This window comes from Burkholderia pyrrocinia, assembly GCF_018417535.1.
GTDB lineage: Bacteria > Pseudomonadota > Gammaproteobacteria > Burkholderiales > Burkholderiaceae > Burkholderia > Burkholderia pyrrocinia_E.
This window is the reverse complement of the sequence record NZ_CP070978.1, coordinates 1,373,348-1,599,701: the sequence shown is the minus strand read 5'-3', so window position 1 is coordinate 1,599,701 and position 226,354 is coordinate 1,373,348. Positions and strand designations below refer to the sequence as shown.

Sequence of the window (226,354 nt, the reverse complement as noted above, 5' to 3'; positions counted from 1 at the left end):
GTGCGATCCGGTTGATCGACGGTATTGCGAGTACCGAGACGAGTATTTTGTTGTCGACGCACAAGGCGTAACGCAGGCGTGGTCCGCGTCTGCTTGTGCGTGTTGCAGGCGCGTCAGGCGTTGGCCGCCGGCTCGGGAAACACCGGCTCCCCCAGCGTCAGCATCAACCGGTTCGCCCACGCGAAGATCGCGACCGCGTGCGACAGGTCGAGAATGTCCTCATGCGTCAGCCCTTCGGCTTCGAGCGCGGCGATATCGTCCGCATCGACCGTATCGGGCCGCCCGGTCAGCGCGATCGCATAGCGCACGATCGCGCGTTCGCGTGCCGTCGTGCCGGCCGTCGCCGGATCGTCGAACACCTGCTCGATTGCATCGGTGCGTTTCGCGAGCTGCGCGAAGCGCTGCGCATGCACCGACGCGCAATACACGCAGCCGTTCACGCGCGACACGGCCGTGCTGGCGAGTTCGCGCTCCGCACGCGACAGCCCGCCCGGGCCGTACATGATCGCGTTGAATACGCCCGAGCGCTGCCGCAGGATTTCGGGCAGGTGGACGAGCAGCAGGTAGTAGTCGGATGTTTTCGCATGCGGGTGGCTTGCTTCGAGCACCGCAAGCTGATCGGGCGTCGCGGCATCGAGCGAAACCGTATCCAGCCATGCGCGCCAGCCGAGCGTGTCGGACGTGAAGCCGTGAGCGGCGGTCGTCATGCGGCCTCCGGCGCAGCACGTGCCTGAAGCGCTTGCGCGGCAACCGCGACGCGCAACTGATACGCGACGAATGCAACGAGCTGCGACAGCGCGACGATCGCCGGTGTCGTGAGTCCGGCCGACTTCAGCGCATCGAGATGGGACGCGCGTGCGTCGACGGGCGCCTGTGCCAACAGCCGCGCATGAGCGAGGATCGCGCCGAGGCGCGGGGCAAGCGCGTCGAACGCATCGGCGTCGGCGCGCGCGATTTCCTCGGCGGTGCCGCCGGCGTCGAGCAGCCGCGTGCGATACGTCGAGGCCAGTGCGTGTGCGTTCGATCGTTGCGCGACGTATCGTGCGGCATGCAGTCTTTCGACCAACGAAAGATCGGGCAACGCCGGATCGAACAACGCGGCTTCGCTCAGCCGCGTATGCAGCAGCACCTTGTCGCGCGCACGGCGCAGCGCGGTCACCGTATCGCCGTCGCGCAGGCCGGCCACCGCGTCGATCGTGTCCGGCGCGGCGGCCGGCGTGATTGATTCAGTCATCGTTCTGGTTTCCCTTCGTCGTTTATGTCGTCGATGAACGCGTGCTCATGCATCCGCGTCGCGCCATTCGTCGCCTTGCAACTCGGCATTCGCGTACGCGACGAGTGCGTCGTAATGGCGATCGCGGTCGGCGTCGAACAGCCGGCTCGCGATGCCACGCGCCAGCCGTTTCGCGCCCGCGCTGATGGCCGGGATATCGCCGGACAGCTTGCCGTGGCTCAGGCTCGCCGCATGGTTGAAGCAATGGATCTGCGTGACGGCCGGGCACGCCCCGGGCTCGCGTTCCTGGAACGCGAACGCGGGGCCGAGATCGGGCGACTCGGCGAGCTCGTCGAGCCACCTGTCAGGTTCCGGTCGATAGCGATCCTTCCAGCGCCGCACGTGCGAGCCGAACGACGCGAATTCCGCGCGCGTCGTCCAGTCCGAATGAAAGCCCGTCGCGAAGATCAGGAAGTCGACGGTGTAGCGTCCGCGCGGCGTCGTCACGTCGAGGCCGTCCGCACGTTCGGCGAGCGTCTCGATCGGGCTGCCCGCATGAAACTGCGCGTGCGCGTGGCGCGACACGCGCAGCACGCTGTCGCGCGGCGGTGGCGTCTGCGACGTCAACGCGTAGTGCATGAAACGCCACTTCGTCGCGTCGTCGAGATCGGCGTAGCCGTGCACGAGGCCCGGGCTGCCGATGCCGGTCAGCTTGTTGATGCGCGGAATGTCCGCGCGGCGGAAGAACAGGTCGACGCGCGCGGCGCCGGCTTCGAGCGCGGTACCCGCATTGTCGAACGCGGATGCGCCCGCACCGACCACGCCGACGCGCTTGCCCGCGAGCGCCGCGAAATCGATCGGCTCGGACGAATGGGCCCAGCGCATGCGCGGTGCGCGTTGCGCGACAGGCGGCACGTACGGGCCGCCGAGACCGTCGCGGCCGGTCGCGAGCACGACGTGCCGCGCGAGCAGGGTCTGGGCTTCGCCGTTGCCGCGCACGTCGAGCGCGAGCAGGCCGTCGTCGCGCGGGCGCAGCGCGACGAGCGTGGTGTCGTTGCGCACCTGCAGGTCGAGCACGCGCCGATACCAGCGCAGGTAATCCATCCATTGCGTACGCGGAATCTTGTAGAGCGCGTCCCACGCGGCGCGGCCGTACTGCGCCTCGAACCATGCGCGGAACGTCAGCGCGGGCAGGCCGAGGGCCGGGCCCGCGAGCTGCTTCGGCGAGCGCAGCGTGTCCATCCGCGCGAACGTGACCCACGGCCCTTCGTAGTCGGCCGGCGCGCGGTCGATCACGCACTGGTTGTCGATGCCGAGCAGGCGCAGTTCGGCGGAAGCCGCGAGCCCCGCCATGCCGCCGCCGACGATCGCGACGTCGAGCACGCGCGCGCCGTCGGCCTCGCGCTGCGGCACCCACGACGGCGCGGGCAGGTCGAGCCAGCGCAGGTCTTGCGCGAGCCGTGCCTCGAGTGCGTCGAGTGCGTCGAGCGGTGTCGTCATGCGGCCTCCTGGCGGGTGCGGCGCGAACGTGTCGTGCGAGGCGGACGCGGCGCTCGCTCGCTGCGCAGCCGGTCGCCGCGCAGCAGCGCGTCGTGCGCGGCGGCGTCGTGAAAGACCACGTCGTCGAGCAGTGCGCACGTCGTGCGGTGCAGCGCGTCGAGCAGCGCATCGACGGCCGCGGAGCGCGCCTTGCCGGCCGGCGTCGCGACGCCGAACGCGAACGGGATGTCGACGTCGAGCGGGCGCGTGACGACGCCGTCGACCGGCAGCGCGACGCCCGTCGCCGGATCGACGATGCCGATCCCGATGCCCGCGCGCGCGGCCATCACCGCATTCAGCGACGCATTGGTTTCGATGAACACGCGCGCGTCGACGCGCGCGGCCGCGAACGCCGCATCGATCCGCTGGCGCAGCCGGTGCCGGTTCGCGACCGTCACGATGCGGCGGCGCGCGAGATCGCGCAGCGCGATGCGCGGCTTCGCCGCGAGCGGATCGCCGGCGGGCAGCACGGCGACGCATGGCGTCTGCGCGATCCAGTGCACGTCGAGCCCTGCGTGCGCCATCGGCAACGTGACGACGCCGACGTCGGCCGTGCCGGCCAGCACCTCGTGCACGACATGCTCGGCCGATTCGCTGCGCAACTGGTAGTGCGGCGCGTGCGCGCTGTCGGGCAGCGCGGCGAGCGCGGCCGGCACGAGCGTGGCCGCGAGCGACGGCGTCGCCGCGATGCGCACGGGTTCGGCCGTTTCGTCGCCGAGCGCGCGTGCCCGTGCCTCGATCGCGCGCAGGCCGACCAGCGAGCGCTCGACTTCCTCGTACAGCAGGAACGCGCGCCGCGTCGGCGTGACGCGCGGGCCGTGCCGGTCGAACAGCGCGTAGCCGAGATCGGCTTCGAGCTCCTGGATCTGGCGCGTGACGGCCGGTTGCGAGCGGCCGAGCAGTTCGCCGGCGCCGGTCACGCTGCCGGCCGACATGACCGCGGAAAAGGCTTCGAGTTGATGCAGCTCCATGACGCGTTCCGATGATGCGATTTGCGCATTGTAGGAGTGCGAGCATGCGCGATTCATATAATGATTCTTGCTATCGACAGCGCGAAAACTGCGAAGCGCACGATCGTCGTGACGGTCGATGGTGCGTGCCGGCACATCGGCTGCGAGCGGTGCCGTGCGGGAAACGCCAATCGAATCAACGCGATGTGATGCATGCTCACACACCGCGCGATACACAACATGCGGATGGCCGTTCGCGAGTGTCATCCGCTTCGCGCCGCACGCGATATCGATATGCGCAAAACTTCGTTGGATCGCCCCGAGCCGGGTGGTTACATGCCCTCACTCTTTTCGACTGACTGAAGGTGGGGGCGGCATGAACGTTTCGGGGAACGACGCGCGCGGCGCATGGCGGCGCGTGCTGGGCACGGTGGCGGCGCTCGCCGCCGCATGGGGCTTGTCGACGGGCGGCGTGCTCGCGGCGGGCGTGTCGGGCGAGCCGGTGGTGGTCGGCGTGAGCGGGCCGCTCACGGGCCAGGACGCGCAGTACGGCGAGCAATGGAAGCGCGGCTTCGATCTCGCGCTCGACGAGATCAACGGCAGCGGCGGCATTCACGGCCGGCCGCTCGCGGTCGACTTCCAGGACAGCCGCAGCGATCCGCGCCAGGCCGTGGCGATCGCGCAGAAGTTCGTCGCCGATCCGCGCATCGCAATCGAGCTCGGCGATTTCTCCAGCGCGACGTCGATGGCCGCTTCGCCGATCTACCAGCGCGGGCAATTGATCCAGTTCGGCTTCACGAACTCGCATCCGGATTTCACGAAGGGCGGCGATTACCTGTGGAGCACCGCGCTGAGCCAGGCCGAGGAGCAGCCGCTGCTCGCGCGCTACGCGGTGAAGGAACTCGGCTTCAAGCGGATCGCGGTGCTGTACCTGAACACCGACTGGGGCCGCACCAGCAAGGACATCTTCGCGAAAGCGGTGGCCGGGCTCGGCGCGCAGGTCGTCGCGGCCGAGGGCTACCAGCCGGCGGAGAAGGACTTCCGCTCGACGCTCGTGCGGATCGGCGCATCGAAACCCGATTCGATCGTGCTGATCTCGTACTACGCGGACGGCGCGCAGATCGTGCGGCAGACGCGCACGTCGGGCGTCACGCTGCCGATCGCGGCGGTCGGCTCCGTGTATTCGCCGAAATTCCTCGAACTGGGCGGCGCGGCCGTCGACGGCGTCTATACGGAATCGAACTTCTTCCCGGCCGAGCCGCGTCCCGAGGTGCAGGCGTTCGTGCAGCGCTATCGCGCGAAATTCCACACCGATCCCGATTCGTTCGTCGCGCGCGCATACGACGCGCTGATCCTGTCGGCCGAGGTGCTGCGCCGCTACGGCACGACGCGCCAGGCCGCGCACGACGGCTTCGCGAAGGTAAGCGACGTGCCGAGCGTGATCTTCGGCAAGGTGCGCTTCGATCCGCAGACGCGCCGCGTCGCGGGCGCGCGCACCGTGTACCTGGTCGTGAAGCAGGGGCAGTGGGCGCTGTGGGATGGCGCGAAGCCGCAGCTCGCCGCGCGCTGATTCCGGATCAACCGCATGCAAATGACGGACGCATCGTGATGGCATCCTGGCTCGACTACACGCTCAACGGCCTCATCGTCGGCAACATCTATGCGCTGCTCGCGGTCGGGCTCGCGCTGATCTTCGGCGTGTCGCACCTGATCAACTTCGCGCACGGCTCGGTGTACATGGTCGGCGCGTTCATCGGCTGGCTGTGCCTGACGCGCTTCGGGTTGCCGCTGCCGGTCGCGCTCGCGGCGGTCGTCGTCGGCTGCGGCGCGCTCGGCGTCGCGATCGAGCGGATCGGGCTGCGGCCGCTGCGCCATGCGGCGCGGATCGCGCCGCTGCTCGCGACGATCGGCATCAGCTTCATCCTCGACCAGCTCGCGCAGCTCGCATTCGGCGCGGACCCGCGCGCGGTGCCGACGCCGCTGCCCGACTGGCACCTGCGGATCGCCGGCGCGACGCTCGGCTCGCTCGACCTGCTGATCGCGGGCATCGGCATCGCGGCGGCCGCGCTGCTGTACGGCTTCCTGCGCTTCACGCGGCTCGGCTGGGCCGTGCGCGCGACCGCGCAGGATCGCGACGCGGCGCTGCAGATGGGCGTCGACGTCGACCGCGTGAACCAGACCGTGTTCGCGATCGCGTGCGCGCTCGGCGGCGTGAGCGGGCTGCTGGTCGGCATGTACTACAACAGCATCGATCCGGCGATGGGCTTTCAGGCGACGCTGAAGGGCGTGGTCGCGCTCTTGATCGGCGGGCTCGGCAACGTGCCGGGCGCGATCGCGGGCAGCCTGCTGCTCGGTCTCGTCGAAAGCTACGGTGTCGCGCTGTTCGGCACGAGCTATCGCGACCTGTTCGCGTTCGGGCTGCTGATCGTGTTCCTTGTATGGAGGCCGAACGGCTTGTTCAGCGCGAACCGCGCGCTGCCGCCCGAGCCGATGACGGGCACCTTCCTCGCGGCCGCGAAAGCCGTGCGCGTGCCGCGCCCGGTGCTCGTCGTGCTGATTGCGCTGGCGGCCGTGCTGCCGTGGCTCGGCGCGTCGCCGTACGTGCTGCAGACGCTGACCAATGCCTGGCTGTACGGCCTGCTCGCGCTGAGCCTCACGCTCGTCGCGGGCACGGTCGGGCAGATTTCGCTCGGGCACGCGGCGCTGCTGGTGATCGGCGCGTATGCGTCGGCGCTGCTGTCGTCGGATCTCGGCTGGTCGCCGGCCGTGACGATCCCGTGCGCGGGCGCGATCACGGCCGTGCTCGGCACGCTGCTCGTCTATCCGGCGTTCCGGCTGCGCGGGCACTACGTGTCGATCGCGACGCTCGGCATCGGCGAAGTGGTGAGCCTCGTGATCCTGAACTGGGACGGCCTCACGCGCGGCCCGCTCGGCGTCACCGGCATCGCGCCGCTGCCGTGGGCGACGACCGCGCGCGCCGCGTACTGGTTCACGTTCGCGGTGCTCGTCGGGTTCGCGCTCGTGCAGGTGCGGCTGTTGCGCTCGCATCTCGGCCGCACGCTGCGCGCGGTGCGCGAGGACGATGTCGCCGCACGCGCGCACGGCATCGCGCCGAACCGCTACAAGGCGATCGCGTTCGCGGTCGGCGGCGTCGCGGCCGGCGTGAGCGGCGGCATCGCCGCGCACCTGTACAGCTACATCAATCACCAGACCTTCGATTCGCAGGTGTCGATCCTCGCGCTGACGATGGTGATCCTCGGCGGGCTCGGCAACGTGCTGGGCGGCATCGCCGGCGCGGTTGCGCTGATCGGGCTGCCCGAGCTGTTCCGCTGGGCGGCCGACTACCGGATGCTGATCTACGGCGTCGTGCTGCTGCTGCTCGTCCGGTTCCGGCCGCAGGGCTTGCTCGGCACGGTGTGAGGAGAAATGCGATGACGACCCATCGACCCTTGCTCGACGTGCAGGGCCTGACGCGCCGCTTCGACGGCGTGACCGCGCTCGACGGCGCGAGCCTGACGCTGGCCGACGGCGAACTGCTGAGCGTGATCGGGCCGAACGGCGCGGGCAAGTCGACGCTGTTCAACCTGATCGCGGGCGCCGACCGGCCCGATGCCGGCCGCGTGACGTTCGACGGCCGCGACATCACGGGCACGGCGCCTGAACGGCTCGCGGCGCTCGGCATCGCGCGCACGTTCCAGCACGGCCGCGTGTTCGGCAACCTGAGCGTGCTCGACAACGTGCTGATCGGCGCGCATGCGCGGCTGCGTGCGGCGCGGCCGGGGTGGCCCGCGCTCGGCGCGGCGGCCGAGGTGCTGCGCGCGCTCGTGCGGCCCGCATCGGTGCGGCGCGAGGAAGCGGCGCTGCGCGAAGAGGCGCGCGCGATCGTCGCCGGGTTCGGCGAACGGCTCACGCCGCGCATCGACCATCCGGCGCACAGCCTGTCGTATGCGAACCGGCGGCGCGTGGAGATCGGCCGCGCACTCGCGCTGCATCCGCGCCTGCTGCTGCTCGACGAACCGACGGCCGGGATGAACGAGACGGAGACGGCCGAGATGCTGCAACTGATCCAGTCGCTGAAGGCGCGCGGCCTGACGATCCTGCTGATCGAGCACAAGCTCGAACTCGTGATGCGCGTGTCGGACCGCGTGATGGTGCTCGACAACGGCGTGAAGATCGCCGAAGGCGCGCCGCGCGACGTGCGGCACGATCCGCGCGTGATCGAGGCATACCTCGGCCGTCGCCATGCGGGCGGTGCGGCCGCGGCGCGCACGACGCAGGCGGCCGCATGACCGCGCTTTCCTCCGGACCCGACACGACCATGACCGACGCGCTGCTGAAACTCGAACACCTCGATACGTTCTACGGGCCGGTGCAGGTGCATTTCGACGTGAGCTTCGAAGTCGGCCGCGGGCAGATCGTCAGCCTGCTCGGCGGCAATGCGAGCGGCAAGTCGACGACGATGAAGCTGATTCTCGGGCTGATGCGGCCGCGTCGCGGCGTCGTGCGCTTCGACGGCGACGACGTGACGGCGCTCGCGACGCCGCAGCGCGTGCGGTGCGGGATCGCGGCCGTGCCCGAGGCGCGGCGGCTGTTCGGCGACATGAGCGTGCGCGAGAACCTGCTGATGGGTGCGTATACGCGCGGCGACCGCGCGGCGGTGGCGGAAGACTACGAGCGCGCGCTCGACCTGTTTCCGCGTGTGCGCGAGCGGCTCGCGCAGCGCGCCGGCACGCTGTCGGGCGGCGAGCAGCAGATGCTCGCGATGGCGCGCGCGCTGATGGCGCGGCCGAAGCTGATCTGCATGGACGAGCCGACGATGGGGCTGTCGCCGCTTTACGTCGACAAGGTGCTCGAACTGATCGATGCGATCAACCGGCAGGGCGTGACGGTGTTCATGGTCGAACAGAACGCGAGCCTCGCGCTGGAGATCGCGCACTTCGGGTATGTGTTGCAGACCGGACGTGTGGTGCTCGAAGGGTCGGCGAAGGCGTTGCTCGACGACGAGCGCGTGCGCGATGCGTATCTGGGCGGGGAGGCTGTGGCGGGGTAGTTGGCGCAGGCGTCCCATCGAACCTGCGCCGGAGTCCCGGCTCTACGCTTTCGTCGTGTCCGCTCCCGCCGCCCGCGGAAACGTCAGCACCACCGCAAACCCGCCCGCATCGGGAAACGCGAACCCGATGCGCCCGCCGTGCGCCTTCATCACTTCCTGCACGATCGCGAGCCCGAGGCCCGACCCCGTGCGCCGCTCGCTGCCGTCCGGCGCGATCCGCACGAACGGCTGCAATGCGGCGTCCCAGTGCTCGCGCGGAATTCCGCGGCCGTTGTCGGTGACGGTCAGCGTGACCGCGCCGTCGGCGTTGCCCGCGGTTGCGACCGATACGACGATGTCGTCCGCGTGACCGTGCAGCAGCGCGTTGTGCAGCACGTTCGACAGCGCCTCCTGCAGGCTGATCGCATCGCCGTCGATCCACGCCAGCGGCGCGTCGCTCGCGAACGCGACGGCAACATCGCGCTCGCCCGCGAGCGGAATCGTGCGACCGAGCACATCCTTCGCGAGCGCGATGAGTTCGACCGGTTGCAACGGCACGGCCTCGATACGATGGATCACCATCGCGTGATTGAGTAACTGGCCGGTGAGGCGACCGACGTCCGCGCTGGTCGCGCGCAGCGCGTCGAGGCGCGCCGCATGGCGCGCGGGATCGGACTCGCCGTCGAGCAATTCGATTTGTGCATCGAGCCGCGCGAGCGGCGTGCGCATCTGGTGCGCGGCGTCGGCGATGAAGCGCTGCATCGCGTTGATCCGTTCGGCCAGGCGGTGCATCAGCCCGTTGATCGACCCGATGATCGCGTCGATCTCGCTCGGCGTGTCGACGGCCACCGGCCGCAGGTCGGCCGGGTCGCGCGCGGCGATGATCGTGCCGATCTGCGCGAGCGGGCGCAGGCCGCGCCGGATCGCGAGGCCGCTCGCGCCGATCGCGAGCACGCTCATCAGCAGGATCAGCGTCCACACCTTGATGCTCATGTCGTTCGTGAGCTGCTGGCGCGCGTTGGTGGTTTGCGCAACGGTCACGAGCGCCCAGCCCGGCGTGCTTTCCTCGGGCATGTAGCGCGCGATGGTCGCGGTGCGGATCCGGTGCCCCTGGTAGACGGCGTTCGCGAACGCGGGGCCCTGTTTCGCGGCGGCGAGCGTCGCGGAGCTCGCGAGATCGTTGTAGCCGGCCACGACGATGCCGCGCGAATCGACGACCTTGTAGTAGACGAGGTCGTAGCGCGACAGCGTCGACAGCGCGGCCACCGGCGGATTCAGTGCGAGCACGCCGCCTTGCACGTAGAGGTTCTCCGCAACCTGGATCGACGCGCCGGCGAGCAACTGATCGTACGCGCGTTCGGCCGCGACGCCCGCGTAGTAGCGCGCGATCGCCGCGAGCGCGAGCGCGCCGGTCGCGACGACGAGCGCGATGAACAGCAGCGTGCGTCCGAACAGCGTCTTCGGGAACCAGTCAGTGCGCGGCAATCTGATACCCCATCCCGCGCGCGGTGCGGATCTCGACCGAGCTGCCCTGAAGCTTCCTGCGCACGCGCGTCACGTATTGCTCGACCGCGTTCGCGGTCGGCTCGTTGCCGAAGCTGAACAACTGGTTCAGCAGCTCGTCCTTCGAGATGATGCGTTGCGGGCGGCTCGCGAGGATTTCGAGCAGCGCGAATTCCTGGCGCGACAGCGACAGCGGCTGGCCGTCGAGTTCCGCGAGGCGGCTGCTGCGGTCGATCACGAGGCCGCCGAGCGTCAGCACGTCGTTCGCGTGGCCGCTGTTGCGGCGCAGGAGCGCCTGCACGCGCGCGTCGAGCTCGCGGTAGTCGAACGGTTTCACCAGATAGTCGTCGGCGCCGAAGCCGAGGCCGCTTACGCGGTCGTCGATCGCCGAGCGCGCGGTGACGAGCAGCACGGGCGTCGTGCTGCCCGACGCGCGCAGGTTGCGCAGTACCGTGAAGCCGTCCATGCCGGGCAGGTTCGCATCGAGCACGACGAGGTCGAAGCGCTCGACGCGCAGCAGCCCGTTCGCGGTCGCGCCGTCGGTTTCGAGATCGACCGCGTGGCCGAGCCGCGCCAGGCGGTTGCGGATCGCCGCGCCGATTTCGGCATCGTCCTCCACGACGAGAATGCGCATGGTGCTGTTTTGCAGGTGGGTGGATTAGGGGTTTTCCCGGGGCCGGGATGTCAGCATTTTCTCAGACTCGGTCGATAACCTGTGTCGAGCCGGAAGCAGCACGCAAGGACGGCATTAATACCAGAAATATTCCAGGAGACGGCAGCATGCAGCAAGTCACGGGCACGACGCATGCGCGGCGCCACGCAACGCCGGCCTTCGCGTGGCCGCTTGCCTGCCGTCGCACGGCGGCACGCGCATGACGATGTCGCCGCGCCGCCGCGCATTGATCGCCGCCGGGCTCGGCGTGCTCGCCGCGCCGTCGCTCGTGCGCGCGAAGCCGCGCACGGTCCGGATCTCGAAAGGCTATGGCGTGCTGTATCTGCCGCTGCTCGTGATGGAAAAACAGCGGCTGTTCGAGCGGCACGCGGCGCGGCATGGCGTGCGCGACGTGGCGGTCGACTGGGTGCTGCTCGACGGCGGCAATTCCGTCAACGACGCGATGATGGCCGGCACGCTCGATTTCGCGGGCGCCGGCGCGCCGGGTTTCATCGAGCTGTGGGCGCGGGCGCGCGGCATTCCGAACGTCGAGGTGATCGGCATCAGCGGGCTGTCGACCACGTCGCTGTCGCTGAACGCGAATCGTCCTGGCCTCATGTCGCTGCGCGACTTCACGCCGTCCGACCGGATCGCGGTGCCCGGCATCCGCACGTCGCTGTCGGCTGTCGTGCTGCAGATGGTCGCGAGCCGGCAGCTCGGCCCCACGCATTTCGCGCAGCTCGATTCGATCACCGTGAACCTGCCGCATCCGCAGGCGATGCAGGCGCTGATCCGCCGCGAGAACGGCGTCACCGCGCACTTCACGTCGCCGCCGTTCTCGACGCTCGAGTTGCGGCAGCCGGGCATCCACCGTGTCGTGAGCTCGGTCGACGTGCTCGGCCCGCTGACGCTCGACGTCGTGTTCGCGCCGAAGCGGCTCGTCGATACGGAGCCCGCGTTGGCCGCGGCGTTTCTCGGCGCGCTCGACGAAGCGAACCGCCTGATCGTGCAGGACCCGCGCGCGGCGGCCGCGCTCTATGCGGCGTCGTCGGGCGTCGGCGTGTCGCACGACGACGTGATGCGGATGCTCGCCGCGCCCGACACGCGCTTCTCGGTGCGGCCGAATCAGTTGATGGACTACGTCGAATTCCTGTACCTGGCCGGCACGATCAAGGCGAAGCCGCGCGCGTGGCACGAGATGTTCGCGCCGATGCTCGACGACTACCGGTCGGGCTGAGCGCCGCCGGCTTCCGCCGGGCCCCATTCATCGAAATACGCCGCGCCCGCACCTTCGTTGCGCGCGGCGCCGATTCAACCGACACACAACCGATTCATGTAAGGAGCCTGCAGTGAACGCTACCGAAACCCTGGACCCCGCGTCCGCCGAAGAACAGCGCATCATGTCGAAGGTGGCGCGGCGCCTGCTGCCCATTCTCGTCGTGATGTTCCTGATCGCGTTCATCGACCGGCAGAACGTCGGCTTCGCGAAGCTGCAGATGGTGCACAGCCTCGGGATGACGGAGGCTGCGTTCGGGCTCGCGTCGTCGCTGTTCTTCATCGGCTACCTGCTGTTCGAGGTGCCGAGCACGCTTGCGCTGCATCGCTACGGCGCACGCGTCTGGCTCGCGCGGATCATGCTGACGTGGGGCCTCATTACGGTGCTGATGGGCTTCACGACGTCGATGCCCGCATTCTGCTCGCTGCGCTTCCTGCTCGGCATCGCCGAGGCCGGCTTCTATCCGGGCGTGATCTACTACCTGACGCTGTGGTTTCCGCAAAGCTATCGCGCGAAGGTGCTCGGCATCTTCACGCTCGGCAGCGCGCTCGCGAACATGCTCGGCTCGCTGGTCGGCGGCGTGCTGCTGAGCCTGAACGGCGTGTGGGGGCTGGCGGGCTGGCAGTGGGTGTTCATTGCGACCGGCATCCCGGCCGTGATCGTCGCGATCGTCGTGTTCCGCGTGCTGCCCGCGTCGTTCCGCGAGGCGCCGTTCCTCGACGAGCGCGAGAAGCAGATCGTCGCGGCCGCGCTGGAACGCGAGAAGCCCGCGCAGGCCGAGCATGGTCAGCCGTGGAAGGCGCTGCTCGATCCGCGCGTGATGCTGTTCGCGGCGACCTACATGCTGATGTCGACGTCGCTGTACGGCGTCACGTACTGGCTGCCGACGCTGGTGAAATCGTTCGGCGTGTCGAGCGGCACGAACGGCTTCCTGAGCATGCTGCCGTGGGCGCTCGCGGTGCTGCTGCTGTTGTGGCTGCCGGCGAAGCTGCGCCGCGCGAAGAGCATCCTGCGCACGATCGCGATCGTCGCGGCGCTCGGCGCGCTCGGCTTCCTGCTGAGCCTCGTGCTGCCGTCGACGCCGCTGCGCTTCATCGCGCTCGTGCTCGGCGGCGCATGCATCCCGCTGCTGTATCCGTGCTTCTGGTCGATGCCGCCGCGTTATTTCACCGGCGCGCGGGCGGCGGCGAGCGTCGCGGCGATCAACTCGATCGGCAATCTCGGCGGCTTCTTCAGCCAGAACCTGATGCCGTTCGCGGGCAAGGTGACGGGCACCGCGTTCGGGCCGATGATCGTGCCGATCGTGTGCCTCGCGCTGCTCGGGATCGGCGCGCTGGTCGCGTGGACGCGGTCGGAGCGGGGGATGGTGGCGGCGCGGGCGTGACGGCGGGCGGCGTCACCGCATCATCACCTGGTTTCCGACGACCTTGAAGTTGGTCGATACGTGCGCGTTGTTCGACAGCAGGTACTTGAGCGCGTGGATGTCCGGCGCGGTCGTCGAAAAGCGGTTCCCGCCGTCGAACATGAAGTCCCACGTGATGATGCCGCGACTGTATTCGGGCATGTCCACGTGGATCTCCTTCAGCGACGCAAGCGGATACGCGCGCTCGTGCCAGTCGAACAGGTGCCGCACGTAGAGGCGATCCGGCGTCACGATTTCGTAGCGCCGCAGGAACGGCGTCGCGACGACCAAGAGCACGGCGGTGAAGATCAGCAACGAGCGGGCCGCGCGCCACAGGACGGCCCGCGATGCGCGGCCGCGCGGCTTGGTGCGGTAGCGCTTGCAGGCGGATGGCACGATCATCGACACGCCGAACCACCAGATGACCGCGATGAACCCGAGCGGCACATTCATGAACGGCACCGAACAGGCGCCGACGAAGCTGGTCGGAAAATCCGGGAGGCGCGCGGTCGACACGAACCCGAGCCCGACATAGCTGCCGGCCGGATGCGGGATGAACAGGGCCGTCGTCAGAGCCTGCAGCGCGAGCAGGACGGGCCAGCACAGCAGCGACACCGCAAGCCAGCCGGCCGCGACGGCGCAGAAGCCGAGTACGTAGGTGAGGATGGTTTTCATCGTGGCGAAGGGGAGATCCGGGCGGCCGGCGCATCGACACGACGGATGTGCAGGGCGGCGACGAATTGTAGCGTCGTGCCGAGGCCCGTGCAGCAAATGCATCGCGATCAGCAGACTGACTCTTTGCGCGTCATGCTGATGCGCTGCCATGCGTTGCATAGGTGGCCTATGGAGCGTGCAATGAAAATGACGACGATGAATATGTTTCGAGATCGCATTGCGCGGCGACGCGTGCAGCGCGAGTTTGTCGCGCGTGGCGTGGCATCGCGCGACGAGGCGCGGCGGACCGGCGAATACATCGATGCTGCAAACGTTCAGGCAGAACTCGAGCGCATGCTGAAAGCGGCACGCGCGACGAAGGCAGTCGATTGAGCCTTCGGCACCGGGACACGTACGTCGCCGACCAGGTCGCGATTGTCGCCCCGGCACCTGCCTGCGCCACCGTAATCGCCGGACCTACCCGCGCGAAACCCCATCCCCGTCATGCGCAATCACCACCGGCGCGTGCGGCAGCGGAATATCCACCTCGACGGTCGTACCCTCGCCGAGCGTCGTCGTGATCTGCAGCGTGCCGCCGACGAGATACGCGCGCTCGCGCAAGCCGACCAGCCCGAACGAGCTCGACTTGCGCGGTACACCGGGATCGAATCCCGCACCGTCGTCGCGAATCGTCAGCGCGATCGCATCGTCCCTGTGCACGAGGTCCACGTCGGCATGCGACGCGGCCGCGTGTCGCGCGACGTTCGCGAGCGCTTCCTGCGCGATGCGGAACACGGCCGTCGCATACGGTTCGTCGAGCTGCAGCTCGGGCGGCTCGACATGCAGCGCGCACGCAATCCCGTGACGGTGCCGGAAATCCTCCACGAGCCATTGCATCGCCGCGGCGAAGCCGAGATCGTCGAGCATCAGCGGGCGCAGGTCGGATGCGATGCGCCGCGTCGCGGCCACCGCGCCGCGCGCCATCGTGTGCATCGTCGCAATCTTGCGCGCAAGCGGCGCGTCGTCCTGCGGCACCTGGTCGATCAGCCATTCGAGATCGTTCTTCAGCGCCGCGAGCGTCTGCGCGAGTTCGTCGTGCAACTCGCGCGCGATGCGGCGCTGCTCGGCTTCGCGCGCGGTCGCGCTGATCGCGGCGATCTCGCGCAGTTCCTCGCGTGACGCCTGCAGCGCGCGCTCGGCGCGCACGCGTTCCTCGACTTCGCGCCGCAGGTCGCGGTTCGACGCGCTCAGTTGCGCGGTGCGCGCGGCAACGCGCTGTTCGAGCCGTTCGTTCGCATCGTTCAACTGCGCGCTCTTTTGCGCGATGAGCAGATGCTGGTGACGCGCGCCGGCCAGTGCGCGCACCGTCTGCGCATGCAGCCGGCCGTTCTCGAACAGCATCGCGAACAGCACGACGGCCGACGCGACGAGTCCGTACGCGCGGCCTGCGTAGAAGCCGAGATCGAAGCGCCCGTGATTGAGCATCGACGACAGCGCGATGTCGAACAGCCAGGCGACGAGCACGGTCATCACCCACAGGTCGAGCACGGAATGGCGGCGCCGCTTCCGCCACATCAGCATCAGCGCGATCAGGTTCAGCCCCCAGACGACCGTGATCGCATTCGTCATCGTCGCGGCCATCCGGTTGCCGTGCATGATGCGCGGCAGCAGGTCGTGGCCGGCGGTCGCGAGCACTGCGAGCGCGACCGTCGCGCCGACCGCCCCGGCGATGCAGAGCACCACCGGGATCGCCGCATGGCGCTGCGGGGCCGGGATCGGGCGCGCGCGCGACGTGGTGCGCAGCAGCGCGTACGCGGCGACTGCCAGCGGAAAGCCGCCGTGCCAGAACAGGTACAGCCACGCGGTGGTCTGTTCGCCGGCACCGAGCAGGCCGGTCGGCGCGAACAGCCCCGGAAAGGTCAGCATGTGCGTGCCGGCCATGAAACCCGTGAACAGGTAGCCGCCCGCGAGCACGAGCAACGATTTTTCGCGCAGGATCGCGTACTGGCCGAGCAGGAGGCCGGCCGTCACCATGTCATTGACGACGATCGCCGACTGGTACACGGGGATGAACGCCCAGCCCGGTGCGAGCGGCATGCCCGCGAACGGCGCGAGCGCGACGAAGATCATGGCCGACACGATCACGGTCGCGAATGCGAGCCGTCGCTCGCGCCGGCCCGGCGGCAGCGACGACATGAACAGGTGCGACGCGTCCGGATCTGCGTCGTCCGGGGGCGTGGGCGGGAAGCCGAAGGCGGCCATCATGCGTCGTCGACGCCGGGGTCGAGATCGTGGCGCACCGCGTAGCGGACCAGTGCGGCTTCGTGCGGAAGTTCCATCTTTTCGAGGATCCGCGTCTTGTACGTGCTGACCGTCTTCGCGCTCAGCGCGAGTTCGGACGCGATCTGCGTGACGGTCTGGCCCGCGACGATGCGGCGCATCACGTCGAGCTCGCGCGTGGACAACCGTTCGTGCGGCAGCGTTCGAGCCGGCGCGCACTGCGTGCGCGCGAGGCTTTCGGCCGCCGACGGGCTCACGTAGACACCGCCCGCCGCGACCTTGCCGACGGCCTCGACGAGCTCGGCGGTCGCGCTGTCCTTCGTCAGGAAGCCGGTTGCGCCGGCCTTGAACGCGCGCGCCGCGTACTGCGCCTCCGTGTGCATCGTCAGCACGAGCGTGCGCAGCGACGGCGCATGGCTCTTGAGCAGCCGGATCAGCTCGACGCCGGTCGGTGCGGGCATCGACAGGTCGAGCAGCAGCACGTCGGCGACGGCGCGCTCGGCCAGCGCGAGCGTGGCCGGGCCGTCGCTCGCCTCGCCGACAATGGCGAAGCCGCCGGCCATCTCCAGGATGTGACGCAGTCCGTCCCGCATGACTGCGTGATCGTCAGCCAGAATTACCCTGATCATCTTCCAGCGATCCTCTTCGGGATGGCGCGGCGAACTGCTGTCCGGATGCCGCCGCGGCCGTTCTTCTGACCAATATATTCCGTCGAATCCCAAAACGATACACATCCGGGAAATTTTCGAGATAGCCGATTGCGGAATGTGTACTGGAACGAAATAATCGATGGGACAGGGCTCGGCGTGGAGTGCGTGCGTCAGGGTATTCCCTGATTCCTGCCGAGCGCGGGGCGGGCCGGCACGGCGTCACGCGAACCGCCCCGCGAGCGGCCCCGATTCGGGACTAAACTGGTGCCCGATGCCACCGCGCCAACCGAGGAGCCTCGCGATGATCGACCTTGCCGATATCCTGCCGTCCGCATTGCCCGCCGCCGTCGCATGGGCCGAAGCGGAGGCGGCGCGCGGGATCGCGCAGGGCGCGCCGCTGACGCCGGCGCAGGCCGACGACGCGCGCAAGGTCGGCGTCGCGCAGCCGGAGCGGATCCGCGTCGTGATCGTCGACCGCATGCCGTTCCCCGATACGCCGTCGCTGGCCGGGATCGCGCGCGACACGGGGCTGCTGTCGCCGGGGACGATCGGGCTCACGCTCGACCATGCGGTGTTCGTACTGCGCGGGCAAGACACGCGGCGCCTGCTGACCCACGAATTCCGTCACGTGCATCAGTACGAGGCCGCCGGGTCGATCGGCGCGTTTCTCGCGCGCTACCTGCACGAGATCGCGACGGTCGGGTACCACGACGCGCCGCTCGAGGTCGACGCGCGGCAGTACGAGTTCGATTGACCCCTGACGCCGGCGCGACCGCGCGTACCTTGCGATGAACGTTCCCCACGCCACTGCCGGCCCGGTGTTCCCACACCGGGCCGCGCCGCTTCGGAGCGCGCGATGAGCGACACGATCCACGCGTGGATCGGCGCGATCGGCGCGCATCCGCTGCTCGTGCTGGCGATCGTGTTCGTGACGGCCTGCGCCGAGGCGATCGCGCTGGTCGGCACGGTCGTGCCGGCCGGTGCCGTGATGTTCGCGGCCGGTGCGCTGATCGGCGCGGGCGCGCTCGACGGGTGGACGACGATCGGCGTCGCGGCCGTCGGCGCCGTGGTCGGCGACGGGATCAGCTACGAACTCGGGCGGCACTATCGCGGGGTGATCCGTAACGCGTGGACGCGCCTCGGCTACGCGGCAGCTTACTCGCGCGGCGAGGAGTTCGTGCTGCGCCATGGCATCAAGAGCATCGTGCTCGCGCGCTTCCTCGCGCCGGTGCGCGCGGTCGTGCCGGTCGTCGTCGGCTGCGCGACGCTGCCGCGCCGGTCGTTCTATCCGGTCAACGTGATATCGGCACTCGTGTGGGCGCCCGTGCACATCGCGCCGGGCATCCTGTTCGGCGCATCGGCCGCCCTGGCCGCGGCGGTCAGCGTGCGGGTCGCCGCGATCCTGATGGTCGTCGCCGCGCTGGTCGCGCTCGTGTGGATCGGCGTGCGCGTCGCGCTGCGGCGCGGCTGGCCGCTGCTGCGCCGCGCGCTCGTCGAAGTCGTGCACGCATGCGCGCGCCGCTGGCCGCGGTTCGGCGCGCGGCTGCACGACACGATCGCGCGCGTGCGCCGCCTGCCGGGCGCGGTGCCCGTGCTCGCGCTGCTGTTCATCGGCTGCGTGTGGCTGTTCGCGGGCGTCGTGCAGGATGTCGTCGCGAACGATCCGCTGATGCACGCGGACATCGCGCTTTACGCGTTCCTGCAGAACCTGCACACGCCGCCCGTCGATGCCGCGATGAGCGCGCTCGCGGTGCTGCACGGGCACGATACGGGGCTGATCGTCGCGGCCGCGTTTCTCGTCTGGCTGATGATCCATCGCTGCTGGCTGACAGCCGTGTGGTGGCTCGCGACGGTCGGCGTCGCCGTCGTGCTCGTGCCGGCGTTCGGCGCGGGCGTGCCCGGCGCGACGCCCGCGAGCCTGCCGCCCGGCGCGCTGCACGTGCCGCTGCCCGATGCCGACGCCGCGTTCGCGATCCTCGCGAGCAGCGGCCTCGGCTGGGTGCTGGCGCGGGACCGGCCCGCGCTGTGGCGCATTCCGGTCGTGACGGCGGTCGTGCTGTGGATCGTGCTCGGCGGCTTCGCGCGGCTGTACGTCGGCGATACGTGGCTGTCGGGTCTGCTCGGCGGCTGGAGCCTCGGGCTGGCGTGGTTCGCGTTGCTCGCCGGCGCCTATGCATACTGGCGCGTGCGCGAGCATGTGCAGCCGAGGGGCGCGCTGGTCGCGGTGGTCGTGGTGCTCGCGACGGCCGGCGTCTGGACGGTTCCCGCGCAATGGCAGCTCGACCGCGCGGCGCGCCCGCATGTCGGCGACGTGGTCGCGATGACCGTCGACCAGTGGATGCGCGGCGGGTGGCAGCGCGTGCCGACGCGGCGCACCGAGATCGGCGGCGATCGCGAGGAATATCTGCCGCTGCAATGGAGCGCGACGTCGGACACGCTCGATCGCCATCTCGCGCAGGCCGGCTGGCAGCGCGCGACGCCGTGGTCGCCGGCGACCGCGCTGCGCTGGCTGTTGCCGCAGGCGCCGGCCGATACGCTGCCCGTGCTGCCGCGCTATACGCACGGTGAAAGCACGCGCCGCGTGTTCGTCCGCGTCGATCCGGGCCACCCTGAAAGCCGCCTCGTGCTGCGGCTGTGGCGTTATCCGTACGTGTTGCAGGATGCGCTCGGCACGCGGCCGCTGTGGTACGGCGCGCTGTATCGCGAGACGCTGCACCGGCCGGCGCGGCTGATGACGATCGTGCGTACGACGACGATCGACGATGCAGCGGCGATCGCTCAGGCGCTGGCGGTCGAGCCGACGATCGCGCATCCGCCGGCGGGGATGACTGCCGTGCCGGCCGAGATGCTGCTCGTGTGGATGATCAGGCCGTGAGCGGGCAGGCCGGCAGTGCGCCGCTTACGCGTGCGCCGGCTGCGCGGGGACGACGGACAGGCGCAGGCCGACGGTCTTGAGCACCGCGAGCAGGGTTTTCAGCGTCGGGTTGCCGTTGGGCGACAGCGTGCGATACAGCGATTCGCGGCTGATGCCGGCTTCGGCGGCGACGGCGCCGAGCCCGCCGTACGCTTCCGCGACCGTGCGCAGCGCGAGCAGGCCGGCTGCGCGGTTGTCGGGATCGTCGAGCGATTCCATTGCGACGCGCAGATAGGCCACCGCGAGTTCGCGATCGGCGCCGAGTTCGGCGACTTCCGCGTCGTGGTGCGATACCGCGCCTTTGAGTGTGGTCACATTTGCCTCCGTTTCCAGTTCGACCAGTGTTCCTTTACGCGCCTGATGTCGTCGGGTTGACTGCCCTTGTTGCCACCGGACAGCAGCAGCACCAGTGCACCGCCGTGCCGGCCGAAGTACACGCGATAGCCGGCACCGACATGGATGCGCAGTTCGATTACGCCTTCGCCGACAGGCTCGCAATCGCCGAAGTTGCCCGTCTGCACACGGCGCAGGCGTTCGCGAATCCGCGCCTGGGCGAGCTTGTCGCGCACGGCGTTCAGCCATTCGGTGAAAGGCTCGCGACCGTCGTCGAGCTGATAGCGAAGCAGTTCGAACTTGGATAGCATTGTAACTTATAAGCTACAAAAAGGGTGAAGGGAACGAGGCGGCCATGCGGCCGGCCACAGGCCGTGTGAACGGGGTGCGATGCACGCGTTGCCGGTCGTCGGATCGAGACGGCATGCAACGCAACGGCGCCGCGGCCGGAGCGCATGCAGCGCCTTCATGGTTCGGGGTTTCAGGCAGCGAAGCCGGCTTCCCGGACGACGATCATTCTTTCATCCGGTGCGTACGGCGGCGATTCGGCCGAATGGCCTGTGTCGATGGCGCGATGACGAGGCACGCGCCGAGTGTGGGGTGTCGGGAGGGAGTGACGTGAACGGCAAACCTGCCGGCGCCGGCGCGTCGCGCGCCTTGCATGCCGGCAGGTCTTCCCGCATTACTGCTTCGCCGGCGCGGCCGTCGCGACCTTGTCGAGCGCGGCCGGGATGTACGTGTCGAGCTGCGCGGTCACCGATTCGTAGAAGTCGATCGGCTTGCCCCATGCGTCGGGCACGTCGACGTGCTTTCCGGACGCATATTCGGCGAGCGTGAACACCTTGCCGGCCGCCGACGGATAGAGCGCGAGCACCTTCTCCTTGTGCTTGTCGGTCATCGTCAGGATCACGTCGGAATGCTTGACGTCGTTCGCGTTCAGTTGCACCGCGCGGTGCGCGGACGTATCGATGCCGCGCCGCTTCATCAGGATCACGCCGTTTTCCTCGGGCTTTTCGTCGTACGGATCCTCGTCGACCGCGCGCGAAATCACCGCGACATGCGCGTGGCGCTGCGCGATCAACTGGCCCGCGATCGCTTCGGCCATCACGCTGCGCCCGGTGTTGCCGGTGTCGACGAACGCGACCTTCTTCGGTTCGTCGGCGAATGCCGACGTCGCGCACTGGATGCCGACGCAACAGAGCAGCGCAAGCGCGTTGAGGGTGTGGCTTCTTTTCATTGATGTCTCCGCCAGGGTGGGGTGAGGTCGCCGCGGCATCGCACCGAGGCTTGCGGGAGATCATGACGGCCGTGTGCGACGGAAAAAAATAAACGACCGGTTTTCGCAAGACGGTGTCGCTTCGTTGCAAGCGGGCACGGTGGCGGCGCATGCGTCGTGCGGCGGTCGGGGCAGCCGGGAACCGCTGCCCCGATCGCCGCGCGTTAGCGCTTCATCGTTACGCCGTTGCGGCGACGCGTTCAGATGCAAACCTCGCCAGCGTCCGCAATGCGTCCCGCGCCGACCTCAGGTAAAACGCCTGCAGATGAAACACATGCCAGCGCGCCGCATGAATCTCCAGCCGGCACGGCACGCCGCACGCGGCCGCATGATGCGCGAGCCGCTGCGCATCCGACAGCAGCACCTCCTGATCGCCGGCCTGGACCAGCATCGGCGGCAGGCCGTGCAGGTCGGTGTCGAGCGGGCCGCGCGCCGCGGCCGAGCCGGCGCCGTGATACCAGCGCAGCCCCTGTTCGAGCCAGCCGCGACGGATCATCGGATCGTCGAGACGGCGCGAAGCGAGCGTCGCGCCGCCGAGCGCGGGGTCGGTCACGGGCGAGATCAGCAGCAGTGCGGCCGCGGCCGGCTCGCCGCGCTCGCGCAGCGCAATGGCGAGCGCCAGCGCGAGCGCGCCGCCGGCCGAATCGCCGGCGATCACGATCCGGTGCGGCGCATAACCCTGCGTGCGCATCGCGTCGTATGCGGCCAGCGCATCGTCGAGCGCCGCGGGGCTCGGATGCTCGGGCGCGAGCCGGTAATCGGGCACCCACACCGGCAGCCCGGCATCGTTCGCGAGCCGCGTCGTCACGCCGCGATGCGTATGCGGCCCGCCGAGACAGAACGCGCCGCCGTGCAGATAGAGGATCGCGCCGCCCGTATCGCCGCGTTTCGGCGCGACCACCTCGACCGGCACGCCGTCGGCGGACGTGCGGTAGCGCAGCGTGCCGCCTGCGCCGGGCATCAGCGGCGCCAGCAATGCGACGACGCGGCGCTGCATGCGCGCACCGAACGGCGGCCCGATCAGCGGCCGGAACGCGACGCGCAGGAAGCCGCGCAGCGACGCGGCGGCGAGCGCCTCCAGTCCGCCGGCGGGCGGTGCGACCACCACGCCGTGCGTCGGCGCGGCGGCATCGGGCAGCGGATGCGTGAAGCGGTACGCGGACAGCCCGGTGAAGCGCGTGATCCATCGGTAGCTCAGCGTGAAGCCCGGCCAGTTCGTGCTGTTGTGCCCCGACGCATCGACGTACCAGCTCTTGCAACTGCTCCACACCGAACCTTCGAGCCGCTGCTGCACATGCACGTTGTAGCGCCGGTAGCGGCGCGCGTCGACGTCGATCGCGGATGCGCCGTCGCGCCGCATCGCGCGCACGCAGCGCATCACGTGCGCGATCTGGCTTTCGAGCATGTAGACGATCGAGTTGTGGCCGAGGTTGGTGTTCGGGCCGTACAGCATGAAGAAGTTCGGAAAGCCGGGCACGGTGAGCCCGAGATACGCCTGCGCGCCGCGTCGCCATGCGTCGTTCAGGTCGAGCCCGGCGCGGCCCGTGATGCGCATCGGCGACAGGAACTCGGTCGCCGCGAACCCCGTGCCGTAGACGATCGCGTCGACCGGATGGTGCACGCCGTCGGCGGTCTCGATCCCGTCCTCGGTCACGCGCCGGATCCGCTGCGTGACGAGCTCGACGTTGTCGCGGCTCATCGCGGCGAGGTAGTCGCTCGACAGCAGGATGCGCTTGCAGCCGATCGGGTAGTCGGGCGTGAGCCGTTCGCGCAGCGCGGCGTCCGGCACGTCGCGCGCGAGCAGCTTGCGGAACGGCCGGCCGACCGCGACATCCATCAGCCCGTGCAGCCGCGTAAACGCGATCGCGCGCGATTCGTAGCGCAGGTAGATCGACGCGCGATGCAGCTTCATCGCCCACGGCAGCCGGCGGAACAGTGCCTTCTCCCACGGGCGATACGCGCGGTCGGGGCGCGGCGTCACGTAGGCCGGCGAGCGCTGAAACACGACGAGACGCTGCACGTCGCCGGTGATCGCCGGGACGAACTGGATCGCCGACGCGCCGGTGCCGACCACCGCCACGCGCTTGCCGGCGAGCGGAGTGTCGTGATCCCAGTGCGCGGAGTGGAAGGCGCGGCCGCGAAACGTGTCGATGCCCGGCAGGTCGGGCATCGCGGGGCGGCTCAACTGGCCGGTGCCGCTGACGAGCACGGCGGCGCTCAGCGTCGTGCCGTCGGCCAGCGTGACGCGCCACAGCGCACGGGCTTCGTCGTACCGCGCGCGCTCGACTTCGGCGCCGAAGCGCAGATGGCGCGCGAGGCCGTACTTGCGCGCGCAATGCTGCAGGTACGCATGGATTTCAGGCTGCGGCGCGAAGACGCGCGACCACGCCGGATTGGGCTCGAACGAGAACGAGTACAGGTGCGAGGGCACGTCGCACGCGGCGCCCGGGTAGCGGTTGTCGCGCCATACGCCGCCGACGTCGTGCGAGCGTTCGACGATCACGAAATCGTGAATGCCGGCGCGTTGCAGCGCGATTGCCATGCCGATGCCGGCGAAGCCGGCGCCGATGATGATCGCCGCAAGCGGCGCGGCGGATTCGGTCGGGCGGGAAGCATCAGGCGACAACATGGCGGGTTTCCTCCGGCTGGATGACATCGTGGGCGGCGCGCGACGCAAGATCGGCGTCGCGATCCGTCGTTGCGACGGCGGCTTCGGCATGCGGCCGCGCCGGCGTGCGGCACACGCCGCGAATCAGGTCGACGGCCTTCTCGGCGATCATGATCGTCGGCGCATTGGTGTTGCCGCCGATGAGCGTTGGCATCACCGACGCATCGACGATGCGCAGCCCCTGCAGGCCGCGCACGCGCAGTTGCGGATCGACGACGGCGAACGCATCGTGGCCCATCCGGCACGTGCCGACCGGGTGATACACGGTGTCGGTGCGCCGCCGCAGCACGTCGCGGATCTCGTCGTCGGTCGTGACGTTCGCGGTGAACAGGTCGCGCGTGATCCAGCCGGCGAGCGCCGGCGCTTCCATCAGCCGGCGCGTGATCCGGAAGCCCGCGACCATGTCGTCGAGGTCGCGCGGATCGTCGAAGAACGCGGGATCGATACGCGGCGCCGCGAGCGGATCGGCGCTATCGAGCGTGACCGAGCCGCGGCTGCGCGGCCGCAGCAGGCACACGTGGCACGACAGCCCGTGGCCGGCATGCAGCTTGCGCGCATGATCGTCGACGAGCGCGACGACGAAGTGCAACTGGATGTCCGGCGCGTCGAGGCCGGCGCGCGTCTTCAGGAAGCCGCCGCCTTCCGCGAAATTCGACGTCAGCATCCCGCGCCGTTCGCGGCGAAAACGCGCGAGCTCGCGCAGCATGCGCAGGCCGCCGCGTGCCGATACGCCCATCGTGTCGACACTGCGCGTGCGATAGCCGAGGATGAAATCCGGATGATCCTGCAGGTTGCGGCCGACGCCGGGCAGGTCGGCGTGTACCGGAATGCCGAGCCCTTGAAGTTCGCGGCCCGGGCCGATGCCCGACAGCATCAGCAACTGCGGCGTCTGCAGCGCGCCGGCCGCGAGCACGACTTCGCGCCGCGCACGCAAGGTGCGGACTTCGCCGCGCTGCCGCACTTCGACACCGATCGCGCGTGTCCCGTCGAACAGGATGCGCAGCACCTGCGCGTGCGTCTCGACCGTCAGGTTGTCGCGGCGGCCGACGTGCGGCAGCAGGTACGCGCGCGCCGCGCTCCACCGTTCGCCGTGCTTCTGCGTGACCTGGTAGAGGCCGATGCCTTCCTGCTGCGCGCCGTTGAAATCGTCGGTGAGCGGCAGGCCGGCCTGTTGCGCGGCTTCCAGGTAACGCGCATGGAACGGGTTGCCGGTGCGCAGGTCGCTGACCCACAGCGGGCCGTCGCGGCCGTGCCATGCATCGTCGAAGCGTTCGTTGTGCTCGCTCAGGCGGAAGTACGGCAGCACGTCGTCGTACGCCCAGCCCTCGTTGCCGAGCGCGGCCCAGCCGTCGTAGTCGACCCGATGGCCGCGGATGTAGACCATCGCGTTGATCGCGGACGAACCGCCCAGCGCCTTGCCGCGCGGCTGGTAGCCGATGCGCCCGCCGAGCCCCGGCTGCGGCACCGTGTCGAAGGCCCAGTTGTTGAGACGGGTCGGCATCATCGCGACCGCGCCGGTCGGCACGTTGACGATCGTGCTGTCGCCGCGGCCGCCGGCCTCGAGTACGCAGACGGTCACGGCTGGATCCTCGGTCAGTCGCCCGGCAACGACGCAGCCGCCCGAACCGCCGCCGACGACGATGTAGTCGAAAGTCTTGCTCATTGAATCGTCTCCTGATGGTCGATGGATCAAGCGATGCGCGTCGGCACGCGCTCGCCCGGCACGATCGCGGTGTCGTGCGCATCGAACCGCGCGCACCGGCAAGCGGGAGGCGACAGGCGGATCGCGAGCGGCGCGACGAGGGTGCCGGTGAACGCTTCGCGCCGGCGTTCGAAGCGGGCGGCGGGATCGGTCGGGCGACTCGGTCGCATGGTGTCTCCTCCGGTAGCGATGGCGTCGTTCGGACGACGACTGGATGACGCCGATGGTGCGGGCCGCATGGGAAAACACCAATGCTGCTTCGGGACAATTGTTTTAGTATTTGGGCCAAATCGGCGCTTCGAGGGTTTCTCCGCATGAGCTTCTGGGACTTCACCCGGAGTCCGGCCAGCGCCCGGCTGCTGGTCGATTTCGGCGACGAACGCGGCGTGCCGCACGCGAAACTGCTGGCCGGCACGGGGCTCGGGGACGCGCAGCTCGACGACCCGAAAGTCGAGGTGACGGCCGCGCAGGAACTGCGGCTGACCGGCAACCTGCTGCGCGCGCTCGGGCGCGCGCAGGGCCTCGGGTTCGAGGTCGGCCGGCGCTACCACTTCTCCGCGTACGGCGTGTGGGGCTATGGGTTGATCGCGAGCGCGACCGGGCGCGACGCGCTCGCGCTGGCGATGCGCTTCCTGCCGCTCACGTATGCGTTCACCGTCATCACGTACCGCGAGGAACACGACACGGGTGTGCTCGGTTTCGGCGCGCCGGAGCTCGACGGCGACCTGAGCCGGTTTCTCGTCGAACGCGACATGACGGCCGCGGCCGTGCTGCTGCAGGAAATCGCCAGCGGCGATTTCGCGTTGTCGCGTTTCACGCTGCAGGCCGTGCGTACTTCGTCGCTCGTCGTGCCGCACATCGCCGGCATCGAGCCGGCTTTCTCGGCGCGCTCGAACAGCCTCGCGTTCGACCGCGCGTTTCTCGACCGGCCGCTGCCGCACGCGAATCCGCTGACGGTATCGATGTGCGAGCAGATGTGCGGGCAACTCGTCGAAGCGCGGCGCGCGCGCGTGGGGACGTCGGAGATGGTGCGCCAGTACCTGAGCGCGACGCCCGGCACCGCGCCGTTTTCGCTCGAGGACATCGCGCGGCTGATGAACACGAGCCCGCGCACGCTCAAGCGCCGGCTGCAGGAAGAAGGCACGACGTTCCGCGCGCTGCTCGCGCAGGCGCGCGGCGCAATGGCCGAGACGCTGCTCGGCGATGCGCGCCTGTCGCTCGCGGAAGTGGCCGAGCGGCTCGGCTTCAGCGACCTGTCGAGTTTCTCGCAGGCGTTCAAGCGCTGGTACGGCGTGCCGCCGGGCGCGTATCGCAGCGGCGTGCTGCGGGACGGCAGCCATCGATGAATCGCGGTACGATCGATTGCGTTGCTGCCGACATTCCCTTCACGAGAGAACCCGCATGATCACGCTTCGCCCGATGACCGAGGACGATTTCCCGCGCTTCTGGCCGACCTTCCGCACCATCGTCGCCGCTCAGGAAACCTATGCATTCGATCCCGCACCGACGCCCGAAGCGGCGCGCGCACTGTGGCTCGATGCGCCGCTCTGCACGTGGGTCGCCGAAGAGGACGGCGTGTTGCTCGGTTCGTACTACCTGAAGGCGAACGCGGCGGGGCCCGGCAATCACGTGTGCAACTGCGGCTACATGGTGAGCGACGCCGCGCGCGGCCGCGGCGTCGCCCGCCTGATGTGCGAGCATTCGCAGCAGGTCGCGCGCGAGCGCGGCTTTCTCGCGATGCAGTTCAACTCGGTGGTCGCGACGAACGAGGTCGCGGTCGCGCTGTGGCAGAAGCTGGGATTCGACATCGTCGGCCGCCTGCCGCGCGCGTACCGCCACGCGCGGCTCGGGTTCGTCGACTGCCTCGTGATGTTCAAGTGGCTCGGCGACACGACGGCCGCCGAAGCCTGAGCACGCCGCCGCTTCGTCAGACGGCGAACGCGCCGTCGAACACGATCCGCTCGTCGAGCGCGAGCGTGCCGCGCGCGAAGATCAGGTCGAGGTGGTGGCTGCCGTTTTCGCCGCCGCCGAGCCCGAGATGCAGGCCCGGGTGGCGTTCCTCGAACCCTGCATTGCGGCCGTACAGCCCGCGGATCCCGAGGTTCGTGCCGATGCCGAATTCCTCGATCCGCCGGTGATTCGCGTGCCGGTCGAGATAGGTCGCGAAATCGCGCCGGAAGCCCGCGTCGTCGCTGTCGAAATCGACGATCGTGCTGTTCTCGACCCGCAGCGTCGCGAGCCGCTCGGCCACCTTGTACTTGATCGCGAACGGCACGGTGCCGAGAAACGTGCCGCTGAACACGACCGAGCCGCTCAGGTCGGTGACGTGCGTCGCGATCTCGCCGGGCACGACGTCGAGATTGCCCATGCCATCCACGCTCGTCCATTTCTGGTCCGGCGCGAGCGAGCCCGTCAGCGTGTTGCCGGCTTCGTCGATGAAGCGGATCCGTGATGCACGCGCGGCCGCGTCGATCAGCCGGCCGTTGCGTGCCGCGATGTCGTCGAGCGATTCGGCGAACGCCTCGTCGAGATGCGGGCCGTAATCCTTGAATAAAACCGACTTGCTCCAGTGCTCGACGATCGCGGGGCGGATCGCGGCGAGGAACGGCGGCCCGCTCGGCGACGGCGTCGGCAGGCACGACGAGTCGTACAGCAGCACGAACAGGTCGGCGCGATCGAGCGCGGCGGCGATGTCGGCGGGCGGGGTGGTTTCGAGGCAGAGGGTGGTCGCGTCGAGCGAATCGGGCAGGGCGGCAAATGCGCGCAACGCGATGTCGCGGTTGCGGATGTCATGGCCGACCAGCAGTTTTCCCGTATCGCCGCGCGCAAGCTTGTCGCGCAGCGCGGGGTGAAAGCCGAGCGCGCGGTGCAGGTTCAGCATGCGTGTCTCCGGAAGCTGGAAGCGGCGGAAGGGCCACGGCCCTTCCGCGAGAACGGGTGGCCCGCTCAGACCGGCCAGAGCGCGGTGCCGAACGGCACCACGGCGTCCTCCACCATCATGTCGACGGCCTCGGGGTGCGTGTCTTCCTGCATCCAGTCAAGCAATTCGATCTGCTGGGTTTCCTGCATGTCAATTCTCCTGTGGTGAACATGAGTGATTCAACATGAAAGCGCGGCACGGAAAGTGCCGCTCCCCATCCGGCATTTCGTGAATGCCGGACGAGTGGCGTCGATATTAGTCTGATGATTGGATGAAGGCAATGCACTGCAAGGTTTTTAGCCGAGGGGTGCTAAACACCGGACATGCGCGATCCGGCGCGGCAACGGAAGCCGATCACGCGCATCGCGCAGGCGCCGCAAGAGGCCGCTACCCGCATCAACCGAGCAGCGCTTTCCCGAGTGGCTTGACCGGCTCGGACCGCAGTACCAGCGAAGTGGTGACTGCGCCGAAGCGGGCAATCGCGTCGACGATGGTTTCCAGCTGCTCCGGTGTCGGCACCCGTACCTTCAGCAGGAAGCAATCCTCGCCGGTCATGCGGTGGACTTCGATCACATGCGGCATGGCGGCGAACGCGCTCAGCGCGGGCTTGATGTGTTCGTGCGTCGTTCTCAGCCGGATGATGGCCATCATCCCCAGCCCCAGTGCCGCCGGATCGATCCGCACGCCGTAGCCCGTGATGATGCCGCGCTCTTCCAGGCGTTTGACGCGCTCCGAGGTCGCGGGCTGCGACAGTCCGATCTGCCGGCCCACTTCGGAGAGCGGCATCCGCGCGTTTTCCTGCAGGGCTTCGAGGATGGCGATATCCAGGCGATCGAGCTCTCCGTTCGACATTGCCGCGCTCCTGTTCCGTCAAGTCATCGGCATTTTGTCTCAATAACCGATGACTTGCCATTCCGCGCGTGTTTCCGGCAGGTCAGACTGCGAACTCCTGTGTTCATGGAGGCGGGGATGGAACAAACGATTGTCATCGTGCCGGGCATCGGCAACTCGGGAGCGGATCATTGGCAGAGTCATTGGGAGGCGACGCTTCCCGGCGCCACGCGCATGATCCCGGCTTCATGGGACGCGCCCGACCTGGCCGACTGGATTGCGGCGCTGGACGAGGCCGTCGCGAAAGCCGCGACGCCGCCGCTGGTGATTTGTCATTCGCTCGGTTGCCTGTTGTTCGCGCATTGGCATGCCGCTTCGACGCGCAGCTTGCGCGGTGCGTTTCTCGTCGCGGTGCCCGATCCGGGCGGCCCGCATTTCCCCGTCGCCGCAAAGGCATTCGCGAATTTGCCGGCCGGTGATTTCGACGGCCTGCCGGTCCTGGCGATCGCCAGTTCGGATGACCCGTACGACCCGTCGGGGCGTGGGGTTGCGTGGGCAACAGAGTACGGCGCGACGCCGCTTCTGCTCGGCGCGCGTGGCCATCTGAACGCGGACGCGGGGTTGGGGGAGTGGCGCGAAGGCGGTGCATTGCTCACGGCCTTTACTGCAGGATTGGGCGGATAGCGCAGGCAGGCGGCGGGCGCGCTCACGAGCTTTTCGTCGCCGCACGGAAGAACCGGAAGCGGTCGCGATCGTCGCTGGATTCCGGTCGCCGGCGCATGCCGTCGGGACGAACGGTCAAGTATGATCGCTCGACAGCGCCGTCAGCCTCGGCAATCGGGATTGACGCACGCCCGGCGGCGGATTCCGCGTCGACGACGCAGCGACTGACGTTCGCGACGTCACGTCGGCGTTGCGGGTGCGCGCGTCCTGGCCTCGAACGACAACGGAGACAACCTGATGCCCACAGCGCCGCAACCGGAGCGTGCCGGCCCATCGCGGCCGGACGCCGGCGCAACCGAACCCGACCGTATGGCCGCGTGGCGGCTCGCGATCTGCCTGTCGCTCGGCAGCGCGATCGCGCTCGGCCTCGCGCGCTTTTCGTATGCACTGCTGCTGCCGCCGATGAAGGCCGATCTCGGCTGGACATTCGCGCAGGCCGGCGCGCTGAACACGGCGAACGCAGCCGGTTACCTGATCGGCGCGCTCGCGTTTCCATTGCTGTCGCGGCGCTGGCGCGCGGGCACGCTGCTCGCGGCCGGCTGCGCGCTCACTGCGTTGCTGATGGCCGCGTGCGGGTTCACGTCGGACATGCACGCGTTGCTCGTGCAGCGGCTCGCGACCGGCGTCGGCAGCGCGCTGATCTTCATCAGCGGCGGCGTGCTGGCCGCGCGGCTCGCGTCGGCGTCGCCGCGTGATGCGGGGCTGCTGCTCGGCCTTTATTACGGCGGTACGGGATGGGGCATCGTCGCGTCGTCGCTGCTCGTGCCGGCGACGCTCGCGCATGGAGTGCACGGCTGGCAGCCCGCGTGGTTCGCGCTCGCGTTCGCGTGCGTGCTGTTCTCGGCGGTGGCCGTGTCGGCCGCGCATCGCATCGAGCGCGCGCATGCGGCACCGGCCGCGCCGCGCGACGGCGCGGCATCGGCCGTCACCGCGAGCCCGGCCCGCTTTGCGCTCGCGCTGATCGGCTACGGCCTGTTCGGCGTCGGCTATATCGGCTACATGACGTTCATCGTCGCGCTGCTGCGCGGCGCGGGGATGAGCGGTACGGTGGTTGCCGCGTTCTACGTGATGCTCGGCGTCGCGACCGTCGTATCGGCGCGGCTGTGGTCGGGGCTGCTCGACCGGATGCGCGGCGGCCAGGCGCTGGCCGTGCTCAACGCGCTGCTCGGCATCGCCACGCTGATGCCCGCGATGTTCGTGCATCCGGCCGCCGCGTTCGCATCGGGCGTGCTGTTCGGCGCGACGTTCCTGTCGGCGGTTGCATCGACGACGGCCTTCGTGCGGCACAACCTGCCGCCCGACGGCTGGGCGAAAGGCATCAGCGCGTTCACGACGGTCTTCGCGTTCGGCCAGATTGCCGGGCCTGTCGCGATCGGCTGGGTGTCGGACAGCGCGGGGCTCGCGCGCGGGCTCGTGTATTCGGCGCTGACGCTGTTCGCGGGCGCCGCGCTCGCGGCCGGGCAGCGCGCGTTGCGGGCGTCCGCGTAGTCACGCGAAGGTCACCGCACGCACGCCGTGCGCGATACGCGATGGAACGCGCGGCTGAAGCAGATGAGGCTGTCGCCATCGTCGCGCACGCGGATCGACGTCGCCTCGATGAACATCACCGAATGCGAGCCGACTTCCTTCATCTCGGCGATCGTGCCCTGCAGGCTCGCGAGCGCGTTGCGCAGCACGGGCACGTCCTGTTCGCCGCGATCCCACACGGGCAGTTCGAAGCGACGCTCCATCGGCAGGTCGGTGAGCCCCGCGACATGCCGCGCGAGCAGTTCGTGCTCGGCCGGCAGCACGTTGATGCAGACATGGCGGTTGCGCTCGAAGGTCGCGTGCATCGCGCTCGACCGGTTGAGGCACACGAGCAACGTCGGCGGCGCGTCGGTGACGGAGCACACGGCGCTCGCGGTGATCCCGCAGCGGCTTCGGGCCGCGCTTCGCGGTGCTCGGGCTGCTCGAATTCATCGACTGGGGCGGCTGCGACATCCTGTATTACGCGTCGAAGTATCTGGCCGGCGAGATCGGCCCGCGTTTCGCGCCGGCCGCGAGCGTCGTGCGCAACATGGAGGCCGGGCGCGACGAGGAACAGCGACACCGGCCACGACGCGTGATAGCGCGCGAGCAGCGCGGTCGGGATCAGCGGCGACATCTCGCCCGCGACGATCGATGCGACTTCATGCCCGAGCGCGACGCCCGAGTAGCGCACCTCGGTGCTGAACAGCTCGCCGACGAGCGCGGGCAGCGTGCCGATCATCGCGCCGTGGCTGACGGCCGTGCCGATCGTCAGCGCGAGCCGCACGAGCGGCGGCGCGCGCGTGTCGGGCAGCCAGAAGAACGGAAACGCGCACGCGACGAGGCTCAGCGCGCAGATCAGGTACACCGGCTTGCGGCCGATCCGGTCGGACAGCCGGCCCCATGCGAGCATCGCGCCCATCTCGACGATCATCGTGATCATTACGCCGGTCAGCATCACGCTGTTGGGGATGCCGACCTACTTGCCGTTGACGAGCGAGAACGCGAGGAAGATATAGGCGCCGCCGTTCTCGGCCACGCGCAGCCCCATCGCGAGCAGGATTTCCTTCGGGTGGCCAGCCCCACAAACGAATTTTTCCAAGCAGGGGAGCGTACGTTATTAGCGAGAACAGGCCATAGGTTGTCGCCGCCGCCGGCCTCGGTCAAATCCGCAGAAAAAGGGGAGTGTCATCACTCCCGCAAATGATGGTCGCGGCGGGTGCGCGCCGCTATTTCACGCGCGCCTGCAGCAACGCGACGATGCGTTGCACCAGCGGCGGCAGGTATGCGCCCGCTCGATGCATCGCGGCGATGCACCGTCCCAGGTCGAGTTCGCCGGGCAGCAGGTCGAGCGCGCGCAGCCCGTCGAGCTGATCGAGCGCCTCGGTCCCGCCGACGCACAGCAGCGGCGTGCCGCGCAGCAGGTGCAGCAGCGACGTGCTGCCGAAATCCGTTTCGACGCGCAGGCGCGGGCCCGCCAGGCCGCGCGCGCGGAATGCGTCGTCGATCTGGCGCCGCACGGGCAGCGTCGCCTCGGGCAGCAGCCATTCCTGGTCGGCGAGATCGGCGAGCGTGAGGCCGCGCTTGCGCTGCAGCGGATGCGCTGCGTCGGCGAGCACCGACAGGCGGTCGCGGAACAGCTCGACGCGCGCGAGCGTCGCGTCCGGCTGCTGCGGCGCGGGTGCCACGACGAGATCGAGCTCGCCGGCCGCGAGCAGGTCGAGTAGCTCGCGCGCGAGCCGGCAGCGCAGCCGCAGCTTCGCGGCCGGCCGCTCGCCGATCAGTTGCCGGCACGCGCCGAGCACGAGCGCATTCGGCACGGTCGGCGAGTAGCCGATCCGCACGACGCCCTGTTCGCCGCCGCGGATCGCGCGCATCTCCTGCATCGCATCGTCGAATTCGAGCGCGATCCGCTGCGCGCGCGCGACGAACCGCGCTCCGGCCGGCGTCGGCGTCATGCCGCTTGCGGTTCGTTCGAACAGGGTCACGCCGACCTGCGTCTCCAGCCGCTGCACGGCCTTGGTCAGCGCCGGCTGCGACAGGCCCAACGCGTCGGCGGCCTTGCCGATGCTGCCGTGCCGTTCGACGGCCAGCAGGTATTCCAGATCGCGCGTATCCATCAGGGGATTCCCACGAGTTATGACTTTATAGCCAGTGATGCATTGTGGTGATGCCCGTGCATCTTACAGACTGGCGGCATCGTTCGACCAGGAGAATTCGCTTGAGCTTCGCCTACTTTCTGCGGCGCGCGGCCCGCTACTGGGGCGGCCAGCCCGCCGTGCTGCATCGCGACCGCGCCGTCACCTATCGACAACTCGATGAGCGTTCGACACGGCTCGCGAATGCGCTGCGCGGGCTGGGCTTCGCGCCCGGCGCACGGATCGCCGTGCAGGCGCGCAACTGCATCGAGCTCGTCGAGATCGAGTGCGCGCTCTACAAGGCCGGCCTCGTGAAGGCCGCGCTGAACCCGCGCTTCACCGCGGCCGAGGCGGCCGACGTCGTCGGCAACTGCACGCCCGTCGCGTTCATTGGCGGCCGCGGCTATACGCATTACACGCCCGACTCGCCGGGCTTCATGTCGGTCGAGCGCTTCGTATCGCTCGACGGCTGCGTAGATGGCTACCTCGATTACGAAACGCTGCTCGCGCAGGGCAGCGACACGATGCCCGACTACGTGCCGACAGCCGACGATCTCGCGGTCCTGCATTTCTCGTCGGGCTCGACGGGCCGGATCAAGGCCGCGATGCAGAGCTACGGCAACCGGATCGCGTCGCTGCGCAAGATCGTGCTGGGGATGGACCGTCCCGCGCAGCCCGGCGACCGGCTCGCGCTGATCGGACCGATCACGCACGCGTCGGGGATGCTGATGCAGCCCTACCTGTTCTGCGGCGCGACGCTCGTGTTGTTCGACGCGTTCGAGCCTGCACACTTCCTGGCCGAAGTGGCGCGGCTGCGGATCACGCACGCGTTCATGGTGCCGGCGATGATCAACATGGTGCTGAACGAGCCGGATCTCGCGCACGCCGACCTGCGCAGCCTGAAGGTGCTGGGCTACGGCGCGGCGCCGATGGCGCCGGCGCGCATCGAGGAGGCGTGGTCGCGCATCGGCCCGGTGCTGTCGCAAGGCTATGGCGCCAGCGAGTCGACGTCTGGCGTCACGCGTCTGGGCATCGCCGATCACGCGCACGCGCTGCTGTCCGATCATGCGCGACTCGCGTCGTGCGGCCGGGCGCTCGGCGAGACGGAGGTGCGCGTGGTCGACGCGAATGGGCGCGAAGTCGAAGGCGACCAGATCGGCGAGATCGTGATTCGCGGCGCTGACGTGTTCCAGGGCTACTGGAACGCGCCGGAGTTGACGCGTGAGGTACTGATCGACGGCTGGCTGCATACGGGCGATCTCGCGCGCACCGATGACGAAGGCTTCATCTACCTCGTCGACCGCAAGAACGACATGATCATTTCGGGCGGCTTCAACGTGTACCCGACGGAAGTCGAGGCGACGCTGTATCGGCATGCGGACGTGCTCGAGGCATGCGTCGTCGGCGTGCCCGATGAAAAGTGGGGCGAGGCCGTGAAGGCTGTCGTGGTGCTGAAGCCCGGCCGCGACGCGCAGGCTGCCGATCTCGTCGCGCATTGCCGCGCGCTGCTCGCCGACTACAAGCTGCCGCGCGCCGTCGATTTCGTCGCGGAGCTGCCGAAGAACGCCAGCGGCAAGATCGCCCGCAAGCTCGTACGCGAGCAGTACTGGCACGGCGTCGCGCGTCGCGTCAACTGAAGGAGACACTCTCATGTTCGATCACCTGGATCGCCCCGAATTCGTCGCGCTGCGCGCGGCCGTGCTGCGCTTCGTCGACGACGAGCTGCGCCCGATCGAGCGCGAGCTCGGGCTCGACTCCGAAGATGTCTGGCCGCGCGACGTGCTGCGTCGCGTATGGCAACGCTCGGCCGCACTCGGCTTTTACACCGCGAGCCTGCCCGTTCAGATCGGCGGCCAGGGGCTGTCGATCGCTGAAGTGTGTGCACTGAAGGCGGACCTGGCCGCGTGCGGCGCGGCGCTTGCGCCGCACGTGCTCGGCGAACTCGGCGGGCCGCCGCGCGTCGGCAACATGCTGAAGCACGCGACGCCCGCGCAGCTCGAACGCTATTTCAAGCCGGTGATGCGCGGCGAGAAATCGACCTGCTTCGCGCTGACCGAGCCGCACTCGGGTTCGGACGCACTGAGCATCCGCACCACGGCGGTCGAGGACGGCGATTCGCTCGTCATCAAAGGCACGAAGCACTACATCAGCGGCGCGCCGTTCGCCGATTTCGCGATCGTGATGTGCGTGACCGACGCGGCCGCGACGCCGCCGCAGATCACGGCGGTGCTCGTCGATCTCGACCTGCCGGGCGTCACCGTCGAGCACGAATACGTGCCGATGTCGGGCCAGCACATCGACGCCGACATCCGCTTCGACAACGTGCGCGTGCCGCGCGAGAACGTGTTCGGCGGTATTGGCAACGGCTTCAAGCTCGGCATGTCGCGGATCAACGTGAACCGGCTGCTGCATTGCCCGACGATGCTCGGCCTCGCGATGTCGGCCTACCGTGCGTCGCTCGACTACGCGCGCACGCGCCGGCAGTTCGGCGGCCCGATCGCGCGCTTCCAGGCGATCCAGCACATGCTCGCCGACATGGCCGCCGCGCTGTGGGCGTGTGAAAGCATGATCGCGCACACCGCCGCGCTCGCCGACGCGGGCGCCGACCTGCGCATGGCTGCTGCTGCGTGCAAGCTGTTTGTTTCGGAGCGCTGCTTCGAGGTCGCGGACAAGGCCGTGCAGATTCACGGCAACGTCGGCGTGACACGCGGCCATCCGGTCGAGCAGACCTTCCGCAAGCTGCGGATGTTCCGGATCCTGACTGGCACGAGCGAGATCCAGCGCAACACGATCGCGAAGGCGATTCTCGAACCGGCCGGCGCGGGGCGCGACGCATGACGGCGCACGACGGCATGCGCGGTCCCTGGCTGACCGAAAACGGCGATGCGCCGGCCTGGTCGTGCCTGAACGGCGTGCGCATCGTCGATGCGGGCCAGCTGCTGCCCGGGCCGCATGCGTGCGCGCTGCTGCGCCAGCTCGGCGCCGACGTGATCAAGGTCGAGCCGCCGGGCGGCGACGCGTTGCGGCAGTTCGGTCAGGACACGTTCGCGCAGTTCAACCGCGGCAAGCGCTCGATCGTGCTCGACTTGAAGACGCCGGACGGACGCGCGCGCTTTCTCGATCTCGTGAGCGATGCCGATGCGGTGGTCGAAGGCAACCGGCCCGGCGCGATGGCGCGGCTCGGGCTCGATTACGACGCGCTGGCCCGCGCGAATCCACGCGTCGTGCTGTGCTCGATCACCGGATACGGGCAGAACGGCCCGTACGCGAACCGTCCCGGTCACGACCTGAACTTTCTTGCAGACGCCGGTTACTGGTCGGTTCCCGCGCAGCTTCACGACACGATCGCGCGGCCGCGGGTGCGGCTCGCGGACCATGCGGCCGCGCTGCACGCGGCGCTCGCGCTCGCCGTGGCCGTGATGAGCGCGCGCGCGAACGGGATCGGCCAGCATCTCGACGTATCGATCCACGACGCGATTTTCGCGTGGATCGCGCCGGCCGCCTGGGCGTTGCGCACGGGCCGCGATGCACCGGACGGCGCGCGCTGGGTGATGCCCGACAACGACCTGTTCGAGACTGCCGACGGCCGACACATCGTGCTGGCGACACTCGAGGACAAGTTCTGGGCGGCGTTCGCGGATGCGCTCGGCGATGCGTATCCGGCGCTGCGCGAGCCGTGCTTCGCGCAGCGCGCGGGCCGGCAGCGACACCGGCAGGCGCTTGGCGCGCTGTTGCGCACGCTGTTCGCGACGCGCACGCAGGACGACTGGATGCGTGCGCTCGGTGCGCTCGGGCTGCCCGTGTCGCGCGTGCCGGAACCCGGCGCGGTATTCGACGATCCGCACGTACGCGCACGCGGCGTCGCGCGCGAGGTGGCGGCCGACCGGACGCTCGCGGTGCGCTTCCCGGTGAAGTTCTCGCTCGGGCTGCCGGACGGCGACGACCGCGTGCCGGGCGTCGGCGAGGACGGCGTGTAGCGGCCGCGCGCGACGGCCCAGACAAGACAACACGGAGACACGAATGACGACAGGCGACACGCAATACCGTCCGGCCCGCGCATGGTCGATCGCGATCATGCTCGCGCTGATGATGCTGGTGAATTTTCTCGACAAGGTGGCGCTCGGGCTCGTGTCGGTGCCGATGATGCGCGAGCTGCATCTGAGCCCGACGCAGTTCGGCCTGATCGGCGGCAGCCTCAACTGGCTGTTCGCGGTCGCGGCTATCGCGGGCGGCATCGCCGCGAACCGCTGGCCGGCGAAGTGGCTGCTGTTCGGGATGGCGGCCGCATGGTCGGTGCTGCAGTTGCCGATGCTGGTCGCGGGGTCGATCTGGGTCGTGATCGCGTGCCGCGTGCTGCTCGGCGCCGGCGAAGGGCCCGCGTCGCCGGTCGCCGTGCATGCGCTCTACAAGTGGTTTCCGGATGTGTGGCGCAACCTGCCGGTCGCGCTGCTGCATCAGGGCAGCGCGCTCGGCATGCTGATCGCGGGTCTGTCGATTCCGGTCGTGACGTCGCACTGGGGCTGGCGCGCGAACTTCGCGGTGCTCGCGCTGCTCGGTGCGCTGTGGTGCGTTGCGTGGGCCATGTTCGGCGAGGAGGGCACGCTCGTGCGCGGCGGCCGTGCGGCAGGCACGGCAGGCGATGAGCGCGTGCCGTACGGGCTGCTGCTGACCGATCGCACGGTGATCGGCAATTTCCTCGGGCATTTCGCGGCGAACTGGATCCTGGCGATGAGCCTCACGTGGATGCCGGCCTATCTGCAGCTCGGGCTCGGCTTCGAGCCGCATGCGGCCGGGCGGATGTTCGCGCTGTTCGTGGCTGTCACGTCGCCGCTGAGCCTCGGACTCGCGTGGCTGTCGCAGACGCTGCTCGCGCGCGGTGTGCCGTCGCGTTACGGGCGCGGCGTATTCGTCGCGGTGACGCTCGCGATTGCGGGGCTGATGCTGGCGGCGCTTGTGCTGCCGGACCTGCCGCGTGCGGTAAAGCTCGCGTTGCTGACCTGCGGCAGCGGAATGACGCTGACGATGTATTCGATTGGCCCGGCGATGCTCGCCGAAGTCACGCCCGACGCGCAGCGCGGCGGCGTGCTCGCGCTCAGCAATGGCTTCGCGTCGCTCGCGGGCCTCGGCGCGCCGATCGTGACGGGGATGCTGATCGACGCGACCGGCGCGTCGACCGCACGCGGCTTCGAGCAAGCGAGCTTCGTATGCGGCGTGGTCCTCGTGTTGTGCGGGTTGCTCGGCGCGCTGTGTCTCGATCCGCAGCGTTCGCTGCGTCGTCTGGCGCAACGGCCGAGCGACATGCCGGGCGCGATGCGCGGGTCGCGCGGCTAGCGCAGCAGCGCAGGCCGGACCGGAACGGAGACCGTTCCTGAAATACAGTAATCCTTATCGATTGGCAGGGAAGCAGGAAGAGAGACGATTCGACAACAAGGAGGGGACGCATGAGAAGGATGATGATAGCGGCGCTGATCGGCGCGCTTTCGGGGGCCGTGCACGCGCAGTCCAGCGTGACGCTGTTCGGCCGGATCGGCGGCGGCGTGCGCTGGGTGAACGGCTTGCCGGGCGGCAGTCAGGTCGGCTTCAACAACAACATCATCGCCGGCAACGAGTTCGGCATTCGCGGCAAGGAGGATCTCGGCGGCGGGCTGAAGGCACTGTTCGTGCTCGATGGCGCGTTCAACAGCGGTACCGGCGCGCTCAAGACCTCGGGCACGCTGTTTTCGCAGGCCGCGTATGTCGGCCTTTCGGGTGATTTCGGCCGCGTGACGCTCGGCCGCCAGTTCAACGCGGCCGAGGATCTCGGCATCGCACTCGATCCGCTCGGCGGTCGCGGGCAGTCGCTCGCGGTCGAACCGGGCGTCCTGTTCGACGGCAACTTCTTCACGCTCGATTCACGTTTCAACAACACGATCAAGTATCTCGGGCAGGCCGGCGGGCTGCGGGTCGGCGCGAGCTATTCGCCGGGCGGCGTCGCGGGCAGCTCGCACGCGGGCATGAGCTACTCGGCCGCCGCGATGTATACGTTTGCCGACCTGATGGGCGGCGTGTCGTACGCGAAGACGTACAGCCCCGACGGAACGCAAGCGGCACAGACGATCCAGACGGGCGGCACGCTGCAGCTCGGCCGCGCGCGCTTCTACCTGAGCTATGCGTCGCTGAACGTGACCGCGAACAAGGCCGGTGCGCCGTCGCGGCGCGATGACATCCCGTCGTTCGGCGTCGTCGTGCAGCCGCTGCCGTCGGTGCAACTGAGCGCGGCCGCGTTCTACGACCGCGCGCGCAATCTCGGCAACGTGCGGAACGCGGACGGCCACAAGCTGACGGCCTATGCGATCGCCGAGTACTTCCTGTCGAAGCGCACCGAACTGTATGTGGAAGTCGATCGCAACGGGATGACGGGCGCGTACATGCGCGACCCCGTGACGATCTCGGCGTTGAACCTGCGGCGCGGTGCGAGCGCGACGACCGGTGTGTCGATCGGCCTGATGACGCAGTTCTGACGTTTACCTCAACCGAATTTTCGGAGCTTTATTCGATCATGCGTACTTCATCCCAACTTGTCGCGGCGCTACTCACGGCCGCATGCTGCACCATCGCCGCCCATGCGCAATCCGACGCCGCGAGCGCGACGGCCCCGTCATCGGCGCCCATGCAGGAATCCGCGCAGGCGCCTGCGTCGGCCGGCCTGTCGCCGGCGCAACGCAAGGCAGCCGACCGCAAGCTGCAACGCCGCGTCAGCACGACGCTCGCGCGTACCAAAAACCTGAACGCGACGCGCATCCTGGTGCGGGTGCTCGACGGCAACGTGACGCTGGCCGGCTCGGTCACGGATACGAACCAGGTGAATCTCGCGGCGGCGGTCGCGCGGCGCATCGACGGTGTCGCGTCGGTTTCGAACCTGTTGCGCATCGACGGCCAGCAGCCCTGATTTCCGGGCGTGTCGCCCGTTCTCGTTCCACTACGAGGCATGACTCGATGCGAATTCATCGACGCTTTCCTGCTACCCGGCGCACCCGCCGGCTGGCCGGCACCTTCGTGCTGGCGGGTGGGCTCGCGCTCGCGGCGCCCCTCGCGACTGCTGCGCCCGCCGCGGCCGACGTCGCCACGCCGGGCATGATGCAGGGCTTCCCGCCGCCGGCCGACCAGGCCGTTAACAACGCGAACGCGTTCACGCCTGCGCGCCTGCGCTGGGCGTTGGGCAACACGCGGCTGGTCGCGCCGACGGCCGGCATCCGGCACGCGGCCGCGCCGACGCCGCTCCCCGAACAACCGGCGCCCGGTCTCGACGCGCTGCCCGTGACGATCGGCGGCGAAACGCTGACGCTCGACGCGTACCTGCTCGCGACCCATACCGACGGCTTCATCGTTCTGCAGCGCGGGCGGATCGTCTACGAGCGGTATTTCGACGGCTTTCGGCCCGACCAGCCGCACGCGTGGGCGTCGATGACGAAATCGGTGACGGGCCTGCTGGCCGCGCAGATGATCGAATCGGGCGTGCTCGCGTCAGACGCGCCGCTGTCGCGCGTGGTGCCGGAGCTTGCCGACACGCCGTTCGGCAGTGCGACGCTGCAGCAGAACCTGGACATGGAAGTGCCCACCGCCTATACGCCGGGCGTGCCGCCCGATCTCGGCCTGTTCGGCGCCGTCGGGCTGGTGCCGCACCGCGAAGGCGCGCCGTCCAGCATCGTCGACTTCCTGCAGACCGTGCGGCGCGTGCCGGACGTGGCGCCGGGCAGCACGTGGTTCTACCAGAACGGCTCGCCGGAAGCCGTCGCGTGGGCGATGCAGCGCGCGACGGGGCAGTCGTGGAGCGCACTGGTCGAGCGGTGGCTGTGGCGCGATTTCGCGGAAGACGATGCGTATGTTGCCGTGGATCGCAACGCGATGGCGATGGCGAGCGGCGGGCTGTATACGACGCTGCGCGATGCCGCGCGCTTCGCGGAACGCGTGCGTACCGGATTCGGCGGTAAGTCGGGTACGCTGCCTGCCGCGACGATTCGCGCGGCGCTGCAGCCTGCGCACAACGCGGCGCTGTTCGCGAAGGGCAACGTCGTTCCCGGCAAGGACGGCTATGCGTATCGCGACTACTGGTATCAGGTGAACGACGGCGACGGCTCGTTCGCGGCGGCGGGGCGGTTCGGCCAGTCGATCCTCGTCGATCCGAAGGCCGCGCTGACGATCGTCAAGTTCTCGTCGTCGCCGGACTTCGCGCCGCGTGCGCTCGAGTCGCACGGCGACGCGTCGCGGCCGCGTGCCGCGCTCGAACGCGGCGACGCGTTGAGCGCAGTGGCGCGCGCGGTCGCGGAGCGGCTGCGGTAACGCACCCGCGCGGCCCGCGCCGGGTTACCGCTCGATCTGCCGGTTCCAGCGCGTATCCCACTGTGCGCGGCGCGCGTTGATCGCGGCCCAGTCGACCACCGTCACCTTGCGCACCAGGTCGTCGACGTTGCCGAGGCTCTGCTGCATCGCGGCGGGCATCTTCGCGAGACGGTTGGTCGGGATCTGCTTGCCGGCCTCGGCGGCCTTCGTCTGCGCGGGCGCGGACAGCAGGAACTGCGCGAGCTTCTGCGCAAGCTGCGGGTCGGGATTGTTCGCGACCACGCACAGGTCGACGAGCAGCAGAACGGGGCCTTCCTTCGGGTTCGCATACGCGACGGGAATGCCCTTGTCCTGCAGGTCGCCGACGCCCGTCGGCGTGAGCGGGAACAGGCCGGCTTCGCCGGTCTGCACCATCTCGGAGATCTTCGCCGAGTTCGGGATGTACTCGACGACGTTCGGCCCGACCGTGCTTGCCCACTTGCTGAAGCCGGGCTCGACGTTCTGCTCGCTGCCGCCGAGCAGCCGGTTGATCGCGAGGAAGCCGTGCAGCCCGAACGTGCTGCTCGACGCCGACTGGAACACGACCTTGCCCTTGTATTTCGGATCGGCGAAATCCAGCCACGACGTCGGCGGCGCCCAGCCTTTCTCCGCGAACAGCTTCTTGTTGTACGCGATGCCGGTCATCCCGAGCTGCACGCCCGCGCCGGCGTCGTCCTTCATCCGCGCGAACGGGTACAACTCCTTCAGCACCGGCGAATCGTCGAGCTTCTGGCACACGCCGAGGCTGACCGCGCGCGCCATCACGCCGTCGTCGAGGAACGCGACGTGGATCTGCGGCTTGCTGCGGTTCGCGAGCAGCTTCGCGAGCACGTCCGACGACGTGCCGGGCACGACGACGACCTTCACGTTGTTCGCCTTCTCGAAGTCGGGCAGCACCTGGCTCGTATAGGCCTTTTCCATCGGCCCGCCGTTCATGCCGATGTAGATCGTCTTCGTTTGCGCGAACGCGGGCGCGCCGGCGCCAGCCATGCAGAGTGCGGCTGCGGCCGCGATCGTACCGAGCAGTTTCATCGAGAGGTCTCCTCTTGGGGGAAAGGGGTGGTCGGCGCGGCTTGGCGGAAGAAGCGGCCGATCGAGAATGCATCGAGTGGCGTGGCGGTTTCGCCGGTCGTGACGAGATCGGCGAGCACGTCGCCGACGCCCGGCGCGAGCAGGAAGCCGCCGCCGGAGAAACCGAACGCATGCAGCAGGCGCGGCGTCGTGCGGCTCGCGCCGATGATCGGGTTGTGGTCGGGCGTACAGCCTTCGACGCCGCTCCACGTGCGGATCAGCAGCGCGTCGCGCAGCGCGGGCAGCAGCGCGCACGCGTCGCGCATCACCGCGCGCGTCGTATCGACCGACGGCTGGCCGAATTCGCCGTCGCCACGGCCGCGTCCGCCGCCGATCACGCAATTGCCGCGCGCGACCTGCCGCGCGTACACGCCGCCGCCGTACACGCCGAGGTTGTGCGTGATGAACGGCGGCAGCGGTTCGGTCACCCACATGTTCGGGTAGATCGGCTCCATCGGCACGGCTTCGCCGAAGCGTTCGGCGATCGTGTTCGCCCATGCGCCGGCCGAGTTGATCAGCCATGTCGCGGTGCCGGCCTGGCCGCCCGCCTGAAAGTGAAAGCGCGTGCCGTCGTGCCGGACGTCGTCGACCGGCGTGTGCTCGAACACGTCCGCGCCTGCCGCGCGGGCCGCGCGCGCGAACGCGGGCGATACGAGGCGCGGGTTCGCATGGCCGTCGGTTTCGCACAGCGAGCCGCCGAGCGCCGCGCGGCCGAGCCACGGATAACGACGGCGGAACGCGTCGCCGCGCATCACGTGCAGCGGCAGGCCGTGCGCGCCGGCAAGCGCGGCGTATGCGTCGAGCGCGTCGAGATCGGCGTCGCTGCGCGCGAGCCGCAAGTGGCCCGACACGACGAATTCGCCGTCGATGCCGATCAGCTCGGGCAGGCGATCCCAGATGCGCCGCGCGCGCAGCGCGAGCGGCAATTGTTCCGCCGGGCGGCCCTGGCAGCGCACGCCGCCGTAGTTCACGCCGCTCGCCTGCGCGCCGCAGTCGCGCCGCTCGAACAGCCCGACGCGCAGGCCGCGCCGCGTCAGCGCGAGCGCAGCCGATGCGCCGACGAGGCCGCCGCCGACGATCGCGACGTCGTAATGCCGGATCTCACTCATCGCGCGCCTCGTCGGGAATCGCCGCGACGTCGTCGCCCGCGAGCGCGGCCGAGATCGGGAACGGCTTCACGGGCGGTTGCGCGCGCAACCGGCCGACCTCGGCGAGCGGGCGGCCGGTTTCGGCGGCCAGTACGAGCGCGGCCGCGTCGCCGCACATGCGGCCCTGGCAGCGGCCCATCCCGACGCGCGTCAGCGCCTTCAGCCGGTTGAGTTCGGTCGCCGCGCCGCCACGGATGCAGCGGCGCAGCGTGCCCGCGTCGATCTCTTCGCAGCGGCACACGATCGTGTCGTCGGCGCAGCGCGCGGCCTGCTCGACGGGCGGCGCGAACGCCGCTTCGAGGCCCGCGCGGAACGCGCCGACGCGCGCGAGCGTGCGTTCGAGGGTCGCCGCGTCAGGCTTGCCGGACGGTGATGGCGACGCGATGCCGGCGTCGTCGAGCAATGCGAGCGCCGCGCGCCGGCCCGACGCTTCGGCCGCATCGGCGCCCGCGATGCCCGCGCCGTCGCCCGCGACGTAAATGCCGCGCACCGACGTGCGGCCGGCCGCGTCGCGCTCGGGCAGCCATGCGTGGTTGACAGGATCGAAACCGAACCGGCAGCCGGCGAGATCGGCGAGCTGCGTTTCCGAACGCAGGCCGAAGCCGAGGCCGAGCGCATCGCAGTCGAGCAGGCGCGGCGGCGCATCGCCGCCGGCCGCGCGCCACGCGAGCCCCGTCACATGCTGTTCGCCGAGCACGCGTTCGAGCGTGACGCCCGTTTCGATCGCGACACCATGCGCGCGCAGCCAGCCGATGTAGTAGAGCCCCTTCGCGAACGTCGACGGCATGCGCAGCAGCGCGGGCGCGGCGGCAGCCTGGCGGCGCAGCGGGCTCGTGTCGAGCACGGCCGCGACCTGCGCGCCGGCCTTCGCATACTGGTACGCGACGAGGTAAAGCAGCGGCCCGGTGCCCGCGAACACGATGCGTCGGCCGATCGCGCAGCCCTGCGCCTTCAGCGCGACTTGCGCGCCGCCGAGCGTATAGACGCCCGCGAGCGTCCAGCCCGGCACGGGCAGCATGCGGTCGGTCGCGCCGCTCGCGACGATCAGGTGCGAGCACGGTACGGTAATTTCGCGGCCGTCCTGCAGCGTATCGACGCGGCCCGCGCCGCAGGCCCACGCGAGCGTGTTCGGCCGGTAATCGACGTGCGGCAGCAGCGCGGCCATCGTCCGGTGCACGGCGTCGGCCTTCGCGGCTTCGAACCCGTACAGCGTGCGCTTGCCGCGCGCGAAGCCGCCGTCGGCCGGCGGTTGACGATAAATCTGCCCGCCCCAGCGCGCGTTCTCGTCGATCACGACGGGGCGCAGCCCCGCGTCGACCAGCGCCTCGGCCGCACGTACGCCGGCCGGGCCCGCGCCGACGATCACCGGTTGCAGGGCGGCGTTCATTGCGTGTCTCCGGTCGCGGCCGGCTGCGCGCCGGTGAGAATCCGCATGCCTTCGACGATCGGCGTCGAGCATGCGCGCACGCGCGCGCCGGCCTCGGTGCGCACCCAGCAGTCCTGGCATGCGCCGATCAGGCAGAAGCCCGCGCGCGGCTGGCCGCTGAATTCGCTGACGCGCACGCGGCGCTGCGCGACGAGGATCGCGGTGAGTACGGTGTCGCCGGCGAGCGCGTGCGCGGGGCGGCCGTCGAGAATGAACGCAACGGCGGCGCGCTCGCGTTCGGCGACGCGCACGAACTGCGCGCCGTCGGCCGGGTCGCTTGGGGAGCGGGAAACGGGAGTCGACATCAGTGTTGACCGATCAGGATGCGATTCAAGCCGTACACGCGATCGAGCAGCAGCATCGCGCCGGCGGTGATGAAGATGACGAGCGCCGACACCGACGCCATCATCGGGTCGATCGACTCGGTCGCGTACATGTACATGCGCACGGGCAGCGTGACCGTCTGCGGCGACGTGACGAAGATCGACATCGTCAGTTCGTCGAAGCTGTTGATGAACGCGAGCAGCCATCCGCCCGTGATGCCGGGCACGATCATCGGCAGCGTGATGCGGCGGAACGTCGTCCACGGGTCCGCGCCGAGCGAGCACGCGGCCTGCTCGATGCTGCGGTCGAGGCCCGCGACCGACGCGAGCACGAGCCGCATCACGAACGGCGTGATGACGATCATGTGCGCGAGCACGAGCCACGCGAACGAGCCGGTCGCGCCGATCAGCGCGAAGAAGCGCAACAGTGCGATGCCGAGCACGAGGCCGGGGATCACGAGCGGCGACAGCAGCAAGCCGTTCAGGAATGCGCGGCCTGGAAACGCCGCGCGGCCGATGGCAAGGCCCGCCGGCAACGCGATCGCAAGCGACAGCGTCGCCGACGCGAACGCGAGCTTCAGGCTGTTGAAGAACGCGGTGACGAAGTCGGGATAGTCGAGGATCGCGCGGAACCAGCGCAGCGACAACCCGCGGGCCGGCAGCGTCAGCGTTTCGTCGGGCGTGAACGCGACCAGCACGACGATGACGAGCGGTGCGAGCACGAACAGGATCACGAGCGTGTGGAACGCAAGGGCGAAGGGGCCGTTCTTTCTCATCGCGATGCGCCTCCGAGGCTGCGCGCGTAGCGGCGTTCGAGTACGCGGTAGTAGGTGAGCATCACGACGAGGTTCGCGACCAGCAGCAGCACCGCGATCGTCGCGCCGAGCGGCCAGTTCAGCGAGCCGAGGAATTCGTCGTAGACGGCCGTGGCCGCGACCTTCAGCCGGCGCCCGCCGAGCAGGCCGGGAATCGCGAACGCGCTGGCCGACAGCCCGAACACCATCAGGCTGCCCGACAGTACGCCCGGCATGAGCTGCGGCAGCACGATGCGCCGCAGCGTCGTGAACGGCGACGCGCCGAGCGACAGTGCCGCGTGCTCGGTCTGCGGATCGAGCCGCTGCAGTGCGGTCCACACGGGAATCACCATGAACGGGAGCATCACGTGCACCAGCGCGATCACGATCGCGAAGGTCGTGTATTCGAGCTTGTACGGCCCGAGGCCGACGAGCCCGAGCGCCTGGTTCACGAGCCCGCTCGTGTTCAGCAGCATGCTCCAGCCGAACGCGCGCACGACGACCGACACGAGCAGCGGCGCGAGGATCGCGAGCAGGAACAGCGAGCGCCACGGGTCGCGCATTTTCGACAGCACGTACGCTTCCGGCGTGCCGATCGCGACGCAGATCGCGGTCGTGAGCGCGGCGATCCCGAACGTGCGCAGGAAGATCGTGTGGAAGTACGACGAGCCGAGCACTTCCGCGTAGTTGCCGAACTGGAACGCGGCAATCGGCCCGGTGGCCGGATCGAAGCGGTAGAACGTCAGCACGAACGTCATCGCGAGCGGCACGAGCACGAGCGCGGCGAACAGCACGAACGCGGGCGCGCACATCAGCCACAGCGGCGCGTGCGCGCGCCATGTTGCGTGCAGCATGCGCTCGGTGGCGGGGCGTGCCGGCATGACATCGGGCGTAGCGGATCGCGCGAGGCCGGCCGTCGCGCCGTCGGTGGGCAGCGGGCGGGAAGGCTGGCGCATTCAGGCCTCCCGGCGCATCACGCGCACCGCGTCGCTGTGCCAGTCGATGCCGACCGGCGCGCCTTCCGCGAGCGGCTCCGCGCCTTCGTTCTGGCAGCACACGAGCACTTCGCCGAGCGCGCTGTCGACGCGGTACAGCCACTGGCTGCCGAGGAAGAAGCGGCTCGTGACCGTCGCGGCGAAGCGGCCTGCATCGGGCGCGCACAGCCGCAGCTTCTCGGGGCGGATGCAGACCGACACGGCGTCGCCGACGCGCATGTCGCGTTCGCGCGGCGGCAGGTGCGCGGTGCGGCCCGTCTCGGCGAGGTCGTGCCCGAGATCGATGCGGATCGCGTTGCCGTCGTGCGCGACGATCGTGCCGGGCAGCAGGTTCGCCTTGCCGATGAACTGCGACACGAAGCGGTTTTCCGGGCGCTCGTATGCGCGGTACGGCGTGTCGGTCTGCGTGATGCGGCCGGCTTCCATCACGACCACGCGGTCGCTGATCGACAGCGCTTCCGATTGATCGTGCGTGACCATGATCGTCGTCGTGCCGATCTTGCGCTGGATTGCGCGCAGTTCGAACTGCATGTCCTCGCGCAGCTTCGCGTCGAGGTTCGACATCGGTTCGTCGAGCAGCAGCACCGGCGGCTCGATCACGACCGCGCGCGCGATCGCGACGCGCTGCCGCTGGCCGCCCGACAGCTCGCGCGGAAAGCGGTGCGCGAGCGAATCCAGGCGCACCAGTGCGAGCGCCGCGCGGATGCGCTCCGCGCGCTCGGCCTTGTCGACGCCGCGCATGTCGAGGCCGAAGCCGACGTTCTCCGCGACGCTCATGTGCGGAAACAGCGCATAGCTCTGGAACACGATGCCGAGCCCGCGGCGGTTCGGCTTCAGGTGCGTGATGTCCTGCCCGTCGAGCGCGATGCGGCCGCGCGTGACGTCGACGAAGCCGGCGATCATCTGCAGCGTGGTGGTCTTGCCGCAGCCCGACGGCCCGAGCAGCGACACGAATTCGCCTTGTTCGACCGACAGGTTGACGTCGGCGACGGCGGTGAGCTCGCCGAAGGTTTTCGTCAGATCCGTAAGCGTGAGAAACGACATGAGGAGCTCCGGGTTCGCGCACCGCGTAGCCGGTGCGCCAATGACGCGGACTCTAGCCAGCCATATTTCGGAGCGTCAATTTCGAATTCTGCTGAACGGGATGAATTTCCGAAAAATTCCGTTGATCGGAATGGATCGGAGAATCGCGCGAAAATCGTTCCGATGGATGAAGGGTGGCCGGACCGCGAAACGCGCACGTCAATCCCGTGCACACCCGGATGCCCGGGGAATTTCGGCCGGACGACAATGGCGGCTTACCGTATTCCGTTCAATGAAATCGTCGAGGAGAGCCGGCATGCAGGAACCCCTTTCGTCCGGAATGCGCGGCACGCCCGCCGCGCGCGCGCCGGGCGCCGACGAGCAAGCCGATCCGGCCGGCGCGCCGGGCACCGGCATGCTGCAGCGCGCGTTCGCGATCCTGCGTGCGCTGGCCGGCATGCAGCAGGACGGCGTGCGCGTCACGCATCTCGCGAAGGCCGTCGGCCTCACGCAGGGCACCGCGCACCGGATCCTGCAATCGCTGATCGCCGAAGGGATGGTCGAGCAGGACGAGCAGTCGAAGCTGTACCGGCTGAGCGTCGACTTCTTTGCGCTCGCCGCGCTGGCCGGCAACCCGAGCAGCATGCGCACGCTGTGCCGTCCCGCGTTGCTGCGGCTGTGCGCGAGCCTCGGCGAGACGATCTTCCTGCTCGTGAAGAGCGGTTTCGACGCGGTGTGTCTCGACCTGTGCGAAGGGCCGTTCCCGATCCGCTCGTTTACCGGCGACATCGGCGGACGCATCGCGCTCGGCGTCGGGCAGGGCAGCCTCGCGATCCTCGCGTTCCTGCCCGAAGCCGAACGCGAGGAAGTGATCCGCTTCAACGTGCCGCGCATCCGCGGCTACGGCGTGCTCGACGAGGTGTACCTGCGCACCGAGATCGAACGCGTGCGGCAGCTCGGCTACGCGGGCCGCAACAGCGGCGTGCTCGACGGGATGGCCGGCGTCGCGGTGCCGATCCTCGATCGCACCGGTTACCCGGTCGGCGCGCTGAGCGTCGGCACGCTCGCGTCGCGCCTCGGCGACGACCGGATGCCGATGGTCGTCGAACTGCTGCGGCGCCAGGCCGACGCGATCGGGCCGCGCACCAACCCGTTCGACGCCGCGTTGCGGCGGCCGATGCACGGGTTATCCGGGAAAACCGTATAGGCGCTTCGCGCGTCGCCGTTCCGTCAGCTTGCTGACGCGAGCCAGTCGGTCGATGAGAACGCGATTCTCGAGCGTGTGAATGAAGTCGCGGAACGCATGATCGAACGCGGCGGGTTGCGTCATCTGCTCCACGAACCGGCGACGCTGTGGGGGCGAAGTCACTACTGAACCGCGCGCGGATGACGCAATGACGTCGACGCCGAAAACCGGTCAGATCATGCGCCTGCGCATGTCCGATTGACCGGGACATGTTTCATGGTTTGTCCAGCACGGCGATACAGTCGATTTCCACGAGGAAGTCGGGATTCGGCAACGACACCACGATAGCGGTACTTCGGGCCGGGTATTTCCCGGCCTGGAAATAGCCCGCGTAGATGCGGTTCATCTCCTTGAAATCCTCACGCCGAACGAGCATCACATCCACTTTCACGACGCGGTCCCAGCCGGTGCCCGCGGCTTTCAGGATGCCTGTGATGTTCTCCATCGCCTGATTCATCTGTTTGGTGAAGTCGCCAACCGCGAGCTTTCCGTTCCTGTCATAGGCGGGAATGCCCGAAACGAACAGGAAATTCCCGGCTTTGACGGCCGGGGCGAGCGGCACGGGGATCACGTACTGATCGGCGGCCTGCACGTATTCAAGCGGTGTTCGTGCGGATGCGGCTTGCTGCCCGGTTGGCATTGTGCAGCCGCATAGAAGACCGGACCCAATGAATCCGGCAAGCAGGAAGCGCGTTCGCATCGTATTTTCTCCAGGAGTCGGTCCCGTGCGCGACCCGGCCGATGGCGCTCTGCCAGACAGTGGGTCGTGATCTCCTTCACACAGTTTAGGAAATCGAACGGAGAGCAGTTGAGCTTCGACGGAGACTGCGGCGTGCGATGGCGGTGGCCTGTTTGTCCGACGAAAGCAGTCGGCTGACGATCGGGATCGAGCGGCTGAAGTGCTTCGTCAAGCGACATCTACGGCAACTCGGGAAACCTGTCCCGCATCGGCAAGCGGGCTTGCGAAAACGAAAGAGGGGCGTCGCGAGCGCATGAGCGACGCCCCTTCGAGTTTGCCGTCGGGTGCGGCCGACGCGCGCTCGGTTGTCGATATCGAACGAAAAATACTTTGTGGTCGGCTCGCGCTTGCGCGTTTCGTCAGCGTCGGGCAACGCAACAATGCCGATGGTTGGCCGGCGGCGGACATGCTAGGATTTCTCTCAAACAACTCCGGAGACTGCTATGCCGTTCATCTGCGAAAACGTTGAATGTCGTGCCGTACTGGCTCGCGGGCAGGTCAGGTCCAGGCAAGAGGACGACGGGTGGTGCTTCTACTGCCCCGACTGCAATGCGAGGAACGAGTTGAAGGATATCGGTGCACCTGGCGGTCCGGTCGAGTTGGTTCAGCCGGAAAGGCCGAATCTTCCGCACAAGGTCATAGCGACGGCCCGACCATTGGAGGACGGCAGATATGCAGCGCAATTGCGCGTTCAGCGGGCACTCGGCGTGAAAGGAACGTACGCGGCCGAAGAGCACTGGGAGCAGCTCGGCGTGTTTCCGGATGCGCAAGAGGCCGTCGCACATGCGAAGTCTTTCGCAACGGAACTGCTGGAACGAACGGCGTAGTCGGAAGCGGTACGCCGGATTGCGCGATACCTGGCCATGCGCGGATCGGTACGGGAGGCCCACGACCGTGGGTCCGCGCGACATGCTGGTGCTGTGCGCATGCGTAAGTGGGCGCCTCATCCCGCCGAATACCCCACCAAGCAAGAGGTGACTAACCTCGATTCACGCAGCACCGCTGGCCGTGAGCTTGACGAATAGTCGCGCTGCTTCGTTGCCATGGGACAAGGCGCGCAGTGCAAGGGCGAGCGCCAGCTGTGCGTCGTGCGTGGCCGCGCTTCGATCCTGCTCGAAGAGCTTGACGGCGTGGCGCATATGCTGCGCCGCTTGCGTGTGGAGCTCGACGGCCGCCGCATGAAGTTTTGCCACGTCCGCGGCACTTGCGGCCGAGCCGGTCGATGACGGCGTTGTCGATGGCGTATTGGCGCCGTGCGCGCCGGCGTCGTGTGCCTGATCGATCGCATGCAACGTGTGACCGTGGGCCATCATCGCCTGATGTGCAGCGTGGGCGAAGTCCTTGCCGTCCTCGAAATGCCGCGACGCCTCGCGGTGATATCGCGCGGCCTGCTCGTGGTGCGACGCCGCGGCTTCCAGATGCCCCTTCTTGCTGTGCTTCGTGTTCATGCCGGCTCCAGTGCAACTTCATGACTGACTCGGATGGCGACCGATTCGAAGACACGGTGGCAGGTCGCAACGACGTTCTAATCTACACGCACTTGCGCCTTGTGTGGCATTTGCGTGTCGCGGGACATCGGCATCGCGTTCGACCCGCTTTTGCATCGGGTTGTCGTGGTGACCATGCATAGTACTATCGGTCCGGGCACGCCGTCGGGAACCTGTCGGACTGCTTGCAACTGCGTCGGCCAGGAACAAGAATTGCCGAGTCGGGCCACCGAATCTCCGTGAGCCCCTCCGGCGGATTTCTCGCGTCAGACAGTCAAGCAGCTTCCAACAACACGATGATTCCCAACATCAGCCATGGCATTTTTGCTTTGGTCCATGAATACGCCATTTTTTGGAAGCCAGCGCAATGAACTCATCGAAACGCGATTCGAGCCGGCCTGACGTGCTGATTATCGGCGGCGGGCCCGCTGGCGCGACGGCGGCGGCCTTCCTGACGATGAAAGGACGCGACGTTGTGCTCGTGGAGAAGGAAGCACATCCGCGCTTCCATATCGGCGAAAGCCTGCTACCACGCAACCTCGACATTTTCGAGCGGCTCGGTGTTCTGGATCAGGTACGAGAGATCGGTATCCATAAGCCGGGTGCGGAGTTCGTCTCGGACCGTACGGGTCGCAGCTGCGCGTTTCCGTTCGAAAACGCACTGAATCGAGACCGTACGCACGCGTGGCAAGTACGGCGTGCGGACCTCGATGCCTTGTTGTTCAGACACGCCGCCGCGCGCGGGGCCGAGTGTTTCGAGCGTACTCGTGTCACGAAAATCAATCTGGACGATACCGGCGGACGTCACGTCGTGTCCGCGCAGGACGAATCGGGCGACACCCGCGAATGGCATCCGCGCTACGTGCTCGACGCTTCGGGCCGCGATACGTTTCTCGCGTCGCGGATGAAGGTCAAGACCTCGAACAAGTACAACAACACGGCGGCCGTTTATGCGCATTTCACTGGTGTAGAGCGTCGTGAAGGCGAACTCGCGGGCTACATCAGCATTCATCTTGCGGAGGATGGCTGGTTCTGGCTGATCCCGCTACCCGATGACACAATGAGCATCGGTTTTGTCGGCGATCAATCGGCGTGGAAAGGGCGCAAGGGCACGCCGACCGAACTGCTGACCGAGCGTATCGCTTCAAGCCCGACCGTCGCGGCTCGCACGCAAGGCGCACAGCGCGTATCGGACGTCTACAGCACGGCCAATTACAGCTATCGCGCGCGAGAGGGCAGCGGTAACGGTTTTCTGATGATCGGCGATGCCTACGGATTTGTCGATCCGATGTTCTCGACCGGCGTATTGATGGCGATGACTGGCGGAGAACTCGGCGCGCAGGCCGCCCACGTTTGGCTCGACGATCCGGTACGAGGAAAGAAGCTTGCGCAAGCCGCCAACCGGGAGTTGACAGAGGCAATGGATCGGATCAGTTGGCTGATCTATCGAGTGAACGATCCTGTCATGCGTACGCTTTTCATGGCACCGTCCAATCGCCTGTGGATGCGAGACGGCATCGTCAATCTGCTGGCAGGAAATCTCCGGGGGAGCTGGCGCGCCGCACTGCCGGTGATGTGTTTCAAGGCCGTGTATCACGTGCTCTCGGCACTGCACCGCCGTGGAATCGAGATTGCGCTGCCGGAGACGCCCGCGCCTGGAACCTGATCGGACTGGATACCCGGACCCGCTCGGTAGCGACCGCTTGCCGATTGCGCATCGGACAGTGCCGAAAGCATCGGCGACGGACCGCAATGGGGTGTCAAGCGACGTGCACCACGATCCACGAAGAGTTCCTTGCATCGACGACCCATTTGCCGGAAACGAAGAAGGGGCGTCGCGTGTTGATGCGCGACGCCCCTTCGCGTTTTCCGGCGGGCGCGACCGGGCGCGTTTTCAGTCGTAGATGTCGAACGAGAAACACTTCTTCGCGATGCGCTGGCAGGTGCCGTCCTGGGTCAGGCCCGTGAGCACGGGCGTATCGGCCGACATCAGTGCAGACAGACAGGCGCCCACCGCACATGCGAACGCTACGTGAGCGACGGCTGCTGCCACGATCGATGCATCAACCGTCGCCAAGTCCATTACTTCACCTTGAACGAATAGTCGCCGTGTGTGCGATGTCCGTCCGACGCGACTGCGACCCAATGCACCGTGTACGTGTCGGGCGGCAACGTCGGCAGCGCAACATGTATCGACTTCCTGTCGTTCGGATCGACTTCGGCCTTTGCAGTATTCACTTGTTTGCCATTTGAATTGCTGACGTTCAGCGAACTGAACGCGGGCTCGAGCGGTCCGTCGAACGCGATCGCCACACTCGCCGGTGCCGCCACTTCGGCTCCCGCCGACGGTGACTGTTTTTGCGGAAACACATGGGCGGATGCCATCGACGCGATCAAGATACCTGTAGCGATGGCTGCTGCGCGCATACCGTGACGAAGTCGTTTGAGTGCAGGCATGGCTATTCCCCTTTGCCGAACAATGGCTTGCCAAGCGAGTGGGGCATCACGTCGTCCAGAAACAGGTGTGCCTGAAACAGGACGCCAACGCCCTTTCCGCTTGCATGGTTGACAGGAATGACCGCTTCGGCGCCAAACTGGCCCCATCGGTTGAGCCAGAGCAGGCCGGGATTGATGCTGCCGGTTGTATGTCCCGAACAGGGGCCACCAGTGCAGGTGCTCATCGGGAACTCGACGACCGGGATCAGGTTGCTGAACGGTGCCTTGAGCCCCACGTCCTGCACGAAATTCTGCAGATACGGCAGGCTGTATTGCACGGTGACGCCCCAGCTCAACGAATCCGGGTCGGCGTTGTTCATCGTCAGGCGCGGACCGATGGTCCCGGTGATCGCGAGCGGTTTCAGATACTTCAGGCTATCCGGCAAATCGCCGAATCCCTTGCCGACGTATAGCGTCGGCGTGATCGCCGAGTGTGGATCGGCGATCGACGTTGCGCCGGTGCCGCCCAGTTCCGCGATCGCGCCAACGGAGGCCATGAACTCGTGCTTTTCGTTGACGTAGAAGCGGTATTTGGCACCGATCGCGAAGTTGTCGAAGCCGCGGGCCGAACCGCCATTCGGCGAGTTGACGTTGACGTAGGTTCCCACCACTGAAAGGGCGAAACTGGGCGTGATCAGCTTGTCCCATTCGAGCGACGTCGTGTTGGTGTTCTGCTCGTTACCGTCGTCGGTCAGCGATTTGACATGGCCGAATTCGAGATTGACTTCGTCGCCGACACCGGGGTCGTCGACCGCCATCGTCGCCGGGAAAACCCGGTTGCCGGCAATCGCGTGCGCTGATGCGAGCGATGGAAACAGAAGCGGGATGGCGATGGTCGCCGGAGCAATGAGGGCCGCAAGCATCGGCATGCTGCCGCGTGCAGAAATGATGGTGCGCATGATTCAATCCTTGTGAGAGGCGCTGATGTGCTCGCGAGCCTGTCAAAAGACGCGCGAGGACATGGCGATGCAATGACGCTGCATCGCCGTCGGGCTGACTCGATCAGGATGAAAACGGGGGCGCACGCGGCTGGGCCGCAGCGAAGTGGAAAACGTTATGGGGTGTCTGGAACGCTGGTGCCGACGTGGGATGAATCGGCCAATCCGTCGGCACGAATCCCGAGGTCCCGCCCAGCAACGCGGGCATGTCGGCAAGCAGGCCGCAATACGCGCATGCCTGCCAGTGGCCCGCCTTCTCGGGCAACGATGCGTGGTCGGGACCCGCAACGTCCGCGCCGTTCTGCGCGGTACAGAATGCCCCGGATACAGCGTCGAACTGCCGCTCGGACGAAAGGCTTTGCGATATCGTCGGCGCGAGCGTCGCCATCAGGATTGCAAGCAATCCCAGGATGCTGCCTATCCTCCTGCGAAACAGGGCTGACATGATATGGGTGGAGTCGCACACTCGTCGGCACGTTGCGGGGAGTATGGCATAGGTGCAGGACGGTCCGGATGGGCAAGTTCCCTACTTATGCGTACGCATCGGGAGGTGCTGCGCGCCTGTTCGGACTAGTCGCCGGCGTCTGCCTTTTCATGCTGGCTTTTTCGCGCGCCGCGACCAGCGTCCGGATGTGCGCGCGATCGGCGGCCGTCTCCGGCGTGAAAATCACGAGCGTCAGGTCGGGCCGGCCGTTTACCGCGAACGCCGAGTATTCGAGCGCGATCCGCCCGACGGCCGGATGGCGGATCTCCTTGGTGCCTTCTTCATGCGCGCGGATATCGTGGTCGCGCCACAGTGCGTCGAACTCGGCACTCGTCGCGCGCATCTCGTCGACGAAGGCCTGTACGGTTTGTGTCGCGCCGCCGCGTGCGACATCGCCGCGAAACGCACCCACCGCAAACCGCGCGACCTGTTGCCAGTTCGACTGCGCATCGCGCACGCGCTGATCGACGAAGATCAGCCGCAGGATGTTGCGCTGCTCTGGCGGCAGCGTTGCATAGTCGGTCAGCGTCGCGGCCGCCGCGTCGTTCCATGCAACGACGTCCCATGTCGCCGAACGCACGATCGCGGGGCTCGCTTCGAGCGAATCGAGCACGTGCTGCAGGCGCGGCGTCACGCTGTCGGTCGCGTGGTAGCGCACTTCGGGCGGATGGCCGACGCCGATCAGGAACAGGTGCTCGCGTTCGGCGTCGTTCAGCAGCAGCGCATTCGCGAGCCGGTCCAGCACGTCGACCGACGGCGCACCGCCGCGCCCCTGTTCGAGCCACGTGTACCACGCGGCGCTCACGTGCGCACGCTGCGCGACTTCCTCGCGCCGCAGGCCCGGTGTGCGGCGGCGCGTGACGGGCAGGCCGAGCGCGGCCGGGTCGAGTTTTTCGCGGCGATCCCGAAGGTACGCGCCGAGCAGGTTGTCGGGTCCGTCTGCCATAGCCTGTTAATTCGTTTACCGGTAAACCGTCACGTCTTCACCGCGAGCGGCCGTCGACAGATAGTAATCCTCCATTCCATCCGGAGGTGCTGAACATGCGTGTCTTTGTCACTGGAGCATCGGGATTCGTCGGCTCCGCCGTCGTTGCCGAACTCATTGCCGCCGGGCATTCGGTCCTCGGGCTTGCCCGGTCCGATGCGGCCGCCGCGTTGGTTGCGGCCGCAGGCGCCGACGTCCATCTCGGGTCGCTGGAGGATCTCGACAGCCTGACGCGCGGTGCCGATGTCGCCGATGCGGTGATCCACACGGGATTCAATCACGACTTCTCGCGCTTCGCGCAGAACTGCGAACTCGACCGACGTGCGATCGAGACAATCGGTGCGGTGCTCGCGGGCTCGGCGCGGCCGCTGGTCGTCACGTCGGGCCTCGCGCTCGTCGCGCCCGGCCGCGCGGCGACCGAGGACGATCCGCACGTGCCGGCGTCGCCGACCTATCCGCGTGTGTCCGAAGCCACTGCGGCCGCGCTCGAAGCGCGCGGCGTGCATGCGTCGGTCGTGCGCTTGCCGCCGTCCGTGCACGGCGACGGCGATCACGCGTTCGTGCCGCGCCTGATCGCGGTCGCGAGAGAGAAGGGCGCATCGGCCTATCTCGGCGATGGCGGCAATCGCTGGCCTGCCGTGCACCGGCTCGACGCGGCACGCGTTTATCGGCTCGCGATCGAACGCGGCGCGGCCGGCGCGCGTTATCACGCGGTCGACGATACGGGGGTGCCGTTCCGCGAGATCGCGAAGGTGATCGGCCGCCGGCTGAACGTTCCGGTCGTCGCGAAATCGGTGGCGGAAGCGGGCGAGCACTTCGGCTGGTTTGCGATGTTCGCGGGGATGGATGCGCCCGCAACCAGCGAGCGTACGCGTGCATCGCTCGACTGGGCGCCGACGCAGCCGGGGCTGCTTGCCGATATCGACCGGCCACGGTATTTCGAAAGCTGAGCGGGCGACGCACGCCGTTGTGGGCGGGCGATTCGCGGAGGCGGCCTGCCGCCGGCCGCCCGCCGCGCGTCATTCGACCGGATGCAGATCCTGCAGCAGCGTCGGCACGAGTTCCGACACGGTCGGGTGGATGTGCATCGCGCGGCTGATCGTCGTGTACGGCGCGCCCGCGGCCATCACGTCGAGCATCCCGTGCACGACCTCGTCGCCCGTCACGCCGAGGATCGACGCGCCGAGGATCGCGCAGGTGTCCGCGTCGACGATCACCTTCATGAAACCCTGGCTTCCGCCTTTTTCGACCGCGCGGCCGACGCGCGTCATCGGACGCGTGCCGACGAGCAGCCGGCGGCCCGTCTGCTTCGCTTCCGCGAGCGTCATGCCGACGCGGCCGAGCGGCGGATCGATATACATCGCGTACGCCGTGATGCGGTCGGACACCTTGCGCGGATCGTCGTCGAGCAGGTTGGCCGCGACGATCTCGTAGTCGTTGTACGCGGTGTGCGTGAACGCGCCGCGCCCGTTGCAGTCGCCGAGCGCCCAGATGCCGGGCACGTTCGTGCGCAACTGCTCGTCGACGGTGATATAGCCGCGCGCGTCGGTCTCGATGCCCGCACGGTCGAGCCCGAGATCGTCGGTGTTCGGCACGCGGCCGACCGCGAGCAGCAGATGCGAGCCCGCGACGTCGCGGCCGCCGCCCGCGCAATCGAGGCCGATCGCGATGCCGTCGCCGTCACGCCGTGCGCTCAGGCAGTTCGCGTCGAGCTGCACGTCGATCCCTTCGTTTTCGAGGATCTCGCGCACGGCCTGCGACACGTCGTTGTCCTCGCGGCGGATCAGGCGCGAGCTCTTCTCGACGATCGTGACCTTCGACCCGAAGCGGCGGTACATCTGGCCGAATTCGAGCCCGACGTAGCTGCCGCCGACGATCACGAGATGCTCGGGCAGGAAGTCGACGTCCATCATCGTCGAGTTGGTCAGGTACGGCACCGAATCGAGGCCCGGCATCGGCGGCACTTGCGCGCGTCCGCCGACGTTGATGAAGATGCGTCCCGCTTCGAGCAGTTCGTCGCCCACGCGCACCGCGTCGGCGCGCTCGAACCGGGCATGGCCCTGGAACACGGTCGTGTTCGCGAGCCCGCGCACCCATTGTTCGACGCCGTGGTTCGAGCGGCCGGAGATCTGGTCCTTGCGCGCCTTCACGGCTTTCATGTCGACGGTGACGGGGCCGCCGACCGACACGCCGTATTCGCCGGCGCGCCGCGCGATCTGCGCGGCATACGCGCTCGCGATCAGCGTCTTGGTCGGAATGCAGCCGGTGTTCACGCAAGTGCCGCCGAAGCGGCCGCGTTCGACGATCGCGACTTTCAACCCGGCGGCGGACAGCCGCGCGGCGAGCGGCGGGCCGGCTTGCCCGGTGCCGATGACGATCGCATCGAAGTGTTGCGTCATGATCTCCTCCTGCGCAGGTGCAACGACGGAAGGCGTGCGGGCGAGCCGCGTGCGGCGCGGGCGCACGATCGCGCGACGGCGAGCGCCTATGGTAGACCTGTTGGCGGGCCGTCGCGAGTTGTCGCGATTCGCCTGGCGTGGAACAGGGTTCGCCCGGGCGGCAGTGCGGCGGCTTCCGGCCCCGGGCGATACGGATCCCCATGACGAATCCCCGCGATGCGTCCCTGCATCGACCTTCCGGGGCAGCGTAGCGTCAGGGTTTCGACCGACCGGTTCTCTTCCGCTCCGGTGTCGCGTTGCTTACGTCGACCGGAACAAACGGCGCCTCGAAGTGCTTGACGAGAAAATCGATGAACGCGCGGGCACGAGTCGACTCGTTGCGTTGCCCCGGATAGTAGACGAACAGGTCCGCGGAGGGCAGGACGACGTCGGGCAGCACGAGGCGAAGTCGCCCGCTCTGGATGTATTTGGCGAGATCCCACTCCGAGCGGATCAGGATGCCGTGACCGTCCAGCGCCCAACGCAGCACGATGTCGCCGTCATTGCTGGAGAGCGAGCCGCTGACCTTCAACGCCTCCAGATGATCGTCCTGCATGAATCGCCAGACGCCGAATGGATCGTCGTTCTGCGTATGGATGATGCAGCGGTGACGGGCCAGGTCTTCCTTGCGCTGCGGGACACCGTTTCGCTCGAGATACTTCGGCGACGCGCACAGGAATCGGCGATTGCTCATCAGGCGCCGCGCCCGCAAGCGCTGGTCCGGCAACTCGCCGAACCGGATGGCCAGGTCGAACGCACCTTCGACCAGGTCGACCGGGCGATCGGTAACCACGAACTGGACATCGACGTTCGGATAGCGTTTCGCGAATTCAGACACCAGTGGCGCGATGGTCGTGCGCCCGAAGCCAAGCGTCGCATTGATGCGTAGCCGTCCATGCGGGTCTGCCGGCGTCCCGGCGATCGCGTCCTCCATTTCCCGCACCTGATCGAGAATCTGCGTGGCGTACCGCGCATACATCTCGCCTTCCGGTGTCAGGCTCACACTGCGTGTCGTCCGGTTGACCAGCCGCTTGCCGAACCGGTCCTCGAGAATGCCGAGGCGCTTGGTCGCCGCGGGAGGCGTGATCCCGAGAGACCGGGCTGCTCCCGACAGGCTCTTCAGTTTTGCGAGCTGGATGAAGAACTCGAAGTCGGATGTCGAATCAGTTCTCACTTTTGGTAAAAAATGAAATGAATTGAGGTGAATTATAGGTCGTTCCCCGCGGACTATGCTCCGTCTCGTTGCCGCAGCGTGCATGCAATCGAGATAACCAGCAAACGTGTCAGTCCAGGAGACGCCACCATGAGAATCGTCGAGATTCGCGAAAAAACCGTTCCGATCAGCTCCCCGATCCGGAACGCCTACATCGATTTCAGCAAGATGACGCTGAGCCTCGTCGCCGTGATCACCGACGTGATCCGCGACGGCAAGCCGGTCGTCGGCTATGGCTTCAATTCGAACGGCCGCTATGGCCAGGGCAAGCTCATGCGCGAACGCTTCATCCCGCGCATTCTCGAAGCCGATCCCGGCTCGCTCGTCAACGACGCTGGCGACAACCTCGACCCGCACAAGATCTGGGCGACGATGTTCACCAACGAAAAACCGGGCGGCCATGGCGAGCGCTCGGTCGCCATCGGCACGATCGACATGGCGGTGTGGGACGCGGTGGCCAAGATCGAAGGCAAGCCGCTGTTCCAGTTGCTGGCGGACCGCTACGGCGACGGCCGGCCGAACCGCAAGATCTTCGTCTATGCGGCGGGCGGCTACTACTATCCGGGCCAGGATCGCGAGAAGCTCAAGGACGAGATGCGCAGCTATATCGACCGTGGATACACGGTCGTGAAGAAGAAGATCGGCGGCGCATCGCTCGATGAAGACCTGCGCCGCATCGATTCGATCCTCAGCGTGCTCGGCGACGGCCGGAAACTCGCGGTCGACGCGAACGGCCGCTTCGATCTCGACACCGCGATCCGCTATGCGAAGGCGCTTTCGCAATACGACCTGTTCTGGTACGAGGAACCGGGCGATCCGCTCGACTTCGAACTCCAGGCAACGCTGCGCAATTACTACGACAAACCGATGGCGACGGGCGAGGACCTGTTCTCGATGCAGGACGCCCGCAACCTGATCCGTTATGGCGGCATGCGCGCGGATCGCGACTGGCTGCAGTTCGACTGCGCGCTGAGCTACGGTCTCGTCGAATATCTGCGCACGCTCGACATGCTGCGCCAGCACGGCTGGTCGCCGAGCCGCTGCATTCCGCACGGCGGTCACCAGATGTCGCTCAACATCGCGGCCGGCCTCGGCCTCGGCGGCAACGAGTCGTACCCCGATCTGTTCCAGCCGTACGGCGGCTTCCCCGATGGGGTGAAGGTCGACAACGGCTTCATCACGATGCCGGAGCTGCCGGGCATCGGCTTCGAAGGCAAGGCCGACCTGTTCGCGGAAATGCAAAAGCTGTCCGCATAAGCCGCATCGGCACGGTGCGCCGGACGCTCGCCGGCGCACCGCAGCACATAACAAATAGTCGGGCAGGCGAGATCGGCGTCGGCGTTCAGGGTGATCGGCTGCATCGCCGGCGCGCACGCGTTTTTCCGAGACAGGGCGCCATGCACAGGAGACAGTCATGCTGGTATCACGCATTCGCAGAACGCTTTCCAAACTCTACGTCCAGGTTTTGATCGGCATCGTCGCCGGCATCCTCGTCGGGCATTTCTACCCCGACATCGGATCCCAGCTCAAGCCGCTCGGCGACCTGTTCATCAAGCTGATCCGGATGCTTCTCGCGCCGATCATCTTTGCGTCGGTGGTGGTCGGCATCGCGCGCATGACCGATCTTCACGAAGCCGGCAGGGTAGGCGTGAAGGCCGTGCTGTATTTCGAAGCCGCGTCCACCGTTGCGCTCGTGGTCGGGATGGTGGTCGTCAACGTGATCAAGCCGGGCAGCGGGATGAACGCCGATCCGTCGAGGATCGACAGTTCCGCGATCGCCAGCTACACGCATGCAGCACAGCATCGCGGCGCGCTCGATTTCCTGATGAGCATCGTGCCGGGCAGCGTCGTCGGGGCCTTTGCGAACGGCGAGATACTGCCGATCATCTTCTTCTCGGTGATCTTCGCGATCGCACTTGCGAAGCTCGGCCCGCGGACCGCGCCGCTCGTCGACATGCTCGACATGTTCCTGCAAGGGATGTTCGGCGTCGTGCGCATCGTCATGCATGTCGCGCCCGCAGGCGCATTTGGCGGGATGGCGTTCACCATCGCCAAATACGGCATCGGCACGCTCGCGCAGTTCGGGCAACTCATGCTGTGCCTGTACCTCACGTCGTTCCTGTTCGTCGCTGTCGTGCTCGGCCTGGCGATGCGCATGTGCGGGTTGTCGCTGTGGAAGTACCTGCGCTATATCCGCGACGAGATCCTGATCACGCTCGGCACGGCATCGACGGAAGCCGTGCTGCCGCAGATGCTGCTCAAGATGGAGCGCATGGGGTGCTCGCGTCCGGTCGTCGGCATGGTCTTGCCCACGGGCTATACCTTCAACGCGGACGGCACCGCGATCTACCTGACGATGGCGTCCCTCTTCATCGCACAGGCATTCAATATCCACCTGTCGATCTGGGACCAGCTTCTGCTGCTCGGTGTCCTGCTGCTCACGTCGAAGGGCTCCGCAGGGGTGGCCGGCGCGGGTTTCGTCGCGCTGGCGGCGACGTTGTCCACGATGCATCAGGTGCCCGTGTCGGGTCTGGTCTTGCTGCTCGGCGTCGATCGCTTCCTGAACGAAGCGCGCGCCGTGACCAACCTGATCGGGAACGGCGTTGCCACGGTGGTGGTGGCTCGCTGGGAAGGGGCGCTGGATATGGACAAGGCGCGAGCCGTTCTCGATCGGCGGGCCGGATCGGACTCGATCGTCGCGAGCGAGCGCGACGCGCGCATGCCGGCGCCGGAGCGGAGCGCGCCGGCGAGTGTGCCGGGCATGCAATCGAAGGTCCGCTAGTCGCGACGTTTCCTGTCATTCGCGTACTCCCCGGGCATTGCGTTTGCCTGCGGGATTGCGCCGGTGTCAGTGCTTGCCGTGTGCCGTTTTAGTCCCTGCGTTTCCATTGGCCGAACGAGACCGGCCGGTGCGCGTCGGCGCGCGTGACGGTCACGTGGTCGGGCTTGTCGTCGAGCGGAAACGATTCGGTGACGATCTGGTTTGAAAATACCCAGCCGTGCGTGCGCGGGTCGTAGCGGAACGTCACGTAGTCGGTCCAGTGCTGCCCGCACGCGACGAAGTTCTGCACGGTGAAATAGCGGCCTTTCACCGAGAGGCCGTTGTCGGCGGCGTCTTCGGGATCGAACGGATCGCACAGGCCGCCTTCGTTCGCGCGCAGGACGACCTGGTCGTTGCGCGCGGCGAGCCGGAACGTGTGGTCGGGCTGTTCCTCGTAGATCAGCAGCGGGCGCGGCGACGGCTGCTCGCGCGTATCGGCCGCGCGATGCACGACGACCAGAAAGCTGTGCCGCCCGTTGTCGAGATCGGGCCCGGCTTGCGCGAGCAGCGGCTGGTAGCCGGGCGGCAGATGCGTCTCGATCGACTTCGGCAGTGCGTCGGCGCGGGCGTCGGCAGGCAGTGCCGCGAGCAGCGGGAGCAGCAGGAGGGACAGGCGGAGAACGCGCATGGCTGGGTTTCCGGTCGAAAGGAGGAAAGGTGTACCGGCCGCGCGGGGTTACAGATCGCGCCCGAGAAACTCGGTGCCCGGCACCGGATTGAACGCGACGGGCGGCGCGGGCGTGAAGCCGAGCGATGCATACAGTTGCCTTGCGGCGACGAACTCGGGCAGCACGTCGAGGCACATGCGCGCATAGCCGGCTGCCTTCGCGTCGCGCAGCAGCCGTTCGACGAGCTGGCGGCCGACGTTCAACCCGCGCGCTTCGGGCCGTACATACACACGCTTCATCTCGCACGCCGCCGCGTCGATTTCGCGAAACGCCGCGCAGCCGACCGCGCGATCGCCGTTCCATGCGAGCAGCAGCAACCCGCGCGGCGCCGCGTATTGGCCGGGCAGCGCGGCGATCTCGGGCTCGTAGTCCTGGAATTCGAGACTGACGGTGGGGCTCGCGATGTACTCGCGGAAGATCGCCTCGACGACGCGGGCGTCGTCGGGATAGCGGGCGGCGCGGATCTCGATCATGGGGGGCGGCGCGGGATGACGGGAAAGAGGGCCAGCATAGCAGCGCGCGGCCGCTTTCGGCCACGCGCGAAGCGTGCCAGAATCGACGGCTCGACCGTCGGAAACGACACGCAGGCGCCGGCGCATCGGCGTCGCTGACCAAAGGAGACTTCGATGACTGCATCGGCTGCCGTACTCGCCATCCTGGCCGCGCTGTGGCTTGGCGCGATGATTCCGGGCCCGAGTTTCGTGCTGGTTGCCCGCAATTCGATCGGGCTGTCGCGCCGCGACGGGCTTGCCACCGCGCTCGGCATGGGCATCGGCGGCATCGTGTTCGGCGGCGTCGCGCTGGCCGGGCTCTACACGCTGCTGCAGGCCGTCGAATGGCTGTATGTGGGCCTGAAGGTCGCGGGCGGCGCGTACCTGATCTACATGGCGTCGAAGATCTGGCGCGGCGCCGACCGGCCGATCGCGATGGACGATCCGCACGCGATGGCCGGCGGCAGCGCGCGCAAGTCGTTCTGGACGGGCCTCACGACCCAGCTCAGCAACCCGAAGACGGCGATCTGGTACGGCAGCATCTTCGCCGCGCTGCTCCCGCAGCATCCGCCGCTGTGGTGCTACCTCGCGCTGCCGCCGCTCGTGTTCGGCGTCGAGTTCGGCTGGTACACGATCGTCGCGCTGTGCTTCTCGACGCGCCGGCCGCGCGAGCTCTACCTGCGCGCGAAGAAGTGGGTCGACCGCATCGCGGCCGGCGCGATCACGCTGCTCGGGCTGCGGCTGATCCTGAACGCGCCGAAAGCGGGGATCTGACCGCTTCCATTCCCGATCCGCATCGCACGGCGGCCGGCCATGCCGATGGTCGGCCGCCGGAGCGAGCCGCCCGAACCGCGCACCTCGCTTCCGGAAACCGCAAGTCGACCGGAAACGCCGTCTTCTGCCGCATGACGCACCGGGCGATGTGCCCGGGACCCGATCCCGGCAGCGCGCCGAGCCGCCGCCGACCGCGTTTACGGCTACCCGCCATCGCCCGCCGAGCCTTGCGCGACGGGCGTTCGCGTGTGTCGTACGCTGCGCCAAACGGCGCTGCTTCCCCGATTCTGACGGTCGACCTCCCGGCGACGTGTAAACTGCTGCCTTTTTGACGGTTTGCAGCATGGTGCACGCTTCCCCGCGCCCGGCATTGAGCGGCCCGACGCTCGTCCGGCTGCTCGCGCGCCTGGCCGATGCCGACGTCGCGGAATCCCGGCAGATGCTGTCGGACCGGCTGAGCCAGTGGCTCGGCTGGACCGACGCGATCACGCTGTCGTCCGCGCTGAACGCGAGCCCGCCCGGCGTCGCGGCCGGCGTGCGCGGCCACGACGCGGAGCGCGACTGCGCGCGCGTGCGCCACGATCTCGCGCAGGCGATCACGGCCACCAACCGGCCGCGTACGCGGCGCCGGCCCGGCGACATGCCGCCGCCGGCCGCCGACACGGCCGATTTCGCGGACTTCCGCCAGCGCTATCTGTCCTTGCAGCAGGACATGGAAACGGCGATCGGCCAGTTGCGCGGCCGCCTGCGGGTCGCGCTCGCCGCGCGCTCGTCCGGGATGGCGCGGCTCGCGACGCTCGACGCGATCATGGAGCGTGTGCTCGGCGCGCGCGAGCGCAGCCTGCTGTCGGCCGTGCCCGCGCTGCTCGGCACGCGCTTCGGGCGGCTGCGCGAAGCGGAGCGGCAGGCACTGGCCGATGCCGAATCCGCCGCCGCATCCGACACGGCCGGTACGGCTGACGACGGCGCGCTTGCCGACGGCGCGGCCGTCGCGGCGATCGTGCCCGGCGCATGGCTCGACACGTTTCGCGACGAGATGCAAAGCATCCTGCTCGCCGAACTCGAGGTCCGGTTTCAAACGGTAGACGGGCTGCTCGCGGCCCTTCGCACCTGCTAATCAACACGCTATGTCCAGAATTCGCATTGATCTCGTTGTCTTCGTCGCCGGTCTGCTCGCAGTGGGCTGGATCGGTGTCGGCTATATCGCGTCGAACCCGCTGGCGTCGGCCGTCACGCTGCTGATCGGCGCGTGCTATGTCGCCGGCGCATGGGAACTGCTGCGCTACAAGCAGGCGACCGCCACGCTGTCGCGCGCGGTTGCCGGCCTGACCGAGCCGCCCGCGAAGCTCGACGCATGGCTCGACACGCTGCCCCCGGGCCTGCGCGGCGCGGTGCGGGCACGCGTCGAAGGCGCGCGCGTCGCGCTGCCGGGCCCGGCGCTCACGCCTTACCTCGTCGGCCTGCTGGTGCTGCTCGGCATGCTCGGCACGCTGCTCGGGATGGTCGTGACGCTGAAGGGCACGGGCGCCGCGCTCGAAAGCGCGACCGATCTCGACGCGATCCGCGCGTCGCTGATCGCGCCGGTGAAGGGCCTCGGCTTCGCATTCGGCACGTCGATCGCCGGTGTCGCGACATCCGCGATGCTCGGGCTGCTGTCCGCGCTCGTGCGCCGCGAGCGGATCGACGTAGCGCAGCAGCTTGACATGAAGATCGCGACGACGCTGCGCGTGCATTCGTCCGCGCACCAGCGCGACGAATCGTTCCGGCTGCTGCAGCGCCAGGCCGACGTGATGCCGGCGCTGGTCGATCGGATGCAAACGATGATGACGACGCTCGAGGCGCGTAGCGTCGCGTTGCACGATCGCCAGCTCGAAAGCCAGCAGGCGTTTTTCGACCGGACCGAGCGCGCGTATGCGGGCCTTGCGTCGAACGTCGGCGACGCGCTGAAGGAAAGCGCCGCCGAGAGCGCGCGCGTGGCCGGCGCCGCGCTGCAGCCGGTCGTCGCGGCGACGATGACGGGGCTCGCGCAGGAGATGGCCGCGCTGCGCGATACCGTGACGGGCGCCGTGCAGCGTCAGCTCGACGGGTTGACGGACGGCTTCGAGAAGACCACCGGCAACGTGACGGCCGTCTGGAACCGCGCGCTCGACGAACAGCGCCGTGCGGGCGACGCGGTCGCGCAGCAACTGCAGACGACGCTCGGCCAGTTCACCGACACGTTCGCGCAGCGTTCGACGGACCTGCTCGACGGTGTCGCGACGCGCCTCGAATCGACCGAAGGCCGCCTGTCGGACGCATGGCGCGATGCGCTGTTGCGCCAGGAGCAGGTCGGCGAGACGCTGGCCGGCCAGCACGCGCGTGCGCTGGGCGAAGCCGCCGCGACGTTCGAGCGCCATTCGGGCGCGACGCTCGCCGCGATGCGCGAGTCGCACGCAGGGCTGCAGACCGAACTGGCCGCGCGCGACGAACAGCGCCTCACCGCGTGGAAAGACTCGCTGGCCGCGATGGCAACGAAGCTCGGCGACGAATGGCAGCGTGCAGGCGTACACAGTGCGGGCCGTCAGCAGGAAATCTGCGATGCACTCGCGCAAACGACGCGTGACCTGACCGCGCAGGCTTCGATGTTCGAGCAGCGCTCGAACGATCTGCTGTCGACGATCCGCGATTCGCACACGGGCCTGCAAACGCAACTGGCCGCACGCGACGAAGAACGCTTGTCTGCGTGGAACGATTCGCTGGCCGCGATGGCCGCGAAGCTCGGCGACGAATGGCAACGCGCAGGCGTGCACAGTGCGGGCCGTCAGCAGGAAATCTGCGACGCACTCGCACAAACGACGCGCGACCTCACTACGCAGGCTTCGACCTTCGAACAACGCTCGGACGAACTGCTGTCGACGATTCGCGATTCGCACACGGGCCTGCAAACGCAACTGGCCGCACGCGACGAGGAACGCCTGTCCGCGTGGAACGATTCGCTGGCCGCAATGGCCGCGAAGCTGGGCGACGAATGGCAGCGCGCGGGCGTGCACAGCGCAGGCCGTCAGCAGGAAATCTGCGACGCACTCGCACAAACGACGCGTGATCTCACGACGCAGGCCGCCACGTTCGAACAACGCTCGAACGAACTGCTGTCGACGATCCGCGATTCGCACACGGGGCTGCAAACGCAACTCGCTGCACGCGACGAAGAACGCCTGTCCGCGTGGAACGACTCGCTGGCCGCGATGGCCGCAAAGCTGGGCGACGAATGGCAGCGCGCGGGCGTGCACAGCGCAGGCCGTCAGCAGGAAATCTGCGACGCACTCGCGCAAACGACGCACGACCTCACCGCGCAGGCCGCCACGTTCGAACAACGCTCGAACGATCTGCTGACGACAATCCGCGATTCGCACGCTGGCCTGCAGACGCAACTCGCGGCGCGCGACGAACAGCGCCTGTCCGCGTGGAACGATTCGCTTGCCGCGATGGCGGCCGCGCTGCGCGACGAATGGGCGCGGACGAGTGCGCAGGCCGCGACGCGCCAGCAGGACATCTGCGACACGCTGGCCCGCACCGCGAACGACATCACCGCGCAGGCGCAGGTGCATGCGAGCGACACGATCAACGAGATCGCGCGCCTCGTGCAGGCCGCGTCGGAGGCGCCGAAGGCCGCGGCCGACGTGGTCGCCGAGCTGCGCCAGCGCCTGTCCGACAGCATGGTGCGCGATACCGCGACGCTCGAGGAACGCAGCCGCCTGCTCGCGACGCTCGAAACGCTGCTCGGCGCGGTCAATCACGCGTCGACCGAACAGCGCACCGCGATCGACGCGCTCGTCAGCACGTCGGCCGACCTGCTCGATCGCGTCGGCGCGCGCTTCAATGACACCGTCGATGCCGAAACGCGCAAGCTCGATTCGGTGGCCGCGCAAGTCACCGCGGGCGCGGTCGAGGTTGCAAGCCTCGGCGATGCGTTCGGGATGGCCGTACAGGTGTTCGGCGAATCGAACGACAAGCTGCTGACCCATCTGCAGCGCATCGAGGCCGCGCTCGAGAAATCGCTCGCGCGCAGCGACGAGCAGCTCGAGTACTACGTCGCGCAGGCGCGCGAGGTGATCGACCTGAGCATGATGTCGCAGAAGCAGATCGTCGAAGACCTGCAGCAGCTCGCCGGCCGGCGGGCGCCCGTCGGAGCGTAACGCATGCACGACGAAATCGACGGCGGCGCGCCATCCGCGCCGGTGTGGCCCGCGTTCGCCGACCTGATGTCGGTGCTGCTCGGCGCGTTCGTGCTGATCCTCGTCGGCGTGATCGGCATGCAGCTTCAGCTCACGTCGAAGCTCGAGGAAGCGGTGCGTGCGCGCCAGCTTGAAGCGCAGCAGCGCAAGTCGCTCGAACAGGCGCTCGCCGGGCCGCTCGCGGCCGGCCGCGTGACGCTCGTGAACGGGCGCATCGGCATCAGCGGCAACGTGCTGTTCGCGCTGAACTCCGACCAGTTGCAGCCCGCGGGCCGCGACCTGCTGAAGACGCTGGCCGCCCCGTTGGCCACCTACCTGAAGACGCGCGACGAGATCCTGATGATCAGCGGCTTTGCCGACGACCAGCAGGTGCATGCCGGCAACCGCCAGTTCGCGGACAACTGGGAACTGTCGGCCAAGCGCGCGCTGACGGTCACGCGCGCGATGATCGACGCCGGCGTGCCGGCGGCGTCGGTGTTCGCGGCCGCGTTCGGCTCCGAACAGCCGGTCAGCTCGAATGCGGACGATGAAGGCCGCGCGAAGAACCGCCGCGTGGAGATCGCGCCGGTGCCGCGCAAGAGCGCATCGAACGGAGGGAAGGCGAAGTGACGGAAGACGCGACGCCCGCCCGCGCGACGCTCGACGCATGGCGTGAGCAGGGCGCGGACCGGCTCGATCCCGCGCGCTTTCACCGGATCGACGCGCTCGAACGGCGCGCGGCCGTGCTCGATGGCAGCGCGCGCGAATTGCTCGATGCGCGGCTGGCAACGTTGATCGAAGGCTTCGCGGAGGTCGTTGCGCGGGCCGATGAAGCGAACGCCGCGCCCGACAACGCGGAAGCCGCGGCAGGTGCGCCCGTGCGTGGCGCGCTTGCGGAACTCGTCGAACGGCTTGCGCGCGATGCGCAGGCCGACCGGCGCGGGATCGATCCCGAACTGGTCGACTACTTCCGCACGATGTGGTCGAAGGTCCGCACGGAACAGCAGTACCGCCAGTCGCTCGACCAGGTGCCGCGCAATGCGGGGCCGCTCAATTCGAACAGCCTCGTGCACCGGTCGCTGTCGACGATGCGCGAGTTGTCGCCGGAATATCTGCAGCAGTTCCTGTCGTACGTCGATGCGCTCGCATGGCTCGAGGATCTCGCCGGCGGCGGCGCGCAGCCCGAGAAGGAAGCGCCGCGCGCGAAGACGGTGAAGAAAGGCACGCGGAGCAAGAGCCGGTAGCGCGCGACCACGCACCATTGCTGCCGGAGCCGGTTACATCGACACCCGGCCCGACGTCGTTGCGCTTTGATACCGGGCCGCGCTGATGAATTTCGAAAAGCGTTCGCACCAGATCACGACCGACGTGTACTGCGTGGGATTCACGTCGGCGGGAAGCGGCACGACGAAATTGCCGAATGTCTTCAGGTCGCCCACGCGTGCGGCACGCGCCTTGATCGCGAGGAACGACGCCTTGGTGTCGACGAATTCCGGAACGAGATAGATCTTGTAGTCGGGCCCTGGTGCGATGTCGCCTTCGAACGCGATCGACGAATCGGTGATCGTCAGCTTGCCGTCCGCCCAGTGCAGCGGATCGCTTCCCGGCAGGCCGCGTTCGAAGCGGCCGGTATGGCGCGTGTTTTCGGCGGCCACTTGCAGTTCGACGGCGCTTGCGCTCTCCGATGCCGTCAGGATCGGAAGCACGTAGATGCCCGCCGCGAATGCAACGAGACCCGTCGCGAGATGCGACGCGATCAGTATCCAGATTCTGGTTTTCATGTCGGACCCTTTGAACGAGAACAGAGGGTGGCGCATGGTCACATGCCCGTAGTCGCGCGAGCCGGCGAAATCTGACAGCCGGTCGGTTTTCATCTGAACATGCCGTTCACATCGGGCGCGACGCCTGGCCGTGGTTCGGTACGGCATGGCGACACGGCGTCGAACAAATTTCGTCGGCGGGTGTCATTTTTGCGCTCGCGGATCGACTCACTCTCTGTCGACAACGTCGTCGATGCCAAGGAGAGTTCAAATGAACAAGCTTGCTCTGTATGTTCTCGCGACGGTTGCCGTGACCGCTTCCGTTTCCGCATGGGCCGCACCGCAGCCCACCGTGACGCGCGCGGAGGTCACGGCCGAACTGGCCGCACTGCACGCGGCCGGCTACCGTCAGACCGGCGAAGACCCGCACTATCCGGCGAAACTGGCGGAAGCGCTGACGAAGATCGGCTCGACGGGTACGTCGACGGCCGACACAAGCGGATACGGGACGATGTCGCCGACCGCGAGCGAATCGGGCTCGATTGCCGCCGACAGGCCGATCTATCGCGGACGATGATCCGGGCAGGACATTGCGCCTGTCGACGGGCGCAATGTCCGATTCGTCTGGACTGCGATGCGTTTCCCGATGCGCAACGTCAGCGCGGCGGCGCAGCTTCGGAAATTACCGCGCCGAGCGCGCGCAACGCATCGACAAGCGCCGATGCGAACGGCGGATGAGCGGCGATGCCCGCCGCATCGAGCTGGCTTCCGAGGATCGGCAGCGTGATCGACGCGCGCTCGACGATGCGCGCCGACATCACCGACAGCGTTTCCCGCAGCGCCGCGTCCGCGTGCGTCGCGCGCGGCGACGCATTCAGCACCGCGACCGGCTTGTAGACGACCGCTTCGCATCCGACGACCCAGTCCAGCGCGTTCTTCATCACGCCGGTTACGCCGTGCGCGTATTCCGGGCTCGCGATCAGCACGCCGTCGGCCGCGTTCAGGCGATCGATCAGGTCGCGCACGGCGGCGGGCGACGGGTATTCGGTATCGGGGTTGAACAGCGGGAATTCGCCGAGGCGATCGAAGCGCGCGATGCGCATGCCGCGCGGCGCGACGAGCGCGGCTGCATCGAGCAGCGCGGCGTTGTACGACTGCGACCGGAGGCTGCCGCACAGGGCGACGATGTCGATGCGGCGGTCGGCGTCGGTTCGGGGATCGGTGGTCATCGATGAGCGTTTGGTTGGGGCGGTGCGCTGCCGCATCGCGCTGACCGGACGGATTATCGCATCGGCGTTCGGTCGGCGTGGCGCGTGTCGCCGACGCTACGCCCGCGACGCGGTCCGCGCTACCCCGTCGAAAATCGCCGCGGAATCGCATCGAACCGGTTCGGCGTCGCTCATCCCGGCCGCCCGCGCGAATTTCGTCATCGCCCACCCGTTGCCGAGCAACAGCCGCCGCGTATGCAGCGCGCCGTGCACGTCGTCCGGAACGGTGTCGCCGAGATAACGCAGCGCGCGGCCCTCGACATCGACGAAGCCATGCCGGTAATCGTGTGCGAGCGCCGTCCACAACTGCGCGGCGCCGACCGACTGGCGCGCGCCGCTGATCAGGCACAGCCCCGCGTCGAGCCCCCAGCGGTACAGCGTCGTCGCGAGGCCCTTGCGTTGCGCCGAGCCGCGCAGCCGCGTATGCGGTGCGCGCAGGTAGCGGTCGGCGCGGCGCGGGATTTCGGGAAGGCGGTTGAACACCGTGTAGCCGGCAAGCTGGCGCGCGGCCGGATCTTCGACATACAGGAAGTATTCGCCGTCCGCCTCGCGGTGGCGGACGATCAGGCCCGAGCGGCCGAGCGCGACGGCCGGCAGGCCGTGCAGGCGATGGCCCGGCTGGTGGAGGCGTGCGTAGAGCGTGTCGAGTTCATCGTCGATGTCGTGCTGGGAATGCTGTCCGTCGATGCGCATGGCAAAGGTCGCCCGTCCCGGGCGGTTCGAGAAAGAGGTTCATCGCAACAAGGGAACAGGAATGGGTGCGGCCCCCGGGCTCGGCGAAGCGAGCCGGGGCCGCGAATCAGCTGGGGATGTGCTGGAAACCGGCGGCGATCGCGGCGAGGCCCGCGATGCAGAGTGCGAACAGGATCAGGACTTTGTGGATCACGCCTCTTTCCTCATGAATGCGCGGTGCCGGCGGGCGGCATCGCGGAGACGGTGAGCGGCGGGCACGGCCCGCACGGCCGTCGTGCGTGACGACGGTCGGGTGTCCGCGCGACGGATCGAGCGCGGACGGGCAGCACCATACGCGAGGTGCCGGGGGCGGGCAATCGGACTGGCGGAGAAAAGCGACGAAAAGCGGAGAATTGGCGCGTTTCGCGACAATTGGCCGCAACGGATGCGTGAGCCGATGCCGCACGACTCGCTGCGGATCTTCGCGCTCGAGCTGTGCCGCGGCTTCTGGCTGCATCGAGCGGTCGTGCCGCGAAATCGCATACACTTCCCGGCAAACGAACCCCACAAGGATCTGACCATGGGAGCGGGCCCGTCCACGGATCGCTAAGCCGCAGCAACCTTCTTCACCCGGTTGTTGCGGCGATCTCCTCTCGTCGATGACTCAGCAGGCAGATTGCCGCCGGATTTCCTTTTCGAGCGGATGCTTTGTCATGCCTGATCAATCTGCGCCTGTATGGGCCTGCTCGTTGCCGTCGGCATTGCTGCTGATGGTTCCTTTCGATCTTCTCGCGTCGTTGGCGATGGATGTGTATCTGCCGGTGATTCCGGAGATGCCATCGGCGTTGCATACGTCGCCCGCCATGGTTCAGTTGACGCTGAGCGTCTATATGGTCTTTCTCGGCTTGGGCCAGTTGGTGTTCGGCCCGGTGTCGGATCGTTTCGGAAGGCGGCCGGTGCTATTGGGCGGCGCGCTGCTGTTCTCGGCCGCCTCCCTGGCGCTCGCGATGGCGAGCGGTGGCATCGTGTTCGTCGCGCTGCGCATGCTGCAGGCGCTGGGCGCCTCCGCCGCGCTCGTGGCGACCTTTGCGACGGTTCGCGATGTCTATGCCGACCGTCCGGAAGGCAGCACCATCTACAGTCAGTTCGGCGCGATCCTCGCGGTCGTGCCGGCGCTCGGGCCGATGCTCGGCGCAGGCATCGCGCGCGGTTTCGGCTGGCGCGCGATCTTCGTGACCCTCGGTCTGGCGGGATGCGTGGCATTCGGCCGCGCGTGGTCGCGATGGCATGAAACGCGGCCACCGGCGACGGGCAGGCCACGGCAGTCCGTTGCGTCGATCATGCGCAACCTTTCCTTCCGGGTCCATGCGTTCGGCTTCGGTACCGCAATGGGCGCGTTTTTCGTGTTCTTCTCGATCGCGCCGCGTGTGCTCATCGGTCGTGCCGGTTTTTCCCGCACCGAGTTCAGTGCAGCTTTTGCCACCGTCGCGATCGTGATGATCATTGCCGCGCGTTTTGCGCGAAGGTTCGTGTCGAACTGGGGCATTCGGGGCTGCTTCGTCCGGGGCGCCGGCGTCATGATGACGGGCTCGGTCGTGCTGGCCGCATGCACCGTCCTGATGGCGCCGTCGTTCAGCGCCTTCGTGATGCCGATGTGGATCGTCGCGGTCGGCATCGTCCTGATGTCGTCGGTGACCGCGAACGGGGCGCTTCGGGATTTCGACGATGCCGCAGGAATGGCGGTCGCGCTGTATTACTGCATCCAGAGTCTGATCGTCGGCGGTGTCGGCACGCTTGCCACCCTGGTGCTGCCGGGCGATACGCCGTGGCCGTTGGCCGCATTTTGCTTCGGCATGCCGGCGGCGTGCCTTGTCGCAATCGCCGTATTGAAGCGCAGGTGCGGATGAGCCGGCGGCGTGTGCGTCGTCGGCCGGAGCGACGCATCGCCGCCCCGGCCGCCGGTCGCTCCGTCAGGCCGGCTGGCGTACCCCGAAAGCCTGCTTGATCCGCGCAAACAACCCGTGCTGCGCGATCCATTCCGCATACGCGCGATAGTCGGGATCGCGCATCAGATGTCGCTCTTCCGTCTTCGCTCGCGTGTAGTAGATCAGGTTGACCGCGACGAGCCCGGCGCAGTGCATGAGCCCGATCTGCCAGCCGAGCGGCTCGACGAACGGCACCGACACCATCCAGTACGACAGGTTCTTCGTGATGTACGCCGGATGCTTCGTGAAGCGGTACGGACCCGACGTGATGATCCCGCGGTTGGTGAGGTTCGAGAAGCGCAGCCCGAACGAGATCGTCGACAGCGCGTAGGTCAGCAGCAGCAGGATGATCACCGCGCCCCAGACGACGCGCAGCGTCGGGGCCGACATCAGCCAGTTGTCCCAGAACATCGAGCCTTCGTAGCGGATGTAGTTGTTCGAGATCAGCGACCAGAACGGCTGGTAGCACATCAGCGCGGCCACCCAGCCGAGCGTCGTCGGCTCGACGGTGCGCACGTGGCTGTCGAGGATGCGGAACGTGCACAGGTAGCCGACGGTGCCGAACATCAGGTCCATCGTGAACGACAGGTCGTACATGAACACGAAGGTCGCGATCGTTATCGGTGCGTGCATCGCGTGCGCGAGCGACGCGCTCAGGTGATCGGCGTCCTTCGACAGGTAGACGGTCATCAGCGGCAGGAAGAATGCCTTCACGCCCCAGCCGGCGAGCATCTCGCGCACCGGCTTCCAGCTCGCGGGCTGCTCGCGGCGGAACACGTAGCGGCCCCACAGCAGGTACGCGTCGTCGGTCTCGCGCTGGTGGCGGTCCATCCACATGAAATAGAACGGCGCGGCGACGATCACGTACGGGGCGAGCGCGCGCAGCAGCGACCAGAATGGCAGGTAGAACGCGCCGTGGTATTCGGGCAGCAGCCAGTAGACGATGCCGATACCCGCATAGATCGACGCGAGTGCGCCGAGCCGCGTCGCGACGCGCGCGAGGCCGAGCGGCCGCACGGCCTGGCGCGACAGTCCCGCGCTCGGGCGCAGGTAGACGCGCGAGATGAGGATTTCGTGCAGCGCGATCGTGCCGATGATCGCGAGGCTCGCGATGATCGCGCGCGTCGCGGCGTCGAGGGCCGGCTGGTCGCGCGTGAACCACAGCGCGACCAGCCCGGCCGCGATGCCGAGCAGGCCGGCGCGGAATGGCGTGGCTGAACGGGGCGGGCGGTCCTGGACCGCGGCGATGCCGTCGAGCGTGGAATTCATGATCGGATCCTCGTCGGGATGAGGGCCGGCGCCCCCGCTTGGCGGGTGACGCCGGCCGTCGGCCGGGCTTTTTATTGATGCGTGCCCGGCCATTGGCCTGTGGTTCTGGTAGGTGAAGCGTTACTTCTTGGTGCCGCCGCCCAGCAGACCGCCGAGCAGGTTGGTCACCGGCGACAGCAGGTTGCCTGCACCGCCCGTGGTGGCGCCGTTCGAGCTGCCGGTGAGGCCGGCTGCCACGGTGCCGCTGCCGGCCGGCGTCGTCGCCGTGCCGGTTGCGGCGCTCGGGCTGGCCGTCGCGCCGGCGCCGGCGCCGCCGGCCGGCGTCGTCAGCGCGCCCGTCAGCGTACCGACCGGGCCGCTCGTCAGCAGGCCGCCGAGGTTGCCCGTCACGTTGCCTCCCGGCGTCGTGACCGTGCCGGTGAGGCTTGCGCCGAGCGGCGTCAGCGAGTTGACGAGGTTGGTGACCGGCGCCAGCAGGCCGCCGACGCCCGAGCCACCGGTGCCGCTCGTGCCGCTCGTGCCGCCGGTTCCGCTCGTGCCGAGACCGCCGAGCGCGCCCGTCACCGTGCCGAGCAGGCCCGTGATCGGCGCGAGCGGGCCGCCGCTGGTGCCGCTCGTGCCGCTGGTACCGCTCGAGCTGCTGCCGCCGCCGAGCCCGCCCGTCAGCGTACCGAGCAGACCGGTAATCGGGGCGAGCGGGTTGGTGCCGCTGCTGGAACTGCCGCTGGACAGCAGGCCGCCGGCCGACGTCACCGTGTTGCCGAGCTGGGACACGCCGTTGCCGGCGCTCGTGCCGACCGGGTTGCCGGTCGCGCTGCCGACCTGCGAACCGGCGAGGCCGAGGCCGCTGCCGAGCGTGCTCAGCAGTCCGCTGAGCGGGGCGCCGAGCATGGTTGCGCCGCCGAGCGTCTGCGTGGCGCCAGGCGTCGTGACGCCGCCGGTCAGCGTGTTCGTGATCGGGTTGATCACGCTGCCGAGCTGCGTCCCGAGCTGCTGGACCGGCGCGCTGTTCAGCGCGGTATTCAGCGCCGATGCGGTGGAGTTGACCGCAGTGCCGACCGTGTTGACGAGACTGCCGACCAGGGTCGTCGCCGGCGCGAGCGGCGACAGCGGACCGGTGCCGAGGCTCGTCACTGCGTTGCCGAGGTTGTTGACCGCGCCGCCGGCGCCGGTCAGCAGGCCGGTAGTCGACGTGAGCGTCGGGCCGAGCGGGTTCGGCGACACGCCGATCGAGCCGAGGCCGGCCGCGACGCCGTTGCCGAGCGACTGCACGCCGTTGCCGAGGCTCGTGACCGCGTTGCCGACGCTGGTGGCCGTCGTCGGGTTCGTGCCGGGGATCTGCACGCCGCCGATCTGCGCGCCGCCGTTCGCGACCGTCGTGCCGAGTGCCGTCACGAGGTTGCCGGATTGCTGGAGGACATTGCCGAGCGGGGTGACGCTGGTGCCGGAAGTGCCGGAAGTGCCCGACGTACCGGAGGTGCCCGACGTACCGGAAGTGCCCGACGTACCGGAGGTGCCCGACGTACCGGAAGTGCCCGACGTACCGGAGGTGCCCGAGGTGCCGGAAGTGCCCGACGTACCGGAAGTGCCCGACGTACCGGAGGTGCCCGAGGTGCCGGAAGTGCCCGACGTACCGGAAGTGCCCGACGTACCGGAAGTGCCCGACGTACCGGAGGTGCCCGAGGTGCCCGACGTACCGGAGGTGCCCGAGGTGCCGGAGGTGCCCGACGTACCGGAAGTACCCGAGGTGCCGGAAGTGCCCGACGTACCGGAGGTACCCGAGGTGCCGGAAGTGCCCGACGTACCGGAGGTGCCCGACGTACCGGAAGTGCCCGACGTACCGGAAGTGCCCGAGGTGCCGGAAGTGCCGGAAGTACCGGAAGTACCGGAAGTACCGGAAGTACCGGAAGTACCGGAAGTGCCGGAAGTACCGGAACTCCCCGAACTACCGCCACCCGACGTCCCCGACGAACCGCCGCCCGACGTACCGGACGTCCCCGACGTGCCGCCGCCCCCCGACGTGCTCGGCTTGATCGACGACGGGGTCGTCGGTCCGTCGACCGAGCCGCAACCATACAGCGCGAGCAGCGACGAGACGGCGAGCGTTACCGTCGTCTTCTTGAAGAAATTGTGCATGTTGGCCTCGACATTGGAAGTGTGTCCAAGCCTCCACTGCAAATTCCGCGCCACGACAGCTTTCTCGAAACGGTGCCGCGCTTTGTTGCGGAAATCGGGGAAATCAACGCGATTTAAACTGAGTAATGGCGGTTTCGCGCGGCGGGTACGCGCGGTGCCCGGGCGTCGAGGTTGCGATGTTCCGGTAAGGCGCCGTAACGCGCGGCCCGATGTTACGTAGCGTTCGACCGCCCGTTACGCGAACGGCCGCGAACCGAGGGCCGCGTCTTTGACGAATCGCGCCGGCCCCATGAACATGGCGCGAAATCTCCCGGCGCCGGCGGCGCCGACGCGGCCACGACTTCACACAGGACACGGACATGAGCGAACAGGACAGGGAATACGGCAAGGCGCGGCGGATCGACGTGATGGGCGAGGCGTTCGTCGAGCGCGCGATGCGCGACCTCGACGGATTTTCGCGTCCGTTGCAGAACTGGCTGAACGAACACGCGTGGGGCAGCACGTGGCAGCGGGGCGGGATCGACCTGAAGACGCGCAGCCTGTGCACGTGCGCGATGCTGGCGGCGCTCGGCCGCAGCACGGAACTGAAGGGTCATATTCGCGGCGCGCTCAACAACGGCGCAAGCCTCGTCGAGATCCGCGAGGTGCTGCTGCACAGCGTGCTGTACGCGGGCGCGCCGGCCGCGGTCGAGGCATTTCGCAGCGCGCGCGAGGTGATCGCGGATCTCGGGCTGTCGGTGCCTGACGACGAAGCCTGATTCCGCCGCAGCGCCGGCTGCACGGCACTGAATCAGGCCCCGCTTCGCTCCCGCCTAGTGCTCGACACGCGCCGCTTGCGCGACGGCATCGGCCGGCGCGGCCGCGACTTCGAGCAGCCAGTCGGCCGTCGCGTCCGGAATCGTGACCGGCAGCATGTGCCCGCCGTCGACGACCTTCAACCGCACGCGCGCCGATTTCTTCGCGAGCGCGTCGCCGTGCTCGCGCCAGTTCAGGATCGGATCGGCGCGGCCGTACAGCACGTCGACCGGCAGCGCGAGCTCCGCGTAGCGGCGCTCCATCGCGGGCAGGTCGACGGGCGCCGACAGCAGGTCGGTCGCGGTCGCGTAGAACACATGCGGCCGCATCCCGAGCAGCCCGCCGCCCTTGGTGGGGAAGTCGCGCGGCACGTCTTCCGGCGCGAACACCTGGCGCACGGCCTTGCGGCCGGTCAGGATCGTCAGCGGGATGGCAAAAGTCCACGACACGAAACGGCGCACCAGCGGCGACGGCAGCATCAGCGGCCGGAACGGCGCCGGCGGCTCGGGCTGCTGGTGCGACAGCGGCGCGATCAGCGCGAGCCGGCTGACGCGGTCCGCATGATTGAGCCCGACCGCGAGCGCGATCGCGCCGCCGAGCGAGTGACCGACCAGCACGGGCTTGTCGAGCCGCAGCGCGTCGATGAACGCGGCGACCGTGCGAGCTTGTGCGAACACGTTCGCCTGCGAGCCCGCGCCGCGGAGCGAGCGGCCGGCACCGGGCCGGTCGATGAGGATCACGCGATGCTGCTGCGCGAGCCGCGCGAGCGGCAGGTACGCGAAGTTGCGCAGTTGCCCGGCGAGCCCGTGGACGAACACGATCGGCGGGCCGTTGCCGTATTCGACATAGTGGATACGGTCGCCGCCGATGTCGACGAAGCGGCCTTCGGGCGGGAACGCGCGCGTCACGCGGCTGGCGATGTAGCCGGAAAACAGCGCGAGCGCGGCGAACACCGCGACGACGCCGAGCAGCACGTTCTGGATCAGATGGAGCGTATGGGTCATGTCGGCCTCAACGGGTTTCGAGTGCGGGTTCGGCAACCGGCGCTGTTGCGGCCGGGCCGGCTTTCGCGCGGCGTTCGAAATGCATCGCCGAATCGGCGAGCGCGCTGAACTTCAGCGATGCGAGATCGAGCACGTAGTTCTGGTGGAATTTCCACGGCTTGCGGTGGCCCTGCTTCGGCAGGATCCCGGCCGCGCGCTGGATGTAGCCCGAGCTCAGGTTGACGGCCGTCACGTCGCCGAGATCGCCGGCGCCGAGCCGCGGCACGCAGGTGTCATAGCCGTTCGCGCGCATGTGGTTGAGCAGCCGGCATACGTAGCGCGCGATCAGCTCGGCCTTCAGCGTCCACGACGCGTTCGTGTAGCCGAACGACGACGCGAGGTTCGGCACGTCGCTGTACATCATCCCCTTGTACGACACGGTCTCCGGCAGGTCGACCGTGCGGCCGTCGACCGTGACGCGTGCGCCGCCGAGCATCTTCACCTTCAGTCCGGTCGCGGTGACGATCACGTCCGCGTCGAGCTGCTGGCCGCTCTTCAGCTTGAGGCCGGTCGGCGTGAAGCGCTCGATCTCGTCGGTGACGATCGACGCGCGGCCCGCGCGGATCGACTTGAACAGGTCGCCGTTCGGCACCAGGCACACGCGCTGGTCCCACGGCATGTAGCGCGGCGTCAGGTGCTTCGCGACGTCGAAGCCGGGGCCGAGCTGCTTGCCGGCCGCGCGGATGATGAATTTCTTCGTCTGATCGGGCTTGCGGCGCGACACGTTGTACAGGTACATCGTCAGCAGCACGTTCTTCACGCGCACGAGCCGGTGCGCGAGCCGCGACGGCAGCACGCGGCGCAACGCGTTCGCGATCCTGTCGCGCGCGGGCAGCGACACGATGTAGGTCGGAGAACGCTGCAGCATCGTCACGTGCTGCGCGTCGGCCGCCATCGACGGCACGAGCGTGACGGCCGTCGCGCCGCTGCCGATCACGACGACGCGCCGGTTCGCGTACGAAAGATCCTTCGGCCAGTGCTGCGGATGCACGAGCTTGCCCTCGAACGTGTCCATGCCGGGCCAGTCGGGCCGGTAGCCGGCGTCGTAGTCGTAGTAGCCGCTGCACATGAACAGGAAGCGGCAGGTGCTCACGAGCGTGTCGGTCGCGCCGTCGCGCGTGCGCTCGATGCGTACCGTCCAGCGCGCGCGGTTCGAATCCCAGTCGGCCGCGACGACCTTCTGGCCGTAGCGGATCGTCTTGTCGATCCCGTACGTGCGCGCGGTGTCGCGGATGTAGTCGAGGATCGTCTGGCCGTCCGAGATCGCCTTGTCGCTGTGCCACGGGCGGAAGCTGTAGCCGAGCGTGAACATGTCGGAATCCGAACGGACGCCCGGATAGCGGAACAGGTCCCAGGTGCCGCCGATCGCTTCGCGCGCCTCGACGATCGCGACGCTCGCATGCGGGCAGCGCTGTTTCAGGTGATACGCGGCGCCGATGCCGGACAGGCCGGCACCGACGATCAGCACGTCGAGGTCGTTGCTGTCGCCACGGTCATGGCGGGCGCCGGAGGCGGGCGGCGCGTCGCGCCGGTCGGTCGTCGTCGAGGTCATGCGGGGTCCTTGGTCGGCGTGGTCGGGCGTGCGGCCGGGGCGCGGGCGCGTTCTCCCACGGGGACTTCCTTCGGGCGGAGGTTGCGTGCACGGGCGCGGCGCACATGGCGCAGCATCAGCCACTGGTAACCGGCGCCGAGCAGGCGCGCGATCCGGTCGAGCCGGCGCGCGTCGGCGCCGACGAGTACGCGGCGCGCATTGCGCTCGACGCCCGCGAGGATCTGCCGCGCGGCATCGTCGGCCGTCGTCGCGTTGATCAGGCGGTTCGCCTGCCGGCGATGGGTCGCTTCGTCCTGGCCCGTGAGCGCATGGATGCCGGTATCGACGCGGCCCGCGTCGACGATGTTCGTCGCGACGCCGCCCGGATGCACGCAGGTCGCGCTCACCGGCGCGTCGTCGAGTTCGAGTTCCATCCGCAACGCCTCGGTGAAGCCGCGCACCGCGAACTTGGTTGCGTTGTACGCGCTTTGCGTCGGCATCGCGACGAGCCCGAACAGGCTCGACGTGTTGACGACGTGGCCGTCGCCCGACGCGCGCAGATGCGGCAGGAACGCCTGCGTGCCGTGCACCACGCCCCAGAAATTGATGCCGACGATCCATTCGAGATCGGCGATGCGCGCGGTTTCGGCGCTGGCGGCCAGCGACACGCCCGCGTTGTTGAAGATCAGGTTGACCTTGCCGTGTTCGGCGCGGACGAAATCGGCCCACGCGAACACTGCGTCGCGGTCGGCGACGTCGAGCCGCCGCGTGCTCACGCGCACGCCGTGCTGCACACACGCGGCGGCCGTGCCGGCGAGCCCGGCTTCGCTGACGTCGGCGAGCGCGACCTCGCAGCCGCGCCGCGCGAGTTCGACCGCGAGGCTGCGGCCCATGCCCGAACCGGCGCCCGTGATCGCGGCGACCTTGCCGGAAAACCCGTTCATCCGTTGCTCCTCCCGTTCCGCTTGCGCTGCGTCGGCGGCGCGCCTATTGTGGTGTTGATCGTCACCACTTTAGTTTTCGGGTGTCCTGATGTCAAATAGCGGAATGGAGAAAGCACTCGAAACGGAAAAACGGGGCCGGTCGTATGGCGGCGTGGCGCCCGAGGTGCGTGCCGCCGAGCGGCGCGACGCGCTGATCCGCGCGGCGACGCGCGTGTTCGGCACGGTCGGGTTCCGCAAGGCGACCGTGCGGTCGATCTGTCAGGAAGCGAAGCTGAACGATCGCTATTTTTATGCGGCGTTCGACAGCACCGAGGATTTGCTGCGCTGCACCTACCTGCATCACGCGCAGCAACTGCATGACGCGGTCGCGCAGGCGGTCGCCGCGCGCGGCGGCGATCTGCGCGAGAGCGTCGACGCGGGGCTCGCCGCGTTCTTTGCGTTCCTGCGCGACCCGTGCGCGGCGCGCGTGCTGCTGCTCGAGGTGATGGGCGTGAGCGCGGATACCGACATGACGTACCAGCGCATGCTGATCGACTTCGGCAAGCTGATCATGGCGATCGGCGTGCCGCGCGAGGCCGCGACGCCCGCGGAGCGCACCGAGCAGCGGCTGATCGGGCTCGCGCTCGTCGGCGCGATGACGAACGTCGGCGCGGCGTGGCTGCTCACCGAGTATCGCGACCCGGAAGCGCAGATGGTGGCGAGTTGCCGGAAGGTGCTGCTGGGGACGTTGCGGGAGATCGGCTAACCGGATGGCATCGCGCTGTTCGCGTTACCCCCGGCAATGGCAGGCTGAAAATGAAAAGAAAGCGGCATTCACGCGGCGCACGGAACGCCGTGTTGTTTTTTTTGTGCGATTTAGTCGTCTTTTTAATAAATAAAAGGCGATCGGTTTTGGGGTGGTGAACAAATGTCAAAATATCGTCATTGTTTTTGATTCCGGTTTCATGTGGCGGTGAATTGATGAAAGCAATGTGGTGCGAATTAAAAAAAGCGGCGCAATGCAACAATCAACCCGCATTGCGCCGGTCATGGCGCGAAACCCTTCGCGCCTCAGGCACGCTCGATCAGGAACCCGTGTCGATCAGGAACCCGTGTAACCGCCGCGGGTCCAGCCGTCGCCGTCCCAGCAATACTCGGTCGTCGTGCCGCCGCTCGTCGCGTACACGCGGATGTGGATGGCGCTTCCCACCAGCCAGCACGTGGCGGACACGTTGTCGCCGGCCTGGTTGAACGCGCCCGTATACCACTTCTGCCCGTCGTAGCAGCGCTCGGTGATCTTGTTGCCGTTGGCCGTGTAGACACGAATCGACGGCGTGGTTCCCCATGAAATCGCTGCGGTTTGCATTTCAGACTCCTTGATTGATTGAATAAAACGGAGAATTGAAACATTTCGGTAAACGCGAATCGGCGTATTACCGGGAATAAGGTTAGTAGAAAATCTGGAAAGCGATGCGTGATTTTTTATGAAAAATAAAAGGGCGTATTTGCTCGGAGCGGGAAAGCCCCGCGAAAGGAGATTGGAGGGGGTAAAAACGCGCGGCGATCCGGATTCAGTCTGCCGCGCGCTTCGAGCGTGTCGAGCGTAGCGGCGCCGCCGGCGGTGTATCGCCGATCCTCCCCTTCATCGCGTCGATGAACGCGCGCACCTTCGGCGAAGGTAGCCGCGTCGACGGAAACACCGCATGGATCCCGGCCGGCGCCGAGCGCCACGCGGGCAGCAGCCGCACGAGCCGGCCGGCCGCGATGTCCTCCGCGGTTGAAAAATCCGTCAGCAGACCGAATGCCCCGCCGGCCAGCACGATCGCCCGGCAAGCCGTCGCGGTGTTCGACACGAAATGCGGCGTGCAGCGCACCGACGCCTTGCCCCCGCGGGCGCTTTCAAGCTCGAGCGTGTGCGGACGCGCCAGCGTCGACAGCATCACGAACGGCAGCGCGGCGAGCGCATCCGGATCGCGCGGCAGCCCGTGGCGCGCGATGAACGCGGGGCTCGCGACCAGCCATTTCTCGTACGTGCCGAGCTGCACCGCGCGATAGTTCGAATCGGCGAGGCGGCCGATGCGGATCGCGACGTCGAGGTTGTCCGCGACGAGCTCGACGACGCGGTCGTTCGCGACGAGTTCGACATCGAGCCCCGGATGCGCGTCGCGCAGCGCGACGACGGCCGGCGCGACGACCTGCGCGCCATAGTCGATCGGCACGCTCACGCGCAGCGTGCCGCGCAGCGGCCCCGCGTCGGACGACACCGCATCGAGCGCGTTTTCGGTGGCGCGCACGATGGCGCGGCACGCGTCGTAGAACGCACGCCCCGCGTCGGTCACGCTCAGCCGCCGCGTCGTGCGCACCAGCAGGTTCGCGCCGACCTCGGATTCGAGACGCTGCATGTGCGTGCTGACGACCGTCTTCGCGAGGCCGAGCCGCTCGGCCGCGGCCGTCAGCGAGCCGGCGTCGACCACCGCGACGAAGATCGCCAGCCGGTTCAGGTTCACGTCGCGCAAGTCGGCCATCGTCGATTGTCCTATGGGAGCGGATAATGTTTAAGCGATTATCCGTCTTCTGGCCGCGAACGGCGAGCGTTACGCTGGAGCCGTTCGTCGCCGATTCCCGGCGGCGCGAGATTCCGGAGTGTTTTCCATGTCTGCCGCCAGCAAGCCTGTGCCCGGTAAGCCCGTCGCAGCGATTCGCGTTTATTCGTTCCTGCTGTCAGGGCACGCGCACCGCGTCCGGTTGTTCCTGTCGCTGCTCGGTCTGCCGTCCGAGACCGTCGACGTCGATCTCGCGGCCGGCGCGCAACGCGAACCGGCGTTCCTCGCGCTCAATCCGCTCGGGCAGGTGCCCGTGATCGACGACGGCGGCACCGTGATCGCCGATTCGAACGCGATCCTCGTGTATCTCGCGAAGCGCTACGGCGACGCGCACTGGCTGCCCGACGACCCGGCCGCTGCGGCGGTCGTGCAGCGCTGGTTGTCGTATGCGGCCGGCCCGATCGCGACGGGGCCTGCGGCGGCGAGGCTCGTGACCGTGTTCGGCGCGCCGCTCGACCATGATGCGGCCAAGCGCACGGCCGCGAAGCTGCTCGACGTGATTGATCGCGAACTGGCCGGCAAGGCCTTCGCGGCCGGCGCGCAGCCGACGATCGCGGACATCGCCGCGTACACGTACATCGCGCACGCGCCGGAAGGCGGCGTGTCGCTCGAACCGTATCCGCACGTGCGCGCATGGCTGGCGCGCGTCGAGGCGCTGCCGGGTTTCGTCGGCATGCCGACGACGCGCGCGGGCCTGCTCGCCGCGTAACGCCAACCGACACCGCGCCTGTTCAGGAGAACGCGATGAACGCCCCGACTGCCGTCGTACCGGGCTGGGAACTCGACGCCGCGCCGTTTCACGCGGGCGAGCTGGCCGTGCAGCAGCGCGCGGGCGTGACGGAGGCCGCGGGTGCGGCGGGCCGGCGCGGGATCCGGCGCTTCATGCCGGACCAGCACCGGGCGTTTTTCGCGCAACTGCCGTTCTTCGTGCTCGGCGGCGTCGATGCGCACGGCCAGCCGTGGGCGACGTTGCGCACCGGCGCGCCGGGGTTCGTCACGTCGCCGGATGCGCGCACGCTGCGCATCGCGGCGCCCGCGCTGCCGGGCGATCCGCTGGCCGGCGCGTGGCGGCCGGGCGCGCCGCTCGGCGGGCTCGGGATCGAATTCGATACGCGGCGGCGCAATCGCGTCAACGGCGTCGTGCGCGCGGTCGACGGCGATGCGCTGACGATCGCGGTCGAACAGAGCTTCGGCAACTGCGCGAAGTACATCCAGGGCCGCAAGCCGACGTTCGTCGCGCGCGATGGCGATGCGCAGGTCGAGCCTGACGTGTCGGACCGGCTGAACGATGCGGATCGCGCGCTGCTCGCGCAGGCCGATACGTTCTTCGTCGCGAGCGCGAACACGTCGGCGGACGCGGGCGCCGCGCGCGGCGCGGACGTGTCGCATCGCGGCGGGATGCCGGGCTTCGTGCGCGTCGACGATGCGCACACGCTGACGACGCCGGATTTCAGCGGCAACCGCTTCTTCAACACGCTCGGCAACCTGCAGCTCGATCCGCGCGCGGGGCTGCTGTTCGTCGATTTCGACAGCGGCGACCTGCTGGTTGTCGCCGCGCGTGCGGAGATCGTATGGGACGGGCCGCTCGTCGCGTCGTTCGACGGCGCGCAGCGCGTCGCGCGGTTCCATGTGCGGGAAGTGCGGCGCATGCGCGCGGTGCTGCCGTTCCGATGGTCGGCGGTCGAGCGCGCGCCGCAGTTCGCGGCGATGGCGGCGAGCGCTGGTGGAGCGGCGACGGCGGCGGCCGCGCCGGTGCCGTCCGCACCGGCACCGGCACCGGCACCGGCACCGGCACCGGCACCGGCACCGGCAACGGCAACGGCACCCGCATGGCGATCGCTGCGTATCGCGAAGATCGTCGACGAAGCGCGCGCGATCCGCTCGTTCCATTTCGAACCGGCGGACGGCGGTGCGTTGCCTGCATACGAGGCCGGGCAGCATCTGACGCTGCGCGTCGCGTTGCCGGGCAGCGACGCGCCGTCGATACGCAGCTACACGCTTTCCGATGCGCCGGGCGACGCGCACTACCGGATCACGGTGAAGCGGGAGGGGCGCGTCTCGGCGTGGCTGCACGATCACGCACAGGCGGGCATGACGCTCGACGCGCAGAAGCCGCGCGGCCGCTTCACGTTCGATCTCGCGAGCCCGCGACCGGCCGTGCTCGTGTCGGCCGGCATCGGCATCACGCCGATGGTCGCGATGCTGCGCCGTGCGCTGGCCGACGCCGCGCCGTCGCGCCGCGTGGTGTTCGTACACGGCGCTCGTGAAGCGGCCGACCGGCCGTTCGCGGCGGACCTGGCGCGTATCGCGGCCGCCGATGCGCGGTTGTCGCTCCACGGGTTCGACAGCCGCCCGCACGACGACACGGCAGCGCGGGCGGGCCGCATCGACATCGCGCAACTGAAGCGGATCCTGTCGTTCGACGACTACGACTTCTACCTGTGCGGGCCGTCGGCGTTCATGCGCGACCTGTACGACGGGCTGCGCGCGCTGAACGTGCCGGACGAACGCATCCGCTTCGAGGCGTTCGGGCCGTCGAGCGTGGTGCGCAGCGCGACCCGCGCGGCAGGCACGCCGGCGGCGGCGAGCGTGCCCGTCGTGTTCCGGCGCACCAGGCGCGAAGCCGCATGGACGCCCGCCGACGGCACGCTGCTCGAATTCGCGGAAGGGCAGCGCGTCGCCGTGCCGTCCGAATGCCGCGCCGGTTCGTGCGGCACGTGCGCGACGCGCGTGCTGTCCGGCGCGGTCGACTACGAGCAAACGCCCGATGCGGCGGTCGAACCCGGCTGCGCGCTGCTGTGCGTCGCGCGGCCCGCGCAAGGCGCCACGGAAGCGCTCGTGCTCGACCGCTGACGCACCTGCGACATGCGGCCGCAGATGGCCTGCTGCGCGAAAAGCGCGCGCAACTGCTGCTTTTTTCGGATGCCGGTCGGATCGACGATAGCGTCAACCGATTCGATGAAAGGAGCGTAATCATGAAACTGCTCGGCATGATCAAGCTGGTCCTGTGGAGTTTCTTCGGCGTACGCAACAGCAAGGCGCACGCGGCCGATCTCGCGAACGTCAACTTCACCCTGCTGCCGTTTGTCGCGATCCTGCTCGCGCTGCTCGTCGGCGCGGTCATCTACGGCGTCGTGCACCTGGTCGTCGATCCGACGGTGACGATGCAGGGGTTCTGAGCGTTGCGCGTGCCGCACGCGTTGCAGGCGCGGCACGCACCGCCCGCGCTCAGAACGTGTGATTCAGCGCCACGCGCCCGATGATCTGGTGCCCGTTCGACGACGCGCCGGGCGAACCCGGTACGAGCGCGCCGTCGAGCGGCGTGCCGGTCGCGCTGCCGCCCACCTGCTGATAGACGACCTGCGTGTAGACCGACGTGCGCTTCGACAGCAGGTACTGCGCCATCGCGCCGAACTGGTTCCAGTGCAGCGACGACTTCGCGCCGGATCGATCGAGCCCGCCGCGCGTGTACGTGTACATCCCGCCGACGAGAACGGCCGGCGTGACGTTGTATTTCGCGTTGACTTCGAGGTTGTCGAACGTGAGCCGCGCGTTCGACAGGCTGAGACTGCCCGCGTAGAGCGACGCATCGGGCTGGCTGACGTTCACGTGCGAATACACTGCACCGAGCGTCGCGGGCCCGATGCCGTAGTTCACGCCGATTCCATAGATCTTCTGGTTGCCCGCGACGAAATCCGTATCGTCCGGCGTCAGCGCGCCGCCCGCCGTGGTGCCGGGGTTCGACAGGTTCTCGTAGACGGCGGCGACCGACAGCGTCTGGTACGTGTAGTTCAGGCCGACGCCGAGCATCCGGTTCTGCGCGAAGCCGCCCGCGAGATTGCTCAGCCCGACCATCACCGTGCCGGACAGGCCGGCGAACGCGGGGCTCGTGTATTTCACCGCGTTGTTCGCGTGGAACGACGCATCGGTGTTGTCGTTGTCGAGCGGATGCGAGAACAGGAAGCCGGCCCAGCTGCCGTTCGCGGTCAGCGGCCCGATCGTGTCGGCGACGGTATCGAACTGACGGCCGAGCGTCAGCGTGCCGATGCGGTCCGACTGCAGGCCGACATAGGACTGGAAGCCGAACAGGCGGCCGCCGTAGCCGAGCTGGCCGCTCTCGAGCGCGAAACCGCTCTCGAGATCGAAGATCGCGTGCAGCCCGCCGCCGAGATCCTCGTTGCCCTTGATACCCCAGCGGCTTGTCGCGAGATCGCCGCTCGCCATTTGCCACGACGACTTGCCGCCGACATTGCTCGTGTAGTTGATGCCTTCGTCGAGGACGCCGAACAGCAGGACGGAACTTTGCGCATGCGCGTTCGCGCAGCCGATAAGGATTCCTGTCGACAGGAAAAGCGGTATTTTTTTCATGTGGGGTACGGGCTCGAAAGTTGAAACGGTCGATGGTCCGGCACGCGGCGTGTGCGGCGCGTGACCTTCGATAAGCAGATGGCATGCCATCACCCGTTTCAAGACCGGAATGCGCCGGCTGCGTTCCGTTTCATTCGCGCTGCCGTGCCGGTCCGGGCTTGATCGCGCGCAAACGGCGTAGCAATTCGTGTCGTTTGTCGCAAGTCGCGTCTCAAGTTGAGACGCGATGAAACGCGAAATCGCGCGAGCGAACGCGCGCGCCGCAACGGGGGGCGCGCACGGCGGCAAGGGGGAGACGAAAGAAGCGGAGGAAGCGAGTGGTATAAGCGCTACGCACGCGCGAACGGATAGCCCTGCGTCTCAAGCCACCGCCGCACGAGCGCGGCTTGCGGCGGCGCGAGCGTCGCCAGTACCTGCGCGGCCGGGCGCTCGCGCAGCGCGGCGACGATCGGCGCGAGCGGAATGCCTTGCAGATGCCAGATGCCGAGCGGTTGGTCGGGGCTCGTGACGACGTCGGCCTCGGCGATCGTGTCGCCGTCGATCACGGGCGCCCGCTCGATCGCGAGCGCGTCGAAATCGGGCGCGCGATGCGATGGTGCATCGTCGGGCCACGCGCGGCGCGCGTGCCAGAACGGCCGGTCGGCCCATTGCGTTTCGAGCGCATGGAAATCGCGGCCGATGCGCGCGAAGCGCATGAACAGCGCGGCGATGCGGCGCTCGTGGAAACGCAGCGCGAGCGCCGCGCGCTCGGGATGTGCGAGCAGCGTATGGATGACGGCCGGCGCCTGCAGCGCGGACGACAGCGACTGGAAGATGCCGTTGCCGGACAGCGGATCGACGGCCATTGCCGCATCGCCGACGCGCAGCCAGTTCGCGCCGCCCGTGTCGCCGCACAGCGCCGCGCTGCTGGTGCGCGCGAACACGCGCGCGTCGGCGGCAACGTCAGCGCCGAAGAAGTCGCGCGCGAGCGGCGTCTGCCGAAGCGTCGCGCACCAGGCGGGTAGCGCGTCGCGCGGCGGCAGCGTCGCGGTCGCGACATCGAGCGTCGCCTGCCAGTAGCAGCGGCCGTCGGGCAGCCGCGCCATCCATGCCCAGCCGTCGGGCAGGCTCTCGACCGCCGACGCGGCGTCGCCGGGCGTGCCCTGCCAGACATTCAGCAGGCTCAGCGTCTGCGGGCCGCGTACTGCGTCGCGCGCGAGCGGCGCGAGCCGGCCGCGGGCCTCGACCAGGAACGCCGCGTGCAGCGTATCGGCGCCTTCCGGCGTATCGACGCGGATCGCGTGCCCGTCGCCGTTCGGCTGCACCGCACGCACGGTCGCTTCGAGCACCGCAATGCCTGCATCGGCGAGATCGCGGCGCAGCGCCGCGTCGAAACGGCGGCGGTCGATCAGGTGTTCGTGATTGAGCGTGCGCGTGTCGCCGTTCCAGCGCGTCGTGCGCGCGCACGGCGGCAGCGCGCAGGCGGCCGCCTGCGCGAGCCCCGCGTGGCGGAGCCCTTGCAGCACGCGATCGGACACGCCTTCGACGGCATCGAAGCGTCGCCATTCGCTGACGACCCTGACCGGATAGCCGAGCCGCGCGAGGCCGAGCGCGGTGGCCGCGCCGGCCGGCCCCGCGCCGAGCACGACAATCGGCGCGCGGCTCATGATGCGCAGGTGCGCCGTTCGACGCCGACGTAGGCGGCGCCTGCGCGCAGATGGTCGAGCAGCGCGGCCGAGTCGGCATCGGGATGGCGCGCGAGCCAGCCGGCCGCGTAGCCGCTGAGCGCCGCGCAGGCGATGCTCGCGCCGGCCGGCGCGCGCGGCGCGCCGCTCGACACGGCCGCGCCGAAATCGGCCTGCGGGCTGTCGAGCCACGACCATTGGCGCGGCGCGCAGCGCGCGTCGCCCGTCACGCGCACGACGCCCGGATAGCTGGCCGGAAACACGGGCGCGCCTTGCGCGGGGCTCGACGAGAATACGGTCACGCGTTGTGCGACGGCCTCCGCACATGCATCGCGCAGCGTATCGCGATCGGCGCGCACGCCGAGGCTCAGGTTGATCACGCGTATGCGTTGCGTCAGCAGCCAGCGGATTGCCTGCGCAATCTGCGCGGCGCTCGTTACGCCACGCGCTTCGAACACTTGCGCGACGCACAGCCGCGCATCGGGCGCGGCGGCCGCGATCGTTTCGCATACCGCGCTGCCGTGACCGATCCGGTCGGGTTCGACCGCGTACGCCCGAAGCACGGCGGCGGCGTCGAACGAGAATCGCCGCGCATCGGCGACGCGTGCGCTCAGCGATGGCGGATAGCCGCTGTCGACGATGCCGACGCGGATGGCCGGAACGTCGTCATGCATGCGCGACATCCCGATGCGCACGCCGCGAGAGCTGTCCGTTCGCGAGTTCGAAATGCAGGTCGACGCCCGCGAGCGTCGACGCGCGGTGGCTGACGAGGATGCGCGTGCGGTCGCCGAACAGCGTGTCGATCTGCGCAATGACCTGCCGCTCGGTCGCTTCGTCGACAGCCGATGTCGCTTCGTCGAGCACGAGGATCGCCGGCGCCTGCAGCAGCGCGCGTGCGATCGCGATGCGCTGCTTCTGCCCGCCCGACAGCTGCTGCCCGCGCTCGCCGACCGGGCCGTCGAGGCCGCCCGGCAGCGTCGCGACCAGTTCGTCGAGCTGCGCGGCGCGCGCGGCGTGCGCGATGTCGTCGCGCGACGCGAGCGGCACCGCGTAGCGGATGTTGTCGGCGAGGCTGCCGCGAAACAGCACGATGTCCTGGCTGACGACCGCGACGTGGCGGCGCAGCGCATCGAGATCGACGTCGCGCAGGTCGACGCCGTCGATCCGCACGCTGCCGCGCTGCGGATCGTAGAAGCGCTGCAGCAGGTCGATCAGCGTCGATTTCCCGCTGCCCGACGACCCCGACAGCGCGACCTTGCTGCCGGCCGGCACGCGTGCGCTGGCGCCCTGCAGCACGGGCTGCGCGCGCTCGTCGTGCGCGAACCACAGGTCGACGAATTCGAGGTCGCCGCGCGCGGGCAGCGTGCGCGGTTCGGCCGGCGGCTGCACGGCCACCGGCGCGCGCTGCAGTTCCATCACGCGGCCGAGGCTGACCGTCATCCGCTGCAGCGCGACGTAGAGCCCGAGCAGGCTTTTCACGGGGCCGATCGCCATCCCGAGATAGCTCGAGAACGCGATCAGCGAGCCGAGCGGCCAGTCGCCGCGGATCACCCAGTAGCCGCCGACGATGAACGCGCCCGCGCGCGACAGCGACGTCAGCGTGCCGGGCACCGATTGCGTGACGAATTCGGTCACCTGCAGCTTCAGCAGGCGTTCCATGTAGCGCTCGCCGAGCCCGTCGAGCCGCGCCTGTTCCGCGCGCTGCCGCCCGGCGGCCTGGATGAACTTCATCGCTGGCAGCGTCTCGACGAGGAACGACGACACGTCGGCCGCGCCTTCGCGCACCGCGCGCGCATCGCGTTCGACCTTGCGGCGCATCGTGCGCAGCCACAGGATCTCGAACGGGATCAGCAGCAGCGCGAGCAGCGACAGTTTCCACGACAGCGTGACGAGCAGCGCGAGCGTGCCGACGAGGCCGATCACGTTCGATACGGCCGAGAACAGCGCGTCGAGCGCGAAGCGCTGGATCTCGGCGACGTCGCCGTCGAGGCGCGACAGCAGGTCGCCGAGGCGCCGCTGCCCGTAGAACGACGGCGACAGCCGCTGCAGGTGCGCGTAGACGGCGCTGCGCAGCGAGAACAGCACGCGGCCGGACAGCCGCGTGTGCAGGTAGCGGTTGACGCCGCCGAGCAGCGTGCCGGCGAAGCCCGCGAGCACCATCGCGAACGCGATCGCGACGAGCATCCGGACATCCTTGCCGACGAGCCCGCGGTCGATCAGCTCCTTCGTGAGCCACGGCTGCGCGAGCGCGAGCAGCGATGCACACGCGGACAGCGCCAGCAAGCCCGCGATCGCGAGCCGGTGCGGCCGCACGAAGCCGTACAGCCAGCCGAGCGCGCGCGCGAGCTGCGCGCGGTCGTCGGTTTTCACGAAACGCAGGACGAATTTCAGCATCGGAGGAGCGGCCGGCTCATGACGGACGAAGGCGCGCGCGGCATCATGGTTGCAGCCGCTTGAGCCGGCGGTACAGCGTCGCGCGGCTGATGCCGAGCGTCTGCGCGGCGGCCGCGACGTTGCCGCCGTGGCGCGCGAGCGAGTCGCGGATCAGGTCGTCCTCGTGGCGGCGGATCAGCCCGAACGACGCGTCGGGCGCCGGGCACACGCCGTCGATGAAGCCGTCGCACAGATGGTCGAGGCCGAGCACGTCCTCGTGATCGGCGCGCACCGCGAGCGCGGTGCGCAGCACCATCTCGAGCTGGCGGATGTTGCCGGGCCAGCGATGCTGGCGGAACACGCCGGCCAGCTCGGCGTTGACGCTCACGTGCGGCGCGCCGAGCCGCGCGAGCAGCGCGGCGACGATCAGGTCGACGTCGTCGCGTTCGCGCAGCGCGGGCAGCAATACGGTCACGCCGTGCACGCGGTAGTAGAGGTCTTCGCGGAAGGTCTTGTCGCGCACCATCGTCTGCAGGTCGCGGTGCGTCGCGCAGATCACCGCGATGTCGACGGCCTGCTCGTCGCCCGCGCCGAGCGGCGCGACCTTGCGTTCCTGCAGCACGCGCAGCAGCCGCGCCTGCAGTTGCAGCGGCATGTCGCCGATCTCGTCGAGAAACAGCGTGCCGCCGTGCGCCTGCATCAGCCGGCCCGTCATCCCGCCCCGGCGCGCGCCGGTGAATGCGCCGTCGCGATAGCCGAACAGTTCGGATTCGATCAGCCCTTCGGGAATCGACGCGCAGTTCACCGCGACGAACGGCTTGCCGGCGCGCGTGCTCGCATCGTGCAGCGCGCGCGCGACGACTTCCTTGCCGGTGCCCGTCTCGCCCTGCACGAGCACGGGCAGCCCGTTGTTGAGCCCCTGCCGTGCCATCGTCAGCGCGCGCAGCAGGCGCGGCTGGCGGCCGGCGAGGGCTGCGAGCGCCTGCGCGCCCGCATCGCCGCGCGCATCGGCGGCCGGCGCGACCGCGCGTTCGCGTGCGACCGCCACCGGCGTCGCGCGCGGCAGGCGCAGCGCCTTGCAGTGGAATGCGGCGTCGACACCTTCGACGCGCAGCATCCCGCCTTGTTCGGCGAACGCGACGAACGACAGTTGGCGCGCGAGCGATGCGCTTTCGCAGCGGCGACCGACGAGCGCGGCGCGCGCGGTGCCGAGCAGCTCGCAAGCGTGCGCGTTCGCGGCGACGATGCGGCCGTCTTCCGCGACGGCGAGCACGCCGCTCCAGCTCGAACCGAGATACGTGCGGCGCGGATGGAACACGAGCACGACATGCTCGGGGAAATATGCGTCGAACAGGCGCGTCTCGATGTGCGTGGCCGCCGCGCTCATCAGCATCGACATCCCGTCGAGCGTGAGCGGCAGCTCGCCTTCGCGCGTGAGGTCGAGCACGCCGATCGTCTGGCCGTGCGGGTCGCGCAGCGGCAGCGAGCGGCACGAGAAGCGGCTCAGCCGGCCGAGGAAATGCTCGCCGCTGTCGATCGCGACCGCGCTGCCTTCGACGAGCGCGGTGCCGAGCGCGTTCGTGCCGCGCAGCGATTCGCACCAGCTCGCGCCCGCGCGGATGTCGCCGATGCCGATCGCGGCGAGCCCGCTCGCGTCGCCTTCGACCGACAGGATCGTTGCGCGCGCATCGGCCAGCAGGATCATCCCGTCGCGCCCGCAGCGCTCGGCGAGGAATTCGAGTTCGGGTGCGGCCGCGTCGAGCAGCCGGCGGTTCGCGTCGCGCAGCTCGTCGAGATTGCAGAATTCGTGCAGGTTCAGCAGCGCGTCGTCGTCCCAGCGCACGCCGTGATCGAGGCTGCGCCGCCACGACTGGTCGATTTCGATGCGCAGGCAACCTTGCGGAAGCACGCCGTCGGAACTGAGCCGTTCGCGAATCAGGCGGGTTGCTTGCAGCCGGTCCGGAAGCCGCTGGCCGGAAGGGAAGTAGTCTTGCACGTCGCCCCTCCTCAGGAGAATGTCGGGCCGTCCGATCCGGCGCGGCCGCACGCAAAAAGGCCCGCCGAGTCTGGCATAAGCCCGGGCATAAATCCATCCGGTCAAAAACCTAAGACCCAGGCGGGGCGCGGCGGGGCGGGCGATTCGCGGGCGGGCGCGGGCGGTCGGCGCGGCGCGTGGCGAGGCGGCGTGCATGGCGGGGCGTTCGTGCGTGCTGTGCGTGGCGGCGGCGTTTATGTCGGCCGCGTGCAAGCGTTGCACCGGCCGCCGTTCGCGACCTGTTTTCCGCCGAACAGCGGGCACGCCGCGCCCGGATCGGCGGCGGCGATCATGAAAGTGCGGCGGGAAGCGGGCGGGCCGGGCATCGCGGGTTGTCGTTGTCGTTGGCGGGGAAAGGGCGCCGCGCGACGTGGCCGCGCGGCGCGTGCGTCGATGACGCGGTCACACGTTCATCAGCACGGATTTCAGCTCCGTGTAGTGCTCGATCGCGGCCGCACCCATCTCGCGGCCGAAGCCCGACATCCGGTAGCCGCCGAACGGCAGCGCGGGATCGAGCGCGCTGTGGCAGTTGACCCAGACCGAGCCCGAACGGATCTTCGGGATCATCCGGTGCGCGGCCGACAGGTTGTTGGTCCAGATGCTCGCGCCGAGCCCGTAGCGCGTGTCGTTCGCGAGGCGGATCGCATCGTCGATCGTATCGAACGGCATCGCGACCAGCACCGGGCCGAAGATTTCCTCCTGCACGAGCGGGCCCTTCTGGTCGACGTCGACGAGCACGGTCGGCTTCACGAAATAGCCGGGCCCGTATGCATCGCCGCCGCACGCGAGCTGTGCGCCGAGCTCGCGGCCGCGCTCGATGTAGCCGGCCACGCGCTTTTGCTGCTTCGCCGAGATCAGCGGGCCCATGTCCACCGTCGGGTCGAGCGCATTGCCGAGCTTCATGTTGCTCGCGATGCCCGCGATGTCGCCCACCACGCGGTCGAAGTGCTTGCGCTGCACGTACAGGCGCGAACCCGCGCAGCACACCTGGCCGTGATTGAAGAAGATCGCGGTGGCCGCGCCGGCGGCCGCGACCGCCGGATCGGCATCGTCGAACACGATCGTCGGCGACTTGCCGCCGAGTTCGAGCGTCACGCGCGTCATCGATTCCATCGCGGCCTTGCCGATCAGCTTGCCGACTTCGGTCGAGCCCGTGAAGGTCAGCTTGTCGAGCTCGGGGTGGTGCGCGAGCACGGCGCCCGCTTCGACGCCGGTGCCGGTGACGACGTTGAACACGCCTGCCGGATAGCCGGCCTCCTGCACGAGTTCCGCGAGCCGCAGCGCGGTGAGCGGCGTTTCGTCGGCGGGCTTCAGCACCATCGTGCAGCCGGTTGCGAGCGCGGGGCCGAGCTTCCAGCACGCGAGCAGCAGCGGGAAATTCCACGCGACGATCGCGCCGACCACGCCGACGGCCTCGCGCCGGACGAAGCCGTGGAACTGGCTGTCGGGCATCAGCGGCATCGACACGTCGACGGTCGAGCCTTCGATCTTGGTCGCCCAGCCGGCCATGTAGCGCAGGAAGTCGATCGACAGCTGCACGTCCATGACGCGCGCGATCTGCGCGCTCTTGCCGTTGTTCACGCATTCGAGCTCGGCGAGTTGCTGCGCGTCGCGTTCGACGAGATCCGCGAGGCGCCACAGCAGGTTCTGCCGTTCGCGCGGCCGCATGCGGCTCCACGCGGAATCGTCGAATGCCTGCCGGGCGGCGCGCACCGCCCGGTCGACGTCGGCCGCGCCGGACGCCGGCACGCGGCACAACTCGTCGCCGGTCGCGGGGTTGTGGACGGCCAGGGTGGCGGCGCTTTCGGCGCCGCGCCACGCATCGCCGATCAGCATCGACGGCGTGCGCGCGATGAACGACTGGGTTTGCGGAAGTAACGACAACGTTGCCTGCATGGAAGCTCCTCGCTCATCGGGGTTCGGGTGTCGATGCGCTAAGCAGCTTCCATACCAACGGCCGTGCGATGGCCTGCATGCGTGCCGCGCGGGCCATGCCGCGCGAGGCGGTGGCGCGGCGCCGGGCGATGTCGCGCCGCAGCGTCGCCACACCGCATTCGCCGTGGAGCGTCTCAAATTGAGAATCGGCGTGCAACGTGAGACGCGACACGCGGCACATGCGAGGCCGGCATCGCGCGGAAAGCCCGGGGAAGCCGGCGCGAAGGCGCGCGAATGCCGGTTTGGAGCGTGAGTTTGAATCGGGATTTTCCCGGGCATTCGGCCGTAAAACCGCGTGTTTTCCTTGTGGCAGCCCCGATGTTCGTGATTGGCACGGCCTGTGCTTGAAGAGCGTGAGACTAGCGCCGCAGCGCTGCATGCCGGACGATTCGAGACCCCACGTAAAGGAGCAGAGCCTTGTTCAAGACATTCATTCGACGCAGCAGGCCGCCCCGCGCGGCCGCGGCCGTCGCGGCCGCCGGCGCGCTCGCGCTGGCCTCGGGCGCCGCGCATGCGCAGGCCCAGGCGCCGCGCGACGCTCACGCGATCCTGAGCCAGACGTGCGCGGCCTGTCACGCGGCCGAGTCGAAGGATTCGTGGAGCCGCATCAGCCACCAGCGCAAGACGCCGGAAGGCTGGCTGATGACGATCGCGCGGATGCAGACGATGCACGGCCTGACGATCGGCGACGACGAGCGGCGCATCCTCGTGAAGTACCTGTCGGATACGCAGGGCCTCGCGCCATCGGAGACGAAGGACTTCCGCTACGCGCCCGAGCGCCGCCTGAACACGCAGGAGACCGTCGGCAACGAGGAATTCAAGCAGATGTGCGCGCGCTGCCACTCGGCCGCGCGCCCGCTGCTGCAGCGACGCCCGGTCGCGGAATGGGACAGGCTCGTGAATTTCCACCTCGGGCAGTGGCCGTCGGTCGAGTATTCGGCGATGGGTCGCGACCGCGACTGGCTGAAGATCGCGCTCACCGAGATGGCGCCGATGCTCGCGAAGGACTACCCGTACGACAGCAAGGCATGGACCGACTGGAAGCAGCATCATCCGCCCGCGACCGCGCTCGCCGGCACCTGGAGCTTCGGCGGCCACATGCCGGGCAAGGGCGATGCGTACGGCACGATGACCGTGAAGGGCGGCGCGGGCGATCGCTTCGACGTCGAGCTGAAGGGGCGCTTCGCGGACGGCAGCCCGCTCGCGGGCACCGGCACCGCGACGCTCTATACGGGCTACGAATGGCGCGCGAGCGTAAAGGTCGGCGGCACGACGATGCGCCAGGTGCTGATGGCGACCGACGGCGAGCTGCGCGGCCGGATGTTCGACGACGCGCATGACGAGCGCGGCCTCGACTTCAGTGCGGCGAAGCTCGGCAAGCCGCGGATCGTCGCGGTGCAGCCTGCTTACGTGAAGGCGGGCGAACAGGCCGACGTGACGATCGTCGGCGCGAACCTGCAGGGCACGCCCGCGTTCGGCGCCGGCGTGAGCGTTGCATCGGTGCTCGAGCGCACGCCGGAGTATGTGCGGGTGCGCGTGCAGGCTGCCGACGGCAGCATGGCCGGCCCGCGCAGCGTGAGCGTCGGCGCCGCGCACGCGGACGGGTTCGCCGTCTATCGCGAGATCCATGACGTGAAGGTCGAGCCCGACTTCGCGGTCGCGCGCATCGGCGGCAACGGCGGTTCGACGCCGAAGGTCGAAGGCCGCTTCGACGCGGTCGCGTGGGGTGTCGACGGCGCGGACAAGCCGTTCCGCATCGGCGTCGTGCCCGCGCAATGGGCGGTCGCGCCGTTCGACGACCAGTCGAAGGGCGATCGCGACACGCAGTTCGCAGGCGCGATGCAGGCGTCGACCGGCATCTTCACGCCGGGCAACGCGGGCCCGAATCCCGCGCGCCGGATGGGCACCAACAACACGGGCAACCTGAACGTCGTCGCGACGGTGACGGACGGGGCGCGCACGGTGACGGGCACCGGGCACATGATCGTCGCGGTGCAGCGCTGGAACAACCCGCCGCTGCCTTGACCGGCCCCGCATGTCCAGGCGCCGGGCCGCGACGCGGCCCGGCCGAATCCGACGAACGCAAGGAGAATCCGATGAGCGCCCTGCTGAACGTAGTCGAACGCAACGTGCACGAAGTGCGCGTCGACGACGAACGCCTGATGTTCCATGTGCCGAGCAGCTCGCTGTTCGCGGCCGATCGCGTGACGGCCGACATCATCGACGCGTTGCGCGCGAGCAGCTGCACGGCCGACGAGCTGTTCGCGCGGCTCGCCGGCCGCTCGCCGCGCGGCGAACTCGCCGAGACGCTCGGCGAGCTGATGGCCCTCGAGGTCGTCAGCGACGGCTCGCCGCTCACGCCAGAGATCGCGGTGAAGCGCGTCGAGCGCACGGCGATCGATACGGTCGTGCTGAACGTGAACACGGGCTGCAACCTGAGCTGCACGTACTGCTACAAGGAAGATCTCGACACGCCGTCCGCCGGGCGGCGGATGGACATCGACACCGCGAAGGCGTCGGTCGAGATGCTGCTGAAGGAGTCGCCCGACCTGCCGCGCTACACGGTCGTGTTCTTCGGCGGCGAACCGCTCAGCAACCGCAAGCTGATCGAGTGCATGGTCGAGTATTGCGAGCTGCGTTTCGGCGCGCTCGGCAAGCAGGTCGAATTCGTGATGACGACCAACGCGACGCTGCTGACCGAGGAGATCGTCGACTGGCTCGACGCGCATCGCTTCGGGCTGTCGGTCAGCATCGACGGGCCGCGCTCGATCCACGACCTGAACCGCCGTACGGTCGGCGGCGCCGGCACCTACGACGTCGTGCGCCGCAAGGCCGAAATGCTGCTCAAGCGCTACCGCAGCCGCCCGGTCGGCGCGCGCGTGACGCTGACGAGCGGCGTGACCGACATCGAGGGGATCTGGGATCACCTGTTCAACGAGCTCGGCTTCGCGGAAGTCGGCTTCGCGCCGGTCACGTCGGGGCAGCTCGACACGTTCAACCTGCAGCCCGGCGAACTCGCGCAGGTGTTCGAGAACATGAAGGCGCTCGGCCGGCGCTACCTGGCCGCCGCGCTCGAGAACCGCAACGTCGGCTTCTCGAACCTGCACCAGCTGATCACCGACCTGCACGAAGGGCACAAGAAGTCGCTGCCGTGCGGCGCGGGGCTCAAGATGCTCGCGGTCGACCACAAGGGCGACCTGAACCTGTGCCACCGCTTCACGGGCTCGGCGCTGCCGACCTTCGGCAACGTGCGCGACGGCGTCGCTCAGGCGCAGCTCAACGACTTCCTGTCGCAGCGACTCGAGCGCAGCGGTACGGGTTGCGAAAGCTGCCGCATCCGCAACCTGTGCTCGGGCGGCTGCTATCACGAGAGCTATGCGCGCTACGGCGACCCCGCGCACCCGACCTATCACTACTGCGAGCTGATGCGCGACTGGATCGATTTCGGGATCGAGATCTACAGCCGGATCATCGTCGGCAACCCGGCGTTCATCGGCAACCACATCACTCCGCGCAAGGCGAACTGACATGAAACATCTGAAGCCGCTCAACAACAAGGCGAGAAAGCTCGAAGAGGCCGTGCAGCAGGATTGCGTCGAGGAAGTCGTCGCGATGACGTCCGTCGCGGGCTGCACGTCGACGACCGATCCCGGCTGGGAAACGGACGTGTTCGGCGGGGTCGCGTCGCTGTGCCAGCCGATGGAGGCCGACCTGTACGGCTGCTCCGACCCGTGCTGGTGGCCCGCGCAGGTGCCCGACATGATGAGCACCTATCCCGACTGGAACAAGCACGCGGCCGATTCCGGCGCGGACTGGCGCCAGCTCGGCAGCGTGTTCCCCAAAGACAAGTGATCCACCCGGCACCGACCAAGGATTCTCCATGCGATCCACACAACTCCTGAGCCGGGCGCTGCTCGCCGCCGCGCTCGCATCGGCCGCCACGCTGTCGGCCGCGGCCGACGGCCCGCTGCAGACCGGGCACGAATACCTCGCCGTCACGAACTACCCGAACAACCTGACGGTGATCGATACGGCCACCGACAGCGTCCTCAAGACCTGCACGCTGCCCGACGCGTTCGGGCCCGGCACGATCCAGATCAGCCCGGATCGCACGCGCGCGTACGTGCTGAACAACCACTACGGCGACCTGTACGGCGTCGATCTCGATTCGTGCAAGACCGTGTTCCATGCGGAGCTGTCGCAAGCAGGGAACGAGCGCGCGCGCGCGATGTTCTCGGTCGCGCTGAGCCCGGACGGCAAGGAGATCTACAGCGTCGTCAACCCGACGACGATGAACCGCGACAGCTACGAGGTGCAGTCGCCGCGCCTGCAGGTGTACCGCACCGACGGCGGGCTCGACGCGAAGCCCGTGCGCACGTTCGCGGCGCCGCGCCAGACGACGATGCTCCAGGCCGCCGACGACGGTTCGCTGTTCATCGTCGGCGCGGACATCTACAGGATGGACGCGAAGACGGGCAAGTACGACGTCGCGGTGCCGCTGCGCAACTGGAAACGGCCGCTGTACGGCCAGCCGGACGTGCTGTACGTGTGGCCGCAGCAGCGTCCGCAGCATACGTTCAACCTGCTCTACACGGCCGATCGCTTCAAGGACGAAAAGAAGGACGCGGCCACCGCGCAGACGATGTACGGCTACATCGACATCGACCTGAAGACGGGCAATGCGACGGTCAAGGATTTCGCGCCCGTGACCGAGGTGTACTTCACGGGCGGGCTGTCGCCGAAGGACCCGAACGCGATGTATGGCGTGCTGAACCGTCTCGCGAAATACGACGTGAAGAACGAGAAGCTGATCGAGGCCGCGCCGCTCGATCACTCGTACTACTGCCTGTCGTTCAACCGTGCGGGCAGCAAGATCTACCTCGCGGGCACGTTCAGTACCGTCGCCGTGTACGACGCCGACACGCTGAAAAAGCTGAAGGACATCCGCGTGCCGGGCGGCGACATGGCGATCACGACCGCGCAGGTCTTTACACGATGACGCGCGCCGGCCCCCGGGGCCGGCCCAAGCCGATCAGGAGACAATCATGACCACCGCCATCGCAACCGGCGTGCCGCGTGACGGCCTGTCGATCGTGCGGGGCCGCACCGACGTACCGCTGTCCGACGCGACCGTCGCCGCGCTGCTGCGCGACACCGCGGCGCGTTTTCCGGAGCGGCCGGCTGTCGTGTTCCGCGAGCAGGGCGTCCGCTGGGACTGGCGCAGGCTCGCGCACGAGATCGACGTGCTCGCGGCCGGCCTCGCCGCGCTCGGGATCGAGAAGGGCGACCGTGTCGGCATCTGGTCGCCGAACCGCAGCGAATGGCTGCTCGCGCAGTTCGCGACCGCGCGCATCGGCGCGATCCTCGTCAACCTCAACCCGGCATACCGGCTCGCGGACCTCGACCATGCGCTGAACAAGGTCGGCTGCCGCGCGCTGATCGCGGCCGAGCAATTCAAGTCGTCGAAGTACCTGGAGATGTTGCAGGCGCTCGCGCCGGAACTCGCACAGTGCGCGCCGGGCGACCTGCGCGCCGCGCGGCTGCCCGAGCTGCGCATCGTGATCCGGATGGGTGACGGCCATACGCCGGGCATGCTGCGCTATCCGGATGTCGTCGCGCGGGGACGCGACATGCTCGATGCCGCGCGGCTCGATGCGATCGGCGCAACGCTCGCGTCGACCGACGCGATCAACATCCAGTTCACCAGCGGCACGACCGGCAGCCCGAAGGGCGCGACGCTTACGCACCGCAATGTCGTCAACAACGCGCGCTTCATCGCGATGGCGATGCGCTTCACCGAGCAGGATACGCTTTGCATTCCGGTGCCGCTGTACCACTGCTTCGGGATGGTGCTGGCCGTGCTCGCGTGCGTGTCGACTGGCGCCACGATGGTGTTCCCCGGCGAGGCCTTCGATCCGGTCGCGACGCTCGCGGCCGTGGCCGACGAGCGCTGCACCGCACTGCACGGCGTGCCGACGATGTTCATCGCGGCGCTCGATCATCCGGAATTCGCGACATTCGACCTGTCGACGCTGCGCACCGGGATCATGGCCGGTTCGCCGTGCCCGATCGAGACGATGAAGCGTGTCGTGTCGCAGATGCACCTGTCGGAAATCACGATCGCGTACGGGATGACCGAAACGAGCCCCGTGTCGTTCCAGAGTTCGACCGACGATCCGCTCGAGAAACGCACGACGACGGTCGGGCGCATCCAGCCGCATCTGGAAGTGAAGATCGTCGATCCGGAAGGGCGCATCGTGCCGGTCGGCGCGACCGGCGAGCTGTGCACGAAAGGCTATTCGGTGATGTCCGGCTACTGGGACGACGACGCGAAAACGCGGGAGACGATCGTCGACGGCTGGATGCACACGGGCGACCTCGCGATGCTCGATGCCGAGGGTTACTGCAACATCGTCGGCCGGCTGAAGGACATGGTGATTCGCGGCGGCGAAAACATCTACCCGCGCGAGATCGAGGAATACCTGTTCCGGCATCCCAAGATCCGGAGCGTGCAGGTGTTCGGCGTGCCCGATGCGAAATACGGCGAGGAGCTGTGCGCGTGGATCGTGCTGCGTGCGGACGAGCAGATGACCGAGGACGATGTGCGCGCGTTCTGTCACGGCCAGATCGCGTACTACAAGATTCCGAAGTACGTGTGTTTCGTCGACGAGTTGCCGATGACGGTGACGGGCAAGGTGCAGAAGTTCGTGATGCGCCAGCAGATGATCGACGCGTGGGGGCTGAAAGCCGCCGACACCGCGTAATCCCGCAGGGGCGGCCATGCCGTCGCCCCGCGCCCGCCCTCCGATCGGCCGGCAGCGGCGGTTTTCCGTGCCGCCTTGTCCGCCCGGGGTAAAATGCGCGCCACGCCGCGATGTCGCGCGCGCAGGGCAGGCCGCCGTTCCGACGAACGGCGCGCGCAAGTGAAGTGCCCGGCGCCCGCACCGGGGCGTTCGAAGCGTCCCCCGCATGACAAGACCGCGCGATGCAGCCGGCGGCCCGACCGGCACCCGACGAACCCGTCGACGGCTGCGTCGGCTCCCGGTGCATTACCTGAATCCGATGTCCCATCCTGCGTCTTCCCGACCGATACGGCACGCACGCGTGCCGTATCGTCCGATTCGTCTGGTGAATGTCGTGCCGGCCGGAAGCGCCGGCGGGTGAAGATTCGTCCGCGGGCGTGCGCTTCGCAGCTTCGTAACGTGTTTCGACAGGGTCGAGTGGCGAGTTTTCCATCCAGAACAATGACGGTGAATAGAACAACAGCGTCGCCCGCACGGCGGCGGCGCGCGAAGGTCGGGCTCGGCGTCGGTCTCGGCATCACGCTTTTCGCGGCGCAGGCCGCCGCAGCCCAGGGCGACGCGCCGGCACCGGACGCCGATGCGGCCGGCAGCGCGACGCTGCCGACGATCACGGTGAGCGGCGAACGCGGCAACGCGTTTCGCGTGCTCAACGCGTCGGTCGCGGGGCTCGACGACACGCCGCTGCGCGATACGCCGGCGTCGGTGAGCGTCGTCACGCGCGCGCAGCTCGACGACCAGCAGGCGAAGCGGCTGAGCGACGTCGTGCGCAACGATGCGTCGGTCGTCAACGACTATGCGCCGGTCGGCTATTTCGAAGGCTTCGCGATCCGCGGTTTTCCGGTCGATCTCGCGAGCGCGATCCGGATCGACGGGCTGACCGTGTCCGGCGAACAGAACGTGCCGCTCGAGAACAAGGAGCGCGTCGAGATCCTGAAGGGGCTCGCCGGCATCGACAGTGGCGTCGTCGCGCCGGGCGGCGTGATCAACTTCGTGACGAAACGCTCCGCGAACGTCGCGAGCGTGACGGCCGGCGTCGACAGCCGAGGCTCGACGTCGGCGGCCGTCGATCTCGGCCGCCGCTTCGGCCCCGACAACCGGTTCGGCTTCCGGATCAATGCCGCGAAGGAGAACATGCACTCGTATATCGACGGCACGAACGGGCGGCGCACGTTCGGCTCGATCGCCGCCGACTGGGACATCGGCCCGCGTGCGAGCCTGCAGCTCAATGCCGAATTCCAGCAGTGGATCCAGCGTTCCGCGCCCGGCTACCAGTTGCTCGGCGGCACCGTCGTGCCGTCCGTCAAGACGACGTCGAAGGCGCTCGGCACGCAGCCGTGGGCGAAACCGGTGACGACCGACGCGCTGAACCTGAACGCGCGCTTCGACTACCAGTTCAACGACGACTGGAAGGCGTACATCGCCGCCGGCCGCAGCCGCACGATGATCGACGACAACAGCGCGTTCGCGTACGGTTGCTCGTACGCGGCGAGCTGCACGGCCGGCGCGACGTCGCCGTTCTTCTTCGGTGCGAACGGCGACTACGACGTGTACGACTTCCGCAGCCCCGGCGAATACCGGCGCAACGACGACCTGCGCGCGGTCACGACGGGCAAGTTCGCGACGGGGCCGCTGCGGCACGAACTGACGCTCGGCGTGAGCGTGCAGCGCCGCGTCGTGCACATGGCCGACGCCGTGTACGACTACGTGGGCAGCGAGAACCTCTACGGGCCCGACGTGGCGTTCGCGCCGTCGCCGAATTCGCCCGGGCCGTCGTATCCGCGCCTCGACGCGTGGCAGTACGGCGTGTTCGGGCTCGACCGCATCAGCATCGGCGAACACTGGCAGGTGCTCGCGGGCGGCAAGGAAGTGCTGCTGCGCCAGCGCAGCTGGAGCAGCCTCGACGGCGCGGATACGCGCACCGACCGCTCGGTGTTCCTGCCGCAGGTCGCGCTCGTCTACAAGCCGGTGAACGTGCTGTCGCTGTACGCGTCGTACAGCAAGGCGCTGTCGCTCGGCGACCAGGCGCCCGTGCGCGCGACCAACGCGTATGCGTTCCTGCCGCCCGTCGAGTCGCACCAGATCGAGGTCGGCGCGAAATACGACTGGCTCGACCGGCTGAGCCTCACGGCCGCCGTGTTCTCGATCAGCAAGCCGTTCCAGTTCGCCGACCCGGACGCATCGGGTACGACCTACACGTTCGTGCAGCGCGGCACGCAGCGGCACCAGGGGATCGAACTCGGCGCGGCCGGGCGCGTGACCGAGCGCCTCGCACTGACGGCCAGCGTCGCGGCGATTCGCGCCCGCGCGGTCGATTCGGGGTCGCCGGCGTACGAAGGGCACCAGATCGTCAACGTGCCCGCGCTGCGCGCGTCGCTGTATGCGGACTACGCGGTGCCGGGCGTCGCGGGCCTGAACGTGCTCGGCGGCGTCGAGTACAGCGCGGCCCGCAACGCGAACGAGGAAGGCACCGCGCGCGTGCCGTCGTGGTTCGTGTTCAATCTCGGCGCGCGCTATACGACGAAGATCGGCGGCCATCGCACGGTGCTGCGCGTATCGGTGGACAATCTGTTCAACAAGTTCTACTGGCGCGACGCGGGCGAGCAGCAGGGCGATGCGTACCTGTTCCCGGGTGCGCCGCGCACCGCGCGCGTATCGTTGACCTATGATTTCTGATCGTCCGGAACCGGCCGCGTGACACGCGGCCCCGGCAGCTACCCAGGAGAGCACAGACGATGTCCCCACTCGAAATCGCCGGCGTGATCGTCAGCGCGCTCGCGATCTGGCTGACCGCGAAGCGGCGCATGCTGTGCTGGCCGGTCGGGCTCGTGTCGGTCGCGCTGTACGGCTGGATCTTCTTCGACGCGAAGCTGTACTCCGACATGCTGCTGCAGGGCGCGTTCGCGGTGCTGCAGGTGTACGGCTGGCAGCGCTGGCTCGCGCAGCGCGCGAGCGAAGCCGACGGCGGCGCGTCGCCGGCCGGCGACGTGGCGCCCGTCACCGGCGTGCGGCCGCGCCAGATGCTGCCGGACCTGATCGCGGCCGTCGTCGGCAGCGCGCTGCTCGGCGGCATGATGGCGCGCTGGACCGATGCGGCGTTGCCGTTCGTCGATGCGTCGCTGACCGCGTTCAGCCTCGTCGCGCAATACTGGACCGCGCGGCGCTATATCGCGTCGTGGGGGCTGTGGATTGTCGTGAACGTCGTGTACGTCGGGATGTTCGTGTTCAAGGCGCTGTATCTGACGGCCGGACTCTATGCGCTGTTCATCGGGCTCGCCGTCGTCGGCTGGCGCGACTGGAGCCGGACGGCCGCGACGCTGCGCGCGGCGGCCGGCGGCGCGCTCGCGTCGGGCGGTACCGCGCGCTGATTCACACGCCGATTCAACTACGGAGCAACGTCGTTCATGTCATTCCCACTCGAGCAGGACGGGCCCGTATCGCGTGACGTCGCGCCGCCGCAATTCGGCGTCGACGGCGAGCAGGCCGAACGCGACTGGCCGCTGATGACGCACGACGAGGTGGCGGCGGTGCTTGCGCGGATCGACGGTGCCGGCGAGCCGGCCCGGCTGACGTGGCACAGCCCGCGCCAGTTCGCGGCGGCCGTGCTCGTGCGGATGGCGGACGGGCGCGGGTTGTTCGTCAAGCGGCATCACGCGAGCCTGCGCGATGTCGCGGGGCTCGAGGAAGAACATCGCTTCATCGCGCATCTGCGCGAACGCGGCATGCCCGTGGTGGACGTGCTCGCCGGTCGCGACGGCGCGACCGCGTTCGCGTCCGGCGAATGGACCTACGAGGTCCATGTGGTCGCGCCCGGTGTCGACCCGTATCGCGGCGTGATGTCGTGGCAGCCGTTCACGCATCCGTCGCATGCGTACGCGGCCGGCCGCGCGCTGGCCGAACTGCATCGCGCGTCGGCCGGCTACGACGCGCCCGCGCGGCCCGTGCGCACGCTGCTGTCGAGTTTCCGCGTGCTGTCGTCCGCCGATCTGGCCGGCGCGCTCGAACGCTGGGTCGATGCGCAGCCGCTGCTCGTGCGTGCGCTCGGCGCGCGCGACTGGCGCGGCGACGTCGCCGACGCGATCGGCCCGTATCACGCGCGCCTCGTGCCGCTGCTGCCCGCGTTGCCGCCGCTGTGGACGCACGGCGACTGGCATGCGTCGAACCTGCTGTGGACCGATGCGGGGCCCGGCGCGCAGGTGCGGACCGTGCTCGATTTCGGGCTGTCGGATCGCACCTGCGCGGTGATGGATCTCGCGCTCGCGATCGAGCGCAATACGGTCGACTGGATGGCGCCGGCCGACGCGCGGCGCATCGAATACGAACAGATCGACGCGCTGCTCGACGGCTACGAATCGCTCGCACCGCTGAGCGACGACGCTTATGCGGCGCTGGTCGCGCTGCTGCCGATCGTGCATACCGAGTTCGCGCTGTCGGAAGTCGCGTATTTCGGCTGCATCATCGATGCGCCGGCGATCGTCGACATCGCGTACGACGGTTACCTGATCGGGCACGCGCGCTGGTTCGGAGAACCGGATGGGCGACAGTTGCTCGCATGGCTGCAGCGTCGCCGGACGATGAGGCGCGGGCAAACGTGAGCGATGTGTTTGGCACTGGGACGTGTATGGCGCGTGCTGTCGCGTCGGGCCGGCGGCATCGCGCCTGAACTGACCCCATGAGTGGCCGTCCACAAGCCTGAGATTGCCCCTGGTTTCCGCGCCGTGGCCAACGGTTGTTGCGACCTGAGGGCCGATTGCAGCAGCGCGCTACGCGCCTCCGGACGGCGGACCCTTTCATCGCGCCACGCGCCCCCGCACAACTTCAATACGAAATCCGCCGCCCATCCAATCCGGACGAGAGTGAGCGGCTAATAAAGACGAGCGCTGGAAACGTGCGTCCGGCGTCTGAATTCGCGAATCCCGGTGTTCAGTCGTTTTAGACGAGCGGGGCGACATGTGGGCATTGCGGACAAAAAATTCGAACAGCGCGGGCATCCGGCCCGACACCGCGCTGCCCGATGCCCGGAAATCACGCTCACAACTTTGCGTCCGATAATTTTTCATGACATTCATTCGGATACCAGATAATCGTTGCCGAATTTTCGTATACGGACGATTGATCCCCCTGTCGGGTTGGCGTTAGGTTGGCGTGGAGCACATTTCACCCACTTAACCGGAGAGGGATGCAGGATGACGAACGAACAAGAAGCAAAAGCGATCAGTAGCCTTGGCATCGCGGATTCCCCCGACTGCACGCCGCTCGCCTTCGGTGGTAGCGAACTCCCGAACGGAGATACGATCACGGACTTCCCGGAACGGGAAGACAGGGGCTTCGCCGATACCTTCACGGTGGTGAAATTGGCGACCGTGGCTGACCAAGATGCGGCGGCATGATCCGGTTTTTCCTCGCCAAGGGCGACCGCGCCGGGAGCGCGATCATCACCGAAGGTCTCGACACTGTGACCTGTTCTAATCCGCCGCCGGCAGTACAAATCGCCACGCTCGGCATGAAAACCTACTGCACGGCCTGCAAGCAAGAAGGATTCATTGCACCGGAGGGGCCGCGCTGGCCAGGCACAGGCCCGAACGGCAAGCAATGGGCATTGAGCGGCGATATCAACGTGTGCGACTGCAGCCCGCCGCCGGTCTTCTACGCAGAGCGCAAAATGAGGATGATTTTCACGGCAGAGGAAGCGGCGGCGCTGACGGGGCAAAGTGTCCCGCGTTCTGCGGTGACTGGGCGGACTGAACACGACGAACAATTTGTTCTGCGCGACGCCGATACCAGCCGACCATTGGCGAGATTGCAATACCGAATTCGTACCGCGTCCGGGAAGGTGTTCAGCGGCGTCACGGATGCTACTGGCCATACGCAGCGCGTCACGACGACCAATACCGAATCGCTTTACCTTGAAATTGTGAGAAACGAAAATGCCTAATGACGGTTACGAACTCGTTCACGATTCCGCTGCCACGAACACGACGCCTGGCTCGAAGGTTTATGTCGACGTCAACATGGCGCCGATATGTCCGAATATGACGAATAAGCAATTCGCCGATGTGGTCATGCGGGCTCGAGATGCGGGCATTACCCTGATTAAGGATCGTATCGCGGCAGTTGCACGATGGGACAGAAGCGAGCAGGATCGGGCCAAAACTTACTTTGGGCGCGCAGATGAAGAGATCAGAAGCACACTAGCCGCCGGTCTGCCTCGCCTGCTGAAAGCCATGCAAGAGCTTGTTCCAGAGAAAATTGTTCGCTGGGATAGCGATCTCAACAGGAGCCTGTCATGCGCCGTTGTACCTGATACCGGCTCAAATCATGCGGGAGTATGTAAACCTGATTCCGAACGGCGAGTTATAGCAATCTATTCAAAATTCTGTTCTTCTTCAAACGGGGAGCTATTTCACGCTGCAAAAGTTAAAGTTTTGATTCATGAATGCACGCATTACATTGACACATTTGATTCGGATGATATTATTTATGGTGACACTGAAATCGGAATGAAGGTTTTTGCAATGAATAATTCTGATTGTGCGATCAAGAATGCCGATAGCATAACTGGTTATGTTGCGACATTTGATAGGATTGTCATTCAATGATCATCTCGCGGTGTTTAAAGTTTTTCCTGTCGGCTCTGACGAGCTTGGTGTTCGCATTTTTCGGTGGACTGGCTGTCGCTTGTACTATCGGAGAGGAGGCGCAAGTTCAGCTGCCGTTCAATGCTGCTGATATTTCCAATACGGGCAGGCTCGCAATAGCTAATATTGTGATTGAGGCGAAGAAATGGCCCGATGTGGAAATTCAAGCGGTTGTGATTGCGGGTGCATATAAAAGTGAAAAAAATGTGGAGAGATTGAAGGAAATCAGAGCCGAGAACGTTAAAGCATATTTGCGGCAACTTGGCATCAAGAGCGAGAACATATTGATTGACAAGAAGACGTTCACAGATGAGATGGTGGTTAAGCATCCCGACGGCACGCTGACTATCCATCAAATCGTTATCGAGTTGACGCCGATATGTAAGGGCAGTTGCGCGTGGCTTTGCGATGATCCTCGCGTGACGCCGACAAGCAAGGCGATCAAGTAATTTCGGTGCAGTGTAAGCTCCGCATCGGCGGGGCTTCTTTTTCTTGAAACCAAACACGAGACCGAGACGTTTCGCGCTGGTGTCGCTCACCGCGCGCGTGACACTCGCTGTTAGCTCGTGCACGACGCCATAGGTTCCGGCGCTTGCTGGTGAGCGTTGCTAGATAACTACTGCATTTGATTTGTGACGTGCGTCGCCCACGTATTCATGAGCGGACTACGTTGCCCTAGCGGGTCGGTGCGGTGATACACCGCTTCATCCAATTGCTGCGCGCTCACGCGCTGTCGCGCCGAAGATGACGGAAATATCATCTTCGCCTCATGTTTGCACTGCGGTTGCTCCGTAGCATCGGTCGCGAAACCGTAACCGCAGGCTCGTACATGTTCACGCACACCCTGGTTGCGCTCGCCGTCCTTGCGACGGCGGCGACAGCCCATGCTCAATCGTTCCCGCCACCCGCCACGCCAGGCGAGCCGCCCGCAGCCGTTTCGCCGCGGCCCGATGCGGCCGCTACCGTGCCGCTGACGCTCGCCGACGCGCTCGACACGGCCGCGCGCAACAACCCGGCGCTGCGCGGCGCGCGCGCCGACGTCGACGCGTCCGCGGGCGCGCTGATGCAGGCCGGCGCGCGCCCCAATCCTGAAGTGTCGTTCCTGCAGGAAGGCTTTCGTCGTGCGGAGCGCACGTCGACCGTACTGCTCAACCAGACGATCGAGCTGGGCGGCAAGCGCAGCGCGCGGCTCGACGTCGCGTCGTACGGGCGGCAATCCGCCGATGCGTCGCTCGACGAGCAGGGCGCCGTCGTGCGCGCCGACGTGATCGCCGCGTTCTACGGCTTGCTCGCCGCGCAGCGGCAGCTTCAGGTGACCGAGGAATCGGCGGCGATCGCCGCGCGCTCGGCGGATCTCGCCGGGCGGCGCGCGCAGGCCGGCAAGGTGTCGCCGGTCGAGGCGACCAAGGCGCAGGTGGCCGCGGCGGCCGTGCTGATCGAAGTCACGACCGCACGCGGCCGCGTCGACGTCGCCCGCGAAAAACTGAATGCGGTGATGGGCGGCGCGGGCACCGAACGGCGCGATGCGGTCGGCGATCTCGAAGTCGTGCCGGCGGTCGACCCGCTGCCCGCGCTCGTCGAGCGGCTCGACGACGCGCCGCTCACGCGCATCGCGCGCGCCGAGATGCTGCGCTCGAACGCCGCCGTGTCGCTCGAACGCGCGCGGCGCATGCCGGACGTGACGGTCAGCGCGGGCGTGAAACGCGTGACCACGAGCGGCGTGCCGGACAACCAGGCCGTCGTCGGCGTGTCGATCCCGATCCCGCTGTTCAACACGAACAAGGGCGCGCTGCTCGAGGCGACGCACAAGGCCGAGCGCGCGAACGCGAATCTCGATCGCGAACGCGCGCGGCTGCGGCTGGAGCTGACGCAGGCCTATGCGAGCTTCGAGGCCGCCGCGCAGGAGGCGCGGCGCCTGAAGACCGACATCCTGCCCGGCGCGCGTACCGCGCTCGATGCGATGTCGCGCGGCTACCAGCTCGGGAAGTTCGGCTTCCTCGACGTGCTCGACGCGCAGCGCACGCTGTTCCAGGGGCAATCGCAATACGTGCGCGCGCTCGCCGACGCGCACGCGGCCCGCGCCGACATCGGCCGGCTCGTCGGCACGCCGCGCGCGGCTGTCGCGCAATAAGCGCCCCTCTTACCTGAAGGATCATCATGTCACGCAGCAGAATCTTCATCATTGCGGCGGCCGTGCTCGGCGGTGCCGGGATCGTGCTCGGTGCGCTCGCCGTCACGCGGGGCGGGGGCAGTGCGTCCGCGCCGTCGGGCGCCGAAGCCGCACAGTCGGCCGATGGCGCCGGCGCGCGGGGCGGCGTCGTGCTGAAGCGCGGCAGGCTGTCCGTCGAGATCGTCATGACGGAAAAGCCCGGCGATGCGCGCCTCGTCGTCTATCCGTTCGTCGACGGCAAGCCGGCCGACAAGGGCGTGACGGTGTCCGGCACGCTGGTCCGGTACGACCGCACGCACGAACCCGTGCGTTTCGACGCGGCCGGCCAGAAGTTCGTGTCCGCGCAGCCGATCGCCAAGCCGCACGTGTTCGATGCGACGATCGACGTCAAGGCGGGCAGCGACGCGGCATCGTTCCCGTTCGCGCGCGCCGACGGCGCGATCGCGCTGACCGACGCGCAGTTGGCGACATCGAAGATCGCGCTCGCGAAGGCCGGCCCCGCGCAGATCGCGACGCCGTTCCAGCTCCCCGGCGAGATCAAGTTCAACGAGGATCGCACCGCGCACGTCGTGCCGCGCGTGGCCGGCATCGTCGAGCAGGTATCGGTGTCGCTCGGGCAGAACGTTGAGAAGGGGCAAGTGCTGGCCGTGATCGCGAGTACCGATCTTGCGGACAGGCGCAGCGAACTGCTGACGGCCGAACGCCGGCTGTCAGGCGCGCGCGCAACCTACGAGCGCGAACGCACGCTGTGGCAGGAGCGCATCTCGGCGGAACAGGACTACCAGCAGGCACAGGTGCAGTTGCGCGAGGCCGAGATCGCCGTGCAGAACGCACGGCAGAAGCTCGCCGCGCTGAATGCGCCGGCGGGCGCGGGCGCGCTGAACCGTTACGCGCTGCGCGCACCGTTCGCGGGCACGATCGTCGAGAAGCATGCGACGCCCGGCGAAGCGATCGCCGCCGATGCGAGCATGTTCGTGATCTCCGACCTGTCGACGGTATGGGCCGAGATGGCCGTGCCCGCGCAGCGGCTCAACGACGTGCGGGTCGGCCGCGACGCGACCGTCAGCGCGACCGCGTTCGAGTCGCGTTCGAGCGGCCCGATCGCGTATGTGGGCTCCTTGCTCGGCGAACAGACGCGCACCGCACCGGCGCGCGTCGTGCTGCCGAACCCCGACGGCGTGTGGCGGCCGGGCATGTTCGTGAACGTGTCGGTCGACGCAGGCAAGCAGGACGTGCCGCTCGCGATCGCGAGCGACGCGCTGCAGGACGTCGACGGCGCGCCGTCGGTGTTCGTGCGCTCGCCGAAGGGCTTCGTCGCGCAGGCGGTCAAGACGGGGCGGCGCGACGAACGCGCGACCGAAGTGCTGAAGGGGCTCAAGCCCGGCCAGGAATACGCGGCGTCGAACAGCTTCGTGCTGAAGGCCGAACTCGGCAAGGGGAGTGCGGAACATGAATGAGCGTTACGCGCGCACCGTTGTGCGATGTGCGGTCCGCTATGCGGCTCGCTATGCGACTCGCTATGCGACCCACCGGGTGACCGGTCGGGCGGCCCGTCCGGTGACGGCGACCGTGCCCCGTTTCAAGGAATCCCGCCATGTTTGAGCGCCTGATCCGCTTTGCGATTGCGCACCGCTGGCTCGTGATGCTGGCGATCGCGGCCGTGGCCGCGCTGGGCGTCTTCAGCTACCAGAAGCTGCCGATCGACGCGGTGCCCGACATCACGAACGTGCAGGTCCAGATCAACACGGCCGTGCCCGGTTATTCGCCGCTCGAGGCCGAGCAGCGGATCACCTATCCGATCGAGACCGTGATGGCCGGGCTGCCGGGCCTCGAGCAGACGCGCTCGATCTCGCGCTACGGGCTGTCGCAGGTCACCGTGATCTTCAAGGACGGCACCGACATCTACTTCGCGCGGCAGCTCGTCAACGAGCGCATCCAGGAGGCGAAGGACAAGCTGCCGCCCGGCATCGCGCCCGCGATGGGGCCGACGTCGACGGGCCTCGGCGAAATCTACCTGTGGACCGTCGAGGCCGACGCGGCCGCGCGCAAGCCCGACGGCACGCGCTATACGGCAGCCGACCTGCGCGAGTTGCAGGACTGGGTCGTCCGGCCGCAGCTCAGGAACGTGCGCGGCGTGACCGAGGTCAACTCGATCGGCGGCTACGTGAAGGAATACCGCGTCGCGCCGAACCCGGCGAAGCTGATGTCGTACGGGCTGACGCTCGCCGACGTCGTGCGCGCGCTCGAACGCAACAACGACAACGTCGGCGCCGGCTACATCGAAAAGCGCGGCGAACAGTACCTCGTGCGCGTGCCGGGCCAGGCGCGCACCGTCGACGACATCGCGAACATCGTGCTGACCAACGTCGGCGGCGTGCCGGTGCGGATGAAGGACGTCGGACTGGTCGACATCGGCCGCGAGCTGCGCACGGGCGCTGCGACGTCGGACGGCGAGGAGGTCGTGCTCGGCACCGTCTTCATGCTGATGGGCGAGAACAGCCGGACGGTCGCGAAAGCCGTCGCCGCGAAGATGGAGGACGTGAACCGCACGCTGCCGTCCGGCGTGAAGGCGATTCCCGTGTACGACCGCACCGTGCTCGTCGAGAAGGCCGTCGCGACGGTGAAGAAGAACCTGCTCGAAGGCGCGATCCTCGTGATCGCCGTGCTGTTCCTGTTCCTCGGCAACATCCGCGCGGCGCTGATCACCGCGCTCGTGATTCCGCTGTCGATGCTGATGACCTTCACCGGCATGGTCAACGCGAAGGTGAGCGCGAACCTGATGAGTCTTGGCGCGCTCGACTTCGGGATCATCGTCGACGGCGCGGTGGTGATCGTCGAGAACTGCGTGCGGCGGCTTGCACATGCGCAGGCGGCGGCCGGGCGGCCGCTCACGCGCGACGAGCGCTTCGCCGAGGTGTTCGGCGCGTCGCAGGAGGCGCGCCGCGCGCTGATCTTCGGGCAACTGATCATCATGGTCGTGTACCTGCCGATCTTTGCGCTGGCGGGCGTCGAAGGCAAGATGTTCCATCCGATGGCCATTACCGTCGTGATGGCGCTGGCAGCCGCGATGGTGCTGACCGTCACGTTCATTCCGGCGGCCGTCGCGCTGTTCATCGGCGAGCGGGTCGAGGAGAAGGAGAACCGCCTGATGGGCTGGGCGCGGCGTGCATACGAGCCGGTGCTCGCGGCATTCATGACGCGCCCCGCGCGCGTGATGCTCGGCGCGGGCGCGATCGTGCTCGTCACGCTCGGGCTCGCCACGCGGCTCGGCAGCGAGTTCATCCCGAGCCTCAACGAAGGCGACCTGGCCGTCTCCGCGCTGCGGATTCCCGGCACGAGCCTGTCGCAGTCGGTCGAGATGCAGAAGTCGATCGAGAAGACGCTGAAGGCGCGGTTCCCCGAAATCGAGCGCGTGTTCGCGCGCACCGGCACGGCCGAGATCGCGGCCGACCCGATGCCGCCGAACCTGTCGGACGGCTACATCATGCTGAAGCCGGCCGACCGGTGGCCCGACCCGAAGAAGCCGCGCGACACGCTCGTGCGCGAGATCGAGGAAGCGCTCGCCGAGTTGCCCGGCAACGCGTACGAGTTCTCGCAGCCGATCCAGTTGCGCTTCAACGAGCTGATCTCGGGCGTGCGCAGCGACGTCGCCGTGAAGATCTTCGGCGACGACATGGCCGTGCTGAACCAGACCGGCGAGCAGATCGCGGCCGCGCTGCAGAAGGTGCCGGGCGCATCGGAGGTGAAGGTCGAGCAGACCACGGGCCTGCCGGTGCTGACCGTCAACCTCGACCGCGACAAGCTCGCGCGTTACGGCGTGAGCGTCGCCGACCTGCAGGACTCGGTGGCCGCGGCCGTCGGCGGGCAGAAGGCCGGCACGCTGTTCCAGGGCGACCGCCGCTTCGACATCGTCGTGCGGCTGCCCGACGAGCTGCGCTCGGACATCGAGGCGATCAAGCGGCTGCCGATCGCGCTGCCCGCGCCGGCTGCCGGCGCCAGCGCGCCGCTCGTGGCGGCGCCGTACGTGCCGCTCGCGGAACTCGCGACGATCGACGTCGCGCCGGGCCCGAACCAGATCAGCCGCGAGGACGGCAAGCGGCGCGTCGTCGTCAGCGCGAACGTGCGCGGCCGCGACGTCGGCTCGTTCGTCGCCGATGCGCGCGAGCAGTTGCAGCAGGACGTGCGCGTGCCGGCCGGCTACTGGGTGTCGTGGGGCGGCCAGTTCGAGCAGTTGCAGAGCGCGAGCGAGCGCCTGAAGCTGGTCGTGCCGCTCGCGCTGTTCATGGTGTTCGTGCTGCTGTTCGTGATGTTCAACAACGTGAAGGACGGCCTGCTCGTGTTCACCGGCATCCCGTTCGCGCTGAGCGGCGGCGTCGTGTCGCTGTGGCTGCGCGGGATTCCGCTGTCGATCACGGCGGCGGTCGGCTTCATCGCGCTGTCCGGCGTCGCCGTGCTCAACGGCCTCGTGATGATCTCGTTCATCCGCAACCTGCGCGACGAAGGGATGCCGCTCGAGGCCGCCGTGCACGAAGGCGCGCTCACGCGGCTGCGGCCGGTGCTGATGACCGCGCTGGTCGCGTCGCTGGGTTTCCTGCCGATGGCGTTCGCGACGGGCACCGGCGCCGAGGTGCAGCGCCCGCTTGCGACGGTCGTGATCGGCGGTATCCTGTCGTCCACGGCGCTGACGCTGCTGGTGCTGCCCGTGCTGTACCGCGTCAGCCATGCGGTGTCGTGGCGCGCCGCGCTTTTGGGCAGCTTCGGCGGCGGCTTCGGCATCGGCGTGCTGCGCCGGCTGGGTTTCTTCAAGGGTAATGCGTGATGCGAATTCTGATTGTCGAGGATGAACCGAAGACGGGAGCCTACCTGCGCAAGGGCTTGACGGAGGCCGGCTATGTCGTCGACTGGGTCGAGGACGGCATCACGGGCCAGCACCAGGCCGAGACCGAGGAATACGACCTGCTCGTGCTCGACGTGATGCTGCCGGGGCAGGACGGCTGGACGCTGCTGCAGAACCTGCGGCGCAGCAAGTCGACGCCCGTGCTGTTCCTCACCGCGCGCGACGACGTCGGCGATCGAGTGAAGGGGCTCGAACTCGGCGCGGACGACTATCTCGCGAAGCCGTTCGACTTCGTCGAACTCACCGCGCGCATCAAGTCGATCCTGCGGCGCGGCCAGCCGCGCGACTCGAACACGCTGCGCGTGGCCGACCTCGAACTCGACCTGACGCGCCGCAAGGCCACGCGGCAAGGCGACACGATCCTGCTGACCGCGAAGGAATTCGCGCTGCTGTGGCTGCTGATGCGCCGCGAGGGCGAGATCCTGCCGCGCGCGACGATCGCATCGCAGGTATGGGACATGAACTTCAACAGCGACACGAACGTCGTCGATTCGGCGATCCGGCGGCTGCGTTCGAAGATCGACGACGCATACGAACCGAAGCTGATCCATACCGTGCGCGGGATGGGCTACGTGCTCGAAGCACGCGGCGGCGCGGCCGCATGATCGCGCGCCTGTTGCCGCGCACGCTGCGCGGACGCCTGACCGTGCTGATCATCCTGTCGACGTCGGTGATCCTCGCGTCGAGCGGCGTCGCGCTTTACGAAGCGCTGAGCAACCGCGTCGAAACGACGGCCGCCGAGCAGATGGCCGGCATTTCCGCCGCGTTGGGCACGCACCTGGCCGAAGCGCGCACGACGGCCGACGTCGCGCGCAACACCGACATCTGGATCGACCAGTTGCACGGCCATCCGAACATGGATCTCGCGATCTACGATGCAGCGGGCACGCGCCTCGTCGGCACGCCCGGATTCCGCCCGTACGCGCCGCTGCTGTCGCAGGACGCGGGGCGCGTGCCGGTCGGCCTCGCGCCGCCGGGCGCAAGGCACCAGTATCTGGTGACGACCGTGCCGCTCGCCGGCGCGGGTGCGCCCGCGGTGCGCGTCGCGGTGCAGTACGACCGCAGCGCCGACGTGCTGCTGCTGCGCACGCATGCTTATACGATCGTCGTGATCGAGGTGTTCGGCGTGGTGCTCGCGGCCGCGATCGCGTATGGGATCGCGGCGCTCGGGCTGAGCCCGCTGCGGCGGTTCGCGGCGCGCGCCGAGCAGATGTCGTCGAGCCGGCTTGCGCATCCGCTGCCGGAACTCGATGCGTCCGGCGAGCTGAAGGAGCTCGAGCATGCGTTCAACGGGATGCTCGAGCGGCTGAACGAATCGTTTACGCGGCTGAGCCAGTTCTCGTCGAATCTCGCGCACGACATGCGCACGCCGCTCACGAACCTGCAGGCGGCCGCGCAGGTCGTGCTGTCGCAGCCGCGCAGCGCGGATGAATATCGCAACGTGATCGAGTCGAGCATCGACGAGTATCAGCGGCTGTCGCGGATGATCGAGGACATGCTGTTTCTCGCGCGCTCGGAACAGGCCGGCACGTCGATCGACGTGCGGCGGTTGAATGCGGCGGAGGAGGCCGGGCGTGTCGCCGGCTACTACGAGCCGCTCGCGGAGGATGCGGGCGTGACGGTGAAGGTCGACGGCCACGCGTGGGTCGATGCGGATCTCATGCTGTACCAGCGCGCGTTGAGCAACCTGCTGTCCAATGCGCTCGCCTATGCGCCGCGCGGCAGCGTCGTGACGATCGACTGCGTGGAGCAGGGCGGTGCGACGACGATCGCCGTGTCGGATACGGGCCCCGGCATCGCCGCGGCGCATGTCGGGCGGATCTTCGAGCGCTTCTATCGCGTCGATCCGTCACGGCACGATTCGGCGTCGGGCACGGGGCTCGGTCTCGCGATCGTCCGGTCGATCATGGACAATCACGGCGGCGAATGCGGCGTCGATAGCGACCCCGGCCGGCGCACGACGTTCTGGCTGCGCTTTCCGCGACGGCCGGCCGAGCCGAAACGGCCGGCCGCCATCCGCACCTGACATCGCGGGCGGGCACGCCCGCGCGTTCGCCGCAACGCGTTTGCGCGCGGCACGGTGCCCGCGGTCGCACGACCGAGCGGCATCAGCGCGTCGCCAGGTTGTCGTGATTGTCGGCCTGCGGCTTCTTCTCGCCGCCATGCACCGAAATCCCGTGAAGCTCCTTGTTGCGCGCGACGATCTCGCTGGTCGGCGGGTATTGCGTCTTGCTCGTCGGCACGATGCCGTCGTGCTGCGCCTGCTTCAGTTCGTTGACGACTTGTGCGCGGGTCTTGCCCTGCGTTTGCGTTTGCACCTGTGCGAACGCGGCCTGCGTGGCCATGCCGAGCGACAGCATGGCGGTAACGAACAGTGCTGCGAGTTTTGCCGATTTCATTGAACGCTCTCCTTGATCAGGGTCGCCGGGTGGCGAACCATGGACCCAGTATGCGAAAGCAGTCGTGCGTCACCGTGATCGGGAGATGAAAAAAACGTCAGATTGCGAGAGGTGGCGGTGCGCCTTGCACGCTCGATGGACATGACGCAATCGTCATGTTCGCGTCATGGGCGCGATGAGCGGGAAGCGGAACATGAAGTCTGCCAATGGCCCGCGCGGCCGACGGCATTCGCGCCGTTCGCGACAGCAGCATCGAAAGCGGGCGATCCTGTTCAGACTTTCATTCCGGACCGAAACGTGCATCGTCCCGCCATTCGCCTGTCGTTTATCGCAGTCCTGATCGTTCCGTTGTTTGCGGGCTGCGCATCGCCACGTTCCGACACTGGCACGACCGCGTCGGCCGCCGCGCGCAAGCCGGTGCCGGCGGACCTCATGCCCGGCGAGCAGATCGACTATGCCGGGCATCGCTGCGGCAATCCGAACCTGCATGTGAAGACGCATCCGTGCCTGTTTCCGCAACGCAATCCGGCGCCCTGATCGTCCGGTTCGCGACCAAAAAAAGGCCCGGTACTCGACGAGTCCGGGCCTAACGCGTGATCGTGTCGTGCGACAGCGACCCGCTGCGTGGATGGGAGCGGGCATGGCCCGCTACCGTTCCGATCGTACCGACACGACGCATCGTGAACCTGATCGGAACATGAAATTTTTGTCACGCAGGCGCGAGCGGGCCGTCGTCGCGATCAGAACCGGTGGCGCAAGCCGAGATTGACGATGCCTTGCGTGCGCGTGCCGCCGTAGCCATAGGAGCCGATCGACGCCTGCGCCGTTTGCGTGCCGCCGTCGAGCGTGCGCTGTTCGCCGTTCGCGCGTTGCCACGCACCGACCGCGTAGAGATCGGTGCGCTTCGACAGAACATAGTCGGCGCCGGCGGACACCTGGTGGTAGGTCGCGCTCGTATCGCCGCGGGCGCGCGTATAGCTGTAGCCGACACCGACGAGCAGGCTGGGCGTCGCCTGGTAGTTGAAGAAGCCGCGCGCGGTGTCGTACTTCTGCGTGCTGCGAAACGCCGACATCGCATCGGCCTTGTACAGCGCGTTGCTGTAGTCGATGCCGACCGCGAACGGTGCGAAGTTGTAGCGCAACGCGCCGCGCGCAATGCCGATCGATTTCACCGAGATGTAGCCGCCGTTGACCAGCGACCCGTCGAACGTCCCGTCGGAGGTGCCGTTCCAGCCGGTCCGGATGCCGTTGGCGAGCGACGAACGATTGGCCGTGTAGTAGTAGCCGCCCGCCACGTCGACCGGACCGTTGCTGTACGACAGGCCGGCCGACCAGGTTTGCCCGGCGCCGCTCTTGCCGGCCACGCCGCCGAGCGCAACCATGCCGACGAACTGGAATCCGGCGATCAAGGGCGACGAGTACTTCACAGCGTTGTCGGTTCGCGACGACGTGTCGTAGTTGTCGACGTCGCCGGGTGTCGCATAGACGCTGCCGAAGTAGAAGTCGCCCGTCACCGGCCACGCGACATCGGCGAGCGCGTCGTACTGGCGGCCGAGCGTCAGCGTGCCCCAGCGCGCGCTTTCGAGACCGACGAACGCCTGCCGGCCGAACATCCGGTTGCCTTGCCCGAGCGCACCGGTGTTCGGATTGAAGCCGTTTTCGAGCGTGAAGATCGCTTTCAGCCCGCCGCCCAGATCCTCCGCGCCTTTCAGCCCGAAGCGGTTGCCGAGCAGATTGCCGTTGCCGAGGCCGACGAGATTCCTGCCGTCCGCGCTGGCGTTCCACACATACGTCAGCGACGTATCGAACAGGCCGTACAGCGTGACTTCCGACGCGTACGTCGCGTGGGCGGTCGTGAGCAGCGCACCCGACATCATGACGAGCCGAACTGGAGTTTTCATGGTGTGTCCCTGAGGTTCAAGATGATCGTTCCGTGCATCGGTCGATTCCTGCACCGTGCCTGTGGCCGGGGCGCGGAAATGTCGCGATCGCGCTGGCGATTCTGGAAAGCGTTCGGATCGTGAAGGTGAGGGACAAATGAGAAAAATGTCATCGCGGCGTCATGAGCGCTGAATTCCACGAAGCATTTCATTCGTACTGCGACGCAGTGCATGTGCAAACCGTGACGAAACCGTCACGCTGCGATCACGATTCCGCACCGCCGCAGGATCAAAGTGAAGGCTCCTGTCACGGATTCCCGGCAAGGAGCGAACAACATGAACATTCCGCGACCGATGATCGCCATGACCGTTGCCGCGCTGTCGATTTCGGCCTTTTCGCAGACCGTAGCCGCACAGGCGAAGGCCCGGCAGGAAGTACGTCAGGAACTGGTGCGCGCGTGGCACGACGGCGTGATTCCGAGCCCGAATCATGACTATCCGGCGAGCCCGGCCGCCGTCGCGCGCAATCAGGAAATCCATCGCTCGATGGTTCACCGTGGCGAGAAGGCGCCGATGGTCGACGCGCACGACAATCGCTTCGCGGTGCGTTGATCGGTCAATCACGGCCGGCCGCGATGGCGCGGTTCGGCCGGTTCCCCATCTGAAAAGGAGCGTGCCATGCGCACCATCGCAACAGGAATCGTGCTGGTTGTCTGTTTGATGTCGACGGCCGCGACGGCGGCCGGCTGGCCGGAACGAGCGTTGTCGCATGCGTCGGCGCACGACGTCGGCCGCCGCGCGAACGAGCGGATGCGCTGCGAGTTCGCGGCTGTGCCGTCAGGCGAGTGGAGCGCGCCATTCACGCGCGGACAATGCGAGGTGGACAACGGTCGGCTGACGTTCGTGCCGGCCGATGCCGGAGGCGAGCCGAATGTCGCGGAGAAACGGATCGTGCTGGGCGACGTTCGTACCGCGTCGCATCAGTCGCGCAAGTTGAAGGAGCAACTGCAACTGACGACACGCGACGAAGTGATCGCGCTGAACGTGCTGACCGACGACGGCAGCCGCAAGTCGCGCGAGCATGCGATCGACCTGTGGACCGCGCTGCGCAACGAAGGCGTGACGCCCGTCAACGGCACGCGCATCGTCGACACGTATCCGTCGGGCGCGACGACGTGGTAGCCGGTGCGCGGTCGCGCGCGGCTTAGCCGGCCTTCACCGACCCTTCGATCAGGAAGAACACGATGAAGCCGATGAAGAACGCGGCGGTCGCGAACGGCGTTTCGGGCACCTCGTGCGCTTCGACCAGCAATTCCTCGGTGACGAGGTACAGCAGCGCGACGGTGCCGAGCCCCAGCAGCGCCGCGTAGATATTCGCCGGCAGCCCTGCGAATGCCGCATTGCCGGCCACGGCCGCGATGCTCAGCAGCGCCGCGAGGCCGACCGGCACGACGATCGACAGCATGCGGCCGATGCCGGCCGCCGCGAGCGCCGCGCTGACCGATAGCGCGAGGAACAGCACCTCGAGCGTCAGCGCGACGGTCAGGATGATGCCGCTTTCGTCGCTCGCGGAGAACGCGATGCCAAGTACGAGGCCATCGACCACGAGGTCGATCGCGGTGATTACGATCAGGCTGACAGGTAACCGCGCTTCCTCGTAGCGCGTCTCGATCGCGCCCGACAGCGCGCGGATCGCGAGCATCAGCACGATGCCGAGCACGAAGCCGACGACGACCGGAAACAGCGCGTGCGCGCGGTCCTGCGGCAGCAGTTCGAGCGCGGCGGCGGCGAACACGATGCCGCCGGTGAAATGCTGGATGACGCTCGACGTTTTCGGGCCGGGCGCGCGCCACGCGGCCGCGAGCGCGCCGAAACAGGCCGCCAGCACGGGCGGTAACGTGAGCAGCGCAAGCTTCGCGGTCGGTGTCATGAGGTCTCTCGCGCGGTTGGCGTGCCGCAGCGGGCTCGGGATCTCGCAGCCCGGCTGCATTGCACGGTTCGTACGCGCCGGGCGTTGCCCCGGCATCAACCGGGGATTGAACACCTTGAAGCCGCTCCAAGGTCAACGCATTTGATGCAACGCGCACCGGCAAGCCGGCGCACCCGTTGCGGTCAAAGCTGCGCGAGCGCCTGGTCGAGATCGGCGAGCAGGTCGTCGATATGCTCGATGCCGATCGACAGCCGCACCGTTTCCTCCTTCACGCCGGCCTTCGCGAGTTCGGCCGGCGACAACTGCCGGTGCGTCGTCGATGCCGGGTGCGTCGCGAGCGACTTCGTATCGCCGATGTTCACGAGCCGCGTGAACAGCTTCAGCGCGTCCTGGAACTTCGCGCCGCCGTCGCGGCCGCCCTTTACGCCGAACGTCAGGATGCCCGGCGCGCGGCCCGACAGGTAGCGTGCGACGAGCGGATGGTCCGGGTGATCGGGCAGGCCCGCGTAGTTCACCCATTCGACGCGCTCGTGGCGTGCGAGATGCTGCGCGACCTTCAGTGCGTTGTCGCTGATCCGTTCGACGCGCAGCGCGAGCGTTTCGATGCCCTGCAGGATCTGGAATGCGTTGAACGGCGAGATCGCCGCGCCCATGTTGCGCAGCGGCACCACGCGCGCGCGGCCGATATAGGCGGCCGGCCCGAACGCTTCCGTATAGACGACGCCGTGATAGCTGACGTCCGGCTCGTTCAGCCTCTTGAAGCGGTCCGCGTGCTCGGCCCACGGGAACTTGCCCGAATCGACGATCGCGCCGCCGAGGCTCGTGCCGTGCCCGCCGAGATACTTCGTCAGCGAGTGCACGACGATGTCCGCGCCGTGCTCGAACGGGCGCAGCAGGTACGGCGACGGCACCGTGTTGTCGACGATCAGCGGGATGCCGTGGCGATGCGCGACTTCCGCGAGCGCGGCGATATCGGTGATGTTGCCGAGCGGGTTGCCGACCGATTCCGCGAAGATCGCCTTCGTGCGCGCGTCGATCAGCGGCGCGAACGATGCGGGGTCGCGCGGATCGGCGAAGCGCGTCGTGATCCCGTATTGCGGCAGCGTATGCGCGAACAGGTTGTAGGTGCCGCCGTACAGCGAACTCGCGGACACGATGTTGTCGCCGGCCTCGGCGATCGTCTGGATCGCGTACGTGACCGCGGATTGCCCCGACGCAAGGGCGAGCGCGCCGATGCCGCCCTCGAGCGCGGCGATCCGCTGCTCGAGCACGTCCGTCGTCGGGTTCATGATCCGCGTGTAGATGTTGCCCTGGACCTTCAGGTCGAACAGGTCGGCGCCGTGCTGGGTGTCGTCGAATGCGTACGCAACGGTCTGGTAGATCGGTACGGCGACCGCGCGCGTGGTCGGGTCGGGACGATAACCGCCGTGCACGGCGATGGTTTCGAGGCGCCAGTTCGAAGAGGCCTGATCGGTCATGGGTGCTCCGTCTGTTGTTGTGATGGTCGACGGATTATAGGAGCACGTGTGCTGCTGTCCTTAGAACGATTGGTTTGTTGCTTATGGGGACGCCGCGCATAGAATGCCTTTTTCCGCAGACCAGGGGTGCGCAATGGATCAGGATCAGTGGAACCAGGTGGATGCGTATTTTTCCGCGACGCTCGTGCCGTCCGACGATGCGCTCGATGCAGCGCTGGCGGCCAGCGACGCGGCCGGGCTGCCCGCGATCAACGTCGCGCCGAATCAGGGCAAGCTGCTGCAACTGCTCGCGACGATACGCGGCGCGCGGCGCATCCTCGAAGTCGGCACGCTCGGCGGCTACAGCACGATCTGGCTTGCGCGCGCGTTGCCGCCGGGCGGCACGCTCGTGACGCTCGAACTGAGCCCCGAGCATGCGAAGGTCGCGACGCAGAACATCGCGCGCGCCGGGTTCGCGGAGGTCGTGTCGGTGATCGTCGGCAACGCGAAGGACAGCCTTGCGCGGCTCGTCGATGCGGGTGACGCGCCGTTCGATTTCATCTTCATCGATGCGGACAAGGACAACAATCCGGTCTATCTCGATGCGGCGCTGAAGCTGTCGAGGCCCGGCACGGTGATCGTCGTCGACAACGTCGTGCGCGGCGGGCGCGTGGCCGATCCGGACAATCGCGAGCCCGATGTGGTCGGCGTGCGGGAAGGGTTCGCGCGTCTGGTGGCCGAGCCGAAGCTCGCGACGACGGCCGTGCAGACGGTCGGGCTGAAGGGCTGGGACGGATTCTCGATCTCGATCGTCGGCGAGTGACGTGTCGGCGGTACGCGAGTGCGGGCGTGCCGTACGCTGGTTCGTGACGGGATCCGCAATCGGCGCGCTACGAGCGTCAGCGGTTTCCCGACGCGTCGGCCCGGCGATACAGGCGCGGCCATTGATCCTGGAACAGGCCGTTGCACGTGCCGTGCGTCGCGATGTCGGAGAGCAGGAAGCGCCGGCCGTCGAAGATCCACGATGCGGTCGAGCCGCAATCGCCGGCGCTGCGCAAGCGGACCTTGCTCGACAGCATCGCGCTGGCGGCAGCGTAGCCGGCGTCGGTCAGTTCGTTCGTGAACGACGCCGAATCGAGGCCCGCGTTCGCGTTCTCGCCGAAGTTCATCGCCGTCGGCGCATACGGCGCCGTACGTCGCACGCGGTACCACAGGTCGGTGTGGTTATACATGCTGCTGGTCTGGCATGGTATCGCGACGAGCGCCTCGTCGGCCGAGATCGCCACGGCATGCGACGCCTTTCTGCGATCGCCGGCCGACATTTCGTCTTCGACATCGGCGGCACATTGCTTCACGTCGGCGCCGAATTTCGCGAGCACCGCGTCGACGAGCGGGCGCTGTTCGGCGGCCGACAGGTTCGCGACGGGCGGCGCCGGAACGACGGCGGGCGGCAGGGCCGGCGCGGGCGGCACCGACGACGCGGGCCGGTTGCCGGGGCGCAGCAGCGCCGTGACCGTGCCGACGCGGCCCTGCGTGTCGTCGATCAGCAGCAGCGCGGCATTCAATCCCGACAGCGGCGTGCGAGATGTTTGCGCCGACGCCGGATCGCCGAAGCTCAGCAGTTGCGCATTGCGCGACGCGGCGAGCCACGCGGCAACCGTTGCCGGATCGCTCGTCCGGATCCGGAACGGATGCGCGTCGTTATTGTCCGGCTTGTCGCCGAACGCATGCCATTGGGCCGGCATCGCGTCGAACGGGCGGCCGTCGACGCGTGCCGTGCGCAGATCCAGTGGCGCCGACGCGAAGATGTCGAGCGACGGTTGCGCATCGGGGCCGGCATCGCGCGTCACGCGCAGGATGAGGTCGGCGCGTGCATCGTCGATGTCGTCGGCGTTGCTTTCGGCAATGCAGCGGTTGCCGTTGTCGCAGACGACCGACCAGCTCTTGAAGTCGCGCTCGACCGGCGGCCGCGAAAGCGGGCGAGCCTGCGCGGCGAGCGGGGAAGCGGCGAGAAGGGCGGCGAGGGCGAGCGAAAGGCGGTGCGACATGACGGTTCGTATCGGCTGTGAATGGGCGGGCGGAAGACGTCGGACTGCAAGCGCATCGTCAGCAAGCGGTGCACGTCGAGTGCAGCGGCGCGTGACGCGGAGGCGCTTTGCCGAACGGGATCAAGTATACCGCCGCAACGGGCTGCGTTCGATGCGACGACGCGTAATGCGCGGGCATGCACGTTGCTGACCGGCAGCGGCCGGGCGCGTGCAGACGTGGAAACGGCGCGATGCCCGCAGGCATCGCGCCGTTTGTCTTTCATCGACTGTCGACCACGTCGCGCAAGAACGTATCGAGCATTGCCACGTCGCCCCACGGCCGCTTGTATTCGCGATCGTGTTCGGCATCGGCGAGCATCGTCTCGACGAGCGCGCGGCCGCCGGCCATCGGCCGCGCACCGCGCTATCCTTTCACGCACACCACCTGGCGCAGCGTATGCACCACTTCGACGAGGCTGCGCTGGGCCGCCATCACCGCGTCGATGTCCTTGTAGGCCATCGGGATTTCGTCGACGACACCCGCGTCCTTCCGGCATTCGACGCCTTGCGTCGCCTTCGCCTGGTCGTCGGCCGTGAAGCGGCGCTTCGCTTCGGTGCGGCTCATCGTCCGGCCCGCGCCGTGGCTGCACGAGCAGAAGCTTTCCGGATTGCCGAGCCCGCGCACGATGAAGCTCTTCGCACCCATCGAACCCGGAATGATCCCGAGCTGCCCCTTCTGCGCGGACACCGCGCCCTTGCGCGTCACGAGCACGTCCTCACCGAAATGGCGTTCGCGCTGCACGTAGTTGTGGTGGCAGTTCACCGCGTGTTCGTCGACCGCGAACGGCTTGCCGATCACGCCGCGCGCTGCGCCGATCACCGCGTCCATCATCGCCTGCCGGTTGCGCCGCGCGTAGTCCTGCGCCCAGCCGACCGCTTCGACGTAGTCGTCGAAATGCCGGCTGCCCTCGGTGAAATATGCGAGGTTGCGATCCGGCAGGTTCGCGATGTGTTGCCGCATGTCGGCCTGCGCGAGTTCGATGAACAGGCTGCCGATCGCGTTGCCGACGCCGCGCGAGCCGCTGTGCAGCATGAACCACACGTGGCCCGCTTCATCGACGCACACTTCGATGAAGTGGTTGCCGGTGCCGAGCGTGCCGAGATGCGCGTAGTGGTTGGTCTTTTCCAGCTTCGGATACTTGTCGACGATGCGCTGGAAACCCGGCAGCAGCGCTTTCCACGATTCGGTCACGGCGGCCGGCGTGCGATCGCCCCACGCGCCCGGATCGCGGCGGCCCGGCGCGCGGCCGTGCGGCACCGCGCGTTCGATCGCGCTGCGCAGCCCGGCGAGCGAGTCCGGCAGGTCGGACGCCGTCAGCGTCGTGCGCGCGGCCATCATCCCGCAGCCGATATCGACGCCGACCGCGGCAGGAATGATCGCGCCCTTCGTCGGAATCACGCTGCCGATCGTCGAGCCCTTGCCGAGGTGCACGTCCGGCATCACCGCGACGTGGCGGAAGATGAACGGCATCTGCGCGGTGTTGCGCAGTTGCGCGCGCGCTTCGTCCTCGACGGCGACGCCTTGCGTCCACATCTTCACCGGCTTGCCGTTCGCCAGTTCCATCACCTGATAATCCATGTCGGTCATTTGCTTCACCATTCGTTCATTCGTCCGGCGCGGCACTCGTGTGCCGCGCCGGTTGTTGCACTCATCAAGCGCCCTTGATGCTGACGAGTCCGTTCAGCACCTGGTCGAGACCTCCGAACACCGAGATGCGATCGATCCGTTCCGCGACGCGCTCGAGCGTTTCCAGCTCCTTGAGCCGCAGCGCGGTCGGGTTCTCTTCCATCACCTTCGCGGTGTTCAGCAGCGAACGCGTCGCCGCCGTTTCCTCGCGACGGCGAATCACGTTCGCCTGCGCGGCCTTTTCGGCTTCGACCACCTGCGCGAGGATCGTCTTCATGTCGCCCGGCAGCACGATATCCTTCACGCCGACGCTGCGCACGTCCACGCCCGAGTTTTCGAGGCGTGCACGCACCTGCGCGATCACGACGTCGTCGATCGACTGCTTGTCCTCCAGCAGCTCGTCGAGCGAGCGCGTACCGACAGCCGCACGCAATGCGAACTGCAGCTCGCGATACAGGTGTTCGACCGGCTTCTGCAACTGGCCGAACGCATGCAGCACGTCCGCATAGCACCACGTCGCCGACAGGTTCAGCCGCAGCGCGACCTTGTCGCGCGTCAGGATTTCCTGCCCGCCGACTTCGAGCGCCTGCACGCGCAGGTCGACGAGTTCCACTGCGACGTCGCGGTTGAAGCGCCAGAACGCCGACACACCCGCGTCCAGCAGCCGCTCGATCTTGCCGTCGATCTTCAGCATGCCGACGTGATACGCCGGCACCTGCGCCAGCAGCACGCCCGTCAGGCCCGCCACACCACGCGCACGCAGTGCCGGTTGCGCGATGCGTTTCACGAGCGCGGCCGGCAGCATGCTGTCCTGCGCGAGATCGACACGTTCGAGGCGGTGCGCGATCAGGCCGCGCCAGTACAGCCGGCGCGTGCCCGGCGCCAGGATCTCGACGAGCACGTCGTCTTCATAGCGCAGGCCCGCTTCGTCGTCGGCGAGATCCATCGCGACGAAATAGTGCGCGAGCACGTCCTGCGCGTCGTGACGCAGGTAGTCGGCCAGCGCTTCGTCGGCGAGCGGCGCGTCGAGACGCGCGGTCTGCACCGACAGGCGCTTGAACGGATCGAAGGCCTTGAACACGCCCGGTTCCAGCACCTTCACGAAATCGCCCTCGCTCATCAGCAGCGCGCGTTCGTTCTTTTTCACTACATGACGCTTCCACATATTCTTGTCCTTTTCGTTAATGGCCGCCGGGTGACGCGCATCGTGCGGATCGCGGTGCGACGCAATCGGGCGGGCGGCGCGGAGGCCGGCGTGGGTGCAGCACGGCGACGCATCCTGCATCGCGTCATCGTGCGCATTCGCGCGGGCCGTCCGGCCGCCCGGCCGATCGCGCGGAACCGCAACCGGTCCGACGCGCGGCGGGCCTTTCGGCCCGCACCGGCGGGTACTGCTTCTATCAAGAGACTGTCCTTGCGGACAGCGTTCGAGCGGGATTCGAACCCGCCACCGGCCGGCTTTCGCCGGCTGCTCCACCTGAATGAGCTTTCGAACAGTGGGCGCCCCGGGATTCGAACCCGGGCGTGGCTCCTTGCGCGCCCCTTTGCCTTCGTCTGTCCATGGCGGCATGCGCTGCCGCGACGAACGAGGTTCGGCGACGGCGCACCAGCAGGGCTTTGCGAACCCTGGCTCGCGGGCCAGCGGGACATCCGGCGCCTTCTATTTAGCGAGGAGCGTGCCAGTGGGGGCTTCAGTGCTCGAAGAAATTCCTAGTTCATTGAAAATAAACAGGATTTTTTGCGTCGTGTTGATTCGCGTCGACCTTGCCTGCACGAATGGATCGAGAAAATCCGATACAATCGGATCGCTTCTTATCCGATGAGATAAACATGCGAAAGACAGTCGCGATCGGTTTTCTCGGCACCGTGCTCGACCAGGGCGGCCGCGCGCCGCGCCGCTACCGCAAATGGCGGCCGACGATCTCGCTGTGCGAGCAACCCGACCTGCCGATCGACCGGCTCGAGTTGCTGCATCCGCTGAGCTACACGCGCCTCGCCAACCAGGTGCGGGACGATCTCGCGCGGCTGTCGCCGCACACCGACGTGCGGCTCACGCCGCTCACGATCCACGACCCGTGGGATTTCGAGGAGGTCTATGCGACGCTGCATGACTACGCGCGCGCGTACCCGTTCGACCTCGAACACGAGGATTACCTGATCCACATCACGACCGGCACGCACGTCGCGCAGATCTGCTGGTTCCTGCTGGCGGAAGCGCGCTACCTGCCCGCGCGCCTCGTGCAGACGGGGCCGCCGCAGCAGACCGACGAAGGGCCGAGCGGGCCGGGCACGGTGTCGGTGATCGATCTCGACCTGTCGCGTTACAACCGGATCGCGCAGCGCTTCACGCGCGAACGCGACGAAACGGTGTCGTTCCTGAAGGCCGGCATCGCAACGCGCAACGCGCGCTTCAATACGCTGATCGAGCAACTGGAGCGCGTGGCCGTGCGTTCGCGCGCGCCGATGCTGCTCGTCGGGCCGACCGGCGCCGGCAAGTCGTTTCTCGCGAAACGCGTGTACGAGCTGAAGCGCGGCCGCCATCGGCTCGCGGGGCCGTTCATCGAGATCAACTGCGCGACGCTGCGCGGCGACGCGGCGATGTCGACGCTGTTCGGCCACGTGAAGGGCGCATTCACGGGTGCGCAGTCGGCCCGCGCGGGGCTGTTGCGCGCGGCGGACGGCGGCCTGCTGTTTCTCGACGAAATCGGCGAACTCGGGCTCGACGAGCAGGCGATGCTGCTGAAGGCGATCGAGGAGAAGCGCTTCCTGCCGGTCGGCGCGGATGTCGAGGCGGCCAGCGATTTCGAGCTGATCGCGGGCACGCACCGCGACCTGCGGCAGATGGTGGCGGCCGGCACGTTCCGCGAGGATCTCTATGCGCGGATCAATCTGTGGACGTACGAATTGCCGGGGCTCGCCGAACGCCGCGAGGACATCGAGCCGAACCTTGAATTCGAGCTCGACCGTTTTGGCCGCGAGCAGGGCGAGCAGGTGCGTTTCAACGTGGAAGCAAAACGGCGCTATCTCGCGTTCGCGGCGTCGCCGCGCGCGGCGTGGGCCGGCAACTTCCGCGAGTTGTCGGCCTCGGTCACGCGGATGGCGACACTGGCCGATGCGGGACGGATTACCGAGGACCTGGCCGAGCAGGAAGTCGAGCGGCTGACGCGCACGTGGTCGTCGCCGGGCGGCGCGGGCGCGTCCGATACGTGGGTCGATGCGGTGTTCGGTGCGCGTGCGGCGGAACTCGACCTGTTCGACCGCGCGCAGCTCGAACGCGTGCTCGATGTGTGCCGCGTGTCGGCGAGCCTGTCGGAAGCCGGGCGCACGCTGTTCGCGGTGTCGCGGCAGAGCAAGAAGCAGCCGAACGATGCGGACCGGCTGCGCAAATACCTTGCACGGTTCGGGCTGGATTGGGAGGCAGTGCGGCAGGTGCTCGACAGGGGCGTACCGTCGACCGGTGGGCGTTAGCGACGTCACATTGCAAGTGCTCGTTGCGCGAGCCATCGGAGCGGCCGTCCCGAACGGTCTGCGGCCAGCCGCCCGTCAGGGCGGCTGGCCGCAGGGAACCTTCTCGCTCAAAAAGGGGCTGATTCATCCGCAGCAGCGATTGGAGAAGCATCATCCCCCCGCGTCTATCGGATATCGCTTCAGGCGAGGCAGGTCACTTCCGGATCCCACTTGTAGTATCCGGAGTTTGCGTAATCGATCTCCCCGGTCCTGCGGTCGACCTCCATTGCGTAGAAGGTCACGATGTATTGATCGGTGCCGTAACCGACAACCGAAGCGCTGACGCGGTTGTCCAGGAAGTTCTTGAGATCGTAGGGTTCCTTCTTGTCGATGTTGTACGCAAGATAGGATCCCGGAACATCGTTCGGCGGGCCCTGGAACTTGAGGACTTTGGAGGTGCCGTTCGGTTCGACCGAAACCAGCGCTCCCGCATGATTGATGTTCCCGCTGAACGAGAGGCCGCGCCAGCGAACGGTGTCGCCGGTGAGGCCGTAGATCGAGATGTCCGGCGTCGCGTTCGTCGAGGGTTTCACATATTCCTCGGGCGCAACCATGTACGCATATTTCACCGAGGTCGGCCCGTGAGGGAGCCAGATTGCCTTCTCAGGCGTCTTGTTACCCACGGGTTTGAAGTCGTGCAGAATCAGCTCGACGTCGAACAGCGAGATGATTTCGATGGTCGCCGGTGCGCCGGCCAGAATTTCGCGGTGTCCCATGATTCGCTCCGAAGAGAAATGATGTGCCAAGTGAGGGCGCCTGCGGCGCCTGCTCCCCTTTCAGGTCGATTGTCTTCTCCGTCGAAGAATCCGAATCGGGTGAAGGGGTGCTGGCAGCGTAGGCGGAATGGGCGCACGAATCGATTACACGCGATTACAGTTCGGCGCGCTCGATACCGAGCGCAAACGCGGCAGCCGCACGCGCCTGCTGCGCTTGCCGGCCGGACTGCACGCGAAGAAGCCATTCGTGCACGACTACTGGGAGGAGGTGTTTCTCGTCGAGGGCGACCTGACCGTCGGCAACGACGAGCACGGCAACGGCGGCACGCCGTTCAAGGGCTATACGTACGCGGTGCGACCGCCCGGTGCATGGTACGGCCCGTTCAAGTCGAACGGCGGCTGCGTGCTGCTGGATCCACTACTACGACCCGGCCTGAGCCCGCCCATTCACGGCACATCGCGGGCAGTGCCGCGCGGCGTGCGCTGCCCGCCAGGAGCATTCGATGAAAACCATCACGTTCGCGATCGACGGTCGCGACGGCCGCACCGAGCGTGCGATCGCGATCGACACGCTCGTGATCGCGGGCTGGACCGGCCGCGACACGGTCGCCATGGAGCAGCACATCCGCGAGCTGGAGGCGCTCGGTGTCAAGCGCCCGGCCACGACGCCGGTGTTTTACCGCGTCGCGGCCGACCGCCTCGATCCGGCGCCCGCGATCCAGGTGTCGGGCGGGCAGAGCAGCGGCGAAGCGGAATTCGTGCTGGTGCGCGACGGCGGCGAGACCTTCGTCGGCATCGCGTCCGACCACACCGACCGCGAGGTCGAGACCTACGGGATCACCGTGTCGAAGCAGATGTGCGGCAAGCCTGCGGGAACACGCTGTGGAAGTTCGACGACGTGGCCGGCCACTGGGATCAGCTCGTGCTGCGCGCGTACGCGACGATCGACGGCGAGCGCGTGCTGTATCAGGAAGGCAACGTGACCGCGATGCGCGCGCCGGACGATCTGCTCGTGCAGTTCGCGCGCCATGACGGCCGCTTCGTCGACGGCACCGCGATGCTATGCGGCACGCTGGCCGCGATCGGCGGGATCCGGCCGGCCGAGCGGTTCGAGGTCGAGCTGGAAGATCCGGTGCTGGGCCGCACGATCCGGCATGCGTATGCGGTGGACACGCTGCCCGTTGCGGGTTGACGCGGTCGAGCGCGCAATCAGGCGCGGCAGATCGCGATGATCTCCGCGCTCGTCGCGTCGTCGAACGGTGCGCGTTGCCAGTCGCCGCACCAGTCGGCCGACGAAAATCCGGCGGCGGCTACGCGCGCCTGCAATTCGGGTTGCGCGACGAAGCGCAGCCGGCTCGTGTTCGTCAGCAACGCATCGTCGTGGTGGAAACGGTAGTGCGTGTCGAACGTCACGATCCCGTCGCTTACCGCGCACACCGCATGATGGAGATCGACGATGCCGGTTTCGCGCGACTCGACGCTGCGTGCCGAATGCTCGGGCGTCCATGCGCGCCACGGCTCGACGCGCGGGTTGCGGGTATCGAACAGGAAGCGGCCGCCGTCGGCGAGCACGCGCCGCACGCCGCGTAACGTCGCGTCGATGTCGTCATCGGTCAGCAGGCACTGGAATGCGTGTCCGGTCATCACGACCGCATCGAACGGGGCATCGGGCGGCAGGCCGCCGAGCCCGCACGCGTGCCAGCGCACGGTGTCGCCGCCCGGCTGGCGTCGGGCGTAATCGATCATCGCCGGCGCGGGGTCGATCGCGACGACGTCGTGCCCGGCCGCCGCGAGCCGGCGCGCGAACATGCCGGTGCCGCAGCCGAGATCGAGAATGCGTTGCCGCGCGGTGCCGATCTGCGATGCGTAGAACGCGAAGTCGCGATCGCCCGCGTTGAACAGGTCGTAGACCGCTACGAGGCGCGGGTCGGTGTAGAGGGCTTCGCCGGCGGGCGCCGCGCGGGACGTCATGCCGCCGCGTGCATCAGCGCTGCTGCACGGCCACGCGCAGCCCGAGCGCGATGAAGATCGAGCCGATGATCTTCCCCTGCCAGCGCGTGAGCCACGTGAGCCGCTTCACGATGCGGCCGAGCGGGCGGATCGAGCATGCGATCAGCGTCGTATAGAGCGAACTGAGCACGACGAAGATCAGCCCGAGCACCGCGAACTGCACGAACGTCGAGCCGCGTTCCGGATGCACGAACTGCGGCATGAACGCGAGGAAGAACAGCGCGGTCTTCGGATTCAGCACTTCGGCGGGAATCGCCTGCAGGTACGCCTTGAGCGGCGTGACGGGCGACACCGTCGGCAGCGACGGATCGGACGGTTTGTCGAGCAGCGCGCGCACGCCGAGATAGATCAGGTACGCGGCACCCACCAGCTTCACGACGTTGAACGCGAGCGCCGACGTCATCAGCAGCGCCGACAGCCCGACGGCCGCGAACAGCGTGTGCACGAAGTCGCCGCTCGCGACGCCGAGGCCGGTCAGGATGCCGGTCTTGCGGCCGCCCTGCACGGTGCGGCTGAGCACGAGCAGCACGGCGGGGCCGGGGATCAGGAACAGGCCCAGAACGACGGCCGTGAAGGTGGTCAGCGTGGTCAGGTCGAACATGGCGGCTCCGGCAGGTTGGTGCAGCGGCGGGGGATCGGGGCATTGTATTCGGTTCGGCGCGCGGCCGCAGACGCGCGCGCAAACCGCCCGGTTGTGCCGGCGCCTTTCTGGTATAAGCACGAAAGGACGCGCGGGCACGGCGTCCGGCTTCCTCCACCGCCTACCGTTTGATGCGCAAGCTTCCATCGACCACCGATCCCGCAGCGGACGCCGCCGTCTACCACGTGCCGCGTCCGCTCGTCGTGTTCGGCGGCTCGGTCGTCGAGCCCGAGTGGCGGCTGGAGCGGCACAGCCATCGCCAGGCGCAATTGCTCTACACGCTGAGCGGCGTCATCTATTGCGAGATCGACGGCGGCGTGTGGAGCGCGCCGCCGCAATGCACGGTGTGGATTCCGGGCGACGTCCCGCATGCGGCGCGCGGCTCGGCCGGCGCGACCTTCTATGCGGTGCTGGTCGAACCCGACGCCGCGCTGGATTTGCCCGCGCACTGCTGCACGTTGTCGATGTCGCCGCTGTTGCGCGAGCTGCTGCTGAAGGCCGCGAGCTTCCCGAACCTGTACGACGTCGACGGCCCACAGGGGCGGCTGATGGCGACGCTGCTCGACGAGCTCGTCGCGGCGCCGGTCGAGGACCTGTACCTGCCGATGCCGGCCGACCGCCGGCTGCGCAAGCTGATCGACCATCTGCTCGACGATCCGGCCGACAAGTCGTCGCTGCCCGAACTCGCGCGGCGTGCGGGCGTCAGCGAGCGCAGCCTGACGCGGCTCGCCACCAAGGAGCTCGGGATGAGCCTCGGCGACTGGCGCCGGCGGCTGCACGTCGCGTTGTCGCTGCGGATGCTGACGACCGGCCGCCGCGTGCACCAGATCGCGATCGACCTCGGCTACGAGAGCGCGAGCAGCTTCGTGACGATGTTTCGCAAGGCGACCGGCAAGTCGCCGACGCAGTTCCTGACCGACCGGCAACGCTGAACACGCGGTTCGTGCCGGCGCGCGCGTTTGGCCGGATTGAAAAAGCAGTTGGCCGGGATGAGAAATGACGCGTTTGACCTCGATCCATAAAATGAGAACCGTTCTCATCTGGAGGTCGACATGCAGATCGTCACGACTGAATTCCCGTTTGTCTGGTTGCGTTACAGCGGTTCGACGTACACCGATCCCGCCCACCTGCTCGCCGAACTCGATGCGTTGCTGGCGCGCCGCGAACGCTTCGTTCTTCTGACCGACGACGCGCCGTCCGGCGACGATCGTGGGGCCGGCGATCACGAAATGCGCAAGCAGCTCGCGAAGTGGAGCAAGGCCAACCGCGCGCAGTCGCGCGAATGGATTCCCGCGATGATCGCGATCGAGCCCGACGCGTCGCGGCGCGCGGCGCTCGACGCATTCTCGGGCGCGTTCGAGAAAGTCTGGGGTTATCCGTTGAACGCGGCGGCGAGCCGCGACGATGCGCTTGCGCTCGCGCAACGGCTGCTCGACGAACCGGCGCGTGGCGCCGCGGCCGCGAACGGCTGAACCGGCCGCCGCGCCGGCGGCGCGGCTTTCCTCGACACGCATGCACGGCGCGCGAATGCGCGCCGCGGCATGCTGCAACCACGCAGGGGTGTCCGGTGGACAATCCGATCCGCGCGATGCGCATCTTCACGCGCATCGTCGAAATGAACAGCTTTACGCGCGCGGCGCAGGCACTCGGCATTTCGCGCGCGACCGCGACGCGGACCGTGCAGGAGCTCGAAGCGGCGCTCGGCATGCCGCTGCTGGTGCGCACGACGCGCGCGCTGCGTGCGACGCCCGAAGGCGACGCGTATTACCGCCGCTGCCTGCGCATCACGGCGGATGTCGACGATCTCGAAGCCAGCATCCGCGGCGCCGCGCTGCATCCGAGCGGGCCGTTGCGCGTCGAGCTGCCGGGATCGGTGGCGGGCGCGATCGTGCTGCCCGCGCTTGGCGAATTTCATGCGCGGCATCCCGATCTCGTGCTGATGCTCGGCGTGTCCGGGCGCGCAGCCGACCGTGTCGGCGACGCGATCGACTGCAGTATCCGGCTCGGCGAGCTGCCCGATTCGTCGCTCGTCGCGCGCCGGCTCGGCATGTTCGAGCGGGTGACGTGCGCGAGCCCCGCGTATCTCGATCGCCACGGCGTCCCGCGCACGCTCGACGATCTCGCCGCGCATCGCGCGGTATGCGGATCGTCCCTTTTCGGTCAGCGCACGGCCGAACTCGATTTCACGGTGGATGGCGCGGTGCGCAAGGTGCGGCTCGACGGCATCGTCAGCGTGGACGACGAGCACGCGTATCTCGCGTGCGGCGTGCACGGCCTCGGGCTGATCCAGCCGCCGCGTGTCGCCGCGCAGCCGTTGATCGACGCGGGGCGGTTGCGGGAAGTGCTGCCGCGCTGGCGGCCCGATGCGGTCGCGGTGTCGGCCGTCTACGTGAAGCGCCCGCATGTGTCGCCCGGCGTACGTGCATTCGTCGAGTGGATTGTCGAGCGGTTTGCGCAGGAACGGGAGGGCGTGGTCGTCGCGGGGGCCATGGCGCGACGGCCGGTGCCGGAAGCCGTCGAGACGAACGATCGCGAGGGCAGTCAGGTGGCGATGGCGTGAACGAGGAGGGGCGTTGAACGAAGGGCGCTCAATCGCCCGCGAGATGGAACGCGCCGGCCATCCGCTCCTGCTCCCGTGCGGGCAACGCGAGTCGCGTCGCAAGCGTTCTCCATTGGCTGACGATGCTGCGGAAGTCGTCGATGATCTCGTCGGCATCCTGCAGCTTGAGCCGGAAGTATTCGCATACCTCGCGGGCGAGTTCGAGGTTCAGCGCGTTGTCGGCTTCGGTGATATTGAGCTTGAGACCGTCGGCGACGGCGACAGGATTCATGTCGTAGGCCGCCGAAAGCCGCCAGCCCGCACCCGGCACCAGGATGAATCCATGATTGCGGAGATGATCGTCAGTGTTCGAGACCAGGAGGTTGAAGACGATTCGGGCCCATAACTCGCGCAAGTCGGCATTCGGTTGTGCGCCGTGCCGCATGAGGACTTCGGCCAATTCCAGGTAGCTGACACCCGTCGACGCATCGTCGCCGTCGACATGGCCGGTCATCGTCATTGCCGACGCGAAATGCAGACGTCGGCCCTCGGCTGTCCGATCGAAACGCCGGACCAGGAAGCAGTGGTGATCGCTGGCGAACTTTCGTGCCTCGGCGTGGGCGACGTTCAGGCCGCAACCCACCGCCAGCGCATTGACGACCATTTCCCAGCCACCCACGTCGTAGTCGTCCCGTGCGCTCGGAAACTTCGCAATATAGAGACGGCCTCGATCGTCGGCGACGCTTGCCTTGGGTCTTGCGCCACCGAGCGAGCCGCCGGGGGCGATGAGCATCGCTAGCCAGTCGCGGCCATTCGGAGCGGTGTTGTCGACGTCTTCCTCCAGTGCGCGACTCGCGTGTTCCAGTTCGCGAATCTCTGCAAACGGCGGCGCAGCGAGATCAAGACGGTCGTCGAGAAATTCTCCGGCGTCGTCGAGCTTGTAGCGCAATGCGCCGACGCGATAAAGGTCGTGAACGCCAAGCAGGTAGTCCGATTCGTGGAGTCGGGTGCCTTTCGGTCGCAGGCCGGCACGAATGTCTCGCTCCAGCCGGCGATCCATCAGCATGCGGCCCCACCGATCGGGGCTGGAGTCGGCGAAGGCGCCGAACGCGTCCCGTGGCGGGGCCGGATATTGGGGGCCTTCAAAGAGACCGATTGCCGGGTCGATCTGCACGTTTGCGAATTCGGGAGCCGCCAGTGCAGCAGACGCGTACTGGAACTCGAACCGCTCGCTCGCCCGCGTCTTGCGGCTGTGCAGGAGTCCGATCTTTCGCGGTTCAGGCAAGCCGTCCCAATCCGCGTAGACGCCGATCGTCGTCATTTCCCGCGATGCTCCCCATGCCGTTTTCTTGCCGGCTTCAGCAACGCGACCAGATCGGCTGCTGTCGTGCCGCGGGCATCGCCGGGTTCGGTGGTTCCGGACGCCGGCGTGCCTGCTCCGGCCGCTTTCGTGGCGGAGGGCGCGCTTGCGCGCATGCGCCGACCGGGCGTGGACGACGTGGCGGAGGAGAGGGCTGGCGCGATGCGTCGGGCGGATCGTGGTTTGACGAGGCGGGCGTCCTGAAGCTGGCGGCCGAATTCGTCCGTGGCGGCCAGCTTTTCCAGATCGCTCTGGAGCCCCAGCACCTGCATGACGGACAGATAGGCGCCGATGGTGACGCCCGATCCGCCGGCTTCCAGCGAACGAAGCGTCATCGGCGACATGCCGGCGCGTTCCGCGACCTGCTTGGCCGTCAGCTTCCGGCGCAGGCGAGCAAGCTTCAGCCGCTCGCCGAATTCGGCGAGTAGCTGGCTCGATACCGGTAGGAGCGGGGCTGTCTTTTGTGCCATGAGGCTAATATTTCAATGTTTTTCTAACAAAGGTGTCAAAATATTAGCACAATCGATGCGGAGCGTGAGCGCCTTTCGGTCTGCTTGGTATGTTGTGATGTAAGTATTTTGGCGATTATTATGAAATTTAGCCAAAATAATAGCATTTTTATGGCCGTTCCTCCGTGTGCAACGCAATTCGGCGGTCGGGTAGCGTCGGCGCGGCTGCGCGCGACGATCGCGGCTTGCGCGATCCAAACCGTTTCCTAGACGGCCCTCAACCGCCCCAATTCATCCGCCAGAAAATCGACGAACGCACGAATCCGCGCGGACATCTGGTGACGCTGTGCATACACCGCATAGATGTCCGCGCTCGGCGTTTCGTGGTCGGGCAGCACGACGACGAGGCGACCGTCGGCGAGATAGTCGCGGAGGTCCCATTCGGCGCGCATCAGGATCCCGTGCCCGTCGAGCGCCCACTTCACGGCGATCTCGCCGTCGTTCGTCGTCAGGTTGCCGTTGATCCGCACGGCTTCCGTGTTGCGTGCCGCGCCGCGCCCGCTGGTCAGGCGCCAGATCCCGTAACCTTCGTCGCCTTGCCGGATGCCGATGCAGTTGTGCCGCGTCAGGTCGTGCGGCGTGCCGGGCATCCCGTGCCGCGCGAGATACGCGGGCGCCGCGCACAGCAGCCGGCGGTTCGGCGCGAGCCGCCGCGCGACGACGCGCGTGTCGGGCGGCTCGCCGAAGCGGATGCACACATCGAACGCGTCGTCGGTGAGCGGCGGCGGCATCACCGACAACTGCAATTGCACCGACACCTCCGGATAGCGCGCGACGAAACGCGAGATCGCGGGGCCGACGTGGCTGCGCCCGAAACCGAGCGTCGCGTTCACGCGCAGCAGCCCCTTCGGACGCTGTTTCGCGCTGCCGAGCAACTCGCCGAGTTCGTCCATCTGGTCGAGGATCCGGCGCGCGTAGTCGAGATACACGTCGCCTTCGGGCGTCAGCATCATCCGCCGCGTCGTGCGGTTGACGAGCGTCACGCCCGCGCGCCGCTCCATCTGCGTGAGCCGCTTGCTGACGGCCGCTGCGGTCAGCCCGAGTTCGCGCGCGGCCGCGCTCAGGCTACCCGACGCGGCCAGCGTCGAGAAGAAGCCGAGATCGGCCGGCTGGACGGTATCCGTCATGACGGGATTCGTGAATTGAAGTTAAAGATGCTTTGAGTCTAGCACCGGTTCCCGCACTCCTGGTTCGGTAAAGTGCGTTCACGCTCACGATCAATCGAGGATGTCCGCATGAAGACCTACCGTATCGCAACGATTCCCGGCGACGGCATCGGCAAGGAAGTGGTGCCGGCCGGCAAGCAGGTGCTGGAAGCGCTGGCCCGTGGCAGCGACCGCTTCGCGTTCGAGTTCGAGGATTTCGACTGGGGCGCCGATTATTACCGCCAGCACGGCGCGATGATGCCGGCCGACGGCCTGGACGCGCTGCGCGGCAAGGACGCGATCCTGTTCGGCTCGGCGGGCGACCCCGACGTGCCCGACCACGTGACGCTGTGGGGGCTGCGCCTGAAGATCTGCCAGGGCTTCGACCAGTACGCGAACGTGCGCCCGACGCGCATCCTGCCCGGCATCGACGCGCCGCTGAAGCGCTGCGGGCCGGACGACCTGAACTGGGTCATCGTCCGCGAGAACTCCGAAGGCGAATACGCGGGTGTCGGCGGCCGCGTGCACCAGGGCCATCCGATCGAGGCCGCGACCGACGTGTCGATCCTCACGCGCGCCGGCGTCGAACGCATCATGCGCTTCGCGTTCCGGCTCGCGCAGTCGCGTCCGCGCAAGCTGCTGACCGTGATCACGAAGAGCAACGCGCAGCGGCACGCGATGGTGATGTGGGACGAGATCGCGAAGCAGGTCGCGCAGGAATTCCCCGACGTCACGTGGGACAAGGAACTCGTCGACGCGGCGACCGCGCGCATGGTTAACCGGCCGGCGTCGCTCGACACGATCGTCGCGACCAACCTGCACGCGGACATCCTCAGCGATCTCGCCGCCGCGCTCGCCGGCAGCCTCGGCATCGCGCCGACCGGCAACATCGATCCCGAGCGTCGTTATCCGTCGATGTTCGAGCCGATCCACGGCTCCGCGTTCGACATCATGGGCAAGGGGCTCGCGAATCCGGTCGGCACGTTCTGGTCGGTCGTGATGCTGCTCGAGCATCTCGGCGAGACGGAAGCCGCCGCGCGCGTGATGCAGGCGATCGAGGCCGTGACGGCCGACCCGTCGCTGCATACGCGCGACCTCGGCGGCAGCGCGACGACCGCGCAGGTGACGGCGGCTGTGTGCGAGCGCGTCGCGAACGCGGCGGTTGCGGCCTGACGATCGAGGCGGCGCTGCGCATGCGGGCCGCAACGTAGCGGCGGCGCGTGTGCGCAACCGGTAGCCGGGCGCCGCCCGTTCATCGTCCCCGCGGTTTTTCATGCCCGCGACTCGCGCGTCCGACGCGAGCCGGGCGCCGGCCCGCGCGCTTCGTCGCGGCGCCGGCGAGTATTCACAGACAGAGCACGGCTCGACCTCGAAGGAGGAGACACATGCAAGCGGATCTGGAAACACGCGTCGCGCGGAAACTGATGTGGCGGATCATTCCGTTCGTGATGCTGCTTTACTTCGTCAGCTTTCTCGATCGCGTCAACGTCGGCTTTGCCGCGATGACGATGAACAAGGCGATCGGCCTGTCGCCGACCGCGTTCGGGTTCGGCGGCGGTCTGTTCTTCATCGGCTACTTCCTGTTCGAGGTGCCGTCCAACCTGATACTCCATCGTGTCGGTGCGCGCATCTGGATCGCGCGCGTGATGATCACGTGGGGCCTCGTGTCGGCCGTCTCCGCGTTCGCGGCCGGGCCGACGAGCTTCTACGTGTTGCGCTTCCTGCTCGGTGTGGCCGAAGCCGGGTTCTTCCCCGGCGTCATCCTGTACCTGAGCCTGTGGTTCCCCGCGAAGCAGCGCGCGGTGGCGGCCGCATGGTTCATGGCGGCCGCGCCGATCTCGACCGCGATCGGTTCGCCGCTGTCCGGCGCGATCATGCAGATGCCGCCGCTGTTCGGGCTCGCCGACTGGCAGATGCTGTACATCGTCGAAGCGCTGCCGGCCGTCGCGCTCGGCTTCGTCGTGCTCAAGTGCCTGACCGATTCGCCGTCGAAGGCCGTGTGGCTGCAGCCGGACGAGCGCGACTGGCTGATCGCGAAGCTGAAGGCCGAAGCCGACGTGCGCCATACGCATGCCGGGCATACGGCCGGCGCGTGGCAGGCGCTGCGCGATCCGCGCGTGCTGGCGCTTGCGCTGATCTACTTCGGCACGTCGGCCGGGTTGTACACGCTCGGGCTGTGGGCGCCGCTGATGGTCAAGCAGTTCGGCTTCACCGCGTTGCAGACGGGCCTGCTGACCGGGATCCCGAGCATCGCCGCCGTCGTCGCGATGATCGTCTGGGCGCGGCATTCGGATCGCACCGGCGAGCGCACGTGGCACGTCGTGATTCCGTGCGTGCTCGCGTGCATCGGCTTCGTGTTCGCGGGGCAGGCGAGCACCGCGCTGCTGACCGTGCTCGCGCTGGTCGTCGTCAACATCGGGATCAGCGCCGCGAAGGCGCCGCTGTGGGCGATGCCGAGCGCGTTCCTGTCGGGCGCCGGCGCGGCTGCGGGGATCGCGATGATCAACTCGATCGGCAATCTCGGCGGGTTCGTCGGGCCGTTCGCGATCGGCTGGCTGAAGAACGCGACGGGCGGGTATGCGGCGGGGCTCTATGTGGTGGCGGGCACGCTCGCGGTGTCGGCGGTCGTCACGCTGATGCTGAGCCGGAAGGGGGCGCGGGAAGAGGCCGTGGCGGGCGTGCGGCATCACCCGTAAGCACGGCGTTTGCATCGAAACGCCGGACCGGCGCGCGTCGCGTGCCCGTCCGGCGCCATGTGGCGCTGCGTGCGATCAGCCGTGCGTCAGCGTCAGCGCATAGAACTTCACGACGGTGCCGGGCGTCGTCAGCGGCGTGCCGGACACGGCCGTCTGGTCGTAGTCGCCCGCCTTGAAGTAGAAGCGCTCGCCGTCGAAGCTCGAATCCATCGTGAAGGTCTTGGTCGTGCCGTTCACCGTGACGGTGATCGTCGTGCCGCTCAGGCTCAGCGCATAGTTGAACTGCTTGCCGACGCCGACCGTCGCGATCGGCGTGGTTGTCGACTTGCCGCCCTGGTTGGTGCTTTCGAGCAGCAGTTGAACGACACCGCCGGACGTGAACTGCAGCTCGCACAGCGGCTTGCTCGGGCCGGTGCCCTGGAAGATCTGGCCGATCGTCGTGTGTCCGGGCACCTGCGTGACGGCCACCGTCGCATTCAGCCGGTTGGTGCCGGAGGTCGGCCAGATCGCGTTCTCGCGTAACTCCGTGCGCGGATGCAGCGAGCCGGACGTCGTCCAGCCCTGCGTCGGGTCCATCATCACCATCGAGCCATCGCTGCCGTCCGTGTAGAAATACGTCGGGTTCACGTAGCCGCTCGCGAGCGACGAACCGCTCACCGTGTCGATGTTGCCTGACGAGCCGGTCGGCAATTGCAGCGTGAACGGCGCGAGGTTGAAGTTCGAGCCGGGCGGGTTCGATGGGTTGAGCGCCATCGCCGTAGTTTGCTGGCGGGCGACGGCGGCCGGGCTGGCCGGGTCATCTCCGCCGCAGGCGGAAAGACAGGCAACGGACAGAACGGCGACGACGCACGGGATGATCCTGTTCTTCATGGTGTCTCTCTCTGATGGACCGTGGCTGGCGCCACATTGTTGGATAACGTTTTCCTTTTTTGGCGTGTGATCGCCGAGTGGAGATCGGTCGCCTGTAGAAAGCACTCCAAAATGCAGAAAGCAGGTATGTCTCGACGGCTGGAGATGCGATGCAGAAAATTACGGAAGGCACGGAGATTGCGATGCTTGCGATCGGCTTTCCAGGCGACTGACCGGGCCGATCGAGGGTGATGCTAGCAAGAAGTTTCAGAAGAGTAAACGTTTTCCTTTTCGGGCCGACAAAGCTGCTTGCAACCGGTCGCCGCGAGCCGTTCGGGTGTTGGCTTGAGGAGCGCGTGCAGGCGTAGGCGTTACGACGCCGTTGCCGCAACGTGCTGCGCAATGTGTGCCGCACATGCATCGGGCGTTGCGTCGGACGTATCCAGCACGATCTGGCTGAATGCCCGCGACGCATAGCCTTCCCGATACATCTCGGCGATACGTTGCCGCTCCCAGTCCGTCAGTGCCCGCGAACCGCGATCCGACGCCGCGACCGCTTCCGGCGGCGCGAGCGTGACGACGAACAACCGCGCATCACGCGCATCGCAAGCCGCGCGCAGTCGTTCGAATTCCGCTTCGCCGATCGGATAGGCAATGACCAGATGGCGCTCGCGCGCATCGGCGATCTGCGTGACGAGGCGTTCCAGCGCGATCGCCCATTGCACGTCGAACGGTGCATCTTCGGGCGCATCGTGATCGTCGCCGTCGATGAAGCGCGCATCGGGCAGCACGCGTGCCAGTGCGAGACCGATCGTCGTCTTGCCGCTGTTGATCGGGCCGTTCAGGTGGATGACGGTAAGGGCAGTCATAAGGACAGGCAGGAATCGAACGACTCGCAGCTTGCCATGACTGGTGCGGCGCTGCAGTGCCGTTTGCGCGTCGCGCAGCGTGGCGCGATTGCGGACGAAAAGCGGAAAGGCCGGGGAGGCGGGGAAAAGCGGAAGGAGCAGCAGGCTGCGTGCGCGATGATCGGCCCACACAGCCTGCCCGGCCGTGCCGCATTCAGCGATGCGGCACGGCGTCGAACGAAGCGACTTACTTGTCGTCGCTCTTGATCTGCGGCAGCGCCGACGATTCGCCCGGCGTCAGCAGGCCGACTTGCGCATACACGCGCAGCTTGTCGCGCGTATCGGTGATGTCGAGGTTGCGCATCGTCAGCTGGCCGATCCGGTCGCGCGGCGAGAACGTCGATGCCACCTTCTCCATCGACAGGCGTTCCGGCTGGTACGTGAGGTTCGGCGACTTCGTGCTCAGGATCGAGTAGTCGTTGCCGCGGCGCAGTTCGATCTTCACTTCGCCGGTGATCGCGCGCGCGACCCAGCGTTGCGCGGTTTCGCGCAGCATGATCGCCTGCGGGTCGAACCAGCGGCCCTGGTACAGCAGGCGGCCGAGACGGCGGCCGTTCTCGCGGTACTGCTCGATCGTGTCTTCGTTGTGGATGCCGGTGACGAGACGCTCGTACGCGATGTACAGCAGCGCGAGGCCCGGGGCTTCGTAGATGCCGCGGCTCTTCGCCTCGATGATCCGGTTCTCGATCTGGTCGCTCATGCCGAGGCCGTGGCGGCCGCCGATGCGGTTCGCTTCCAGCAGCAGCTCGACCGGGTCCGTGAACTCGACGCCGTTCAGCGCGACCGGCTGGCCGGCTTCGAAGCGCACCGTCACTTCTTCCGCGGCGATCTTCACGTCGTCGCGCCAGAACGCGACGCCCATGATCGGGTTCACGATCTTGATGCCGCTTTCGAGGCTTTCGAGATCCTTCGCCTCGTGCGTCGCGCCGAGCAGGTTCGAATCGGTCGAATACGCCTTTTCGGCCGACATCTTGTACGCGAAGCCCGCCTGGCGCATGAATTCGGACATTTCGGCGCGGCCGCCGAGCTCGTCGATGAACGTCTGGTCGAGCCACGGCTTGTAGATCTTCAGGTCCGGGTTCACGAGCAGGCCGTAGCGGTAGAAGCGCTCGATGTCGTTGCCCTTGTACGTGCTGCCGTCGCCCCAGATGTTGACGCCGTCTTCCTTCATCGCGGCGACGAGCATCGTGCCCGTCACGGCGCGGCCGATCGGCGTCGTGTTGAAGTACGTGACGCCGGCCGTCGTGATGTGGAACGCGCCGCTTTGCAGCGCCGCAATGCCTTCGGCGACGAGCTGCGCGCGGCAGTCGATCAGGCGGGCGCCGGCTGCGCCGTATTCGATCGCACGCTTCGGGATCGCGTCGTAATCGTCTTCGTCGGGCTGGCCGAGGTTCGCCGTGTATGCGTACGGGACGGCGCCCTTCAGTTTCATCCAGTGCAGCGCGGCGCTGGTGTCCAGGCCGCCGGAGAAGGCGATACCGACCTTCTGGCCGGTCGGGAGGCTTTCGAGAATCGTGCTCATAGGAATTACCGTGGATTGGGTCCGGTGGGATCGTATTTCGCGGAATATGCGAGTATCGGCTGTCCGGGAAGTTGGGGCAAGGGCTGATTTTCGCGCGGATAGGTCGTCCGGCCTGTCGCGGCGGGCCTGGCGGGCGGTTAACCAGGCGGAGAACGCCGCGCGAATCAGCGCGAAATCGCGGCCGGAACAGATGCGGACGTGCCGCGTTGCGGGCCGTGTTGACAGGGCCGGATCGATCGCAGGGCGGGGCAACCGACGTCAGACGCCGGCTTACCGCATCGAAAGGTATCTGAATGGCAGGGGCATGAAGCCCGGCATCGCGCGCCTCAGATATTCCACGACCGCGCAGTATCGAGCAGCTTCTCGCGCAATTGATCGACTTCGCCGGCCAGCTTGGCCGTGATCGACACGTAGCCGGACATCTGCGGCGGCGGCGCGTCGTGCGGCGGGTCGGCCGGCCGGCGGCGCGGCGCGAGCCGGCTTAGCGTGCCGAACTTGAGCGCGCGGCTCGCGCCGACCAGCGTGTCGCGGATGCGTCGGTTCGCGGCCTTCATCTCGACGCGCATGTATTCGCGGCCCGCGACGTCGTCGCGGGCCGGCACCGCGCTCGACAGGATCTCCAGATAGCCGATGCACAGGCGCAGGCTGCGCTGGATCGCCTCGAGCTGCGTCATCGACGTCTCGCATTCCTTCGATACCGACGGCATCAGCGAACGCAATTGCACGAGCAGCGTGCTCAGCGCGGCCATTTCCTTCAGGTGCGCGTCGTCGCTGACGTGGCGGTCGCCCGCGAGCCGCGCGTGCACGGCCGCGCATGCGCGCAGCGCGTCGGCGAGCTTGTAGCGCCACGAGTAGGTCGCATAGAGCGGCAGCGCGAACGAGAACGCCAGCGCGATCGCGATCCCGGTCAGCACGTTCACCGCGCGCCACAGGCCGTCGACGATCTCGTTGTCGCCGTGCCCCGCGACGATCACCATCGTGATCGCCGACAGCAGCGCGATATAGCCGGCCTTGCCGATCGCGTGATACGCGCAGAAGCCGCACGCGATCGCCATCAGCAGGTAGATCGCGAGCGGCGCATGCAGGAAGGAATACAGCAGGATCAGCCCGAGCCCCGCGAGCGCGCCGATCGACGTGCCGAGCGCGCGCTCGGCCGCCTTCTTGCGGATGTTGCCGTGGTGCTGCAGCCCGCCGACGACGATCAGCACGGTGATCGTCGACCACTCGCCGTGCGGCACGCGCAGGCCGGTGGACAGGCCGATCGACACGAGAATCGCGAGCGCGACGCGCGCCGCATGGATCAGCTTCGCGTGCCGGTAGCGGCGGTACGGATCGAGCAGCGGGCGGAGCGCGTGGCGCAGGAGTGGCGGCAGCCGGGTAGGGAGCGGGGCGTTCATGACGGAGCTGGAGTGGCCGGAACGCGCACGGCGGCTTGCGCGGGCCGGCGCAAGCCGCATGCGCAGCAGACGTAACGCTAGCCGAACGCGCGCGGGCTGTCCACGGCGCGGCGGTCCGGCCTGGCCGGCCGCCGCAACGCGTTACACGCCGGCCGCGCTCGGCTGCGCGTCCGACACGCGGTTGCGTCCGCCGGACTTCGCGCGGTACAGCGCCTCGTCGGCGCGCCGCAGCAGCGTCGCGGCATTCATGCGGCCGTCGGCGGCGGTCGCCGTGCCGATGCTCGCCGTGACGTGCCGGTACGGGCTTTTCACGTGCTCGATGCCGAGCTCCGCGATCGCGTGCCGGATGTTTTCGGCAACGGTCGCCGCGCCTTGCGCGTCGGTGTCGGGCAGCGTGACGACGAATTCCTCGCCGCCGTAGCGCGCCACGTGGTCGCCGTCGCGGCGCAGGCAGCGCGACGCGGATTGCGCGACGCGGCGCAGCACGTCGTCGCCGGCCAGGTGGCCGTAGTAGTCGTTGAACGCCTTGAAGTGATCGACGTCGACGAACAGCACGGACAGCGGGCGGCCGCTGCGCGACGCACGCTGCGACTCTTTCGCGAGCACCGTGTCGAATGTGCCGCGGTTGTCGAGGCCCGTCAGCGAATCGGTATGCGCGAGCCGGTACAGCTTCGATTCGGCGATCTGCCGGCGCTTCAGCTCGCGCGACAGCGCCAGCGAGCCCCACGCGATGAACCCGGTGAACAGGCACATCAGCACGACGGTCCAGACCGCGCGGTGGTGCCACGACGCGTAGACGTCGATCTCGGCCGGCGCGACGTCGACGATCAGCGGCAGGCCGGAGAGATGCTTGTAAACATAGATGCGCCGCACGCCGTCGATGCTGCCGGTGCCCGCCAGCACGCCTTCGCGGCTGCGCAGCGCCTCGATGAACAGCGGCGAATTGCGCAGGTCGAGGCCGACCACGCGCGCGTCGTACGGCAGGCGGCTCACGAGCATGCCGTTGAGCTCGGCGATCGCCGCGCTGCCGTGCTTGCCGACCGCGAGGCCGTCGAGCAGCGCGCGGAAGTAGTCGATGCTGAGCGTACCGACGACCACGCCGCCGAACGTGCCGTCGGACAGCGTGATCCGCCGGCTGAGCGCGATCGTCAGTGCGCCGCCGCGCAGCCGGGACGCGTATGGCCGACTGATGTAGAGGCCCTGCGCGAGCCCGTTGCGGTGGACGGTGAAATAGTCGCGGTCCGCAAAGTTGCCTTGCGGCGCAGGCGACGCGCTCGAATCGATCACGATATTGCCGTGCGCGTCCATCACGAAAAGCGACCCGAGATACTCGCCGGTCGCCGCACGGTCGAACAGCAGCCGGTGGCGCTGGCGCGGCGGCAATGTCATCAGTTCCGGATCGGCGATGCCGTCGACGACGTTTTGCAGCGACAAATCGTAGAGTTCGATATTGCGTGCGATATCGCGTTCGATCAGCAGCATCAGGTTGCGCGCATTTTCGACCGCATGGTCATGCGCGTCGCGCCGCGCCTCGATTAAAAGCGACGTGGAAAGGCCCCAACTGAACATCAGCAGGACGATGCCCGCAACGAGCACGCCGCGGGGCGACAGAATGCGTGCCACGATCGACGCGGTATGACGGCGCAGCGCGGCGGGCAGCGGGAGTGGCTTCATCCTCGGGGGTGACGGGCGGCGGATATTCGCGTCGTCGACGGTTCCGCGCGCTGATTATTTCGAATTAACCCGCATTATCTCGCGAATTCCTGAATTTCGCGTGCGCATGCAAAACATGCATGCGGAAATGGCGATTCTAAACTGTTACGCATCATTACCGCATTGCGCGCGGCCGATTTGATTTGAATCAATTATCAGTGTCGGTCGTTTTGTCTGATTAATGACGCGATCGCCGGTCGATTTTGCGTATCGGCGCGATATTTGGCGGATTGAGACAGGATTGCCCGCTTACCGGGCGGAATGTAAAGCCGAATAACCTCGTGGCAGTTGTGGCTTTTGCGCCGGCATGCGGCCGCGGCCCGCCGACGCTGCCAACGCGTTGATTCCGCGAAATCTCCCCGGCCGCGGCGGGCGTGTGCACCCGAGCTGCCCCCCGTGGCGAATCAGGTAGAATCCGCGCTTCGCCGCAGGCGCCCGCCGCGCAACGCGTATCGGGGCCGCATCGAATGCATCGCAGGACGCGCCCCGCGCTCCGATTCCGCATGCGCCGGCTACGGATGCCGGCCCGCTCAACGTTCGTCTCGTTTATGTCCGCAATTCCGAATTCCGACCAACCCGGTTCGTCCGCGAACCCACCCAAGCTTCATCGCGCGCTGAAGGCGCGCCACCTGACGATGATCGCCATCGGCGGCTCGATCGGCACGGGCCTGTTCGTCGCGTCCGGCGCGTCGATCTCGCAGGCCGGCCCCGGCGGCGCGATGGTCGCGTACATGCTGATCGGCCTGATGGTCTACTTCCTGATGACGAGCTTGGGCGAGATGGCCGCGTTCATGCCGGTGTCGGGTTCGTTCGCGACCTACGGCGCGAAATACGTGGACGAAGGTTTCGGCTTCGCGCTCGGCTGGAACTACTGGTACAACTGGGCCGTGACGATCGCGGTGGAGCTCGTCGCCGCGCAGCTCGTGATGCATTACTGGTTTCCGGACGTGCCGGGCGTGTGGTGGAGCGCGGCATTCCTCGGCGTGATGTTCCTGCTCAACGCGCTCACCGTGCGCGGTTTCGGCGAGGCCGAGTACTGGTTCGCGCTGATCAAGGTCGTCACCGTGGTCGCGTTCATCGGCGTCGGCCTGCTGATGATCTTCGGCATTCTGAAGGGCGCGCCGAGCAACGGCTGGGGCAACCTGACGATCGGCGACGCGCCGTTCGCGGGCGGCCTGCCGGCGCTGATGGGCGTCGCGATGATCGCGGGCTTCTCGTTCCAGGGCACCGAGCTGATCGGCGTCGCGGCCGGCGAATCGGAAAACCCGCGGACGACGATCCCGCGCGCGGTGCGCCAGGTGTTCTGGCGGATCCTGTTGTTCTATGTGTTCGCGATCTTCGTGATCGGCGTGCTGATTCCGTATACCGACCCGAGCCTGCTGAAGACGGACGTGACCGACATCGGCGTGAGCCCGTTCACGCTCGTGTTCCGCCACGCGGGCCTCGCATTCGCGGCCGGCGTGATGAACGCGGTGATCCTGACGGCCGTGCTGTCGGCCGGCAACTCGGGCATGTACGCGTCGACGCGGATGCTCTACAACCTCGCGACCGAAGGCCGCGCGCCGAAGGTGTTCGCGAAGCTGTCGCCGGGCGGCGTGCCGCGCAATGCGCTGTACGCGACGACGGCCGTCGGCGCGCTGTGCTTCTTCACGTCGCTGTACGGCGACAAGACGGTGTACCTGTGGCTGCTGAATACGTCGGGGATGACGGGCTTCATCGCATGGCTCGGCATCGCGGTCAGCCACTACCGGTTCCGCAAGGGCTACGTGAAGCAGGGCTATTCGCTCGATCAACTGCCGTACCAGTCGAAGTGGTTCCCGTTCGGCCCGCTGTTCGCGTTCGTGCTGTGCCTCGTGATCGCGCTCGGGCAGGACTATCAGGCGTTCCTCGCGAACCGGATCGACTGGGCCGGCGTGACCGCGACCTATGTCGGCATTCCGCTGTTCCTCGTCGTGTGGCTCGGTTTCCGGCTCCTGAACAAGAGCCGCTTCGTGCGCTACGAAGACATGGAGATCGCGCCGTGGATTGCCGCGAGCCGTGGTGCGCAGCCGCAGCCGGTGGCGAATCGCGAAACCGTGGGCTGACGCGCGTGCGGCAGGTGGCCGCGCGATGTGCGATGAAACGGGAAGCGTTGCGCTTCCCGTTTTTTTTGCCCGGCTTTTGCCTGCACGGGGTCAAAGCCGGTTATATTGCCCGACCCTACCGGGCCACGGCCCGGCCGGCGCGACAGGCGCAGCGCGGATCGGCATCCGGCGCGCGCGGCGCGCGGCGGCCGGCGGCGCCCGGCGTTTTCATCGTTCCATCCGGGCCGGCACGGCCCGCGGAGCGCGCAACCCAGAGGAATCCATGAGCGCATCACCCGCCGAGCGGAAGGCCGGACCCGTTTCCATCGTGCGAATCGAAGCCGCGATCAACGCGTGGCGCGAAGTGTACCCGCCGGCTCCGGACGGCGAGGACGGCTACGCGCTCGACGCCGGCAGCAACTGCCTCGCCGAGCTGTACGGCACGATGATCTGCTATCGGTTGCCGGACGTGCCGCTCGACTCATTGAGCCACGCGCAGCGCGACGCGCTCTACGCGACCGAGGTGTGATCGACGGTCGCGACGCGACCGGCGTCGATCGGGAAACGGGAAGCCTGAAGGCTTCCCGTTTTGCTTTGGGCCGTGCGCGTGGCGGTTTGCGCCGCCTGGGGTATCGTGATGACATCATCCGGCCGTGGTTTGACGTCGGGTCGCTGTCCGGGAGGCATCGAAAATGGAGTTGAGACACCTCCGCTACTTCGTCGCGGTTGCCGAGGAGCGGAATTTCACGCGCGCGGCGGAACGGCTGCATATCGCGCAGCCGCCGCTGAGCCGGCAGATCCAGCAGCTCGAGGAAGCGCTCGGCGTGCCGCTGTTCGAGCGCAGCGCGCGACCGCTGAAACTGACCGATGCGGGACGCTTCTTCTATTCGCATGCGGTGCAGTTGCTCGCGCAGACGACGGAGCTCGAATCGATGACGAAGCGGGTCGGCAAGATCGAGCGCAGCATGTCGGTCGGCTTCGTCGGCTCGACGCTGTACGGGATGCTGCCGAAGATCATCCGGCGCTTTCGCAGCGAATATCCGGCCGTCGAGCTGAGCCTGCACGAGATGTCGACGATGGACCAGATCAAGGCGCTGAAGGAAGGGCGCATCGATGTCGGGTTCGGGCGCATCCGTCACGAGGACCCGAGCGTGCGGCGCGTCGTGCTGCGCGAGGAGCGGATGATCGTCGCGCTGCCGGTCGGCCACGTGCTCGACAGCGCGAAGCCCGTGCTGTCGCTGCACGATCTCGTGAACGACACGCTGATCATCTTCCCGAAGGCGCCGCGCCCGAGTTATGCGGACCAGGTGCTCGCGGCCTTTCACGATCGCGCGTTGCAACCGCGGCGGATCTACGAGACGCGCGAACTGCAGATCGCGCTCGGCCTCGTCGCGATGGGCGAGGGCGTGTCGGTCGTGCCGCAAAGCGTGTACGGGCTGAAGCGCGACGACATCAGCTACAAGCCGCTCGACGATCCGAACCTCGTGTCGCCGATCATCATGAGCATGCGGATGCTCGACGAATCGGAGGACATTCGCGCGATGCAGGCGCTGATCTACCGGCTGTACGACGAGGCGCAGATGGAATATCTGCCGCCGCAGCCGGAATGAGCGCGCGGGCGATGGGGGCTTGCTTGACGCTGCGCGCGCCGGCGGGCCAACATGCGGGATCCAATCGGGCCGCCGACGTGCGGCCGCTTTCATGCAGACGACCCACACATGACCGATAGCCTGATCGACGAGACAACCGTCGAGATGCCGCAAGGGCGCCTCTTTGCGAAACGCTGGCGCGCTCGTCCGGTGCAAGACGCGGCGGGCACGTCCAGGCCGACAGCACCTGAGCCGGCCGCACCTGGGCCGGCCGCCCCCATCGTGCTGCTGCACGATTCGCTCGGATGCGTCGACTTGTGGCGCGACTTCCCCGCCTTGCTGGCACGCGCCACGCAACGCGACGTGATCGCATACGACCGCCTCGGCTTCGGCCGTTCGGATCGTCATCCGGGGAAGCTCGGCTCGACGTTCGTGCGCGACGAGGCCGGTCATGCGTTCGATGCCGTGCTCGAGCAACTTGGTGTCGATGCATTCGTCGCGTTCGGGCACAGCGTCGGCGGCGGGATGGCGGTGGGCTGTGCCGCCGCGCATCCGGATCGTTGCCGCGCGCTCGTGACGGTCGCCGCGCAGGCGTTCGTCGAGGATCGCACGCTGGCCGGCATTCGCGACGCGGGGCTGCAGTTCGACGAACCGGGCCAGCTCGACCGGCTCGCGCGCTATCACGGCGACAAGGCCGAGTGGGTGCTGCGCGCGTGGGTCGACACGTGGCTGTCGCCCGCGTTTCGCGACTGGAATCTCGACGACGACTTGCCGCGCGTGCAATGCGCGACGCTCGCGATTCACGGCGAAGACGACGAATACGGATCGGACGTGCATCCGAAGCGGATCGCCGCGCGTGTCGCGGGGCCGTCGTCGTTCCTGTTGCTCGCCCGATGCGGGCACATGCCGCACCGCGAGCGGACGGACGACGTACTGGCCGCCGTGACGACGTTCCTGCGCGACGCGGGCGCCTGAGCGCCCGGCAACCGGCGGGCATGTGCCCGCTGGCGGTCAGAACGCCAGCTGGATCGCGAGATCGATCGCGAGCAGCGCGATCGAGCAGCCGATGCCGAGGATCACGTTCGGCAGCCGGTGTTCGAAGTCGCGATTGTCGCGACGCATCGCGGCGCCGAGCAGGAAGATCGCCTCGACGACGATCTGCAGCCCGACGAACAGCAGCATCAGCAGATATTCATAACCCATCTGCTTGAACGCGGCGAATTGCATCCCGTGATCGCGGATCCACTGGCCGACGCGCAGCAGTTCGTATGCGAACAGCAAGGCGGGAAACAGGTAGCTGATGAAATAAGTCGGTGCGGTGGCGTGCCGTAGTTCGAGGTGGAAGTGCTGATGCGTGGTAGTCATCACGAATCCCTCCTTGCAACGCATGATTGCGGTCGCGACGGCGGCGCGACAACGTGCGAATCGCGGGATTACCCGATGCACCGTGCGCAACCGTACGACATCAGCATACTGCTGCGCGGGAAATTTGGCATGCGGTGCGTGCATTTGTCGTGAAAATCCGTATGCGCTGCGCGACGCGCTTACCGTGATGCACTCGCCGGACGCGGTGTGTCGGCCGGTTGCGTGGCACCCGATGCATTCGGCAGCAACCACTCCGGATGCTGTTCCAGATCGCCGGCCAATGCGCGCAGTGCGCTCGACGTGCGCGCGAATTGCGTCAGCGTGCGATGAACGTTCGATGTGGGCGCGCCCTGTTGCGCGAGCATTGCCTGCGCGGCCGTGAACGCCCGTCGCGCGGCGCCGAGCGCATCGCGCGCATGCGGCGCGAGTTCGGTATCGAGTTGCGCAAACAGCGCATTGGTGTTCACAAGCGCTGCGCTCAGCTCCGTGCCCATGCGGTCGAGCGGCAACCGGGAAAGTGTTCCGGCGATATCGGCAACTTGTACGCGCAGCACGTCGAGCGTGCCGGGCACGGTCGGCAACACGATCGGCAGCCGATCCGTATCGACCGAGGCGGGCGGCGCGTGCGGGAACATGTCGAGCGCGACATACGAGCGATTCGCGATCGGGTTGCCGACGCGCAACTGGCCGCGCAAACCGCGCGCGACGAGCGTGCGCAGCAGCGCCTTGCCGGCATCGGTGTCGCCGTTGCCGAGCACGTCGCGATAGCGCTGGCCGAGGCGATCGGGGTAGAGCGCCATCGTCACGCGCATCGTGACGTCACCGCGTGCGGCGTCGTATTCGGTGCCGACGGCCGTCACGTTGCCGAGTTCGATGCCGCGAAAATCCACCGGCGCGCCGACCTCGAGGCCGCGCAGCGAGCGGTCGAAACGCATCACGACGGGCGCGGCCGGTGCGTTCGGCGTGCGCATCGCGTCGATTTCGTCGTCGGCCACGCGAAAGCGCGCACCGGTCGGTGCCGCGACGATGGATGCGCGCCCGGGCGGCGATGCGAACGCGAGTGCACCGGCAAGCAGCGCGGCAATCGACGGTGTGCCGAGCTTCATGCCGCCTGCGTCGAGCCGCAGCCCGAGGCCGCCGGCCTGCCACCAGCGCGCATCGACATCGACGTATCGATCGAACGGCGCGGCGACGAACACGTCGATCGATACGCCATGTCCGTCGACATCGAGCGTATAACCGGCGACCTGGCCGACGCGTGCGCGCCGGTGATAGACCGGTGAACCGATCGCGACCGAGCCGAGCGACGTCGCGCGCAGTGTGTAGTGACGGCCGCGGTCGTCAGTCACCGGCGGTGTATCGAGCCCGGTGAATGTCGTGCGCGATTCGCGCGAACTGCCGAGTGCGGCCGCGATATACGCACCGGACAGCATCGAATCGAGACCGGAGAGGCCGCCGGGCCCGATGCGCGGCCGCACGATCCAGAAGCGTGTGTCCGCAACCGCCAGTGCCTGCGCGGCGGTGTCCAGTCGCACGTCGATCATCACGCCGGGTTGCCCGCGCAACGCGCGAACGCGCGTGACGCGGCCGATCTCGACGTTGCGCAGCCGCAGCGTCGATCGGCCTGCTTCCAGTCCGTCGGCTGTCGCGAATGCGATCGTGATGGTCGGTCCGCGGCTGCCGAGCGACGAGACGCCCCAAGCGATACAGAACGCGGCGGCCGCGAGCGGAACGATCCAGACGATCGCGGCTCGCGGCCAGCAGGCACACATCTGCGCAACACGCACCAACGTGTGCCGACCGGTTTCAGTCGAATTGCGCGACGAGTGCATCCGCGCCCTTGTCGATGCCGGTTTTTGCCGCGCTGAGCGCACCGAAACTCGCACCGATGTTCATCGCATTCGGATACTGCTTCGTCACGTATGCGCTGATCAGCCGGTTCGTCGATGCATCGCGGATCTCCACTGCATAGATGACCGAGCCCGTGAATGCGCCTTCGCGGCCGCGGATTGCCTGCACGCCGTTGTACACGTTGCCCGCGAGATCGAAATGCGCGAATGCGCCGGCAAATGTCGTCGTCGTCACGGCGCCCGTCAGCGTCAGCTTCACGCGCAGCGTGTCGGGGCCCGGTGCGCTTGTCAGTTCGAAGCGCTTGCCGAGCTTCTTCGCGAACGTGTCGCCCATGTACGTCGCGAGCGTCGACTTGTCCTGGTCGCTCAGGTCGCCGAACTGGTGATCGGTGCCGCGATAGACGGCCACCGGGTCGAGGATCAGCTTCCGGTACTTGTGCCAGTCCGCCGGCAGCGCGTAGCGGTAGGGCACGCGGCCGGATTTGTCCTGCGGATCGCTGCGCAGGTACGGCGACGATTCGATGCCGCCATAGCGGGTGGGCTGGACGCCGGCGCATCCGGCAAGCGCGACGCAAAGCGCGGCGTTGAGCAGGTGGCTGGACTTGATCGTTCGTTTCATTTGACTCTCCGGGTCGGGTTCGCGCCGGTGGAGCCGGTGCGAAGCGTGGTGCAACAGGGGCGGCATCGCCGTTCGGGGTTTATGAAAAAAACCAACCAGACGGTTTGTTTTTGGGGCGCAAGAACCGCATGAATTTCGAGGGCGGCAAGCCGTCCGGCAGCGGTCATCGGCCGGGCAGCCGCGCCACAGGTGGCGCTCGCGTCGCGCCATGCGGTGCGCGACGCGGTCCGTCATTCGACCGGGGCCGATGCGGGAGCCGATCGTAGCACCGCCATTTCCGGATGTAAACCGACCAGGCGGTTTGTTTGTGATAGACTCCGCGCACTTCCTTCATGCGATCGTGCCGGTTCGGCGCGGTCGCGTTGCATGACTCGATACCGGGGAAAGTTCATGGATAACCCGACGCGTTCCGAGCGAACGCGCACTGCCGCGATCCAGGCGGCGCTCGCGATCCTCGAGCGCGACGGCCCGGGCAAGCTCACGTTCGATGCGATCTCGCGCGAAAGCGGCATCAGCAAGGGCGGGCTGATGCATCAGTTCCGCACGAAAGGCGAGGTGCTGAACGCGCTGATGGAGCATCAGCATGACTACTACCAACGATTCCAGCGCGACTATCTGGCCGCGCGCGATCCGGGCGAAGCGCAGCCGACGCTGTCCGCGCAGATTGCGACGATGCGCGAAGTGATCGACCAGCAGCCGTCGGCGGCGCTCGCGATCATGGCGGCGCTGGTCGAGGATCCCGCGCCGTTGCAGATGGTGCGGGATATCGACGGCGAGAGCGCGAAGCGCATCGCGGCCGAATCCGGCGATCCCGATCTTGCACTGTTGCGATGGAAGGCGGCCTGGGGGCTCGCGCTATCGGCGATGTTCGGGCTGTGTCCGCTGTCGGCCGACGAGCGCGCGCGGTTGTTCGACCGGCTGCTCGACGAGACGCAATGGCCGTCGGGTGGCGGTAATGCCGCGAAGCGCGATGCGCCGGCGGCGAAATCGTCGCGGAAGAAATGAAGCGTGCATTTGTCGCATGCGGTGCGGCGGTCGCCCGTTTCGGGCGCTCGCTGCTCGCGGTCGTGCTCGGGCGGTTGTGAGTTTGCGAGCTTGCGGGCGCCTGACCGACCCGCGCCTTGCACCGCTCAGCGTTTCGCTGCCGCGCCTTCGACAAACAACTTCGCGACCGACTGAAACTCCCGTTTCAGCGACAGCCCCGGCACCGTCAGCCAGCGCAGCATCGCCGCGAGATACAGGTGATGGAACCACGTCGCGAGCTGGTCGGCCCGCAGCGCTCCGTTCAGTTCGCCGGATTGCTGCCCCGCGGCGATCAGTTGCTGCCACACCAGCGCGATATCGCTGCCGTTCTCCCCGCCATGTTCCGGTTCGGCTGCACCGATGCTCAGGAAGCGGTGCCGCAGATACGCGAGCAGGTATACCGGATGCTGCTCGCACCACGCGGCCGACGCATCGAGCACGCAGCCGACGCGCGACGCGAAGGTCTTGCGTCGCGCGACGTCGCGCTGCAGATGCGCGAGGTCGCGCGCGAGTTCGCCTTCGAGCCAGTGCGCGAGCACGGCTTCCTTCGTCGGGAAATGGTTGTACAGCGTGCGCTTCGCGACATCGGCCTGCGCGGCGATCTGCTCCATCGTGACGGCATCGTAGCCGTGCGCATCGAACAGGCGCGCGCCGGTGGCGGCGAGATGCGCGAGCATCTGGATGCGCTTGCGCGCGCGGCGGCCCGGATCGTCGGTCGGAATCGGCATGGCGGCGGTGTCGACTGAAAGTGAACGAATTGCATTAGTATACGACGTGTACTTTTCCGAATCCACCCGTTTCCGCCATGCACGAGGAGTCATGCATGAAGCTCGTCATCGCCACCTACGGCACCGAAGGCGACACACGCCCGCTCGCGGCGCTCGGCCGTGCGTTGCTGGATGCCGGTCACGAAGTCCGGCTGCTGGCCGATGCCGCGACGCTCGGTTCGGCTGACGCGCTCGGCGTGCCGTCGGCGCCGTTGTCCGGCGATATCCGCCGCGCGATCGCACCGGACGGCGCGTTGTCGGACGCGGTGCGTGGGCGCGGCGGTTTCAGCGACACGTCGAAGGCGCTTGCGGCGATCGCAAATGCGAACACGGCCGTTTGGATGCGCGAAGTCGCGAACGCGTCGGCCGGTTGCGACGCGATCCTCGTATCGGGGCTCGCGTCGTTCGTCGGGTTGTCGGTCGCTGAATATCGCCGAGTGCCGGCAATCGGTACGGGCATGATCCCGATCACGCCAACCGCCGGGTTCGCGTCGCCGTTCCTGCCGCCGGGGAAGTTGCCGTGTTGGCTGAACCGCGCAAGCCACCGGTGCGTCAACGCGCTGCTGTGGCAAGCGTTCAGGAAGGCAACGAATGCGGCGCGCGCAAGCGTGTGCGGATTGCCGCCGCGCAAGCACGTGTGGACCGATCATCCGATGCTGTACGGCGTGTCGCCGGCGCTGCTGTCCGGTCCGGCCGACTGGCCGTCGCAGGTGCTCGCATGCGGGCAGTGGCGTATCGATGCGCACGCATGGGCGCCGCCGCCTGAACTTTCGGACTTTCTCGATTCGGGCGATCCGCCGGTATACATCGGCTTCGGCAGCATGGCCGGTTTCGACCGGGCCGCGATGGCCGATGCGCTGGTGCGTGCGCTCGACGGCCGGCGCGCGCTGTTCTATCCGGGCTGGAGCGGCATCGATGCGTCGATGCTGCCGGCGCACGTATGCGTGATCGGCGACACGCCGCACGACTGGCTGTTCCCGCGCGTATCGATGGCGATTCATCACGGCGGATCGGGCACCACGCATTCGGCCGCGCGAGCCGGCATTCCGTCGGTCGTCGTGCCGTTCGCGGGCGATCAGTTCTTCTGGGCGAACCGGCTGCAACGGCTCGGCGTCACGGATGCGCCGGTCGCGGGGCGGCGCGTGAACGCCGCCGCGCTTGCGCGGGCGATCGCGTTTGCCGAACGTGGCGAGACGAAGGCGCGCGCAACGGAACTCGGCGCGCGCATCGCGCAGGAGGACGGCTTGAAGCGGGCGGTCGGCGCGATCGAGCGATGGGGGCGCCCCGGCGCGCGGTGAGGCCGCGTCAGAAATGCCCGGTGAACCGGTAACGGCTGCCCGGGTGCCACAGATTGGCCACCGACGCGACCATCCCCTGCGACCACGTGCGCCGATGCAGCAGCAGGCACGGCTCGCGGTCGTCCATCGTCAGATGGCGGCGCGTTTCGGTGTCGGGCATCGCGGCTTCGATCCGGTATTCGACGCGCTGCAGCGGCGCGACGCGCGTCAGGTACTGGTTCGGCGTCGTCGTCGTGAAGTCCTGCAACGCGTATTCGGGTGCGCAGGCCGGATTGACCCAGCGTTCCTCGAGCTGCACGGGCGTGTCGTTCTCGAAGTGCAGCACGCGCGAATGGAAGATCGGGCCGCCCGTATCGAGCTGCAGCTCGTCGGCGAGCTTCACATCGGCGACGGCCGCGCCGACCTGCAGCACCTGCGCGCGATAGCCGTGGCCGCGCGCGGCGACTTCGTCCGAGATGCTGCGGATTGCGACGAGCGTCGATTCGTACTTCGGCGACGCGACGTAGGTGCCCGAGCCGCGCGTACGCGTGAGCACCTGTTCGGCCGTCAGCTCGCGCAGCGCGCGGTTGACGGTCATCCGCGCGACGTTGAATTCGCGCGCGAGCTCGTTCTCCGACGGCACCTGGTCGCCTTCCGCCCATTCGCCGGCATGAATGCGCGCGAGGATGAAGTCCTTGATTTCCTGATAGATCGGTGTGGTCATGGGATCACGATTCGAGAGTCGGCAGCGGCCCGCCGCCGAATGCCGATCCGGCGCGCGCCCGGCGCCGAGTGTACCGGTTTCGCGGGCGCGCGGGCCCGGATTCCCCGAATGATCCCTGTTCGGCCGGCGCGCGTCCATGCGGGATTGCACAGAGCGGCCGGCCGTCGATGGCCTGCGCGAGGTCAGAATCGATGCCGGATGCCGACCGTTGCGACCACCTGCGTGTTCGTCGACGAAGCGGCGAGCCCCGTGACGTTCGCGAACCCGAGCGTTGCGCCCGACCGCACGCCGAACTGGTGCTGGTACACGGTTTGCGCATACACGTCGGTGCGTTTGCTCAGCGCGTAGTCGGCCATCAGCGTCGCCTGGTGCCATTTCGGCCGGTGGCTGCCGGCTGCGTCGTCGTAGCGGCCTTCGGTGAACGTATAGGCGCCCGCGAACGAGACCGCCGGTGTCAGCGCATAGCGCGCATTGACCTCGTAGTTGTCGAACCGCAGCGCGTTCAGCGCGCCGGGCAGCGACGACGCGGCCGTCTCGTCGAACATCGAATGCGTCCACAGCGCGCCGACCGTCAGCCGGTCGAACGCATAGCTGCCGCCGACGCCCATCACGCGCTGGCGCACGGCCGGGAAGTTCGGCCCGTCGTTCGTCGACAGCGCACCGCCGGCCGTCAGCCCGCCGCGGTTGAGCTGCAGATACGCGGCGCCGAAGTTGACCGGCCCGTTCGCGTACGACACGCCCGCACTGTACGCACGATTGTTCGCGAAGCCGCCGGCCGCGTTGCTGAACCCGTACAGGCCGTCGATCTGCCAGCCGGCGAGCGTCGGGCTCGTGTATTTCACCGCGTTGTCGATGTAGAACGAATCGTCGATGTTGTCGTTGTCGAACGGATGCGACGCGAGGTTGTTGCCGTCGCCGTTGTTCGCCATCGCGAGCGGGCCGAGATAGTCGACGACGGCGTCGTACTGGCGGCCAAGCGTCAGCGCGCCGTATCGGTCGCTCTGCAGGCCGACGTACGCGCGGCGCCCGAACATCGTGTTCCGGTAGGACTGCGTACCGTTGTTCAGGTTGAAGCCGTTTTCAAGGCGGAACAGCGCGTGCAGGCCGCCGCCGAGATCCTCGTTGCCGCTCAGGCCGAACACCGTGTTCGACAGCAGGCCGCTCCCTTGCTGCCACGCGCTCTTGCCCGACTGGTTGTTCGTATAGGCGATACCGGCATCCAGCATCCCGTAGAGCGTGACGCTGCTTTGCGCATGCGCGGCGGCGCCGAAGAACGCGAGGGAGAGGGTACCGACGACTGTTTTTTTCATTGAGTGACTTCCTGGAAAGGCCCGTAACGACGGGAACGACGATCCGTCGTGCGCGCCGGCGCGCGGACTCGCATGGGTCCGTGAAGAACCGCGCGCGTTCGTGTCGGCTGCGTGCGTTCGAATCGATAAAAGGGGGTTGGCCGCGTGACGCGCGTCGCGTGCGGCCGCGACGAACGCCGGCTAGTGCTGCAACAGGCGGATCGTGCCGAACTCGGCGGCCGGCAGCAGGCGGAGGATCGCCATGATGGCCGGCGATGCCTGCGACCGCGCGACTTCGAGCTCGATGCACGCGCGCCCGGTGCGCTTGTCGAGCGCGGCCGTATAGAAATTGAGCGCGGCGCCGACAGCCTGATGCAGCCGGCGCCGTACGACCGCGAGGTTGTCCGATTCGACGCGGATCGACAGCAGCACGAGTTCGTCCGCGGGGTACCGGCGCCGCGAACGAACGGGCGGCAGATCGCGTGAAGCAGCGGATTCGGTTCTGGTCGGTTTCATGCTTTCATCCCCGGGTCGCATCGTGCTCCGCACCGCGGAGATTTCGTCTTGGACATGGCGCCCATTCTAGGAATCGCGGTGACGATACGGTGTATAGACTCGCACCGGCGTTGAAAAGAACGCATAAAGACCCAACGGCCGCCGGCTTTCGTCTTGACTGCCTTTTTATTGCCTGCAAGGAAATCCGTGCGATGGCGACGCTCGCGGTGAGCGCACGGCTGCGCGTGTTCGAACGGTAGAACGTCGTGATGCGACCGGCCAGCTCGCGGCGCGCGTGCGCGGCAACGGCTGGCCGAGGCCAGGGGCATTCCAGACGCGGATCGCGCGCACTACGTGCGCGTGTACATGACGAATCTGCGGCGGAAACTCGAACCCGTGCCGGCGCGCCCGCGGCACCTGCTGACGGAACTGCAGTTCGGCTACCGGCTGGTCGGTCTGGAAACGGTCGGTACGGCCCGCGAGGTATAGACAGGTTCAACCTGCCATCCGGCCGCTTTCGTACGCATCGAGAAAGCTGGAATTCAGTGCAGCGTAATCCATAATTAATTGAAATTTAAGGAAATTCACGGCCCACGGTCATAATCCACCGACAATTAGAGATAAACACGGATTGCCGGTGATGCCCCTGCAAAGGCAAAGTTGTATGTACAACTTGGAGCGTCGCCAAACAGAGCGGTTTCCAGGTTGGAAGGGGTCGCGGCGGAGCCGCCGTGCCGGCAGCGCCGGTGCAGGCCGCCCGACGGGACCCCGGCCCAGTTCGCCTCTGACAGGAACGCCATGAAGAAACTCGCGCTCAGTATTGCCCTTGCCTGCATCGCGGTCGGTGCCCACGCCAAGGATTGGTCGACGATCCGGTTCGGCGTCGACGCCAGCTATCCGCCGTTCGAATCGAAGGACACAAGCGGCAAGGTCGTCGGCTTCGACGTCGATCTCGGCAACGAGATCTGCGCCCGCCTGAAGGCGAAATGCGTGTGGATCGAGAACGACTTCGACGGGATGATCCCGGCGCTGAAGGCGAAGAAGTTCGACGGCGTGCTGTCGTCGATGTCGATGACGCCGGCGCGTGCCGAGCAGATCGCGTTCTCCGACAAGCTGTTCAATACGCCGACGCGCCTCGTCGCGAAGAAGGGCGCGAACCTGCAGCCGACGGCCGAATCGCTGAAGGGCAAGACGGTCGGCGTCGAGCAGGGCACCATCCAGGAAACCTACGCGAAGACCTACTGGGCGCCGAAGGGCGTGCAGGTCGTGCCTTACCAGAACCAGGACGGCGTGTACCAGGACCTGACGTCCGGCCGTCTCGACGCGGCGCTGCAGGATGCCGTGCAGGCCGACATCGGCTTCCTGAAGACGGCGCGCGGCGCGAACTTCGATTTCGCCGGCAAGGATATCGACGATCCGAAGACGCTCGGCAACGGTGCGGGCATTGGCTTGCGCAAGGACGACGCCGACCTGAAGGCGAAGATCGACGCAGCCATCGCCGCGATGCTGAAGGACGGTACGTACCAGAAGCTCGAGAAGAAGTACTTCGCGTTCGACGTCTACGGCGGCTGACGCTTTCGCGGCGCACGCGGCTTCGGCCGCGCTGCGCCGCCTGTCTTTCAGGATCAGGATACGCTGACATGATTTTCCAGGGATTTGGCCCGCTGCTGTGGGCCGGCACGGTCGAGACCGTGAAGCTCGCGGTGCTGTCGCTCGCCGCGTCGCTCGTGCTGGGGCTCGCCGGCGCGGGGGCAAAACTGTCGACCAACCGCGTGCTCAAGTCGATTGGCACTTTCTATACGACGCTGATCCGCGCGGTGCCCGACCTCGTGCTGATGCTGCTGCTGTTCTACGGGATCCAGATCCTGCTGAACAACGCGACCGACCTGCTCGGCTGGGACCAGATCGACATCGACCCGTTCGTGGCCGGCGTCGTGACGCTCGGCTTCATCTACGGCGCGTACTTCACCGAGACGTTCCGCGGCGCGTTCCTCGCGGTGCCGCGCGGCCAGCTCGAAGCCGGCTTCGCGTACGGGATGGGCGGCTGGCGCGTGTTCCGCCGCATCCTGTTCCCGCAGATGATGCGCTTCGCGCTGCCCGGCATCGGCAACAACTGGCAGGTGCTCGTGAAGGCCACCGCGCTCGTGTCGATCATCGGCCTGGCGGACGTCGTCAAGGCGTCGCAGGACGCGGGCAAGAGCACGCTCGATTTCTTCTTCTTCACGCTGGCAGCGGGCGCGATCTACCTCGCGATCACGACGGTGTCCAACGTCGTGCTGCATCACCTCGAGAAGCGTTATTCCGTCGGCGTCCGGAGGCTCGCACTGTGATCGAACTCGTCAGCCAGTACTGGCAAAGCTATCTTTACACCGACGGCTACCGCTTCAGCGGCCTCGCGATCACGCTGTGGCTGCTGGTCGTGTCGATCGCGCTCGGCTTCGCGCTGGCGGTGCCGCTCGCGATCGCGCGCGCATCGTCGAACCGCTGGATCTCGGGCCCCGTGTGGCTCTATACGTACGTGTTCCGCGGCACGCCGCTCTACGTGCAGCTGCTGATGTGCTACACGGGCATCTACAGCCTGCAGGTCGTGCACAACCACGTGTTGCTCGACACGTTCTTCCGCAACGCGATGAACTGCACGCTGCTCGCGTTCGTGCTGAACGAATGCGCGTATGCGACGGAGATCTTCGCGGGCTCGATCAAGGCGACGTCGGCCGGCGAGATCGAGGCCGGGCTCGCCTACGGGATGTCGCGCTTCAAGCTCTATACGCGGATCATCCTGCCTTCCGCGCTGCGCCGCTCGCTGCCGAGCTACAGCAACGAAGTGATCCTGATGCTGCACGCGACGACGCTCGCGTTCACCGCGACCGTGCCCGACATCCTGAAGGTCACGCGCGACGTCAATTCGGCGACGTACATGTCGTTCCAGGCCTACGGCATCGCCGCCGTGCTGTACGCCGCCGTCGTGTTCACGCTCATCTGGGCGTTCCGCAAGCTCGAGACGCGCTGGCTCGCGTACCTCTCGCCGCGCGGCCACTAATGCATTCGCAAGGAAGGACCAAGCATGTACAAGCTCACCGTTGACAACCTGCACAAGAAATTCGGCGACAACGAGGTGTTGAAAGGCGTGTCGATGAAGGCGAAGGCCGGCGACGTGATCAGCATCATCGGCTCGAGCGGCTCCGGCAAGAGCACGTTCCTGCGCTGCATCAACTTCCTCGAGCAGCCGTGCTCGGGGCAGATCACGATCGGCAGCGAGCCGATCCAGACCGCGCGCGACCGCAACGGGTCGCTGCGCGTGGCCGACCAGAAGCAGCTGCAGCGGATGCGCACGAAGCTGTCGATGGTGTTCCAGCACTTCAACCTGTGGGCACACATGACCGTGCTCGAGAACGTGATCGAGGCGCCGATGGCCGTGCTCGGGATCGGCAAGGAAGAAGCGATCGCGCGGGCCCGCAAGTATCTGGAGAAGGTCGGCCTCGCACCGCGCGTCGAGGGCATGTATCCGTCGCACCTGTCGGGCGGCCAGCAGCAGCGTGTTGCAATTGCACGCGCGCTCGCGATGGAGCCGGAAGTGATGCTGTTCGACGAGCCGACGTCGGCGCTCGACCCGGAACTCGTCGGCGAAGTGCTGAAGGTGATGCAGAAGCTCGCCGAGGAAGGCCGCACGATGGTCGTCGTCACGCACGAGATGGGCTTCGCGCGCAACGTGTCGAATCACGTGATCTTCCTGCATCAGGGGAAGATCGAGGAGGAAGGGAATCCGCAGGAGATTCTCGTGAATCCGAAGAGCGAACGGCTCGGGCAGTTCCTGTCGGGTCGGTTGAAGTAAGAAGGCAGGCAGCATTGCGCATCGCCCGTGAAGTCGTAATGGCGTCACGGGCGATGCGGAGATTGAAGTACGCTTACAGTTGCGCGGGCGCATCCGTCAAAGGCGCGCCGCGCGACACGCATGAGCGGTAACTTGCACGGCTTCGCGCCGTCGCAAACTGGAACGCTAAATGCTTGTCAGGCTGGATCCTTTCGATGAAGGAGCACCACGATGAGCACGCCGACCACGACCCATTTTTCCCATGTCAAGCCGCAGGACACCGCGTATCGGGGCGAAGGCCTGCGCGACTTCTTCCTGTATCGCGATCTCGGCATCGCGGCCGCGACGAACGGCAAGGTCGTCGCGCAACTCGTCCGGGCGAATCATGCACCGGAGGCGGGCACCGGCTGGCACCGTCACGAGGCCGAGTTCCATATCGTGATCATGCTGAAGGGCTGGGCGCGCTTCATGTACGGCGAGCAGGAAACGCTGGTGGCCGCCGGCGACTGCGTGCATCAGGCGCCGGGGATCGTCCACTACCTGTTCGACTACTCGCCGGACATGGAGTATCTGGAGATCGTCGGGCCCGCCGATTTCAAGTCGATCGACGTCGAAGGGCCGTGCGCCGTGCCGCCGCCGACGCCGTGGGGCGAGACGGGCGCGTAGCTGCCCGGTTTCCCGAGGTGCGCTGCGCCGATCGACGCGCCTCGTGCGCACGTTTGCGACAGACCGCCTTCGGGCGGTTTTTCGTTGATGCTTCCCGGACGCTTCCGCGTGCCTCGCCGACACCAGCGAGCTGCTTTCCCCTTCGCCCCGTTCATTCGAATTCCGAACGGTTGCGAAGCTGAAGATCCGGAAAGAAAAGAAAGAGATTCGTCAGCTTCGCGTGACGGATTGTTACGTGGTGTCAAAGATCGTCAATTGCGGACTGCGCGGTGCACGGCCTGTCGACGGCCGGCGTTAAGGAGGTACCGGCCGGATTACCGGCTGACCTACCCGGGAGAGTTCCATGAAGCGCATCGCGAAGATCCTGACGGCCACCGCAGTGGCATGTGCCGTTCTCGCTCCGGCGCTTGCCGAAGCCCATTCGCACCGCGTGTGCCATTTCGATCATCACCACCATCGCGTGTGCCGCTGGGTGCGGTAACCGTGGTTTTCCCCGGGATGTCCGGGACGCTTTGACCATTCAGGCAAATCAGGAGAGGACTATGAAAAAAACGATGTTGATCGCCGCGCTGGTCGCCGGCATGGGTGTGTCGATCGGTGCATTCGCGCAGGTTCCGGCCAGCGCGCCGGCCGGCACGACCGGTCTGTGCAAGGACGGTTCGTTCTACTCGGGCGCGTCGAAGAAGGGCGCATGTGCCGGCCACAAGGGCGTGAAGACCTGGTACGGCGCATCGTCGGCGGCTGCCGCCAGCGCGCCGGCCGCGATGGCGCCGGCAACGGCGGCTTCCGCTGCCGCTGCGTCGGGTGCCGCACCCGCGAAGAGCGCACCGGCGACGACCGCGGCTGCAGCGCCGGGCGGCGGCTCGGGCAAGGTGTGGGCCAACGACAGCACGAAGGTCTATCACTGCTCGACCGACAAGTACTACGGCAAGACGAAGCACGGCAGCTACATGTCGGAAGCGGATGCGAAGGCCAAGGGCTTCCATGCGTCGCACGGCAAGGCCTGCTCGTAACGCGGGCGGGGCGCGCGAGTTCATTCGCTCGCGCGCCGTCTGAAGGCTGTAGTCAATCTCGCCCCGCCGCTACGGCGGGGCGATTCATTTGCAACGCCGGCGGTTGCGTTGCCGCATGGGTTCAGTGCGCGTGATGCGGTGGCGTTTCGGTCGCCGCATCGTGCCCGGTTGCGCGCGCATCGAGCAATACCCGCAGCGTGACGTAGTGCGTGCCGTTCGCTTTGCCTTCCACATCCGCGGTGCGATCGTACGGTTCGTTGTCGTGGATCGTCGCGCGCACGATCGGATAGATCTGCGTTTCCCAGCGGCTGCCGTTGAACACGCCGTAGTGGCCCGCGCCCGTCTGCACGTGGTGCGTCTTCAGATATGACGGCAACCCCGAACACAGCTCCTGCGCGGCCACCGTCTGGCCCACGGCGCAGATATCGTCCTTCTCGCCTTCGATCGTCAGCAGCGCGGTGCGGTGAATCGCCGCCGGTTCGACGAGCCTGTCGCCGACCGTCAGCTCGCCGCGCGCGAGCGCGTATTGCTGGAACACCTTCTCGACCGTTTCCAGATAGAACTCCGCGGTGAGGTCGGCCGTCGCGAAGTATTCGTCGTAGAAGTGCCGCAGCGTGTCGGCTTTCGCGGGGTCGCCTTTCGCGCGCTCGTAATACAGGTCGGCAAACGACGCCGCGTGCCGGTCCGGGTTCATCGACATGAAGGCGCCGACCTGCACGAAGCCCGGATACACGCACCGCTGCGCACCGACGAAGCCCGCCGGCACCACGCTGATCAGGTTCTTCGCAAACCATTCGATCGGCTGGCTCGTGGCGAGCGCGTTGACCTTCGTCGGATTCACGCGGCAGTCGATCGGGCCCGCCATCAGCGTCAGGCTCGCGGGCTGCGCCGGATCGCCGCCGGCGGCCATCAGTGCGACTGCCGCGAGCGCGGCGACGGTCGGCTGGCAGATCGCGAGCACATGCGCGTCCGGACCGATATGGCGGATGAAATCGATGATGTGCGCGACGTATTCGTCGAAACCGAAGCGCCCGGCCGTCAGCGGGATGTCGCGCGGGTTGTGCCAGTCGGTGATGTACACGTCGTGGTCGGCCAGCATCGTGTGCACCGTGCCGCGCAGCAGCGTCGCGAAATGCCCGGACATCGGCGCGACGATCAGCACGCGCGGCTGGCGCGCGACCGGCCGCGCCTTGCGGAAATGCAGCAGCGTGCCGAACGGCGTGGCGGCTGCCGCTTCCTCGACGATCGGCACCGTTTCTCCGTCGACGACGATCGACGCGATCCCGAACGGCGGACGCTGATGCGAGAACGCGCAGCATTCGAGGAGTTCGCATAGCGCGTCGAGCATGCGGCCTGTCGGTGTCGACGCGGCGGGTGGCCACAGCGACATCGTCGCGCGCGTGGTCGCAGCCCATGCGCGCGCCGGGCGCAGGCATTCTGCAGACCATTGGTAAAACGGATAGGCAAGCAGGTTCATGGCCGTCGCTCGTTGCGCTGCGTTGCAATGAACGAGGCAAGCCGTGTGCCAGCATGTAGCTGGCACGCGCGTTGCACGCGGTTCGGTAACGCGGCGGCTCAGGCGGCACGCCGACGACCGGCGGCCGCACGCGATGCGTTTCCACGCCGGTCTCGCGAGCGGCCCATGCCGCGACACGGTGCGGCGCTGCGCCAGTTCGGCGAATGAGCTGCACAGGTGTGGTGCGGGTGACGGGTGCGGCGTCCGTTTTCGGTGCAGGGGCACGAACAGCTTTCAGCAGGGGAGTGACATGGAATCCACCGGACAGACGACGCTGACCATCAGCAGCCGCAATTACTCGTCGTGGTCGATGCGCGGCTGGCTGCTCGCGAAGCTGAGCGGGCTCGCGTTCGAGACGGTCAGCGTGCCGATCGATGCCGCGTCGCGCGCGGAGCTGCTGCTGCTGTCGCCGTCGATTCTCGTGCCGTGCCTGACACATGACGGCAACCGGGTGTGGGATACCCTCGCGATCGCCGAGTACCTGAACGAAATCCGGCCGCAGGCGCGGCTGCTGCCTGAGGACCGGCATGCGCGCGCGCATTGCCGGTCGATCTGCGGCGAGATGCATTCCGGTTTCAGCGCGTTGCGATCCGCGCTGCCGATGAACCTGCGCGCTCATTTCCCCGGCTTCCGGATCTGGTCGCGCGCGCAGCACGACATCCAGCGGATCGTGACGATCTGGCGCGAGTGTCTGGCCGCGTATGGTGGGCCCTGGCTGTTCGGCGCGGAGATCGGCATTGCCGACGCGATGTATGCGCCGGTCGTCACGCGCTTCCTGACCTACGACGTGAAGCTGGAGCCGGATATCGCCGAGTACTGCATGCTTGTGCTCGCGCATCCGTTCGTCGCGGAATGGATCGACGCGGCGAAGGCGGAGCAGGAAGACATCGACGAACTCGACATGGAGTTTTGACGCGCATCATCGCAGCGCGCTTTCAATTGCACTACACGCGCCTGCATGGAAATGAACTTCCCGATACAGCCGCGCAACCCGCAAACGTTTTACTTTGATTTCGCCCCGAACCGGGTGCGAATTCCCTAAAGGATGTTGAGCCCGATGACGTAAACGAGTCACGGGGACGACTCGTGACACGCATGCTTTCGACATGCGACGCGCAGTCCGCAACATTCAGCGCAGCAGGGGAATCGACTTGAATCGTCAGCAATCGTGGACGCGTACGGCGGCGCCCGGAGAGATCATTTACTCGGAGGGCTTCGCCGGAGAGCCCGTCATCTTTCTGATTACCGACGGCAAGGTCGAGCTGTCCACGCGATGTGACGACAAGCGCGTCATCGTCGCGACGCTCGGCCGTGGCGAGTTCTTCGGTGAATCGGCATTGCTTGCCGCCGAGCCGCGCGCCCATACCGCGAAGGCGCTTTCATTCTGTCAGCTCACGGTCGTGCCGGCCGGCATGCTCGATGAAGAAATCGAGCGCGTGTCGGCGCTGCTGCGCCATATCGTGCGAACCATGATCCGGCGCGTGAAGCGCAAGGACGACCAGCTCGCGACCTATACGCATGCGGACTTCATGCCCGGCGTGCTGTCGTATGCGCATGTGCTGTCGCTGATGGCCGGAGCCGATGCGCGCGAATCCGGCGACGGATGGGCGCGCCGGCCGATGCAGGCCCACGCGGCCGAAACCTCGGTGCCGCTCGCCGAAGTGATCCGCAAATGCCGCGCGATTGCCGGCCACTCGCGGCCGCACGTGCTCGCGATGCTGCGACGCATGGAGAAGCTCAACCTCGTCACGATCGAAGCCGCGCAGGCCGACCTTGCCGGCGGTGCATCCGACTATGCGGCTTCGTCGGATGCGCGCCAGGTCGTCACGTTCGATGCCGCGCGCGTGATCGATCGCGCGCAGCAAGTTGCCGATCACGATCTCGACGTGTCGATCAACAGCGAACTCGAGCTTATCGAGCTGGCCGATCTCGAATCGCTGATCGGCGTCGAGAAGACGCTGTTGCTCAACAAGCTGTCGAACGGCGAGATTGCCGACGAAGTGTTCGCGTTCCGCAAATCGAAGGTGCTCAGTTACGTCGAGCAAAAGGGCGTCGCGTACTTCTCGCGGCGCAACGCGCGTCGCGGCGGCGACGTGCGCGCGCTGGAGGATCTCGTGCGGGTCGACCAGCGCACGCTGTTCGACGTGATCAGCGCGTTCGATACGTACGATCTCGCGAAGCTGATCGCGAACCTCGACGATCGCGCAGTGGCCGACAAGCTGTTCTCCGTGATGACCGAGGCGCGGCGCAACGAGGTGTCGTGGGTGATGCGCCGCGAGCTCAAGCTCGATCCGATCGAGATCGAGGATATCGAGCAGCGCGTGCTGGATGCCGTGCGCGCGGCCAAGGCGCCTGCGACGGGTGCGGCGTTCGTGGCGTCGGATGCGTCGGATACATGACACGGGGAGGCGTATGGATCTGTTGACCTTGGCCGGTGTGGTGCTGGGCGGCGCGGCGATCGTGTTCGGTTTCGCGCTCGAAGGCGGGCATTTCACGATGCTGTTCCAGTTCGAGGCGCTCGTCATCGTGCTCGGCGGCACGCTCGGCGCGGTGATGATCCAGAACACCTGGGCACGCTTCTTCGACGCGGTGAAGCAGTTGCGGCTCGCGTTCGTACGTGCGCGCGAGGTCGATCGCAAGAACCTGTCCGACCTGCTCGAATGGGGCGATCGCGCGAAGCTCGACGGGCTGCTCGCATTCGAATCGATGGACGTGAGCGGTATCCATCCGTTCGCGCGCCGCGGGCTCGAACTGCTGGCGAACGGCGTGTCGACCGCCGTGCTCGAGGATGCATTGCAGCGCGAACTCGACGCGTACGAGCGCAGCCGCCTGGCCGCCGCGCGCGTGTGGCAGCAGGCCGGCGGTTATGCGCCGACGTTCGGCATTCTCGGATCGGTGCTCGGGCTCGTGCAGGTGACGAGCCATATTCTCGAACCGGCGCAACTCGGGCCGGGCATCGCGGTTGCGTTCATTGCGACGCTGTACGGGCTGGCGTTTGCGAACCTCGTGTTTCTGCCGCTTTACGGCAAGCTGCGCGCGCAGATCGATAGCGAACTGCGGTTCCGCAAGCTGTATCTCGACGGATTGCTCGCGATCTCGCGCAAGGAGTCGCCGCATACGATCGAAACGCGGTTGACCGGTGACGTGCGCGGGCGGGCGGCGGAGTCGCTCGCGTGATGTGCTGCGTTTGCGGTACGACGAACAGGGATCTTCGGCATGACAGCCCGAACTGACGGCGCGATTGCCGCCGATCGCGACGACGATGAAGCCGAAGGCGCGCAGTCCGGACGCTGGCTGATTTCGTACGCGGATCTCATCACGACGCTGATGGTGCTGTTTCTCGCGCTGTATGTGCTCCAGCTCGCGAAATACAACGCGCTCGACGCGCGATACCAGACGCTTGCGCGACACGCTGGTGGCGCTGCGAGTACTGCCGTGCCCGAACGCGCGCCGGCCTGGCTCGCATTGCTCGATTCGTTGAAGACGAACGGGCGGATTTCGCTGGTGAAGGCACCGCACGGTGTCGAGATCGGCATCGACGCGAAGATCCTGTTCAATGTCGGCGATGCGCGTTTGCTGCCCGATTCGGCGCCCGTGCTGAACCAGATCGCACAGGCACTGAGCGAGCACGCGAGCGGCGACATCCTCGTCGAAGGGCATACGGACAGCGTGCCGATCGCGAACGCGAAATACGAATCGAACTGGGAGCTTTCGTCGGCGCGGGCGGGGAGCGTCGTGCGCTACCTGACCGAGCGCGGCGTGGCGCCGCACCGGCTCGCGGCGATCGGGCGGGCCGATACGCAGCCGCTCGTGGCGGGCGACGATGCCGCCGCGCGGGCGCGAAATCGGCGCGTGACGATCTTCGTCGCGTATTGATTCGCGCTGATCTTGCGCGCATAGGCGGGCGCATATGCCCGCCTGTCAACAACATAACGAATCTCGCATGATTGGTATCTGAAGTCAGCGATGCGGTTCTGCGCGTGCATGCCGATAACCCAAACTGGCTCAGACCGAGCGGTTATCGAGGGTTCCCCATGCATTTCTGGCGCAAGCTTTCCATTCAGAACAAGCTGATTCTCAGCATGACGAGTTGCCTGCTCGTGTTCGTCGCGATTTCGAGCGGACTGAGCATCCGTCTGATCGGCAACGCGGTGCGTGACCGCGTCGTCCGCGAGGAGTTGCCGACCGCCGTGAGCGGCATTCGCGCCGACGTGCAGCGGCAGATGGCCGGGCCGATCGCCGCGTCGCGCATTCTCGCGCGTGATGCGTTCCTGCTGCAGTGGGAAGCCGACGGCGAACCCGATGCCGGTACGCGCAACTGGATCCAGCTCGCGAAGAACGTGAAGGACGAGCAGAAGGCGGCGTCCGTGCAGTGGGTGTCCGTGAAGAGCGGCAACTACTACAACGAAGCCGGCCTGCAGCGGAAGGTCACCGACAAGGATCAGTGGCTGACCAGTTTCCTGTCGTCCGGCAAGGCGTTCGACGTGAACATGGATCGCGAGGTGACCGTTGGCGGCTACATGATGTTCATCAACAGCCGTGTGGAACTCGACGGCGCGCCGATCGGCGCGGCCAGCATGAGCCTGTCCGTCGATGCGCTCGCGAAGGGCATTGCCGCTTACCGGATCGGCGAGACCGGGTTCGCGTATCTCGTGCGTCCCGACGGCGCGATCATGATGCATCGCGATACGTCGCTGATCGACGGCAAGCATTTCCTGAAAGACCAGCATGGGCTGCCTGACGATGCGTCGTCGACGCTGCTCGCCGGCAAGCCGTATGCGTACCTGAGCTACAACGGCGACGGCGGCGCGCGCTTCATCGCGACGTCGTTCGTTCCGGAGCTGAATGCGTATGTCGTCGTCGAGGTGCCGCAGGCGGAACTGCTCGGGCCGGTGACGCGCGCGATTCGCAGCGCGGCGCTGGTCGCGGCGGTGGTGGGGCTTGGTGTCGCGCTGCTCGTGATCTGGCTGGTCGGGCGCGCGATTGCCGCGCCGATCCGGCGTGCGGCGACGTTGCTGTCGGAGATTGCGAGCGGCCAAGGTGACCTGACGCGCCGGATGACGGTCGAAAGCCAGGACGAGATCGGGCAGTTGTCGGACGCGTTCAACCGGTTCGTGTCGTCGCTGTCGACGCTGGTTCACCGGATTCGGGCGGCGTCCGCGTCGATCGCGACCGGGTCGGCGCAGATTGCTTCGGGGAATGCGGATTTGAGCGAACGCACCGAAGGGCAGTCGAGCAACCTGGAGCGGACGGCTTCGTCGATGGAAGAGATCACGGCCGTGGTGCGGAACAACACCGAGACGGCGACGACCGCCGCGAAGATGATCACCGGCGCGTCGGATGCGGCAGCGCGTGGCGGGCAGGTGGTGGGCGAGGTCGTGAGCACGATGGAGCAGATCAGCGACGCGTCGCAGCGGATCTCCGAGATCATCGTGATGATCGACAGTATTTCGTTTCAGACGAATATTCTTGCGTTGAATGCGGCTGTGGAGGCGGCGCGGGCCGGGGAGCAGGGGCGCGGGTTTGCGGTGGTGGCTTCGGAGGTGCGGAATCTGGCGCAGCGTAGCGCGCAGGCGGCGAAGGAGATCAAGGCGCTGATCGAACATAGCGCGGGGACGGTGAATACCGGGTCGCGGTTGGTCAGCGAGGCGGGGAAGGTGATGAGCGATGTCGTCTCGCAGGTTCAAGGCGTCAGCGCGATGATGAGCGAGATTGCCGAAGCGAGCCTGGAGCAGAGTGCAGGGATCGATCAGATCGGGGATGCGGTGCAGTCGCTCGATCAGATGACGCAGCAGAATGCGGCTTTGGTGGAAGAAAGCGCAGCGGCGGCCGAGAGCTTGAAGCAGCAAGCGGCGGAATTGACCAAACTGGTGTCGGCGTTCAAGGTGGATGAATAAAGTCCGCGTTGCGTTTTAGAATGAGGCGTTTCTGAGGGGCGGCTGCCGTGGGTTCACGGCAGCCGTTTTACATTCGGGCTTGGTTTCGGGACGTCATAGAAGAATGAAAAGCATTTCCAAACTGAAAGTTGCGGTGGGGGCGGTTGTGCTCCTGGCTCTGATCGCTGTCGTCGGGGCGAAGGCGGTTACGTCGCCGACCGATTCTTATCTCGCGGATCGGAAGAAGGCTGCCGAGGCAGTGAATGCGGCCCGGATGGAAGATCGGGCGGATCTGGACAAGAAATACACGGCCGAATTGAATGCGAAGCTGGTAAAGCTTGTCGGGACGGGCAAGGCGAAAGGGTTTTCCGGAAAGGTGGGGAGTACCGTGCAAAGCGCCGTTCCTGACGACGGGATGACGCCGGGGCCGGACGGGCTGTTCTTCAAGTCGGATGACGGGAAGGTGAATCTCGTTGTTACGACGGTGCCGCTTTTGAAGGCTTGGGCGAAGACGGCGGATGCGGGGCTCAAGTCGACGGATGATGTTGCCGTTATCTTCGATAACGAGACGTTTTATACGGACGTGTTCAGTGATGACGCTGCGGCGTTCCGGTTTGCCGAGCTGCCGGTGAAGCGGAAGCCGACTGATGCGGTGGTGAAGGCGTTGCTGCTGGGGGGAAGCCAGGACGGGGTGCCGGATGGGCCGGACACGTTGGCAGTGTCGGTCAAGCAGGGGGAGCGGGTTTATATCCTCTGGAGGGGCGTGACGGTGCCGGGGATCGCGGCCTGTGGTGCCGACCGAGTGACTGAGGAACAGCGGCAGGAATGTTTCGCGAAGCATCTCCCCGCGCAGAAGAGCTATTCACGGCTTGTGACGGAAGCGCAAGCGATGGTGGATGAAATCGTTCAGTAGGGAACGGTTCGCCGACGTCATCAGAGCGTGTTGGGAATGCACTTGATTGCGGCCATAGGTCCTCTAGTTACGCGGATTGCTCCATTCCGGGGGGATATCACGATGACCGGATTCGGCCAGTTTCCGTCGCCAGTCTGAGTTACAGGATGGCCGCTTGAACGGCCGGTTCAGTTTTGTGACCCGCCTGACGCTCATCCCCTGATATCGGCCAAAGCTGCCGCTGACGCGATCATCATCCTACGGCGGCGGTGGCCAGCTTCGCTGCTGTCAGACTCCCGGGTAGTTCAAACCGGAGTTGAGCTCCGCCAGTCTGCATGTGAATGAGCGAATGCGGTAGACGTTACGTATCCATACGGACGCATTTTGTGGCATATTTCCGAGATAACAGGTGCGCACTTCCTGCGCCGACCCTCGATGTGAAAAGCGATCTTCAATGTTTCGTCACGAATCACGAGTAGAGTTAAATGTAGTCGATGTCGCGAGTATCGGTTTCTACGTACATTCAAAGAATTTGGTAGAAATTCGGGGTTCCAAAAAAGATACATCGAGCCAGTAAAAAATGCTAAAAATTAAAGAATTTACAGTAGAACGACTTCACGATGTTTTTACTTATAATCTTCAGATACCTGTTCGCGGCGAAGATGATTTCGCAATCTTTTATGGCGACAACGGGTCTGGGAAGACAACACTAGAGAAGTTGCTCTTCCATATTTTGTCCGCCGCGCCGAACAAGGGACACTTGCATCGAATTGCGGCTGTTCCGTTCCGATCGATTAAGGTAGTGCTTTCCGATGAAACTGTAGTAAGCGCAGTTCGTGATGGGCCAGTTACGAGCTATCCGGTAATTTTCTCAATAAAAAGACCAAGCGAAAAGGCGATCATTTACTTTTTCGCGCCGGAACGCACTAGGGCGAGATTGATCGCTGAGCGGGTTGAAGTGGCGGTTGCAGAGAATAAAGCATCGGCGAAATTTAACGCAAAATTTCCCGAGCGCATTTCGGCACGCAAGGACTCAATGGTTTATCGCCACGCATACGAATCTCTAGCTAGCAGTTTTAGCGAAGCGAGGCATAAGTCTTACATTGATGGGCTGGCGGATTTGGGAATTCGCCCATATTTTTTGGGAACGGATAGGCGCGTGCTTAGCGACTCTATTGAGCCGTGGGCATATTCCAGCATTCACAAATCGAAAGAAGACGAAGAAGAGGAAATATCGAAACTTCGTGCTCAGTACTTGAAAGACGCAATGGAACGAAGTGCGAATTACCTTCGTCGTCAGATAATCCGGGCTGCGAATACGGGGTCAAAAAACACCAACGATATCTACGCGGAAATCTTCAAAAGAATTTCCAAGCAAAATACCGACATAGATTCCAAGGATGGAGAAGGATTTCGATCTCTCCTGGCTGAGCTATATCTTTTGCAGCGCCGTCATAGGCCATTCGTGGCGCTGGGCTTGATGCCAGCAATCAATATCCAGTCGGTTCTTCCAAAATCGCGAAAAATTATTGGTGCCAGCCAAATTATCCTTAAAGAACTGTTGGTTCCATATGTTGCGACCCTACGCGCTCGCCTTGATGCGATGGAGCCAATTCGGCGATCGATTGAGACGTTCATTCGTGGTTTGAATCTTTTTTTCTCGTACAAATATATTGAGTACATTCCTCCAGGTGGCTTCAGAATCACTGGTCCGAATGATGTTGAATTGAATGTAGAGCAGCTGTCATCCGGCGAGCAACAACTACTTCTTATTTTCTGCCTCATTCTTTCTGCCAGTGATAGCTCCAGTCTGTTTATTATCGATGAGCCTGAAATATCGCTGAATGTAAAGTGGCAGCGTAATTTGATCGACTCAATTAATGACATTCGCGGCGCCTCAAATAATCAAATGATTATAGCTACGCATTCAATCGAGTTACTCACGCAACACTCTGAGCGGGTGGTTGAATTAGATCCCATTGTCGCCCGCAACAGTACGCCAGTCTACGAAACAGAGCAAGAAGATTAAGAGCATGAAGTCAGTACTTGCCGCTTCCTATCGAAAGCAAATTCCTGAAATCGCTGAGCGGCTTAAAAGAGAGCCGAGTATTCGAGAAATGTATGTCGAAGGAATTTACGATCGGGATTTTTATCGGGCCGCACTTAAAAGCCTTGGTATCAATGATGTTCAGGTGTATCCAATTGATATGGTCGATGTTCCGTATGATCTGCTGCAAAAAATAGGCTTAACGTCTGGCGAGCGCCAGAGAGTGCAGGCAGCGGCGTCGCATTTCTTCGAAAAGAAGGACGTGACTCATCAAATCCTATTCCTCATTGATGCTGATTTGGACTACCTGCTTGATATTCCCGATCCGCATCCTCCACTTGAAAGAACTTCAGGAACTTCGACTGAAATTATCATGTGGAACAAATCGGTTCTCGAACGTTTTTTTTCCATTGCCCTCGGCCGACAAGATGCGGCGGAGAAGGCGGGCGAAGTAATGCCGTTTATTGAAGCGATGGTTGAGCAGTTGTGCGTATTTCGGGCCGCGATTTCGGGGAAAAGTTGGTCATTGCCAGAGATGAATGCCTTTTTCTCAAGGAAGAAGGATTTCAAAATGGATTCGTTTTTGCAGCAGGTTGCCAGCAAGAATGCGGCGCACAGGGAGATACAGGAATCAATAATCCCAATCATGGATGAGATTCGAGTGCGTGCAGAGCGCCTCGACATTGGGAAAAGGCTTCACGGACACGATTTGCTTGCTGCTCTGTCAACTAAACTACAGCTCAGCGGATTCAATAATAAGTGCTTGGAGGATGCCAGTGAATTGAATCGGCTGATGATGGCGTCTCTAGAATGGGCGATGGTGCTGGGCGATGAGACCTTAATTAAACTTAAGAATAAGTTTCCGCCGCCGAATAGAAATGTGCGCGGTGTATTCGCTGCGCACGGCGTGTAGTGGGCTCCGAAGGGCCTGCTCAGTTTGTACGACTATCTCGGTCTCCGGGCTTTCGGCTCGGACGGCTGGGGAAATTCCGCGGGCCGCACCGGACCGAATAGTCAAAGTATCAGGGGGGGGCCATAACGGGGGAATTGCGAAGTGATAGAGCCTATCCGAAACTTTGTGTGCGAGGCATAAACTGGCGACCAAGGAGCCACTTTTATGCCTTCACTCGTCGTCAATAAGAGCGTCGCGACGAGGCTTAGACGTATCAAACACATCAACGCGCTTAAGATGATTTCTACACACAGCGCGCATAACAGAACGCTTAGCCTAACCGCAACCGACTCCGTTGCGAACAGACGCATTAACTCTATCAAAGGCACTTTTCGCGTATGGTCGTGAACTGCATGTCTCTTCAGAGGCGAAGATTTTCGGATCTTTGTCATCCTGTGACCTCATAGAACTGATCTTGTCGTCAGTGTCTGTCTACGAGTCGCGTTGTGGAAGCCCGGTGCATGCAGGATGTGCATGTTGCTCGCTCGGTGCGCAGCCTGCGTGCAGGGTACTATCCCGCCTTCTTTTTTCTCCAGTCCCGCACCCAGCGAGCAACAACGACCTCGCTATGGAGCAAGTCAGGCCATTTGTCGCACATATCGCGAGCGAAGGCCGCTGCACTTGGATACTTTGACGGAGACTGCTCCCACATCTGCCACAGTGCGTGCACCTCATGCTTCACCATCTGGATCGGAGATTTCGTATGCCGAGCTCTTGCAGCGCGCGCCATGCGCTCACGGCTAGACGCCATCTCGAAGTACAAGGCCATTTCCATATGGTTGCTCCAACGAGCAATCGACGCGAACTGCCATGCCAGTCCCAACTCGTACAACACACGTTCCTTGTTTTTCGACTTGAAGTGCACAATCAACTGATCTAAAACCGCCAAACCAGTAGCTGCACAGAGATTCCCTATCGTCGCAAATGGTTCTTCCGAAAATTCGAGAAATGGATACTTCATCAGCGAGAGGTAAGGACCATCGTCCGACTCACTGCCCTCGTGCCAACTTTCAAACATGATCAGGAGAGATTCGAGAGGCGTACCTCCGTCTCGAAGCACGGTATTCGCAAGACACTCATCCGTGGAAATCTTGCGGGACCGGTGGGCGGAACGCCAAATTTGATTCCATATCTCGACAGACCAATCGACGAATCTCTGCGCATCTTCGAGTTTGTGTTCGAACATCCTCACGTGGATTCGACCGTCTTGCGCTGTTTCAGTGAAGTCGTAACCTCGGACCTGTTCGCTCAACTCCAGTGCCACCGAGGCGAAATACTCGGGAAACCGCGCCGAAGCTTCATGCGAGAGATACGCCATAAGAACCGCGCTTTTAAATTTGTATCCCATGTGTCGGTCCATTGTTCGATGCGTCGCCGAGAATACAAGGATGGGCTTCGGTAGGTACCGCCGTTCGCCCAGCGACCGCTCCTAGCTGCCCGCAGGCGTGCAGTGCGCACGACCGTTATACCTTAGAACCGGCCATCGCCTCCCCTCAAGTACGTAGGCCCGCTTCGGGTCGTTTTGAGCCGCCAACGGACCACCGGGGAGGTACCCGACGGAGTCCGGTTCGGCCGTCATGAGCCATTCGCGACCAGCGCCCGCACCGGCGCTTAAGTGCCGCAGTGACGCTTGCGGCGATACTCCCGAAACTTGTTCCGCAATCTGCCGCGCCCGGTTGTTTTCATCGCTGTGCTTGCCGTGCAGCAAAATGAGCGTCCTGTTGCCCGGGCGTCCCCGATGAGAGGCCCACTGGAAGGCGTGAACCTCCCGATCATAGTGCCTTTGCTCTGGCGCAAACGTCGGCGCCAGGCGGCGTGTTGCACCGTCCGGATTCGAGGCATCTGCCCCGGTGCGGCCCATGCGATGATGTGCCATGACCGACATGAGAGATGAAATGACGACTACATTCGACGAGGCGACAACGGCGGCGATCGCCGCGTTTGCCCAATTGGATTTCTACACGGCTGTGCAAGCGATGCGTGCCGAGGCCGATTACGACCGTGAACGAGACCAGTGGATCTCGCGCTATATCGACGAGCACGGCGGCGGCGCGGACGATGCAGCATACGACGCCTTGCACGCGCAGGCCCAGGCAACCCCGGAATACGCGCAATTCGTCGATGCGGTTCGCCGGGAAATCCTGGAATACTTCGGCGTGACGGACAATCAACTCGACTGGATGGTCGTGCTGCGCAATGACGACAGCGATGAGCTTTGGGCGGAAGTCAACCGGCAGCGTAGCGCGCTGGGAACCGGTGAAGTGCGTGGAGATCTCTGATCATCGCCCCATTGGGGTCTCAAGTCGTGCTGGGTGCGGGGCTTGAGTCAGGCCGGTCGCGTGGTGCGCTGGGCTCTCAGTTGCTGCAACCGATCCGTTAAGGGAGAGCAAGCTTTTCGCTCGGCCATGAGTAGCCACTCGGCATAATGACCTAAATTGCTGACAATCAAGGCGAAAATAGCCGCTGCTACACTTGCAAACTCCCTACTGTCCTGAATGGCCTCGACATGAGTTGGACGTTTGAACAAGCGATGCAACAGGCTCGCCGCACCCTCTCATCTTTGGCCGGGGCGGTCGGCATTACCATCATCGATGCGGCAACCCGTGAGTTCGATGTCGGTTGGGTCTTCTATTATCAATCATCGCGTTTCCTTGAGACAGGTGACGTTCGGGATAGCCTGGCGGGAAATGCACCATTGTTTGTCAGCCGGGACGATGGCTGGGCCATTTCCGTCAGCTATCACAGGCCAATTACCGAGTCCATCCAAGCCTACCGTGCGTGCGGAGATCCTAACGGATATGAAGAGTCGCAGATTCGTCTAACGCGATGGTCGGCCGGGGCGAATAAGGTTCAAGCGACGCGGTTGATTCGCCAGCATTCACACATGGGTCTCGCGGAGGCAAAGAATTCAGTCGATCGATGTCTTGCGGCGCGTGAGACCGTGATCGAGACGAAGGACGTAGCATCGGCCAAGCAACTCGTGATTGACCTTGCGGAGGTCGGCTTTCACGGGGTCGTCACGTATCGCAGCACCCGGCGCTAGCGATCGGTCGATGGATGACCGCTTACGGTCGATTCGAAGGGCAGTTCAGGGTCGCCGTTTCCCACGATTGAAATGGCCCAGAACCGGCCAGCCTTAGCGACTCGAAGGGCACAGAGGATGCCTCAATCCCGCATCCCGCCCATCCCTCTGCCTAACGGCCAATCCCCCCCAACTCCCCATTTCTGAGATGCCAGCGCGACTACACTGGTCATGAAGCCTTGCTTCTCGCCCATCGGAGTTGGTCGCAGCACCCTTCGCACCGATGGTCGAAAAATCCGTCTTGCCCAACAAGACGCAGCGAAGGGGGAGAGAGTAGAGAAATCCACGGCAACAAAAAGCGCGGGCCGCATGGGCGGCAACCCATACGACCCGCTGACCACCACCAACTCAATGCAGGAGTCGGAAATGGCTAACGCCTATAGTAAGTCACGTCCCAAGAAGCGCAAACTGTACCCCGAGGTTGAGCTGACCCTCGACAACAAGCCTGACCTTCCGCAGGATGGCCAACCGTACATGCGATGGATGCGCGCCATCGACGCGCATTTCGAGATGTTCGGATTCAAACCGGGCGATCGCGTCTATCTCGAGTTCAATTTTGATCTCCGAAAGATCACCATCACGCCAGACCACAGCGCGCTGAACTGGCGAGAGCAGCCTTACGGCGAGGCTGCCCAGGAAGACGAGGCGAAATAAACAGCAAGGGCCGCTTTGCGCGGCCCTTGCGGGTGCATCGAAAGCTTTGCACGAACGCGACTGACTGCCGGGGCGAACTGCCCCGGCCATGGTCTCGAATAGTGCGATTCGCGCTCACAGCCACCTTCAACAACTGTCACGACCGCAAGGCACGTGAGGCCGCGCCACGCGTGTCGAAACAATCGAATGCATCCGGATTCAAGCGATGACTTGAATGTCAGCGTGCGCGCGCAAACGACGTCTCAACGCGCGCCGTCCCGCGCCTTCACGATCCGCCCGCGCTGCAGCACATAAGCGACGTGTTCGCCTTCACCGGCCACGACGCCGATATCGTTGAGCGGGTTTCCGTCGAGCACGACCATGTCGGCAATCGCACCGGCGGCGACGACGCCCAGTTGCCCCGTCATATTCACGATCTCCGCCGCCACCGTCGTCGCCGACCTGAGCGCTTCCAGATTCCCCAGCACCTCAGCCCGAATCCGAAATTCGCCGGATTGAAATGAGTGCATTTCCCCAAGCAGATCCGACCCGAACCCCATCTTCACCCCGGCCTTCGCATAGATCTCCAGCGACTCGCGTCCTTTCTGCTGCACGGAAGCCACCTTTGCCACGGAGTCCGCCGGCATCCCGAACTCCGCTCCATGTTTTGCAAGCGCGTCATAAGTAACAAGCGTAGGCACCACAAACGCCCCATGCTCATGCATGAGCTTCGCGGCTGCTTCATCCACGAGGTTCCCGTGCTCGATCGTCCTTACCCCGCATCGCACAGCCCGCGCAATCGCCCGCCCCGTATACGCATGCGCCATCACATAAGTATTCGCGGCTTCGGCTTCATCGACGATGGCCCGAATCTCGTCCTCCGAATACTGCGTGTTGGCAATCGGATCAGTCGGCGAAGCAACCCCACCGGAAGCCATGATCTTGATCTGCGTCGCGCCTTTCTGAATCTCTTCGCGCACGGCGAGCCGCACACCTTCAACGCCATCCACGACCCGCGCAATCGCCCCCGTCCGAAAACAGCACGAACAGGGCTCCAGCAAATCCCCCCGAGGCCGAAAATCCCCATGCCCGCCGGTCTGCGACAACGCCTTCCCCGACGGAAAAATCCGCGGCCCCGAAACCAGCCCCGTCTCGACCGCCTGCATCAACCCCCAATCCGCCCCCCCGGCATCCCGCACACTGGTAAACCCACGCGACAACATCGCATCGAGAATCGGCAATGACCGGATCGCCGCGAGAATATTCGGCTGCACCGCATTTGCGCCGAGATTCGCATTCGAAGCGAGCACGTGCACGTGACAATCGATGAACCCCGGCATCACGGTCTTGCCGCGCACGTCGATCACCTGAGCATTCGGAAAATCCACCGGTCGATCGGTGATTTCGACAATCCGCTCGCCGTCGATCACGACATGATGATGTTCGAGCAACACGCCTCGTTCGAGGTCGAGAACGTTGCCGCCTTGAAGCACGGTAATGGTCATGGGGAAATATCCTTATCGAGTCATGGAGGCAGCCCGCTTCGCATCCTTCACGAAGCGCGTCCCGACGAAACTGACTGCCGCCGCGAGGATCACGTAGAAGGCGGGCGCCATATTGCTGCCGGTGCGGGCGATAAGCCACGTAATCAGGAACGGCGCGAACCCGCCGAAGATCGTCACCGCGAAGTTGTACGCAACGGAAAGCCCCGTCGACAGCACCTTGGTCGGAAACAACTCCGCAAACGCCGCGAGGATCGGCCCGGTATAGGTCGCGATCAGCACGCCGAACACGGCCTGGAACACGATCAGCGACGCGAACCCGGGCGCATGGTTGATCCACGCGAACATCGGCCACGCAAGCACGAGGATCGCGAGCGCCGAGCCGGACAGGAACACGCGGCGCCCCCACACGTCGGCGAGCCTGCCGACGATCGGCGAGCAGCACATGATCATCAGCCCGCCGACCATGCCGGCCGCGAACCCGGTCGACTGCGGCAGATGCAGCGTGCGCACGGAATACGTCGGCATGTAGAAGAGCAGTACGTAGGTGCAGACGGTCCACAGGATGACCATCGAAAAGCTTGCGAACGTCTCGCGCGGGTAGGTGGACAGTACTTCCTTCAGCGGGGAGCTTTCCTTCGCCTGCGCTTCGACGGCACTGAACGCGGGCGTCTCGTCGATATGGCTGCGGATGAAGTAACCGACCGGCCCGACGATGATCCCGAGCAGGAACGGCAGCCGCCAGCCCCAGCTATGCAGCGCCTGCGCGTCGAGCGACGTCGTGACGAACGTGCCGGTCGCCGCGCCGAGCAGCACCGCGAAACCGATGCTCGACTGGATCCAGCTCGAGTAATACGCGCGTTTCTCCGGCGGCGCGTATTCGGTGAGGAACGCGGTGGCGCCGCCCATCTCGCCGCCGGCCGAGAAGCCTTGCAGCAGCCGCGCGACGACGATCAGCAGCGGCGCGGCGATGCCGGCCTGTTCGTAGGTCGGCGCGATCCCGATGAGCGCGGTGCCGGCCGCCATCAGCAGGATGGTGAGCGATAGCGCGGCCTTGCGTCCCACCTTGTCCGCATAGACGCCGAGCACGATGCCGCCCACCGGCCGCATGAAGAAGCCGACGCCGAACGTCGCGACGGTCAGCAGCACGGACGTCAGTTCGTTGCCGGTCGGAAAGAACAGCTTCGCGATGATCACCGCGAAGAAGCTGTAGACGGTGAAGTCGAACCATTCGAGGCCGTTGCCGATCACGGTCGCGACGATGGCGCGGCGGCGCTGCTGCACCGCCGCATCGATGGAAGGCGCGGCGCGCGGGGAAAGCGTTCCTTGCATGGTCTCTTCCTTTGTCAGAAGACGGGACGGCTGCCCCGCGTGAATCCCATGCTAAGGACAGCCGGATTTTTTTCTGAAACGAAAGATTCGCATGCACGCATGCGCTGTACGCATGCATCGCGCTCACGGCGCGATCTGCTTCTCCGCCTGTTCGAACAGCCAGCGCGTGAACAGGCGGGCGGCCTGGTTCTGCGCGCGGTCGTTGGGCGAGATCACGTAATAGCCGCCGCCGTGGCTCGCGGACGCTTCCGTTACGCGTACGAGCAGGCCGGCTTCGATGCATGCGTCGATCATGTAGCGCCAGCCGAGCGACACGCCCTGGCCGAGAATGGTCATCTGCACGATCTGCGGATAGGAGTTGATCGTGATGTCCTGCGGCTGCGCCTTCTGCCGGTCGACGTCGTTCATGTCGAACCATTCGGACCAGGACATCCATTGGCGCTGCCCGTCCTCGAGGCGCAACAGCGTCTCGTTTGCGAGATCGGCCGCGTCGAGCGTGCGGCCGGCCAGATAGCCGGGCGCGCAGACGGGAAACACTTCCTCGTCGAACAGCCGGCGCGCGGTGTATTCGGCCGGCGCTTGCTGGCGCACGTAGTAAACGCCGACGTCGAATTCCGCGGGCGACATCGACGCAAGGCCGTCGCGCACGATCAGGCGCAGCTTGATGTTCGGATACGCGGTGCGGAAGTTCGGCAGTCGAGGCGTAAGCCATAGGAGCGCGACGCCGGACGAGCACGCGATCGTCAGTTCGAGGTCGCCATACGGCTTCATCACGTCTTGCGTGGCTTCCGCGCATTGGGTGAGCAGGTGGTGGACCTGTGTCGCGTATTGCTCGCCGGCGATCGTCAGCCGCAACGAACGATGCTCGCGGACGAACAGCGAGCGGCCGAGGAATTCCTCGAGCTGCTGGATCTGGCGGCTGATCGCGCTTTGGGTCAGATGCAGTTCGGCGGCGGCTTTCGTGAAGCTTGCGTGCCGCACGGCGGCTTCGAACGCGACGAGGCACTGGAGGGGCGGCAGAGGCGTGATACGCATGGCGGGCGGGGGAGTCGATGGCGCTGCCGACATGATACGGGTGGATCGAAAGGAAATCACAAGGCGGGAAGGGCGCTGCGGATGCGCCATATTCATGCGAAGATTGAGCGAAATCACACTGGCACTCGCCCGAGAACGACGTGACCCGATCGAACCCTGAGAGCAAACCGGAGACAGCCCATCCACCCTGGATGCCCGTCGCCCTAGCCGAACTCGGCATCCGTCGCCACCCGCCCGGCAGCATCAACTCGCGCATCGTCGAATACAACAACCAGACGAACCTGGTCGGCTATGACGACAAGATTTCCTGGTGCTCGTCGTTCGTCAACTGGTGCATGACGCACGCCGGCATTCGCGGCACGGGCTCCGCACTCGCGCGCTCGTGGCTCGAATGGGGCCGGCCGCTGGAGCGTCCGGTCTACGGCTGCATCGCGATCCTGACGCGCGATGATCCCGCAAGCTGGAAAGGGCATGTCGGGTTCTATCTGCGTCACGACAACGAACACGTGCATCTGTTCGGCGGCAACCAGTTGGAAGAAGTACGCGAACTCGCCTACCCGCTGAACGAAGTGATCGGATACCGCTGGCCCGACGCCGGATGACCACGCCGCCGCAACGCCAACAAAACTTCAAACACCGCCTTTTCCGCCGCTGCTAATCTGTCGCACACACCGCATTGACCCACGCGGAGCTCGTCGGCGCGCAAGCCCACGGAACCTCCGCCCCCACAAGGAGCCTGCAGTGCAAACCGGTAATCTCCGTCTCTACGCGGATGCGCAATACACGAGCCCTTACGCGATGTCGGTCTTCGTCGCCCTCGAGGAAAAAGGACTGCCGTACGAACTGGTGACCGTCGATCTCGGCAACCGCGCGCATTTCGCGCCCGACTATGCGGCGACGTCGCTGACGCAACGCGTGCCGACGCTCGTGCACGACGATTTCGCGCTGTCGGAATCGTCGGCGATTACCGAGTATCTCGACGAGACTTTCCCGGGCACGCGGCTCTATCCGGCCGATCCGCGCCAGCGCGCACGGGCGCGTCAGGTGCAGGCGTGGTTGCGCAGCGACCTGATGCCGATCCGCACGGAGCGGTCGACCGAAGTGCTGTTCTACGGCCCGACGAGCGAGCCGCTGTCGAGTCTGGCGCAGGCTGCCGCGCAGAAGCTGTTCGCGGCCGCCGACAAGCTGCTCGCGCCGGGCGCGGCAAACCTGTTCGGCGAGTGGAGCATTGCCGATGTCGATCTGGCGGTGATGCTGAACCGTCTGGTGCTGAATGACGATCCGGTGCCGCAGCGTCTCGCCGACTATGCGCGTGCGCAGTGGGAGCGGGCGTCGGTGCAGCGCTGGGTGAAGCTGAAGCGTCCGCCGCTGTAACTTGAACGCGGTCGCGCCGGTGGAACCGGGCGGCCGCGCTTGCGTAAAGGTTCAGGCCGTCGACACGGCCTGCATTCGTATCAGGCACTGGCTTCAATTCTTCGCCACAGCCTCCGTCTCCATCTCCGGCCCAATCGCTGCACCATTCCTGCTCCACCCACCCCCAAGCGACCGATAAAGCGCGACCGCTGCCAGCGCATGCTCGCGCTTGACCTGATTGAGCGAATCCGAATCCCGCAGATACACCTCCTGCGCGGACAGCACGTCCAGAAAATCCGTCGCGCCCCCCTTATAGAGCTGATTCGCCAACCCAAGCGCCTTGTCGGAAGCCGCCAATGCACTACCGAGCCGCCGCGTCGCCTCATCGGAGCTGACGAGATTCGCACGTGCATCCTCGACTTCCCTCAACGCCTGAAGCATCGTCTGCCTTAACCCGAGTTCCGACTCGCGCATCCGGCTTTCGCTCTGCGTGATATCGGCCGTGATGCGTCCCGCATTGAAGATCGGGCTCGTCGCGCTCAACGCCGCGCTGAACAGGTTGTCGGTCAACGTAGGCAACCCAAGATACGACGCTGCCAGAATCCCGTCCGTCAAATTCAGCGAAAACTTCGGATACCGCTCGGCCTTCGCGCCCCCCACTTGCGCAGCACGCCGCTCGACCTGCGCATAAGCAGTCAGCACATCGGGCCGCCGCAACAGAGCCTGCGAAGGCAACGTCCCCGGCGCACCAACCGGCGGCGCAGGAATTTCACCAGCCTGCACCAACACAAGCCGATCGACCGACTCCGGCGTCCGCCCCGAATACACGGCAATCAGATTGAGCTGATGCGAAATCTGCGCCTGCGTCGGCGGAATCCGCGCTTCGAGCGCATCGAGCTGGTTCTGCGCGCGCGTGACGTCGAGTTCCGTCGACAGCCCGAACGCCTGCCGCTTGCGCGTGAGTTCGAGCGCGTGCTGCCGGATCTTCGCGTTGTCCTGCAGGATCTTCAGTTCCTGCTGCGCCCAGCGCAGATCGACATACGCGGATGCCGCATCGGCCGCGAGCGCGAGCCGCATCGCATCTTCCGCATGTTTCTGCCCGACGAGCTCGGCCTGCGCGGCGAGCAGATCGAGCCGTTCGCCGCCGAACACGTCGGGCGACCAGCTCAGCGCGAGCCCCACGCCGGCCTGCCGCACATAGCCGAGCGGCGGCGGCGTGTTCTGGCGCGCGTCGGCCGCATGCGCGGTTGCGTCGAGTTCGGGCAACAGCACCGCGCGCTTTTGAACGGTCAGCGCCTGCGCCTGCTTCACGCGTTCGGCGGCGGCTTGCAGGTCGAGGTTGCCGTCGAGCACGGTTGCGATCAGCCGGTCGAGCACGGGATCGTGGAATTGCGCCCACCATGCGGCGGCGTCGATGTCCGCGCGCGGCACGTCGGTATCCCATGCGGTGGGCGCGAGCGTCTGCACGGATTCGGGCAGCGCCGGATGCTGCGCGGGCTGCACCGCACACCCTGCGGCGAACACGCTGACGGCAACGGCGACGAGTAGCTTTTTCATGATGAAGATCTCAGTGCGCGTCCGGCGGCGGCGCGTTCAAAGTAATGGGTTTGGAAAACACGACGGCAAGCAGCGCGACGACGAAGCACAGCGACAGCGCGTAGTACGCATCCGCATAGGTGAGCGTCAGCGCTTCGCGATAAATCAGCCGATGCAGGTTCGCGAGCCCGGCCTGCGCGGTGTTCAGCGTATTGCCCGCAACAGCCGTCCAGTACGCGGCCTGATGGTCGAGCAGCGACGCGATCTGCGGCTCGCCTGCGCTCACGTGCTCGTTCAGGCGCAGGTAGTGGAAGTTCAGCCGGTCGTTGAGCATCGTCGCGCTCACCGCGATGCCGATCGCCCCGCCGAGATTGCGCATCAGGTTGAACAGCCCGCTCGCCGATTTCAGCCGCGACTGCGGCAGAGAGCCGAGCGCCATCGTCACGATCGGCGGCACGCTGAACTGCTGGCCGATTCCGCGCAGCGCCTGCGGCAGCAGCAGCTCCCGCCAGCCCCAATCGTGCGTGATCGGCGTGTACAGGTAGCAGCCGAGACCGAAGCAGATGAGCCCGAACACGAGCAGCGCGCGCATGCTGAAGTAGCGCGCCGCGAACGCATACACGCAAAGCGCGAGCAACTGGAACGCGCCGACCGACAGCAGCGCCATGCCGATCTGCAGCGAGCTGAACGCACGTACCTGCGCAAGAAACAGCGGTGTCAGGAACACGGTCACGAAGATCCCGATGCCGGTCACGAACGACAGCAGGCTGCCGATCCCGAAGTTGCGCACGGCGAGCGCGCGCAGGTCGACGATCGGATCTTCTGCGGTCAGCGCATGCACGATGAACAGGAAGCCGCAGATGCCGGAGATCCATGCGCAGATGACGATCGCGTCGTCGCCGAACCAGTTCTTGCGCGGGCCTTCTTCCAGCACGTATTCGAGGCAGCCGAGGAAGCCCGACATCAGTACGATGCCGAGATAGTCGCCGCGCTTGATGAGGCTGAGGTCGGGTTCGTCGATATGCACGTAGCGCGGCACGAGTGCGGCCACGGCGATACCCGGCACGAGGTTCAGGTAGAACAGCCAGTGCCACGACCATTGATCGGTGATCCAGCCGCCGATCACGGGGCCGATCGCCGGCGCGAGCGACGCGAGCGCGCCGATGGTGGTCGACGCGATCAGCCGCTGCTTGCCGGGGAACAGCACGAACGCGGTGGTGAACACGGTCGGGATCATCGCGGCGCCGAGCGCGCCCTGCAGCCCGCGAAACAGGATCATCGAGTTGATGTCCCACGCGAGCCCGCACAGCATGCTGGTGATCGTGAAGCCGACGGCCGACGCGACGAACAGCCAGCGCGTCGACATCACCTTCGACAGCCAGCCCGACATCGGGATCACGATGATCTCGGCGATCAGGTAGGCCGTCTGCACCCACGACAGCTCGTCCTGGCTCGCGGACAAGCCGCCGCCGATGTCGCGCAGCGACGACGCGACGATCTGGATGTCGAGCGTCGCCATGAAGAAGCCGACGCACATCAGCGCGAACGCGAATACGCGCTGCCTGGTCGGTTGCGACGCGGGGTCGCCGGAAAACGCGGTGGTCATCGTCGGCTCCCGCTCAGTTCGCGTGGTCGGTATGCACGGTCACGACCGCGGACAGGCCGGGGCGCAGCACGTGCTCGAGGCCCGGCTGCGGATCGAGATGCACGCGCACGGGCACGCGCTGGACGATCTTCGTGAAGTTGCCGGTCGCATTCTCGGGCGGCAGCACGCTGAAGGTCGCGCCGGTCGCGGGCGCGACGCTGTCGACGCGGCCGTGCAGGCGCGTGCTCGACGCATCGAGCGACACGTCGACGCGATCGCCCGCGCGCATCTTGCGCAGCTGGTCTTCCTTGAAGTTCGCGTCGATCCACAGCCCGGAAGCCGGCACGACCGTCAGCAGCGGCACGCCGACGTTCGCGAGCATGCCGACGCGGCCCGTGCGGTTTCCGACGTAGCCGTCGACCGGCGCGCGGATCGTCGTGTATTCGACGTTGAGCGCCGCAACGCGCTGCGCGGCCAGCGCGGTGTTCACGCGGGCGCGCGCATCGGCGAGCTGCGCGCCGAGCACGTCGAGCTGCCGCTTCGAGGCGAGCAGCGCGGCGTCGCTGCGTTCGACGGCCGCACCGGCCTTCGAATAATCGGCGTCCGCGCGTTCGACGATCTGGTTCGACACGGCGTCGGATTTCACCAGCTCGCGATAGCGCACGCGGTCGGATGCGGCGCGCGTCAGCTCGGCCGACGATGCGTTCTTGTCCGCCGCGTGCTGGCCGATCACCGCGAATTGCAGTTGCTGCTTCGCTTCGAGTTCGGCCACGGCGGAGCGTGCGCTGTCGACTTCGGCGCTGGCCTGCGCGAGCTTCGCTTCGAAGTCGCGCGCATCGAGCTGCACGAGCACGTCGCCGGCCTTCACGCGCTGGTTGTCGGTCACGAGGATCCGGTCGACGAAGCCGTTGACCTTCGGCGCGAGCACCGTCACGTCGCCGCCGACATACGCATCGTCGGTGCTCTCCTGGAAGCGCAGCACGAACAGCCAGTCGAGCACGGCCGCGGCCACCACGACGACGACGGCGATCACCGCGATGCGCATCCACGGCACGCGGCGTCGCTGCTTCGCGGGCCGGTCGATTGTGGCTGCCTCGCGGGAAGCAGCGGCTTCTTGGGTCGTTTCCATCGATTCACCTATGTATATGCACTTATTGAAACGATCGACGACATCGCATCGATCGGGGAAGGGGCTAGCGTTCCGGGAGGTTGTGCGTGATCCGGAACAACTCGTCTCTCAGGCGGGCCGCCTGCGTGGGCCCGAACCGCCGCTCGAACGCTTCCTGCGCGGCGAGCCAGTGCACGTGCGCGTCGGCGATCTTCGTTTCGCCGTGCGCGGTCAGCGCGAACGTCTGGCGGCGGTGCGGCGGCTCGATCCGTCCCGTCACCAGCGCCGCGCCGACGAGCGGTTTGAGCGCGCGCAGCAGCGCGGTGCGCTCGATCACCAGCACGGACGACAGCGCCGCCATCGTCAGGTGCGGCCGGTCGCGCAGCAGCGCGAGAATGCTGTACTGCGACGGCGTGACGCCCGCCCGCGACAGGTAACGCTCGTAGAACTGCGAGATCCGGCGAGCGGCTTGCCGGACCGCGAAGCAATCGTCATCGGTGAGCGTAGTCTTGTGCATGTGCACATGTTAGGGTGCGGCGCGCCACGAAGCGAGGGGCGGAGCAGGATCAGATTGGTGTCGTGGCTGTACCAATCGGCGTCAGGCCGGCGCGTTCGCGCGCCGGATCAGGCCGCCGCCGGAACGATCCGGCCGACGCGGTCGCAATAGGCGGCCGTGTAGTCGATGAACGCCTTCACCTTCGCGGGCAGCAGCGCGCGGTTCGCGTACGCGAGCTTGATCTCGACGAACGCGTCGACGAGATCGGCGCCCTCCAGCAACTGCACGAGCGCGCCCGACGCGAGTTCGGCTTCGACGAGCGTTCTCGGCACGACGCCGATGCCGAAGTCGTGCATCACCATTTCGCGGTTGAAGACGGGGCTGTTCGACGAGATGTCGAAGCGGTACGGCACGGTCAGCGTATCGCCGTCGACGCGGAACGACAGCGCGGGCCGGCGCAGCGACGGCGACAGCGGCACGAACGGGTGATCGGCCAGGTCGGCCGGCGTCTCGGGGCGCGAATGCGCGCTCAGATACGCGGGCGTCGCGACGATCACGACCGGAATGCGCTCGACCAGCCGCACGACGGTCGTTTCGCTCGTCAGCATGTAAGGCACGACGATGCCGATGTCGTAGCCTTCGCCGACGAGATCGACGGGGCGCTCGGTCAGCGTGACATCGAGGCGCACCTTCGGATGCGCGCGCTTGAAGCCGGCGATCAGCGGTACGAGCCGGTTCAGCGCGGCCGTCGTGTGCGCGACGAGACGCAGCAGGCCCTCGGGCTCGCGCGTCTGCGTCTGCGCTGCCACTTCGAGCGCGTCGAGCTCGTCGAGCACGGCCGCGCAGCGCTCGTAGATGCGCTCGGCGGTTTCGGTCAGCGACACCTGGCGCGTGGTCCGGTGCAGCAGCCGGCTGCCGAAGCGCGCCTCCAGATCCGCGACCGCACGCGACACGACCGGCCGCGCGAGGCCGTGCATGTCGGCGGCGCGCGTGAAGCTGCGCATCTCCACCACCGACCGGAAGATCCGCAGCTTGTCGATGTAGTCCATGTCCGTCTCCTTGACGCGACGGCGGGGCGCCGGATGCTCCCGGCCGGCCACCGGCCTCGTTACGGCGGAGTGTACATTGACTTTATGCATATGCACATATAAATTGCGGAGCATGAACGACATCCCGATTGCCCAAGTGTGCAACTGCCTCGCGCTGCGTCAGGCGGCGCGCTTCGTCACGCAACTGTACGAACGCCATCTGGCCCCGGTCGGCGTCACGCCCGCGCAGTTCTCGATCATGGCGAACCTGACGCATCGGCCCGGCCTGCTGATGAGCGAACTCGCCGAGTCGCTCGTGATGGATCGCACGACGCTGCTGCGCGCGCTGAAGCCGCTGCAGCGCGACGGTTTTGTCGCGACGGCCGCGTCCGAGCACGATGCGCGCGCGCATGCGCTGAGCCTCACGAAGCTCGGCGAGCGCACGTTCGCACAAGCGAAGGTCGCGTGGCAGGCCGCGCAGGAGGAATTCGAGACGCAGTTCGGCCAGGGGCGCGCGAAGGCGTTGCGGGATGAACTGTTCAGTCTTACCGCGAAACGCTAGGTGGGCAGGTGGCTGGCGAGTTGCGGCGAACTGGAGCGTAATTCGAGCCATCGGCCGCTTTGATGGCGTTCGAAGCGCGAAGGCGTGGCATCCAGGATCGAAAATTGGTTTTTAATCTGTCCGGATCGATGGCGATCTGGACAGTTTTTATTTCCAGTTGTAGAGTCCTCTGACAGAATTCACGAGCCGGCCGCTGCCGGGCACGAGTCACGAGGAGCAACCGATGCTGCAGTTGAGCGACCGCGACGACGCGATGTTGCGCGGGGATTTCGGTGACGGCGTCGCGCGCGCGATGCGGATCGTCGCGCGCACGGCGGAAGTGATGTCCGCGCCGCACCTGATCGACATCACGTCCGCGCATATCGACGGCTGTCTTTATCACGGCCAGACCAGCCTCGACTTCGTCGAGTATTTCGTCGACACGGGCGCGAAGGTCGCGGTGCCGACCACCTTGAACGTCGGGTCGCTCGACCTGATCCATCCCGAGCTGTACCACGGCGACCGCACGATCCAGCGCGATGCGCAGCGCCTGATGGACGCGCATCTGCAACTCGGCTGCGAGTCGAGCTTCACGTGCGCGCCGTATCAGTTGAAGAACCGTCCCGCGAAAGGCGAGCAGATCGCGTGGGCCGAATCGAATGCGATCGTGTTCGCGAACTCGGTGCTCGGCGCGCGCACGAGCCGGTACGGCGATTTCCTCGATCTGGCCGCCGCGATCACCGGGCGGGCGCCGTATGCGGGGCTGCATGTCGAAGCAAACCGCGCCGCGCGGATCGTGTTCAACGCGCCGGACTTCAGCGGCCTGCCGTCGCGCGATATCTATTTCGCCGCGCTCGGCTTGGCTGTCGGCAAGATCGCGGGCGCGATCGTGCCGGCGATCGTCGGGCTGCCGGCGGACACCACCGAAGACGAACTCAAGGCGCTCGGCGCGGCCGCCGCATCGAGCGGGGCCGTCGCGCTGTTCCATGCGGTCGGCGTGACGCCCGAGGCGCCGACGCTCGACGCCGCATTGCACGGGCAAGCGGCACAACGCACGGTCGATGTCGTGATGGCCGACCTCGACGAGATTCGCCGCACGCTGAACCATGGCGCGGCCGGCGACGCACTCGTCGCGGTGGCGCTCGGCACGCCGCATTTCTCGCTGGCCGAATTCCGCACGCTCGACGCGTTGCTCGACGCGTTCGACGGCAAGCCGGCCTGCGATTTCTACGTGAACACGAGCCGGTTCATTTTGTGGGAGCTGGGCGAAGCCGGCCTCGCGGACAAGTTCGCCGCGCGCGGCATCCAGATCGTCGTCGACACCTGCACGTACATCACGCCGGTGATGAAACAACTGTCGGGGCTGGTGATGACCAACTCGGGGAAATGGGCGTCGTATGCGCCCGCGAACATCGGCGTCACGGTCGCGTACGGCAGCATGCGCGAATGCGTGCGGTCGGCGTACGAAGGAAAGGTGCGATTCGATGACTGAAGCGACGGGCAAGGGTCTGACTGGCGACACGCTCGTGCTGGGCAGCGCATGCGCGAGCGCGTTCGTGCTCGACAAGCCGCTCAGCTTCTGGGGCGGCTACGATTCGGGCGCGGGCAAGATCGTCGATCGCGGGCATCCGCAGGCCGGCGCGAGTCTCGCCGGCAAGGTGATGGTGATGCCGCATGCGAAAGGTTCGAGTTCGAGCAGCAGCGTGCTCGCGGAAGCCGTGCGCAACGGCACGGGGCCGGTCGGGATCGTGCTGAAGGAGCGCGACCTGATCATCTCGATCGGCGCGATCGTGGCTGCCGAGCTGTATGCGATCGCGGTGCCGGTGGTGTGCGTGACCGACGACGTGTACGACGCGATCGTCGCCGCAACGGGCGAGGTGCGGATCGACGCGGGCGACGGGGACGGCGGCGCGCGGATTTATCTGGGCGACGATGCGCGTTCGGGCGGATCCGGTTTGACCTGAACGAGCGGCGCGCGCTGATGGCGAGTCGGGCGGTGAGCGCGGCGATGCGATCCGGGGCGTGCAGCCTCGTTCGCCCGCGCAGCGGCTGCGCGTGGCGCGGTCAGATGAAGCGCACGTGCCGGGTTTCTTCCTGCGTGAGCGAGAGTGCTTGGGTTGCCGCATTCATTTCGCGTTTGCCGCCCGGCTGAGCCAGTCTTCTGATTTCGGGCCACACGATCACGCCGAACAGGATGCGCAGGAACGCACTGAGCACGCACAAACCGATTGCACTCGCGCTGATCAGCGCAAACACGTCGAACATTGATTCCGTGCTGAGCGTCACCACGGATACGATCCCGCTGACCACGGCCGCGGCGATCACGCAAACGAGCATGACGACGAGGTCGGTCCGGGCGCCGGCGACTTTGGCGGGGCGCAGCAGATAAGCCGAGCCGTCGGTCATGTTGCGGATGCCGTAGACGATCTGGCGATCCTGGCCGTCGGCATAGGCGACATTCAATCGATCGCCGTCGGCGATGAACAGGCGTGTCGTCCGGTTGGTCCTGAATACGAGCGGGGACGCGAGCGAATCGAGCTGGAGCGTGATTTCCTCGATGCTTTGCGTGGTCCAGCCCAGGTTGTTGCTCCAGACCTTCGTCTCGATCGATTGCTGGCCGATTGCCGTTACGCGGCCGGATGTGGTTTGCATGGCGTGGTTCGTCATGGGCTGCTCCGCTCCACGTCGAAACCGGACGGTTCGCATAACCAGCTATCCTGGGCTTCGCGTCGCTGCGGCTGGAAGATCAGGTCGGACAGGCCGCCGATGGCGAGCAGGCTGCCCGTCAGACTGACGATGGCCACGACGGTGGCCAGTGCCGACACGAACGCCCAACCCGAATGAAGTGCCGCGGCAGCGATACCCAGGCTCAGCACGAGCAGGCACGACGCCCAGGCGAGCAGCGACAGGTTCCGCCGCTTTTGCGCGAGCACGTCGTACGGCGCGATGGCAAGGTTGCCGCTTCTGATCCACGCGATCCGGCGACGGCCGCGATGCGCGAAGGTGCAGGCGCGCACCGACATGCCGGGCCTCAGTTTCTCGATCAGCTTGAACGCTTCCGCGTCGACGTCGCTGGCCGTGACGAAATAGCAGACGTTCTGCATCGTCAAACGGTATGGCGGGGTCTTCCTGACATCGGCCTTGAATCGGACGAGGTTGGTATCGACGCGGTCGATCGTGGCCTCGATCAGGGTGGTGCGATTGGACATGGGGCGGAGCGGGCGCCGGTTCGCGCGACGTCGTTTTGATGTGGCGCCCATCATACGCCAACGCTTTCGGCCGACCGTCCGGTATTGCCGGGCGACGGGTTGCCCGGCGCGCGACGCTGAAATCCGCGCGTAGCCGCAGCCGCACCATGCCGCCGACGGCTCGGGGTTATTCGCGCACCGGTGCTCTGGTCGCCGCCGACACGATCACCCCGGCCGCCGCTTCCCGATAAGCACTTGGCGTCTGCCCGGCCCAGCGCCGGAACGCACGCGTGAAGTTCGCCGGGTCGGTGAATTGCAGCCGCTCGGCGATCGTTTTCAGGTCGAGATCCGACGCGGCGAGCAACTGCTTCGCGTCGCGAAACCGCGCTTCGTCGAGCAAGTGCCGATAGCTCGAACCGGCTTCCTCCAGCCGGCGCCGCAGCGTGCGCGTCGACACGAGCAGCGCATCGGCGAGCGTTTCAGGCCCCGGATAGGTGCCGGTTGCTCTCGCCAGCTCCGCGCGCACGCGCTCGACCAGATCGCCTTCCTCCTGGCGCACTTGCGCATACTCGCGCTCGACCTGCACGAGCGCCTGCCGGTGCGCGACTTCGTCGGCGAGCGGCAGCGGCCAGTCGAGCACGTCGCGCGCAATCCACAGCGCGTTCGCCGCGCAACCGAATTCGACCGGCGGCAACGTGTCGTGATAGCGCGCGAAATAGGCGGGCTCCGGCCACGCGAATTGCAGTGCGATCGGCGGCGACATGCGCCCGGACCATTGCGAGATGTTTTGCGCGAGCCCGGTCAGCACGAATTCGAACATCACGTGATGCTGCAGCACCGGGCTGGCCTGCACGCCGTGCAGTTCGAGCGTCGCGCCGCGTTCGTCTTCCGCATAGGTCAGCCGATATTGGCGGTTGCGCATCCGGAAGTAGCGTTGGGTGACGGACAGCGCTTCGCGGATGTCCCGCGCGGTCAGCGTCGCATAGCCGAGAAAGCCGTGCACGGTCGGCTTCAGCAGCAGCCCGAACGCGAGCCCGATGCCCGGATCGCCGCCGATTTCGATCGCATTGAGCACGAGCCGCCCCCATTGCGACGGCGCGACGCGTGCATCGGGTTCGGCCAGCACCGCATCGCGCAGGCCCGTGCCGGCGCGCACCGCGGCCAGGTCGACGCCGCGCGCGGCCAGCGCCTGCAGCAGCAGGCGCGTATAGGCGACCGGAATCGTCGGCCGGCGCAGCCCGAGGCGGTCCTTGGCGAGTGGGGAAGTCATGTCATCTTGGCCGGAAATGACAAGCATTATGGCTGTTTGCCCCCTCACGTTCAAGGCGGCGCGCGCCTACGATGGCAGGCATCGCTTACCGGCAGGATCATCATGACGACAACCTTTCCCCACCTGCTCGCGCCGCTCGATCTCGGCTTCACGACGCTGAAGAACCGTGTGCTGATGGGCTCGATGCACACGGGCCTCGAGGACAGCCGCAAGACGCTGCCGCGGCTCGCCGAATATTTCGCCGAACGCGCACGCGGCGGCGTCGGCCTGATCGTGACGGGCGGCTTCGCGCCGAACGTGGCCGGCTGGACCAAGCCGTTCGGCGGCACGCTGATGACGTCGGCCGCCGCGCGGCGGCATCGCGAGATCACCGACGCCGTGCATGCGGAGGACGGCAAGATCGCGCTGCAGATCCTGCATACGGGCCGCTACGGCTACCACCCGTTCGCGGTTGCGCCGTCGAAGATCAAGTCGCCGATCTCGCCGTTCGCGCCGCACGAACTGAGCGCGGGCGGCGTCGAACGGCAGATTCGCGCGTTCGTCCGCTGCGCGAAGCTTGCGCGCGAAGCCGGCTACGACGGCGTCGAGATCATGGGCTCCGAGGGTTACCTGATCAACCAGTTCATCTCGATGCATACGAACAAGCGCACCGACCAGTGGGGCGGTTCGTACGAGAACCGCATCCGCTTGCCGATCGAGATCATCGAGCGCACGCGCGAAGCGGTCGGCCGCGATTTCATCCTGATCTACCGGCTGTCGATGCTCGACCTGATTCCGGACGGCAGCGACTGGAGCGAAACGGTGCAGCTCGCGAAGGCCGTCGAGCGCGCGGGCGCGACGATCATCAACACGGGGATCGGCTGGCACGAGGCGCGTGTACCGACGATCGCGACATCGGTGCCGCGCGGCGCGTTCGCGTGGGTGACGAAGAAGATGAAGGGCGAGGTCGGCATTCCGCTCGTGACGACCAACCGGATCAACCGGCCCGAGGTGGCCGAGCAGATTCTCGCGGATGGTTGCGCGGACATGGTTTCGATGGCGCGCCCGCTGCTCGCGGATGCCGAGTTCGTCGTCAAGGCCGCGCAGGGCCGCGCCGACGAGATCAACACCTGTATCGGCTGCAACCAGGCGTGCCTCGATCACGCGTTCAAGAACAAGATCGCGTCGTGCCTGCTGAATCCGCGCGCGTGCCACGAGACGGAACTGAAATACACGCCGGCGCAGCAGCCGAAGCGCATCGCGGTGGTCGGCGCGGGGCCGGCCGGGCTCGCATGCTCGACCGTGCTCGCGCAGCGTGGCCATCAGGTCGACCTGTTCGACGGCGCGGCCGAGATCGGCGGCCAGTTCAACATGGCGAAGCAGGTCCCGGGCAAGGAAGAGTTTCATGAAGCGTTGCGCTACTTCGGCCGCCAGGTCGAGCTGACCGGCGTGAACCTGCACCTGAACCGCCGCGTCGATGCGAGCGACCTGATCGCGGGCGGCTACGACGAGATCGTGCTCGCGACCGGCGTGGCGCCGCGCGACCCGAAGATTCCCGGGCAGGACGGGCCGAACGTGCTCAGCTATATCGACGTGCTCGCCGGCAAGCAGCCGGTCGGCCGGCGCGTCGCGGTGGTCGGCGCGGGCGGGATCGGCTTCGATGTCGCCGAGTATCTGGTGCAGGACGGCGAGTCGCCGGCGCTCGATCTGGACGAGTGGAAGGCCGAGTGGGGTGTGACCGACCCGGCTGCGACGCGCGGTGGCGTGACGCGTGCGAAGGCGGCGCCGGCGGCGCGTGAAGTGACGCTGCTGCAGCGCAAGGCCGCGCCGCTCGGCAAGGGGCTCGGCAAGACGACGGGCTGGATTCACCGCGCGACGCTGAAGATGAAGCAGGTGAAGATGATCGGCGGCGTGAACTACGAGCTGATCGATGCGCGCGGGCTGCACGTGTCGTACGGCGAGCAGCGCACCGATCATGAATTGATCGAAGCCGACACGATCGTGCTCTGCACGGGGCAGGAGCCGCAGCGCGCGCTGCTCGCGCCGCTGCAGGCGGCCGGGCGCTCGGTGCACCTGATCGGCGGCGCGGAACTCGCCGCCGAACTCGATGCGAAGCGCGCGATCGATCAGGGCGCGCGGCTCGCGGCGCGGCTGTAACGGGCGGTCGTTCCTGCGTTCGTTACGACGTTCGCCGCATGGCGGTGGTCTGCTTGTGCGACGGTCCGTGGTTTCCCATCCGATGCGCCGATTCGCGCGCGCAGGATGGCGGTGAACGGCAGCACGTACCGCGTCGCCACGCAACGCGGCGGCGCGATCCCGGCAGACCGCGATCGGCCGGCGCGGCTCAGGCCGCTTCGGCCCGTTCTTCCTCTTCCGCTTCGAGCATCGCCTTGACGATCAGGTAGACGGCGGGCAGGTCGTCGTCGTCGCGGCGCCAGTCAACCGGTTCCTCGACGTCCGCGGCGACCAGCCGACTGTCGCGCAGCCGGATGAATGCGTCGACGACGGTCGGATCGTTGCGGTTCAGGAAGCCGGCATTCGAGAAGGCCAGCTCTTCGACGTTCAGCAGCGCCTGCCAGCTCATCGTGCGGACGGCGGCAGGATGGGTGCGGCGCCGCAGGCCGAGCGCCCGCTGCGCGGGGCCGCCGACGACACGCTGCAGATCGACGACCGCCCGCTGCGCGGCGCGCTCGAAGTGGACGGGATTGAAGCCGGGTTGCTCGGGATCGAATGCGGATGACTGGAACATGGTCGCCTCACAAAAGTCCGTCCGTCTGTGGATGACGGAATTCGGGTCAAATGGTGCAAAAGCACTGTAAATATATACAGTGTTCGAGGCAGTTTCAAGTCCCGGATGAAGAATCTTGCCGGCGGACAGCGGCGGACGTCGGGAAGCCGATGGAAGCCGGCACGCGAGCGCTGCCCGCTCGTTGTCGCGTCGAATTCGTCGGCCGCGTCCGGCTTACACCGATGCCGCGATGGTTTCGCGCAGCCACCGATGCGCCGGGTCGCGATGCACGCGTTCGTGCCACAACATCGATATTTCGTAGCCGGGCACGTCGACGGGCGCATCGACGATCCGCAGCGCCGGCGTGCCGCGCACCAGCCGCTCGGGCAGCATTGCCACGAGATCGGTGCTGGCGACGGCCGACATCACGAACAGGAAATGCGGGACCGACAGCACGACACGGCGCGTGGCGCCTGCTTGCGCGAGCGCGTGGTCCGTCACGCCGAAGAAGCCGCCGCCGTCGGGCGACACGATCACGTGCTCGAGCGTGCAGAACTGCGCGAGCGTCGGCCGTCGTTTCAGCTTCGGGTGCCCCGCGCGGCCGACGAGCACGTAGCGTTCGACGAACAGCGGCAGGCGCCGCATGCCTTCCGGTGCACCCTCCGTCGTGTGGAATGCCAGATCGATGTCGCCGCGTTCCGACGCCTGTTCGACCCGAGGCGGCACGAGTTCGACCACGGCGAGCCGCGTGCCGGGCGCGGCCGAACGCAGCTTGCGCAACACCGGCAACACGATCGTCGATTCGGTGTAGTCGGTCGCGGCCACGCGCCACGCGTTCGTCGCGGTAGCGGGGTCGAACGGCGTGGCCGTCAGCACCGCGCGCTCGACGGCATCGAGCGCTTCCCGCAGCGGCTCGCGCAGCGCTACCGCGCGCGCGGTAGGCCGCATCCCGCGCGGCCCCGGCAGCAGCAGCGGATCGCCGAACAGGTCGCGCAGTTTCTGCAACTGCACGCTGACCGACGGCTGCGACATGTTCAGCTTCTCGGCCGCGCGCGTGACGTTGTGCTCGGTGAGCAGCACGTCCAGCGTGACGAGCAGGTTCAGATCGAGTCGCCTGAGATTATTCATGGCTATACCTGGAATATCAGGAATTCATTTCAAATATACCTTTGGCGACGGCATCCTGCAGTCATTCAATCAACGGAGTGACGAACATGAATGTGCTGATCGTTTATGCCCATCCCGAACCGCGTTCGCTGAACGGCGCGCTGCGTGATTTTGCCGTCGAACATCTCGAGGCGGCCGGCCACACCGTGCAGGTGACCGATCTGTATGCGATGAACTGGAAGGCGGCGTTCGATGCGAGCGACGTGACCGATCGCGCGCCCGACGCGCGCTTCGATCCTGCGCTCGACTCGAAGCATGCATTCGAGACGGGCACGCAACGCGACGATATCGCGCGCGAGCAGGACAAGCTGAAGTGGGCCGACGCGGTGATCCTGCAGTTTCCGCTGTGGTGGTTCTCGATGCCGGCGATCATGAAGGGCTGGGTCGAGCGTGTGTATGCGTACGGTTTCGCATACGGCGTCGGCGAGCATTCCGACAAGCACTGGGGCGACCGTTACGGCGAGGGCTCGCTGGCAGGCAAGCGTGCGATGGTGATCGTGACGACCGGCGGCTGGGAGTCGCACTACAGCCCGCGCGGCATCAACGGGCCGATCGACGACGTGCTGTTCCCGATCCAGCACGGGATTCTGTATTACCCGGGTTTCGATGTGCTGCCGCCGTTCGTGATCTACCGGACGGGAAGGATGAACGATGAGCGCTTCGAAGCAACGCGCGCGGCGCTCGGCAAGCGTCTCGACGATCTGTGGACCACGCAGCCGATTCCGTTCCGGCGGCAAAACGCGGGCGATTACGAGATCCCAGGGTTGACGCTGAAGGAGGAGATCGCGTCCGGGACGGTGGGGTTTGCGGCGCATCTGGCGCACGAGTACTGATTGCGCGCGATCATGACCGATCGATGCGTCGCTCGATGCGCAGGCGGCCCGGCGGCTCGAAGTAGGTGCCGAAACGTACGAGCCCGGCGTTCTTCAGGTGGCACGTCATCTCGAAGCTGACCAGGATGCCGGGATCGCGGTTGTCGACGATCCCGACGTCGATCGAGCGAATGCGTGGCTCGTACTTCAGCAGCGTCGCTTCCATCTGCTGCTTGAGCAAGTGTGCGGATGCGGGTAATGCCTTGTAGATGTTCGTGAGATCGGGAAGGCCGTAGTCGGGTAGATGCTTGAGCGAGCCTGCCCGCGTATTGAGAATGCGGCGCACGTTCTGCTGTACGCTCAGGCATTCGAGCGTGCGATCGTCGTAAGCGCCGATCGGTTCTCCGCCGATCTGGCCGAGCAGCATGTCGTAGAGCGAGGGGCCGGCGGTCATCGGTCGTTCCATCGCGTAGTGCCGGTATCGCCGGCTGCCGGCGCGTCGACGAAGTCGATCGTCAACGATCCTTCGGCCGTGGCCGACAACAGTATCTGCCCTGGCGTAATGCCCGATACCATTCGTTCAAGCAGTTCGCGGGACACGACCGGCAGTACGCGCTGGTTCAGGAAAACGTCGACACTGCGTGCGCCGGATTCGCGCGACATGCAGTGCCGCGCGATCGATTCGATCAGATCGTCCGCGCATGTCAGTGTCACCGCGTGTTGCCGATGGAGGCGTTCGGCGATCTTGTCCAGCTTGATCCGCACGATCGATGCGAGCGCAGCAGCGTCGAGCGGCCGATAGACGAGTGTCTGAAAGCGTGCGAGCAGTGCGGGCTGGAAGTGCGAGACCAACTGGGGATGAACGGCTTCATGTAGCGTTGCGTGCGCGATCGCTGGATCCTCGGCCGTCGCATCGTCGATTTGCGCGCTGCCGAGATTGGACGTCATCACGATCACGCAATGGCGGAAATCGATCTCGCGTCCCTCGCCGTCGCGCATCGTGCCGCGGTCGAACACCTGATAGAAAATGTCGAGCACGTCGCGATGCGCTTTCTCCACTTCGTCCAGCAGCACGACGCTGTACGGACGCTGACGCACGGCTTCGGTCAGGACACCGCCGCGTCCGTAACCGACGTAGCCGGGCGGCGAGCCCTTGAGTTGCGATACCGTATGCGCTTCCTGGTACTCGGACAGGTTGATGGTCGTCAGCGCGGCTTCGCCGCCGAACAGCAGGTCGGCGAGTGCCAGCGCGGTTTCGGTCTTGCCGACGCCGGACGGCCCGGTGAGCAGGAACACGCCGAGCGGTGCGTGCTCGTTCTTCAGGCCGGCCTTGGCGGTACGCAGGCTCTCCGCCAGCGCACCGATCGCATCGTCCTGCCTAACCACGCGCGCAGCGAGCGTCGCTTCGAGCGTGAGCAGGCTTCGCAGTTCGTCGTCGACGAGATTGCCGACCGGCACACCGGTCCATTCGGCGACGACGCGCGCGACCGATTGCGCATCAACGTCGGCGGCGATCAGTGGCGACTTGCCCTGAACGGTCGACAGCGCATCGATGGCATTGGAAATGGCCGCCGGATCGGGCGCGGGGCTGGCCGCGCCGCGAAGGGTGCGCAAGACGTCGACGAGTTCGCGTTCTCGCGTGTACTGGCCGCGCAGCGTGTCTGCGGTGTCGCGCACAGCGTCGTGTTCTGTGTCGATCGTGGCGCGCCGCCCGGCGACGTCGCCGATCCCGGCACGGGAATCCGCATCGAGCGCGGCGCGTTCCAGTTCGAGTGCCATCAGCGTCGCGCGTGCCTGCTGCAGCTCGACCGGCGGCACGTCGAGCGCCATGCGCACGCGCGCGGCCGCCGTGTCGATCAGATCGACGGCCTTGTCCGGTAGTTGCCGGGCCGGAATGAAACGGCGCGACAGCCGCACGGCCGCAACGATCGCCTCGTCGCGAATGTGGACGTCGTGATGCTTCGCATAGCGGCTTGCGAGCCCGCGCAGCATCAGGCAGGCCGTGTCGTCGTCAGGTTCGTCGACCTTGATGACCTGGAAGCGCCGTTCGAGCGCGGCATCGCGTTCGAAATATTCCTTGTACTCGGCCCATGTGGTTGCCGCGATCGTGCGTAACTCGCCGCGCGCGAGCGCCGGCTTGAGCAGGTTGGCCGCGTCGGCGCCACCCGCCGCGTTGCCCGCGCCGATCAGCGTATGCGCTTCGTCGATGAACAGCAGGATGGGGGTCGCCGATGTCCGCACCTCGTCGATCACGTTCTTCAGTCGTTGCTCGAATTCGCCCTTTACACCCGCTCCGGCCTGCAGCAGGCCGAGGTCGAGCGTCAGGATGCGCGTGTCGCGGATCGTTTCCGGAACACTGCCTTCGATCACGCGCAACGCGAGCCCTTCGACCAGCGCCGTCTTGCCGACGCCCGGCTCGCCGACCAGGATCGGGTTGTTCTTGCGGCGGCGTGCCAGCACGTCGATCATCTGCCGGATCTCCCGGTCGCGGCCGAAGACGGGGTCGATTTCGCCACGGCGGGCTTTTTCGGTCAGGTCGAGCGCGAAGCGCGCGAGGGCGTTGTCGGCGGTGGCGCGAGACGGTGCCGGTGGCGCGTGACGATCGATCGAGGCTTCCGTCTCTGCATTGCCGGGTTGATCGGCGGTTGGCGACGTTTTCGGCTGCAACGCCATTTCATCGGACGCGTTCTCGGATGAGCGTCGACCGATCCGGGGCAGCACGCGCCGGATCTGCGCGCTCGAAACCGACAACAGCGGCCACGCACGTTGCGTGCGCAGGACGTGTGGCGCGTCGACGATCGCCTGCAGCAGATGGCCCGAACGAATGGTGCCGTCGGAATCGTCCGAAACCGCATGCGTCCACGCATCCTCGATTACCGTAGCGAGCTGCCGTGACAGCGCCGGCATGCCGCGCAACGTGCGCGGCATGCGGTCGATCACGTCGATCAACGCATCCCACACCGCATCGATATCGAGATCGTAGTGGCGCAGGATCGCCGGGATGTCGCCGTCGTCTGTTTCGATCAGTTTCAGCACCCAGTGCTCGACCGCGATTTCGTCCGCGAGCCGGGTCTGGCACAGGCTCGCGGCGGCTTCGAGCGCGCGCGTGCAATGGGGATTGAGGCGGCGAATGAGATGGGAGGCGTCCCGGAGAGGCGGCGTCATGTCGATAGCGGATCAGGAGGGGAGGAGGGCGTGCATTCGTCGATGCTTATGCGAACCTGCGGAACCGGTTGCGAGCGAGCGGGCGGGCAGCCGATGCGTCGGAATCCGGCGCGAGCACGCACCGGATTCCGCCAGTCGATCAGCGCATCAGGAACGTTCGTTCCACGTGTCCTTGTGGATAATGTTGCCGTCCTTGTACGACCACGTGATCGTCTCGTAGCGCAGTTCGACGTCTTCGAGATGGTTGTGTTTCTCGTAGTCGGGATTCTTGATGTCGAGCATCTTCGGCTTCACGGCGACGATCTTCACGTTGTCGAGCTTCGTGTTGAAGTACTCCTTTTCCTTGCCCGCGTCGTCGATCTTGTACCACTTGATCTCGACCGACTTGAGCGTCTGACCGCTCGTCACGGCCTTGTACAGGTACGGCGTCGACGCGTCAGTCTCCTTCGTCAGCGTGATCGGCTTGTGCACGCGCGTGCCGGTGAGCTTGCCCGTATTGCCGTCGGTCGGGATGTGCACGCCGTGATCGAACGCGACCAGTTCGACGCTGCCTTCGCGATCCTGGACGGTCACCGAACCCTTGATGTCCGCACCGCCGTCGTCCTTGAGCCACATGTAGGCCGGAATTGCCATTTGTTCACTCCTTCTTCTTCGTACTGCGAATCGCCGGAACCGGATTCCGGCACTGACAAACCCGGGACGGATGTCCCGGGAACCCAAACGCGTATTACCTCGTGGTGCCGATCGACACGGCCGGCGCCGGCATGTCGGGCACCAGCGTGATTTCGACTCGACGATTCTTCGCCCGTCCTTCGGGCGTGGCGTTGTCCGCGACCGGCCGCGTATCGCCGTAGCCCTGAATCGCGAATTGCGTCGTCGGCATGCCCGATGCATCGACGAGCCAGTCGCGCACGGCGGTCGCGCGGTCGATCGACAGCTTCAGGTTGCGGTCGGGGCGGCCCTGGTCGTCTGCATAGCCGGCGACGAGCACGCGCTTGCCGGGATGGGCCTTGATCAGTTCGAGTGCATCGACCATCGCGCGCATGGTGCCCGGCTTCAGCCGGGCCTTGCCGCTGTCGAACAGCGACATGCTGTCCAGCGTGACGACGACGGGCGGCGGTGCGGGCGGTTCGTAGGAGGCGATCACGTCGTCGAGCATCGGCAGCAGTCGAGCGCCGCGATACGTGCCGAACGACAGTCGGAGCGGAACGCCGACGCGGGCATACCGGTCGAGCTGGTCGCGGTCCGACGAAAGGGATTTGAGCGCTTTGCGCTTCGCGGCGTCTTGCGTAGCGGGGAGGCGGTGGTAGCGCTCGATGTGTTCGCCGATTCGGGTCATCAGCGTTTCGTTGTTTTTCGCGGCGCTGTAGATGGCGGCGGTGGCCGCGCAAGCAACGATCGCGACGACATGCGCGACTGCGGTGACGCGCGGTGATCGCCGCGACCGGCGCGGCATCGCGTCGATCAGCGGCTGCGGCAGCGGCCACGGCGCAGGCGATGCAGGTAGCGCGGCCGGTGCGATACCGGTGCGCGCTCGGACTTCGCGTTCCCATGGCTTGCCGGGGCCCGTCGCCGGGCCATGGTCGATCCAGCCGGCGCCGAACAACGGCCAGGGCGACGCGGGCTGGCGTCGGTCCGTCAGCGTGTCGAACACGGTACGGCGAGTCCATCCGATCATTGATCCGATCCCGGCGGCGCGTGCCGCGACTGCGTGGCTTGCGTCGGCATGGAGGGCATCGGATTCGGCCGCGTCGATCGCGGTGTCGAAACGGTGCATGTCCGCGATCGGTGAGCCTGCCGATACGCCATACCACTGGGCCGCCGGCCCCGCTGAAGCGACTGTATCGGAGAGTCGCTGATAGATCGCGACGTAGCCCGGCAGCGACGCGCCAAGCATGCGCGACGTGTCTGCAACTGCCTGCCGGATGACGCGTAGCGTTTGCGACAGCAGGTCGTCGTTCGCATGAAGTCCCGGCGCGACCGACAACACGACGCAATCGGGCGCATGACCGTCCCGCCACTGGCGGACGGCGACGGCAAGGCGGGGAAGATCCTGGGGGCGATCGGCCCGCAACCAGATTGCACCGTCGCCGACGTGGACGAAACGCGACCGGGTTGCGTCGCGATCGAACAACGCGGGCAGGCCGTCCCCGGTGACGAGGGCGAGCGGCATCCTGATGCGCAACGCGACGGGCAGGTCGGCGGTCGCCGCGCCGAGTTGCGCGATCACGTGCACGTTTTGTTCGCGGGCATGCGTCATTCTGCGCGAATGCAACCAGACGATCAGCGCCGAAAGCGCAACGACGATCGTAATCAATCCCCACATGACACCGCGGTCGATGGGCAAAACCCATCCGATGACGGCAAGCGCCAGTGCGGCCGATATCATCACGACCGTGCGCAGCGGGTAGCCGAGGCCCGACAGGGCCGCGCGCGCGGCATCGGAGTCGGCACGGGTTGCCGCCGACGGGAGAGCGGTATCGGACGTCACGGCCGCTTCGCTTTCTGGACGAGTTGTGCCAGTTCCGCGTCGAGGATGCGATCCCACGCGCCCCACACGAGTATCGCGATCACGCATGCCGTTCCCGCGATCGCCCACGGCGACAGGCGTCTGAGCCGGTTGATCAGCCGCGTGTTCGAGCGGTCGGTGACGAACCCCGGCCGCGGGGCCGGTCGCAACTGATCGATCCGAGCGACCAGCGCAGCGATCACGGCCTGACGTTTCGCTTCGCCGTCGTGAGCTTCAGCCGACAGGCTCGAACGGGCGGCGTAGCGGCCACGAAATCCGAGGCCGAGCACGGCCGCATAGCATTCGAGCAGGTCGACGTTCGGCGCGGGTTCGCGCATCCGGTGCTCGAGGCGCTCGTAGATGCGCGTTCCCGCGTCGTGAGTGCCGAATCGGTCGACCTGCAGCGGTCGGGACTCCCAGTTCCCCTTGTCCGACGCGGGGAGGTATCGCAATGCCGCTTCATCGATCAGCCCGCACTGGGCGAGGACGGCGTCGTCCCGGATGTCGGCGGCGATCCCTTGCGCATCGAGTGCCGTCGCGAACTGCGCGATGAGCCTGACGCACTGCTGACGCAGGTTCTCCTGGCTGTCGACCTGCCCACCGTTCGACAGGTGAGTGACGAGCAGCGCGGTATCGCGTAGTTGCGCACGCATCGAAGGCCGGGGCGAGCGGTCGGATGATGGCTCCCGCGCCAGCAGCGCGGATTCGTGACGAGTGGAGACGATGGCATTCATCAGCGCAGCACCGCATAGAGTTCGATCGACGCGTCCGGAATCGACGCGGGCAGGTAGATCTGGCAAGCGCGTGCGGCGAGCATCCGCGCATGCGCGGCGTCATGCGCATCGAGCGCGAAGTAGTGGTTGTCCAGCCGGACCGGAATGGCGCCGGGCACGCGCTGCACGGCCTTGAGCGGAATGCCGGCCACCGCGGAATTGACGATGTGCTCGACGTCGTCCGGCGCACCGATCTTGCACAGACGCGAAAACTGTTCGACGAGCTCGAATGCCGGCAGGGCGGCGTTGACGGACAGGTACCAGTCCGCCGCGCCTTCGACGATGCGCTCATCACGGAACTGGCCGACCCAGGTTGTCGGCGTCGTGTGCGAAAGCCCGATCGACACGACGCGCGACGGGATGATCGCGTCGAGCAGATCGCGGATCAGCGATTCGAGCGTCGCGAAGACGTCATGTGCACCGGCATGATCGTAGGGCGGGATGTCGGTCAGCGACACGCGCGTCGAGAACGTGGTCAACGATCCTGCCAACTGGGCGAGTACCTGGTACAGGCGATCAGTGGGCTGCCCCGGATGCGACGCGAGGAAGCGCAGTTGCGGCCACGCTTGATGAATGCAGTGCAGGAGCCAGAAGAGCTGGACGTCGGCGACGCCGTATTCGGCTACCTGCTCGATCCGTTCACTGCGGCGCGCGCCGAGGAGCGCGCTTTTGGCGGCGAGGATATCGGCAAGCCGCCGGATGCGCTCGATATGCAGTGGATGACCCGACAGCGACAGACAGGGCGGCACATATCCGCGATCGATCTGGAACTGACCGCTCGTCGTGCGTGTCAGGCGGGCGATTGCGCATGCCGTATCGTCCGCGTGCGATTCGTATCCGTACAGCAACCGGACCGCATGGCGCTCGGCGGCGATTTCGGTTTCCGCCGTTCCGTTCAGGTCCGTCACCTTGACGAATTCGCGGTACGTGCGACGCGGGCGGGCCAGCGCCGTTTCGTCGAACCGGCAGTTGCTGCCGTTCGCATCGGGCAGCGCGAGTGCGGCGAGCACATCGACGGTCTGGGCATCGGCAGGAATTTCGCCGACGAGGTCGCGAGCGGGTGGCAGTGCATCGGCGACGGTCGTGTCGACCGGCGTTCCGTCCGGGAAGCGTAGCTGCAGCCGCGTGAGCTTCAGGCGGCCGGAGGCCAGCGCTTCTTCGTCGACGTCGACGTTCAGCGTTCCCCAAGGCGATACGGCGATCGCCGACGCCAACTGTTGCAGCGCGAACCCGTTCCAGCGGTCCTGCTGCTGGAAATGCTGCTGCGTAAGAATCAGCCCTTCATGCCAGAGCGGCTTTTCGATCCGCATGGTGTGGTCTATATCGATTAGGAATTATGAGGCGCCGATTCTAACCATCGTTTTCCGATTTCGTATACCCCGGAATTGGGTGAATCGTTGACGAATGTGTCATTTATATCGAGATAAGAAAGGGGTTGATTTTGAGATTTAGTGATCGGGTGGACTTCCCGGTGGATGGATTTGTGGTGCGTCGATTTATTGGGATTTGTCCGATCTTGCAGATCGGTTTTTATTCATAAAAATCAGTTGTTTGGGTGGTGTGATGCGTTATTTGGGATTGGTTTTGTATATGGTCTGGCCTCGATCCGGTAAATAGGGGTCGGATTTTATGTATTCGTACTGGTATTAATTGTGAAACTTGATTTGTGGTTGGTGATCGGTTTTCAATTTTGATGGTTTACTTCATGTGAGGGTGCGTGATATTTTTTGCCGCCTGAATCGGATGTCATGCCGCGAATATCCGGATCGGTCGTCCGTCAATACGTGTTGAGGGGTTGAGCAGGTGACGTGAACGACAGCGCGCCAGCGGTTGCGGGTGCACATCGCGGAGTCTTCAAGCTTCCTTAGATAAGGAGAACGAATTGGATAGCTTTCAGCGAGAGATCCCGAAGAGCCGGGTGTCGATCACCCTCGATCTGCATACGGGTGGAGCGAAGAAGAAAGTCGAATTGCCGCTGAAGCTGCTGGTGGCGGGCGACTTCAGCGCCGGCCGCGAGCAGGCGCCGCTGGCCGAGCGGAAGAAGGTGAACATCGACAAGAACAACTTCGATGCCGTGCTGGCCGATTACGCGCCGGATCTCAGGATCGCTGCGGACAACACGCTGGCCGGCGATGGTTCGGAGTTGCCCGTCAACCTGTCGTTCCGGTCGATCAAGGATTTCGAGCCCGAGCAGGTGGCGCGCCAGATTCCCGAGCTTCAGGCGCTGCTCGCGATGCGCAATCTGCTGCGCGACCTGAAATCGAACCTGCTCGACAACGGCACGTTCCGCCGCGAGTTCGAGAAGGTGCTGAAGGACGACCGCCTGTCCGCGAAGCTCCGTGGCGAACTCGCGCAGATCGCGACCGCCGCGACGCAGCCGGAAGGGCATGCGTGAGCGCCGCCGGGCAAAGCGCGCGTTCAGCGCATTCCGCAACATCGTAGCGATTCGATCGCAGACAGGACCCGAGATGAAACCCACTGAAACGCAGCAGGCCGGTGCAACCGAGACCGTCGTGCTGGACGCCCCGCATGGGGATATCGATAGCGTCTATGCATCGCTGTGCAGCAAGATCAACCTGAAGCCCGTCAACGAAGCGCGCCCGCTCGAGGCGTTCCGCGACAACGACATGCTGTCCGAGGCATCGGCCGACGAGCGGATCGCACGCGGGATGGGGGCGTTCCTTGAACTCGTCGCGAAGGCGAGCCAGCCGGTCGACCGGCTGGACAAGTCGCTGCTCGACTTCCATATCGGCCAGATCGACCGGCAGATCGGCCGCCAGCTCGACGCGGTGATGCATGCACCGGAATTCCAGGCGCTCGAAGCGCGCTGGCGTGGCCTGAAGATGCTCGTGAGCCGTACCGATTTCCGCAAGAACGCGCGAATCGAGGTGCTGGACGTGTCGAAGGATGCGCTGCAGCGCGACTTCGAGGACACGCCTGAACTGATCCAGAGCGGCCTGTATCGCCTGACGTACATCGAGGAATACGACACGCCGGGCGGCCAGCCGATCAGCGCGATGATCAGCGACTTCGAGTTTGCCAATTCGCCGATGGATGTCGCGCTGCTGCGGAACATCTCGAAGGTCGCCGCTGCCGCGCACATGCCGTTCATCGGCTCGGTCGGGCCGGCGTTCTTCGGCAAGCAGTCGATGGAGGAAGTGGCGGCGATCCAGGACATCGGCAACTACTTCGATCGCGCCGAATACATCAAGTGGAAGAGCTTCCGCGATACCGACGACGCGCGTTATGTCGGCCTCACGATGCCGCGCGTGCTCGGCCGTCTGCCCTACGGCAAGGATACGGCGCCGGTGCGGGCGTTCAACTACGAGGAAGCCGTCAAGGGCCCCGATCACAACAAGTACCTGTGGATGAACGCGTCGTTTGCGTTCGCGGCGAACATGGTGCGCAGCTTCGTCAGCAATGGCTGGTGCGTGCAGATTCGCGGGCCGCAGGCGGGCGGCAAGGTCGAGGACCTGCCGGTCCACCTGTATGACCTCGGCACCGGCTACCAGCCGAAGATTCCGACCGAGGTGCTGATCCCGGAAACGCGCGAATTCGAGTTTGCGAATCTCGGCTTCATCCCGCTGTCGTTCTACAAGAATCACGACTTTGCGTGCTTCTTCTCCGCGAGCTCGACGCAGAAGCCTGCGCTGTACGAGACCAAGGAAGCCACGGCGAACAGCCGCATCAACGCGCGGCTGCCGTACATCTTCCTTCTGTCGCGCATCGCGCACTACCTGAAGCTGATCCAGCGCGAAAACATCGGTACGACCAAGGATCGCCGTCTGCTCGAACTCGAACTGAACGGCTGGATCAAGGGGCTCGTGACCGAGATGAAGGATCCGGGCGACGAGCTTCAGGCATCGCACCCGCTGCGCGACGCGAAGGTGACGGTCGAGGATATCGACGACAACCCGGGCTTCTTCCGGATCAAGCTGTTCATCGTGCCGCACTTCCAGGTCGAAGGGATGGATATCGGGCTGTCGCTCGTGTCGCAAATGCCGAAGGCCAAGAACTGATCTGACGTTTGTGTGCGAGCCGCCGGGGCGTCGATGGTTGCCCCGGCGGCGCAGCGCGTTTTGTGCAACCGGGAGAATCCATGTCGATGATTTTGCCTACGCAGGCTTATGAATTGAAGCTGGCGCCGCATCCGGCGCCGTTCTCGATTCTGAAGTTCACCGGGCTGGACCGCGTGAGCCAGCGTTATCGATACGAGATCGAATTCACAAGCCCGGCGGCGGGGATTCCGATGGACCAGGTGCTGGGCCGGCCGGCGAAGTTCAGCGCCGATCCGATCGATCCGAACATGGATTACCTGCGGAAGATGTTCGGGGAGAACGCGGCGCAGTTCAGTGCGAAGCCTGCGGCGTATACGGTTCATGGCGTGATCACGCAGTTCGACGAGTTGGAGACGTCAGCGGATGAAACGCGCTACCGGGTCGTGCTTGAGCCGACGCTTGCCGATCTCGATCGTGGTGTGACCAGCCGGCTGTTTCAGAAGCAGTCGGTCGAGGAGATCGTGACCGATACGCTGCGGCATTACGGGTATCGCGCAGGTGTCGATTTCCAGTTTCAGTTGCGCGGGCAGTACAAGCGTCGCGAGTACGTGACGCAGTATCGCGAGACGACGTTCGCCTTTATCCGGCGCATTTGCGCGGAAGAGGGAATCTGGTTTCGCTGGGAGCAGAAGAAGGATCGCGCTGTGGTCGTGTTCGGCGACGATCTGGATGCGTATGCGCGCAAGCAGCGCACGGTGCCGTATCGGCGTGACTCGGGGCTGGAGAGCGTCGGCGCCGATGCGATCAAGGCACTCGGGCGCGAGATGAAGCGTGTGCCGGAAGCGGTGCGACTGCACGACTACAACCATCGGCAGGCCGAGGTGTCGTTGCTGGTCGAGGAAAACACGGCGCGCGACGACAAGACGACGAACGCCGTCGATTATCGCTGGGGCGAGCATTACGAGACGCCCGAAGAAGGCAAGCGGGTCGCCCGGTTGCGGCACGAAGCCTATCTGGCCGAGCAGATCACGTTCAAGGGGGCTGGTAATCCGTTCTGGCTCGAAGCCGGCGAGGTGATGCGGGTCGAGCCGAGTCAGGTCGATGCGAAGCACGGGATTTTCGTGACGTCGGTCGAGTCGCGTGGCGGGCGCAGTGACGCGTATTGGGTGGCGTTCGCGGGGATTCCGTCGGATCGCGTGTGGCGTACGCCGATGACTTCGGTTTCGCGGCCGGTCGTTGACGGGATTCTGCCGGCGCGGATTACGTCGCCGGGGAACTACAAGTACGCGTATCTGACCGAGCAGGGCTGGTACGTGATCAAGCTGCCGTTCGATCTCGACGAATGGAGCCCGGGTGGGACGAGCCGGCCGGTGCGGTTTGCGAAGCCTTATAGCGGTGACAACTACGGGCATCACTTTCCGCTGATCGACGGGGCTGAGGTGGCAATCGTTTATACCGACGGCGATCCGAACCGGCCGGTGATCATCGGTGCGATGCACGACAGCGTGCATCCGGATCTGGTTAACAACCTGAACCATACGCGGAATCTTATTCGTACGGCTGCGCGGAATGAGTTGCGGATGGAGGATAAGGAGGGTGTCGAGCATATCCACCTGACTACTCCGTTTCAGACCAGTGAGCTGAATCTGGGGCACATGGTTGATGATGCCCGCAACGAACGAGGTCAGGGGGCCGAGCTACGTACCGACGGACATCTTGCGGCGCGCGGCCCGAAGGGCATGCTGCTGAGTACTGAAGCGCAGGTTGGCGCCGCGGGTCGCCAGCTCGACATGAAAGACGCCCGGGAGCAGTTGCAGCGGGCGATCGATCGCATGGAGTCGCTTTCGGAGGCAGTGCGAGCCGCAGAGGCGACCGTCGCCGAGCTGCAGCAACAGAAGTCGTTCTATGCGGAAGCGCTCGACGGCTTGAAACGCTCGGCAATTCTCGCGAGTGCGCCGTCAGGTATTGGGCTCACGTCCGGGGAGCATTTGCAGGTCAATGCGGACCGGAATCTGATTGCGACCGCCGGCGGGAATTTCGACATCGGAATCATGCGGAACTTCACCGTTGCGGCCGGAAGACAGGTGTCGCTCTTTGCGCAGGCACTGGGGGTGCGGGTCACCGCGGCCAAACAGGATGTTGTTGTCCAGGCCCGCACGGGGGCGATGGCGCTGTCGGCGTCGAAGAACATCAACTTCACCAGTACCGATGGTGAGATTCTTGCCGCCTCGCACGGCGCGCTTACGCTGACGAGCGGAGGCGCCTACCTCAAGATCGACGGCGGCAACATCGAACTCGGATGCCCGGGTGATATCACGCTCAAGTGCGGAAATTTCCACTGGACTGACCCTGCCTCGCTTTCGGTTCCACTGCCGAGCATGCCAATTGGGCCATGCAAGGAGTGTTTGCTCGATGCGCACCGCGGTGTCGAAGCAATGACGGAGGTCGCCTGATGACCGGAACCGAGCGTGTGATGTCAGCCGGCGACTCGGACGCGGCATGGGAGGTATGGCGCAATCGATTGTTGTCGCAGTTCGAAGCATTCGACGCAAGCGATGTTTCGGCGTACCTGTACGTACTCGCCGATGCACGCGCGAATCAGGATCTCGACAAGCTGCTGGTTCGGGTTCCAAGGCTGGAATGGCACTCGCTGTGGGACGGCACCGTCCTCGAGTCCTACACGGACATCGCGCCCTATCTGATTGCGATCGATCGTTTCGCATTTGATGATCCACGCGATCTGCAGAGCCGGCTCGTCCGGCGGTTCTGGAAAGAGTCGAGCGGGCAGCACATGCTGACCTGGATATGGTCTCCGTTCCCGACGCGGCTTCTGGTTGAGCACTTTCGAGCGTTCTGTCGTTACTCGACGCCGGACAGGCGCGCGTACTTCCTGCATTTCTACGACAACCGGATTCTTGCCCGGTTACGGGCAGTCTGGAGCGGAGAACAGGCCCAGGCGTTTCTCTCGCCGTGTGCCGAGATCTGGTATCGCGATCGCGAATCGAACGAGATCGTATGGCGGAACGATGCAGGTGTGACCGCTGGTGTCGTCGAGGGAGAGCGCGCAATGACCATCGAGCAGCACATGGCTTTGCTGCGACTCGGTAGCGCGGACAAGCTCGCGATGCAGTTGCGCACGATGTACGGGGCGATGCTCGACGATCTCACGGATTCGGCGCTTTACCGACGTGTTGCGGAACAGTTGGAGCGGGCGGGTCGATACGACATCAAGGATGCCGATGATCTCTTGAACTACGTTTCGAAGGGCATCGTCATTTCGCGTCGATTCGACGAGCACCCGGTGATTCATGAGCGATTGGTGCGCGCAATGAGCGGTGGGCAGACGTATCGGGACGCGCTGAGTTGCATCGATGCCGACGTTTTGTGCGAGGCGTCTGGCGTGGAGCCGGACGTCGAGGGGCCTGGAGGGTTCTCGCATGATTGAACGGTTTTTCATATCGCTGGCGGTGGTGCTGACACTGGCCGGTTGCGACGCGTTTTCATCTGAACCGACCTACAGCGGTATCAGCATCATGGGACTCAACTACACGCCATTCAATCTGAGCAGATTCACTATTCGTGACAAGTATGGCAACAGGGCGAGCGGCGGGGGCGATTTGCCGCCAAGTGCGGGCGCTGGCAGGCTGAGTTGTTGCTACAAACTGAAGGGAACGGATTTTACGGTCGACTGGGACGTGTATGACCAGGACGAATTCATGAAAGATCCGTATGCGCCAATCAAGAAGATACGCAAGACGACCGAAGTCAAGTTTCCGCCAACAAAGGTTACGGGTGGAGCCGGGGAGGTGGTGCTCGCGGTGCATTTCTATCCGGACGATCACATCGAGTTCGAATTTCGTAACGACATGAGCGGGACGAGGATCGACTACACGGAAGTGGATCACTGGCTTCAAACGAACTACGGGAAAGCGGCCAACCCGGATGATGACGACATGGCTGTTGCGTTTAGACGTACTGCGCGGATCGCATCACAGGGTTGGTTGAAGTATCGCCTGACTGACACGAAGGATCTGGAGCAGTACGTGTACTACATGCAGTTAGTCAATCCAAGATTTGATGAGCATCCGGCCGTGCAACGGATCTTGAAGGAGACGAAAGGCAAGCCGGGCGCGTTCGGTGCGGCGATGCAGAGCCTGCCGAATACCGTTGTTCAGGAGATCAGAGGAGGTCGGCTTGACTAGGCGTCATCTAGTGGTGAGTGGCGCTCGTCTGAGTCGGCACGGTTTTGATTCGAGCACGTTTCGGTCGCGAGATGAAGCTCATGCATCGGATCGAGTTCTTGCGTTGGGATGTTTCATCAATGATTAAACGAATCTTCATCTTGTGGGCTGTGACCCTGACATTGGTCGGTTGCGACGCGTTTTCACCAGAGCCAACCTACGGCGGTATCAGCATCATGGGACTCAACTACACGCCGTTCAATCTGAGCGAATTCACCATTCGTGACAAGTATGGAAACAGGGTGAGTGGTGGTGGCGATCTGCCGCCGAGCGCAGGCGCGGGTAGCTTGAGTTGCTGCTACAAACTGAAGGGAACGGATTTTACGGTCGACTGGGACGTGTATGACCAAGATGAGTTCATGAAAGATCCGTATGCGCCAATCAAGAAGATACACAAGACGACCGAGGTCAAGTTCCCGCCAACAAAGGTCACGGGTGGAGCGGGGGAGGTGGTGCTCGCGGTGCATTTCTATCCGGACGATCACGTCGAGTTCGAATTTCGTAACGACATGAGCGGGACGAGGATCGCCTATACGAAGGTGGATCACTGGCTTCAAACCAACTACGGAAAGGCCGCCAACCCGGATGATGACGACATGGCCGTGGCGTTTAGACGTACTGCGCGGATCGCATCACAGGGTTGGTTGAAGTATCGCCTGACTGACACGAAGGATCTGGAGCAGTACGTGTACTACACGCAGTTAGTCAATCCGAGATTTGATGAGCATCCGGCCGTGCAACAGATCTTGACGGAGACGAAAGGCCAGCCGGGCGCGTTCGGTGCAGCGATGCAGAGCCTGCCGGACGCAGTCGTCCGAGAAATCAAGAGTAATCGCTTTGAACGAGTTACGGTAAGAGGCCAACATGACTGATAAAACTCTTCTGGATCCAGCGGAGCGAACTCCGCCCGAAGTGCGTGCTGCAATCGGGGAGAATCAGAAGGCATATCCACATGATGCGTGTATTCCCTGCGGAGCCGTTATACACGTCGGTTTTTTTTTCGATGGGTTCGGTCGTCATCGAGACTACGATGATAAGACGAATTCTCGGTACTCGAATATCTGTCGACTCTGGGAAGCTCATCGAAATAACGAGGATCGACGTCGGGAACTGGAGCCAAACCACTTTTGGTATCGGCTCTACTATTCTGGACTCGGAACCGAGTTGAATAAGGAGGCTCGAGAGGGTCAGATTGTTTCTGCCGGATTTAAGCTTGGAAAACAAGGAGCCAAAGCAGCAGGCTCGATCGCAACTAGCGTCGGCAAGAACGTAACCGGTGTAAAACGACTTCCCGTCGACCCGGAAGACACTATCACGGAAGGACTCAAGAAGGGGCTCAAGGAATTTTCGTACCGTCCGATCGTGAAATCTTTCAAGGACTTGGTCGACTCTGTCGAATCCGCGCCGCGCAATATCGGTCGAATGTTGCAACTGCAGCGCGACAATCGCTGGCTTCGACGCGGTCGTGCCGCCACTCGCGCGATTCTTTACGACGCGAAGAAGAATTTTCCGTCAATTGCCTGGAGTACCGCCAAATCGGTGTTCTTTGGCGTCGTGATTGATTCGATCCCATGGTTTCGCGACAACCGCGCGATCGCCCGTGTATTTGGAACAGGCATCGAGGACCGGTTGGCGGCCGCGATGAACCAGTTTGAAAAATCGATCGACGACGTCAAGCAGAAAATGCCGAAGATCCAGCGGATCCAGGTATCCATCTTCGGTGCTGATCGTGGCTGTGTTCTGGCTCGGGCACTCGCGAACGAGCTGACTCAAAGGTACCAGCGCCCGAGCGACATGAAGCTGGTCTTTGTCGATCCGAAAGATCCTAACCAGACGGCTATTCCGATCGAAATCAAGTTCCTCGGACTGCTGGATGCCGTGTCTTCGTTAATGGAGGAAAACAAGCTACTAGGGATCGCGCCGGTCCTTGGCTTGCTCAAACAGAACTACGGGGACCGCGATCTATCGGTGCCGGCGTCGGTGCAGCGATGCGTGCATTTTGCTGCGGCTCACGAGCTGCGTTTCTATCAGCGACTTGATAGCCTTGAGAACACGCGCGGGCTTCAATACCTCTATCCCGGAACGAGCGAAGACATCACGGGCGGGGCGCCTCCAGGAACGCTTGGGGCACGCGCGGAACTTCAGCGTGTCGTTTACGCGACATGCTTAACGAGGCGGTCTCACATGGAGTCGTGCTCGATACGATGGAGGATCTGTTCAAGTTCAAGGGTGAAACGTTTGCTAAGTTTACCCTTGCAAATCCCATCTCCGACGGCAAAGCAACCTACAAAATCGGAGAACTGATTGACGCGTACCGTCAGATGGTTCCCTACGTCGCACGTCTGAATTTCCTTGAACACATGCAGGTGTTCTTGCGCTGGATGGCGGTTCGCTATCAATCGCCCGAGTTTCGCGCGACCGTGACGAGTCGATTCGACGGGCTCGCTTCGCGGCACCGGGAGCTTCTGAAAGAGCGCAACGACGCTGAGGCCGCGTATGTCGCACTGCGTAACCAGCGACCACCGGCCGATAGCGTGACGCTCGGAAAAGCTTTGGCACGTTGGCAGGATTCGCTCATGCCGGAAATGCTTTCCAGTCGTGACGCAGGCATCGAGAAAGCGCGCCCTTCCGTGGGCGTTTGGGAGCGTATCCAAAGCGAATCCGAAGAGCTGATGCGACGCGAATCCCAGCAAACCGGGTTGCAGAAATCGGCAAATGTCATACGTGAAATGGCTCAACACGGTGCGTTGCCATGGGACGCCGACCCGGAGTTCAGCGCAACGGCGATCGAAGCCTGGATGATGACGCCAGAACAGGAAGCGCTGATCCAGGCATGGAAGATGGGCCTGAGCGGCAAGAACCCGCTGCCGCCGAAAGTCATGGCGCTATTCGATCTGCTGGTTCACGACACGATGTTGACGAGTTGGCATGACCACGTGCTGTCGTCGAATCTGTACTTCCAGACACGCGCTATCGACACGTTCGGAAATAGCGACTATGTCGACGAGGAAAAAAAACGCAAGCGCGTCGAAAAGCATGGAGAACGCGTCAAGCGGACCAGCGAGGCGATGGCACCTGCTGCCCGGTTGCCGGGACGCTTGTAACGCAAGATCAATCGCTCACTGTCGAACTGCGGTGGCGATTCCAGTTTATTTCGGGGGGACATATGGCAGGCATCATTCGCGTCGGAGACAGCCACACCGGCGGTGGCAACGTAACGGCTGGTTCGGACAAGCGCTTTTTCATGGGCCGTCCGCTGGCCCGGCTCCACGATCCCGTGACCTGCCGGCGGCACGGTGACAACCATATCGCAACCGCAACCTCGGGTGCATTCGATGATGGTCGCGAAGTCGCGCAGCACGACGATGAGTGCGAGTGCGGCTGTCGTTTGCTTTCCTCTCTTCCGAACAGCGGGCGCTGCTAATCAATGGCGCTGGATTTCTCGTCCCTTCCGCCTGAAAAGCCGGTTCCCGACAAATCGCCATCGCGGCTTCTCTGGGGCGCGGTGTTCGCTGCGCTGACGTCGGCCGGCATATTTGCCGTACTGATGCTTTGGCCGAAAAGCGAACCGACCGACACGCCATGGTTCTGGATATGCGTGTCCGTATACCCGGCGGGTTTTTCCGCCTTCATCGTGTCCCGGCGCTATCGGGCATACGAACTCGAGCGCGCGAAAGTCCAGGCATGGAACGATGCAAGCAGGAAGTACAACGCGCAAGCTTTTGCGCGAGAGAGCGTGCCGATGCTTGTCCTGGGAGCGACCGCACGCGTAACCGCGGACGATACGGGAACTGGTGTCGACCAGATCGTCGATGGAACGATGAAGTTGCATGCCAAGGCTTCGGAGCAGAAAGCAAACGAATCGGTTTCGGCAAGATGGTTTGAGCCGATTGAAGCCCGCCTGGCAGCAGACGATGCGGAACGCCATGAGTCGGTTCTCGAATGGCTGTACGAGCGACTGCTGAACGACCTGAAGCAAACCCTGGCCGCGCTTCATCCGGATCTGCCGTTGCGCGTTTTGCTCGATCTTTCCGGTTATGCCGGAGCGGTCGACGCGGTCGAGTCCTGGCGGAGCGAATGGCGACGTCACGAGTTGCCATTCGCGAGAACGGACCGTGCTCCAGAGCCACTCGATCTGATGATGGTCGATTCCTGGCTCGACGATCAGAACGGACCGCTGGATCAGCATGCGGTGTTGCTCGTATCTATAACACTCAACAAAGTGATTGACGAGCCGCCGGCAAAGGGCTCAGCGGAAGCCGGGGTGGGATTGCTGCTGGTTTCCGAGGCGCTTGCGTCGCGCTTCGAATTGCAACCGGTTGCCGCGTTCCACCGACCCCGTCGAGCCGATCATGACAACCCCGAGCATGCGCTTACCTACGGGCTTCGTTGGGGCGGTGCCGCACCGGATGGCATTGGCGCGCTCTGGATGACCGGATTCGATAGCCAAGCAGCCGGTTCCGTGCGCACGGCGTTGAACGCAGGCAGTCCGGAAGGAGAGAACGACGAACCCGTACCGGAGTTTGAGCTCGATCGAATCGTTGGCAACGCGGGAACCTCGGCGGGATGGCTTGCCGCAGCTTGCGCAACGTACGTGGCCGGTCAATCGCCAAAGCCGCAGCTGGTCGCACACCGCGACGAAGCCGATATGTTCATCGCTGTCGTGACGAACCTGGATAACGCATCAACTACACACGCACTTCCGCATGAATCGGATATTCAAACTTGACCTGTTCGGGACCATTGTTTTCGTCGTCCTTCCCGGGCTGATCGTCTGGATGCGACCGCACTGGATTGGAATATCCGTGGCGGATCGGGGATTGGCGCTGGCCGCTTTATGCGTCATTTTCGTGGCGCTCTTGCTCATTTTCAGCTTCAGTGATTCGTCCCGGTCGGCCAATGGCTGGCGCGCCGTGAAGAAGTGGGTCGATGATCACGTTCGTCGTGCGCCGGCTCCGTCGGGAAACGGCCCGACGGGTAATGCCGCGATTCGAGCCGAATCGCTTAAGCAGGCCCGGATGGAGAGACACGGCTGGCGATGGCGCTATCGCGATCGCTGGGTGCTGGTTGCCGGTGACTATCCGCTTGTCCGGCGTCTCGCCCCTGGGTTGGCCGATACCGGCTACGCGATTCTCGGCAATACGATCGTGCTGTATGCGCGGCAAATTGACGACAAACTCGACACCGAATGGCTCGATCAGATTCGTCGTCTGCGCCGTTGTCGTCCGATCGACGCGATCGTCGCCGTCACGCGTCATCGAAGCTCTGGCGATGCATCGTTCGACGTCGACGAACTCGCCGCGCGGCTTGCTCGCCACGCACGCACGTTGCGCTGGGCTGCGCCGGCCTATCTTCTGGACGTGACGGATTTCGGCAGCGAACGGGCTAGTCCGGACGAAGCGATGGGTTTTACGTGGGCAAACACGCGCTTGA

At 66.5% G+C, this 226,354-nt stretch carries 211 protein-coding genes, 1 tRNA gene and 6 pseudogenes (2 of these 218 cut by a window edge); 113 read left to right on the top strand and 105 right to left on the bottom strand.

All coding sequences use genetic code 11. The annotated features are described in order from the left end of the window. Nucleotides 1-71, top strand: partial view of an Lrp/AsnC family transcriptional regulator gene (locus tag JYG32_RS25280; protein ID WP_006753967.1) — the 3' end only. 361 nt of this gene lie to the left of the window's left edge; the window shows 71 of its 432 coding nt (coding positions 362-432); the start codon falls outside the window, past its left edge; its stop codon occupies nt 69-71. A gap of 42 nt (nt 72-113) precedes the next feature. Here the strand turns inward: JYG32_RS25280 and JYG32_RS25275 are convergent, their stop codons facing one another. From JYG32_RS25275 to JYG32_RS25260, 4 genes are read right to left on the bottom strand one after another with little or no spacing between them, the layout of a single operon-like run. Then, entirely contained in the window at nt 114-707 is a 594-nt protein-coding gene (locus JYG32_RS25275) for a peroxidase-related enzyme (RefSeq protein ID WP_213267381.1), read from the bottom strand. Continuing rightward, on the bottom strand, nt 704-1,234 hold the full coding sequence (locus JYG32_RS25270; protein ID WP_213267380.1) for a CMD domain-containing protein: 531 nt from the start codon (nt 1,232-1,234) through the stop codon (nt 704-706). The genes JYG32_RS25275 and JYG32_RS25270 overlap by 4 nt, the downstream gene beginning before the upstream one ends. 45 nt (nt 1,235-1,279) lie before the next feature. Next, entirely contained in the window at nt 1,280-2,713 is a 1,434-nt protein-coding gene (locus JYG32_RS25265; protein ID WP_213267379.1) for an NAD(P)-binding domain-containing protein, read from the bottom strand. After that, nucleotides 2,710-3,723 carry a LysR family transcriptional regulator gene (locus JYG32_RS25260; RefSeq protein ID WP_213267378.1) on the bottom strand — a complete coding sequence of 338 codons (1,014 nt, stop codon included), beginning with the start codon at nt 3,721-3,723 and terminating at the stop codon, nt 2,710-2,712. Before JYG32_RS25260 ends, JYG32_RS25265 begins: the two co-directional genes overlap by 4 nt. 355 nt (nt 3,724-4,078) lie before the next feature. On the opposite strand from JYG32_RS25260, the gene JYG32_RS25255 reads away from it, so the two are divergent. From JYG32_RS25255 to JYG32_RS25240, 4 genes are read left to right on the top strand one after another with little or no spacing between them, the layout of a single operon-like run. Continuing rightward, nucleotides 4,079-5,272, top strand: a complete 1,194-nt coding sequence (locus tag JYG32_RS25255) for an ABC transporter substrate-binding protein (RefSeq protein WP_174383270.1) — start codon at nt 4,079-4,081, stop codon at nt 5,270-5,272. Nucleotides 5,273-5,310: 38 nt separating this feature from the next. Continuing rightward, nucleotides 5,311-7,122 carry an ABC transporter permease gene (locus JYG32_RS25250; protein ID WP_213267377.1) on the top strand — a complete coding sequence of 604 codons (1,812 nt, stop codon included), beginning with the start codon at nt 5,311-5,313 and terminating at the stop codon, nt 7,120-7,122. A gap of 11 nt (nt 7,123-7,133) precedes the next feature. Then, nucleotides 7,134-7,991, top strand: coding sequence for an ABC transporter ATP-binding protein (locus JYG32_RS25245; RefSeq protein ID WP_213267376.1), 858 nt, complete (start codon nt 7,134-7,136; stop codon nt 7,989-7,991). Continuing rightward, nucleotides 7,988-8,752 (top strand): ABC transporter ATP-binding protein, encoded by a 765-nt coding sequence (locus JYG32_RS25240; RefSeq protein WP_213267375.1) that lies wholly within the window; start codon nt 7,988-7,990, stop codon nt 8,750-8,752. The genes JYG32_RS25245 and JYG32_RS25240 overlap by 4 nt, the downstream gene beginning before the upstream one ends. Before the next feature lie 42 nt (nt 8,753-8,794). Here JYG32_RS25240 and JYG32_RS25235 read toward each other — a convergent pair whose 3' ends face one another. After that, entirely contained in the window at nt 8,795-10,216 is a 1,422-nt protein-coding gene (locus JYG32_RS25235; protein ID WP_213267374.1) for a sensor histidine kinase, read from the bottom strand. Next, nucleotides 10,203-10,868, bottom strand: coding sequence for a response regulator transcription factor (locus tag JYG32_RS25230; RefSeq protein WP_213267373.1), 666 nt, complete (start codon nt 10,866-10,868; stop codon nt 10,203-10,205). Before JYG32_RS25230 ends, JYG32_RS25235 begins: the two co-directional genes overlap by 14 nt. Before the next feature lie 238 nt (nt 10,869-11,106). Between JYG32_RS25230 and JYG32_RS25225 the strand changes: the two genes are divergently transcribed. Then, entirely contained in the window at nt 11,107-12,123 is a 1,017-nt protein-coding gene (locus JYG32_RS25225; protein WP_213267372.1) for an ABC transporter substrate-binding protein, read from the top strand. Between the two features lie 112 nt (nt 12,124-12,235). Further along, nucleotides 12,236-13,546, top strand: coding sequence for an MFS transporter (locus JYG32_RS25220; RefSeq protein ID WP_213267371.1), 1,311 nt, complete (start codon nt 12,236-12,238; stop codon nt 13,544-13,546). A 12-nt stretch (nt 13,547-13,558) separates the two neighbouring features. Here the strand turns inward: JYG32_RS25220 and JYG32_RS25215 are convergent, their stop codons facing one another. Continuing rightward, the gene (locus JYG32_RS25215) at nt 13,559-14,239 is read right to left on the bottom strand and encodes a hypothetical protein (protein WP_213267370.1); all 681 of its coding nucleotides are present in this window, start codon (nt 14,237-14,239) and stop codon (nt 13,559-13,561) included. Between the two features lie 180 nt (nt 14,240-14,419). Here JYG32_RS25215 and JYG32_RS25210 point away from each other — a divergent pair, with 180 nt between their 5' ends. After that, nucleotides 14,420-14,611: a hypothetical protein gene (locus JYG32_RS25210; protein WP_283842750.1), complete on the top strand. Its 192-nt coding sequence runs from the start codon at nt 14,420-14,422 to the stop codon at nt 14,609-14,611. Nucleotides 14,612-14,695: 84 nt separating this feature from the next. On the opposite strand, the gene JYG32_RS25205 is transcribed toward JYG32_RS25210, so the two are convergent. Further along, a complete protein-coding gene (locus JYG32_RS25205) occupies nt 14,696-16,483 on the bottom strand; it encodes a sensor histidine kinase (protein WP_213267369.1) in 1,788 nt (595 codons plus the stop codon). Beyond that, nucleotides 16,480-17,127 (bottom strand): response regulator, encoded by a 648-nt coding sequence (locus JYG32_RS25200; RefSeq protein WP_213267368.1) that lies wholly within the window; start codon nt 17,125-17,127, stop codon nt 16,480-16,482. Before JYG32_RS25200 ends, JYG32_RS25205 begins: the two co-directional genes overlap by 4 nt. Nucleotides 17,128-17,449: 322 nt before the next feature. On the opposite strand from JYG32_RS25200, the gene JYG32_RS25195 reads away from it, so the two are divergent. Together JYG32_RS25195 and JYG32_RS25190 are read left to right on the top strand one after the other, a co-directional pair. Then, nucleotides 17,450-17,902 (top strand): hypothetical protein, encoded by a 453-nt coding sequence (locus JYG32_RS25195; protein WP_213267367.1) that lies wholly within the window; start codon nt 17,450-17,452, stop codon nt 17,900-17,902. 102 nt (nt 17,903-18,004) lie between these two features. Next, nucleotides 18,005-20,023 (top strand): LssY C-terminal domain-containing protein, encoded by a 2,019-nt coding sequence (locus tag JYG32_RS25190; RefSeq protein WP_213267366.1) that lies wholly within the window; start codon nt 18,005-18,007, stop codon nt 20,021-20,023. A 24-nt stretch (nt 20,024-20,047) separates the two neighbouring features. Here the strand turns inward: JYG32_RS25190 and JYG32_RS25185 are convergent, their stop codons facing one another. The 6 genes from JYG32_RS25185 to JYG32_RS25160 form a co-directional block, all read right to left on the bottom strand. Next, the gene (locus tag JYG32_RS25185) at nt 20,048-20,377 is read right to left on the bottom strand and encodes a DNA-binding protein (protein WP_174382676.1); all 330 of its coding nucleotides are present in this window, start codon (nt 20,375-20,377) and stop codon (nt 20,048-20,050) included. Next, on the bottom strand, nt 20,374-20,706 hold the full coding sequence (locus JYG32_RS25180) for a type II toxin-antitoxin system RelE/ParE family toxin (protein WP_213267365.1): 333 nt from the start codon (nt 20,704-20,706) through the stop codon (nt 20,374-20,376). Before JYG32_RS25180 ends, JYG32_RS25185 begins: the two co-directional genes overlap by 4 nt. Nucleotides 20,707-21,077: 371 nt before the next feature. After that, a complete protein-coding gene (locus JYG32_RS25175; RefSeq protein WP_213267364.1) occupies nt 21,078-21,632 on the bottom strand; it encodes a protein tyrosine phosphatase in 555 nt (184 codons plus the stop codon). Between the two features lie 217 nt (nt 21,633-21,849). After that, nucleotides 21,850-24,300, bottom strand: a complete 2,451-nt coding sequence (locus JYG32_RS25170) for an alpha/beta hydrolase fold domain-containing protein (protein WP_213267363.1) — start codon at nt 24,298-24,300, stop codon at nt 21,850-21,852. Beyond that, the gene (locus JYG32_RS25165) at nt 24,287-26,002 is read right to left on the bottom strand and encodes a GMC family oxidoreductase (protein ID WP_213267362.1); all 1,716 of its coding nucleotides are present in this window, start codon (nt 26,000-26,002) and stop codon (nt 24,287-24,289) included. The genes JYG32_RS25170 and JYG32_RS25165 overlap by 14 nt, the downstream gene beginning before the upstream one ends. A 26-nt stretch (nt 26,003-26,028) precedes the next feature. Next, nucleotides 26,029-26,211 carry a hypothetical protein gene (locus JYG32_RS25160; protein WP_213267539.1) on the bottom strand — a complete coding sequence of 61 codons (183 nt, stop codon included), beginning with the start codon at nt 26,209-26,211 and terminating at the stop codon, nt 26,029-26,031. 144 nt (nt 26,212-26,355) lie between these two features. Here JYG32_RS25160 and JYG32_RS25155 point away from each other — a divergent pair, with 144 nt between their 5' ends. Both JYG32_RS25155 and JYG32_RS25150 read left to right on the top strand, forming a co-directional pair. Beyond that, entirely contained in the window at nt 26,356-27,387 is a 1,032-nt protein-coding gene (locus tag JYG32_RS25155; RefSeq protein WP_174382681.1) for an AraC family transcriptional regulator, read from the top strand. A 55-nt stretch (nt 27,388-27,442) separates the two neighbouring features. Then, complete coding sequence (locus JYG32_RS25150) at nt 27,443-27,952, top strand: GNAT family N-acetyltransferase (protein WP_213267361.1); 510 nt, start codon at nt 27,443-27,445, stop codon at nt 27,950-27,952. Between the two features lie 16 nt (nt 27,953-27,968). On the opposite strand, the gene JYG32_RS25145 is transcribed toward JYG32_RS25150, so the two are convergent. From JYG32_RS25145 to JYG32_RS25140, 3 genes are all read right to left on the bottom strand, one after another. Next, the gene (locus tag JYG32_RS25145; RefSeq protein WP_174382683.1) at nt 27,969-28,922 is read right to left on the bottom strand and encodes a leucyl aminopeptidase; all 954 of its coding nucleotides are present in this window, start codon (nt 28,920-28,922) and stop codon (nt 27,969-27,971) included. 65 nt (nt 28,923-28,987) lie between these two features. After that, nucleotides 28,988-29,110: a hypothetical protein gene (locus JYG32_RS39490; protein WP_006479692.1), complete on the bottom strand. Its 123-nt coding sequence runs from the start codon at nt 29,108-29,110 to the stop codon at nt 28,988-28,990. A gap of 247 nt (nt 29,111-29,357) precedes the next feature. Then, entirely contained in the window at nt 29,358-29,813 is a 456-nt protein-coding gene (locus JYG32_RS25140; protein ID WP_174382684.1) for an Lrp/AsnC family transcriptional regulator, read from the bottom strand. A 117-nt stretch (nt 29,814-29,930) separates the two neighbouring features. Here JYG32_RS25140 and JYG32_RS25135 point away from each other — a divergent pair, with 117 nt between their 5' ends. Continuing rightward, nucleotides 29,931-30,476, top strand: a complete 546-nt coding sequence (locus tag JYG32_RS25135) for an RBBP9/YdeN family alpha/beta hydrolase (protein ID WP_213267360.1) — start codon at nt 29,931-29,933, stop codon at nt 30,474-30,476. A gap of 276 nt (nt 30,477-30,752) precedes the next feature. Continuing rightward, complete coding sequence (locus JYG32_RS25130) at nt 30,753-32,003, top strand: YbfB/YjiJ family MFS transporter (protein WP_213267359.1); 1,251 nt, start codon at nt 30,753-30,755, stop codon at nt 32,001-32,003. Nucleotides 32,004-32,014: 11 nt separating this feature from the next. Here JYG32_RS25130 and JYG32_RS25125 read toward each other — a convergent pair. Next, nucleotides 32,015-32,428 (bottom strand): annotated as a pseudogene (locus JYG32_RS25125) (flavin reductase); the annotation flags it as partial. Between JYG32_RS25125 and JYG32_RS25120 the strand changes: the two are divergent. Further along, a pseudogene (locus JYG32_RS25120) lies at nt 32,425-32,589 on the top strand (3-hydroxyacyl-CoA dehydrogenase); the annotation flags it as partial. The pseudogenes JYG32_RS25125 and JYG32_RS25120 sit on opposite strands and share 4 nt — an antisense overlap. On the opposite strand, the pseudogene JYG32_RS25115 reads toward JYG32_RS25120, so the two are convergent. Both JYG32_RS25115 and JYG32_RS25110 read right to left on the bottom strand, forming a co-directional pair. Then, nucleotides 32,536-33,132, bottom strand: a pseudogene (locus JYG32_RS25115) (MFS transporter); the annotation flags it as partial. The pseudogenes JYG32_RS25120 and JYG32_RS25115 sit on opposite strands and share 54 nt — an antisense overlap. 118 nt (nt 33,133-33,250) lie before the next feature. Next, complete coding sequence (locus JYG32_RS25110) at nt 33,251-34,141, bottom strand: LysR family transcriptional regulator (protein WP_213267358.1); 891 nt, start codon at nt 34,139-34,141, stop codon at nt 33,251-33,253. A 101-nt stretch (nt 34,142-34,242) separates the two neighbouring features. Here JYG32_RS25110 and JYG32_RS25105 point away from each other — a divergent pair, with 101 nt between their 5' ends. The 7 genes from JYG32_RS25105 (at nt 34,243) to JYG32_RS25075 (ending at nt 42,478) form a co-directional block, all read left to right on the top strand. Further along, on the top strand, nt 34,243-35,796 hold the full coding sequence (locus JYG32_RS25105; protein ID WP_213267357.1) for an AMP-binding protein: 1,554 nt from the start codon (nt 34,243-34,245) through the stop codon (nt 35,794-35,796). Nucleotides 35,797-35,809: 13 nt separating this feature from the next. Then, nucleotides 35,810-36,997 (top strand): acyl-CoA dehydrogenase family protein, encoded by a 1,188-nt coding sequence (locus JYG32_RS25100; protein ID WP_213267356.1) that lies wholly within the window; start codon nt 35,810-35,812, stop codon nt 36,995-36,997. Next, nucleotides 36,994-38,136, top strand: a complete 1,143-nt coding sequence (locus JYG32_RS25095; protein WP_249744874.1) for a CaiB/BaiF CoA transferase family protein — start codon at nt 36,994-36,996, stop codon at nt 38,134-38,136. Before JYG32_RS25100 ends, JYG32_RS25095 begins: the two co-directional genes overlap by 4 nt. Before the next feature lie 43 nt (nt 38,137-38,179). Next, nucleotides 38,180-39,490: an MFS transporter gene (locus JYG32_RS25090; protein ID WP_213267355.1), complete on the top strand. Its 1,311-nt coding sequence runs from the start codon at nt 38,180-38,182 to the stop codon at nt 39,488-39,490. Between the two features lie 110 nt (nt 39,491-39,600). Then, nucleotides 39,601-40,659: a porin gene (locus JYG32_RS25085; protein ID WP_174382691.1), complete on the top strand. Its 1,059-nt coding sequence runs from the start codon at nt 39,601-39,603 to the stop codon at nt 40,657-40,659. A gap of 38 nt (nt 40,660-40,697) precedes the next feature. After that, nucleotides 40,698-41,087: a BON domain-containing protein gene (locus JYG32_RS25080; RefSeq protein ID WP_174382692.1), complete on the top strand. Its 390-nt coding sequence runs from the start codon at nt 40,698-40,700 to the stop codon at nt 41,085-41,087. 47 nt (nt 41,088-41,134) lie between these two features. Beyond that, entirely contained in the window at nt 41,135-42,478 is a 1,344-nt protein-coding gene (locus tag JYG32_RS25075) for a serine hydrolase domain-containing protein (RefSeq protein ID WP_213267354.1), read from the top strand. 24 nt (nt 42,479-42,502) lie between these two features. Here the strand turns inward: JYG32_RS25075 and JYG32_RS25070 are convergent, their stop codons facing one another. From JYG32_RS25070 to JYG32_RS25040, 7 genes are read right to left on the bottom strand one after another with little or no spacing between them, the layout of a single operon-like run. Continuing rightward, the gene (locus tag JYG32_RS25070; protein WP_213267353.1) at nt 42,503-43,549 is read right to left on the bottom strand and encodes an ABC transporter substrate-binding protein; all 1,047 of its coding nucleotides are present in this window, start codon (nt 43,547-43,549) and stop codon (nt 42,503-42,505) included. Beyond that, entirely contained in the window at nt 43,546-44,697 is a 1,152-nt protein-coding gene (locus JYG32_RS25065; RefSeq protein ID WP_213267352.1) for an NAD(P)/FAD-dependent oxidoreductase, read from the bottom strand. Before JYG32_RS25065 ends, JYG32_RS25070 begins: the two co-directional genes overlap by 4 nt. Then, nucleotides 44,690-46,123 carry an NAD(P)/FAD-dependent oxidoreductase gene (locus JYG32_RS25060; protein ID WP_213267351.1) on the bottom strand — a complete coding sequence of 478 codons (1,434 nt, stop codon included), beginning with the start codon at nt 46,121-46,123 and terminating at the stop codon, nt 44,690-44,692. The genes JYG32_RS25065 and JYG32_RS25060 overlap by 8 nt, the downstream gene beginning before the upstream one ends. Next, on the bottom strand, nt 46,120-46,467 hold the full coding sequence (locus JYG32_RS25055) for a (2Fe-2S)-binding protein (protein ID WP_213267350.1): 348 nt from the start codon (nt 46,465-46,467) through the stop codon (nt 46,120-46,122). The genes JYG32_RS25060 and JYG32_RS25055 overlap by 4 nt, the downstream gene beginning before the upstream one ends. Further along, the gene (locus tag JYG32_RS25050) at nt 46,467-47,261 is read right to left on the bottom strand and encodes an ABC transporter permease (protein WP_174382969.1); all 795 of its coding nucleotides are present in this window, start codon (nt 47,259-47,261) and stop codon (nt 46,467-46,469) included. The genes JYG32_RS25055 and JYG32_RS25050 overlap by 1 nt, the downstream gene beginning before the upstream one ends. Continuing rightward, on the bottom strand, nt 47,258-48,235 hold the full coding sequence (locus JYG32_RS25045; protein WP_213267349.1) for an ABC transporter permease: 978 nt from the start codon (nt 48,233-48,235) through the stop codon (nt 47,258-47,260). The genes JYG32_RS25050 and JYG32_RS25045 overlap by 4 nt, the downstream gene beginning before the upstream one ends. After that, nucleotides 48,236-49,318, bottom strand: a complete 1,083-nt coding sequence (locus JYG32_RS25040; RefSeq protein WP_213267348.1) for an ABC transporter ATP-binding protein — start codon at nt 49,316-49,318, stop codon at nt 48,236-48,238. A gap of 295 nt (nt 49,319-49,613) precedes the next feature. On the opposite strand from JYG32_RS25040, the gene JYG32_RS25035 reads away from it, so the two are divergent. Beyond that, the gene (locus tag JYG32_RS25035) at nt 49,614-50,504 is read left to right on the top strand and encodes an IclR family transcriptional regulator (protein WP_174382966.1); all 891 of its coding nucleotides are present in this window, start codon (nt 49,614-49,616) and stop codon (nt 50,502-50,504) included. 253 nt (nt 50,505-50,757) lie between these two features. Here JYG32_RS25035 and JYG32_RS25030 read toward each other — a convergent pair whose 3' ends face one another. After that, a complete protein-coding gene (locus tag JYG32_RS25030) occupies nt 50,758-51,243 on the bottom strand; it encodes a RidA family protein (protein ID WP_213267347.1) in 486 nt (161 codons plus the stop codon). A 292-nt stretch (nt 51,244-51,535) separates the two neighbouring features. Between JYG32_RS25030 and JYG32_RS25025 the strand changes: the two genes are divergently transcribed. Both JYG32_RS25025 and JYG32_RS25020 read left to right on the top strand, forming a co-directional pair. Next, complete coding sequence (locus tag JYG32_RS25025; protein ID WP_174382964.1) at nt 51,536-51,751, top strand: hypothetical protein; 216 nt, start codon at nt 51,536-51,538, stop codon at nt 51,749-51,751. Continuing rightward, nucleotides 51,726-52,109: a hypothetical protein gene (locus tag JYG32_RS25020; protein ID WP_213267346.1), complete on the top strand. Its 384-nt coding sequence runs from the start codon at nt 51,726-51,728 to the stop codon at nt 52,107-52,109. Before JYG32_RS25025 ends, JYG32_RS25020 begins: the two co-directional genes overlap by 26 nt. Before the next feature lie 162 nt (nt 52,110-52,271). Here JYG32_RS25020 and JYG32_RS25015 read toward each other — a convergent pair whose 3' ends face one another. Next, entirely contained in the window at nt 52,272-52,730 is a 459-nt protein-coding gene (locus tag JYG32_RS25015; RefSeq protein ID WP_174382962.1) for a hypothetical protein, read from the bottom strand. 406 nt (nt 52,731-53,136) lie between these two features. Here JYG32_RS25015 and JYG32_RS25010 point away from each other — a divergent pair, with 406 nt between their 5' ends. Further along, complete coding sequence (locus tag JYG32_RS25010; protein WP_213267345.1) at nt 53,137-54,435, top strand: NAD(P)/FAD-dependent oxidoreductase; 1,299 nt, start codon at nt 53,137-53,139, stop codon at nt 54,433-54,435. A 228-nt stretch (nt 54,436-54,663) separates the two neighbouring features. Here the strand turns inward: JYG32_RS25010 and JYG32_RS25005 are convergent, their stop codons facing one another. From JYG32_RS25005 to JYG32_RS24985, 5 genes are all read right to left on the bottom strand, one after another. Further along, a complete protein-coding gene (locus JYG32_RS25005; protein ID WP_174382960.1) occupies nt 54,664-54,852 on the bottom strand; it encodes a hypothetical protein in 189 nt (62 codons plus the stop codon). Further along, the gene (locus JYG32_RS25000) at nt 54,852-55,226 is read right to left on the bottom strand and encodes a copper resistance CopC family protein (protein ID WP_249744873.1); all 375 of its coding nucleotides are present in this window, start codon (nt 55,224-55,226) and stop codon (nt 54,852-54,854) included. Before JYG32_RS25000 ends, JYG32_RS25005 begins: the two co-directional genes overlap by 1 nt. Before the next feature lie 2 nt (nt 55,227-55,228). Then, nucleotides 55,229-56,164, bottom strand: coding sequence for a hypothetical protein (locus JYG32_RS24995; RefSeq protein ID WP_213267344.1), 936 nt, complete (start codon nt 56,162-56,164; stop codon nt 55,229-55,231). Nucleotides 56,165-56,267: 103 nt separating this feature from the next. Beyond that, complete coding sequence (locus JYG32_RS24990; protein ID WP_174382957.1) at nt 56,268-56,648, bottom strand: DUF2946 domain-containing protein; 381 nt, start codon at nt 56,646-56,648, stop codon at nt 56,268-56,270. Between the two features lie 85 nt (nt 56,649-56,733). Further along, entirely contained in the window at nt 56,734-57,633 is a 900-nt protein-coding gene (locus JYG32_RS24985) for a helix-turn-helix transcriptional regulator (protein WP_213267343.1), read from the bottom strand. A 95-nt stretch (nt 57,634-57,728) separates the two neighbouring features. On the opposite strand from JYG32_RS24985, the gene JYG32_RS24980 reads away from it, so the two are divergent. After that, nucleotides 57,729-58,622, top strand: a complete 894-nt coding sequence (locus JYG32_RS24980) for an SDR family oxidoreductase (RefSeq protein ID WP_213267342.1) — start codon at nt 57,729-57,731, stop codon at nt 58,620-58,622. Between the two features lie 69 nt (nt 58,623-58,691). On the opposite strand, the gene JYG32_RS24975 is transcribed toward JYG32_RS24980, so the two are convergent. Together JYG32_RS24975 and JYG32_RS24970 are read right to left on the bottom strand one after the other, a co-directional pair. Further along, a complete protein-coding gene (locus JYG32_RS24975) occupies nt 58,692-60,071 on the bottom strand; it encodes an FAD-containing oxidoreductase (protein WP_213267341.1) in 1,380 nt (459 codons plus the stop codon). 253 nt (nt 60,072-60,324) lie between these two features. Continuing rightward, nucleotides 60,325-61,284, bottom strand: coding sequence for a LysR family transcriptional regulator (locus tag JYG32_RS24970; RefSeq protein WP_174382955.1), 960 nt, complete (start codon nt 61,282-61,284; stop codon nt 60,325-60,327). Between the two features lie 129 nt (nt 61,285-61,413). Between JYG32_RS24970 and JYG32_RS24965 the strand changes: the two genes are divergently transcribed. Next, nucleotides 61,414-62,580 (top strand): mandelate racemase/muconate lactonizing enzyme family protein, encoded by a 1,167-nt coding sequence (locus JYG32_RS24965; protein WP_213267340.1) that lies wholly within the window; start codon nt 61,414-61,416, stop codon nt 62,578-62,580. A 157-nt stretch (nt 62,581-62,737) separates the two neighbouring features. Beyond that, nucleotides 62,738-64,105: a C4-dicarboxylate transporter DctA gene (gene dctA / locus JYG32_RS24960; protein WP_213267339.1), complete on the top strand. Its 1,368-nt coding sequence runs from the start codon at nt 62,738-62,740 to the stop codon at nt 64,103-64,105. 88 nt (nt 64,106-64,193) lie between these two features. Here dctA and JYG32_RS24955 read toward each other — a convergent pair whose 3' ends face one another. Together JYG32_RS24955 and JYG32_RS24950 are read right to left on the bottom strand one after the other, a co-directional pair. After that, on the bottom strand, nt 64,194-64,772 hold the full coding sequence (locus JYG32_RS24955) for a hypothetical protein (protein WP_213267338.1): 579 nt from the start codon (nt 64,770-64,772) through the stop codon (nt 64,194-64,196). A 48-nt stretch (nt 64,773-64,820) separates the two neighbouring features. Beyond that, nucleotides 64,821-65,285, bottom strand: coding sequence for a GNAT family N-acetyltransferase (locus JYG32_RS24950; protein WP_213267337.1), 465 nt, complete (start codon nt 65,283-65,285; stop codon nt 64,821-64,823). Nucleotides 65,286-65,438: 153 nt separating this feature from the next. Between JYG32_RS24950 and JYG32_RS24945 the strand changes: the two genes are divergently transcribed. The 5 genes from JYG32_RS24945 (at nt 65,439) to JYG32_RS24925 (ending at nt 71,514) form a co-directional block, all read left to right on the top strand. Further along, on the top strand, nt 65,439-66,077 hold the full coding sequence (locus JYG32_RS24945) for a LysE family translocator (RefSeq protein ID WP_174382950.1): 639 nt from the start codon (nt 65,439-65,441) through the stop codon (nt 66,075-66,077). A 343-nt stretch (nt 66,078-66,420) separates the two neighbouring features. Further along, entirely contained in the window at nt 66,421-67,194 is a 774-nt protein-coding gene (locus tag JYG32_RS24940; RefSeq protein ID WP_213267336.1) for a DUF3348 domain-containing protein, read from the top strand. Nucleotides 67,195-67,204: 10 nt separating this feature from the next. Further along, nucleotides 67,205-70,252 carry a DUF802 domain-containing protein gene (locus JYG32_RS24935; RefSeq protein ID WP_213267335.1) on the top strand — a complete coding sequence of 1,016 codons (3,048 nt, stop codon included), beginning with the start codon at nt 67,205-67,207 and terminating at the stop codon, nt 70,250-70,252. Between the two features lie 3 nt (nt 70,253-70,255). Continuing rightward, entirely contained in the window at nt 70,256-70,900 is a 645-nt protein-coding gene (locus tag JYG32_RS24930; RefSeq protein WP_174383067.1) for an OmpA family protein, read from the top strand. Further along, nucleotides 70,897-71,514, top strand: coding sequence for a DUF2894 domain-containing protein (locus tag JYG32_RS24925; RefSeq protein ID WP_213267334.1), 618 nt, complete (start codon nt 70,897-70,899; stop codon nt 71,512-71,514). Before JYG32_RS24930 ends, JYG32_RS24925 begins: the two co-directional genes overlap by 4 nt. A gap of 33 nt (nt 71,515-71,547) precedes the next feature. Here the strand turns inward: JYG32_RS24925 and JYG32_RS24920 are convergent, their stop codons facing one another. Further along, complete coding sequence (locus JYG32_RS24920) at nt 71,548-72,051, bottom strand: DM13 domain-containing protein (RefSeq protein ID WP_213267333.1); 504 nt, start codon at nt 72,049-72,051, stop codon at nt 71,548-71,550. A 250-nt stretch (nt 72,052-72,301) separates the two neighbouring features. On the opposite strand from JYG32_RS24920, the gene JYG32_RS24915 reads away from it, so the two are divergent. Beyond that, nucleotides 72,302-72,607: a DUF4148 domain-containing protein gene (locus tag JYG32_RS24915; RefSeq protein ID WP_174383070.1), complete on the top strand. Its 306-nt coding sequence runs from the start codon at nt 72,302-72,304 to the stop codon at nt 72,605-72,607. Between the two features lie 79 nt (nt 72,608-72,686). On the opposite strand, the gene JYG32_RS24910 is transcribed toward JYG32_RS24915, so the two are convergent. The 3 genes from JYG32_RS24910 to JYG32_RS24900 form a co-directional block, all read right to left on the bottom strand. Further along, complete coding sequence (locus tag JYG32_RS24910; protein WP_213267332.1) at nt 72,687-73,259, bottom strand: NADPH-dependent FMN reductase; 573 nt, start codon at nt 73,257-73,259, stop codon at nt 72,687-72,689. A 96-nt stretch (nt 73,260-73,355) separates the two neighbouring features. After that, nucleotides 73,356-73,991, bottom strand: coding sequence for a histone acetyltransferase (locus JYG32_RS24905; protein ID WP_213267331.1), 636 nt, complete (start codon nt 73,989-73,991; stop codon nt 73,356-73,358). 106 nt (nt 73,992-74,097) lie between these two features. After that, on the bottom strand, nt 74,098-74,487 hold the full coding sequence (locus JYG32_RS24900; protein ID WP_213267330.1) for a hypothetical protein: 390 nt from the start codon (nt 74,485-74,487) through the stop codon (nt 74,098-74,100). 196 nt (nt 74,488-74,683) lie between these two features. On the opposite strand from JYG32_RS24900, the gene cml reads away from it, so the two are divergent. Further along, nucleotides 74,684-75,877, top strand: coding sequence for a CmlA/FloR family chloramphenicol efflux MFS transporter (gene cml / locus JYG32_RS24895; protein WP_213267469.1), 1,194 nt, complete (start codon nt 74,684-74,686; stop codon nt 75,875-75,877). 63 nt (nt 75,878-75,940) lie between these two features. Here the strand turns inward: cml and JYG32_RS24890 are convergent, their stop codons facing one another. Then, nucleotides 75,941-77,224, bottom strand: a complete 1,284-nt coding sequence (locus tag JYG32_RS24890; RefSeq protein ID WP_213267329.1) for an isoprenylcysteine carboxylmethyltransferase family protein — start codon at nt 77,222-77,224, stop codon at nt 75,941-75,943. A 120-nt stretch (nt 77,225-77,344) separates the two neighbouring features. Then, nucleotides 77,345-79,360: a collagen-like triple helix repeat-containing protein gene (locus JYG32_RS24885; protein WP_213267328.1), complete on the bottom strand. Its 2,016-nt coding sequence runs from the start codon at nt 79,358-79,360 to the stop codon at nt 77,345-77,347. Nucleotides 79,361-79,719: 359 nt separating this feature from the next. Between JYG32_RS24885 and JYG32_RS24880 the strand changes: the two genes are divergently transcribed. Beyond that, nucleotides 79,720-80,118 (top strand): carboxymuconolactone decarboxylase family protein, encoded by a 399-nt coding sequence (locus JYG32_RS24880; protein ID WP_174383076.1) that lies wholly within the window; start codon nt 79,720-79,722, stop codon nt 80,116-80,118. Nucleotides 80,119-80,172: 54 nt separating this feature from the next. On the opposite strand, the gene JYG32_RS24875 is transcribed toward JYG32_RS24880, so the two are convergent. The 3 genes from JYG32_RS24875 to JYG32_RS24865 are packed head-to-tail and all read right to left on the bottom strand — an operon-like array spanning nt 80,173 to nt 83,673. Then, nucleotides 80,173-81,159 carry an alpha/beta fold hydrolase gene (locus JYG32_RS24875; RefSeq protein WP_213267327.1) on the bottom strand — a complete coding sequence of 329 codons (987 nt, stop codon included), beginning with the start codon at nt 81,157-81,159 and terminating at the stop codon, nt 80,173-80,175. Nucleotides 81,160-81,166: 7 nt separating this feature from the next. Continuing rightward, nucleotides 81,167-82,750: a flavin-containing monooxygenase gene (locus tag JYG32_RS24870; protein WP_213267326.1), complete on the bottom strand. Its 1,584-nt coding sequence runs from the start codon at nt 82,748-82,750 to the stop codon at nt 81,167-81,169. After that, a complete protein-coding gene (locus JYG32_RS24865; protein WP_213267325.1) occupies nt 82,747-83,673 on the bottom strand; it encodes an SDR family NAD(P)-dependent oxidoreductase in 927 nt (308 codons plus the stop codon). Before JYG32_RS24865 ends, JYG32_RS24870 begins: the two co-directional genes overlap by 4 nt. 103 nt (nt 83,674-83,776) lie before the next feature. On the opposite strand from JYG32_RS24865, the gene JYG32_RS24860 reads away from it, so the two are divergent. Further along, nucleotides 83,777-84,418 (top strand): TetR/AcrR family transcriptional regulator, encoded by a 642-nt coding sequence (locus JYG32_RS24860; RefSeq protein WP_249744871.1) that lies wholly within the window; start codon nt 83,777-83,779, stop codon nt 84,416-84,418. Between the two features lie 336 nt (nt 84,419-84,754). Here JYG32_RS24860 and JYG32_RS24855 read toward each other — a convergent pair whose 3' ends face one another. Together JYG32_RS24855 and JYG32_RS24850 are read right to left on the bottom strand one after the other, a co-directional pair. Next, nucleotides 84,755-85,018 carry a fucose-binding lectin protein gene (locus JYG32_RS24855; RefSeq protein WP_174383081.1) on the bottom strand — a complete coding sequence of 88 codons (264 nt, stop codon included), beginning with the start codon at nt 85,016-85,018 and terminating at the stop codon, nt 84,755-84,757. A gap of 205 nt (nt 85,019-85,223) precedes the next feature. Continuing rightward, nucleotides 85,224-86,177: a LysR family transcriptional regulator gene (locus JYG32_RS24850; RefSeq protein ID WP_213267323.1), complete on the bottom strand. Its 954-nt coding sequence runs from the start codon at nt 86,175-86,177 to the stop codon at nt 85,224-85,226. Between the two features lie 127 nt (nt 86,178-86,304). Between JYG32_RS24850 and JYG32_RS24845 the strand changes: the two genes are divergently transcribed. From JYG32_RS24845 to JYG32_RS24835, 3 genes are all read left to right on the top strand, one after another. Continuing rightward, entirely contained in the window at nt 86,305-86,964 is a 660-nt protein-coding gene (locus tag JYG32_RS24845) for a glutathione S-transferase family protein (RefSeq protein WP_213267322.1), read from the top strand. A 35-nt stretch (nt 86,965-86,999) separates the two neighbouring features. Further along, nucleotides 87,000-89,108 carry a pyridoxamine 5'-phosphate oxidase family protein gene (locus tag JYG32_RS24840; protein ID WP_213267321.1) on the top strand — a complete coding sequence of 703 codons (2,109 nt, stop codon included), beginning with the start codon at nt 87,000-87,002 and terminating at the stop codon, nt 89,106-89,108. Between the two features lie 122 nt (nt 89,109-89,230). Next, a complete protein-coding gene (locus JYG32_RS24835; protein WP_034182111.1) occupies nt 89,231-89,434 on the top strand; it encodes a DUF2970 domain-containing protein in 204 nt (67 codons plus the stop codon). A gap of 49 nt (nt 89,435-89,483) precedes the next feature. Here the strand turns inward: JYG32_RS24835 and JYG32_RS24830 are convergent, their stop codons facing one another. The 6 genes from JYG32_RS24830 to JYG32_RS24805 all read right to left on the bottom strand — a co-directional run bounded on the left by JYG32_RS24830 (nt 89,484) and on the right by JYG32_RS24805 (nt 98,591). After that, nucleotides 89,484-90,623, bottom strand: a complete 1,140-nt coding sequence (locus tag JYG32_RS24830; RefSeq protein WP_213267320.1) for a porin — start codon at nt 90,621-90,623, stop codon at nt 89,484-89,486. A gap of 329 nt (nt 90,624-90,952) precedes the next feature. Beyond that, nucleotides 90,953-92,269 (bottom strand): flavin-dependent monooxygenase QhpG, encoded by a 1,317-nt coding sequence (gene qhpG / locus JYG32_RS24825; protein WP_213267319.1) that lies wholly within the window; start codon nt 92,267-92,269, stop codon nt 90,953-90,955. Continuing rightward, nucleotides 92,266-92,961 carry a subtilisin-like serine protease QhpE gene (gene qhpE, locus JYG32_RS24820; RefSeq protein ID WP_213267318.1) on the bottom strand — a complete coding sequence of 232 codons (696 nt, stop codon included), beginning with the start codon at nt 92,959-92,961 and terminating at the stop codon, nt 92,266-92,268. Before qhpE ends, qhpG begins: the two co-directional genes overlap by 4 nt. Then, complete coding sequence (locus tag JYG32_RS24815) at nt 92,954-94,681, bottom strand: ABC transporter ATP-binding protein (protein WP_213267317.1); 1,728 nt, start codon at nt 94,679-94,681, stop codon at nt 92,954-92,956. Before JYG32_RS24815 ends, qhpE begins: the two co-directional genes overlap by 8 nt. 43 nt (nt 94,682-94,724) lie before the next feature. Next, nucleotides 94,725-96,656 (bottom strand): sigma-54-dependent Fis family transcriptional regulator, encoded by a 1,932-nt coding sequence (locus JYG32_RS24810; RefSeq protein WP_213267316.1) that lies wholly within the window; start codon nt 96,654-96,656, stop codon nt 94,725-94,727. Between the two features lie 441 nt (nt 96,657-97,097). Further along, nucleotides 97,098-98,591: an aldehyde dehydrogenase family protein gene (locus tag JYG32_RS24805; protein WP_213267315.1), complete on the bottom strand. Its 1,494-nt coding sequence runs from the start codon at nt 98,589-98,591 to the stop codon at nt 97,098-97,100. Between the two features lie 456 nt (nt 98,592-99,047). Between JYG32_RS24805 and peaA the strand changes: the two genes are divergently transcribed. The 8 genes from peaA to JYG32_RS24765 all read left to right on the top strand — a co-directional run bounded on the left by peaA (nt 99,048) and on the right by JYG32_RS24765 (nt 110,025). After that, on the top strand, nt 99,048-100,655 hold the full coding sequence (gene peaA, locus JYG32_RS24800; RefSeq protein WP_213267314.1) for a quinohemoprotein amine dehydrogenase subunit alpha: 1,608 nt from the start codon (nt 99,048-99,050) through the stop codon (nt 100,653-100,655). A gap of 71 nt (nt 100,656-100,726) precedes the next feature. Then, nucleotides 100,727-102,157, top strand: coding sequence for a quinohemoprotein amine dehydrogenase maturation protein (gene peaB, locus JYG32_RS24795; RefSeq protein WP_213267313.1), 1,431 nt, complete (start codon nt 100,727-100,729; stop codon nt 102,155-102,157). 1 nt (nt 102,158) lies between these two features. After that, nucleotides 102,159-102,482 carry a quinohemoprotein amine dehydrogenase subunit gamma gene (qhpC, locus tag JYG32_RS24790; RefSeq protein WP_213267312.1) on the top strand — a complete coding sequence of 108 codons (324 nt, stop codon included), beginning with the start codon at nt 102,159-102,161 and terminating at the stop codon, nt 102,480-102,482. Between the two features lie 28 nt (nt 102,483-102,510). After that, nucleotides 102,511-103,629, top strand: a complete 1,119-nt coding sequence (peaD, locus tag JYG32_RS24785; RefSeq protein WP_213267311.1) for a quinohemoprotein amine dehydrogenase subunit beta — start codon at nt 102,511-102,513, stop codon at nt 103,627-103,629. 46 nt (nt 103,630-103,675) lie between these two features. Then, the gene (locus JYG32_RS24780; protein WP_213267310.1) at nt 103,676-105,394 is read left to right on the top strand and encodes an AMP-binding protein; all 1,719 of its coding nucleotides are present in this window, start codon (nt 103,676-103,678) and stop codon (nt 105,392-105,394) included. A 480-nt stretch (nt 105,395-105,874) separates the two neighbouring features. Continuing rightward, complete coding sequence (locus tag JYG32_RS24775; RefSeq protein WP_213267309.1) at nt 105,875-108,106, top strand: TonB-dependent siderophore receptor; 2,232 nt, start codon at nt 105,875-105,877, stop codon at nt 108,104-108,106. Nucleotides 108,107-108,165: 59 nt separating this feature from the next. Then, a complete protein-coding gene (gene pnuC, locus JYG32_RS24770) occupies nt 108,166-108,798 on the top strand; it encodes a nicotinamide riboside transporter PnuC (RefSeq protein WP_213267308.1) in 633 nt (210 codons plus the stop codon). Nucleotides 108,799-108,834: 36 nt separating this feature from the next. Beyond that, on the top strand, nt 108,835-110,025 hold the full coding sequence (locus JYG32_RS24765) for a phosphotransferase enzyme family protein (RefSeq protein WP_213267307.1): 1,191 nt from the start codon (nt 108,835-108,837) through the stop codon (nt 110,023-110,025). A gap of 195 nt (nt 110,026-110,220) precedes the next feature. Here JYG32_RS24765 and JYG32_RS24760 read toward each other — a convergent pair whose 3' ends face one another. Next, nucleotides 110,221-110,499 carry a hypothetical protein gene (locus tag JYG32_RS24760; protein ID WP_213267306.1) on the bottom strand — a complete coding sequence of 93 codons (279 nt, stop codon included), beginning with the start codon at nt 110,497-110,499 and terminating at the stop codon, nt 110,221-110,223. Nucleotides 110,500-110,616: 117 nt separating this feature from the next. Between JYG32_RS24760 and JYG32_RS24755 the strand changes: the two genes are divergently transcribed. The 9 genes from JYG32_RS24755 to JYG32_RS24715 all read left to right on the top strand — a co-directional run bounded on the left by JYG32_RS24755 (nt 110,617) and on the right by JYG32_RS24715 (nt 121,161). After that, entirely contained in the window at nt 110,617-110,820 is a 204-nt protein-coding gene (locus tag JYG32_RS24755; protein ID WP_213267305.1) for a hypothetical protein, read from the top strand. Beyond that, on the top strand, nt 110,817-111,365 hold the full coding sequence (locus JYG32_RS24750; protein ID WP_213267304.1) for a hypothetical protein: 549 nt from the start codon (nt 110,817-110,819) through the stop codon (nt 111,363-111,365). Before JYG32_RS24755 ends, JYG32_RS24750 begins: the two co-directional genes overlap by 4 nt. A gap of 97 nt (nt 111,366-111,462) precedes the next feature. After that, entirely contained in the window at nt 111,463-112,029 is a 567-nt protein-coding gene (locus tag JYG32_RS24745) for a M35 family metallo-endopeptidase (RefSeq protein ID WP_249744870.1), read from the top strand. Further along, nucleotides 112,026-112,517, top strand: coding sequence for a hypothetical protein (locus JYG32_RS24740; RefSeq protein ID WP_249744869.1), 492 nt, complete (start codon nt 112,026-112,028; stop codon nt 112,515-112,517). Before JYG32_RS24745 ends, JYG32_RS24740 begins: the two co-directional genes overlap by 4 nt. A 380-nt stretch (nt 112,518-112,897) precedes the next feature. Continuing rightward, complete coding sequence (locus JYG32_RS24735) at nt 112,898-114,199, top strand: TolC family protein (protein ID WP_213267302.1); 1,302 nt, start codon at nt 112,898-112,900, stop codon at nt 114,197-114,199. Nucleotides 114,200-114,225: 26 nt separating this feature from the next. Next, the gene (locus JYG32_RS24730; RefSeq protein WP_213267301.1) at nt 114,226-115,695 is read left to right on the top strand and encodes an efflux RND transporter periplasmic adaptor subunit; all 1,470 of its coding nucleotides are present in this window, start codon (nt 114,226-114,228) and stop codon (nt 115,693-115,695) included. Nucleotides 115,696-115,832: 137 nt separating this feature from the next. Beyond that, nucleotides 115,833-119,057: an efflux RND transporter permease subunit gene (locus JYG32_RS24725; protein ID WP_213267300.1), complete on the top strand. Its 3,225-nt coding sequence runs from the start codon at nt 115,833-115,835 to the stop codon at nt 119,055-119,057. Continuing rightward, nucleotides 119,057-119,740: a heavy metal response regulator transcription factor IrlR gene (gene irlR, locus JYG32_RS24720; RefSeq protein ID WP_006490455.1), complete on the top strand. Its 684-nt coding sequence runs from the start codon at nt 119,057-119,059 to the stop codon at nt 119,738-119,740. Before JYG32_RS24725 ends, irlR begins: the two co-directional genes overlap by 1 nt. Beyond that, a complete protein-coding gene (locus tag JYG32_RS24715) occupies nt 119,737-121,161 on the top strand; it encodes a heavy metal sensor histidine kinase (protein WP_213267299.1) in 1,425 nt (474 codons plus the stop codon). The genes irlR and JYG32_RS24715 overlap by 4 nt, the downstream gene beginning before the upstream one ends. 82 nt (nt 121,162-121,243) lie before the next feature. Here the strand turns inward: JYG32_RS24715 and JYG32_RS24710 are convergent, their stop codons facing one another. After that, nucleotides 121,244-121,534: a DUF4148 domain-containing protein gene (locus JYG32_RS24710; protein WP_213267298.1), complete on the bottom strand. Its 291-nt coding sequence runs from the start codon at nt 121,532-121,534 to the stop codon at nt 121,244-121,246. 135 nt (nt 121,535-121,669) lie between these two features. Between JYG32_RS24710 and JYG32_RS39080 the strand changes: the two genes are divergently transcribed. Further along, complete coding sequence (locus JYG32_RS39080) at nt 121,670-122,071, top strand: hypothetical protein (RefSeq protein ID WP_249744868.1); 402 nt, start codon at nt 121,670-121,672, stop codon at nt 122,069-122,071. 203 nt (nt 122,072-122,274) lie between these two features. Here JYG32_RS39080 and JYG32_RS24700 read toward each other — a convergent pair whose 3' ends face one another. Further along, nucleotides 122,275-123,435: a porin gene (locus JYG32_RS24700; protein WP_213267297.1), complete on the bottom strand. Its 1,161-nt coding sequence runs from the start codon at nt 123,433-123,435 to the stop codon at nt 122,275-122,277. A gap of 315 nt (nt 123,436-123,750) precedes the next feature. Between JYG32_RS24700 and JYG32_RS24695 the strand changes: the two genes are divergently transcribed. Next, nucleotides 123,751-124,026 carry a DUF4148 domain-containing protein gene (locus tag JYG32_RS24695; protein WP_213267296.1) on the top strand — a complete coding sequence of 92 codons (276 nt, stop codon included), beginning with the start codon at nt 123,751-123,753 and terminating at the stop codon, nt 124,024-124,026. 66 nt (nt 124,027-124,092) lie between these two features. Further along, nucleotides 124,093-124,596, top strand: a complete 504-nt coding sequence (locus tag JYG32_RS24690) for a hypothetical protein (RefSeq protein ID WP_213267295.1) — start codon at nt 124,093-124,095, stop codon at nt 124,594-124,596. 22 nt (nt 124,597-124,618) lie between these two features. Here JYG32_RS24690 and JYG32_RS24685 read toward each other — a convergent pair whose 3' ends face one another. Continuing rightward, nucleotides 124,619-125,344: a ZIP family metal transporter gene (locus tag JYG32_RS24685; RefSeq protein ID WP_213267294.1), complete on the bottom strand. Its 726-nt coding sequence runs from the start codon at nt 125,342-125,344 to the stop codon at nt 124,619-124,621. 182 nt (nt 125,345-125,526) lie between these two features. After that, nucleotides 125,527-126,822 (bottom strand): O-acetylhomoserine aminocarboxypropyltransferase/cysteine synthase family protein, encoded by a 1,296-nt coding sequence (locus tag JYG32_RS24680; protein ID WP_213267293.1) that lies wholly within the window; start codon nt 126,820-126,822, stop codon nt 125,527-125,529. A gap of 133 nt (nt 126,823-126,955) precedes the next feature. Here JYG32_RS24680 and JYG32_RS24675 point away from each other — a divergent pair, with 133 nt between their 5' ends. Continuing rightward, nucleotides 126,956-127,624 (top strand): O-methyltransferase, encoded by a 669-nt coding sequence (locus tag JYG32_RS24675; RefSeq protein WP_174378839.1) that lies wholly within the window; start codon nt 126,956-126,958, stop codon nt 127,622-127,624. Nucleotides 127,625-127,700: 76 nt separating this feature from the next. Here JYG32_RS24675 and JYG32_RS24670 read toward each other — a convergent pair whose 3' ends face one another. The 5 genes and pseudogenes from JYG32_RS24670 to JYG32_RS24650 all read right to left on the bottom strand — a co-directional run bounded on the left by JYG32_RS24670 (nt 127,701) and on the right by JYG32_RS24650 (nt 132,011). After that, nucleotides 127,701-128,849, bottom strand: coding sequence for a DUF1176 domain-containing protein (locus JYG32_RS24670; protein ID WP_213267292.1), 1,149 nt, complete (start codon nt 128,847-128,849; stop codon nt 127,701-127,703). Between the two features lie 259 nt (nt 128,850-129,108). Then, a pseudogene (locus JYG32_RS39485) lies at nt 129,109-129,222 on the bottom strand (nucleotidyltransferase); the annotation flags it as partial. A gap of 30 nt (nt 129,223-129,252) precedes the next feature. Continuing rightward, nucleotides 129,253-130,476: an RtcB family protein gene (locus tag JYG32_RS24660; RefSeq protein WP_283842746.1), complete on the bottom strand. Its 1,224-nt coding sequence runs from the start codon at nt 130,474-130,476 to the stop codon at nt 129,253-129,255. A 64-nt stretch (nt 130,477-130,540) separates the two neighbouring features. Further along, nucleotides 130,541-131,680, bottom strand: a complete 1,140-nt coding sequence (locus JYG32_RS24655; protein WP_213267291.1) for a slipin family protein — start codon at nt 131,678-131,680, stop codon at nt 130,541-130,543. Between the two features lie 258 nt (nt 131,681-131,938). Then, a tRNA-Phe gene (locus JYG32_RS24650) sits at nt 131,939-132,011 on the bottom strand. A 334-nt stretch (nt 132,012-132,345) separates the two neighbouring features. Between JYG32_RS24650 and rtcR the strand changes: the two genes are divergently transcribed. Further along, nucleotides 132,346-133,983: an RNA repair transcriptional activator RtcR gene (gene rtcR / locus JYG32_RS24645; protein ID WP_213267290.1), complete on the top strand. Its 1,638-nt coding sequence runs from the start codon at nt 132,346-132,348 to the stop codon at nt 133,981-133,983. 179 nt (nt 133,984-134,162) lie between these two features. On the opposite strand, the gene JYG32_RS24640 is transcribed toward rtcR, so the two are convergent. After that, the gene (locus tag JYG32_RS24640) at nt 134,163-134,738 is read right to left on the bottom strand and encodes an AidA/PixA family protein (protein WP_174378843.1); all 576 of its coding nucleotides are present in this window, start codon (nt 134,736-134,738) and stop codon (nt 134,163-134,165) included. 163 nt (nt 134,739-134,901) lie between these two features. Between JYG32_RS24640 and JYG32_RS39600 the strand changes: the two are divergent. Both JYG32_RS39600 and JYG32_RS24630 read left to right on the top strand, forming a co-directional pair. Beyond that, nucleotides 134,902-135,175: pseudogene (locus JYG32_RS39600) on the top strand (cupin); the annotation flags it as partial. A gap of 66 nt (nt 135,176-135,241) precedes the next feature. Then, nucleotides 135,242-135,930, top strand: a pseudogene (locus tag JYG32_RS24630) (DUF2848 domain-containing protein). A 17-nt stretch (nt 135,931-135,947) separates the two neighbouring features. Here JYG32_RS24630 and JYG32_RS24625 read toward each other — a convergent pair. Then, nucleotides 135,948-136,709, bottom strand: a complete 762-nt coding sequence (locus JYG32_RS24625) for a class I SAM-dependent methyltransferase (RefSeq protein ID WP_213267288.1) — start codon at nt 136,707-136,709, stop codon at nt 135,948-135,950. Nucleotides 136,710-136,722: 13 nt separating this feature from the next. Then, nucleotides 136,723-137,349: a LysE family translocator gene (locus JYG32_RS24620; protein ID WP_174378846.1), complete on the bottom strand. Its 627-nt coding sequence runs from the start codon at nt 137,347-137,349 to the stop codon at nt 136,723-136,725. A gap of 170 nt (nt 137,350-137,519) precedes the next feature. On the opposite strand from JYG32_RS24620, the gene JYG32_RS24615 reads away from it, so the two are divergent. From JYG32_RS24615 to JYG32_RS24605, 3 genes are all read left to right on the top strand, one after another. Then, nucleotides 137,520-138,320 (top strand): AraC family transcriptional regulator, encoded by an 801-nt coding sequence (locus tag JYG32_RS24615; RefSeq protein WP_213267287.1) that lies wholly within the window; start codon nt 137,520-137,522, stop codon nt 138,318-138,320. Between the two features lie 120 nt (nt 138,321-138,440). Next, complete coding sequence (locus JYG32_RS24610; protein WP_213267286.1) at nt 138,441-138,860, top strand: ATP--cob(I)alamin adenosyltransferase; 420 nt, start codon at nt 138,441-138,443, stop codon at nt 138,858-138,860. 95 nt (nt 138,861-138,955) lie between these two features. After that, complete coding sequence (locus tag JYG32_RS24605) at nt 138,956-139,948, top strand: LysR family transcriptional regulator (protein ID WP_213267285.1); 993 nt, start codon at nt 138,956-138,958, stop codon at nt 139,946-139,948. A 28-nt stretch (nt 139,949-139,976) separates the two neighbouring features. Here the strand turns inward: JYG32_RS24605 and JYG32_RS24600 are convergent, their stop codons facing one another. The 3 genes from JYG32_RS24600 to JYG32_RS24590 all read right to left on the bottom strand — a co-directional run bounded on the left by JYG32_RS24600 (nt 139,977) and on the right by JYG32_RS24590 (nt 142,923). Beyond that, on the bottom strand, nt 139,977-141,248 hold the full coding sequence (locus JYG32_RS24600; RefSeq protein ID WP_174378850.1) for a type II toxin-antitoxin system HipA family toxin: 1,272 nt from the start codon (nt 141,246-141,248) through the stop codon (nt 139,977-139,979). Next, nucleotides 141,245-141,757: a helix-turn-helix domain-containing protein gene (locus tag JYG32_RS24595; protein WP_174378851.1), complete on the bottom strand. Its 513-nt coding sequence runs from the start codon at nt 141,755-141,757 to the stop codon at nt 141,245-141,247. Before JYG32_RS24595 ends, JYG32_RS24600 begins: the two co-directional genes overlap by 4 nt. A 245-nt stretch (nt 141,758-142,002) precedes the next feature. Continuing rightward, nucleotides 142,003-142,923: a LysR substrate-binding domain-containing protein gene (locus JYG32_RS24590; protein WP_213267284.1), complete on the bottom strand. Its 921-nt coding sequence runs from the start codon at nt 142,921-142,923 to the stop codon at nt 142,003-142,005. A gap of 108 nt (nt 142,924-143,031) precedes the next feature. Here JYG32_RS24590 and JYG32_RS24585 point away from each other — a divergent pair, with 108 nt between their 5' ends. Both JYG32_RS24585 and JYG32_RS24580 read left to right on the top strand, forming a co-directional pair. Further along, nucleotides 143,032-144,114, top strand: coding sequence for a tartrate dehydrogenase (locus tag JYG32_RS24585; RefSeq protein ID WP_213267283.1), 1,083 nt, complete (start codon nt 143,032-143,034; stop codon nt 144,112-144,114). Between the two features lie 212 nt (nt 144,115-144,326). Beyond that, nucleotides 144,327-145,637 (top strand): MFS transporter, encoded by a 1,311-nt coding sequence (locus tag JYG32_RS24580; RefSeq protein ID WP_213267282.1) that lies wholly within the window; start codon nt 144,327-144,329, stop codon nt 145,635-145,637. A 75-nt stretch (nt 145,638-145,712) separates the two neighbouring features. Here JYG32_RS24580 and JYG32_RS24575 read toward each other — a convergent pair whose 3' ends face one another. The 5 genes from JYG32_RS24575 to JYG32_RS24555 form a co-directional block, all read right to left on the bottom strand. Further along, entirely contained in the window at nt 145,713-146,390 is a 678-nt protein-coding gene (locus JYG32_RS24575; RefSeq protein WP_249744867.1) for a polysaccharide lyase family 7 protein, read from the bottom strand. A 467-nt stretch (nt 146,391-146,857) separates the two neighbouring features. Further along, nucleotides 146,858-147,355: a shikimate kinase gene (locus JYG32_RS24570; protein WP_213267281.1), complete on the bottom strand. Its 498-nt coding sequence runs from the start codon at nt 147,353-147,355 to the stop codon at nt 146,858-146,860. Nucleotides 147,356-147,581: 226 nt separating this feature from the next. Further along, on the bottom strand, nt 147,582-148,916 hold the full coding sequence (gene argG, locus JYG32_RS24565) for an argininosuccinate synthase (RefSeq protein WP_213267280.1): 1,335 nt from the start codon (nt 148,914-148,916) through the stop codon (nt 147,582-147,584). Nucleotides 148,917-149,242: 326 nt separating this feature from the next. Then, nucleotides 149,243-150,313: an FUSC family protein gene (locus tag JYG32_RS24560; RefSeq protein WP_213267279.1), complete on the bottom strand. Its 1,071-nt coding sequence runs from the start codon at nt 150,311-150,313 to the stop codon at nt 149,243-149,245. A 141-nt stretch (nt 150,314-150,454) separates the two neighbouring features. Beyond that, nucleotides 150,455-151,987 (bottom strand): GGDEF domain-containing protein, encoded by a 1,533-nt coding sequence (locus tag JYG32_RS24555; RefSeq protein WP_174378859.1) that lies wholly within the window; start codon nt 151,985-151,987, stop codon nt 150,455-150,457. A 587-nt stretch (nt 151,988-152,574) separates the two neighbouring features. Here JYG32_RS24555 and JYG32_RS24550 point away from each other — a divergent pair. The 4 genes from JYG32_RS24550 (at nt 152,575) to JYG32_RS24535 (ending at nt 156,653) form a co-directional block, all read left to right on the top strand. Beyond that, nucleotides 152,575-154,110 carry an amino acid permease gene (locus tag JYG32_RS24550; RefSeq protein WP_174378860.1) on the top strand — a complete coding sequence of 512 codons (1,536 nt, stop codon included), beginning with the start codon at nt 152,575-152,577 and terminating at the stop codon, nt 154,108-154,110. Nucleotides 154,111-154,372: 262 nt separating this feature from the next. Then, complete coding sequence (locus JYG32_RS24545; protein ID WP_174378861.1) at nt 154,373-154,618, top strand: DUF3717 domain-containing protein; 246 nt, start codon at nt 154,373-154,375, stop codon at nt 154,616-154,618. Between the two features lie 163 nt (nt 154,619-154,781). Further along, a complete protein-coding gene (locus JYG32_RS24540; RefSeq protein ID WP_174378862.1) occupies nt 154,782-155,699 on the top strand; it encodes a LysR family transcriptional regulator in 918 nt (305 codons plus the stop codon). Nucleotides 155,700-155,807: 108 nt separating this feature from the next. Continuing rightward, entirely contained in the window at nt 155,808-156,653 is an 846-nt protein-coding gene (locus JYG32_RS24535; RefSeq protein ID WP_213267278.1) for an alpha/beta fold hydrolase, read from the top strand. Nucleotides 156,654-156,689: 36 nt separating this feature from the next. On the opposite strand, the gene JYG32_RS24530 is transcribed toward JYG32_RS24535, so the two are convergent. The 3 genes from JYG32_RS24530 to JYG32_RS24520 form a co-directional block, all read right to left on the bottom strand. After that, nucleotides 156,690-157,043, bottom strand: a complete 354-nt coding sequence (locus JYG32_RS24530; protein WP_213267277.1) for a hypothetical protein — start codon at nt 157,041-157,043, stop codon at nt 156,690-156,692. 179 nt (nt 157,044-157,222) lie between these two features. After that, nucleotides 157,223-158,815, bottom strand: a complete 1,593-nt coding sequence (locus tag JYG32_RS24525) for an intermembrane transport protein PqiB (RefSeq protein ID WP_213267276.1) — start codon at nt 158,813-158,815, stop codon at nt 157,223-157,225. A 34-nt stretch (nt 158,816-158,849) separates the two neighbouring features. Further along, entirely contained in the window at nt 158,850-159,512 is a 663-nt protein-coding gene (locus tag JYG32_RS24520) for a DUF3313 domain-containing protein (RefSeq protein WP_213267275.1), read from the bottom strand. Between the two features lie 390 nt (nt 159,513-159,902). On the opposite strand from JYG32_RS24520, the gene JYG32_RS24515 reads away from it, so the two are divergent. After that, a complete protein-coding gene (locus JYG32_RS24515; protein WP_174378867.1) occupies nt 159,903-160,517 on the top strand; it encodes a TetR family transcriptional regulator in 615 nt (204 codons plus the stop codon). Between the two features lie 125 nt (nt 160,518-160,642). On the opposite strand, the gene JYG32_RS24510 is transcribed toward JYG32_RS24515, so the two are convergent. Continuing rightward, nucleotides 160,643-161,263, bottom strand: coding sequence for a TetR/AcrR family transcriptional regulator (locus tag JYG32_RS24510; protein WP_213267274.1), 621 nt, complete (start codon nt 161,261-161,263; stop codon nt 160,643-160,645). A gap of 95 nt (nt 161,264-161,358) precedes the next feature. Here JYG32_RS24510 and JYG32_RS24505 point away from each other — a divergent pair, with 95 nt between their 5' ends. Beyond that, nucleotides 161,359-162,600, top strand: coding sequence for a glycosyltransferase (locus tag JYG32_RS24505; protein ID WP_213267273.1), 1,242 nt, complete (start codon nt 161,359-161,361; stop codon nt 162,598-162,600). A gap of 7 nt (nt 162,601-162,607) precedes the next feature. Here JYG32_RS24505 and hutC read toward each other — a convergent pair whose 3' ends face one another. From hutC to JYG32_RS24490, 3 genes are all read right to left on the bottom strand, one after another. Beyond that, entirely contained in the window at nt 162,608-163,303 is a 696-nt protein-coding gene (gene hutC / locus JYG32_RS24500; RefSeq protein ID WP_213267272.1) for a histidine utilization repressor, read from the bottom strand. A gap of 182 nt (nt 163,304-163,485) precedes the next feature. After that, entirely contained in the window at nt 163,486-164,613 is a 1,128-nt protein-coding gene (locus JYG32_RS24495; protein ID WP_213267271.1) for a porin, read from the bottom strand. A gap of 180 nt (nt 164,614-164,793) precedes the next feature. Beyond that, entirely contained in the window at nt 164,794-165,108 is a 315-nt protein-coding gene (locus JYG32_RS24490) for a hypothetical protein (protein WP_249744866.1), read from the bottom strand. Nucleotides 165,109-165,396: 288 nt separating this feature from the next. Here JYG32_RS24490 and JYG32_RS24485 point away from each other — a divergent pair, with 288 nt between their 5' ends. The 8 genes from JYG32_RS24485 (at nt 165,397) to JYG32_RS24450 (ending at nt 170,577) form a co-directional block, all read left to right on the top strand. Continuing rightward, nucleotides 165,397-165,576 (top strand): winged helix-turn-helix domain-containing protein, encoded by a 180-nt coding sequence (locus tag JYG32_RS24485; protein ID WP_433960873.1) that lies wholly within the window; start codon nt 165,397-165,399, stop codon nt 165,574-165,576. A 309-nt stretch (nt 165,577-165,885) separates the two neighbouring features. After that, the gene (locus JYG32_RS24480; RefSeq protein ID WP_213267270.1) at nt 165,886-166,659 is read left to right on the top strand and encodes an ABC transporter substrate-binding protein; all 774 of its coding nucleotides are present in this window, start codon (nt 165,886-165,888) and stop codon (nt 166,657-166,659) included. Between the two features lie 68 nt (nt 166,660-166,727). After that, nucleotides 166,728-167,417: an ABC transporter permease gene (locus JYG32_RS24475; RefSeq protein WP_174378872.1), complete on the top strand. Its 690-nt coding sequence runs from the start codon at nt 166,728-166,730 to the stop codon at nt 167,415-167,417. Next, complete coding sequence (locus JYG32_RS24470; protein ID WP_213267269.1) at nt 167,414-168,127, top strand: ABC transporter permease; 714 nt, start codon at nt 167,414-167,416, stop codon at nt 168,125-168,127. Before JYG32_RS24475 ends, JYG32_RS24470 begins: the two co-directional genes overlap by 4 nt. 24 nt (nt 168,128-168,151) lie before the next feature. Then, the gene (locus JYG32_RS24465) at nt 168,152-168,919 is read left to right on the top strand and encodes an ABC transporter ATP-binding protein (RefSeq protein ID WP_174378874.1); all 768 of its coding nucleotides are present in this window, start codon (nt 168,152-168,154) and stop codon (nt 168,917-168,919) included. Nucleotides 168,920-169,129: 210 nt separating this feature from the next. Further along, entirely contained in the window at nt 169,130-169,564 is a 435-nt protein-coding gene (locus JYG32_RS24460; RefSeq protein WP_174378875.1) for a cupin domain-containing protein, read from the top strand. A 343-nt stretch (nt 169,565-169,907) separates the two neighbouring features. Then, nucleotides 169,908-170,045 (top strand): HHHH-motif protein, encoded by a 138-nt coding sequence (locus tag JYG32_RS24455; protein WP_167347852.1) that lies wholly within the window; start codon nt 169,908-169,910, stop codon nt 170,043-170,045. 61 nt (nt 170,046-170,106) lie between these two features. Continuing rightward, a complete protein-coding gene (locus JYG32_RS24450; protein ID WP_213267268.1) occupies nt 170,107-170,577 on the top strand; it encodes a hypothetical protein in 471 nt (156 codons plus the stop codon). A 121-nt stretch (nt 170,578-170,698) separates the two neighbouring features. On the opposite strand, the gene JYG32_RS24445 is transcribed toward JYG32_RS24450, so the two are convergent. Beyond that, entirely contained in the window at nt 170,699-172,054 is a 1,356-nt protein-coding gene (locus JYG32_RS24445; RefSeq protein ID WP_213267267.1) for a polyhydroxyalkanoate depolymerase, read from the bottom strand. A gap of 289 nt (nt 172,055-172,343) precedes the next feature. Between JYG32_RS24445 and JYG32_RS24440 the strand changes: the two genes are divergently transcribed. The 8 genes from JYG32_RS24440 (at nt 172,344) to JYG32_RS24405 (ending at nt 181,821) form a co-directional block, all read left to right on the top strand. Further along, nucleotides 172,344-173,006: a glutathione S-transferase family protein gene (locus JYG32_RS24440; RefSeq protein ID WP_174378878.1), complete on the top strand. Its 663-nt coding sequence runs from the start codon at nt 172,344-172,346 to the stop codon at nt 173,004-173,006. Between the two features lie 238 nt (nt 173,007-173,244). Further along, nucleotides 173,245-174,492 carry a cyclic nucleotide-binding domain-containing protein gene (locus JYG32_RS24435; protein WP_213267266.1) on the top strand — a complete coding sequence of 416 codons (1,248 nt, stop codon included), beginning with the start codon at nt 173,245-173,247 and terminating at the stop codon, nt 174,490-174,492. Nucleotides 174,493-174,505: 13 nt separating this feature from the next. Continuing rightward, nucleotides 174,506-175,270 (top strand): flagellar motor protein, encoded by a 765-nt coding sequence (locus tag JYG32_RS24430; RefSeq protein ID WP_096474947.1) that lies wholly within the window; start codon nt 174,506-174,508, stop codon nt 175,268-175,270. Between the two features lie 39 nt (nt 175,271-175,309). Then, entirely contained in the window at nt 175,310-175,969 is a 660-nt protein-coding gene (locus JYG32_RS24425; protein WP_213267265.1) for an OmpA/MotB family protein, read from the top strand. Nucleotides 175,970-176,127: 158 nt separating this feature from the next. Then, nucleotides 176,128-177,990, top strand: a complete 1,863-nt coding sequence (locus JYG32_RS24420; RefSeq protein ID WP_213267264.1) for a methyl-accepting chemotaxis protein — start codon at nt 176,128-176,130, stop codon at nt 177,988-177,990. A gap of 103 nt (nt 177,991-178,093) precedes the next feature. Beyond that, nucleotides 178,094-178,882 carry a hypothetical protein gene (locus tag JYG32_RS24415; RefSeq protein ID WP_213267263.1) on the top strand — a complete coding sequence of 263 codons (789 nt, stop codon included), beginning with the start codon at nt 178,094-178,096 and terminating at the stop codon, nt 178,880-178,882. 559 nt (nt 178,883-179,441) lie between these two features. Further along, the gene (locus JYG32_RS24410) at nt 179,442-180,890 is read left to right on the top strand and encodes an AAA family ATPase (protein ID WP_213267262.1); all 1,449 of its coding nucleotides are present in this window, start codon (nt 179,442-179,444) and stop codon (nt 180,888-180,890) included. A gap of 4 nt (nt 180,891-180,894) precedes the next feature. Continuing rightward, nucleotides 180,895-181,821, top strand: coding sequence for a DUF4435 domain-containing protein (locus JYG32_RS24405; RefSeq protein WP_213267261.1), 927 nt, complete (start codon nt 180,895-180,897; stop codon nt 181,819-181,821). A 550-nt stretch (nt 181,822-182,371) separates the two neighbouring features. Here the strand turns inward: JYG32_RS24405 and JYG32_RS24400 are convergent. Then, nucleotides 182,372-183,208 carry a hypothetical protein gene (locus JYG32_RS24400; RefSeq protein ID WP_213267260.1) on the bottom strand — a complete coding sequence of 279 codons (837 nt, stop codon included), beginning with the start codon at nt 183,206-183,208 and terminating at the stop codon, nt 182,372-182,374. Nucleotides 183,209-183,755: 547 nt separating this feature from the next. On the opposite strand from JYG32_RS24400, the gene JYG32_RS24395 reads away from it, so the two are divergent. The 3 genes from JYG32_RS24395 (at nt 183,756) to JYG32_RS39075 (ending at nt 185,596) form a co-directional block, all read left to right on the top strand. Further along, nucleotides 183,756-184,139 (top strand): ATP-dependent protease, encoded by a 384-nt coding sequence (locus tag JYG32_RS24395; protein ID WP_213267466.1) that lies wholly within the window; start codon nt 183,756-183,758, stop codon nt 184,137-184,139. 227 nt (nt 184,140-184,366) lie between these two features. Continuing rightward, nucleotides 184,367-184,903 (top strand): YrhB domain-containing protein, encoded by a 537-nt coding sequence (locus tag JYG32_RS24390; RefSeq protein WP_213267259.1) that lies wholly within the window; start codon nt 184,367-184,369, stop codon nt 184,901-184,903. Between the two features lie 210 nt (nt 184,904-185,113). After that, nucleotides 185,114-185,596, top strand: coding sequence for a hypothetical protein (locus tag JYG32_RS39075; protein WP_249744865.1), 483 nt, complete (start codon nt 185,114-185,116; stop codon nt 185,594-185,596). 242 nt (nt 185,597-185,838) lie between these two features. Here the strand turns inward: JYG32_RS39075 and JYG32_RS24380 are convergent, their stop codons facing one another. The 3 genes from JYG32_RS24380 to JYG32_RS24370 form a co-directional block, all read right to left on the bottom strand. Beyond that, nucleotides 185,839-187,080, bottom strand: a complete 1,242-nt coding sequence (locus JYG32_RS24380; RefSeq protein WP_213267258.1) for a metal-dependent hydrolase family protein — start codon at nt 187,078-187,080, stop codon at nt 185,839-185,841. Between the two features lie 12 nt (nt 187,081-187,092). After that, complete coding sequence (locus tag JYG32_RS24375; RefSeq protein ID WP_213267257.1) at nt 187,093-188,409, bottom strand: MFS transporter; 1,317 nt, start codon at nt 188,407-188,409, stop codon at nt 187,093-187,095. Between the two features lie 123 nt (nt 188,410-188,532). Next, nucleotides 188,533-189,444 carry a LysR substrate-binding domain-containing protein gene (locus JYG32_RS24370; RefSeq protein WP_213267256.1) on the bottom strand — a complete coding sequence of 304 codons (912 nt, stop codon included), beginning with the start codon at nt 189,442-189,444 and terminating at the stop codon, nt 188,533-188,535. A gap of 191 nt (nt 189,445-189,635) precedes the next feature. On the opposite strand from JYG32_RS24370, the gene JYG32_RS24365 reads away from it, so the two are divergent. Together JYG32_RS24365 and yfcF are read left to right on the top strand one after the other, a co-directional pair. Next, nucleotides 189,636-190,046 carry a TIGR02594 family protein gene (locus JYG32_RS24365; protein ID WP_213267255.1) on the top strand — a complete coding sequence of 137 codons (411 nt, stop codon included), beginning with the start codon at nt 189,636-189,638 and terminating at the stop codon, nt 190,044-190,046. A 139-nt stretch (nt 190,047-190,185) separates the two neighbouring features. Then, nucleotides 190,186-190,818: a glutathione transferase gene (yfcF, locus tag JYG32_RS24360; RefSeq protein WP_213267254.1), complete on the top strand. Its 633-nt coding sequence runs from the start codon at nt 190,186-190,188 to the stop codon at nt 190,816-190,818. 93 nt (nt 190,819-190,911) lie between these two features. On the opposite strand, the gene JYG32_RS24355 is transcribed toward yfcF, so the two are convergent. The 5 genes from JYG32_RS24355 to JYG32_RS24335 form a co-directional block, all read right to left on the bottom strand. Next, nucleotides 190,912-192,354, bottom strand: coding sequence for an efflux transporter outer membrane subunit (locus JYG32_RS24355; protein ID WP_213267253.1), 1,443 nt, complete (start codon nt 192,352-192,354; stop codon nt 190,912-190,914). 10 nt (nt 192,355-192,364) lie between these two features. After that, on the bottom strand, nt 192,365-193,939 hold the full coding sequence (locus JYG32_RS24350) for a DHA2 family efflux MFS transporter permease subunit (RefSeq protein WP_213267252.1): 1,575 nt from the start codon (nt 193,937-193,939) through the stop codon (nt 192,365-192,367). Between the two features lie 13 nt (nt 193,940-193,952). After that, entirely contained in the window at nt 193,953-195,047 is a 1,095-nt protein-coding gene (locus JYG32_RS24345) for an HlyD family secretion protein (RefSeq protein WP_213267251.1), read from the bottom strand. Nucleotides 195,048-195,111: 64 nt separating this feature from the next. Further along, on the bottom strand, nt 195,112-195,543 hold the full coding sequence (locus JYG32_RS24340) for a MarR family winged helix-turn-helix transcriptional regulator (protein ID WP_174378894.1): 432 nt from the start codon (nt 195,541-195,543) through the stop codon (nt 195,112-195,114). A 107-nt stretch (nt 195,544-195,650) separates the two neighbouring features. Beyond that, the gene (locus tag JYG32_RS24335) at nt 195,651-196,571 is read right to left on the bottom strand and encodes a LysR family transcriptional regulator (protein ID WP_213267250.1); all 921 of its coding nucleotides are present in this window, start codon (nt 196,569-196,571) and stop codon (nt 195,651-195,653) included. 112 nt (nt 196,572-196,683) lie between these two features. On the opposite strand from JYG32_RS24335, the gene JYG32_RS24330 reads away from it, so the two are divergent. From JYG32_RS24330 to JYG32_RS24320, 3 genes are all read left to right on the top strand, one after another. Then, nucleotides 196,684-197,112: a MarR family winged helix-turn-helix transcriptional regulator gene (locus JYG32_RS24330; RefSeq protein WP_174378896.1), complete on the top strand. Its 429-nt coding sequence runs from the start codon at nt 196,684-196,686 to the stop codon at nt 197,110-197,112. Nucleotides 197,113-197,335: 223 nt separating this feature from the next. After that, on the top strand, nt 197,336-198,583 hold the full coding sequence (locus tag JYG32_RS24325; protein WP_213267249.1) for an aconitase X: 1,248 nt from the start codon (nt 197,336-197,338) through the stop codon (nt 198,581-198,583). Beyond that, entirely contained in the window at nt 198,576-199,055 is a 480-nt protein-coding gene (locus JYG32_RS24320; protein WP_213267248.1) for an aconitase X swivel domain-containing protein, read from the top strand. Before JYG32_RS24325 ends, JYG32_RS24320 begins: the two co-directional genes overlap by 8 nt. Before the next feature lie 100 nt (nt 199,056-199,155). Here JYG32_RS24320 and JYG32_RS24315 read toward each other — a convergent pair whose 3' ends face one another. The 3 genes from JYG32_RS24315 to JYG32_RS24305 all read right to left on the bottom strand — a co-directional run bounded on the left by JYG32_RS24315 (nt 199,156) and on the right by JYG32_RS24305 (nt 201,576). Further along, nucleotides 199,156-199,797 carry a hypothetical protein gene (locus JYG32_RS24315; RefSeq protein ID WP_249744864.1) on the bottom strand — a complete coding sequence of 214 codons (642 nt, stop codon included), beginning with the start codon at nt 199,795-199,797 and terminating at the stop codon, nt 199,156-199,158. Next, a complete protein-coding gene (locus JYG32_RS24310; RefSeq protein ID WP_249744863.1) occupies nt 199,755-200,300 on the bottom strand; it encodes a hypothetical protein in 546 nt (181 codons plus the stop codon). The genes JYG32_RS24315 and JYG32_RS24310 overlap by 43 nt, the downstream gene beginning before the upstream one ends. Nucleotides 200,301-200,466: 166 nt before the next feature. Then, entirely contained in the window at nt 200,467-201,576 is a 1,110-nt protein-coding gene (locus JYG32_RS24305) for an AraC family transcriptional regulator (protein WP_213267246.1), read from the bottom strand. 75 nt (nt 201,577-201,651) lie between these two features. Here JYG32_RS24305 and JYG32_RS24300 point away from each other — a divergent pair, with 75 nt between their 5' ends. After that, nucleotides 201,652-203,685: an NADPH-dependent 2,4-dienoyl-CoA reductase gene (locus JYG32_RS24300; RefSeq protein ID WP_213267245.1), complete on the top strand. Its 2,034-nt coding sequence runs from the start codon at nt 201,652-201,654 to the stop codon at nt 203,683-203,685. A 187-nt stretch (nt 203,686-203,872) separates the two neighbouring features. Here JYG32_RS24300 and JYG32_RS24295 read toward each other — a convergent pair whose 3' ends face one another. Then, nucleotides 203,873-204,277: a DUF2471 family protein gene (locus tag JYG32_RS24295; RefSeq protein WP_124446315.1), complete on the bottom strand. Its 405-nt coding sequence runs from the start codon at nt 204,275-204,277 to the stop codon at nt 203,873-203,875. 213 nt (nt 204,278-204,490) lie between these two features. Then, nucleotides 204,491-205,384, bottom strand: a complete 894-nt coding sequence (locus tag JYG32_RS24290; RefSeq protein WP_213267244.1) for a LysR family transcriptional regulator — start codon at nt 205,382-205,384, stop codon at nt 204,491-204,493. A gap of 86 nt (nt 205,385-205,470) precedes the next feature. Here JYG32_RS24290 and JYG32_RS24285 point away from each other — a divergent pair, with 86 nt between their 5' ends. Beyond that, nucleotides 205,471-206,256 (top strand): NAD(P)H-dependent oxidoreductase, encoded by a 786-nt coding sequence (locus JYG32_RS24285; RefSeq protein ID WP_213267243.1) that lies wholly within the window; start codon nt 205,471-205,473, stop codon nt 206,254-206,256. 10 nt (nt 206,257-206,266) lie between these two features. On the opposite strand, the gene tssE is transcribed toward JYG32_RS24285, so the two are convergent. From tssE to tssK, 6 genes are all read right to left on the bottom strand, one after another. Next, nucleotides 206,267-206,689 carry a type VI secretion system baseplate subunit TssE gene (gene tssE, locus JYG32_RS24280; protein ID WP_213267242.1) on the bottom strand — a complete coding sequence of 141 codons (423 nt, stop codon included), beginning with the start codon at nt 206,687-206,689 and terminating at the stop codon, nt 206,267-206,269. Further along, nucleotides 206,686-209,400, bottom strand: coding sequence for a type VI secretion system ATPase TssH (tssH, locus tag JYG32_RS24275; protein WP_213267241.1), 2,715 nt, complete (start codon nt 209,398-209,400; stop codon nt 206,686-206,688). The genes tssE and tssH overlap by 4 nt, the downstream gene beginning before the upstream one ends. 147 nt (nt 209,401-209,547) lie before the next feature. Then, on the bottom strand, nt 209,548-210,033 hold the full coding sequence (locus JYG32_RS24270) for an Hcp family type VI secretion system effector (protein ID WP_006479553.1): 486 nt from the start codon (nt 210,031-210,033) through the stop codon (nt 209,548-209,550). Between the two features lie 94 nt (nt 210,034-210,127). Then, nucleotides 210,128-211,891, bottom strand: coding sequence for an OmpA family protein (locus tag JYG32_RS24265; RefSeq protein WP_249744862.1), 1,764 nt, complete (start codon nt 211,889-211,891; stop codon nt 210,128-210,130). After that, a complete protein-coding gene (locus JYG32_RS24260; RefSeq protein ID WP_213267239.1) occupies nt 211,888-212,643 on the bottom strand; it encodes a DotU family type IV/VI secretion system protein in 756 nt (251 codons plus the stop codon). Before JYG32_RS24260 ends, JYG32_RS24265 begins: the two co-directional genes overlap by 4 nt. Beyond that, on the bottom strand, nt 212,643-213,992 hold the full coding sequence (tssK, locus tag JYG32_RS24255) for a type VI secretion system baseplate subunit TssK (protein ID WP_213267238.1): 1,350 nt from the start codon (nt 213,990-213,992) through the stop codon (nt 212,643-212,645). Before tssK ends, JYG32_RS24260 begins: the two co-directional genes overlap by 1 nt. A 572-nt stretch (nt 213,993-214,564) precedes the next feature. Here tssK and tssB point away from each other — a divergent pair. From tssB to JYG32_RS24205, 11 genes are all read left to right on the top strand, one after another. Then, nucleotides 214,565-215,077 carry a type VI secretion system contractile sheath small subunit gene (gene tssB, locus JYG32_RS24250; RefSeq protein ID WP_174378911.1) on the top strand — a complete coding sequence of 171 codons (513 nt, stop codon included), beginning with the start codon at nt 214,565-214,567 and terminating at the stop codon, nt 215,075-215,077. Between the two features lie 73 nt (nt 215,078-215,150). Beyond that, nucleotides 215,151-216,701, top strand: coding sequence for a type VI secretion system contractile sheath large subunit (gene tssC / locus JYG32_RS24245; protein WP_213267237.1), 1,551 nt, complete (start codon nt 215,151-215,153; stop codon nt 216,699-216,701). A gap of 80 nt (nt 216,702-216,781) precedes the next feature. Next, nucleotides 216,782-219,133: a type VI secretion system Vgr family protein gene (locus JYG32_RS24240; protein WP_213267236.1), complete on the top strand. Its 2,352-nt coding sequence runs from the start codon at nt 216,782-216,784 to the stop codon at nt 219,131-219,133. Continuing rightward, nucleotides 219,133-220,125, top strand: coding sequence for a DUF4123 domain-containing protein (locus JYG32_RS24235; RefSeq protein ID WP_213267235.1), 993 nt, complete (start codon nt 219,133-219,135; stop codon nt 220,123-220,125). Before JYG32_RS24240 ends, JYG32_RS24235 begins: the two co-directional genes overlap by 1 nt. Beyond that, on the top strand, nt 220,118-220,882 hold the full coding sequence (locus JYG32_RS24230; protein WP_213267234.1) for a hypothetical protein: 765 nt from the start codon (nt 220,118-220,120) through the stop codon (nt 220,880-220,882). The genes JYG32_RS24235 and JYG32_RS24230 overlap by 8 nt, the downstream gene beginning before the upstream one ends. A 119-nt stretch (nt 220,883-221,001) precedes the next feature. Further along, nucleotides 221,002-221,793 (top strand): DUF3304 domain-containing protein, encoded by a 792-nt coding sequence (locus tag JYG32_RS24225; RefSeq protein WP_213267463.1) that lies wholly within the window; start codon nt 221,002-221,004, stop codon nt 221,791-221,793. Continuing rightward, nucleotides 221,786-223,225, top strand: a complete 1,440-nt coding sequence (locus JYG32_RS39070) for a DUF2235 domain-containing protein (protein WP_249744861.1) — start codon at nt 221,786-221,788, stop codon at nt 223,223-223,225. Before JYG32_RS24225 ends, JYG32_RS39070 begins: the two co-directional genes overlap by 8 nt. After that, nucleotides 223,126-224,025, top strand: a complete 900-nt coding sequence (locus tag JYG32_RS39065; RefSeq protein WP_249744860.1) for a hypothetical protein — start codon at nt 223,126-223,128, stop codon at nt 224,023-224,025. Before JYG32_RS39070 ends, JYG32_RS39065 begins: the two co-directional genes overlap by 100 nt. A gap of 62 nt (nt 224,026-224,087) precedes the next feature. Next, complete coding sequence (locus JYG32_RS24215) at nt 224,088-224,345, top strand: PAAR domain-containing protein (protein ID WP_213267233.1); 258 nt, start codon at nt 224,088-224,090, stop codon at nt 224,343-224,345. A 3-nt stretch (nt 224,346-224,348) separates the two neighbouring features. Further along, nucleotides 224,349-225,650 carry a hypothetical protein gene (locus JYG32_RS24210; protein ID WP_213267232.1) on the top strand — a complete coding sequence of 434 codons (1,302 nt, stop codon included), beginning with the start codon at nt 224,349-224,351 and terminating at the stop codon, nt 225,648-225,650. Next, on the top strand, nt 225,628-226,354 hold the beginning of the coding sequence (locus JYG32_RS24205) for an ImcF-related family protein (RefSeq protein WP_213267231.1). The gene runs 3,050 nt beyond the window's last position; the window shows 727 of its 3,777 coding nt (coding positions 1-727); its start codon is at nt 225,628-225,630; its stop codon lies off the right edge, out of view. The genes JYG32_RS24210 and JYG32_RS24205 overlap by 23 nt, the downstream gene beginning before the upstream one ends.

Coding starts and splice junctions, on each gene's coding strand:
- JYG32_RS24535 (WP_213267278.1), top strand. CDS start 155,808: ATGACCGATAGCCTGATCGACGAGACAACCGTCGAGATGCCGCAAGGG.
- JYG32_RS24845 (WP_213267322.1), top strand. CDS start 86,305: ATGTCTGCCGCCAGCAAGCCTGTGCCCGGTAAGCCCGTCGCAGCGATT.
- JYG32_RS24955 (WP_213267338.1), bottom strand. CDS start 64,772: ATGCGCGTTCTCCGCCTGTCCCTCCTGCTGCTCCCGCTGCTCGCGGCA.
- JYG32_RS24215 (WP_213267233.1), top strand. CDS start 224,088: ATGGCAGGCATCATTCGCGTCGGAGACAGCCACACCGGCGGTGGCAAC.
- tssK (WP_213267238.1), bottom strand. CDS start 213,992: ATGCGGATCGAAAAGCCGCTCTGGCATGAAGGGCTGATTCTTACGCAG.
- JYG32_RS24975 (WP_213267341.1), bottom strand. CDS start 60,071: ATGACGCAACACTTCGATGCGATCGTCATCGGCACCGGGCAAGCCGGC.
- JYG32_RS24330 (WP_174378896.1), top strand. CDS start 196,684: ATGAACGACATCCCGATTGCCCAAGTGTGCAACTGCCTCGCGCTGCGT.
- JYG32_RS25250 (WP_213267377.1), top strand. CDS start 5,311: ATGGCATCCTGGCTCGACTACACGCTCAACGGCCTCATCGTCGGCAAC.
- JYG32_RS24920 (WP_213267333.1), bottom strand. CDS start 72,051: ATGAAAACCAGAATCTGGATACTGATCGCGTCGCATCTCGCGACGGGT.
- peaB (WP_213267313.1), top strand. CDS start 100,727: ATGAGCGCCCTGCTGAACGTAGTCGAACGCAACGTGCACGAAGTGCGC.
- JYG32_RS24870 (WP_213267326.1), bottom strand. CDS start 82,750: ATGACCTCGACGACGACCGACCGGCGCGACGCGCCGCCCGCCTCCGGC.
- JYG32_RS25155 (WP_174382681.1), top strand. CDS start 26,356: ATGAGCTTCTGGGACTTCACCCGGAGTCCGGCCAGCGCCCGGCTGCTG.
- JYG32_RS25135 (WP_213267360.1), top strand. CDS start 29,931: ATGGAACAAACGATTGTCATCGTGCCGGGCATCGGCAACTCGGGAGCG.
- JYG32_RS24540 (WP_174378862.1), top strand. CDS start 154,782: ATGGAGTTGAGACACCTCCGCTACTTCGTCGCGGTTGCCGAGGAGCGG.
- JYG32_RS24935 (WP_213267335.1), top strand. CDS start 67,205: ATGTCCAGAATTCGCATTGATCTCGTTGTCTTCGTCGCCGGTCTGCTC.
- JYG32_RS24865 (WP_213267325.1), bottom strand. CDS start 83,673: ATGAACGGGTTTTCCGGCAAGGTCGCCGCGATCACGGGCGCCGGTTCG.
- JYG32_RS39080 (WP_249744868.1), top strand. CDS start 121,670: ATGGACATGACGCAATCGTCATGTTCGCGTCATGGGCGCGATGAGCGG.
- JYG32_RS24860 (WP_249744871.1), top strand. CDS start 83,777: ATGGAGAAAGCACTCGAAACGGAAAAACGGGGCCGGTCGTATGGCGGC.
- JYG32_RS25045 (WP_213267349.1), bottom strand. CDS start 48,235: ATGCGCCAGCCTTCCCGCCCGCTGCCCACCGACGGCGCGACGGCCGGC.
- irlR (WP_006490455.1), top strand. CDS start 119,057: ATGCGAATTCTGATTGTCGAGGATGAACCGAAGACGGGAGCCTACCTG.
- JYG32_RS25095 (WP_249744874.1), top strand. CDS start 36,994: ATGACGGCGCACGACGGCATGCGCGGTCCCTGGCTGACCGAAAACGGC.
- JYG32_RS24475 (WP_174378872.1), top strand. CDS start 166,728: ATGATTTTCCAGGGATTTGGCCCGCTGCTGTGGGCCGGCACGGTCGAG.
- JYG32_RS25075 (WP_213267354.1), top strand. CDS start 41,135: ATGCGAATTCATCGACGCTTTCCTGCTACCCGGCGCACCCGCCGGCTG.
- JYG32_RS24235 (WP_213267235.1), top strand. CDS start 219,133: ATGACCGGAACCGAGCGTGTGATGTCAGCCGGCGACTCGGACGCGGCA.
- JYG32_RS24505 (WP_213267273.1), top strand. CDS start 161,359: ATGAAGCTCGTCATCGCCACCTACGGCACCGAAGGCGACACACGCCCG.
- JYG32_RS24450 (WP_213267268.1), top strand. CDS start 170,107: ATGAAAAAAACGATGTTGATCGCCGCGCTGGTCGCCGGCATGGGTGTG.
- pnuC (WP_213267308.1), top strand. CDS start 108,166: ATGTCCCCACTCGAAATCGCCGGCGTGATCGTCAGCGCGCTCGCGATC.
- JYG32_RS24305 (WP_213267246.1), bottom strand. CDS start 201,576: ATGCTTGTCATTTCCGGCCAAGATGACATGACTTCCCCACTCGCCAAG.
- JYG32_RS24995 (WP_213267344.1), bottom strand. CDS start 56,164: ATGCGCACCATCATTTCTGCACGCGGCAGCATGCCGATGCTTGCGGCC.
- JYG32_RS25165 (WP_213267362.1), bottom strand. CDS start 26,002: ATGAGCAAGACTTTCGACTACATCGTCGTCGGCGGCGGTTCGGGCGGC.
- JYG32_RS24335 (WP_213267250.1), bottom strand. CDS start 196,571: ATGGACTACATCGACAAGCTGCGGATCTTCCGGTCGGTGGTGGAGATG.
- JYG32_RS25065 (WP_213267352.1), bottom strand. CDS start 44,697: ATGAGTGAGATCCGGCATTACGACGTCGCGATCGTCGGCGGCGGCCTC.
- JYG32_RS24455 (WP_167347852.1), top strand. CDS start 169,908: ATGAAGCGCATCGCGAAGATCCTGACGGCCACCGCAGTGGCATGTGCC.
- JYG32_RS39490 (WP_006479692.1), bottom strand. CDS start 29,110: ATGCAGGAAACCCAGCAGATCGAATTGCTTGACTGGATGCAGGAAGAC.
- JYG32_RS24525 (WP_213267276.1), bottom strand. CDS start 158,815: ATGTGTGCCTGCTGGCCGCGAGCCGCGATCGTCTGGATCGTTCCGCTC.
- JYG32_RS24590 (WP_213267284.1), bottom strand. CDS start 142,923: ATGACGGATACCGTCCAGCCGGCCGATCTCGGCTTCTTCTCGACGCTG.
- JYG32_RS24655 (WP_213267291.1), bottom strand. CDS start 131,680: ATGTGGAAGCGTCATGTAGTGAAAAAGAACGAACGCGCGCTGCTGATG.
- JYG32_RS25230 (WP_213267373.1), bottom strand. CDS start 10,868: ATGCGCATTCTCGTCGTGGAGGACGATGCCGAAATCGGCGCGGCGATC.
- JYG32_RS24370 (WP_213267256.1), bottom strand. CDS start 189,444: ATGCGTATCACGCCTCTGCCGCCCCTCCAGTGCCTCGTCGCGTTCGAA.
- JYG32_RS25080 (WP_174382692.1), top strand. CDS start 40,698: ATGCGTACTTCATCCCAACTTGTCGCGGCGCTACTCACGGCCGCATGC.
- JYG32_RS24850 (WP_213267323.1), bottom strand. CDS start 86,177: ATGGCCGACTTGCGCGACGTGAACCTGAACCGGCTGGCGATCTTCGTC.
- JYG32_RS25145 (WP_174382683.1), bottom strand. CDS start 28,922: ATGCTGAACCTGCACCGCGCGCTCGGCTTTCACCCCGCGCTGCGCGAC.
- JYG32_RS25100 (WP_213267356.1), top strand. CDS start 35,810: ATGTTCGATCACCTGGATCGCCCCGAATTCGTCGCGCTGCGCGCGGCC.
- JYG32_RS24750 (WP_213267304.1), top strand. CDS start 110,817: ATGATCCGGTTTTTCCTCGCCAAGGGCGACCGCGCCGGGAGCGCGATC.
- JYG32_RS24310 (WP_249744863.1), bottom strand. CDS start 200,300: ATGTCCAATCGCACCACCCTGATCGAGGCCACGATCGACCGCGTCGAT.
- JYG32_RS25130 (WP_213267359.1), top strand. CDS start 30,753: ATGCCCACAGCGCCGCAACCGGAGCGTGCCGGCCCATCGCGGCCGGAC.
- JYG32_RS24315 (WP_249744864.1), bottom strand. CDS start 199,797: ATGCGAACCGTCCGGTTTCGACGTGGAGCGGAGCAGCCCATGACGAAC.
- JYG32_RS25060 (WP_213267351.1), bottom strand. CDS start 46,123: ATGAACGCCGCCCTGCAACCGGTGATCGTCGGCGCGGGCCCGGCCGGC.
- JYG32_RS24905 (WP_213267331.1), bottom strand. CDS start 73,991: ATGCGCATCGACGGACAGCATTCCCAGCACGACATCGACGATGAACTC.
- cml (WP_213267469.1), top strand. CDS start 74,684: ATGCCTGATCAATCTGCGCCTGTATGGGCCTGCTCGTTGCCGTCGGCA.
- rtcR (WP_213267290.1), top strand. CDS start 132,346: ATGCGAAAGACAGTCGCGATCGGTTTTCTCGGCACCGTGCTCGACCAG.
- JYG32_RS24980 (WP_213267342.1), top strand. CDS start 57,729: ATGCGTGTCTTTGTCACTGGAGCATCGGGATTCGTCGGCTCCGCCGTC.
- JYG32_RS24520 (WP_213267275.1), bottom strand. CDS start 159,512: ATGAAACGAACGATCAAGTCCAGCCACCTGCTCAACGCCGCGCTTTGC.
- JYG32_RS24740 (WP_249744869.1), top strand. CDS start 112,026: ATGATCATCTCGCGGTGTTTAAAGTTTTTCCTGTCGGCTCTGACGAGC.
- JYG32_RS25025 (WP_174382964.1), top strand. CDS start 51,536: ATGAGCGACGCCCCTTCGAGTTTGCCGTCGGGTGCGGCCGACGCGCGC.
- JYG32_RS24375 (WP_213267257.1), bottom strand. CDS start 188,409: ATGCAAGGAACGCTTTCCCCGCGCGCCGCGCCTTCCATCGATGCGGCG.
- JYG32_RS24580 (WP_213267282.1), top strand. CDS start 144,327: ATGCAAGCGGATCTGGAAACACGCGTCGCGCGGAAACTGATGTGGCGG.
- JYG32_RS25000 (WP_249744873.1), bottom strand. CDS start 55,226: ATGCCTGCACTCAAACGACTTCGTCACGGTATGCGCGCAGCAGCCATC.
- JYG32_RS24390 (WP_213267259.1), top strand. CDS start 184,367: ATGAGTTGGACGTTTGAACAAGCGATGCAACAGGCTCGCCGCACCCTC.
- peaD (WP_213267311.1), top strand. CDS start 102,511: ATGCGATCCACACAACTCCTGAGCCGGGCGCTGCTCGCCGCCGCGCTC.
- JYG32_RS24490 (WP_249744866.1), bottom strand. CDS start 165,108: ATGAAACCGACCAGAACCGAATCCGCTGCTTCACGCGATCTGCCGCCC.
- JYG32_RS25270 (WP_213267380.1), bottom strand. CDS start 1,234: ATGACTGAATCAATCACGCCGGCCGCCGCGCCGGACACGATCGACGCG.
- JYG32_RS24515 (WP_174378867.1), top strand. CDS start 159,903: ATGGATAACCCGACGCGTTCCGAGCGAACGCGCACTGCCGCGATCCAG.
- JYG32_RS24295 (WP_124446315.1), bottom strand. CDS start 204,277: ATGTTCCAGTCATCCGCATTCGATCCCGAGCAACCCGGCTTCAATCCC.
- JYG32_RS24915 (WP_174383070.1), top strand. CDS start 72,302: ATGAACAAGCTTGCTCTGTATGTTCTCGCGACGGTTGCCGTGACCGCT.
- JYG32_RS24270 (WP_006479553.1), bottom strand. CDS start 210,033: ATGGCAATTCCGGCCTACATGTGGCTCAAGGACGACGGCGGTGCGGAC.
- JYG32_RS24465 (WP_174378874.1), top strand. CDS start 168,152: ATGTACAAGCTCACCGTTGACAACCTGCACAAGAAATTCGGCGACAAC.
- JYG32_RS24405 (WP_213267261.1), top strand. CDS start 180,895: ATGAAGTCAGTACTTGCCGCTTCCTATCGAAAGCAAATTCCTGAAATC.
- JYG32_RS24985 (WP_213267343.1), bottom strand. CDS start 57,633: ATGGCAGACGGACCCGACAACCTGCTCGGCGCGTACCTTCGGGATCGC.
- JYG32_RS25005 (WP_174382960.1), bottom strand. CDS start 54,852: ATGGACTTGGCGACGGTTGATGCATCGATCGTGGCAGCAGCCGTCGCT.
- JYG32_RS39065 (WP_249744860.1), top strand. CDS start 223,126: ATGGAGGATCTGTTCAAGTTCAAGGGTGAAACGTTTGCTAAGTTTACC.
- JYG32_RS25240 (WP_213267375.1), top strand. CDS start 7,988: ATGACCGCGCTTTCCTCCGGACCCGACACGACCATGACCGACGCGCTG.
- JYG32_RS24340 (WP_174378894.1), bottom strand. CDS start 195,543: ATGCACAAGACTACGCTCACCGATGACGATTGCTTCGCGGTCCGGCAA.
- JYG32_RS24660 (WP_283842746.1), bottom strand. CDS start 130,476: ATGACCGACATGGATTATCAGGTGATGGAACTGGCGAACGGCAAGCCG.
- JYG32_RS24965 (WP_213267340.1), top strand. CDS start 61,414: ATGAGAATCGTCGAGATTCGCGAAAAAACCGTTCCGATCAGCTCCCCG.
- argG (WP_213267280.1), bottom strand. CDS start 148,916: ATGAGCACGATTCTCGAAAGCCTCCCGACCGGCCAGAAGGTCGGTATC.
- JYG32_RS24910 (WP_213267332.1), bottom strand. CDS start 73,259: ATGACCACCGATCCCCGAACCGACGCCGACCGCCGCATCGACATCGTC.
- JYG32_RS24880 (WP_174383076.1), top strand. CDS start 79,720: ATGAGCGAACAGGACAGGGAATACGGCAAGGCGCGGCGGATCGACGTG.
- JYG32_RS24480 (WP_213267270.1), top strand. CDS start 165,886: ATGAAGAAACTCGCGCTCAGTATTGCCCTTGCCTGCATCGCGGTCGGT.
- JYG32_RS24690 (WP_213267295.1), top strand. CDS start 124,093: ATGCGCACCATCGCAACAGGAATCGTGCTGGTTGTCTGTTTGATGTCG.
- JYG32_RS24550 (WP_174378860.1), top strand. CDS start 152,575: ATGTCCGCAATTCCGAATTCCGACCAACCCGGTTCGTCCGCGAACCCA.
- JYG32_RS24510 (WP_213267274.1), bottom strand. CDS start 161,263: ATGCCGATTCCGACCGACGATCCGGGCCGCCGCGCGCGCAAGCGCATC.
- JYG32_RS24875 (WP_213267327.1), bottom strand. CDS start 81,159: ATGACCCATACGCTCCATCTGATCCAGAACGTGCTGCTCGGCGTCGTC.
- JYG32_RS25175 (WP_213267364.1), bottom strand. CDS start 21,632: ATGAAAAGAAGCCACACCCTCAACGCGCTTGCGCTGCTCTGTTGCGTC.
- JYG32_RS24530 (WP_213267277.1), bottom strand. CDS start 157,043: ATGACTACCACGCATCAGCACTTCCACCTCGAACTACGGCACGCCACC.
- JYG32_RS24940 (WP_213267336.1), top strand. CDS start 66,421: ATGGTGCACGCTTCCCCGCGCCCGGCATTGAGCGGCCCGACGCTCGTC.
- JYG32_RS25265 (WP_213267379.1), bottom strand. CDS start 2,713: ATGACGACACCGCTCGACGCACTCGACGCACTCGAGGCACGGCTCGCG.
- hutC (WP_213267272.1), bottom strand. CDS start 163,303: ATGACCACACCGATCTATCAGGAAATCAAGGACTTCATCCTCGCGCGC.
- JYG32_RS24320 (WP_213267248.1), top strand. CDS start 198,576: ATGACTGAAGCGACGGGCAAGGGTCTGACTGGCGACACGCTCGTGCTG.
- JYG32_RS25090 (WP_213267355.1), top strand. CDS start 38,180: ATGACGACAGGCGACACGCAATACCGTCCGGCCCGCGCATGGTCGATC.
- JYG32_RS24210 (WP_213267232.1), top strand. CDS start 224,349: ATGGCGCTGGATTTCTCGTCCCTTCCGCCTGAAAAGCCGGTTCCCGAC.
- JYG32_RS24945 (WP_174382950.1), top strand. CDS start 65,439: ATGACTGCATCGGCTGCCGTACTCGCCATCCTGGCCGCGCTGTGGCTT.
- JYG32_RS25010 (WP_213267345.1), top strand. CDS start 53,137: ATGAACTCATCGAAACGCGATTCGAGCCGGCCTGACGTGCTGATTATC.
- JYG32_RS24755 (WP_213267305.1), top strand. CDS start 110,617: ATGACGAACGAACAAGAAGCAAAAGCGATCAGTAGCCTTGGCATCGCG.
- JYG32_RS25180 (WP_213267365.1), bottom strand. CDS start 20,706: ATGCTATCCAAGTTCGAACTGCTTCGCTATCAGCTCGACGACGGTCGC.
- JYG32_RS24855 (WP_174383081.1), bottom strand. CDS start 85,018: ATGCAAACCGCAGCGATTTCATGGGGAACCACGCCGTCGATTCGTGTC.
- JYG32_RS24440 (WP_174378878.1), top strand. CDS start 172,344: ATGGAATCCACCGGACAGACGACGCTGACCATCAGCAGCCGCAATTAC.
- JYG32_RS24595 (WP_174378851.1), bottom strand. CDS start 141,757: ATGGCACAAAAGACAGCCCCGCTCCTACCGGTATCGAGCCAGCTACTC.
- qhpE (WP_213267318.1), bottom strand. CDS start 92,961: ATGCATGACGACGTTCCGGCCATCCGCGTCGGCATCGTCGACAGCGGC.
- tssE (WP_213267242.1), bottom strand. CDS start 206,689: ATGACCGCCGGCCCCTCGCTCTACGACATGCTGCTCGGCCAGATCGGC.
- JYG32_RS24735 (WP_213267302.1), top strand. CDS start 112,898: ATGTTCACGCACACCCTGGTTGCGCTCGCCGTCCTTGCGACGGCGGCG.
- qhpC (WP_213267312.1), top strand. CDS start 102,159: ATGAAACATCTGAAGCCGCTCAACAACAAGGCGAGAAAGCTCGAAGAG.
- JYG32_RS24415 (WP_213267263.1), top strand. CDS start 178,094: ATGAAAAGCATTTCCAAACTGAAAGTTGCGGTGGGGGCGGTTGTGCTC.
- JYG32_RS25110 (WP_213267358.1), bottom strand. CDS start 34,141: ATGGATACGCGCGATCTGGAATACCTGCTGGCCGTCGAACGGCACGGC.
- JYG32_RS24420 (WP_213267264.1), top strand. CDS start 176,128: ATGCATTTCTGGCGCAAGCTTTCCATTCAGAACAAGCTGATTCTCAGC.
- JYG32_RS25225 (WP_213267372.1), top strand. CDS start 11,107: ATGACGATGTCGCCGCGCCGCCGCGCATTGATCGCCGCCGGGCTCGGC.
- JYG32_RS24760 (WP_213267306.1), bottom strand. CDS start 110,499: ATGAATGTCATGAAAAATTATCGGACGCAAAGTTGTGAGCGTGATTTC.
- JYG32_RS25255 (WP_174383270.1), top strand. CDS start 4,079: ATGAACGTTTCGGGGAACGACGCGCGCGGCGCATGGCGGCGCGTGCTG.
- JYG32_RS24395 (WP_213267466.1), top strand. CDS start 183,756: ATGACGACTACATTCGACGAGGCGACAACGGCGGCGATCGCCGCGTTT.
- JYG32_RS24445 (WP_213267267.1), bottom strand. CDS start 172,054: ATGAACCTGCTTGCCTATCCGTTTTACCAATGGTCTGCAGAATGCCTG.
- JYG32_RS24695 (WP_213267296.1), top strand. CDS start 123,751: ATGAACATTCCGCGACCGATGATCGCCATGACCGTTGCCGCGCTGTCG.
- JYG32_RS24610 (WP_213267286.1), top strand. CDS start 138,441: ATGCAGATCGTCACGACTGAATTCCCGTTTGTCTGGTTGCGTTACAGC.
- JYG32_RS25150 (WP_213267361.1), top strand. CDS start 27,443: ATGATCACGCTTCGCCCGATGACCGAGGACGATTTCCCGCGCTTCTGG.
- JYG32_RS24365 (WP_213267255.1), top strand. CDS start 189,636: ATGCCCGTCGCCCTAGCCGAACTCGGCATCCGTCGCCACCCGCCCGGC.
- JYG32_RS24615 (WP_213267287.1), top strand. CDS start 137,520: ATGCGCAAGCTTCCATCGACCACCGATCCCGCAGCGGACGCCGCCGTC.
- JYG32_RS24260 (WP_213267239.1), bottom strand. CDS start 212,643: ATGAATGCCATCGTCTCCACTCGTCACGAATCCGCGCTGCTGGCGCGG.
- JYG32_RS25215 (WP_213267370.1), bottom strand. CDS start 14,239: ATGAAAACCATCCTCACCTACGTACTCGGCTTCTGCGCCGTCGCGGCC.
- JYG32_RS24225 (WP_213267463.1), top strand. CDS start 221,002: ATGATTAAACGAATCTTCATCTTGTGGGCTGTGACCCTGACATTGGTC.
- JYG32_RS24620 (WP_174378846.1), bottom strand. CDS start 137,349: ATGTTCGACCTGACCACGCTGACCACCTTCACGGCCGTCGTTCTGGGC.
- JYG32_RS24775 (WP_213267309.1), top strand. CDS start 105,875: ATGACGGTGAATAGAACAACAGCGTCGCCCGCACGGCGGCGGCGCGCG.
- tssC (WP_213267237.1), top strand. CDS start 215,151: ATGAAACCCACTGAAACGCAGCAGGCCGGTGCAACCGAGACCGTCGTG.
- JYG32_RS24230 (WP_213267234.1), top strand. CDS start 220,118: ATGATTGAACGGTTTTTCATATCGCTGGCGGTGGTGCTGACACTGGCC.
- JYG32_RS25160 (WP_213267539.1), bottom strand. CDS start 26,211: ATGCGACCGAGTCGCCCGACCGATCCCGCCGCCCGCTTCGAACGCCGG.
- JYG32_RS24285 (WP_213267243.1), top strand. CDS start 205,471: ATGAATGTGCTGATCGTTTATGCCCATCCCGAACCGCGTTCGCTGAAC.
- JYG32_RS24680 (WP_213267293.1), bottom strand. CDS start 126,822: ATGACCGATCAGGCCTCTTCGAACTGGCGCCTCGAAACCATCGCCGTG.
- JYG32_RS24290 (WP_213267244.1), bottom strand. CDS start 205,384: ATGAATAATCTCAGGCGACTCGATCTGAACCTGCTCGTCACGCTGGAC.
- JYG32_RS39075 (WP_249744865.1), top strand. CDS start 185,114: ATGAAGCCTTGCTTCTCGCCCATCGGAGTTGGTCGCAGCACCCTTCGC.
- JYG32_RS24625 (WP_213267288.1), bottom strand. CDS start 136,709: ATGACGTCCCGCGCGGCGCCCGCCGGCGAAGCCCTCTACACCGACCCG.
- JYG32_RS24325 (WP_213267249.1), top strand. CDS start 197,336: ATGCTGCAGTTGAGCGACCGCGACGACGCGATGTTGCGCGGGGATTTC.
- JYG32_RS24545 (WP_174378861.1), top strand. CDS start 154,373: ATGAGCGCATCACCCGCCGAGCGGAAGGCCGGACCCGTTTCCATCGTG.
- JYG32_RS24675 (WP_174378839.1), top strand. CDS start 126,956: ATGGATCAGGATCAGTGGAACCAGGTGGATGCGTATTTTTCCGCGACG.
- JYG32_RS24600 (WP_174378850.1), bottom strand. CDS start 141,248: ATGACGACGATCGGCGTCTACGCGGATTGGGACGGCTTGCCTGAACCG.
- JYG32_RS25140 (WP_174382684.1), bottom strand. CDS start 29,813: ATGTCGAACGGAGAGCTCGATCGCCTGGATATCGCCATCCTCGAAGCC.
- JYG32_RS24840 (WP_213267321.1), top strand. CDS start 87,000: ATGAACGCCCCGACTGCCGTCGTACCGGGCTGGGAACTCGACGCCGCG.
- qhpG (WP_213267319.1), bottom strand. CDS start 92,269: ATGAGCCGCGCGCCGATTGTCGTGCTCGGCGCGGGGCCGGCCGGCGCG.
- JYG32_RS24700 (WP_213267297.1), bottom strand. CDS start 123,435: ATGAAAACTCCAGTTCGGCTCGTCATGATGTCGGGTGCGCTGCTCACG.
- JYG32_RS24950 (WP_213267337.1), bottom strand. CDS start 65,285: ATGATCGAGATCCGCGCCGCCCGCTATCCCGACGACGCCCGCGTCGTC.
- dctA (WP_213267339.1), top strand. CDS start 62,738: ATGCTGGTATCACGCATTCGCAGAACGCTTTCCAAACTCTACGTCCAG.
- JYG32_RS24670 (WP_213267292.1), bottom strand. CDS start 128,849: ATGTCGCACCGCCTTTCGCTCGCCCTCGCCGCCCTTCTCGCCGCTTCC.
- JYG32_RS24780 (WP_213267310.1), top strand. CDS start 103,676: ATGACCACCGCCATCGCAACCGGCGTGCCGCGTGACGGCCTGTCGATC.
- JYG32_RS24715 (WP_213267299.1), top strand. CDS start 119,737: ATGATCGCGCGCCTGTTGCCGCGCACGCTGCGCGGACGCCTGACCGTG.
- JYG32_RS24805 (WP_213267315.1), bottom strand. CDS start 98,591: ATGCAGGCAACGTTGTCGTTACTTCCGCAAACCCAGTCGTTCATCGCG.
- JYG32_RS24885 (WP_213267328.1), bottom strand. CDS start 79,360: ATGCACAATTTCTTCAAGAAGACGACGGTAACGCTCGCCGTCTCGTCG.
- JYG32_RS24830 (WP_213267320.1), bottom strand. CDS start 90,623: ATGAAAAAAATACCGCTTTTCCTGTCGACAGGAATCCTTATCGGCTGC.
- JYG32_RS25040 (WP_213267348.1), bottom strand. CDS start 49,318: ATGTCGTTTCTCACGCTTACGGATCTGACGAAAACCTTCGGCGAGCTC.
- JYG32_RS24240 (WP_213267236.1), top strand. CDS start 216,782: ATGTCGATGATTTTGCCTACGCAGGCTTATGAATTGAAGCTGGCGCCG.
- JYG32_RS24815 (WP_213267317.1), bottom strand. CDS start 94,681: ATGCTGAAATTCGTCCTGCGTTTCGTGAAAACCGACGACCGCGCGCAG.
- JYG32_RS25020 (WP_213267346.1), top strand. CDS start 51,726: ATGCCGTTCATCTGCGAAAACGTTGAATGTCGTGCCGTACTGGCTCGC.
- JYG32_RS24685 (WP_213267294.1), bottom strand. CDS start 125,344: ATGACACCGACCGCGAAGCTTGCGCTGCTCACGTTACCGCCCGTGCTG.
- JYG32_RS24710 (WP_213267298.1), bottom strand. CDS start 121,534: ATGAAATCGGCAAAACTCGCAGCACTGTTCGTTACCGCCATGCTGTCG.
- JYG32_RS25055 (WP_213267350.1), bottom strand. CDS start 46,467: ATGTCGACTCCCGTTTCCCGCTCCCCAAGCGACCCGGCCGACGGCGCG.
- JYG32_RS24300 (WP_213267245.1), top strand. CDS start 201,652: ATGACGACAACCTTTCCCCACCTGCTCGCGCCGCTCGATCTCGGCTTC.
- JYG32_RS25070 (WP_213267353.1), bottom strand. CDS start 43,549: ATGAAACTGCTCGGTACGATCGCGGCCGCAGCCGCACTCTGCATGGCT.
- JYG32_RS24930 (WP_174383067.1), top strand. CDS start 70,256: ATGCACGACGAAATCGACGGCGGCGCGCCATCCGCGCCGGTGTGGCCC.
- JYG32_RS24380 (WP_213267258.1), bottom strand. CDS start 187,080: ATGACCATTACCGTGCTTCAAGGCGGCAACGTTCTCGACCTCGAACGA.
- JYG32_RS24730 (WP_213267301.1), top strand. CDS start 114,226: ATGTCACGCAGCAGAATCTTCATCATTGCGGCGGCCGTGCTCGGCGGT.
- JYG32_RS25170 (WP_213267363.1), bottom strand. CDS start 24,300: ATGTTGTCGCCTGATGCTTCCCGCCCGACCGAATCCGCCGCGCCGCTT.
- JYG32_RS24460 (WP_174378875.1), top strand. CDS start 169,130: ATGAGCACGCCGACCACGACCCATTTTTCCCATGTCAAGCCGCAGGAC.
- JYG32_RS24410 (WP_213267262.1), top strand. CDS start 179,442: ATGCTAAAAATTAAAGAATTTACAGTAGAACGACTTCACGATGTTTTT.
- JYG32_RS24350 (WP_213267252.1), bottom strand. CDS start 193,939: ATGACCACCGCGTTTTCCGGCGACCCCGCGTCGCAACCGACCAGGCAG.
- JYG32_RS24400 (WP_213267260.1), bottom strand. CDS start 183,208: ATGGGATACAAATTTAAAAGCGCGGTTCTTATGGCGTATCTCTCGCAT.
- JYG32_RS24585 (WP_213267283.1), top strand. CDS start 143,032: ATGAAGACCTACCGTATCGCAACGATTCCCGGCGACGGCATCGGCAAG.
- JYG32_RS25195 (WP_213267367.1), top strand. CDS start 17,450: ATGATCGACCTTGCCGATATCCTGCCGTCCGCATTGCCCGCCGCCGTC.
- JYG32_RS24570 (WP_213267281.1), bottom strand. CDS start 147,355: ATGACTGCCCTTACCGTCATCCACCTGAACGGCCCGATCAACAGCGGC.
- JYG32_RS25205 (WP_213267369.1), bottom strand. CDS start 16,483: ATGATGGCCGCCTTCGGCTTCCCGCCCACGCCCCCGGACGACGCAGAT.
- JYG32_RS24560 (WP_213267279.1), bottom strand. CDS start 150,313: ATGAACGCCCCGCTCCCTACCCGGCTGCCGCCACTCCTGCGCCACGCG.
- JYG32_RS25200 (WP_213267368.1), bottom strand. CDS start 17,127: ATGATCAGGGTAATTCTGGCTGACGATCACGCAGTCATGCGGGACGGA.
- JYG32_RS24430 (WP_096474947.1), top strand. CDS start 174,506: ATGGATCTGTTGACCTTGGCCGGTGTGGTGCTGGGCGGCGCGGCGATC.
- JYG32_RS24900 (WP_213267330.1), bottom strand. CDS start 74,487: ATGCAGCCAGAAGCCGCGGCACAGCTCGAGCGCGAAGATCCGCAGCGA.
- JYG32_RS25245 (WP_213267376.1), top strand. CDS start 7,134: ATGACGACCCATCGACCCTTGCTCGACGTGCAGGGCCTGACGCGCCGC.
- JYG32_RS24640 (WP_174378843.1), bottom strand. CDS start 134,738: ATGGGACACCGCGAAATTCTGGCCGGCGCACCGGCGACCATCGAAATC.
- JYG32_RS25085 (WP_174382691.1), top strand. CDS start 39,601: ATGAGAAGGATGATGATAGCGGCGCTGATCGGCGCGCTTTCGGGGGCC.
- JYG32_RS25190 (WP_213267366.1), top strand. CDS start 18,005: ATGAGCGACACGATCCACGCGTGGATCGGCGCGATCGGCGCGCATCCG.
- JYG32_RS24890 (WP_213267329.1), bottom strand. CDS start 77,224: ATGAATTCCACGCTCGACGGCATCGCCGCGGTCCAGGACCGCCCGCCC.
- JYG32_RS25035 (WP_174382966.1), top strand. CDS start 49,614: ATGCAGGAACCCCTTTCGTCCGGAATGCGCGGCACGCCCGCCGCGCGC.
- tssH (WP_213267241.1), bottom strand. CDS start 209,400: ATGACGCCGCCTCTCCGGGACGCCTCCCATCTCATTCGCCGCCTCAAT.
- JYG32_RS25050 (WP_174382969.1), bottom strand. CDS start 47,261: ATGAGAAAGAACGGCCCCTTCGCCCTTGCGTTCCACACGCTCGTGATC.
- JYG32_RS25260 (WP_213267378.1), bottom strand. CDS start 3,723: ATGGAGCTGCATCAACTCGAAGCCTTTTCCGCGGTCATGTCGGCCGGC.
- JYG32_RS24345 (WP_213267251.1), bottom strand. CDS start 195,047: ATGGAAACGACCCAAGAAGCCGCTGCTTCCCGCGAGGCAGCCACAATC.
- JYG32_RS24725 (WP_213267300.1), top strand. CDS start 115,833: ATGTTTGAGCGCCTGATCCGCTTTGCGATTGCGCACCGCTGGCTCGTG.
- JYG32_RS25015 (WP_174382962.1), bottom strand. CDS start 52,730: ATGAACACGAAGCACAGCAAGAAGGGGCATCTGGAAGCCGCGGCGTCG.
- JYG32_RS24575 (WP_249744867.1), bottom strand. CDS start 146,390: ATGGCGCTCAACCCATCGAACCCGCCCGGCTCGAACTTCAACCTCGCG.
- JYG32_RS25210 (WP_283842750.1), top strand. CDS start 14,420: ATGAAAATGACGACGATGAATATGTTTCGAGATCGCATTGCGCGGCGA.
- JYG32_RS24355 (WP_213267253.1), bottom strand. CDS start 192,354: ATGAAAAAGCTACTCGTCGCCGTTGCCGTCAGCGTGTTCGCCGCAGGG.
- JYG32_RS24495 (WP_213267271.1), bottom strand. CDS start 164,613: ATGAAAAAAACAGTCGTCGGTACCCTCTCCCTCGCGTTCTTCGGCGCC.
- JYG32_RS25275 (WP_213267381.1), bottom strand. CDS start 707: ATGACGACCGCCGCTCACGGCTTCACGTCCGACACGCTCGGCTGGCGC.
- JYG32_RS24990 (WP_174382957.1), bottom strand. CDS start 56,648: ATGTCAGCCCTGTTTCGCAGGAGGATAGGCAGCATCCTGGGATTGCTT.
- JYG32_RS24765 (WP_213267307.1), top strand. CDS start 108,835: ATGTCATTCCCACTCGAGCAGGACGGGCCCGTATCGCGTGACGTCGCG.
- JYG32_RS25030 (WP_213267347.1), bottom strand. CDS start 51,243: ATGCGAACGCGCTTCCTGCTTGCCGGATTCATTGGGTCCGGTCTTCTA.
- JYG32_RS24555 (WP_174378859.1), bottom strand. CDS start 151,987: ATGAAGCCACTCCCGCTGCCCGCCGCGCTGCGCCGTCATACCGCGTCG.
- JYG32_RS24835 (WP_034182111.1), top strand. CDS start 89,231: ATGAAACTGCTCGGCATGATCAAGCTGGTCCTGTGGAGTTTCTTCGGC.
- JYG32_RS24425 (WP_213267265.1), top strand. CDS start 175,310: ATGACAGCCCGAACTGACGGCGCGATTGCCGCCGATCGCGACGACGAT.
- JYG32_RS24745 (WP_249744870.1), top strand. CDS start 111,463: ATGACGAATAAGCAATTCGCCGATGTGGTCATGCGGGCTCGAGATGCG.
- JYG32_RS39070 (WP_249744861.1), top strand. CDS start 221,786: ATGACTGATAAAACTCTTCTGGATCCAGCGGAGCGAACTCCGCCCGAA.